The following is a 191,512-nucleotide window of genomic DNA, read 5'->3' on the forward strand; positions in this document are numbered from 1 at the left end:
CTCAAGACTGTATGCATGGGGTCGGCCCTGTCTGTCCGATAATAGGTTTCAGGTGGCAGGCTCCGGCAACAGCGCCGAAAACTCTCCCTCAACTACCATGGAGCATTCACCTGCCGAAGGCGTTCAAACCCAAGCCTTCACCGGTTTGCGAGGTGGTTTTTGCGTTGTTTCGGGGAATGGGGAAAAGACGTTTCGAGCCATGAAAAAAGGCCCGCTTGCGCGAGCCTTCAATCGAACCGGCCAGTCATCGCCTCTCAGGAAGCGACCGCCTTACGCACAGCAACAATGATGCGGTCCTGATCTTCCTCGCTCAGATAAGGATGCATGGGAAGGCACAGAATGCGTTCGGGTAGCGTCTCGGAAACCTCGAGACCCGTGGGGGTGCGGGTGTACATCTCATAGGCCGTCTGCAGGTGCAGCGGCTTCTCGTAGTAGATGACGGAGGGAATGCCTTCCGAGGAAAGATGCTGACGCACCGCATCGCGGCGTTCCGTCTCAATGGCATATTGCGCCCAGGCCGAGCGGTAGCCGTGAGGGATGCGCGGGGTCTTGACGACATCGCCGAAACCTTCGGCATAGCGGGCGGCGATCACCTGCCGCTTCTCCATCTCGTCCGGCAAAATGGCCAGTTTCTCGATCAGGATTGCAGCCTGAAGCGTGTCGAGTCGCGAATTGAGGCCGATACGCACATTGTCGTACTGGCTTGTGCCCTTACCGTGAAATGCGATGGATCGCAGGACCTCGGCCAGTTCATCGTCATCGGTGAATACGGCTCCGCCGTCACCGTAACAGCCAAGCGGCTTAGCCGGGTAGAAGCTGGTGGAACCGACATCGCCGAAGGAACCGCACTGCTTGTTTCCGCGAACGCCGCCGACGGATTGCGCCGCATCTTCGATGATGCGCAGCCCTTCACGCGCCGCAATCGCCTCAATGGCATCGTAATCGGCAGCGAGGCCGAACAGGTCCACCGCAATGATTGCCTTCGGCGTGAAGCGGCCTTCGGCCTTCACATGATCGATCGCAGCCCGCAGGCTCCCCGCATCCATATTGTAGGTGTCCGGATCGATATCGACGAAAACCGCCTCGGCGCCCACCAGCGCCACGACCTCGGCCGTGGCGGCGAAGGTAAAGCTCGGGCAAAACACGGCATCGCCGGGGCCGATGCCGAATGCCATGAGCGGCATTTGCAATGCATCCGTGCCATTAGCGCATGCGATGGTGTGTTTGGCGCCAATATATTTTGACATCAGTTCTTCGAAGGCGCCGACTTCCGGTCCCAGTATGTAACGCCCTTCGGAAACGACCTTGTCGATGGCGGCCGCCAGCCTGTCCTTGATACGCTCACGCTGAGCGCCGAGATCGATAAACTGCATCTAAAGCCCAATCAGTAACGGAGTGATTCCGTAAATCCCCGACCGTTCAATAGGGTTGCGGCCGCCGCCGCGCAACCGAGCGGTTTCTTCAATCTCTACACTGGTATGTTACACGAGGTGATCGGTCGACCGGCAACAATAGGGCGGTTCGCGTGTTTTGCGGACGGCGCTTGTCTTGCCAGAATTGTAACCTTAGTAGCTTATGCAACCCAGGCAGCGGCGCTTATCAACCTAATTTCCACCAATCGCTGCAATCCCAATCATATCCGGAATTGTTCAGTTTATTTCAGATCGAGGAACAAAGAGTATGGGCGCTCCTTTCAAGGCGTATGATGTTCGCGGCCGAATTCCGGCGGAAATCAACGTACCCTTTGCCTACCGCTTTTCTCAGGCCCTGCGGCAGAGCCTCAACCCCGACCTCGTGGTCGTGGGCCACGACATGCGCCAGGACAGTCCCGCGCTCGCCGACGCACTGATCCAGGGCCTGCTCGACAGCGGTGTCGACGTGCGGCCCGTGGGACGCTGCGGAACGGAAGAAGTCTATTTTCATACGGCCGCGACGGGCGCCGATGCAGGCCTCATGGTCACGGCAAGCCATAATCCGCCGGACTATAACGGCATCAAGATGGTCTTGAAGGGTGCTTCGGCTGCAACCCCCGACAACGCCTTCAACCCCATCGAGGCGATCATGCGTTCGGACGCGGTTCTCGACCCCGTCGACGATTACGCCAGACGCGGCAGGCTGCACGATATTCTTGACCGCAACGCCTATATCGAACGGCTTCTTGAAGAGGTCGCCGGGCAGGATCTGAAACCGCTGAAAATCGTCTGCCATGCGGGCAATGGCTGCGCCGGCCCGATCATCGATCTTCTGGAAAAGCATCTGCCCTTCACCTTCATCAAGATCGACCACGATCCCGATCCGCGGCTGCCCAACGGCGTCCCGAACCCGCTTCTGCCTGAAAAACGGGAGAAAGCCAGCAAGGCCGTCATCGACCATGGGGCAGACCTCGCCATTGCCTGGGATGGCGATTTCGACCGGTGTTTCCTCTACGACCACAAGGGCCGCTTCGTCGAAGGATACTATCTCGTCGGCATGATCGCCCAGACGCTGCTCGGCAAAAATCCCGGCGCAACGATCCTTTATGATCCGCGTCTCACCTGGAACACGATCGACGTGGTGGAGAAGGCCGGCGGCGTCGCCAAGCCCTGCCGCACCGGCCACGCCTATTTCAAGAAAATGATGCGCGAGGAAAATGCCGTCTATGGCGGGGAAATGAGCGCGCATCACTATTTCCGCGACTTCTCCTATTGCGATTCCGGCATGCTGGCCTGGCTAGACGTGGTTGCGGACCTTTCGGCGAGCGGCACCACGCTGGCAGAGCGCCTGGAGGAGCGTATCGCGGCCTATCCCTGCTCGGGCGAAATCAATTTCACGGTAAAGGACGCGGCTGAAGTTCAGGCCAGGATTTCAGATCATTTCATGCCGAAGAACCCCGAACTTGAGACGGTGGACGGGCTCGGCATGGTGTTTTCGGACTGGCGCTTCAATTTGCGCTCCTCCAACACGGAGCCGCTCCTGCGTCTAAATGTGGAAACACGCGGCAACACCACGCTCCTCAAAGAGAAGGTGAGTGAAATCACCGGGCTGATTGAGAGCGCAGGGTGAGTCCCTGCAAAATAGTGAAGGCCCGCCGTTGCGGCGGGCCTATGCTAGATTTGCGCCTTGCGCCACCCCGAGCGGCGCGCCTGAGCCTCGCTACAAAACCAGCGCTCGCCCTTGGTCACTGAAATTGCAGTGTCGTTATAATCGCTCTGGCCGGGCACATGGTACACACGCTCGCCTGTATCCTGGCTGATACCGCCCTTGATGTTGCAACCGGAGCCCGGCACCATCGCCATCATCTGGCCAAGCGGAAGTCGGTCGGACACGTAACCGGCCCCAACGGCGCCCACGAGCATACAGCCGTACAAAATGCTCCGCATTGAAATCTGTCGCCGCGGCCTCATTGCCTGCTCGGCAACGAGCCGCGATCTCGATCGCTTCCAGGTCGTCATACAGCCAGGCTAGGCACCAAAACTTGCCGTCAGGCAAAAAGTGCTCAAGCAATTTTAACGATTCTTATCATTTGGTTAGCAGGCTTTGTTAAAAAACAGCGATAACCAGCGGCAATGAAAGCAATTTCAGAAAGCGGCAACTGAAGAATAAAGACTGGCTGGGGCGGCAGGATTCGAACCTGCGAATGGCGGTACCAAAAACCGCTGCCTTACCACTTGGCTACGCCCCAAGACCTGCGCCCAAGATCGGGCGAGGCGGTGGATAGCAGATGGCTTTGCCCACGACAAGACAGGAAGGGGATTTGCCGCCGTGCTTGCATGAGAAATCCCCTCCTCTCTCCGGTCCTCTAGGCCACCCAATGTCCCCAGAACCGGGTTACATGGGCTGGTGCATATCCATCGAGCCCCGGAAAGAACTGCTGAAGCTCCACCCTGTCACCTTCCGCCAGCACAGCCATTGCGTGAAGATGAAGAAGGGCCTCACCACCAACAGCGCCGGCCGCAGACAGATCCGGCATGGCGAGCGGGGCGGACAATCCGGCCGTTTCATTGAGCGCCAGCCGCGCCTTCACACCCGATGGCACATTGGTACCGTTCTGTTTCCAGCCCACCGAAGCGCCGAAAGCATAAAGACCCGAGGCTGGCGCCACGAACCTGTTTTCAGCGGCATCGAAAGCCGCCTGGTCGTTGTAGTCGGTGTTATTGACCGCCACGCGTGTCCAGCTGCCGGCGGCGATATATTGATCGTAGTTCAGATGCGCGGCGAATTTCGGGTTACCGGGCAAAACCGTTCGCCCCGAGCTCCGGTCGGTGCGGATTGCATCTTGAAAGCTTGTGCCATCGGGCGACACCGCCAGACGCCAATCGTCGGAACCGAACAGGCCCATCAGGGCCCGTGTCGAATAACCGCTCTGCAACAAAAGCCCCACATCCTTTGCGGAGGTCTCCTTGTTCATGGTGTAGAAGAGATCGCCCGAACCGCCCTCGCCGATCGGACGCGCGGTCCACAGCACTTTGTTGAGCTTCGCGGCAAACGGATTTTCCACATCGGCGCCCGTGCCCACGCCGACAAGAGCCGCATTCTGGATCACAGCTCCCTCCTCCGGTATACCGTTGATACGCTGCCATTCCGTTCCGTCGTGGATAATGAGAAATCCTTCCGCCTCCACCCATGCACGCCAGCCGGCGCGCGGTGTCAGGCGCTCCCATATACCATCGATGAAGCAAGCGACACTTCCGGTCCAACCGTCCCACTCGCCACCGGCGCCCCCACCCACGATATGACTTGCGCCTTCCTGCGGGTCTTCCGGGGGAAGCGTCCTGTCACGGTCGACCACCGATAGCTGTACCAGCCCATCCAGAAGCCGCAGCGCCTCGTTGTGCGTCACATGCTTCTGCGCCTGCTGGGGCATGATGTAGGGGAGCCGAAGCCTTGCCGTCTGTTCCATTGCCGATCCTCACGTTTTCGACGCAGGATAGGGGCAGGCTGCTTTACGGGGATAATTCCGGTATCCAGCCGCGCTCAGGTCCGATTTTATCCCCGCCGCCATCCCCCCATCTACACCCCATGTCAACATTTGAACTTCATATTTCCTGTGTTGATTTTGGGCCGTTTGGTGATGATCGGGCACGTGTCTGGTATTGGACATGAAATAGTCTTGGGCATGATCCTATGGATCCCTGTTCGATGTGCCGCCTTGTCCGGCCGACAGCGTTGAGAAGGAAATTGCATGTTCTTGCCTGTAATCATGGCCGGCGGATCGGGAACGCGGCTCTGGCCCGTTTCCCGTGAACACTATCCCAAGCAGTTCTGCTCGCTCGTTGGCGACGGCACCATGCTGCAGCAGACAGTTGGCCGCCTTTCGGGTCTCGACCGCCAGGAACCGCTCCTGATCTGCAATGAGGAGCATCGCTTCCTCGCGGCCGAGCAGTTGCGCCTTGCCGGTATCGAGAACAGCCCGCTCATTCTCGAGCCGGTTGGTCGCAACACCGCCCCGGCCATTGCACTCGCCGCTATCGAGGCAACCCGCGACGGGAGCGATCCCCTCCTGCTGGTGATGCCCGCCGACCATCTCATTCAGGATATTGCGGCCTTTCATGCCGGGCTTGCCAAGGCCGAAGCGCTTGCCGGCGAAGGACGCCTCGTCACATTCGGCATCGTTCCCAAGACGCCCGAGACAGGGTTTGGCTACATTAGGCGCGGCGCGCCTCTCGGGAGCGAAGGCTTCTCCGTCGCAGGTTTTGAGGAGAAGCCGGACCTTGCAACGGCAAAAGCCTATCTCGCAACGGGCGACTGCTACTGGAACAGCGGCATGTTCATGTTCAGGGCCAGCGCCTATCTGGACGAAATGCGCAAACATGCCCCCGCGATCCTTCAGGCCTGCGAGCAGGCGATGGCGCACCCACAGACGGATTCGCAGTTCATCCGGCCAGACCGTGCCGCCTTCGAAGCCTGCCCCTCCGATTCCATCGACTATGCGGTGATGGAAAAGACCGAGCGCGCCGCCGTGGTTCCGCTGGATGCGGGCTGGAACGACATCGGTTCCTGGTCTGCGATATGGGATGCGATGGACAAGGATGCGGATGGGAACGCACTGAGCGGCGACGTCCTGCAGGTCGGCTCAAAAAATTCCATCGTTGCGGCTGAAAAGCGTCTCGTCGCGCTGGTCGGCGTAGAGGATCTCGTCGTCATCGAAACGGCCGACGCGGTGCTTGTCGCCCGCCGCGACGCGGTACAGCAGGTCAAGCAGATCGTCGAAAAACTCAAGACGCTCGGCCGCAGCGAATATGTGGATCACCGCAAGGTCTATCGCCCCTGGGGCCACTACGATTCCATCGACGTGGGCGACCGCCATCAGGTCAAGCGCATCACCGTCAAGCCGGGGGCGAAGCTCTCGGTGCAGAAGCACCATCACCGCGCCGAGCACTGGGTTGTTGTGCGCGGCACGGCAAAAGTGCTCAAGGGTGAGGAGACTATCCTCCTGAGCGAAAACCAGTCGACCTATATTCCGCTCGGTGAAGTCCACGCGTTGGAGAACCCGGGCAAGATTCCGCTCGAACTGATCGAGGTCCAGTCCGGGTCCTATCTCGGCGAAGACGACATCGTGCGCTTCGAGGATCGCTACGGGCGCGCCTGATCCGTGTCAGGTTCTTCCTTCTCTTCCGCGGGAAGCTGCGAGCTTCCCGTGGCAAGATACAATCCGGTAATCAGGACCACCATGAACATCGAATCCAGGATGTCATGGCCAAAGATCAGGTTAACGCTGCCGCCACCGGCATAGATGCAGAACAGGATGGCGAGGAGCAGACCGCCGAAACGCTGGATCGGATCGACTGCATTCTGCAAGGCCCTCCACGCCGCCACGGCAATGGCGGCAAAAAGCGCCAGAACCGCAAGGCCGCACAAGACGCCCCCCTCCACAAATGCCGTCAGAAACCCGTTGTGGAAATGCGAGAAGCTGCGGTTCACGCCGTAATCGGCATTCAGATGATGTCCTATCAGGTGAACCGTATTCTGAAGTCCGTGCCCCAGAAACGGTCGCTCCATGACCAGCCGGGAGCCGATTTCATAAAGCGCCACGCGCAGACCTGACGAGGTGTTGTAGTTGCCGCTGACGGCAAGCTCGCGAAACTCCTCGCCCAGAAGTTCCATCCGCGTTGCCACGACCCCCGAGGCAAGCACCGCCACTGTCACAGCAACCGCTAAAATGGCCAGCATGCGCCCGCGCAGGATGTTCATAACCCGCCCCCGGCACAAAAGAACGACCAGTATGGATGCCCCCAGCATCACGCCCCACACTGAGCGCGAGCCCGAAAAAAGCACGGCAAGAAAGGCCAGCGCATAGGCAAACAGAAGAAGGCGCGCCCGCCCTGTCTCAAGGGTCAGAGCACCGGCCAGACACACAAGGCCTGTGAGACAAGCCACATCAGCGAAAACCAATGCATTGCCCGCACCGCCCTCCGGCCTCATGGCGACGATATAATATTGGATCAGAGCCAGGGCGAAGCCGCTTGCAGCCGCAACAGCGCTGCCCAGGATAGCCGCGCGCGCAATCTCTTCCCGATTGGAGATCGTCCAGATCGAATAGGAGAAGGGGAACATCAGGAAGGTGACAAGCGGCAAGAGCTTGCGCGCCATTTCCCACGACGGATCATTGGCAAGAAAGGCCATGAGGTTGGTCGCCACATAGACCAACATGATGCCATACACGAAGCGCATCATCCGATCGGGGCTGAAGCGCCGCCGTCCCGTAGCCACTTCGAACACGCACCAGATGGCGCCGCCATGCCAGAGAAAACTGACCACGGACCCCAGGGCGGGGGCGGTGGAGAAACTTGCGAATGTGAAAAGCTGGTTGACCTTCCGGTAGGTCATCATTGCCTGTTACGCCTTGCGAGTTTCGCCTCCCACCCCAAAGCGTGTCCAACAATCTCCTCAAGGCCCTGATGCTTCGGCTGCCAGCCGAGATCGTACCGGCAACGCTCATTGCTCGCCACGATCGCCACCGTATCCCCAGGACGGCGGCCGCTCATACGGACCTCGAAGTCGGTTCCGGCGACCCTGCGGACCGCCTCGATGACTTCCAGAACGGAGTATCCCTGCCCATAGCCGCAATTGGCGACAAGGCTGCCGCCACCATCGCGCATGCGCTGCAAGGCCAGGTAATGTGCATTCACCAGATCCCACACGTGCACATAGTCACGCACGCAGGTGCCATCCCGTGTCGCGTAGTCGGTACCGAAAACTTCCATATACGGGCGCTTGCCGGTCGCAGTCTCGCACGCGACCTTGATGAGATGCGTCGCGCCTTTGGTCGACTGGCCCGTGCGCAGCTTCGGGTCGGCACCCGAAACATTGAAATAGCGGAGCGCCGTGTACCTGAAATCATGGGCGGCCGCGCAATCGCGCAGCATCATCTCCGTCATCAACTTGGACGTCCCGTAGGGCGATTCGGGCCGCAGAGGCGCTTCTTCCATTACAGGGAAGGTTTCCGGGCTGCCGTATACGGCAGCCGTCGAGGAGAAGATGAAATTCTTCACACCATTGCCTATCGCGACATCGATGAGATCGCGCGACTTGGCGGTGTTGTTGAGATAATAGCCCAGCGGATCCGCCACGGATTCCGGCACGATGACCGAGCCGGCGAAATGGATGATCGCATCCACCTCATGCTTGCGGATCGTTTCCTTGACCAGATTCCGGTCGGCAACATCGCCGACAACCAAGGTAGCAGCCTCCGCGACAGCCCAGTCGAAGCCTGTGCTGAGTCGGTCGAGAACCACCACTTCTTCGCCTTGGTCGAGCAAAGCCCATACCATGTGGCTGCCGATGTAACCGGCCCCCCCAGTTACCAAGACCGCCATTCAAACCTCTCCAAAACGCAAACGGGCCGAATCTCAAATCCGGCCCGCATTTAAGCATTTCGCCCTTAAAATGGCGTTTCAGTGGCAGGTTGCCGTGCCTACTCGCGCGAAACGCCGAGGCTGCGCAGAAGCGCCCAGGCGACAGGCATCAGGCATGCGGCCAGCGCCACCTTCACAAGGTCCGCCAGAATGAAGGGCTGCACGCCGAACATCCAGGCCTTGTCGGCACCGATCAGGCCGGCGAGCCAGGCAAAACCAAGCGCCATCAGGGCTACTTCGGCAACCAGGAGAGCGCCAGCGAACTTGATCGGGTTGCGATCGAGGCCGCGATCGGCGGCCCAGCCAGCAATCGCCGCCATAGCCACAAAGCCCAGAAGGAAGCCGCCCGTCGGGCCCATCATGTAAGCAAGGCCGAGGCCCTTTTCAGGGGTGCCCTGGAACACAGGAAGGCCCATGGCGCCTTCGGCGAGATAGAGAAGAAGCGTGGCCACGCCAAGGCGCATGCCGAAGGTCGCGCCGATCAGAAGAACCGCAAGGGTCTGCAGCGAAAGATCCACCGGACCAAGCACCACCTTCGTCTTGGCGGAAACAGCCAGAAGAAGCGTCGCGCCAAGGGCGAGGAAGAGCTGGGTCGCAAAGCGCCGGGCGCCCTCTTGCGGAAGCGTCAGCGAAACGAGGGGTCTGGAAGCAATCGCCAGGGACATGGTTTCTCCATCCTTGCTCATTCAAAGAAAGTACCTAGGTTCTCCTATAGGCGGTTCCATGATATGCGGCAACCGAATTGACCTTATTGCGCGCCTCCTGCCCCAGCTTTTCCGGATCGAGCCATGGCCCTTGAATTCGACACGCAGTTCGCCCCCGCCTATGGCCGGGCGGTGGAGGCGGGACCGGGCGTCCTGCGCCTGACGGTCAACAATCCGAGCCCTTTCACCTTTCATGGGACGAACAGCTATGTCGTCGGCACCTCGTCTCTGGCCGTGATCGACCCGGGGCCCGATGACGATGCTCATCTCGAAGCCTTGCTCAAGGCCATAGATGGGCGTCCCGTGAGCCATGTTCTGGTGAGCCATACGCATCGGGATCATTCTCCCCTCGCCGCGCGGCTGGCGGAAATCACCGGGGCGCTGGTTTGTGCAGAAGGCCCGCACCGCCCCGCCCGCCCATTGCGCATCGGCGAGACCAATCCGCTCGATGCCAGTGCGGATACCGATTTCAAGCCGGACCTGACGCTGAAAGACAATGCGCTGATTGAAGGTGATGGCTGGGAATTGCGCGCCATCCACACGCCGGGGCATGCGGCCAATCACACCGTCTTCGCGCTTGAAGGCACCGGAATTATGTTTTCCGCCGATCATGTGATGGCTTGGTCAACCACCATCGTGGCGCCTCCGGATGGGGCCATGGCAGATTATATGCGTTCGCTCGACGCACTGCTTGCGCGCGATGATCAACTGCTGCTGCCTGGCCATGGCGGTCCTGTCACCAGGCCGGCCCCCTTCCTGCGCGGATTGAAAGCGCATCGTAAGATGCGTGAGCGCGCCATTCTGGAACGCGTGACCCGCGGGGACCGCAGTATCGGCGATATGGTGCGGGCGATCTATCGGGATACCGACCCTCGCCTGCATGGGGCAGCGGCCCTTTCGGTGCTCGCTCATCTCGAAGACCTGGTCAGCCGCGGCGCTGTGGTTACGGAAGGCGCGCCTGCCATCGACGGGCTTTATTTTCCAGGCTGAAGTCAGACGCCCGCCAGTGCGGCCATACGGTCGTCGAGTTCCTGCAGGAAAGCGCGGATTCTGGCCGCGTTGTCCCCCAAATCGTGGCGGCCATAGCGGGAGGCCGAGCGCATATCGACAAAGGTCGCCGTCTGGTCATCCTCAATGCGGATGGTCACATCGGAAACAAAGCCCAGGAAAAACGTCTTTGCCGTTCCTTCGATCACAATGCGGTTGCCGGTCGGGATCACCGTCTTTTCCTGACGGGGTTTCCAGCCGCGCTCGTTCATCATCGCAATCACGGCTTCTGATACACTTTCGGCGGCGTGTTCATAGCGCCGTCCCGTCACGCCGGGGTACCTCGCCTTCTGAAGCGCGATATCCTGCGGCGAGGGCATGGTGATGCGGTTCATCGCGCCGCTGCGCCGGCGTTCGGCCAGGATGAATTCCGGCGGGTTTTCAAGATCGGTCGAGATATCGACGAGACGCGGGTATTGAACGACGCGCGCCACCGATATGCCGAAGGGGATCATCACGACAAGCGCCACAAAGATGCCGAAACCTGCCTCGAACGCTCCGCCCACTCCATGTTCCCATGATTGAACGAGCGCTATTGCGCCAAGCACAAGCGCCGTGGCCGCCAAAAGGCATACAAGGCCAAGCAGCCACAGAAGCGGGATCGTCTCCACCAGCTCAAAGCGATGTCCGCCCCCGGCGGTGACGAGCAAAACCGCACTGAATAGCGCGGATCGCCGGCACCATGCGGCCGCTGAAGATTGCCTTCGTTCGAGGATGGCTGTCATGATTTCAGGTCTGTCTCCGACAGAATGGAACAAAGACCGTCTTAAAGCATTGAATCAGGATTCGGAATCCCTTGGGGCGGTATCGGCTGCGCTTTCAAGCCTTTGTACCTAAGCCTTACGAAAGTGATTCAAGCGGAGAAACCGGTGCCTTATCCGCCGATAAGTTCGTCACAATGCGGCCATGCTCACGGCGACAATGGACGAAAAAGAATTGCGGAGCGTTAAACATGTGAGGTCCGTCATGCAGACGTCTGTGAGTGAAGCAAGCGGAACACTGTCGATACCGCTTGAACTTGTCGAACTCGAACTTGCCCTGAACAATGAAGACTGTCTCGGGCTCGGCTTCGAAGGTGCCTTGAACCATGCCCTCGGTCAGGTCGATGGCCAGATTCTCTTTCGCATGCGTCTCGACGGTGTTGACGATTGCGACTGGGTCGCAGCCGTTTCGGTCAGCAGCGATGGCGGGCAGGCACTGGCCCTTGTCGTCCAGCGTAGCGATGGCGAAAAGCTTGCAGTCGAAAGTATCGAGGCAAGTGAACTCCCCGTAGCCGGCATTGTCAGCGCTTATGCCGGGCTGATGGCCAGTCTCGACCAACCACAAGAAGAAACAGATATCGAGCTCGAGGACAGCGACCTGACGGACGCGGCGGAAGCCGAACTCGCCATGCCTGCCTGACACCGGACCGCTGACACCCGGCCGGCCCGATATTTACGGAAGAAGCAAAAAAAGCCGGGCACAAGGCCCAGCTTTCATGTTTCTGCCGACTATTTTCAGCCGGTTATGGGGACCGTTCAGCTTGCGGCGATTGCCGCCTGTGCAGCGGCGAGGCGCGCGATGGGGACGCGGAACGGCGAGCATGACACATAGTCCAGACCGACCGTCTCGCAGAAGCGGATGGACGCCGGATCGCCACCATGCTCCCCGCAAATGCCAAGCTTGATATCGGCACGTACCTTGCGTCCCTTTTCGCTGGCAATGCGCACGAGTTCGCCCACACCATCCACGTCCAGCGAGACAAATGGGTCCTGCTCGATGATGCCGCGCGCCCGGTAGGCTTCCAGGAACGATGCGGCGTCGTCGCGCGAGATGCCGAAGGTGGTCTGCGTCAAATCGTTCGTACCGAAGGAGAAGAACTCCGCGCTGCCGGCGATCTCATCGGCGCGAAGGGCCGCGCGTGGCAGCTCGATCATCGTGCCGACAAGATAGTCGATCTCGATGCCGCGCTCGCTCATCACTTCCTTGGCCACGGTGTCGATGCGCGCCTTCACGAAGTTCAGCTCAGTAAGCATGCCGACGAGCGGCACCATGACTTCGGGAACGACCGGCGCACCGCTCTTGGCTGCTGCTTCGGCGGCAGCCTCGAAGATGGCGCGAGCCTGCATTTCGGCAATCTCCGGATAGGAGACGGCCAGCCGGCAGCCGCGATGCCCGAGCATGGGGTTGAACTCATGCAGGGCTTCGGTGCGCTGGCGCAGCTTGTCGGCAGAAACGCCCATGGCGCTGGCCACTTCAGCGATCTCTTCCTCCGTCTTCGGCAGGAACTCATGCAGCGGCGGATCGAGAAGCCGGATGGTGACGGGCAGCCCCGCCATCACCTCGAAGATTTTCACGAAATCGGAGCGCTGCATCGGCAAAAGCTTGGAAAGTGCGGTGCGGCGGTCGGCTTCCGTGTCGGCGAGGATCATCTCGCGCATGGCAAGGATGCGGCCGTCATCGAAGAACATGTGCTCGGTGCGGCACAGGCCGATGCCTTCGGCTCCGAAGGAGCGCGCCGTGCGTGCATCGGAAGGCGTTTCTGCATTGGCCCGCACCTTCATGCGCCGCGTTTTATCGGCCCAGCTCATGATGGTGGAGAAATCGCCCGAAAGCTCCGGCTGCAACATGGGAACGGCGCCCTTGAGCACCTGACCCGATGCACCGTCGATTGTGATGATATCACCAGCCTTGAAGCTCTGCCCCATGGCAATGAGCGTACCGGCCTTGTGATCGACGCGCAGCGAGCCCGCGCCGGACACGCAGGGTTTGCCCATGCCGCGCGCCACGACGGCCGCATGGCTCGTCATGCCGCCACGGGTCGTGAGAATGCCCTCGGCGGCATGCATGCCGTGAATATCCTCCGGACTGGTCTCCACACGCACCAGAATCACCTTGCGCCCCTCCGAACGCGCCTCTTCGGCGGCTTCGGACGAAAAGACGATCTCGCCGGTGGCCGCGCCCGGCGATGCGGGCAGGCCAATGCCGATCACGTCGCGCGGGGCCTTGGGATCGATGGTGGGGTGCAGAAGCTGGTCGAGCGAAGCTGCGTCGATACGGACAACCGCCTCTTCCTGGGTGATCAGCCCTTCATTGGCCATGTCGACCGCGACTTTCAGCGCCGCCTTGGCGGTGCGCTTGCCCGAACGGGTCTGCAGCATCCAGAGCTTGCCGCGCTCGATGGTGAACTCAAGGTCCTGCATGTCGCGGTAATGCTTCTCGAGCTTGCCGGCGATGTCGATGAAAGCCGCGAAGGCCTCCGGCATCAGCTTTTCGAGCGATGGCTTGTCGGAGCCTGCTTCGAGCCGGGCCATCTCGGTGATGTTTTGCGGCGTGCGAATGCCCGCCACAACGTCCTCGCCCTGCGCATTGACGAGGAATTCGCCATAAAGCGCCTTCTCGCCGGTCGAGGGATTGCGGGTGAAGGCGACGCCCGTCGCCGAATCCTCCCCCCTGTTGCCGAACACCATGGCCTGAACATTGACGGCCGTGCCCCAGCTTTCAGGAATGTCGTGCAGTTTGCGATAGGTGATCGCGCGCGGGTTCATCCACGAGGCAAACACCGCTCCGATTGCACCCCAGAGCTGTTCGTTCGGATCCTGCGGGAAAGGCCCGTCCAATTCAGCCTCGATGCCGCGCTTGTAGAGCGCGATGACATTCTGCCAGTCTTCAGCGGAAAATTCGGTATCGACCTCATAGCCGAGACGCTCCTTTTCCTCCTCCAGAATTTCCTCGAACAGGTCGTGATCGAGGCCGAGCACGACGTTGGAGTACATCTGGATGAAGCGACGGTAGCTGTCATAGGCAAAGCGGGCATCGCCGGTTTCAGCCGCCACGGCTTCGACGGTGCTGTCGTTCAGACCGAGATTGAGAACCGTGTCCATCATGCCCGGCATCGAGGCGCGGGCACCGGAGCGCACGGAAACAAGCAGCGGCTGCTCAGGATCGCCGAAGCGGCGGCCGGCAATGCGGCCAACCTCCTGCAATGCAGCCTCGACCTGCGCTTTCAGTTCGTCCGGATAGGAGCGGCCGTTGGCATAATAATGGGCGCACAGCTCGGTCGTGATCGTAAAGCCGGGCGGCACTGGCAGCCCGAGGCTGCACATCTCCGCCAGATTGGCACCCTTGCCGCCGAGTAAATTCTTGTCGCCTGCGCGACCCTCGGCACGTCCATCGCCAAACACATAGACCCATTTGGTCATGCTGCGCTCCCCTTCCGGTCAACAGGCCGGCGCTCAACTGATTTTCCGCCGGCACGCGGGGCAGCGTTAAGGACCCGAAGCGCTCAAAGCAAGACCATAGGAGCCTGCATCCGCGCCTTTATCGATTGAAGAGAAACAATTTATTGCATCCCGTTGCACCGGGCGGAGTCGAGCCTCCGCCCGGAAAGCCTCGTTCAGGCACGGGCTGCGATGACAACCGGGCGCAAACGCACGCCGACAAGGATCATCAATGTCGCGAAGATCATGACCAGCGAGCTCGCCCCGAAAACGCCGGTTGCACCGCTCGCGTCAAAGATGAGGCCACCAACCGCAGCACCGAGCGCAATGGCAAACTGGATCGCCGCCACGAGAAGGCCACCGGCGCTTTCCGCCTGATCCGGCACAGCACGCGTCAGCCAAGTGGACCAAGCGACCGGCACGGCGCCAAAGGCAAGACCCCACACGCCAACCAGAACGGTGCCGGCAAGCGGAAGATGCCCAAATGAAACCAGACCGAGGCCAAGCAGCGCCATCACGAGCGGCATCGCCGTCAATGTGAGCCGCAAACTACGCTCCAGAAGAATGCCGGCGAAAAGCGTGCCCACGAAATTGGCAAGGCCGAAGCCAAGCAGAATACCCGAGACCGCTTCTATGCCCACGCCCGTAACCGTTTCAAGGAAGGGACGGATATAGGTGAAGAAGGCGAAATGGCCGGCAAAGACCAGCATGGCTGCAAACATGCCGAGCCCCACTCCCGGCCGCAGAAGAACATCGACAAGCGTGCGCATCGTCGTGAGCCCAGTCGGCGCAAGCCTTGGCAGTGTCGCGAACTGTACCACGAAAGAGAGAACGCCAAGTGCTGCCGACAGCATGAAGACGCTGCGCCAGCCCACAATCTCTCCCAGATAGCTTCCGATCGGCGCTGCAACAATGGTCGCTGCGGAAACGCCGCTAAAGATGATCGACAATGCGCGCGGTATGAACGCTTCCGGGACGAGCCTCATCGTTACGGCGGTGGACATGGCCCAGAAACCGCCCAAGGCGACACCCAGAAGCACCCGCCCAAGAAGCAGGAAGGCGAGATTGGGCGCCAGCGCCACCGCGATGCCCGATGCCACGAGAAGCATGGAGAAGAAGAGCAGGACCGCACGGCGGTCCAGATTGCGCGTTGCAGCCGAAATCACGAGGCTCGTGGCCAAAGCGACAACCGCAGTCGCCGTGACGGCCTGGCCTGCCATGCCCTCCGTGATGCCGAGTTCCGCGGCCATGGGCGTGAGCAGGCTTGCCGGCAGGAATTCCGCGGTCACGAGGCCGAAAACGCCGAGCGCCATGGAAACAACGGCGCCCCAGGCGGGCTGGGTGCGTTCGGGCTGCGACTGCTTCCAATGCAGCGGCTGATCCATGCGTCTATCCTTTCATGGAGTCTGTTTTGCAGTGCAGCATAGATAGAATGGACAAACCGGACGCACCATGCCATATAATCCTGAATGCTTGATCAAAAGTCCGAAAATCTTTCGACTCTGTCGTCGCCACCCGCCACTACCGACATGGTGAGCGAGCTTCTGATGGGCATGCGCCTGTTCGGTATCGAATATCGCCGCATCCAGATGACGCCTCCGTTCGGACTGCATTTCGGAACCGAAAAAAGCCGCGCACATTTCCATTTTGTCGGACGCGGGCCGGTCTATTTGCGGGCGCCTGACGGCATGGTGCACCGGATGAACACGGGAGATGCCGTGCTCCTGCCTCGTGGCGGCGAGCATGATCTCGTCTCCAGCCCCGAGCTTCCCGCGCGCTGCGTGAACACCTTCACCGCTGTTCCCGTCTGCGGCAACATTGCCAATATCGAGGCCTGCGCCGATTGCGCCGACCAGTCACACGAGGCGCTCATCTTTTGCGGCCGGATGGAATTCGATCTCGGCACCATGCACCCGCTCGTCAACCTGATGCCTGAGACCATGCTCGTCGGGACATTGCTCAACCGCTATCCCGAAATCCTGCCACTGCTTGAAGCGATGCAGCGGGAGACCTGCGAGGACCGCGCAGGCTATGCCGGCATTCTTGCCCGCCTGGCCGATGTGGTTTCGGCCTTCATTGTGCGCGCCTGGGTCGAATGCGGCTGCGGGGATGCGTCGGGATGGGTGGCGGCGTTGCGCGACCCTCGTCTTGGGCGCGTTATCGCCGCCCTGCACCGCGATCCCGGACGCAACTGGACCCTGGCGGAACTCGCCGCCGAGATGGGCAGTTCCCGCTCCGTTTTTGCAGAGCGTTTTCACACGGTGACCGGCATGACGCCGGTGCGCTATCTCACGGAACTGCGCATGCGGCTGGCATCACAATGGATCGGCCGCGACCGCATGCCCATCGAGACCGCAGCTCAAAAGCTCGGGTATGGATCGCAGGCGGCCTTCAGCCGTGCTTTCAAACGCGTGCACGGCCACCCACCAGGCGCGGCTCGCAGCACCTCCCCGCGCGAAGCGAATATCAACGGCTGATCCCTGTTGCCGCTTGCACATCCGATACGTTATGATAAGAACAAATCAGGAACAATGGAGATTGACATGCGCCAGACCGGCAAACTCGACTATCTTGAGATGCCCGCAGGGAACGGCAGTCTTGATGGCGTGAAATCATTTTACGCCCGCGCTTTCTCCTGGTCATTTACCGACTACGGACCGAGTTACAGCGCTTTCAGCGAAGGAATCGACGGCGGTTTCGACGGCAATCCCGGCCCTGCTTCCAAACCTCTTCCCGTGCTCTATTCGGATGACCTTGAGGACACATTGAGAACAGTCGAGGAAGCGGGCGGGACAATCGTGCGTCCGATTTTCGCTTTTCCCGGCGGTCGGCGCTTTCATTTTACCGACCCGGCCGGCAACGAACTGGCGGTGTGGAGCGAGAAATGACTCGCTTTGCGTCTCTCCCGAAAACAACGGCGCTTGAACGCGAGGAGATGTTAGCTTGCCTCGCGCAGGCGCTCGGCGGTTTGCAGATCGACCGAAACGAGCTGGCTGACGCCCTGCTCGGCCATGGTGACGCCGAACAGACGGTTCATCCTGGCCATGGTGATCGGATTGTGAGTGATCACCACGAAACGGGTTTCCGTTGAGGCCGCCATCTCATCCATGAGATTGCAGAAGCGCTCGACATTGTGATCGTCGAGTGGCGCGTCAACTTCGTCCAGCACGCAGATGGGCGCAGGGTTAGTGAGAAAGACGGCGAAGATCAGGGCCATGGCCGTCAACGCCTGCTCACCGCCCGAAAGCAGCGTCATCGTCTGGGGGCGTTTGCCGGGCGGGCGCGCCAGGATTTCAAGCCCGGCTTCGAGCGGATCGTCGGATTCGATGAGCTGCAGTTCTGCGGTACCGCCGCCGAAGAGATGGGTGAACAATCTCTGGAACTGCTCGTTGACGACATCAAAAGCCGCCAGAAGCCGTTCCCGGCCTTCCTTGTTGAGGTTCTGGATCGCGACCCGCAATTTGCGGATCGCCTCGATCACATCCTCACGCTCGGAGACGATTGTCTCATGGCGCTCCATGAGTTCGGACTGTTCTTCCTCGGCGCGCAGATTGACGGCGCCCAAGCGCTCGCGCTCCATCTTGTAGCGCTCGAGCCGCCGCTCCACATCGTCAATTTCCGGCAACGGCGCGTCCGGCTCCAGTTCCGCCAGTGCCAGTACCCGGTGCGGCGGCACATTCAACACTTCCTGTATGCGCGCTTCCGCCTCCTTGCGCCGCTCCTCGGCAGCGGTCACCCGCTCTTCGGCGCGAGCCCGGCTTTCGCGTGCGGAAGAAAGGCTCTGGATCGCTTCGGTGGCCTTGCGGTCAAGCGCTGCCTGGCGTGTTTCAGCCTCCTGAAGCCGGTCCGCTGCAGCCTTGCGCACGGTTTCCGCCTGCGCGATCTGCGACAGGAGCGAGCGGCCACGGGTCTCGATCTCGTCCGGCGCATCAGCCAAATCTTCCAGCTCACGCGTGGTTTCCTCGCGGCGATCCGCAAGGGCCGCTGTATGTCGGTCCGCGTTCTCCACCCGTGATTGCCAGCTCCGGCGTTCCGCGAGGATGCTTTCAAGCCGGCGCCGGCGTGTCTCACTTTCGCGCCGCAACCCCTCATGGGCGGCCCGCGCTTCGGCAGCCGCCGCGCGATAACCGGAAACCTCGTTCGTCGCACGATCGAGATTGTCCTGCAAATCGCTCAAGTCGGGTGCTTCCTCCAATGTGGCTCCTGCGGTCTCGAGAGCGGCCGCCGCTTCCTCATAATCCTCGGCGACCCGGGCGCGGGCCTCCTCAAGTGCGCTGCGACGGCTCGTGAGCTCGCCCGCAGCGCGTTCGGCGCTCGCCAGTTCCTCGCGCGCCCGCCCGAGCGCGGCCTGCGCCGCACGCATCTCCTCTCGGGCCCGGCGCTCAGCCTCGACGGCGTTACGCACGGCAGCCTCGGTGTCGGCGAGAGCGGATTCGGCCGCACGCAGCCGCGCCGTCGCCTCGATCACATCATTATCGAGTTCCGAAAGGCGGTTCTTCTGCGCCAGCCGCTGCGCGGCCGCCGTCGGCGCGTCGGCGCTCGCGCGATAACCATCCCAGCGCCACAGTGCCCCATCGCGCGAAACGAGCCGCTGACCAGGCTTCAACAGTTTCTGAAGACTGGCCCCATTCTCCGCCTCGACAAGCCCGATCTGCGCCAGCCGGCGCTCAAGCTGGCGCGGTGCCTTGACCACGCTCGCAAGGGAACGGATGCCCGATGGCAGCGCAGGATCGTCGCCCGAAACCTCCATCGGCCCCCAATAGGCAGGGGCAGCGCTGTCGAGCGGGATATCCAGATCCTCGCCGAGGGCCGCACCCAGCGCCGTCTCGAAGCCGCGCTCCACGCGCAATTGTTCGACAACCGGCGGATAAGCCTCGCTACCGCCTGCGCTCAGGATCTTGCGCAAGGTCTGCGCTTCCGTCTCGATGCGTCCCAGCTCCTCGCGGGCCGCCTGCAAGGGCGGGCGGGCGGCGATTTCGGCCTCGCGGGCTGCAGCCACACGCTCCTCGCTCGCCGCATGCTCCCCCTCGGTCAGCTCAAGGCGTGCCGCCGCATGCTCCATCAGTTCCTGCTTTTCGGCGGGATCGGGCAGAGCGGAAATACGCTGGGCGATTTCACCGAGCTCACTGTCGACACCTGCAAGCTGGCGCGCAAGACGGTCGCGGCGTTCCGCCTGCTCGCGGATGGCGCGTTCGGCCTGGTTGCGGGCAGCCATGGCTTCGGCCTTCTCCGCCGTCAGGCGTGCAAGCGTTTCTTCCGCTTCAGCCAGAACAAGCGCTGCTTCCTCGAACGCACCGCGCAACTCTGCCTCATGATCGCCGGCGCCCTCCTCGGCCTCTCTCAGCGCCTCTTCCTCTTCTGCGAGCCGCGCCAGTGCCTCGGCATTGTCGCGCACCATCTGCTCTTCGCGCGCAATGTCCGCATTCAGCTGGTCGATACGCTTGCGCAGTTCATCGGTGCGGGCGCGGACACGCTTTGCCTCTTCCTCGATCTGCGTACGGGCGATGGTCAAACGTTGCAATGCGGCGGCGGCAGCGGCTTCAGCCTCTCGCAATTCCGGCAATTTATGCGCGCCGATGGCCTGTTCCTTGGCGGCCTCCATCTGGCCGCTGGCGCTATCGCCAACAGCAGCGGTCGCCTGCGAAAGCATCGACTGAGCTTCCGCCTCCTGAGCCTTGGCGGAAGACCAGCGCAGATGCAGCAGAATGGCCTCCGCCTTGCGGACCTCTGCAGAAAGGTTCTTGAAACGGGAGGCCTGGCGCGCCTGGCGCTTCAGGTTCTCGATCTGGGTGGCAAGCTCTCCTACCACATCGTCAAGCCGCTCAAGGTTCTGTTCCGCCGCGCGAAGGCGCAGCTCCGCCTCATGACGGCGCGTGTGAAGACCGGAAATGCCCGCCGCCTCTTCCAAAAGGGCGCGGCGGGCCTGTGGCTTAGCCTGGATCAGCTCGCCGATGCGCCCCTGCCCCACCATGGAAGGTGAACGGGCGCCGGTGGACTGATCGGCGAAGAGGAGCTGTACATCGCGGGCACGGGCTTCCTTGCCGTTGATGCGGTAAACGGAACCGGCCTCCCGCTCAATGCGGCGCGAGACCTGCAACTCATCGGCATCGTTGAAAGCGGCGGGGGCGCTGCGGTCGCTGTTGTCGAGAAACAGCGCGACCTCCGCCGTGTTGCGGGCGGGCCTGGTCCCCGAGCCGGAGAAGATCACATCGTCCATGCCCGACGCGCGCATATTCTTGTATGAGCTTTCGCCCATCACCCAGCGCAGCGCCTCGACAAGGTTCGACTTGCCGCAGCCATTGGGCCCAACCACACCGGTCAGGCCACCCTCGATGACAAACTCGCTCGGTTCGACGAAGGACTTGAAGCCCAGAAGGCGCAGCTTGGTGAATTTCATGCGCCGTGCCCTTCAGAGCCCGCTGCCCGGAAAAAACGCGCATGCCGAAACTGCCGGCAAACCTGTTGCCAGCTAGCGTATGCCGTCGATGATCGCCGACATTTCCTCAATCGACATGGCTCCCGAGTGCTTCACCCCATTGATGAAGAACGTTGGCGCAGCCGTGATGCCGTACTGCTCCAAACCCCTATCGCGCATCCTCCTGACATCAGCCAGAAGTTTGCGGTCCGTCAAGCAAGCGGTGAAGCTCTCCTGTGAAAAACCCGCAATTCTGGCGATTCCGAGCAGCGCATCGCCCCCATTACGGGCAAACGCCCAGTCGGACTGCTTCCTGTAAAGCAAATCGCTGAGGGCGAAATAGTTATCGCCCGAGCAATAGGCAAGCATCAGCGCGGCCTCCGCGCGCGGGTCGGTCGCAAGGCCGCGAATAATATAACGCACCCGGCCCGTATCCATATATAGCCGCTTCAACTCAGGCAGGGTCTGCGTGTGATAAGCCGCGCAATGATGACAGGTCATCGAGGCATATTCGATGATGGTCACCGGCGCATCGGCCTTTCCAATCACCTTTTCAATGAGCGGGCCCGGTTCCAGGAGGTCGACCCCCTGTGTAAATCCCTCCTGCGCAAATCCCTCGGGCATGAAAGAGCCAATCGCGGCCGACGATATCAAAAGCAACAGGTGGGGCCTGAAGCCCCTCCTCAGTCGCTGCGCAATCTGCAGCATCTCAAAATCCTAAAAAAGCAAACTGAAACAAAAAAGAAAAGCCGACCGGCAAGACCAGTCGGCTTCGGCATATAGATGCGAAAAATGGTCAGATCATGCCATCGATGATGGCCGACATCTGATCGATGGACATCGCGCCCGAGTATTTCTTGCCGTTGATGAAGAATGTCGGCGTGGCATCGACACCGAACTCACTCGCCGCACGCTCACGCACCGAACGGATATCGGTCAGAAGCTTCTGGTCGGTGAGGCAGGCTTCGAAGCTCTGCTGCGAGAAACCGGCGAGCTTGGCAATCTTGAGTAGCGCCGCCTGTGCATCCTGAACCGGCGCCCAGTTGTTCTGCTGCTTGAACAGAACATCGACCATGGCGAAATAATTGTCCTTGGAACAGCGCGCCAGCATGAACCCCGCCTCGGCGCGCGGGTCGAAGGGAAACTCGCGCATGATCAGGCGCACCTTGCCCGTGTCTATGTATTTTTCCTTCAGCGCAGGATAGGTGTTCACGTGGAAATTAGCGCAATGTCCGCAGGTCATCGAAGCGTATTCCACGATGGTAACCGGCGCGTCGGCGCTGCCTTCCACCATATCTTCCAGCGCGCCCGCTTCCATGAGCTTGTTCACATCCACGGAACCGGTCGACGAGGGAACATCCACTGCAGCAGTGGTCACAGGATCGGTTCCGGCATCGCCCGCATTTGCGACGCTGTCATCGTCGCTGCAGGCGGCAAGGCCGAAACCGAGCGCCGGCAAGGCTGCCATGGAAAGGAGGAGACGACGGCGCTGGATCAGTGCGGACATATGGGTTTCACCTGTTTGCGTTCGAAAACTGTTTTATGAATCGCCAGAAAGCCGGCATTTCGGGCGAATTTGGGTCAAGGACCGGCATTTCGGAAGCAGCCGGTTTATCACGTTTTGGTGATCACGCTCTATTTACGGGCGCAAAAAACACTTGCGCCTAGATCGCGAAGCGAATTGCGCAACCCTTCATCCTCGATGCTTTCGATCAGGCGGGAAAGCCGCTCGTTTTCCCCGCCCGTCAATGCGCGCCGTGGCGGAGCCTTCTGCTTCTGTGCCTGGGCCACAGGCTTTTGCACGATGCGGATCCGCCCAACGGCGGCAAAACCCAGAAACGCATTGACGCGACCGATCACCTCACCCGTCTCATGCTGAAGGCGAAGGGCGGAAGCCCCCTCGCAGGCAATCACCAGCGTGGCGGGTTCGAATGGGTCATCCTCATGCATGCGGCGCGGCCAGGCCAGCTTTTCAGGCCGCGTGCTGCCCGCAAGACGGTTGCCTACGATCTCGGACCAGCTCTGCACCAATTCCACCGAGATGCCCGCACGCTTGCGCATCACCGGATCGAGAATACCGGTCACAAGGTCGCTCACCGCGACGGGATTGCTCCTGTGTTCGTTCCCTGCCATGAAGGGCTCAAGACCTGATTTCAACCATGAAAGACTTCGCGCCATTATGGCACGCCAATCCGCGCCGGTCATCGACGCTCATGCGTCTTTTGACGATTTCTCCACGCTGCTGCTCGAATGGTACGACCGGCACCACAGACACCTGCCCTGGCGCACTCCGCCCGCCGATACAAGGGTTGGCGTCCTGCCCGATCCCTATCGCGTCTGGTTGTCCGAAGTCATGTTGCAGCAGACGACGGTCAGTGCCGTAAAGAGCTATTACGAAGCCTTTCTTGCCGCATGGCCGACAGTCGAGGCTCTCGCAGGCGCGGAAACCGAAGCGGTGATGCGCGCCTGGGCGGGCCTCGGTTATTATTCGCGCGCCCGAAACTTGAAGAAGTGCGCAGAAACCGTCGCGGCAGACCATCAGGGACGCTTTCCCGATACGGAAGAAGGGCTGAAGACGCTTCCAGGCATCGGCGACTACACGGCCGCGGCCATATCCGCCATCGCCTTCAATCGCCCGGCGGCCGTGGTCGACGGCAATGTGGAGCGCGTCGTGACGCGGCTTCTGGCCATGGAAACCCCGCTTCCCGATGCCAAACCGCTCATTCGCGCATTCGTGGCCAATATCCTGCCTGCCGACCGCCCGGGCGACTTCGCACAGGCGATGATGGACCTGGGCGCAACGATCTGCACTCCGCGCAATCCCGCCTGCGTCCTCTGTCCCGTTTCCGCGGACTGTCTGGCGCGCCAAAACGGAACGGCGGAACGCTTTCCGCGCAAGGCTCCCAAGGCCGAAAAACCTTTGCGGCACGGCGCGGCCTTTGTGGCCCGGCGCGGCGACGGGGCGGTTTTTCTGCGCAAGCGCCCGCCGGAGGGACTTCTGGGCGGCATGACCGAAATGCCGACCACGGGCTGGACCGCCAGGCAGGATGGGGAAACGGATACTTCCGCCGCCCCCTTTCCCGCGGATTGGCGGGACTGCGGCACAATCCGCCATGTCTTCACCCATTTCGCGCTGGAGCTCAGCGTCTATCGCGCCGACATTCAGGGCTCAGGGGAGACTGCCGCACCCTTGCCGGCAGGTTGGTGGTCGTCGCCGGAAGAACTGCCGGGCGAAGCTCTGCCAACCGTCATCAAAAAGGCAATTGAAGCTGCCATACCGGGGGCCACGAAAAAACGCCAAAGGGACCGCAAGACATCATGAGCGAAATCCGCCACATCGTTTTCGATATCGGCAAGGTGCTGCTGCACTATGATCCAGAAATTCCCTATCGCCGGCTCATTCCCGATGAGGCGGAACGGCGCTGGTTTCTTGAAAATATCTGCACCAATGACTGGAACGTTGAACAGGATCGCGGCCGCAGCTGGCAGGACGCCGAGGCACTGCTGATCGATGAACATCCCACCCTGGAACCCCATATCCGGGCCTTCCGGCAGAACTGGCACGAGATGGTGCCGCATGCGTATGAGGATTCTCTATCCGTCTTCGAAGGGCTGATCGACAGCGGCCACGATGTGACTATGCTGACGAATTTCGCCGCCGACACCTTTGCAGAAGCGCGGGAGCGCTATCCGTTCCTGAAACGTCCGCGCGGCGTCACCGTCTCAGGTGAAGTGGGTTTCATCAAGCCCGACCGCGCCATCTACGACACACATGCAACCGTTTTCGGCCTCACGCCGCAGGCGACCATCTTCATCGACGACAGCGAAAAGAATGTCGCCGGCGCCCAGGCTGCCGGCTGGCAGGCAGTCCATTTCACCGATGCAAAAAAGCTGCGCAGCGATCTGCGCAGCTTTGGCATAGAAGCTTAGGCCTGTTGCCGGGCGTTCTGCCCGGCATTTTTCTCAGGCGGCGGCCACCTGCATGTTCAGGCGGGCGATGCGGCGCAGCTCGTCGATCGGCTTCAGGCTGCCAGCTTCCTCGAAATGCCAGAAGGTCCAGCCATTGCAGGCTTCGAGCCCCTGGACACGTGCGCCGACACGATGGATGGAGCCCGCGTCATCGCCAATGGCGATTGTACCGTCGGCGCGCACATTGGCGGTCCAGCGGCGCTTGGCATCGCACAGAAGCGTGCCAGGTTTCATCAAGCCGGCATCGATCAGGCTGCCGAAGGCCACGCGCGGTTCGGCGCGCTTTCCCTGAACCTGCGCCAGATCGAGATTATCCAACGGCTCGATATCGGCGATGCGCTGCGAGGCAGCCTCGATATAACTGTCCTCACGTTCGATGCCGACGAAATGCCGACCGAGACGCTTGGCGACGGCGCCGGTCGTACCGGAACCGAAGAACGGGTCGAGCACAACATCGCCAGGCTTGGTCGAAGACATGATGATGCGGGCAAGCAGGGCTTCGGGCTTCTGCGTCGGGTGCAGCTTGTCGCCTTCGTCCGTCTTCAGCCTTTCCTTGCCTGTGCAGATAGGGAACAGCCAGTCGGAGCGCATCTGAAGGTCGTCATTGGCCGCCTTCATCGCCTCGTAGTTGAAGGTGTAGCCCTTGGAGGATTTGTCCCGGGAGGCCCAGATCATCGTCTCATGCGCGTTCTGGAAGCGGCGGCCGCGGAAATTCGGCATCGGGTTGGACTTGCGCCACACAATGTCGTTGAGGAACCAGTAGCCCAGATCCTGCATGACCGAACCGACCCGGAAGATGTTATGGTAGGAGCCGATCACCCAGATCGTGCCGTTAGGCTTCAGGACGCGGCGGGCAGCCAGCATCCAGGCGCGCGTGAAGGCGTCATATGCGGCAAAGCTTTCGAACTGGTCCCATTCATCGTCAACCGCATCGACGCGCGACTGGTCTGGCCGGTGCAGCGTGCCTTCGAGTTGAAGATTATAGGGCGGATCGGCGAAGATCACATCGACGGACTGATCCGGCAGCCGGTTGAGGGCTGCAACGCAATCCCCCTTGATGATCGTGTCCAGCCATTCGGCCTTCGCGGACTGCGGTACAAGCTCACTAATACGACGCACGGCGGACATATACTGCTCTCTCACTCGAACTGTTAACTCGCCGTTATGGTTACCGAAGTTGGTAAACATTCCGTAATTCACCAAGCCGAATTGCGGGTGGCGTGAAGCTGTGCAAATCTTCCCCTACGTCAGGCTCGATATTTTTCGGAGAATTCACATGATCGCCTTGCGCATTTTCGCGTTAGTGGCTGCCCTTTTCGTTGTTTCGCCCGCCCTCAGCGCCGGCAAGACCATCATCGTCCTCGACGCATCGGGCTCCATGTGGGGCCAGATCGACGGCAAGACCAAGATCGAAATCGCCCGCGAGACGCTCAAACAGGTGCTCGGCACCATTCCCGGGGATACCGAGCTCGGCCTGGTTGCCTATGGCCACCGCGAAAAAGGCTCCTGCTCCGATATCGAAACAGCGGTTCCCCCCGGCAAGGGCACGGCCGGAGCCATCACCGCCTTTGCCGACAAGATTAACCCCAAGGGCAAAACACCGCTTACCGAAGCCGTGCGCCGTGCCGCGGAAGAGCTGCGGATCGAGGAAAACGAGGCGACCGTCATTCTGGTCACCGATGGGCTTGAGACCTGCGAGGCCGATCCATGCGCTCTCGGCAAGGAGCTTGAAGCCACGGGCGTGAATTTCACAGCCCATGTGGTGGGCTTTGGACTTTCAGACGAGGAAGGCCGCCAGGTGGCCTGTCTGGCCGAAAACACGGGCGGGCTCTATCTGAAAGCAGACGATGCCGGACAACTGGCCGAAGCGCTCGAGGCAACGGTCGCCAAGGCTCCTGACCCCGAGCCGGAGCCGAAACCCGCCGCCGTGGAGTTCAACTTCAAGGGTATCCTGCGCCTTGCCGAAGGCGGCCCCGACATGGAACAGGACGGATCGGCCCGCTGGGACCTGATTGCACTCGATGCGAATGGTGCGAAGGCCGACCGTGGAACGACGGGGGGCTATGGCGGTATCTTTCAGGACACGGTGCCTGCGGGCAAATATGCGGTTACCGTCAAACTCGGCAATATCGAAAAGGAATTTCCCGTCGAGCTTTCCGAAGACCGCCAGACCGAACTGATCGCGGTGATGGACGCGGGCTTTCTGCGCGTCACCCCCAAGCGCACGCCGGATGGGGAAGCCGATGACAGCGCGCGCGTCGACATGGCCTTCAGCGGTGGCAGCGACGGCGGCTACGGCCCGACCGAGGCCTATGTCGCGGCAGGTGCGGTTACCGTGACCGGCAATATCGACAAGGCTACCGCCGAGGAGCAGGTTTCGGTCAAAGCCGGCGAGACCGTCGAAATCGATCTCGTGATCGCATCGGGCTTTGTGGTTCCCACGGCTGTCTATGCCGAAGGAGGGCCTGACGTGGAAGACGACGGCATCCGCTTCGAGGTTCGTGCGGTAAAGGCCGATATCAAGGGCAATCGGGAAACGCTCGCCGGTCAATATGGAAGTGGCGGCGGAATGGATGTTCCGCCCGGCGACTATGTGCTTCATGCCCGTCTCGGTGAGGCGGAGGCAGAGGCGCCCATCACCGTGAAGGCAGGGGAACGCACGGAGGCGACCGTTAACATCGATGCCGGCGTGCTTGCAATATCCGCCCCCGGTGCGCGCAGGATCGATATCTACTCCGCCAAGAAGGACATTCAGGGCAACCAGAAGGGCTTTGGCGGCGCCTATGACGAAACCATGCAGGAAACCCTGCCGCCCGGCGAATATGAGGTCCGCGTCCTCTATGAAGGAGACAAGGCCGACAAGAGCCAGAAGGCCACGGTGACTGCAGGCGAACGGGCGGAAGTGACGGTGGAATAAGGGGAATAGACGCTGGCCACGCCGTTTTCAGGCGGCGGCGGTTGCTTTCACCACGGCTTCGGGGCTATGCCCCGGAGCCGTTTCCATTCTTGAACCATCAGGTCCCGCCCATGTCTGCTCCCGATCTCGTCATTTTCGATTGCGATGGCGTTCTCGTCGATTCCGAAATCATTGCCGCACGCGTCGAGGCGCGCCTTCTCACGCAGGCCGGCTTCGAGATCACGCCGGAGGAAATTGCCAGCCGCTATGCCGGCCTCACCTTCAAGGACATCATGCTGGCCATCGAAAAAGAGGCCGACATGCCGTTTCAGGCGTCCCTGATCGACCTTGCGGAAACGGAGGTCGACAAGCGCCTGCGCAACGAAGTGCGCGCCATAGACGGAGCGCGCGATGCGGCGGCGGGCGTTGAAGGTAAGAAATGCATCTGCTCCAACTCAACCCGCGAGCGTATCGAGGCGATGCTCAAGCGCAACGCCATGCTGCCATTGTTCCAGGGACATATCTATTCATCCCTTGAAACACCGACGAAACAGCCGAAACCCGCCCCGGATGTGTTCCTTTATGCGGCAGAGATCATGCAGGCCGAGCCTGAGCGGACATTCGTGATCGAGGATTCCGTCCATGGCATCGCAGGGGCAAAGGCAGCCGGCATGCGTGTCATCGGCTTTGCAGGCGCTTCGCATATTCAGCCCGGCCATGCCGAACTCTTGATGGACGCCGGCGCCGAAACGGTCATCAACCGCTTTCAGGACCTTGCCGGCATCATGGCGGCGCTGTCCGAGTGGGGCGGCGATATCTAGATCGCTTCCCGTTTTGGGCGCCTCTTCCCCAACCAAACGATATAAAAAACGCGCCGTCGAGGCGCGTTTTTATTATCCGCAAAAGCGATCAGCGGTTACGGGGGGGGCCCTCATCGAAGCCCACAAAGACCTGCAGGCTACGGTCTGCCGCGCCGGGCACCATGATATTCGGATCGTTGAAGATGAACTGTGTCGCGCCAGCGGTATCGGCAATAGCAACATTGTGCTGGAACAGCTTCGAATAGACCACGTCATCGCCACGCAATACGGCTACGCGGATCGGCATGGTGATGTTCCCCGTATTGCCGACAGGCCCCGGCACGACACGGCCAGCAACCGCCACGTTCATGGAGAAGGAGCCGTTGGCATATTGGCAGCTGCGCGTGGTGTCCGTGATGGAGGCCTGGTAAATCACCTTGGAGGGATCGTCCTGCCCGCCCTTCTGGTAGGTGCGGAAGAAAGTCGTCCCATCGCGCAGAGCCACCGGCGGGCAATAGGCGCGCAATTCGCTTTCCTTCACAGCGCCGGCGGGAAGCTCCGCGCTCTGTGCCGTTTCCTGTGCGTTCTTGTTACCCAGCTGAAATGCGCCGAGCTTGTCCTCGGACTGGCATCCCGAAAGTAAAACAGCGGCTGCCACAACGGAACCGGCGAAAACACGATGATTGAACAAACTCAGACCCTCGTAAAAAACTGCGCGTCGCGAGATCGAAGACAAAACCAGATGGCATATTTCGTCGGCGAAGGCCACCGCATCCGCCAGCGAACCGGAATTTCCCACCCTCTCAGGCGGAAAAGCGGTTTCCACCCGTCGGGCTGATGCTCTATACCAAACGCGCGGCCGGAATGCGACGGGGCTCCCCGTAAATGCACCAACCGCACTCCCTCGCAAACATGAGGCAATGCGACGAATGGCGACAGACTACATCAGCACGCGCGGCAATGCGCCGGCTCTCGGCTTTTCCGATGCCATGCTGGCAGGGCTTGCACGCGATGGCGGGCTTTATGTGCCGCGCGAGTGGCCGCACTTCTCGAAGGACGAACTGCGCGCCATGCGCGGCCTCTCCTACACCGAGATCGCGCTCAAAGTGCTTTCGCCTTTCATCGGCGACGAGATTGCGCCTGCAACGCTGAAACGCATTGTTGAAGAAAGCTACGCCACGTTTCGTCACCCGGCCGTATGCCCGCTCGTCCAGACGGATGCCAATGAATTCATTCTCGAGCTCTTTCATGGCCCGACCCTTGCCTTCAAGGATGTCGCCATGCAGCTGCTCGCCCGGTTGATGGACCATGTGCTTTCCGAGCGCGGTGAGCGCGTGACCATTGTCGGCGCCACTTCGGGCGATACGGGCGGGGCCGCGATCGAAGCCTTCGCCAACAAGGACCGCGCCGACGTTTTCATCCTCTTCCCGGAGGGACGCGTCTCGCCCGTCCAGCAGCGGCAGATGACGACTTCAGGCGCGAGTAATGTGCATGCCATCGCGGTCAAGGGCACCTTCGACGACTGCCAAGGCCTTTTGAAGGACATGTTCAACGATCACAGGTTCCGCGATGAGGTAGCCCTTTCCGGCGTCAACTCGATCAACTGGGCGCGCGTGATGGCGCAGATCGTCTATTATTTCACCGCCGCCGCTTCGCTTGGCGGGCCCGACAGAGCCATATCCTTCACCGTGCCCACCGGGAATTTCGGCGATATCTTCGCGGGCTATGCCGCCAAACGCATGGGACTGCCCATCGACCGCCTTGTGGTTGCCACCAATGACAACGACATTCTGGCGCGGGCGCTCGCCACCGGTGAATATTCGACGCGCGAAGTCATCGCCACCACGTCTCCGTCAATGGACATTCAGGTCTCGTCCAATTTCGAGCGTCTTCTCTATTTCGCGTCCGGCGGCAATGCGCAGGAAATCCAGGGCTATATGGACAGCCTGAAGCAGTCGGGTGCCTTTACGATCACGCCTGAAACGCTGAAAGCGATCCGCGCCGACTTCGCAGCCGGCAGTTCCAACATGGAAGCGACCGCCCAGACCATCCGTTCGGTGTGGAAGGACAGCGGCTATCTTCTCGATCCGCACACGGCCACAGGTATGAAGGTTTCGCGCTCGCAGGCGGCATCGGCGGTGCCGATGGTCGTTCTTTCCACTGCTCATCCGGCTAAATTTCCCAAGGCTGTAGAGCAGGCCAGCGGCGTGGTTCCCGCGCTTCCCGAATGGCTCGGCGACCTGATGGATCGCGAGGAGACCTTTACAGTCCTTCCATCCGATCTAAAATTGTTGGAAGATTACGTTCTTGGCCGCGCCCGCGCGGCGCGTTGAGTCAGTCTAGGGAGTCACAGCATATGGGCGTTGAGGTAAGCCGTCTGTCAAACGGCCTGACGGTCGCCACCGAAAGCCTGCCACATCTCGAAACAGTTGCACTGGGGATCTGGGTCAAATCCGGGTCCAGAAACGAAGCCGACAACGAGCATGGCATTGCGCACCTGCTCGAACACATGGCTTTCAAGGGCACCACGAAACGGACCGCCCGCCAGATCGCGACCGACATTGAAGACGTGGGCGGGGAAATCAATGCGGCAACCAGCGTGGAAACGACGGCGTTCTACGCCCGGGTTCTGAATGCGGACGTTCCGCTCGCCATCGACATTCTCTGCGACATTCTCACCGATTCGAAGTTCGATCCGAATGAACTGGAGCGCGAGCAGCATGTGATCCTGCAGGAGATCGGCGCCGCACACGACATTCCAGACGATATCGTCTTCGACCGTTTCACCGAAACGGCATTCCGGCACCAGGCCATCGGCCGCTCCGTTCTCGGCACGCCCGAGACGATCAAGACCTTCACCTCCGATCAGTTACGCGGCTTTCTCGAGCGGCAATATTCGGCCGATCGCATGGTGATTGTCGCGGCAGGCGGCCTGAAGCACGATGATTTCGTGCGCGAGGTCGAATCCCGCCTCGGCAGTTTCCGCGCCAAGGCCGAAGGGCCCATGCCGCAATATGCCCACTATGTCGGCGGCGATTACCGCGAGGATCGCGAGCTGATGGACGCGCAAATCGTTCTCGGCTTCGAAGGTCGCGCCTATCATGTGCGCGATTTCTACGCCTCACAGGTGCTCTCGACCATTCTGGGCGGAGGCATGTCGTCTCGCCTCTTCCAGGAAGTGCGTGAGAAACACGGCCTGTGTTACTCGATCTATGCCTTCCACTGGGGTTTTTCGGACACCGGCATCTTCGGCATTCATGCCGCCACCGGAAAAAGCGATATCAAGGAACTGGTGCCGCTCATACTCGGCGAATTGCAGAAGGCGGGACAGCAGATCGGCCAGGACGAACTGAACCGCGCGCGGGCGCAATACCGCGCAGGCCTGATGATGGCACGCGAGAACCCCGCAAGCCGCGCCTCGCAGATCGCCCGCCAGCTTCTGCTTTACGGTCGTCCCATCGAAGTCGACGAGTTGATGGACCGTCTCTCCAACCTGACGGTCGACCGCTTGACCGACTTGTCGGGCCGGCTGTTCAGCTCAAAGCCGACAGTCACGGCCATCGGTCCGGTCGGCGCACTTGCCCCCTTCGAATCGATCAGGGAGGCGCTTGCCGACCAGGGCTCGATGCCGCGCAAGCTTGCCGTCTAGGCACGTCGGGGGCACATGCTGGACATGCCCTTCTTCCGCCGCCCGCCTCCGGCGCTCAAGGGCCAGAATATCTATCTGCGCATGCCCATGATGCGCGATTTCGACGAATGGGCAGCGCTCAGGGAGAAAAGCCGTTTCTTCCTCGAACCATGGGAGCCTCGATGGGCTCCCGACGAATTGTCGCGCAGCGCATTCCGCTACCGGCTCAAGCGGTATCGGAATGAATTCGAGCAGGGAGCAGGCATGGCCTTCTTCCTGTTTGCGACGGCAGGCGACGCACTGGTCGGTGGCCTCACCCTTTCCAACATCAGGCGCGGCGTCGCCCAAACGGGCAGCATCGGCTACTGGATGGGCGAGCCCTATGCCGGGCGAGGCATGATGCTCGACGCACTTCGCCTCGTCATCCCCTACGCATTTGAGGGGTTGCGGTTGCACCGTCTGGAGGCCGCTTGTATTCCTGACAACAATCGTTCTGTCGGGCTACTTGAAAAAGCCGGATTTCAGCGCGAAGGGCTTCTAAAATCCTATCTCAGGATCAACGGCACCTGGCGCGATCATTATCTTTACGCATTGGTCGCGGAGGAGCATTGCGTGCCAGTATTGAAACCACGAGGCTGAGTTTTGTCGCGATCCCCTATCCTCGCAGTTCTGGCGACGCTCGCCGCAGCGTTCATCGTCCTTGCGACAGCGGCCACATCGGCACTTGCCATTGAGCCCATCAAGATTTCCAGGGACGATGTGGCCCTTGACCTGTCGAAGGCAGTCGAGATCCATCGCGGACAGGGAGATGTTTTCCAGGTTTCGACCGCGCCGGATATCGACGGCATCGTGCGCCGCATCGAAGTCGAAGCACAGGATGCGCGCTCGACGGGCGACTGGGCGGTCTTTGCCCTGGCCAACACCACGGACCAGCAGCTCGACCGGCTGATCGTCGCGCCGCATTTCCGTCTCGTGGGCTCCGGCCTCTTCTGGCCGGACCTGGGTTCACAGCGCATTGCAGCCATCACACCGTCTGCCGGTTTCACGCTCGACCGCCAGGAAAGTCCGGATGCGGACGAATTTCTCGTCACGCTCAATCCCGGCTCGGTGGTGACCTTCGTGGCGGAGCTTTCCTCGCCCAATCTGCCGCAGATCTATCTTTGGGACCCTGGGGCCTACAAGGACACGGTCAACGCCTACACACTGTTTCGCGGCATCGTGATCGGCATTGCCGGCCTTCTGGCGCTGTTCCTCACCATCCTCTTCGTGGTGAAGGGCACTTCCATGTTCCCGGCAACCGCTGCCCTTGCGTGGGCCGTTCTTGCCTATATCTCGATCGATTTCGGGTTTCTCACGAAAGTCATCCAGATCGCGCCAGGCAACGAACAGATCTGGCGGGCGGGAACGGAAGTCGGTCTTGCGGCCACGCTGGTGATCTTCCTCTTCGCGTATCTCAACCTCAACCGCTGGCACGATCATTTCAGCTATGGCGTTCTCGCCTGGATTCTCGGTCTCGGCGTCATCGCCGGTTTCGCCATCATCGACCCGGCAGCCTCGGCCGGCATTGCGCGCCTCTCCTTTGCGGCGACAGCGGTGGTGGGGCTCGGCATCATCGTCTATCTCAGTTTGCAGGGCTATGACCGCGCCATCATGCTGGTGCCAAGCTGGGTGATGATCATCGCCTGGATGATCGGCTCGTGGATGGCCATTACCGGCATGCTCGACAACGATATCGTGCAGCCGGCCATCGGCGGCGGCCTCATCCTCATCATTCTCCTGATCGGCTTCACAGTGATGCAGCACGCCTTTGCCGGCGGCGCCATCTTCCAGGGGCTGTTCAGCGACATGGAACGGCAGGCGCTCGCCATCACAGGCTCGGGCGATGTGGTGTGGGACTGGGATGTGACGCGCGACCGCATCGTCACACGGCCCGACATCAGCAAGCAGATGGGGCTGGCCGCAGGCAGCCTGCACGGGCCTGCCCGCGAATGGCTTGGCCTTCTTCATACGGATGACCGGGATACATTCCGAACCATGCTCGACGTGGTAGTGGAGCAGCGACGCGGACGCGTTTCCCAGAGCTTCCGCCTGCGCGGGGCGGACGGTCATTACCACTGGTTCGCACTGCGCGCGCGCCCCGTGATCGGTTCGGACGGCCAGGTGATCCGCTGCGTCGGCACGATGGTCGATGTGACAGAGCAGAAGAAAGCCGAAGAGCGGCTCCTGCACGACGCAGTGCACGACAACCTCACCGGCCTGCCCAGCCGCGAGCTCTTCATCAACAGCCTCGATGCAATCATCGCCATTGCACGCAGCGAGCAGAAGGTACGGCCGACCGTCTTCGTCATCGACATCGACCGCTTCAAGCAAGTCAATGACGAGCTCGGCATCTCGGTGGGCGATACGATCCTTCTGACCATCGCACGCCGCCTGCACCGGCTGCTGAGGCCGCGCGATTCGCTTTCGCGGCTTTCCGGGGACCAGTTCGCCATGACCCTGTTGTCGGAACAGGACCCCGCCCGCATCGCCGCCGTGGCGGAAGCAATCCGCGAGGCGATCCGCGCGCCCGTGACGTTTGCCCGGCGCGAAATCATCCTGACGCCATCGATCGGTCTCATCTCCTGGACACCGGAACAATCCTCCGCCGAGGAGATGCTGAAGGATGCGGAACTCGCCATGTATCAGGCCAAGCGCTTTGGCGGCGACCGCATCGAACCCTTTCGCCCGGCTTTCCGCTCAATCGGCAACAACCGGCTGCGCGTGGAATCGGACCTGCGACGTGCCATCGAGCGCGACGAGCTGAAGCTCGTCTATCAGCCCATCGTGCGGCTTGAGAATGAATCCATTGCCGGGTTCGAAGCGCTGCTGCGCTGGGAACACCCGCGTCGCGGCACCATCGCGCCGAGCGACTTCATTCCCATCGCCGAAAGCTCGGGCCTCATCGTGCAGCTTGGCCTGTTTGCCATGCAGCAGGCGGCCGAAGATCTCTATCGCTGGCAAAAGCAGATCGGCGACATACCCCTCTTCGTCTCGGTCAACCTGTCGAGCCGCCAGCTCATCCGCCGCGACCTCGTCGGCGACGTGCGCTCAGTAATCGCGCGTTCGGGCATCCGTCCGGAGAGCTTCCGCCTCGAATTGACCGAATCGCTCGTCATGGACAATCCAGAGCAATCGACCCATGTTCTGCATAAACTGAAGCAGATCGGCATCGGCCTGTCCCTCGACGATTTCGGCACCGGCTATTCCTCGCTCTCCTATCTGTCGAGCTTCCCCTTCGACACCATCAAGATCGACAAGAGCTTCCTGGAAGATACGACACCGCGAGGCGCCGTTCTCGTCCGGTCCATGGTCAAGATGGCCCATGAGCTGGGGCTTTCCGTCGTGGCGGAAGGCGTTGCGGACGAGAACGAGGCGGAAGAGCTGCGCAAGATGAAATGCGAATACGCCCAGAGCTTCCTGTTTGGCGTTCCTGAAAATGCCGAATCCATTCAGAAGCTGCTCTTCGAACAGACGACTGCCTCACATTCCTGAGGCAGTTGCGGGAAACCGCGTCATTCTAGCGAATGGATGATCAGTTTCTTGCGGTCGCCGGCAAAATCAGGCGTGGCCGGCGAAATGGCTCAGATGCGTCGCATCGATACCCAGGGCTGCGAGTATGCCCTCGTATTTGCGGTCCACATCGCCTTCGAACAGAAGCTTCGGCGTCGCCGGACAAGTGAGCCATCCGTTCTCGCCGATTTCCGTTTCAAGCTGGCCCGCGCCCCAGCCGGCATAGCCGAGCGCCATCATCGCCTGACGAGGGCCTCGACCAAGCGAGATAGCGCGCAACATATCCACCGTCGCCGTGAGATAGATATGGTTCGACACGGGCATGGAGGATTCGACCGTCACATCCTCCGAATGAAGCACGAAGCCACGGCTGCGGTCCACGGGACCACCGTTGCGCACGGGTAGCTCGCGTGCCTCGCGCGGCAAGCGAATTGCTTCCTTCTGATCGAGTATGCCGAGTTGCACCAGGATATCGGGAAAGGCGAGTTGCTGGGGCTGGTTGATGATGAGCCCCATCGCCCCTTCCTCGCTATGGGCGCAAAGATAGATCACCGAACGTGCAAACCGCTCGTCGCGCATGCCAGGCATGGCGATCAGAAAGTGGTTTTCCAGATAGGGTGCATCCCCCATTTCGCGATCCTCTGCGATCATGGAAGCAAGGTAGCGCGTTTCTGAAATCCTTGAAAGACGGCATCTCCGCACATTGAACTCACCATCACGCAATTATGAGAAGCCTTGAGCGGAATGGACCATTGATCTCGCCACAATGGCCCGGCAATCTCTCGCCCATGTTGAAACGACTTTCCTTCTGCCTCCCGCTTCTGTTTGCCGCTCCGGCTTTTTCCGCGTCCAGCGGCTGGCACGAGAGCGAGGGCGGTGCCGTGCGCCTCGTAACCTCAGGCCTTCCGGATGCTGGGGGCCGGTTGCGCGGGGTGATCGACATAAAGCTCAAGCCCGGCTGGAAGACCTATTGGCGCAATCCGGGCTCTGCCGGCATCCCGCCTGAACTCGACCTTTCGCGCAGCCCGCATGTCACGAAAGCCGAAATCGAATATCCGGCACCGGAGCGCGTTCATGAGGGCGAAGCCAGCTGGGCAGGCTACAAACACTCCGTGAGGCTGCCGGTGACCTTCACGCTTGACCGGCCGGATGCCGTCGCGCTCATCGACGCAGACGTGCTGCTCGGGCTTTGCGAGGCCATCTGCATCCCGTTTCAGGCATCCTTCGCCTTCGATCCGGGTGCTGACGCAGACAATCAGGCCGATGCCTTCACCGTTCAGGCAGCCTATGCCGCCCTGCCCGCGCCGGCCTCCCCTGCCTTCACTGTCGCTTCTGCAAAAATCGACCGTGAACGGCTGACGATCGAGGCAAACCTTCCGCCGGAACTTCCAGGCCAACCCGAGCTTTTCATTGATCATGAGAAACCCCATCTGTTGGGGACGCCGATTCTTGCAGGCCTTGAAGGAGGAAAGGCGAAATTCACTGTTGAAATCCTCGGCGCCGACACTTCCGCACTTGCGGGGAGCTGGCTCACCTATACGCTCGCCGAAGGCGGTCGGGCTGTCTCAGGGAGGGTCAAGCTTCGCTGACAAGTACCGATAATTGTTATTGTTTTGAATTTGGAGAATTTACATGCCCATTTCAGTTGGAGATCGTATTCCCGAGGCGAGCCTGAAGCAGGTCGACACCGATGGCGCAAAGGACGTCTCGACAAACGACTTCTTTGCGGGGCGCAAGGTCGTGCTTTTCGGTGTGCCTGGCGCATTCACCCCAACTTGCAGCAACAATCACCTTCCGGGCTTCGTCGAGAACCGTGATGCCATCGGCGCCAAGGGGATCGACGATGTCGCGGTGATTTCCGTCAACGATCATTTCGTCATGAAGGCGTGGGCCGGCTTTACCGGAGCCGAAGACAAGATCACCTTCCTGTCGGACGGCAATGGCGACGTCACGCGTGCGCTGGGGCTCGATATCGACCTTTCCAAAGGCGGTCTCGGCGCTCGTTCGAAGCGCTATTCCATGATCGTGGACAATGGCGTCGTGACCGCAGTGAATGTCGAGGAAAATCCCGGCGAAGCCGTCACGAGCGGTGCGGCGCGCATTCTCGAACAGCTCTGATCTGCTTCAGACCAACAATCATGGATCGGCGGGGTGTCGCGATCTTTCAGATTCGCTCCCTACGCTTTAAGCTCCTGATCTTACACATGTCTTTATCCCGGAACCGGTTCCCACTTTCGGGAGACAAGCGTTAGTTTTTGGCATTCAAGCGGGCATCAGGCGCGGTCTTCCTGACCCAAAACCCACTACCGTTTCTTGAACGGTTCCATTCCTGCCCGTGCAAGCGCATCGGCGCGCTCATTTTCAGGATGGCCGGCATGCCCCTTTATCCAATGCCATTTTATGCTGTGACGACGGCGTGCCTCGTCCAGGGCTTGCCAGAGTTCGGCATTCTTGACCGGTTTCTTGGCCGCCGTCTTCCAGCCGTTGCGTTTCCACCCTTCGATCCAGCCGGAAATGCCGTCGCGGACATAGACGCTATCGGTATAAAGATCGATCTCGCAGGGCCTCTTTAGCGCATTGAGCGCCTCGATCGCCGCCTTGAGTTCCATACGGTTATTGGTGGTATCAGCTTCACCGCCGGACAATTCCTTTTCCACGCCGTTATGGCGCAGCAACGCACCCCAGCCGCCCGGGCCCGGATTGCCCGAGCACGCGCCATCGGTAAAAATTTCCACTTTCGTCACTGAATGCCGGTCCCATATTCGGAGGGAGAGCTGATCTGCCGGTGAAACCGCAGGCGGCGGACATATTCCATGGGATCGCGTTTTGTGACCAGCGCGCCATCGGGAATGGTCAACCAGTCATAGAGCCGCGTCAGCATGAAGCGCAGCGCGGATCCGCGGGCCAGAAGCGGCAGAGCCGCTATTTCTTCCGCCTGAAGCCGGCGCACGGACTGATACCCCTCGAGCAAGGCGCTGCCCTTGGTCAGATTATAGGAACCATCCTTCTCGAAGCACCAGGCGTTGAGGCAGGTCGCAACGTCATAGGCCAGCAAATCGTTGCAGGCGAAATAGAAGTCGATGATCCCGGAAACCTTGCCGCCCAGGAAAAAGACATTGTCCGGAAAAAGGTCGGCATGAATCACGCCCCGGGGCAAATCGTGCGGCCATTGCCGGACAAGCATTTCGAGATCGGCTTCGACTTCGGCTTCCAGACCGGGCTCGACCTCGTCGGCCCTCGGCCGCGCCTTGTCCCAGAGGTCGCGCCAGCCATTGAGCGTCAATGCGTTGGCACGCGTCAGCGCAAACCCTTCGGCGGCAAGATGCAGCCCGGCCAGCGCCTCTCCCACCTTGCGGCAATGCTGGGGTGTCGGGCGGCGTATCCACATGCCTTCCAGGAAGGTGATCAGGGCCGCAGGCCGTCCGGCGATTTCGCTGACCACGGCACCGTCACGCCGGCGCACGGGCAAGGGGCAACTGACGCCCCGTTCGGCCAGATGCTCCATCAGCCCCAGGAAGAAGGGCAGGTCGACAGGATCCACCCGGCGTTCATACAGCGTCAGGATGTAGGGTGCGCGCGAGGTGTGCAGCAGGTAGTTGGAGTTTTCAGACCCCTCTGCGATGCCCTTGAAGGACAACAGCTTGCCCGCATCATAGAGTTCCAGAAGCGCTTCGAGATCGTCTTCGCCGATTTCGGTATAAACAGCCATGAATCACGCACTACCGTTGACGAAGGCCATGTCGGCATTCGTAAGTTCCACGTCGCGCAGGGCGCGCATCACCGGGAAATTCTCCGTCTCTTCCGCCGTAACGGCGAGCTCGACGCTCACATCGTAGCGTTCGGCGAACGCATCGATGATCTCATTGACGATGATCTCGGGTGCGGATGCCCCCGCCGACAGACCAAGAACACCAATTTCCCCGATCTCGCCCCATGGGATTTCGGAGGCGCGCTGCACGAGCAGCGAGTGTTTTGCCCCTGCCCGCTCGGCCACTTCGACCAGACGACGGGAATTGGATGAATTGGGAGCGCCGACGATAAGGAAAAGATCCGCCCCTGGCGCCGCCATCTTCACGGCTTCCTGCCGATTGGTGGTGGCGTAGCAGATCGATTCGGCGGCAGGCGCATGCATTTGCGGGAAACGGTGCTCCAGCGCCTTCAATATATCGGCAGTGTCTTCGACGGAAAGCGTGGTCTGGCTCACAAAGCCCAGCTCGACGCCTGTGGGCGGGGTCAGCGCCAGAGCGCCTTCAACATTCTCCACCAGCGTCACGGTGCCTTCCGGCAGCTGCCCCATCGTGCCGATCACTTCGGGATGCCCCTCATGGCCGATCAGCAGAACGTGGCGGCCAAGGCGATGATGGCGCATGGCCTGCTTGTGCACCTTGGAAACCAGGGGACAGGTGGCATCGAGATAAAAGAGATTGCGCGCAACGGCATCTGCCGGAACCGACTTCGGCACGCCATGCGCGGAAAAGACCACCGGGCACTCGCGATGCTCAGGCGGAATTTCATCGAGTTCCTCGATGAACACGGCACCGCGCTCCTGTAATCCCTCCACGACGTAGCGGTTGTGCACGATTTCGTGGCGCACATAGACGGGCGCGCCGTATTTCTTCAGCGCCAGGACGACGATCTGAATTGCGCGATCGACCCCCGCGCAAAAGCCGCGAGGGCCGCACAGGCGCACCGTAAGCTTCTTTTTCGGCGTTTGCTGAGCAGCCATGCTAGCCTTCCTTCATGCGTGGCGCGAATAGGGATTGATGAAGCCGCGATGTCAAGAGCGGTGGCGGTTTCTTCGCCACCACACCAACAGGACACCACACAGGGCAACCGCCAGGCCATACCACGTCACCGCATATTGGAGGTGATTGTTGGGAAGGTCGATCAGCGTCACCCCGCCGACGGGCAATCCGCCAGGATTGGCGGTTTTATCCGCATCTACATAAAAGGGCAGGAAAACACTGCCCTTCGGGAGGCCGGACGTTTCGGCCATCGCGCCCATATCCTTCCAGTAGAAGATGTTCTTGGCGATGTCATTGTCCGGCACGATGAAGGAGGGCTTTTCTTCGGGCGCCCTGCGGGCCAGCCCCGTCACGCGCACGCCGCCGACAGTCAGGCTGTCCGGCCGGTCTTCCTTTTCCTTGCGGTCGAAGGGAACAAAACCGCGATTGATGAAGATGTAGCGGCCATCGGCAAGCTGAAGCGGCGTGTGCACGAAATAGCCCGACTGTCCCTGCCAGGTGGCAAAGAAATGGCGTTCGCCCTCATGCACGAAGGAACCGCTAACACGCACGGTGCGGTATTCGACATCACCCGTCTCGGCGTAAATGCGCTCCATCTCCGGCAAGTCAACCGGCGCTGCCGCGATGCGCTCGTTGATCCTTGCGAGCAGCCCCTCTTTCCAATGGAGGCGCTGAACCTGCCAGGTTCCAAGTGCGACAAGGACGGCAAGAACCAGTGCGCTCAGCACAAGCAGAAGCCAGGTGGTGACAGGCCGGGAAGCGGCGTTCTTTGAAGCCTCGGTCATATCAGCGGTCGAGTTTTCCTTCCTCAGCCCTGTTCCTGTATTGCAGAGCGATCAAAAGCCCCTTGATGAGCCGCAGCGAAACGAGGCTGAGCACGAGCGTCAGCGGTATCCACAGGAGGAAATGCAGCCAGAGTGGAGGATTGAAAGAGACCTCCATCCAGAGCGCCAGGCCCACAACGATGAAGCCTATTATGAGGATCACGAACACGGCCGGCCCATCGCCGGCATCAGCGAAACTATAATCCAGTCCGCAGTTGGAACAGCCTCGCCCCACCGTGAGGAAGCCGGAGAACAACCGCCCTTCCCCGCAGCGCGGACAGCGACCGCCAAGACCGGCCGAAACCGGATCGACCGGTGCCCATATGGCCTGGTCGCGATGGGATTCCCGATCGTTGGAACTGCCCGTATCGCCGTTCGTCATGTCAGTGTCCAATCTTTCGGTTCAGGCCCGCAAGCTGTTTCCAAGAGCGGGCTAAGACAGGGATAACGTCCCGTCCGGCTGCTTTAGCATTTTGATAGGCCGAAGGTCGACACCGCTCGTTGCCGCAGCGGGCGCTGGGGCGCCAGGTGTTGCACCCGACCGCAAATCCTTCGACCCAAAAGAAAACGGCCGGGTCTCCCCGGCCGTTTCAGCATTTCCGTCAGTCTCACATATGCGCGATGGGAGCGCCGATGGAGGCCCAGACATAGATGAACGTGAAGAGGAAGAGCCACACCACGTCAACGAAGTGCCAGTACCAGGCGGCTGCCTCGAAACCGAAATGCTGCTTCGGGGTGAAATCGCCAGCCATGGCGCGCAGCAGACAAACGAACAGGAAGATCGTGCCCACGATCACGTGGAAGCCATGGAAACCCGTCGCCATGAAGAAGGTGGCTCCGTAGATGGATTCCTTGAACTGGAACGGAGCGTGCATGTACTCGTAAGCCTGCACGAAGGAGAACAGGACGCCCAGAGCGACCGTGAGCGCAAGCCCCCAGACAAGGCCCTTGCGATCGTTCTCCAGCAGCGCGTGGTGCGCCCAGGTGACAGCCGTGCCCGACAGAAGCAGAATGATGGTGTTGTAAAGCGGCAGGTGGAAAGGATCGAGAACCTCGATGCCCTTCGGCGGCCAGACACCGCCGGTGAACTCGCTGCGCATAACCTGAGAGGCTTCGCCCGGGAACAGGCTGACGTCGAAGAAAGCCCAGAACCAGGCAACGAAGAACATCAGCTCGGAAGCGATGAACATGATCATGCCATAGCGCAGGTGCAGCGACACGACGCGTGTGTGGTGCCCCTCGTGGGCTTCCTTGATGGTGTCTGCCCACCAGGAATACATGGTGAAGAGAACCACGAAGAGACCGACCAGGAAGAGCCAGAAATTGCTGGCTGCGAGATCGACGCCAAACAGGGTGAAATCCGCGCCGTTATGCGCCTTCATCCAGGCGACGCCGCCAAGAGCCATGACGAATGCCCCGAACGAGGCGAGGAACGGCCAAGGGCTCGGATCGATGATGTGGTAGTCGTGCTGTTTCGCGTGCGCGTCGGCCATCTCAGCCCCCAAGATTTTCGTTCTGACTGGTGTTGGTGTTGGGCGCGGCTGCAACCGGCGCCTTCTTCTCAAGCGGGAAGAATGTGTAGGAAAGCGTAATCGTCTTCAGGTTTTTCAACTCCGGCACCTTCACGATCTCCGGATCAACGAAGAACACGACGGGCATGTCATAGGACTGACCGGGTTGCAACTCCTGTTCGGTGAAACAGAAGCACTCGACCTTGTTGAAATACGCGCCGGCCTGCGGCGGGGACACGTTGAAGGTCGCCGTTCCCGCCGTCACGCGGTCGGAAACATTGTGTGCAAGGTAGGAAATCTGCTCGGTCTCGCCGATGCGCATCGTGACTTCGCGCTGCACCGGTTTGAATTCCCAGGGAACACCGTTCACATTTGCATCGAAGCGTACGGTGATCTTCTGATCGAGAATCGTGTCGGAATACTGCTCGACGCGCTGCGTCGTGCCTCCATAGCCCGTCACCTGACAGAACATCTGATAAAGGGGCACCGCCGCATAGGCCATTCCGACCATGCCGCCGACAAGGGCAAAGCACAAAACAGCAGCTTTGCGGTTGCGGTTGCTGCTTGCGATTTCCTGCGGTGTCTTCTCTTCGCTCATGACCTGCCTCACATCGCGCGATCAAAGAGGGACGGACCGAGCTTCACCAGGCTGCCGATATAGACGACAATCACGAAGGCTACGAGGGCGATGGCAATCGCGATGGAGCGTTTGCGGCGTGCCTTCAGCTGGGCCTCGGTCGGCTTGATGAATTCCTGTTCCATGAACTCAGCCTCCGAAGGCAAGGCCAAGGCTTGCGGCCAGACGATCGGCTAGCAAGGCGGTGAACAGGATAAAGAGATACAACAGAGAATAGCCAAACAATGCCTTGGCAGGCTTCATGGCCTGATCGTCCTCAGGCATGGTGAACACGCTCCAGGAATACCAGACAAAGCCCGCGCCAAGCATCACAGCGACGGCGCCGTAGGCGAGGCTTGCAAAACCAGCCCAGACCGGCAGCACACCGCTTGCGGCCAGAAGGATCGCATAGATGAAAATCTGCTTCTTGGTCGCCGCATGACCCGCAACATTGGGCAGCATGGGAATGCCGGCACGCTCGTAGTCCGACGACTTGAACAGTGCGAGCGCCCAGAAATGCGGGGGCGTCCAGAGGAAGATGATCAGGAACAGGATGACGCTTTCAAGGCTCACCGTGCCCGTGACCGCAGCCCAGCCCACCACGGGCGGCAAGGCGCCTGCAGCACCGCCGATCACGATGTTCTGGGGCGTCGAGCGCTTCAGCCACATGGTGTAGACCACCGCGTAGAAGAAGATGGTGAAGGCAAGTAGCGCGCCGGCGACCCAGTTTGCCATCAGGCCGAGCGTCGCCACGGAGAGAGCCGAAAGAATGAGACCGAACGCCAGGGCTTCGCCCGGCGTTACACGACCGGTGGGCACCGGGCGCTTTGCGGTGCGGCCCATGATGGCGTCGATATCGGCATCGTACCACATGTTGAGGGCACCCGAGGCGCCAGCACCCACGGCAATGGCGGCGATGGAGATCATCGCCAGGAACGGGTTCGGCGTGACCGGTGCCATCGCCATACCCACAAAGGCGGTGAAGACCACCAGTGACATGACGCGCGGCTTCAAAAGCGCGATGAAATCGCCGGGCTGCGCCTCGGAAAGGCGATACCCCGCGTCATCCATATGCTTCTGTTCAACCAGCGCCATGTCTTGCCTTTATTGATTGATATGGCCGCGCGCCCGGCGCGCGGCCTTTTTGTTTTCCTATGCCCGGATCAGCGGATCTTGGGCAGCTGTTCCCACTGGTGGAACGGCGGCGGGGAAGAAAGCTGCCACTCGAGCGTGGTCGCACCCTCGCCCCACGGATTGGCGCCGGCCGGACGCTTCTTGGCGAATGCCTCGAACACGCCGTACAGGAAGACCAGCACGCCAACGGCCGCAAGATAGGAACCGTAGGAGGAAACCATGTTCCAGCCTGCAAACGCATCCGGGTAGTCGATGTAACGGCGCGGCATGCCGGCCAGACCCAGGAAGTGCTGCGGGAAGAAGATGACGTTCACGCCGATGAAGGTGATCCAGAAATGGATGCGGGCGATGAACGAATTGTACATGTAGCCGGTCATCTTCGGGAACCAGTAGTACCAGGCAGCGAAGATCGCGAACACGGCACCCATGGACAGCACGTAATGGAAGTGCGCCACCACGTAATAGGTGTCATGCAGCGAACGGTCGAGGCCGGCATTGGCAAGCTGCACACCCGTGACGCCACCGACGGTGAACAGGAAGATGAAGGCGATGGCCCACAGCATCGGCGTGCGGAAGTCGATGGAGCCGCCCCACATGGTGGCGATCCACGAGAAGATCTTCACGCCCGTGGGAACCGCGATGACCATCGTCGCGAAGACGAAGTAACGCTGGGTGTCGAGCGACAGGCCTGTCGTGTACATATGGTGCGCCCACACGATGAAGCCGACCGCGCCGATGGCGACCATGGCGTAGGCCATGCCGAGGTAGCCGAAGATCGGCTTGCGCGAGAAGGTCGACACGATGTGGCTGACGATACCGAAGCCCGGCAGGATCAGAATGTACACTTCCGGGTGACCGAAGAACCAGAAAAGGTGCTGGAACAGGATCGGGTCACCGCCACCTTCCGGCGCGAAGAAGGTCGTGCCGAAATTGCGGTCCGTCAGGAGCATGGTGATGCCACCCGCCAGAACCGGCAGCGACAGGAGCAGCAGGAACGCGGTGATGAGCACCGACCAGGCAAACAGCGGCATCTTGTGCAGCGTCATGCCCGGAGCGCGCATGTTGAAGATGGTCGTGATGAAGTTGATCGCACCGAGGATCGACGATGCACCGGCAATGTGCAGGGCGAGGATCGCAAGATCCATGGCCGGTCCGGGCTGACCGGAGGTCGACAGCGGCGGATAGATCGTCCAGCCGCCGCCCGTGCCGTAGCCACCGGCAGGACCGGGGACGAAGAGCGACAATAGAAGCAGGATGAAGGCGGGCGGAAGCAGCCAGAAGGAGATGTTGTTCATGCGCGGGAACGCCATGTCAGGCGCACCGATCATGATCGGGATCATCCAGTTGGCGAAGCCGCCGATCAGCGCCGGCATGACCATGAAGAAAATCATGATGAGGCCGTGCGCGGTGGTGAACACGTTGAACATGTGCTTGCCGGCATCGAGCGCTGCATCGCCCTCGAAACCGTAGACCATGGCGGCAAGGCCATGGAAAATCTGGATACCCGGCTCAGCCAGCTCCCAGCGCATCATGACGGACAGGAACCCGCCGATAACGCCAGCACAGATGGCGAAAATCAGGTAGAGCGTGCCAATGTCCTTGTGGTTGGTGGAGTAAACCCACCGGACCCAACCGGTTGGCTTGTGTTCGCCATGGGCGTCATGGGTTGTAGCGCCTGCCATTTCCTACCGCTCCATTTTCATTCTACCGCACCGCTCCGAAAACCGAAGTGGGTTTTCGGAAAGCACGGTGCGCAAACTCTATAACTTACAGCGTCATTTGTGCGTCCGGAAGGACGCACAGCGCCGTAAGGCATCCGCAACCTTACTGGCCGGCGGACGCAACTTTCGTGTTCGCCTCGACCGCGGCCATCAGGGCCTTGTTGGCACCCGTCAGGTCATCGCGGGCCGCAGCGACCCAGGTGTCGTACTGGCCCTTCGCCACAACGCGGATGGCGATCGGCATGAAGGCGTGGTCCTTGCCGCAAAGCTCGGAGCACTGGCCATAATAAAGGCCTTCCTTCTCCGCCTTGAACCAAGTCTCGTTGATACGACCGGGAACCGCATCGACCTTCACGCCGAAGGCCGGCATGGCGAAGGCGTGAATGACGTCGCTCGCCGTGACCAGAACGCGAACGGTGGTGTCGACGGGGACGACGATCTCGTTGTCCACAGCCAGGAGACGCGGATAGCGCGCCTTGTCTTCCTTGCCGGCGCCCGAACGCTCGTCTTCCTTCAGCATCAGGGACGTGAAGGAGAGCGGCTCTTCAAGCTGATACTCGTAATCCCAGTACCACTGGACGCCCGTCGCCTTGATGGTGAGTTCCGGCTCATCGGTCGGCGTATACTGCGCCGTCAGAAGCTGGAAGGACGGAACAGCAAGGAACAGAAGGACGATCACCGGACCAACAGTCCAGACAACCTCGATCAGCGTGTTGTGGCTGGTGCGCGAAGGCGTCGGGTTCGTGCTCTTGCGGAAACGCAGGATACACCAGGCAAGCAGAAGCATGACCAGGATGGTGATCGGAATGATGAACCACAAGGTGTAGTGCTCAAACCAGGTGATCTCGTGCATGATGCTCGTGACGGCCGGCTGGAACCGCATCTGCCAAGGCTCGGGCTGCGCAGCAAAGGCGCCCGTTGCGAAAAATGGCAGAGAGGCAAGGCCAACAGCGATATTCTTCATAACCCTCGTCATCTCCCGTGGCGAAACGGCAAAGCCGAAGGACCGGCTCCGCCGCAAGGGCAATTCTGGCATTTTCTAGGCGCGTTCAAACCATACTCTCATTTGAACCGCAAGAAAGGCGTTCGATGCAGCGTGCGGCATTTTTGCGCCCCGGCAGCCTGACCCGGACAGATGTTTCCCGTCGGTTCGGGAAAATCTCTCCAAAAGCCACAGGCCCCAGGACGCGGTTTTCCCGAACGGACGGATGCCATCTGTCCCGACAGCACCACCGAGCCCGGCTCATAACGCCGACGCCCTCCCCGGTGCAATAGCACAAAACACCGCGCCGTCCCATTTCTGTCGGAATTGAACGAATATTGTGCAGCCCGACAATGCTGAACAGGTTTTTCGGCTCTTGCCGACTCTATCCCTTTTCGGCCAAAGCCATCGCAGGGTAAATTCTCCTGATTCGTCCGGGAGCAGGAATCATGACCATGTCTTTCGTTACGCGCGGCGCGCTGGTGCTCGCCCTGACCGTTGTTTCCGCTCTGGCGGCCGTTTCCGGCGCTGGGGCACAGCAGAGCGGCACCGTGCGCTCAACCCATGGCGCATGGTCGATCCTGTGCGATACGCCAGCCGGCGCCTCCACCGAGCAGTGCGCGATGATGCAGAACGTCGTCGCCGAGGACCGCCCTGAAATGGGCCTTTCAGTCGTTGTCCTGCGGACAGCCGATGGGAAGGCCGAGATCTTGCGGGTTCTGGCGCCGCTCGGCGTGCTTCTTCCCAACGGCCTCGGACTCAACGTGGACGGCAAGGACATCGGGCGTGCCTATTTCGTGCGCTGCTTCCAGGATGGCTGCTATGCCGAGGTGATCCTCGAGGACCAGCTCATCAACACGCTGAAGACCGGAAAGTCGGCCACGTTCATCGTCTTCCAGACACCGGAGGAAGGTATCGGCATTCCCGTCGACCTGAACGGATTTGCCGCAGGGTTCGACGCTCTTCCCAAATGATCCGGAAGAATGAACGACGCTCGTTTCGTTCCAGCAAGGCCGCCCGCACAGCGAGGCGGCTTTTTTGTTGTGGATGGCCGCAGAAAAGGACGCGTTCACGCGGCACTGGATCGCCGGCCTAATCTTTCCTAAATGAAGGAAGTCGCTTCCACAGGATTTCCCATGACCGCCAAATCTCTCATCGACGCCTTCGATTGCTCGCCCGAACGGCTGAGGAGCCTCGTACAGGATACGATCAAGGGGGCGGACGACGGCGAACTCTTCCTCGAATACAGCGAAGGAGAGGCGCTGGTCTATGATGACGGCCGCCTCAAGACGGCGAATTTCAATACCGACCAGGGCTTTGGCCTGCGCGCGGTGGCTGGGGAAACGTCGGGTTATGCCCATTCGAGCGAACTGAGCGAAGCGGCGCTGAAACGGGCCGCCGATGCCGTATCCACGGTCAAGGACGGCTATTCCGGCACGCTCGCAGCCGGTCCGAGCGGTACGAATCAACGTCTCTACGGCGAAGAGAATCCCATTTCCGCACCGGGCTTCGAGGAAAAGGCGAAGCTCCTGCAGGAGATCGATGCCTGGGTGCGCGCCCGCGACCCGCGCGTGCGCCAGGTCACCGCATCGCTCGCTGCCTCCTGGCAGCAGGTGGAAATCCTGCGCGCCGACGGCCAGATCGCGCGCGACATCCGTCCGCTGGTGCGGGTCAACGTGTCTGTCATGGTCGGCGAGGGAGACCGGCAGGAAACAGGTTCCTACGGCATGGGCGGACGCAAGAGTTTTGGAGAATTCCTGGCGGAAGACTCCTGGCAGTTCGCAGCCAGCGAGGCCTTGCGCCAGGCGCTGGTCAATCTCGAGGCGGTCCCCTCGCCTGCCGGAACGTTCGACATCGTTCTGGCCAATGGCTGGCCGGGCGTTATGCTGCATGAAGCTGTCGGCCATGGGCTTGAGGGCGATTTCAACCGCAAGAAGACATCGGCCTTCGCGGGGCTGATGGGCCAGCAGGTCGCGGCAAAGGGCGTTACGGTTGTGGACGACGGCACCATCTCCGAGCGGCGCGGCTCGCTGACCATCGACGACGAAGGCACGCCATCGGCCCGCAATGTGCTGATCGAGGACGGCAAGCTCGTCGGCTACATGCAGGATCGGCAGAATGCGCGCCTGATGGGCATGCGCGCCACCGGCAACGGGCGGCGCGAATCCTATGCGCATGAACCCATGCCGCGCATGACCAACACCTATATGACCAATGGTGACAAGACGCCGGAAGAGATCATCGCGTCGGTGAAGAATGGCATTTATGCCGTCTCGTTCGGCGGCGGACAGGTGGATATCACGTCCGGCAAGTTCGTCTTCGGCTGCACCGAAGCCTATATGATCGAAGACGGAAAGGTGACCCAGCCGATCAAGGGCGCGATGCTGATCGGCAACGGGCCGGATGCCATGCACCGCGTCTCCATGGTCGGCAACGACATGACGCTCGACAATGGCATCGGCATGTGCGGCAAGGCCGGCCAGGGTGTGCCGGTCGGCGTCGGCCAGCCGCATCTTCGCATGGACCAGATGACGGTGGGCGGAACCAAGGCGTGATGCGCTTTACATCCATCGTCGTTCTGACCGGTGCGGGGGTCTCTGCCGAATCGGGCATCGACACGTTCCGCACCAAGGACGGATTGTGGTCCAAGATCGACTATCGCGATGTGGCGACACCGGAAGGCTATGCCGCCAACCCCGTGCTGGTGCACGAGTTCTACAATATGCGCCGTCGCAAGATCGCGACGGTCGAACCCAATGATGCGCACCGCGCACTTGCCCGGCTCGAACGGGGGTTTCGGGGCGATTTCCTGCTCGTGACGCAGAATGTCGATGACCTGCATGAACGCGCAGGCTCGAAGAAACTGATCCACATGCATGGCGAGCATCGCAAGGCGCTTTGCGCCCGGTGCGGCAGCCGGTCGCCCTGGGAAGGCGACATGTCCGTCGAAACCGCCTGCCCCTCCTGTGGCGCCGTCGGCCATATGCGCCCGGACATCGTCTGGTTCGGCGAAATGCCCTACCAGATGGACCGCATCTACGATGCGTTGCGGCTGGCCGATCTCTTCATCTCCATCGGCACGTCAGGCAATGTTTATCCGGCTGCCCAGTTTGTCCAGGAAGCGGGCCGCAACGGCGCGCATACGATCGAGCTCAATCTCGAACCATCGGAGACCTTCGACGATTTCGACGAGGCGATCCATGGCCCCGCCGGCAAGGTCGTGCCTGAGTATGTGGACTGGCTTCTCAAGCTCTGACGGTTAGAAAATCAGCGCCCGCGTCGCAGCAGCGCCACCGCTTCCACATGCGGCGACCAGAGGAACTGGTCTATAGGCACGACGCGCTCCACCGCGTATCCACCCTCGATCAGGATCGAGAGATCGCGGGCGAGCGTACCTGGATTGCAGGAAACAGCGGCAACGCGCCCGATCTTCGAGCGCGCGATCTGGCGTGACTGGAGCTCGGCACCGGCGCGCGGCGGATCGAAGACGAGGCCGTCGAAGACGTCGAGTTCGCGTGGCAGCAACGGTCGGTGAAAAAGGTCGCGTTTCTCGGCTGTTACCGGCTTCAACGCGGGCCATCCACGCGCGGCCTGATCCAGCGCGGCAAGCGCTGCCTGATCGCCTTCCACTGCCTGCACGCGGGCATTTACCGCGAGGCGCAAGGCAAAGGTGCCGCTGCCGGCAAAAAGATCGGCGATATGCCTTGCTCCGGCAAGATGGTTCTCCACGAGATCCGCCATGGCCGTTTCGGCGGGAAGTGTCGCCTGAAGGAAACCGCCGGGCGGGATCGCGACGGGCACCTCAGCGAACAGAACCGTCGGCTTCATCGCTTCCACGATGATTTCATCATCGGCCGTCAGGCGCGCAAATCCCCTCGCCAGAACGAAATCGATAACCGAGCGGCGTTGCCGTTCGCCGAGCTTCCCGGCACCGGTAACCGCTATGTCCAGCCCTGTAGCCGTCGCCGTGACGGCCATATGAAAGGCTTTCGGCGTGGCCGCGATCATCTTGGCGAGTTCGCGCAATTCCGGCAAAGCTTCCACGATTTCGGGCCGCGCGACCGGGCATTCCTCCACCACCACGATGCGATGCGACTGGCCTGCATTGAAACCCAGCAGAACCTCGTTTCCAAGCCGCCTTGCCGAAAAGGTTACGCGACGGCGCGCGTTCGGCGCACAGGCTACAAGCGGAGCGACTTCCGTTTCGATACCACGCGCGGCAAGCGCGCGCACGACCTTGTCGCGCTTCCATTCGCGATAGGCCTGTTCCTCCAGATGCTGAACGGAGCAACCGCCGCACTGGCCGAAATGCCGGCATGCGGGCTCCACGCGCAGGGGCGAGGCCGTCTTGATCTCCACCTTGCGGGCGCGCCCTTTCTCGACCTCGGCCTCAATCGTCTCGCCGGGCAAGCCGAAGGGTACATAGACAGGCCCCTGCCGCGCATTGGCCACGCCGTCGCCCTGCGCGCCAAGATGATCGATGGTCAGCGCTTCGCGCCTCATGCCTTTACTCCTGAAAGCAGGAATTCCCGATTGCCGTCACCGCCCTCTATGGGGGAAGGAACGAGCCCCGTCGAGCGCCATCCCGCATTCGTGTCGAGCCATGCCCGCAATTCGTCAGCCACCGCCTGCGCCATTGCCGGATCGCGCAGCAGCCCCCCTTTGCCAATGGCCTTGCGGCCGGCTTCGAATTGCGGCTTGACCAGAAACAGGCCGCGGGCACCCGGCAATGCAAGATCGAGCGCGGGCGGCAATGCCAGTTTCAGCGAGATGAAACTCACGTCCGAAACCAGAAAGTCGGGCCGCCGGCCACCGATTTCATCCAATGTCAGGGAGCGAGCATTGATGCCTTCGAGGTTGGTCACGCGCGGGTCGTCGCGGACCCGCCGGTCCATCTGGCCCGTGCCGACATCGATGGCCGTCACATGCGCCGCACCGCGCTCCAGAAGTACCTGCGTGAAGCCCCCGGTCGAGGCGCCAATGTCGAGCGCCTCACAACCCGCCGGATTGAGACCAAAGGCATCGAGCCCGCGCAGAAGCTTCAGCGCGGCGCGCGAGACATAGAGACTGGCGGGATCATCGACGACGATCCGGGCGTCGACCGCAACCGTCTGACCCGGCTTCTTCGCAACCGCATCATTCACCGTAACGGTGCCGCGCAGAACTGCGTCACGCGCCCGCGCCCGGCTGTCAAACAGGCCGCGCTCGACAAGAAGCTGGTCCAGCCTCATGGGGTTGGCCTCATGGGGGGTGGCCGCATGGGGGTGGCCTTTGCGCCTGGCATCAACACAAACCTGCTCAGGCGCGCGCCGCGTGCTCGGAACGCTGTCCTAACGCGGTGAAGACCGTACGCACGATGGAAGCAGCATCGAGCCCGGCATCTTCCACCATGCGCTCGGGCTTGGCGTGGTCGACAAAGCGGTCCGGCATGGCCAGAGGCCGCACCTTGAGACCGGTTTCAAGAAGCCCTTCATGGGCGAGGAAATTCAGGACATGCGATCCGAAGCCACCAATCGAGCCTTCCTCGACGGTCAGGAGAACCTCGTGGTCGCGGGCAAGCCTGCGGACCAGTTCTTCATCCAGAGGCTTGGCGAAACGAGCATCCGCGACGGTGGTGGAAAGACCAGCCGCCTCCAGTTCCTCCGCGGCCTTGAGACAATCCTGCAAGCGGCTGCCGAAGGATAGGAGCGCCACCTTGCCGCCCTCACGCAGCACGCGCCCCCTGCCGATGGGAAGAACGTCTCCCCGCTCGGGCATATCGACGCCGACACCGTCGCCGCGCGGATAGCGAAAGGCAATAGGACCGGCATCGTGCACACAGGCCGTGCGCACCATGTGCCGCAACTCCGCCTCGTCGGCGGCAGCCATCACCACCATATTGGGAAGGCTTGCCAGATACGTCACGTCGAAGGCGCCGCAATGGGTCGGACCATCGGCCCCCACATAGCCGGCGCGGTCGATGGCGAAGCGCACGGGCAGGTTCTGCAACGCAACATCATGGACCACCTGGTCATAGGCGCGCTGGAGAAAGGTCGAATAAATGGCAACGAACGGTTTCAACCCCTCGGTGGCGAGACCGGCCGCAAAGGTGACCGCATGCTGTTCGGCGATGCCGACATCGAAAGTGCGCTCGGGGAACTCCTTGCCGAAGAGATCAAGCCCAGTACCGGACGGCATGGCGGCGGTCACCGCAACGACGCGCTCGTCCTCGCGCGCCTCGGCGATCAACGACTGGGCAAACACCTTGGTGTAGCTTGGGGCATTGGCCGGTGCCTTTGCCTGAGCGCCAGTGATGACGTCGAACCTGTTGACGCCGTGATATTTGTCCTCGGCGGCCTCGGCGGGGGCATAGCCTTTGCCCTTCTTCGTCACCACATGGATGAGCACCGGTCCATTGCCGTGGTCCCGCACATTCTTCAGCACCGGGACAAGGTGCCTGAGATTGTGTCCGTCTATGGGACCGATATGGAAAAAGCCCATTTCCTCAAACAGGGTTCCACCCGTCACATAGCCGCGGGCATGCTCGACGGCGCGCGTTACGGCGCGGTCGACCCCCTTGCCCAATGCAGCCGTCAGTTTCTTACCCAGTTCGCGAACGCCCTGATAGGCGCGGCCTGAGGCCAGGCGTGCCAGATAGGCGCTCATTGCGCCCTGCGGCGGAGCAATGGACATGTCGTTGTCGTTGAGGATCACGATCAGGCGGGCATCGAGCGAGCCGGCATTGTTCATGGCCTCATAGGCCATGCCGGCGGAAAGCGCGCCATCGCCGATCACCGCGATCACATTGCGCCGCTCGCCCTTCAGATCGCGCGCCACGGCCATGCCAAGGCCCGCGGAAATGGAAGTGGAGGAATGCGCCGTCCCGAAGGGATCGTATTCGCTTTCGGTGCGCTTGGTGAAACCATAAAGCCCACCCTCCTGCCGGAGCGTGCGAATGCGGTCGCGACGGCCAGTCAGAATCTTGTGGGGATATGCCTGATGGCCCACATCCCAGATAAGACGATCTGCGGGAGTGTCGAAGACATAGTGCAAGGCAAGGGTCAATTCGACCACGCCGAGACCGGCGCCCAGGTGACCGCCCGTGCGCGACACCGCGTCGATCAACTCCGAACGCAATTCTGCGGCAAGCGCGGGAAGATCGTCTTCGGAGAAGCGTTTCAGATCGGCCGGATACGCAACCTTGTCGAGGAGGGGCGTGTCGGGTGGCGATTTCATTGAGCGTCACCTCGCCTGTTGGCATTGAAGGGTCATAGGACTTCGGCCGCCGAAAGTAAACGGAATGTCGCAAAACAAAACCATTCACTTCCGACCTTGTACGAAAGAACAAGCGCCGGCGGGAGATCTGTCAGAAAGGTGAGAAAAATCAGAAAAAACAACGCCCGCTGAACCGGCTGAAACTGGCCAGACAGGAAACCGCAGCATATGTTTGCTGGCGTGTCAGCCCTCGTCGAGAGGCTCCGAGCCCGTCGGCTGGCCCTCGCGGGAAAGGCGAATCTTCTCCACCTTGTCCTCTGCGGCCTTCAGCAGACGGTCGCAATGCTTTTTTAACGCCTCGCCGCGCTCATAGATGCGGATCGACTGGTCAAGCGGGACATCGCCGCGCTCAAGGTCTTCCACGATCTTCTCGAGCGCCTCAAGGGCCTGCTCGAAGCTCATCGCCTTGATGTCGTCGTTGGCGTCTTCGGCCATTCTTCATCCCTTCATCAAACGGCCGACATGGGCTGCGACCGACGCGGAAAGTCCTTCGAGGTCGTAGCCACCTTCCAGCAGGCTGACAAGGCGTCCCTGTGACAAACGGTCGGCCTTCTCCATCAGCACACCCGTTGCCCAGTCGAAATCCTCGGTCTGAAAGTTGAGCTCAGCAAGCGGGTCGCGCCAATGGGCATCGAATCCTGCAGATATGATGATCAGGTCGGGGGAGAACCGGTCAAGTGCTGGCAGGACAAGCGCGTTGAGGGCTTCCCGAAAGGCTTCCGACCCGGCTCCCGGCGGCAGCGGCGCGTTCACGATGTTGCCCACGCCCGTCTCGTCGCGGGCGCCTGTGCCGGGGTAGAGCGGCATCTGGTGCGTGGAGCAGTAAAGAACCGTCGGGTCGTCCCAGAATATATCCTGCGTCCCGTTGCCGTGATGCACGTCCCAATCGACTATGGCAACGCGCTCGGCACCGTGCTTGCGCTGCGCATGACGGGCAGCGATGGCGGCGTTGTTGAACAGGCAGAACCCCATTGCCCGGTCTTTTTCGGCATGGTGGCCGGGCGGCCGTCCCGCCACGAAGACATTGCCCGCCTCGCCGGAAAAGACATCGTCCACCGCCGCGTTCGCACCGCCAATGGCAAGCAGCGCGGCCTCGAAGCTCTTCGGGCTTACCGTCGTGTCCTCGTCGATCCGCGCCATTCCCTTCTCGGGAATGCTCATTTTGACCTTGTCCAGGTGATGCTGCGGGTGCGCATAAAGTATGGTCGCCTCGTCCCCCAGCGGCGCCTCGAGCCTTTCCAGATAGGCAAAGGGCTCGTCATCCAGCCGGTCGACGATTGCCCGCAGGCGATCCGGCCTTTCGGGATGGCCAGGCGGCGTCAGATGCTCGCGGCAGACCGGATGAGTATAGAAACGCGTTCTCATGCCGCGAGTGTAATTGCCAAAGCATAGCTTGGCCATGACGACGCCATATGCCGTCTGTCGTTTCAACAGGCTGTTTTCACGCGCGGCAGTCCAATCGCGGAGGAACGCTCATCTATTGTCCATCGGCGTTTGGCATAATCGGGCTGTCCGGGGCACAATTCCACATCCTCAATCCCTCGAGCAGTCTCTTGAAGGCAGCCACCGCCCGCTTGGAGACCGCCGCCGGATCGTCCGCATTGGCGATCCACAATGAGGCATGCAGGCTTGCACCGTTGATCACACGAGCTGTCGCCTCGGCGTCGATAAATTTCAGCAGTCCGGCCTCTTCCAACCGCGTGAGGCTTTGCGACAGGGAACGGATGCAGCCTGTCTGATGGGGCCATTTATATGGATCGCCCAGGACCGCTGGTCCGTCGAGCAGCATGATGCGCTGAATTTCGGGCTCAAGCGCCATCTCGATATACCCCACACATTCGGCAACAAAGCCCTGCCAGGGGTCTTCGTAACTTTCCGCAACGCCATTCAAGCGTTCGCTCATCTCCGCGTCGATCTCTACAATCACCGCCCTCAGCAACCCCTCCTTACCACCGAAATGATGATAAAGAGCGCCCCGCGTCAGGCCAGCCTCAGCGGTGAACTCATCCATTGAAGCAGCAGCATAGCCCACGGTGCCGAACGCCTGGCGGGCCGCCTTTATGAGCTTGGCTCGAGTTTCAGCGATCATTTCACTTCGCGGTTTATGCGCCATCGTTTCTTCTTTCACATACGCAACGTATATTAATTGACATACGGATCGTATGTCACTATGTGCCTGAGCATACGCCGCGTATGTAAACCCGATCAAAGTTCGCATCAAGGACAGTTCCAATGCCCAACCCCTATCGCGAAATATTCAAAGTGCCAGGTACCAAGGGTTTCGCCGCCGCAGGTTTCATAGCCCGGCTCCCCATCGCAATGGCTCCGATCGGCATCGTTGCCATGTTGTCACAAACCCATGGCGAATACTGGCTTGCGGGCGCCGTCTCAGCCACCTTCGCCCTTACCAATGCCTTTGTGGCGCCACAGATCTCGCGGCTGGTCGACAGACACGGTCAAACCGCTCTGTTGGTGCCCACCAGCGTCGTTTCGGTAGCCGCCTTCCTCACGCTCATCCTGGCCGCCAATCAAGACTGGCCTGCCTGGACGATGTTCTTTTCGGCCTTGCTCGCTGCGACAATGCCGAGCATACCCGCCATGGTTCGCGCACGCTGGAGCGAGATTTTCCGCGACCGGCCCGAGCTTAACACCGCCTTTGCTTTCGAATCGGTCGCCGATGAACTCGTCTACATCGCAGGCGCATCGCTTTCCGTCGGCTTGAGCGTCGCTCTTTTTCCCGAGGCAGGCATGTTGGCGAGTACGCTGTTCCTTGCAGTAGGCATCGCCGCCTTCGTGCTGCAGCGTTCGACCGAACCCCGTGTGCGTCCGTTCGAAGGTGGCAGGACGATATCGGCAATTCGCCTGCGGCCTGTACAGATCATCACTGTTGCGCTTGTCTTCGTCGGCTCCATCTTTGCCACCGCAGAAGTGAGCGCTGTAGCGATTACCAAGGAGCTCGGTCAACCGGGTGCGGCAAGCCTGGTGATCGGCGTCTACGCCGTCGGCTCATTTGTGATCGGCATCATCGTTGGAGCACTGAACCTGAAGATGCCGCTGCAGCGTCAGTTCGCCATCGCTGTCGCCGTGATCGCGCTAACCACTGTACCGCTACTTTTTGCAGACACGGTGGCACTTCTTGCAGTCACCGTATTCATCAGCGGCATGGCGGTCTCACCAACCTTCATCACTGCCTTCGGTCTCATTGAGCGACGCGTTCCGGAGGCCATGCTGACGGAAGGCATCACTTGGGTGATGACCGGCATCGGCATCGGCATGGCACTCGGCGCATTCGTCGCCGGCTGGGTCGTCGACGTCTACGGACCCCGCAACGGGTTCTGGGTCTCGGTGATAGCGGGAACCGCCTCCTTCCTGACGGTCCTGCTCGGCCAGAGCAGCCTCTCGGGCGCACGGAGCCCCGATGCTTCCGCGCCCATTGCCCAGCCCGCTGAATGACAGATGGCAAGCCTGCGGGTTCCGGGAAACCGGGCCCCGCCTCTCCGCTTAATGCTTGCTGGCGAAAACCGATCAGACGATATCTGTCGAGGCGATAGCGATGCCGAAGCCTTCAAGGCCCACATAGTGCCGCTCGCGCGATGCCATGAGGCGTATGGACGAAATGCCGAGATCCTTGAGAATCTGCGCACCCAGGCCGATTTCGCGCCATTCGCTTTCCCGGCGCAGGGCTTCCTCGTGCTCTTCCCTGCCCTCGCCGGCGGTGCGGCGGCGATCCTGATGCGCAACGCCAATGGACCCCTCGCGCAGATAAACCAGCACACCCCGGCCCAGCCCCGTCATGCGATCCATGGCCTCGCGCAGGCGCGCTTCCTTGCCGAACACATCGGAAACCACGTCTTCCGTATGGAGCCTAACAGGGATTTCCGACCCGTCACGTATGTCGCCGAAGACGATGGCAAGATGCTGCATCGCCTCCCAGGGCAGCTTGTAGGCATAGGCTTTTGCCGGACCGCAAACCGTTTCCACGTCGAAGCTCGCCACCCGTTCAACAAGCGTTTCCTGACGCTGGCGATAGGCGATCAGATCGGCGACGGACACTTGCTTCAAACCATTCTTCTGCGCGAAATCCGAAACCTGCGGACCGCGCATCACCGTGCCGTCATCATTGACCAGCTCGCAGATCACCCCGATGGGCGGCAAACCGGCAAGCTTGCACAGATCGACGGCAGCCTCGGTATGTCCGGAGCGCATCAGCACCCCGCCTTCCCTTGCGACCAGCGGGAAGATGTGGCCGGGACGCACGAAATCCGAAGGCCCGACATTGGGATTTGCCAGATTGCGCACGGTGAGTGTGCGATCATCGGCGGAAATGCCGGTGGTGGTACCATGCTTGAAATCGACGGTCACGGTGAAGGCCGTGGAATGGGGCGCATCGTTTTCTGCAACCATCGGCGCCAGATTGAGCCGCCGGGCCTCTTCGCGCGGCATAGGCGCACAAACGATGCCCGAAGTATGACGCACGATGAAAGCCATCTTCTCTGCCGTACAGTGAACCGCAGCGACGATCAGGTCGCCTTCGTTCTCGCGACCGTCATCGTCCATGACGACGACGATCTCGCCGCGCTCGAAGGCGCGCAGGGCTTCAACGACTTTCTTTTGATCGTAGGGCATGGGTCAGACCGTTCCGTTCTCGTCACAGGGAGCGCCCAGCCGGCCGCCCCTTTCAAAAAATCACTCAGCCTTGTCCGGTCTGGCCGCGATGGCGCAGATAGTGGTCGGCGATGGCGCAGGCCATCATCGCTTCGCCAATGGGCACGGCACGTATACCCACACAGGGGTCATGCCGACCCTTGGTCATGACATCGACATCCTTGCCATCCTTGTCCACACTCTGGCGCGGCGTGAGGATGGAAGAGGTCGGCTTGACCGCGAAACGGGCAATAACCGGCTCTCCGGTGGAGATCCCCCCCAGGATGCCGCCGGCATTGTTGCTTAGAAAACGCGGGCGGCCGTCATTGCCCATGCGCATCTCGTCGGCATTCTCCTCGCCGGTGATGCGGGCCGCCTCAAAGCCATTGCCGATCTCAACCCCCTTAACGGCATTGATCGACATCAGGTTTGAACAGATGTCCTGATCGAGCTTGGCATAGAGCGGCGCACCGAGGCCTGCGGGAACCCCCTCCGCCACCACCTCGATCACCGCGCCCACGGACGAACCCGCCTTGCGGATACCATCCAGATAATCGGTGAATACCGCCACGGATTTCGGGTCCGGCGTGAAGAAGGGGTTTTCCTCATGACCGATGAAATCCCAATCCCAATTGGCGCGGTCGATATCCTTGACACCCATGGAGACGAGCGCGCCACGAACCTTCAGGCCCGGCACGACCTTGCGCGCAAGAGCACCGGCGGCGACGCGGGTCGCGGTCTCGCGCGCCGAAGAACGACCACCGCCGCGATAGTCTCTGAGACCATATTTGGTCTCATAGGTGAAATCGGCGTGGCCTGGACGAAACCGGCGGGCGATCTCGCTGTAGTCCTTCGACCGTTGATCCACATTCTCGATCATCATGGAGATCGGCGTGCCAGTGGTGATCAGCGTTTCGCCGTCCTCCTCGGGCAAAACGCCGGAGAGCACCTTTACGGCATCGGGTTCGCGGCGCTGGGTGACGAAGCGGGACTGGCCGGGACGGCGCTTGTCGAGCTCGACCTGAATTTCCGCAACGGTGAAGCGAATGCCAGGCGGGCAGCCGTCAATCACGCAGCCGATGGCCGGTCCATGGCTTTCGCCCCAGGTGGTGACGCGGAATAGATGGCCGAAAGTGTTGTGCGACATCGATGGAAACTCTCATGCGGCAGGACTGTGCGGACCGCTGGGCTAGCCCCCGGGCCGGTCGCTCCGCTTCTAGAGCATTTTACCGCCTGTGGGAAACACCCATGTCGCAGAATTGCCGTAGAAGAGTTATAAGCCGGCAAGTGTTGAAATCAGACAGAATTCCGGGCTCCACGCTTGCTTACCGCGCCAGTTTTGACACATTTGAACTGTTTTATTTGAGAGCAAAGTCAACACTTCGGTCGCGCAGGCACCGAAACAGAGGCAGAAAGAGGATTTGGATGCGCATTCCTGCTGCGGCGTTCGCCTTGTTCATGTTTGCCCTCCCCGCGTTAGCGGCTGATGCCGAGGGGAAAGTTACGAAGGTCGATGAGGACAATCTGACCATCACCCTGGAGAACGGCCAGACCTACAAGCTGCCCTCCGAAATGGACATTTCGGTCATCCAACCCGGCATGGAAGTGGTGCTTGCCTATCGCGAAGGCGACAAGGGCGTGAAGCAGATCACCGATATGGTTCTGCCGGAATAAGGTTTTCGTCCCATCTCAAAACAAAAGCCTGCCTCAAAAAGGCAGGCTTTTCCATGCGATCTACCAACACCTGCAGCGTATCAGGCTGGATCGGTTCACCGTTTCGCGGAAACCCTGAACCAATCTATTTCTTTGTTTTTCCGCATTTATGCAGACGCTATGTGATTCCACCTGACTGCAAAATGCTCTAGATCCAGCCCACATTGCCGTTTTCGAACCGCAGGATGCGATCCTGCGGGATCGGAACTGTCGCCGCTTCTTCCGGCTCAACCTGTCCCGTCAGAAACAGAAGAGCGCGGATAACGCCCCCATGGGTGACGCAAACCGTTGGTTCGCGCACGTCCTCAAGCCAGGGCCTGATGCGCATGGCAAGCATGGCATAGCTCTCGGCCGTTTCGCCCGGTGGGACAAAACCCCATTTATCCAGCGCCCGCGCCTTGGTGGCGCCGGGATGTTCCCGCTCCAGCTCCGCATAGGTGAAGCCTTCCCATTCGCCGAAATTCAGCTCCTTCAAGCGCGGATCGAGCTGATAATCCTGCGGCGGAAGGCCAAGCCCCGTGCGAACGCGCTCCATGGTCTCACGGGTGCGGCGCAGCGGGCTTGAGACAAAACGGAATGCCTTTGCCTCGCCGATCAGTTCGGCAAGGCGAATGCCATTTCCATCGGCCTGCTTCTGTCCGACGGCGTTGATATCGGTATCGGCCTGCCCCTGCAGTCGTTCCTCGACATTCCAGTCGGTCTGTCCATGGCGGATGACGTAAAGCAGCGGCGGTCTGAGATCGGGCATTTAGTCGTTGACCACCGAAATATCGGGCGCATCGACCGCCTTCATGCCCACGACGTGGTAGCCTGAATCCACATGGAGAACCTCGCCCGTAACACCGCGCGACAGGTTCGACAGAAGATAAAGAGCCGAATCGCCCACCTCATCGATGGTCACGACGCGCTTGAGCGGCGAGTTGTATTCGTTCCAGCGCAGGATGTAGCGGAAATCGCCGATGCCGGAGGCGGCCAGCGTCTTGATCGGCCCCGCCGAAATGGCGTTGACACGAATGTTGTTGCTGCCAAGATCGACCGCGAGATAGCGCACGCTCGCTTCAAGCGCCGCCTTGGCCACACCCATCACATTGTAATGCGGCATGACCTTTTCTGCGCCGTAATAGGTGAGCGTGACGATGGAACCGCCTTCGGTCATCAGGGGTTCGGCACGCTTGGCCACCGCCGTCAGCGAATAGACGGAAATGTCCATGCTGCGCAGGAAATTTTCGCGGCTCGTCTCGACATAGCGGCCCGTCAGCTCGTCCTTGTCGGAAAAGGCAACGGCGTGAACCAGGAAATCGAGACGGCCCCACTTCTGACGAAGCGTCTCGAAGACGGCGTCGACGCTTTCGAGGTCGGTCACGTCGCAATGGCCGGCGACAATCGCGCCCAATTCCTCGGCCAGAGGCTCGACACGCTTCTTGAGTGCATCGCCCTGATATGTCAGAGCCAGTTCCGCTCCCTGGGCCGCACAGGCCTTCGCGATGCCCCAGGCGATCGAGCGATTGTTGGCGACCCCCAGAATGAGCCCGCGCTTACCGGCCATCAGGCCATTGCCATTTGCCATGGAATGGTTCTCCGAATTCTGTTTGCGGCATGCCGGCCCCATTCCAGGAGACGCAGCAGCCATCAGCCTTATATCCGGTGTCGGCTAAGGCAGGTGATTCCCACCACGGCACACCGCCACGGACGGCAAGCCCTATCGCACAGCCCCGCGGCGGCATCAAGCGGATTGGCGGAACAAAGCCTCCAGAGCAGGATCTCCCCCTTCAGGCAACATGATCTGCACATGGGCATAAAGGTCGCCATGCCCCTCCCCCTTCTTCGGCAGGCCGCGCCCTTTAATGCGCAGCGTTCGACCGGAATTCGTCCAGGCAGGAACGCTCAGCGCGAGCTTGCCCGTCGGGGTCTCGACCGGGACCTTCGCGCCCAATACGGCATCACGCAGACTGACGGGAAGATCCACGTGAAGATCGCGGCCTTCGACGCGGTAGCGGGGATGCTTGCGGAAACGCAGGGTCACCAGCGCATCGCCGCGCTCGCCGAAGGGCGTCTCCTCGCCCTGCCCCTTGAGGCGGATCACCTGCCCGTCTTCCACGAAATGCGGCAGCTTCACAGCAATCCGCCGCCCGCCGGGGAAAACCGCAGTGACCTTGGCGGCCCTGGCCACATCCTCGATGTCGATGTCGAGCGTGGCGTTCAGATCGCCCATGCCAGCGGGCCGGCCTCCGCCGCGCCCCGCCTGACGCGCGCGACCGCCTTGCGAAAACGCATTTCCGAACAATTCGTTGAAGATGTCGGCACCACTGAAACCGGCCCCATCGGGCCCGCCGCTGCGGAATTCGAAATGCTGCGCGTCACCGGGATGACCACCGGGACGGCCTCCAGCCCGGCTCGCCCGGCGAAATCCCGCAAAGGGATCGCCACCGGCCCCTTCGAAGCCCTGGAATCGCGGCTTGCCCTCGGCGTCTATCTCACCGCGGTCGAAAGCCGCCTTCTTGGTTTCGTCGCCAAGAATTTCATAGGCCTGATTGACTTCGGCGAAATGCTCCTTGGCCTTCGGATCGTCTGGCCGATGGTCCGGATGGTATTTCTTGGCCAACTTGCGGTAGGCCGACTTTATGTCCTTGGCGGAGGCGTTTTTCGCCACGCTCAGAATGTCGTAAGGATCACGCATGTGCTGCTCTATCGCTGATCGTTCGCACTATAAGGCAAAACGCCGGTGAATGGGGTTCGTTGTCCACTATATGCGGTCGGTTAGGAAGAAATTCCAGCCCGCGCAGCCCTCATCCATCGAAAGGTTCGAAGGAACGGACCTGCCAGCCTGCGTGATCGTCAAGACATAGCCGTCCGCGGTAGAGAGCGACCCCGTCAAAGCTTTCGCGCGTGGTTATCAAGCCGCGGCAACCGTCTTCTCCCTCACCGGCAAGGAATGTCACGGTGCCGCGCCTTTCTCCATCCACCGATTGCCAGGGGAAAGGTGTCGACAGACTGCCAGCGGCAAGCTGCCCTCCAAGGGCCACGGCCAGCGCCTCCTCATCCCCGCCGGAAGCAGGTCCAGGTCGCGGTAGCGATGTCACATCTTCTGGAATGGAGCCTGTGACGGCGGTGCGGTCGATTTCCTTCTGACCTGGAACGATGGCCGACACGCTACAGGCCGCAAGAAAGGGCAGCGTCGCGAGAACCGAAACAAGCAGAGGGGTACGGCTGGACGAGACCATGCCCCCAACTGGTGCTTGCTTTGCCGCCCGCAATCGGCATTCTCCCCGTGAAACTCGATACGTCAGGCATGCATGATGATTGATGAAACGTTAAAATCCGGTGACTTCACGCAGCGCGATGAACCTTTCAGGCTTTTTGCGGAATGGCTCGAAGACGCCAAGCAATCCGAGCCGAACGACCCCAATGCGGTGGCGGTCGCGACGGTCGACCCGGATGGCATGCCCAATGTGCGCATGGTTCTTCTCAAGGGGTTCGATGAGCGCGGCTTCGTGTTCTACACGAATTTCGAAAGCGCCAAGGGACAGGAGATTCTGAGTGCCGGCAAGGCCGCCATGTGTTTTCACTGGAAGAGCCTGCGCAGGCAGGTGCGCGTGCGTGGCCCCGTGGAACAGGTGAGCGACGCGGAAGCCGATGCCTATTACGACAGCCGCCCGCGCGGCAGCCGCATCGGCGCATGGGCCTCGAAACAGTCCCGCCCGCTTGAAAGCCGGTTTGCGCTTGAAAAGGCGGTGGCCGAGTACACCGCCAAATTCGCGGTCGGCTCCATTCCGCGCCCCTCCCACTGGTCGGGCTTCCGCATTCTGCCGCAAACGATCGAATTCTGGCACGACCGTCCGTTCCGGCTGCATGACCGCCTGGTGTTCAACCGCGGCGAAAACGGCGCGTGGGAAACGACCCGGCTTTATCCCTGAACCGCAGGGCTTTGGGAACCGCAGGGTTTTGGGAAACCGGGGAGCGTCGAGATTTTGTACAGGACGCCACACGGTTTCCCGCATTTACGCAAGTGTCGGGCGATCCCCTGACTGCGGAAGCTCTATTTCCGGCTCATGAAAGCCATGAATGCCGAGCGGGCTTCCTCGGATTTCAGCCGCTCCATGAAGTGAACGGCTTCCTCGCGAATGCGCGCGAGAACATGCTCGCGAGGCCCGCGAATGAGATCGCGCGCGATGCGCAAAGCCTCGGGGGGCTTGGCGGCAAGACGGTCGGCAAGGCCGAAAACCTCGCCCTCCAGCTCGGCCGGCTCCACCACTCCATGAATAAGCCCCATCGCCTTGGCCTCCTGGGCTGGCAGCCCCTCGCCCAATGCGAGAAGCGCGAAGGCCCGCTGATGGCCGATGACCATCGGCGCGAGCAGGCTCGATGCCGCCTCCGGAACCAGCCCTAAGTCCACGAAAGGCGTGGAAAAGACGGTTCGTGGCGTGGCAAGCGTCAGGTCGCAATGCAGATGAATGGTGGTTCCGATGCCCACCGCGATGCCATCGGCGCCGGAGACCAGCGGCTTTCGGCAGGATGCGAGCGTCAGAAGAAAGTCGTAGACTTCCTGTCCACCCTCACCGCCCGTGGCGACGGCCAGAAAGTCGGCAAGATCGTTGCCCGCCGAAAAAGCGCCCGGACTGCCCAGCATGACGTGGCAGCGCACGCTTTCGTCCGCATCGCCCTCCTCGAGCGCGGCCTTCATGTCCAGATACATGGCCCGCGTTATCGCGTTCTTCTTTTCCGGCCGGTTGAGCCGGATCACCTGGAGCGGACCGCTGCGCTCCACCAGAACATGTTCGCTCATGGACGGGTCCTCCCTCCCGTTGAAACAATTTCAGAGCGGTTCAGTGTTTCGAGCAACTGCCGAACCGCTCCATCTTTTGTTCTTCCGCGTTTGTGCGGGCTTTAGGCGATGCCACCCGACTGCAAAAGTCTTTTAGAGCCGGAGAAGCCGTTCGGCCGCAGCCTCGATGCTGCCGGCGCCGTTCAGGACACGATCCTTCAACCCGCCGGTCTCGCAAAGCAGGTTCTCGGCCATGAAGCGAACCAGCACTCCTTGCGCCTCGTCGCCGCTTGCAGCCACCGCCCTCGCGTTGAAGGCCACCCCGATAACCAGCGAGAAGAGACGCAGATAAGGCGTTGCGCCCGACTGCGCTGTCGCCATGTCGCCGGACTTCACCGCTTCGATGAGGAAAGCCGTTGCCGCATCGAGATCGTCGAGCGCGGCGGCGAGTTTCCTGGCCGTGGCGCCAAGGCCCGATGCCGCTTCGACAGTCTTGTGATCTTCGCGCAAGCCGGCAAGAAAACGGGCAATCGCCTCGCCACCGCCCAGCGTGAGCTTTCGGGCGACGAGGTCAATGGCCTGAATGCCGTTCGTGCCTTCATAAATGGGGGCGATGCGGGCATCGCGATAGAAAACGGCAGCGCCCGTTTCCTCGACAAACCCCATGCCTCCATGCACCTGCACGCCGAGCGAAGCCACATCCACGCCCACATCGGTGGAGAACGCCTTCGCCATCGGGGTCAAGATGTCGGCGCGAGCCTGCCAGGCCTTGGCTTCCTCACCTTCGTCGATCCGCGCGCGATCCAGCGCATGGGCACAGCAATAGGTGATGGCGCGCGCCATCTGGGTCTCAGCCTTCATCGTCAGAAGCATTCGCTGGACATCGGGGTGCCCGATGATCGGGCTCATGCCTTCGCCGGACCAACCGGGCGCACGGCCCTGGCGGCGCTCGGCAGCATAGGCGATCGCCTTTTGCATTGCGGCCTCTGCGATGCCGACACCCTGCATTCCGACCGCGAGGCGGGCATTGTTCATCATCGTGAACATGCAGGCGAGGCCACGGTTTTCCTCGCCGATCAGCCAGCCCACCGCGCCGGGCGTATCGCCGAATTTCCCGTCGCCATAGATCATGGTGCATGTGGGAGAGGCGTGGATGCCAAGCTTATGCTCGATGGAGGCGCAGAACACGTCATTGCGATCTCCCAATGAACCGTCTTCATTGACGAAGAACTTCGGCACCAAAAAGAGAGAGATGCCTTTCGTTCCCGCCGGAGCATCCGGCAGCCGCGCCAGAACCAGATGCACGATGTTGTCGGTGAAATCGTGCTCGCCATAGGTAATGAATATCTTCTGGCCGAAGATGCGATAGGTTCCATCGCCTGCGGGCTCGGCGCGCGCCTTCAATGCATTCAGGTCCGAACCGGCCTGTGGCTCGGTCAGGTTCATCGTTCCCATCCATTCGCCGGAAACGAGCTTTTCGAGATATTTCTGCTGCAGCTGTGGGGTCGCGTGACGCTCAAGCGCCTCGATGGCGCCAACGGTCAGCGTGGGGCCGATGGCGAAACCCATGGAGCCCGAATTCCACATTTCAAAGGCTGCAACCGAAAGCAGGGTCGGCAGACCCTGACCGCCAAAGGCCTCGGGACCCGTCAGCCCGTTCCAGCCGCCTTCGCACCAGCGGCGGTAAAGATCAGCCCAGCCTGGCGGCGTGGTGACCGCACCATCCTTGAGCACGGCGCCCTTCTGGTCGCCGATGCGGGCCAAAGGCACGATTTCCTCAGCCGTGAAACGGCCAGCTTCCGTTACAATCGCATCCACCAGGTCTTCCGAGAGATCGCCAAAAAGCCCTGCCTCAAGATCTGCGGCAAAGCCCGTCACATGCTTTAAGGTGAAGGCGATTTCATCGATGGGAGCCTGATACATGGTGCATTCCTCCTGAGAACGGCGGCAAATTAGCGGCAAAGCACCCCGCTCGCCACCATGCTAAGGTCTGATCCGCTATTTTCTTTTTACGTAAACGTCAATTCAAATTTTGCGGGTTTGGTGAGGGCGGGAAAGACCGCCGGGCTGTGACCCATCGTGCAGCATCCTCATTGCGCGCGCTCCGAGAGAAGAACTCCAGAGGCGGCGCAAGCGGCTCGGGGACAAGGCTGGGGATTAGATAGAGAAACCGCGGGAACAGCTGAGTTGAGCTCACCGCCCATATGGCAACGCCGCAAACCGGCGGTAACGCCTCTCGTTTTTCTGCGCGTGCATGGATGCCATGCCATCATCCCCAAGGCTGGCTTCCTGAGCCTCGAGCCCGAAGATAGCTGGAGCATTTTGCAACCAAGTGTCGCCGGCTGACGCCCCGCATAAATGCGGAAAACGGCGCAATGGAGCGCCTACTCCTCGCGCTCGATTGCACGCCAGCCGATATCGCGGCGGCAAAAGCCCTGCGGCCAGTCGATGCGGTCGACGGCAGCATAGGCGCGCTTCTGCGCCTCGCTTACCGTCTTGCCCAGCGCCGTGACATTGAGAACGCGCCCGCCATTTGCCACGAGCGCGCCATCCTTAAGGGCCGTTCCGGCATGGAAGATCACCACGTCGTCTTCCTCGGCTGCCGCGTCGACCCCGCGAATGACCGTGCCTTTTGTCGGGCTAGCCGGATAGCCTTCTGCCGCCAGCACCACGGTCAATGCGGTTTCGTCGCGCCAGCGGGCCGACATATGGCCAAGCTGGCCATCGACAGCGGCATTCATCAACAGAAGCAAATCCTCCTTCAGCCGGGGCATGAGCACCTGGCATTCGGGATCGCCGAACCGGACATTGTATTCGATAAGCTTGGGGCCGTCGGCCGTCAGCATCAGGCCCGCGTAAAGTACACCCACGAAAGGCGCACCCATTTCAGCCATGCCCTTCATGGTGGGTTCGACAATCTCGCGCATCACGCGCTCGACAAGCGCGTCCGTCAGGACCGGCGCCGGCGAATAAGCTCCCATTCCGCCGGTGTTGGGGCCGGTATCGCCCTCACCGACACGCTTATGGTCCTGCGCCGTGCCGAAGGGAAGCGCGGTCTTGCCGTCGCACAGACAGAAGAAGCTCGCCTCCTCGCCTTCCAGAAATTCTTCGATGACCACGGAAGCACCGGCCTCGCCGAAGCTGCCGTCGAAACAGGCATCCACGGCGTTGAGCGCTTCATCCTCGGTCATTGCAACAGTGACGCCCTTGCCCGCGGCAAGCCCGTCCGCCTTGATGACGATGGGAGCGCCATGGTCGCGGATATATTCCCTGGCGGCCAGCGCATTTTCAAAGCGGCCATAGGCTGCGGTGGGGATCGCGTAACGGTCGCACAGGTCTTTCGTAAAGCTTTTGGAGCCTTCGAGCCGGGCAGCAGCAGCACTCGGCCCGAAAACCCGAATGCCGGCCTTGGCCAGCGCATCGGCAAGGCCATCCACCAGCGGAGCCTCAGGCCCCACGACAACCAGCTCTATCGCCTTTTCGCTGCAGAACCCAATGACAGCCGCATGATCTGCGACGTCGAGCGCAACACATTCAGCCTCGGCCGCGATGCCCGGATTGCCCGGCGCGGCATAGAGCTTGGTCAACACCGGAGAAGCGGCCAGTTTCCAGGCCAGCGCGTGCTCGCGGCCACCCGATCCGATGAGAAGAACCTTCATGCTCTGAAATCCCTGCTGGTTCGATGTCGCTTCCGGCTATGGCCGAACGGGCGCTAGGTCAAGATGCGCGGCGCAACTTCCCCCGTTCTGCCTCCCTATCGCGGTCCGAAACGGGCAATTGCGGAGAAAAGCTTGACGCGAGGCGCGCGCCTTGCCACTCCCTGCACGGTAAGTGCACGGACAGGAAAGGCGTCTTATGGAACAGATCCAGTCCCGCCAAGGCCGCGGCCGCGTTCACGATGCGCCTTCCGGCCATTGGGTCTATCGCATCCTGCCGCGCGCCGTGTGGCCCTATGCGCAGCTTGCACGGTGGGATCGCCCCATAGGCTGGCAGTTGCTCCTGTGGCCGTGCTGGTGGTCGACGGCGCTTGCCGCCTCGGCACATGCCAGGCCTGGCGCCGACATTCTGTCGGTCATGCCCTCCGTCTGGCACCTCTTCCTGTTCTTCATCGGCGCGGTGGCCATGCGCGGCGCCGGCTGCACCTATAACGACATCGTCGACGAGAAGATCGACGCAGCGGTGGAACGCACGCGTTCGCGCCCCCTGCCCTCGGGACAGGTATCGCGCGGGCAGGCGTGGGGCTTTCTTGTCGCGCAGGCGCTGGCCGGCCTGCTGGTGCTCATCCAGTTCAATGCATTCGCGATAGCGCTCGGCCTCGGATCGCTGGCGATCGTCGCCTTCTACCCCTTTGCCAAGCGCCTTACCGACTGGCCGCAATTCGTTCTCGGCCTCGCCTTCTCGTGGGGTGCGCTGATGGGTTGGGCCACCCATTTCGGCGAGCTCACATTGTCGCCGCTGCTTCTTTATTGCGGGTCCATCCTGTGGGTGATCGGCTATGACACGATCTACGCCCATCAGGACAAGGAGGACGATGCGCTGGTGGGCGTGCGTTCGACGGCCCGGCTGTTCGGCAGCCGCACCAAGCAATGGCTGATTGCCCTTTACGGCGGGGCATTGCTTTTCTTCGCCGTCGCCTTCGCACTCGCCGAAGTGCCTATGCCGGCACTTGCCGGCCTCGTTGCCGCCGGTGCGCATATGGCCCGCCAGATCCGGGTTCTCGACATCGACAACCCCGATCAGTGCCTTGTGCTTTTCAGATCCAACAACGTCGTCGGATGGCTGATCTTTCTCGGGCTGATCGGTGGCGGTGTCTGGGCGGTCATAAGCCCGCAATTCTGAGCCTCCAAGCGAGGGCGCACGCACCGCATTTATGCAACGCCGGGCTGCCGCCCGGCTGCAAAACTGGGTCTTCTCATCGCATTTATGCGACGCCGGGCTATCGCCCGGCTGCAAAATGCTTAGCCCCGCGCAATGATTTCCTCGCCCTCGATCATCACCCTCACACCAAGGCTGCCGCATTTGCGACGCGCCAGAAAGCGCGGACGACGGGTCCGGCCGGGGCGGCCCTGACGGCGATCGTGCGGCGCAGCGGCCTTCACTTCGCCAATCGTGTCCTCCAACGGATAGGCAATGCCATCCGCCTCGATCATCAACATCGGCAGATGATAGGCCTCGGACCAGGCGCGCCAGTCAGCGGCAACATCGTCGAGGTCATCCGCCACCAGCAGAGGCACGCACAGCATCGGATCGACGTGATGCAGTTCCAGCGTCACCGTCACCTCACCGAACTCATCCTCGATGGCCCGCGCCGCAATGCCGCGAAAAGCCCGCGGCGGAAGCGCAAATGTCACCGGCAGGCCGCTGCGATTCAAAACGCGGCGCATGCGCACGCCACGCGCATCGATCGTGAAGTTCACCTCACCAAAATCGTCCAGCGAAGCATAGTTGACCGCCTGCGGGAGACGAAGCGGGTCGAGGCGCATCGCGCGTCCCGCCCAGACTGGTTTGAGCCCAATCGTCATTGTTAAGCCTTCCTGTCACTCCTGAGAGCCGGTGTTCCGGTCTCCCTCGGGCCGTTTTCGGCCTCGTTATGGGAGCTACCCTAGCGCGGGCTTGTTACCGCCGGGCTTAGAAAGTCGGTTAAATTTTGCTGATCATCCAAGTGGTTAGCGATTTGCAACCAGGTGTAACGAGTTGGCAAGAAGCGTCGTCAAAGCGTAAATGTCGGCTAATAAAAAGGCCGGCACGTCAACCGCACCGGCCGCTGGCTGCATATGCGTTTATCCGCGGGTCAGATGACCTTGCCCGGGTTCAGAATGCCGGCAGGATCGAATGCCTTCTTGATCCGGCGCATCAGATCGGTGGCGATCCCGGACTGGGTTGCAAGCAGTTCGTCGCGCTTTAGCGTGCCGATCCCGTGCTCGGCGGAGAACGAGCCGCCCAGTTCGCGCACGATGGCGTGGACTGCCTCATTCATCGGGCGGTAGAGCTTCAGATACTCTTCCTTGTCGGCCCCTTCGGGCTGAGAAACATTGTAGTGCAGATTGCCGTCGCCCATATGACCGAAACAAGCAACACGGGCGCCCGGAGATACGCCCTGGACTGCCTTGCCAGCAAGTTCGAGAAACTCCGGAATCCGGGCGACGGGAACCGAGATATCGTGCTTGATCGAGCCGCCTTCAGGTCGTTGTGCCTCCGAAAGGGATTCACGCAGATGGCGGAAGGTCGCGCTCTGGGCCTCGTTCTGCGCGATTGCCGCATCTGTGACCAAGCCTTCCTCGAAGGCCACGGTCAGGATTTCTTCCATCAGCATCTTGGCGTCATCGTCGGAGCGGCTGGAGGAAATCTCGACCATCACATACCAGGGGTGCTCTTCCGACAGCGGATCGACCGCACCGGGAATATGCTTGAGCGCAAAGGCGAGCGGTGTCCGTTCGATTAGTTCGAAAGCGGTCAGCGCCGAACCCGCCTTTTCATTGGCCATTTCGAAGAAGCGCAGTGCATCTTCCGGAGAAGGCAGCGCCGCCCACGCCAGTTCCCGCCCCTTGGGCATGGGAAAGAGCTTCACGACAGCCGCCGTGATGATGCCCAGCGTACCCTCGCCACCGACGAAAAGGTCCTTCAGCTCGTAGCCTGTATTGTCCTTCTTGAGCTTGCGCAGGTCATCGAGCACCTCGCCAGTCGGCAAGACGACCTCAACGCCAAGGCAAAGATCGCGCGCCGTGCCATAGGCCAGAGCGCCCACCCCGCCGGCGTTGGAAGAGAGATTTCCGCCGATCTGGCAAGACCCCTGGGAGCCCAGCGACAAGGGAAACAGCCGGTCCTTCCCGGCCACCGCCTCCTGCAGAACCTGCAGCACGACGCCCGCCTCGACCGTCGCGGTGTTGGAAGCGACATCGATCTCCCGAATGCGGTTCAGGCGCGACAGGGACAGGACGATCTGGTTTCCGCCGCGATCGGGCATCTGGCCGCCCACGAGGCCTGTATTGCCTCCCTGCGGGACGATTTCCGTTCGCGTCTCGTTGGCCAGTTGCATGATGCGGCTGATCTCCTCGACGGAGCCCGGGCGCAGGACGAGTTTCGTGGCGCCGCCATAAAGGCCGCGTGGCTCCATGACATAGGGCTCGATCTCATTTGCATCGCGCAGGGCATGACGCTCCCCGACGATCGCGACAAAACGGTCAAGCACTGTGGGGTCTATGGTCATGGCAGGTTCGGCCTCGGTTCAGCTATCACGGGGCGCGGCGGCACGCGCCAGGCGGTCGTTGATTGCTTCACCCAATCCACTCTCTGGAACGGGTTCGGCGGCGATGGTTCCAGCCCCGGAGCGATCGAGCTCCAAGAGATGGGAGAAAAGATTGGCAGCGGCTTCACGCAGGTCCCCCGTTTCGGAAAGATTGCGCATAGCGACTGCCTTTTCAGCGCCTGAAATGCGCCTGGGACCAAAGGCGAGCAACGCCTCCCCCGCCGCCACCTCACCCGCATTCAGGCGCAGATTGGCGTTCGGCGCATAATGGGAGGCCAGCATGCCCGGCGCTTCGATGGATTTTGCGCCGCGCGTCAGCCGGACACCTGCTGCGGCCTCTATATCCTCGGCCGCCACGCCACCCGGGCGCAAAAGGGTCAACCCATTCCCGTCAACCTTCACGATTGTGGATTCCACGCCCACCGGCGTTGCACCCGCATCGACGATCAGCTCGATGCGTGAACCAAGATCGGCATCGACGGCCTCAGCGGTCGTCGTGCTCACCCGACCGGAGGAATTGGCGCTGGGCGCTGCCACCGGACGGCCAAGCTCAGCGATGGCCCTTGCGCAGAAACCGCGCGGCCAGCGAAGCGCAATGGTGTCGAGGCCCGCCGTTACAAGGGGGCTGACACCCGATTGCGGTTTTTGCGGCAGCACCATGGTCAGGGGTCCCGGCCAGAAGGCCTCGGCAAGACGGCGTGCGAGGGCGTTGAACTCGGCAAAACGCTCGGCCATTGCCATGTCGCAGACATGGGCGATCAGCGGGTTGAAGCGAGGCCGGCCCTTGGTTTCGTAAATCCGGGCGACGGCTTCGCCATTCGTCGCATCGGCGGCGAGCCCATAGACAGTCTCCGTCGGCATGGCCACCACAGCGCCCGCATCGAGAAGTGCGACGGCGCGCGGCAGGGCATCGCTCTCCGGCAGGATTTCAGCCAAGGGAATATCCTCACAATTCGCGCATGTTGCCTATCGCGCACCGCGCGTGAGAGCAAGCTTCAAGAAGCCGCGAAAGAGCGCAAAAATCCCCCGCTGCCCGAATTCGGCGGCAAAACACACCCAATGGGCACCTTAACAGGCAAATTCCCTGCAATCCGATTAGCCGCGTCACCCATTTGTTAAGGCCTTGGGTGTTAAGCTAGAGGTCATAACGACCGTGCCATGCCCCTGAAAAATGGTCGATCACCCGGATCAGGGAACACCGGAATGACGCGATTTTACCATGCCATTCCCTTGCTGCTGCTTGTCACGGTCAAGGCTTCCGCTCATGAAACTTCCATCCAGCAACTGGAATGGAATCAGGCCGAAGAAGGCCTTCCCTACGCGATACTTGCGCCCTCGATCGTTGCGGCCCACGAAACGCAGCCTAGCGACATGACACCTTCGATCCTTGCCCGGGGACGGCCAGGAGAGATTACAGAAGCAATTTCGTTGCGCCACCGGCACCTGCCCGCCTTTCTCCCGGCCCTCATTCGCGGGGGCGTCGTGACGAAAAGCAGCACGCCGGCCCTTGCGCAAATGCCGGCTGCCAAGCCCAAGGCCGCGAGCAAGACCGGTTCGAAATCGGGCAAGGAAAAGGATGACAAGGAAGTCGCCGAAGATGCGAACACCGCCGGCAAAAAGCCGATGCGGCCAGCCGGCGTCCAGCGATAATGGCCGGTCCATCCGGCGTTCAGTGATATTCGCCGGTCCATCCGGCCTGCCGCCAATGCGGCAAAACCGGACCTATTTCGAAATCAGCCGCTGATACGCGAGAAATCCGCCACCTGCGCGGTGGCATGACGGATGCGGGCAAGCAATGCAAGACGGTTTGCGCGAACCGTCAGGTCGTCGGCATTGACCATCACGCCATCCAGGAAGGCATCGATGGGCTGGCGCAGTTGCGACAGGTAGGACAGGGCCTTGACGAAATCCTTGGCGGCAATCGCCTGACCGGCAAAGTTCTCGGCTTCTTCCAGACTGTCGAACAGAGCGCGTTCCTCATCGCTTTCGAACAGCTTTGCATCGACTGCGGCTGCGATCTTCGTGCCCTTCTTCTCCGCATCGGCAACGATGTTTGCGGCCCGCTTCGTGCCGGCCAGAAGATTTTCGCCATCGGTCGTGGCAAGAAACTCCGACAAGGCATCGACACGGCTCACGATCAACAGAAGATCGTCGGAATCCGAGGAAATCACCGCATCGATCAGATCGTAGCGCGCGCCCTGATCGCGCAGATAGACTTTCAACCGGTCATGGAAGAAGGACAGCAGGTCCTCATCGGCCCACCGTGACAGGCTGAGCGCGACCTTGTTCTCGATCACGATGCGGATCACGCCAAGAGCCGCACGGCGCAGCGCATAGGGATCCTTCGAGCCCGTGGGCTTTTCATCGATGCGCCAGAACCCCGCCAGCATGTCGAGCTTGTCTGCGAGCGCCACGGCGATTGCCACCGGCTCGGTCGGCACCGCATCGTTGGGACCCTGCGGCTTGTAATGCTCCTCGATGGCAGCTGCCACAGCATGATGCTCGCCCTGCAGGCTTGCATATTTACGGCCCATGAAGCCCTGAAGCTCGGGGAATTCACCCACCACTTCGGTCTGGAGGTCGGCCTTGGCGAGGTGCGCCGCCCGCTCGGCAAGCCGGGGATCGGCTCCGACCATCGGCGCCAGCGCCTTGGCGAGACCTGAAATGCGGGCCACGCGCTCGCCTTGCGAGCCGAGCTTGGCGTGGAAGGTCACGCCCAGATGGTCGAGCCTCGCCATGCGCTGGTCGAGCGGTTTTGCGAGGTCGAGACCGAATTTTTGCGCCGAGGCCGAGAGCTTGCCAAGGTCCGGCAGGTCTGCCTGATCGGTCTTCCAGAAATACAGGGCATCCGAAAGGCGCGCGCGCACCACCTTGCCATTGCCATAGGCAATTTCCCTGCCGCCGTCGGTGGCCTCGATATTGGCCGTGATGACGAAACGGTTAGAGAGCTTTTCCGCCTCGCCCTGCGGGCGGCAGACAAAGCATTTCTGGTTGGCGCGGATCGTCAGCCGGATCACCTCCGGGGGGATCGACAGATAGTCTTCCTCGAATTCCCCGAGCAGCACGACGGGCCATTCGACGAGGCCTGAAACCTCTTCCAGAAGCCCCTCATCTTCCACGAGCTCGAGGCCGTTTGCAAAGGCCAGATTGCGCGCGTCATCCAGGATGATGCGCTTGCGGCGGTCGGGATCGAGGACCACGCGGGCGGCTTCAAGTTTCTCGGAATAGTCCTCGAAACGGCGCACGGCGATGGCCTCGGGCGCATGGAAGCGGTGGCCATAGGTGATATTGCCCGACCGGATGCCGTCGATCTCGAAATCGACCACAACCGGTTCTTCCGTCTCAGGGCCGAAGGTGCACAGGATGGATTGCAGCGGACGCACCCAGCGCAGACTGCCGGGCTTTGCCGAAGCCGCACCCCAGCGCATGGATTTGGGCCAGGGAAAGCCGCGAATGATGCCCGGCATGATTTCGGCGACGATTTCCTCGGCCGCACGGCCCTTCTTCGCGATCACGGCGACGTAGAAGTCGCCCTTCTTCGGATCGGTCTGGACCTCGGCTTCCTCGATCGAGGAAAGCCCGGCGCCGCGGAGAAAGCCTTCGATTGCCTTTTCAGGAGCATCAGTGCGCGGACCCTTGCGCTCTTCGCGCACGTCGCGCGAGCGGGCCGTGACACCACGAATGTCAAGCGCCAGGCGGCGCGGCGTCCAGTATTCCGTGGCGGCCTCATAGGTGAGACCGGCTTCCACCAGACCATCGGTCACAAGCTTCTTCAGATCGCCGGCAGCCTTGCGCTGCATGCGGGCCGGGATTTCCTCAGAGCGGAGTTCGAGAAGCAGGTCGGGCATTGGGGGTCTCTGGATTCAGACTGGATGCGGCTCGGCAATAGCAACTCCTCAACGCAATGTCACCCTTCCCCCACCTTCCGTCCGACGGCGCAACGAAGTTTTTGGCCACAAGTCCTCCGTGAACGGCCAACTGAGCGCAAAACACGGCGATGAACCAAATCGCGCGTCAGGGCGACCAATGTTTCAGAGAAACCGATTTCGCCGGAATGACGACCATGACCACCGCGACGACATTGCTGCACATGATAGCGCTCAGCGCCTGCCTGACGATCCAGGCGGTACCGGGAGCCGGCGAGCGCCCCTCCGGCATAAGGCGCGCGTTGCAAACAATAGACAAGCAGAGCCCTTTGCAGGCACCGCCGTTCAAGGGCGGTGCAACTCTTGCCCATTCGTAACGATGCTCAGGCCGCCTCGGCCTGTCCTGCGCCACCTGCCTCGGTCAGAAGGAAAGCCTCTCCGCACGCCTTCGCCAGATCGCGCACCTTCAGGATATAGCCTTGCCGCTCGGTGACGGAGATCACGCCGCGCGCATCGAGCAGGTTGAAGACATGGCTGGCCTTGATGCACTGGTCATAGGCGGGGAAGACGCATTTGTGCAGGCGCTGGTTGTCGGAATCACCGGGAGCACCGGCTTCCAGCAGCGCGCGGCATTCGGCTTCGGCATCCTTGAAATGCTGGAACAGAAGATCAGTGTTCGCATATTCGAAGTTGAAGCGGGAATATTCCTGCTCGGCCTGCAGGAACACATCGCCATAGGTCACCTTGGCATCGCCCTCCAGGCCGTTGAAATTCAGGTCATAGACATTGTCGACACCCTGCACATACATGGCCAAGCGTTCCAGACCATAGGTCAGCTCGCCCGAAACCGGCGCGCATTCGATGCCACAGACCTGCTGGAAATAGGTGAACTGCGAAACCTCCATGCCGTCGCACCAGCACTCCCAGCCAAGCCCCCATGCACCAAGCGTCGGGCTTTCCCAGTCATCTTCCACAAACCGCACGTCATGGACGGACATGTCGAGACCGATGGCCTGGAGCGAGCCGAGATAAAGCTCCTGCAGGTTGGACGGGTTCGGCTTCAGGATGACCTGATATTGATAGTAGTGCTGGAGACGGTTCGGGTTCTCGCCATAGCGGCCGTCCTTCGGCCGGCGGGAAGGCTGCACATAGGCGGCGTTCCAGGGCTTGGGCCCCAGCGAGCGCAAGGTGGTGGCCGGATGGAAAGTTCCCGCTCCGACTTCCATGTCGTAGGGCTGCAGAATGACACAGCCCTGCGAGGCCCAATAATTGTGCAGGGTCAGGATAAGGCCCTGAAACGAGCGGGTCGGATGGGTGATCGGCAGATCGGTGCTGGGCGCAGTCACAATGCTTCTCCGGGTCGATGCCGGCCCGTCCTATTGCGCCAACGGAAAGGCGTCAAGAAATAAGGCTCCGGAACGCGCGCTCCGGAGCCTCGATGTCCTTGTGTCCTTGCCTTATATGGCGACCCCTTTATCGCGGCAGTCGGATTTCCATGCCCGAGCGCAAAAGGTCCGGATTGCGTTTGAGAGCGGGGTTCAGAGAAAGGATTTCACGGAAGCGCTCTCCATCGCCAAGCTGCTCCGCTGCAATCGACCAGAGCGTATCGCCGCGTTTGACCACATAGGCGTCCTGCATGTCGCCCGGAGCCGAAGCCTCACTCTTGTCTTCCAGCTGAGCAGGAGCTGGAGCAGGCTCTTCCTTCGGCGCTGCTTCAGGTTCAGGTTCCGCCTGCGTTTCGGGTTTGGCTGGAACCGCCGCCGGATCGGGAGCTTCGGGCTGAGCCTGAGGTGCGCCATTGGAGGCATCGTTCTTCACTTCAGGCGTTACGCCGGCTTCGGCGATCTTGCGCGGCTCCTCGTCTGGCAAGCCTTCCTTCAGCTTCGTCTCCACCTCGGCCAGAAGATCAGGCTCCGGATCGAGATCGCGCGCGTGCGACCATTGGAAGGTCGCTTCCAGCTTGCGCCCGGTGCGCCAATAGGCATCGCCCAGATGGTCGTTCAGGACCGGGTCCTCGGGGCGCAGCGAAACAGCACGCTCGAGTTCGCGCGAGGCCTCCTCATAATTGCCGAGCCGGTAATACGCCCAACCGAGGGAATCGACGATGTATCCGTCGTTCGGGCGCAGCTCCACCGCCCTGCGGATCAGCTCCATCCCCTCCTTCAGGTTCATATCCATGTCGACCCAGGAATAGCCGAGATAATTCAGCACCTGGGGCTGGTCGGGATAAAGCTCCAACGCCTTATGGAAATTAGGTTCAGCCTTATCCCACTCCTTCAGCCGCTCGTAGGCGATGCCGCGCTGGTAGAAGACCTGATAGTCCTCGCGTTGCGGATCATCCAGCTTCTCGGCAGCCCGGTCGTAGACCTTGGCGGCGGAAGCGAAATCCTTCTGCACCGCATAGACCCGGCCAAGCGCGAGATAGGCCCGCATGTCGTCGGGCTCCTTCTTGATCGCTTCATCGAGGAAGGACGCCGCCTCCGTGTGGCGGTCGAGATCGGCAAGGTTGAGACCGGTCTGGAGCTCCGCGAGGCGGCGCCACGGAGACCCCGGCTTGATGCGCTTGTAGAGCTCAATCGCCTTCTCCGGCTCACCCTGCTGTTCGGCAACGGAGGCAAGCTGGATAACCGTGTCGTCGCTGTCGGGATTCAGTGCCAGCGCATAGTTCAGATAGAGCTTTACGAAAGGCTCGCCACCGCCTCTGTTCAGAGCAGTCGCGATGTTGAGCAGGATTTCGGCAGCGCCTTCGCGAACGCCGGAAACCGGCATCTCGACCTTCTCACCGGCATTGATCTTTTCGCGAAGCATGAGCGTTGCCGCGCGACCGGTGATGAATTTTTCGGCATCGTCCAGGGTTTCGAGGGCTTCGTCCTTCTCGCCCTGCCCAGCGAGCCAGGCGGCATAGACCTCCGCGGCCCGCATATAGGTGTCAGGTGCCGCAGAGGCCGCACCAGGCACAGTGATGATAGCATCGAACGCATCGCGCACCCGCGCATCGTCATCCTTCTGGATCGCAATGAGGCCGCGATGATAATTCAGAAACAGCGAATACCAGTCGGGGCCTTCAAGCGTATCGAGATCGTCGAGTGCCTCATCGGGCTCACCCTGCCCCACCTTGGCCCAGCTCGTCATGACCACGGTTATCAGCTTGTCGAGATCCGATTCCAGAACGAGCTGCAACCAACCCTCGGCATCGACATATTTCTCCTTGCGCAATGCATCCACGGCAAGGCCCAGGCGCGAGAAGCGCTCCACCTCGGGCACCGCCTTCAGGGATTCCGCATAGGGAAGGGATTCATCAAACCGGCCTTCCGCAATCAGCGTCAGCAGAAGGCTCTGGCGAATGGTCTGGTTGTCGGGCTGATAACCGAGCGCGCGCTTGTAAAAATCGATGGCGCTGGCAAGATCGTTGTCGGCTTCCGCAGCACGCGCCGCCAGAAACGCGCCGGAAAACGACGTGATCGTAACCGTTTCGGTTCCGCCACCAGCCTCTGCGCCACTCTCCTTGGCGAAGCCCGCGCTTGCCGAAAGAGCCAGAAGCCCCGCCAGGCCGGCGGTCGCCAGCAGTTTCGAGGTGATGCGCCTTCTCATATATCTTCCCGCTGCATGCTGGTCCTCGTCATTTATCCATCCGCAGAGATTGTACGGAAAGAATCTTTTGAATTGTTTTCAGACAAGCATGGCCTTTTTGCGATGCCGCATCAATGGCGCCCCATCCGACAGGTGGGTCCGGCCCGCCGCAAAACCGATGTTTTTCAGATCGCCAAGCTCGCGCGCAAGACCAAGCTGCCGCTTGGCTACGAGAAGTTCCCGGGTCACGCATTTATGCGACGCCGGGCTGCCGCCCGGCTGCAAAATGAAGCTCCCGGTTAACGCATTTATGCGACGCCGAGCTACCGCCCGGCTGCAAAATGCTATGTAACCCGCGAAATACAGAAGTCGATCACGTCGAGAAGCGCGTCCTTCTGCGGCGACGGCTTGAGGGGCGCCAACGCATCGCGGGCAATTTCACCGAAATGACGCGCACGGCCGATCGTGTCACCGATGGCGCCGTTCTTGTTCATGATGCCGATGGCCTTTTCGAGCGCGGCATCGTCGCACTCGTTTTCCTCAATGGCACTCTTCCAGAAAGCACGTTCTTCGGCACTGCCGCGCCGGTAGCTCAGAATGACAGGAAGCGTCACCTTGCCCTCACGGAAGTCGTCGCCGACATTCTTGCCAAGATCGCTGCTCTTACCACCATAATCCAACGCATCGTCGACGAGCTGGAAGGCGAGCCCCAGATTGGTACCGTAGGAACGGAGCGCGGCACGGTCGCTGCGCGAGGCATCGGCAACCACCGGGCCAACCTCCGCCGCAGCGGAGAAAAGGGCTGCCGTCTTCGCCTTGATGACAGCCAGATAGTCATCTTCCGTGGTGTCCAGATTCTTGGCCACGCCAAGCTGCATGACCTCGCCTTCGGCAATGATACAGGCCGCACCGGACAGAATATCCAGAGCTTCGAGCAAACCCACGTCAACCATCATGCGAAAAGCCTGGCCAAGCAGGAAATCGCCGACGAGAACGCTCGCCTGGTTGCCCCAGATCATGCGCGCCGTCTTGCGGCCACGGCGCAGATCGCTTTCATCCACCACATCGTCGTGCAGAAGCGTGGCCGTGTGCATGAACTCGACACTAGTGGCGAGCTTCACATGCGCCTCGCCCGAATAGCCGAACATCTGGGCTGCAGCGAGCGTCACCATCGGGCGAAGGCGTTTGCCACCGGAATCGATAAGGTGCTTTGCAAGCTCGGGGATCAGTTCGACATCCGAGCCGGCCTTCGACAGAATCAGCTCATTGACCCGCGCCATTTCAGGCGCGGTCAGTTCCACAAGACGCGCAACCGACGCCTGCGCCCGCTTTCCATCAAGATTCAACACGACACCCACAGATGGACCTCCATTCGCGGCCAGAGTAAGCCGGCTTTCTTCACGAGCCTCTTTCAAGCCCGGCGACTTTAGTGCTGCCCGCCCCGCAGGGGCAAGCGGCGAATGCGCGCGCCCCACTCTTCCACACGAAGTCGTTTACAGCGCTCCGGCAAACTGTCAACGTCGCGCTTATGCTTGAGCTTATCCGCACCAACGACCCTGTGTTGATTTCCTTCGTCGAAAGCCTGCTGCGCGATGCAGAGATAGGCTTCTTCGTCGCCGACCAGAACATGAGCATTCTTGAGGGGTCGCTCGGCATTCTGCCGCGCCGGGTCATGGTGGATCGGGAGGAAGCTGAACGAGCGCGGCAGTTGCTGCGCGATGCTGGCATCGAGCATGAAACGCGGCCGGACAATGACAATGGCTAGGACATTGGAGGGGCCTGCGAGCGATGGGGCCGAGCCGCCGGGTCATCGTTTCAGCGTCGATTCCTTTCATCGCGATGCCTTCCGTCTTGTGCAGCCGTTGGGCCATGGACACCGATCGGGCATAGACGCGATGCTGCTTGCCGCAGCCCTTCCCGAAGGTTTTTCGGGATCATTGGCCGATCTCGGTGCGGGGGCGGGCGCGGCCGGCTTCGCAGCCGCCGCACGCCTGCCCGGCGTGCACGCCACCCTCGTGGAGATGCATCCGCTGATGGCCGATTGCGCCCGCCGCAGCATCGCCCTTCCCCACAATTCTTTTCTTGCGGATCGCCTTTCGGTGATCGAAGCCGATGTCGCCCTTCAGGGAAGTGCCCGCGAGGCGGCCGGACTGACCCGCGAGACCTTCGATGCGGTGATCATGAACCCGCCCTTCAACCATGCCGGCGACCGCGCCACACCCGATGCGTTGAAACGGACCGCCCATGTGATGAGCGAAGGGCTCTTCGAACAATGGATCCGCACTGCTGCCGCCATTGCCAGGCCGGGCGGGCTTCTGGCACTGATCGCCAGACCCGCCTCGCTTGGCCCCATCCTTGCTGCCATGGAGAGGCGTTTTGCGGGAGCGGAGATCGTTCCCGTGCATCCCGATGCGGACAAGCCGGCGATCCGCATCGTGATCAGGGCGCGCAAGGGCAGCAGGGCAGGCCTTGGGCTCTTGCCCCCCATGATACTGCACACCGCCAGCGGCGGCGTTTCGGAAAGGGCCGATGCGCTGGCAAACGGGCGTGCGAGCCTTTTTTCCGGCTGAAACAGCAGCGCCATTGCGCGGCCAACATCAATGCCTACATGATTAAAACCTGAAACCGTCCATTCCAGGAGCGCCGAGAGCTTGCGACGCCTTTTCAACCGACTGATCCCCAAGAGCCTGCGCGGCAACGCCGTGACCATTCCGGTGGTGCGCCTTTCGGGCGCCATCATGGCTTCCGGAAGTCCGATGCGCCCGGCATTGTCGCTGGCGACGACGGCGGGCGTGATAGAGAAGGCCTTCGCCTTTCCCGACGCACCGGCTGTTGCCTTTGCGATCAACTCTCCCGGCGGTTCGCCCGTGCAGTCGCGGCTGATCTTCAAGCGCATCCGCGACCTTGCTGCCGAGAAGAACAGGCGCGTCTTCATGTTTGTCGAGGATGTTGCGGCCTCGGGCGGCTACATGATCGCGCTTGCCGGCGATGAGATCATTGCCGACCCGTCCTCCATCGTGGGGTCCATCGGCGTGGTTTCTGCCGGCTTCGGCTTCCAGGAGATGATCAAGAAAATCGGCGTCGAGCGGCGTGTGCACACCGCAGGCAAGAACAAGGCGATTCTCGATCCGTTCCAGCCCGAGCGCAAGGAGGATGTGGAGCGGCTGAAAGCGTTGCAGCTCGACATTCACGACACCTTCATCGGCATGGTGAAGGAGCGGCGCGGCGCCAAACTCGCCGACGATCCCGAACTCTTCACCGGTGCCTTCTGGACCGGTGAGCGCGGGCTGTCGCTCGGCCTTGTCGATGGGCTCGGCGACATGCGCTCCGTTCTGAAGGACCGCTATGGACCCAAGACAAAACTCGCCCTCATCACACCGCAGCGCGGGCTCTTCGGCCGCAAACTCGGCATACTGGGCAGCATCGGCCACGGTGCCGGCGCCGGCGATCTGGGTGCGGCCCTTGCCGGCAATGCAGCTTCGGGCCTGATCGAGGCTGCCGAAGAACAGGCACTTTGGAGCCGTTACGGGCTTTGAACCGCGCAAGAGCACAGATAGAATGTACGGCATGATGGAGGCTTGGAAATGCCGCAACTGATCTTCTTCACGGTGGTGGGCGCCGTTGCCTATTGGGGCTACCGGAAATTTCTGCGCGAAGCCGAACGGGTGACAGCCAAGGTTCAGCGGACACGCAAGGAAGCCGCCAATGGCAGCATGGGAACGCTGGTTCTCGACCCCGAGACCGGCGAATACCGGCTTGCCAAGGACTGACACGAAAAGCCTGTCCCGATGAGCGCACCAGTCCGCATGACCGCGCCTGCCAAGGTGAATCTGGCGCTGCACGTGACCGGGCGGCGTCAGGACGGCTATCACCTGCTTGAAAGCTTGGTCGCCTTCACCGGCCATGGAGACCTGATCGAGATCGAGGATGCGCTGGAGGACGAAATCGTCGTTTCCGGCCATTATGCAGCGCAGGTTCCGCTTGGCGGCGACAATCTTGTCGCGCGTGCGCGCGATCTGCTTCGGGACAAGGCCGGCGGCGATGCCCGCGCCCCCGTGCGCCTTCACCTTGAAAAGAACCTTCCCATCGCCTCGGGCATCGGCGGCGGGTCGAGCGACGCGGCGGCGGCCCTGAGGCTGCTGGTTGACCATTGGGCGCTCGACATGCGCGAAGAGGAATTGCTGGCGCTTGGTCTCAGGCTTGGCGCGGACGTGCCCATGTGCCTTGCCGCGCGGCCTCTCGTGGCGCGCGGGATTGGCGAAGCGATCGAGGCGCTGCCGCATTTCCCGACCCTTCCCATGGTGCTCGTCAACCCGAACCTGCCCCTCATCACCGCCGACGTCTTTTCCGTTCTCGAGTGCCGCGACAACGCGCCCCTTCCCGAACTCGAACCGCTTCACGACGTGGAGACCGCCACCAGCTGGCTCTCCCTCGCCCGCAACGACCTTGAAGGTCCCGCACGCCAGCTCGTGCCGCAGATTTCCGACATTCTCGACGAACTTGCCGGAAACGGCGCGACGACCGCGCGCATGTCCGGGTCCGGTGCCACCTGTTTCGGCATCTTCTCTTCCCAGTCCGAGGCCGAGCGTGCGGGCGCGCATCTTCAGGAAGCGCGGCCCGAATGGTTCGTGATGACGACCCACACCCATGCCGCGGAGGCCAGCCATGGCGGATAAGGCCGAACGCCTCTTCATTCCCGTACGCTTCGCGGTCCTGACCGTTTCAGATACGCGTACTCTGGAGGATGACCGCTCCGGAAACACCCTTGCCGAACGCATAGAGGCCGCTGGGCATGTTCTCAGCGATCGCAAGATCGTGCCCGACGACGTGGAAGCCATCCGCATGGCGGTGACCTTGTGGTGTGCCGATGCCGCCATCGACGCGATCGTAACCACTGGCGGCACTGGCTTCACCGGACGAGACGTGACCCCGGAAGCCCTGGAACCGCTGTTCGACAAGCGCATGGACGGCTTCTCGCAGGTCTTTCACCGCATGTCCTACGACAAGATCGGCACCTCCACCATCCAGTCGCGGGCGACTGCGGGTCTGATCGATCAGACCTTCGTCTTCGCCCTGCCCGGCTCGCCGGGCGCCTGCCGCGACGCATGGGACGGCATACTGAAGGATCAGTTCGACTACCGGCACATGCCCTGCAACTTCGTCGAGATCATGCCGAGGCTGGCCGAGCATCTGAAGCGCGGCGCTTCGGAGCGCTGACGCTGCCGTCTGCCTCCAGTCTTCCGTCCCCACTCCATTCCCCTCTTCCCGTGGACCTTCCGTTGCGGTCGGGCTCCTCCCATCGCAGGTGCTCCGGCATGGGTAAGACCGTGGGCGGATTTCAGGCGACAGCCGCTCAACCATGATCGAGGATGGGAATGCGTCCAGCGAATTTTATGCGTTCACGCGAAAAGTTCTTGATTTGTTCTCATTCCTGAAATAGGAATAGATTCATCGAACGGCCCATCGCCACGGTGCTTCACGTTCATCCCGTATCGCCCGGCAGCCCTTCGAAAGCGCCTATTTTGGAGGCTTTCATGGAACAGATCGCTCGCGCAGACATTACAGCCTTTGAGGGCGGCGGTGCCGCCATGGCAAATACGATGATCGAACAGTCGGGCATCAGGGTCGACGCGGAGCGGCGTCGCGGACGGGCAGCGGGCATCAACCCTTCGGGGCGGTACGAGCCGGTCTCGCGACATGTCTTTGACGATGGCTGGGGGTCTATCGAAGAACTTCCGCCCTTCAAGACCGAAGTGCAGGTGGAGCGGCCGCGCACCATCATCACCCGGAACAGCTCGCCCGACATTTCCTTCGACCGGTCGATCAATCCCTATCGCGGCTGCGAGCATGGGTGCGTCTACTGCTTCGCTCGCCCCACCCATGCCTATATGGGGCTTTCGGCCGGCCTCGATTTCGAATCCAAGCTTTTTGCCAAGCCGGATGCCGCCCGCCTTCTGGAGCGGGAGCTCGCCAAGCCCGGTTATCAGCCGCGCACCATCGCAATCGGCACCAATACCGATCCTTATCAGCCCATCGAAAAGAAATTCCGCATCATGCGGGAGATTCTGGAAGTGCTGGAAAGGCACAAGCACCCTGTCGGCATCGTCACCAAGTCGGCTCTGGTCCTGCGCGACATGGACATTCTTTCGCGTATGGCAGAACAGGGGCTGGCCAAGGTGGCCCTGTCGATAACGACCCTCGACCGCAAGCTGGCGCGCACGATGGAGCCGCGCGCCGCAACACCTTCGCGGCGGCTTGAAACCGTGCGGGCGCTTTCCGAGGCGGGCATCCCCACTTCCGTCATGATGGGACCGGTCATTCCCGGCCTTACCGATTGCGAGATCGAACGCATTCTGGAATCGGCAGTCACAGCCGGCGCGCGCGAGGCGGGCTATATCATCCTGCGCCTTCCACTGGAGGTGAGCCCTATCTTCAAGGACTGGCTGCTGCGCTCCGCACCCGACCGTTACCGGCACGTCCTGTCGCTTATCCGCTCCATGCGCGGTGGCAAGGATTACGATGCCGAATGGGGAAAACGCATGAAGGGCACGGGGCCCTATGCCTGGCAGATCGGCCGCCGTTTCGAGATCGCTGCCAAGCGGCTTGGTCTCAATAAGGAACGGCTGAAATTGCGCTACGACCTCTTCCAGCCACCGCGTCCCGAGGGAGAGCAGCTGACGCTTCTTTGACGTAAGCCTTTACTCGTGTTTCCGGGCTGCTCCCTGCCGCGGCCCGGAGCGGCGTCCACGGTCTTGTTGCTCCTGCGTTTGCAGCATGGCGGAACCGTTGGACGTCCGCATCAATACTGAAAGACGGGACATTCCGAGCGTGGGCGAGATCGCGCAGGATACCCGGACATGGACACCTTTCCCGTCGGCCATATCCCCAGGCAGACGCGGACGCTTCCCGGCCCATCCGCCCCTTTGCCGGGAAGCTCTTGCGGAGAATCGGAAGCGATGCGAGCATCGCCGCACCATGGCTCGCTCGCGTTCCGATTCTCCCACTCTTTTCGACCTGCCGGTCCGCCCCGACTTCCAGATGGAGGCCGGCCTCATGCGAGACGGCCTTGCTCCTGTCGCAGGCCTCGACGAAGCCGGTCGCGGGCCCCTCGCCGGCCCGGTGGTTGCGGCTGCCGTCATCCTGAACCAGGACCGGCTGCCAGAGGGGCTCGACGATTCCAAGCGGCTCAACGCACAGGCGCGCGACAGGCTTTTCGATGTCATTCTGGAAACAGCCATATCCGTTTCCGTGGCTTCACTTTCAGCAACAAGCATCGATGCATCGGATATTCTGCGTGCGAGCCTTGAAGCCATGCGCCGTGCGACGCTCGGCCTGTGCACCGCGCCGCTCTTCGCACTGGCTGATGGGCGCGATGTGCCCCCCGGCCTGCCCTGTCAGGCCCGAGCCGTCATAAAGGGCGACCAGCGCAGCCAGTCCATCGCAGCCGCCTCGATCATCGCCAAGGTTACCCGCGACCGCATGATGGGCAGAGCTGCGGAGCTCGCGCCATATCATGGGTTCGAAGCGCATATGGGCTATGGCACCAAGCGGCATCGCACCGCCCTCACCGAGCATGGTGCGATAGTGCGTCTGCATCGGATGAGCTTTGCGCCTTTGCGTGTCGATGCGCCTGCCGACGCCGAAACGCAGGACGTTTAGCGCTTTTGGTTCCCGTCAAAGCATTTTGCAATCAGATATAATTATCTGGCGCCCGCACAAATGCGGGAAATTTGGAGATGGAGCGGAACAGCGTTTCCATGAAACCATGAACCGCTCCAGGCCGGCTCCTCCATCATCTGCAAAAACAAAAACGCCGCCGGAAACCGGCGGCGTTCTTAAACTTCAATCCCGAGAGCCGATCAGTTCAGCTTCGATTTCACTTCCTGCAAAGAAGTCTTGAAGAGATCGGCGCCGGCCTTGGCGTCGACCTTTTCCGACAGAACGCTGCGAGCCGCCTCGACCGCCAGATCGACTGCGCTTGCACGCACTTCGTTCACGGCTTCCTGCTCGGCCTGAGCGATCTTCTGCTCGGCCAGCGCGGTGCGACGGGTCACATATTCTTCGGTCTTCTGCTTGGCTTCCTGCAAGAGCAGATCAGCCTCGTGCTTGGCGGCGCTGACGATGTCCTGCGCCTCCTTCTCGGCTTCCTGACGCTTGCGCTGATATTCAGCCAGAAGCTGCTGAGCTTCCTCGCGCAGGCGGCGAGCCTCTTCAAGTTCGTTGCGGATGCGATCAGCACGGCCATCGAGGGCCTTGTTGATCATTCCCGGAACCTTGAAATAGAACAGTACCGCCAGGAAGAGGATGAGGGCGATGAAGGCCCAGAATGTTGCGTCCATCATGGCCCTCTCCTACTGCTTCACGGCCTTGACGGCAGCTGCCGCCGAAGCCTTGTCGAGACGACCACCCACCAGCTCCTGCACGATGGAGGCTGCGGTGTCTTCGGCGATCGTGCCGACATCGCGCATCGCGGCGTCCTTGATGGAAGCGATGCGCTTCTCGGCTTCGCCGAGCTTCGCCTCGAGTTCCTTCTCGACGCTCCGCCGTTCGGCATCCGCTTCCACCTTGGCGGCGTCGCGCGCTTCCTGGCCGATGACGTTGGCTTTCTTGCGGGCCTCGGCCAGCTCCTGCTCGTAAGCAGCAACCGCCTGATCCGCTTCCTCCTTCATGCGCGCCGCCTGGTCGAGATCCTGAGCGATGCGGTCACGCCGCACTTCCAGAATACCACCGATACGCGGCAGGACCACACGCTTCAGGAACAGGTAGAACAGCCCGAAGGTGATCGCCAGCCACAGAAGCTGCGAGGGGAAGGTGGACGAATCGAACGGAGGAAAGCCGGCCTTGTGGGCGCCTTCCGACGCCACCCCGGTTTCCGTATGGGTCGCTTCCGCGGCGTCCTGCGCCGAGGCTGCGAATGCCGATGCCACAAACATTGTCTACCTCTTGAAATACCAGCCGGCCGCTACGCAGGCGACCGGCCCCGCACGTCGTTAAACGCGCGATTATGTGAAGAGGAGAAGCAGAGCGATGAGCAGCGAGAAGATGCCGAGAGCTTCCGTCACGGCGAAGCCGAAGATCAGGCGGCCGAACTGGCCGTCTGCTGCCGACGGGTTGCGCAGAGCGCCCGACAGGTAGCTGCCGAAGATGTTGCCGAGGCCGAGAGCGGCACCAGCCATGCCGAGACAGGCGATACCGGCGCCAATTGCCTTTGCTGCTTCAACTTCCATTTTAAAACTCCTTGTGATCGCGGATTTGCGTGTTTTCTTCAGACTTGGCGGTAACCGCCGGTGAAACCTGTTTCCTGTGACCGGTCCTTCCAGCGTTCAGCGAGAAAGGACCCTACTCCCCTGTTCCAACCATCAATGGCCCGGATGGACAGCGTCGTTGAGATACATGCAGGTCAGAACGGCAAAGACGTATGCCTGCATGAAAGCCACGAGGAATTCGAGGCCAGTGATTGCCACCGTCATGATGAGCGGCAGTACCGCACCGGCAACGCCGACAGCGCCAAGAGCGCTCATCGATGTGACGAAACCGGCGAAGACTTTGAGCGTGATGTGACCAGCGAGCATGTTGGCGAAAAGACGAACCGACAGGCTGACCGGACGCGACAGGAAGGAAACGATCTCGATCAGCACGACGAGCGGAACGACGATGCCCGGCACGCCCTGCGGAACGAAAAGCTTCAGGAAGCCGAAGCCATGTTTCCAGAAGCCGTAAACGACCACGGTGCCGATCACCAGAAGCGCAAGCGCGAAGGTGACGATGATGTGGCTGGTCACGGTGAAGAAGTAGGGAAAGAGGCCAAGCAGGTTGGCCATCAGAACGAACATGAAGATGGAGAAGACGAACGGGAAGAACCGCATGCCATGCGACCCCGCCGAATCTCTCAACATCGACGCCACGAACTCGTAGCTCATCTCCGAAATGGACTGGAGACGGCCAGGCACGAGGCCGCGGCTGGAGGTGGTCAGAAAGAGAAACGCGCCGGCGGCGACCACGGTCGCAACCATGAAGGCGGACGCATTGGTAAAGGAGAAATCCAATCCGCCGATCTCGATCGGAATCCATTTGGAGATCTGGAATTGATGGATCGGATCGTTGGCCACCTGGACCCCCTCGCTTCTACCTCGGCGCCCGCGCGCCTGTCACTTTTCTCGCAGGTCCTTATCGCCTTTCGGCGATTGGGTCCCGAATTCAGCTATAAGCCCTGCAGATCGCAGGACATTTAGAACACCTGCCCCAAAACCAAGGAGCAGGAACACAATCAATCCCCAGGGGGACGTACCAGCGTAGCGATCTATAAACCAGCCCAGCGCAGCGCCGACCGCAACGCCGGCTACAAACTCGCTGGACAGCCTGAGCGCGTTTCCCACGCCCGCTACGCTGCCCTGTTCCTTCCCCTCGCCGCCATCTCGCTTCGCCGGTCGTCTGGCCGCGAGTGCCTTTTCGAGATCGCTGCGCCGGCGCTCCAAATCGTCCGGCCGATCTTCGTTAGCCACCGCAACCTCCATACCGGGTTTGCTGGTCAGCGGGTATCCGCTTGAAAGTCGCGCGCAACATAGTGAGCACCCTCGCGGCAGTCAAGCCGCTGATGTGCGCATGCACAATGGCTACAAAGCCAATAAATTCAGCATCTTAGCTAGATGCGACAATGCGCGCGTCAGGAGAATTCGCCACGACAGGGGGAATCGGCGGTGCGCAGTGATGATTTCGGGCAACAAAAGACGTCGTTTTTGCGGCTTTCGCTTCGAAATTCTCTTCACCGGGCCGGGCGATTCCGCCCGAGGCCGCCAGAGCGGTTCATCGTTTCAGGGAAACGCGTCTCCGCTCCACCTCATTGTTTTTCCGCATTTGTGCGGACGTCAGATGACTATATCTGGCTGCAAAATACTCCAAAGATGCGCCGCTTTCAGTTCCAGCCGCCGCCATAGGTGCGATAGAAAATGTGCTGGCCGATCTTCTTCACCCGTTCCATGGCGTTCGCCCAGCGCGGATGAACATAGGTCGCATGATAATGGGTGGCCGATCCCACTTCCGGAAGCCAGATCTTGCCTGCGGTGGTCGCCATGGCCACTTCCTGCGCCATCTTGAAATGCGCGGGACTTTGAACGCGGTCGCGAATGCCGTCGCACGCGAAGGAGAACTGGCAGCGGTTGCGCCATTTCTCGTTCTGATAGACCACACCGCAGATGGAGTTAGGATAAGTGGGGTTGCGCACCCGGTTCAAGATGACCTGAGCGACGGCAGCCTGTCCCTTCACCGGTTCGCCGCGCGCTTCGAAATAGACGCCTGCGGCAAGGCATTGCTGCTCCTTGGCAGAGAAGACACTGGCGGGAAGCGGCGTACTCGCCCAGGGATGATCGCCGCGCGATACCGGCGGAATGAAGCGGCCGTCATCGACCTTTTCCTCAAGCAGAATGCTGGCAAAGGGCGAAGCCTTGGCATAATCGGGCTCGGCTGGCGCGTAAGCCGTGGCCAGGATATCGGGACGGTCGTTGTTGACGAGTTCGGCGATCGCGGTCGGCAGGCGCGAATCGCGCTTCTTGTCCTTCTTCATGTAGAAGGAGGAGGCGATCTTCACCTCCTCTCCCTTGATCTGCGGTTTCACGAAGGCCATCAGAGGCTCATCCGCCGGTGGCACCTTCATCAGGAAACTGCTTTGCTCGAATATGGATCCCGCGTTGAAACGTTTGGGCGGCTGCATCGGGGCAACCTGAACGAGGCGGCCCTTCTTTTCCTTGCGGTTGATGCGGTCCTCATCCGGGGTCGTGCCGGTAAAGCCCTTCTTGCCGCGAAAAGCGACTTCGCCGATGCCGGGTGCCGACATGCCCGAGCCGGAGATACTGGCGGTCTTCAGGGATTGGTCGATAAAGGGCATCTCTGCCTTGTGAACGGAGCCGGCGACAGAGCGTTCGACAAACGCGGCCCAGCGCGCGCCTCCGCCTTCCTCGCCGGAGATCAGCCCCGCCATGTCCTGATGCGCGATGGCGCTCGGGAACCCGACCCACATGCCAAGCGCCACGATTGCCGGCGCGAGAAACGAACGATGTTCACCATCCGCCACGCGCGGCGTTTTTCCTGTCCGACGAAGCACCCACACTCTCCGCTACGCAACTCAACCCTTATTGGACGAACCATAATTGGTTAACCTTGATCGCTGGTTAACGCGGTTCACGAAAGTGAAGGCGGCCGGAAACGCAAAAGGCTGGCCCGGTATTCATGCCGGGCCAGCCTTTCATTCGATGCATATAATAAAGTGCCAGCAATAAAGCGCTGACAGCGGTGCCTCAGCTCTTTTTCCGCGCACGCCCCGCATAGGGGTTGTCGGACGTGCGCAGCGCAACGCGGATCGGCACGCCGAACAGATTGAAGGTCTCGCGCAGGCCGTTCACCAGATATCGCACATAGGATTGCGGCATCGCGTCGGGCCGCGAGCACGAAACGACGAAGCCCGGAGGCCGCGTCTTGATCTGGGTGATGTATTTCACCTTCAGACGGCGGCCAGCAACGGCGGGCGGCGGGTGCTGCGCCGTTGCGCCTTCCAGCCAGCGATTGAGACGTCCGGTGGAAACGCGGCTGTTCCAGGTGCGGTGCGTCTTTTCAACGGCCTCCAGCAACTTGTCGAGGCCGCGCCCCGTTTCGGCGGAAATGGGAACGGCCTGGAGGCCACGCACCTGCGGCAACAGCCGTTCGGTCTTTTCGCGCAGCTCGGCAAGCATTTCCTGCCGATCCTCGATCAGGTCCCATTTGTTGAAGGCGATCACGGGCGCCCTGCCCTCGCGGATCACCAGATCGGCAATCTGCAGGTCCTGTTTCTCGAAAGGTATGGTGGCGTCAAAAACGATGATGACCACTTCCGCAAAGCGGGCCGCACGGATGCCATCTGCGACCGACAGTTTTTCCAGCTTCGCCTGCACGCGCGCCTTTCGGCGCAGGCCCGCCGTGTCGAACAGCTTGATCTTGCGGCCGCGCCATTCCCAGTCGACGGAAATCGAATCGCGCGTAATGCCGGCCTCCGGCCCCGTCAGCATGCGATCCTGGCCGATCAGCGCATTGATCAGTGTGGATTTTCCGACATTTGGCCGGCCCATTACCGCAATTCGCAGCGGCTTGGTCGCGTCGTAGGGGGCTTCCTCCGCTTCCGGGTCCACATCCTCGCCGACGGCGATCTCCTCTCCGGGCATGGCGACCGGTTCGGTTTCCTCAGCCAGCGCCACGTCCTCACCAAGGGCTTCGACAATGGCGTCACGCAGATCGGACATTCCCAGGCCGTGTTCGGCAGAGATGGCGACCGGATCACCGAGCCCCAGGCCCCAGGCGTCGATCACGCCGGCAGCGGCCGCGTTGACATCCGTCTTGTTGGCGACGAGCACCACAGGTTTTCCCTTGCGGCGCAGAAGATCGGCAAAGGTCGAATCGTCCGGCATGACGCCGGCACGCGCATCGATGACGAAAAGCGCAATGTCGGCTTCATCGATGGCGATCTCGGTCTGGGCGCGCATGCGCCCCTCGAGTGTGGGAGCGGCTGCACTTTCAAGGCCAGCCGTATCGATGACTTCGAAACGGAGGTCCTGAAGTTTGGCGGGGTGGGAACGGCGGTCGCGCGTCACCCCAGGCGTATCGTCGACGATCGCCAGACGACGGCCGGCAAGCCGGTTGAAGAGCGTGGACTTGCCGACGTTCGGCCGGCCGATGATTGCGAGCTTGAAGGCCATGGGGCTTTGCTCGCTAACTGGCCGGGCCCGAACCCGCGATCAGCTCCGACATGATCTCGGCGCGCTGGCGCGTGTTGCGCGGGGCGGCGGCATCGCCGGCGATTTGCTCGAAAAGCTTCAGCGCGTCCTCACGCTTGCCTTCCTTCCAGGCCGAGAGCGCAAGAGCTTCACGTGCGGTGTGCCGCAGGGCGTTTCCGTCGGAGGTCAGGGTCTCGACGCGGGCGGAGACATCCGCATAGGAACCGTGATCCACGAGAAGGAGACCGGCGCGAAGACGTGCTACGTCCGCGACCACATCGGACGTGGAACGGTCGGCCGCGATGGCGTCGAACGCCTTTACGGCTTCATCGACCTCGCCCTTGGCAGCCAGAACCGTTGCCGCGCGCATGCGAGCCAAAAGCGGATAGGCGCCGTGGCCCGTCTTTTCCAGCTCATCGAAAGCGGCAAGCGCCTGATCATTCTCGCCTTGGCGGGCAAGCTGGAGGGCCTGCGAGAACGCGTCGCCGGAAGCGTTGGCGCGTGAGGTCGTCCAGCGCTCATAGCCGACATAGCCGGCTGTCGCCACAACGAGCAGCACCGCAGCGCCGATTGCGAGCGGGCCAAAACGGCGCCAGATCGACTTGAGCTGATCCTGGCGCAGCTCCTCATTGACCTCGCGAATGAAACTGTCGTCGGACATGTGCGAACCGTGTCTGGCGGGAAAATCCCGCGTGGGTTTGTGTTCCGCGCTTTTTAGACGAAATTCGCCTTCATGGAAGGGGGCGGGAACATTTCGAGGGCATTCTGTTCATTTCAGGCCTTTTCAAGGCATGGGAATTGCCCAAGAAGGCAATTCCCAAAGGCGGCCACATTTCATCGCTAGCCTTCCCGGCATTGAAATGCACCCTCCTGGATCAGGTTATGACGAGATTTCTTCGCGTCGGCATTCTGGCGCTCGCTCCCCTTGTGTTTTCATTCGCAAGCACAGCAACCTCATTTGCGAATAACATCGCGCAGGAAAACAAAAGCGCCGCCACACCGCAATATGTCATTATTTCCTTCGATGGTGCACAGCATATCGCGCAATGGCAGCGCAGCCGCGCACTGGGACGGGAGATCAACGCGCATTTCAGCTATTTCCTCTCCTGCGTCTATCTGCTGACGCCGGAAACGCGCTTCACCTACAAGGCTCCCGGCTTCGGCAAGCCGCGCTCGAATGTCGGATATGCGCAATCGCGCGACGAGGTGGCCGGCCGGCTCGATCAGATTTGGCAGGCCCATCTGGAAGGACACGACATCAGCAGCCATGGCTGCGGTCACTTCGACGGCAAGGGCTGGAGCCTGAGCGACTGGAACAGCGAGTTCGAACAATTCACCGATATCGTTGGCGGAGCCTGGAAGAGAAACGGCATCGAGGGGGAGCCGGCCGGCTGGCAGGATTTCGTCCACGATGAAATCCGTGGCTTTCGCGCCCCCTACCTCTCGACCAACAATGCACTTTACAAGGCGCTCGCGGGGCAAGGCTTCCTTTATGATGCCAGCGGTGTTTCGAAAGGCCCGGTCCTGCCGAAGGCACGCGGCGGCGTGGAGCGCTTTTCGCTGCCGCTCATCCCCGAGGGTCCCAACGAGCGCAATGTGATCGCCATGGACTACAATCTTTATGTGCGCCATTCGGGCGGCAAGGAACGCCCCGAAAAGGCTTCGGTCTATGAGGAGCGCGCTTATGAGGCCTTTCTGGCCAGTTTCGACAAGCAATATCGCGGGCAGCGCATACCCGTGCAGCTGGGGTTCCACTTCACCCTGATGAATGGCGGCGCCTATTGGAACGCGCTGGAGCGTTTCGCCCGAGAGGTGTGTTCGAAGAACGACGTGCGTTGCGTCAGCTATCGGGATTATCTTGCCGCACAGGCCGGCGATGAACGCGCCCGGCCGAAGGCTGAGGGCGGTGGAACCTGAAGCCCAATCAGAAAAGCCCCGATGCGAAGCACCGGGGCTTTTCTTATGTGCGATCAGAAGGCGATGCTATCCCTCAGTCGGAGGAGCCATCGATCGCCTTGTACTCGAAACGCAACGCCTTGAACGTGGCGTAGAGCATCAGCACCATCAGGATCGCGAACGGGAACCCAGTTGCGATCGCGCCGGCCTGCAGGGCAGCGAGGCCGCCGCCCAAAAGCAGCACGATGGCGACCAGACCTTCGAACAGGGCCCAGAAGACACGCTGAGCGACCGGAGCGTCGATCTTGCCTCCGGCGGTGATGGTGTCGATCACCAGGGATCCCGAATCCGACGAGGTGACGAAGAACACGATCACCAGAATGATGCCGATCAAAGAGCTGACGCCGGCCAGCGGCAGGTCGGCGAGCATCGCGAAAAGCGAAAGCTCGGGAACATAGTCCACCACCGTCTGCTGCACGCCGTTGTAACCCTCATTGAGGAACTGGCTCAGTGCGGTGCCGCCGAATGTCGTCATCCACAGAATGGAAACGATTGTTGGAATGATGAGCACGCAGATGATGAACTCGCGCACCGTGCGCCCCTTGGAAACGCGGGCAATGAACATGCCCACGAAAGGCGACCAGGAAATCCACCATGCCCAATAGAAGGTGGTCCAGCCGTGCATGAAGTCGGTGTCCTCGCGACCCACCCAGTTCGACAGTTCAGGAAGCTCCTTCACATAGAACCAGGCGTTGGAGAAAAAGCCCGAGATAATCTCCATGGTCGGCCCGAATGCGATCACGAACAGGAGCAACGCCAGGGCCAGCACCATGTTGATCTCCGACAGGCGCTTGACGCCGGCATCGAGGCCAGCCACCACGGAAGTCAACGCGACGCCGGTTATGCAGACGATCAGGATGACCTTCATCATGTCCGTGTTTGGAACGCCATAAAGCTCATTCAGACCGGCAAGGGCCTGCGAGGCGCCGAAACCCAGCGACGTGGCGAGGCCGAACAATGTTGCAAGGACGGCCATGATATCGACCACATGACCGATCCAGCCGCGAATCCTTTCACCGAAGATCGGATAGAACACCGAGCGAATGGAGAGCGGCAGGCCCTTGTTGTAGGCGGCAAGCGAAAGCGAAAGCGCAAGCACCGCATAGATCGCCCAGGGGTGAAGTCCCCAATGGAAGATGGTGGCGGCCATGCCCATTTCACGCGCGGCAACAGCTGCGCCTTCCACCAGCTGACCGTCGGCCAGAGGCGCCTCCAGACCGAGTGGCGGATTGTTGAAATGGTACATCGGCTCAAGAACGCCGAAGAACATCAGGCCAATTCCCATACCGGCCGCAAACAGCATGGCGAACCATCCGGAATAGGAATACTCGGCAACGGCATCCTTGCCGCCAAGCCTGACCTTGCCCAGCGGAGACAGGGCCACCGCAAGACAGAACAATACAAAGAGATTGGCCGACAGCATGAAGACCCAATCGAAGGTCGAGGTCAGCCAGGTCCGCAGCCCGCCAAGGCCTGCGGCAGCCGTCTCGCTGAAAATCAGCGCGAAGACGACGAATGCGATGATGAGCACCGCGGAGACGAAGAATACAGGGTTGTGAACATCAAGGCCCAGCACGCGGACATTGTCCTGACCTGCTTCTAGCCCGTGATCCTCCTCAAAGGTTGTTTCAGACATTTGTCACTCCATTCTGTCCGATGGCTGGAGGCAAACGACTTTCAAAGCCGCCCGCCGCCGGAACATTCCTCCACGCGGAAAATCATGCCCAAACGCCCAAGGGCGCATGGTCCAAAAGACGATTCCGAAGATGTGGATTGGCTTCAAACTTCAACAAATGAGCGCAGATTGGAACCCCAAAGGGGCAAAAAACTGCCCAAAACCTGCCGCATTTGAGCTTAGACGCCTTATTTTCCATGGCTTTCAGCAATGCTGGGAGAAACGCCAAAACTTGCTTGCAATGTCGAAACTTCGAGACAAACTGCTTTTGAAAAATTCCGAATTTGGCCTGATTTATTGCCTAGGTTGGTTCACGGATAGGGACAAAACATGCGAGCCGCAGATGGAACCAAATCATCGTCTGCGGCTTTATGAGTGGAAGGTTATGTGGAGAGGACCCATGAATAAGAGTATTTTTCTCGTACCGGCACTGCTTCTTTCGGTTGCCGCATGCACCCCGACCGAACAGGGTGCAGCCTTTGGCGGTGCCAGCGGTGCAGCCATCGGTGCACTCGCCTCCGGCAACAAGGTCGAAGGCGCAATCATCGGTGGCGCGATCGGTACGGTTGCCGGCGCACTGGTGGGCCGCGCCTCGGAGAACAGCAACCGCTGTATCTACCGCGACCAGTACGGCCGCCGTTACGAGGCATCGTGCCCGCGCGGCTACTGATCAAAGGCGCATAACCCGCCTTTCTTGGCGAGTGACAGAAAGGCCGGAAGGTGCAAACCTTCCGGCCTTTTCCATGCGTTTTTTTAGAGCATTTATGCAGACGTCAGGTGGAATCACCTGACGTCTGCATAAATGCGGAAAAACAAAGAGATAGATCGGTTCAAGGTTTCCGTCGAACGGTGAATCGATCTAAGGGCCGATGACGGGGATATCCAAAGGGTAAGCCATGTATAATTGACTTTTGTCAATCGACATGAATAATGTCGAAAGGAGGGGCGGCATGGCTTATCGTCCGACGGACCAGATCATACACAAGGCCGCGTGGCTTTATTATACCCATGGCCTGCGCCAGGACGAGGTGGCGCAGCGTCTGAATATTTCACGCGCCTCCGTCGCGCTCTATCTGCGCAAGGCCCGCGAGGCCGGGATCGTCAACATTTCCACGTCGACGCATCTGTTCAGCGACGACCGCCTCGCACGGCAGGTCGAGGATGCTTTCGGGCTTGAAACCGTATGGCTTACCGGCGACGAAGGCCTTTCCTCCAATCCGGCTGCCGAGATCCCCATGCTCGCGGCCAATGTCTTTCTCGAAATGGTGCAGAATGGCGACCGGGTCTGCGTTGCCTGGGGCCGTACGGTCTATCAGATCGCCGATGCGATGAACCACGCCGACCGGGAAGACGTGACCGTGGTTGAAATGTGCGGCAATCTGGGCTCGCCCTATTCCTACCGGCCCGACCAGTGCACGATGGAAATCGCACGCCGGCTGAACGCCAAGGGTCTGAACTTTTATGCGCCGCTCGTACTGAGCAGCCGTGCGCTTGCAGAAGCCTTGCGTGCGGAACCGGTCATCCGTGAACAGCTCGACGGGATCAGCGCCTGCGACCTCGCCCTCTTCACCGTCGGCACGCTCGACAGCGACAGCCATGTCATCAAATGCGGGGCGCTCGGCCTCGATGAACTGGCGCAACTGAAGGCGATGGGCGCGACGGGCGTGATCGCCGGACAGATCATTACAGCCGATGGCACGCTGCTCGACTGCGATTACAACAAGCGCATGATCTCTGCGGATTTCGATGCCATCCGCGCCATCCCGAAGCGGCTTATGGTGGTGCAGGAAGATGAAAAGCTCGAACCGTTGCGTGCGGCCATCTCAGGCCGGTTCTTCACGCATCTGGTGACGACCTCCACCATGGCGGCCGGGCTCCTTGCAAGCCATGCCGCCGCCAAACCCACGCCGGCCTGAGCGCCGCCGAAACCCCGAACACCAAAGTCCGAGACAAACAGGAAGACAATGCAGAACCTCTGGAACGACAGCGAAGCCGAAAAGCTGGTTGCCGATTACGCGAAAAAGGGCGTTGCCCGCGACCTGGCCCTGCGGGTCTATACGACGCGCCTGTTGGGCGGCGAGCCCCGCCTCGTGCTGCATGGCGGCGGCAACACCTCGCTCAAATCCACGGCCACCGATATTCTGGGCCGCGAATATGACGTGCTTTGCGTGAAGGGCAGCGGCTGGGACATGGGCGTCATCGAGCCTGCCGGCCTGCCGGCGGTGAAAATGGACGCGCTTCTGGCCGCCCGCAAGCTGGACACGCTGGGCGACGAGGACATGGTTGCCATGCAGCGCGCCAATCTGATCGACCCCGGTTCGCCCAATCCGTCCATCGAAACGCTGCTCCACGCCTTCCTGCCGCACAAATTCGTCGACCACACCCATTCCACCGCGATCCTGGCTCTGGTCGACCAGGAAAACTCCGAGGAACTCTGCCAGAAGGCATTCGGCAAGCGCCTGGGTTTCGTGCCCTATATCAAGCCGGGCTTCGACCTCGCCAAGGCCGCCGCCGATGTCTATGACGCCGACCCGTCCGTCGAAGGCCTGATCCTCGACAAGCACGGCATCTTCACTTTCGCCGAGGATGCAAAAACCGCCTACAGCCTGATGATCGAATTCGTCACCATGGCGGAGGATTATGTGGCGAAGAACGGCAAGACACCGTTCAAACCGGTCACGCTACCCAAGGAACTGGCGACGCCCGCCGAGATCATGCCCTATCTGCGCGGCGCCATCGCCATCGATGAAGGTGACGGTAAGTTCGGGCGCATGGTCTGCGATTTCCGCACCTCGCCGAAGATTCTCGACTACGTCAATGCCGACAGCGCCGAGGAACTGGCAAAGCGCGGCGTTTCCACGCCCGACCTTTCCATCCGCATCAAGACAGGCCCCATGGTCCTGCCCGCGCCGGAAGCCGGCAAGCTCGATGAATACGGCAAGGTCATCCGCGAGAAGGTCGCGGAGTTCTCAGACCGCTACAAGGCGTATTTCGACACCAACAATGCGGCGGACGATGTGGAGCGCACCATGCTCGACACCATGCCGCGCCTGACGCTGGTCCGCGGCCTCGGACTGATCGGCCATGGCCGCAGCCTGAAGGAAGCCAGGATCGCCGCGGATGTCGGCGAGATGCTGGTGGAGGCAGTAACCGGTGCGGAAGCCATCGGTTCGTTCCATCCTCTTGCTCTGTCCGATCTGTTCGAGCTCGAATACTGGTCGCTGGAACAGGCCAAGCTTGCCTCCAACAAGCCGAAGCCCCTGTCGGGCCAGGTCACGGTCGTGACGGGGGGCGCCGGTGCCATCGGTGCTGCAACGGCAAAGTTGTTCGCTTCGCAGGGAGCCCATGTGGTCGTGCTCGACCTCGACGAAGAAAAGGCCAAGGCCGTGGCGAAGGCCGCAGGCAACGCCTCCATCGGCGTGGGCACCGACGTGACGGATCCGGCATCCGTACTCGCCGCCTTCGACAAGGCGCGCGACGTGTTCGGCGGCGTCGACATCGTGGTTTCCAATGCGGGTGCCGCCTGGGAAGGCAGGATCGGCGAACTGGACGACGCCATGCTGCGCAAGAGCTTCGAACTCAACTTCTTTGCCCACCAGAGCGTTGCGCAAAATGCGGTCCGGCTCTTCAAGCAGCAGGGAACCGGCGGCGTTCTGCTCTTCAATGCGTCCAAGCAGGCAGTCAATCCGGGAGCGAATTTCGGGGCCTATGGCCTGCCCAAGGCGGCAACGCTGTTCCTGTCGCGGCAATATGCGCTCGATTACGGCGCCATGGGCATACGCTCCAATGCGGTGAATGCCGACCGCATCCGTTCGGGCCTCCTGACGGACGACATGATCGCCAGCCGCTCGAAGGCGCGCGGTCTTTCGGAGAAGGATTATATGGGCGGTAATCTGCTGGGCCTCGAAGTGCGAGCCGAAGATGTCGCTCAAGCCTTCCTGCATCATGCGCTCGCCGAGCGCACCACGGCCGATGTGACGACCGTCGACGGCGGCAATATCGCCGCTGCGCTGCGCTAGGCGCTGGAAGCCTTCCTCCGTGGTTTGCGTTCGACAAGCTCATCACGGGGCAGGCTCACCATAAGGGGTGCTGCGCGATGCAGTGGCGAAGCGCACCCTGCACCTTAGTCCCATCCACAAAAAAGGGCGGCCCGGAGCCGCCCTTTTCATGTCGATCGCGCCACGCCTCAGTCGCGCGGGGGAAGCGGCATCCAGGCAGGAACCGCCACATCCGCATGGGCGAACTGCGGCAGCTTCTGCGCCAGTTCTTCCATGTTCTTGATGTCTCCATCGTTCAGCGCCTTCTGGGTAATCAGCGTCGGCGGAACGATGACGCTCTTGCCCGGCTCCTCGCCGGCCAGAAGCATTGCCAGCGCACGCACAGAAACCTCGCCGACGACAGCCGGATTGGTCGCCGCCGTCGCGACCCAGGCGCTGCCCGGCTCGCGCATGGCCGAAATATCGGCGGTCGAAACGTCGGCCGAGTAAATCTTGATGCTGTCGGAAAGACCCGCCTCGTCGACAGCGATCTTCACACCCTTGGCGAATTCGTCATAGGGGGCGAACATCACCTGGATGTCGGGATTGGCAGTCACCACGGAACGGGCCTGGTTGGCGACGGAATTGGCAATCGGGTTGTCGAGCGTGCCGAACTGCGCCGCTTCCTCGATGCCCGGATACTTCTCCTTGAACTGGCGCCAGGTCTCGTCGCGACGGTCGAGGGGCGCGATACCGGCCACATACACGTATCCGGCTTTCCAGCTTTCGCCATTGTCCTCAATCGCCTGCTCGAGCGCGAGGCGAGCGAGGTCGCGATCAGACTGCTCGATCTGCGGAACGGCATCGTTTTCCACATTGACGTCGAAGGCGACGACCTTGATGCCCGCATCCACCGCGCGCTGGGCCGCTTCCTTCATGGATTCGGTCAGGCCGTGCTGGATGATGATGCCGTCGACGCCGAGCGCGATGGCCTGATCGACCATGTCGGCCTGCAGGGCTGCGTCCTGACGGCTGTCGAGCACGCGCAGATTGACGCCAAGCGCCTTTGCCTGCGCCTCGACACCCGACAGATAGGCCTGGAAGAAATCGCCGGTGGACAGATAACGTACCAGGGCGATCTCGACCTCACCCGGATTGTCGAAAGGCGCGGGCTTGTCCTGCGCGCCGGCGGCGGCAGGCAAAAGCATGGTCGCGCCGGCGAGTGCGGCGGCCATCTTGCCCAGGAGTCTGCGTGAAATTTCCATACTCTCCTCCACTGTGTTTGCCGGATGCTGCAAGAGTGCGGGCCGCCCTTCCCGGACGCAGCGGCCTGCCCTGAAAGTTTCGGCGCGGATGCGCCTGTTCCCGTCCCTACCTGGCTTTCCTCCCAAGCAAGGCGAAGGTGAAAATCAGCGCGACGACAAGCACCGCGCCCTTGACGAAATCCTGTGTGTAATAAGGAACATTCATCATGGTGAGCCCCTGCAGGAGCACGCCGACGAACAGAGCACCGATGGCCGTTCCAAAAGCATTCGGCTTGGCTGCGCCCAGAACGGCGAAACCGATGAGGGCTGCCGCCACCGCATCCAGAAGCAGATTGTTGCCGGAAGCGATGTCGCCGCGCCCCAGACGCGCCGCCAGAAGAATGCCGCCGATGGACGCAAAAACGCCCGAAATCACATAAGCCCAGATGCGGTAGGCCTTGACCGGCGCACCGGCGAACTCGGCCGCGCGCTCGTTGGAGCCCACGGCATACATCATGCGGCCGAAACGCGTGTATTCGAGAAAGAACCAGATGACGATGGCGAGTACGATCAGCACCACCACGGAGGCAGGCACGAGATTGTCTATGAAGAGATCGAAGCGGTGCCGGCCCAGCGCCAGGAAGGCCTGGCTGAACTTGCCCTCGGCGGTGGAGCCGTCGGGCAGCGTCATGCCGGTGGCGATGGAACGGCCTTCCGTCGGAATACGCTGGAGGCCGATCAGCAGGAACATCATGCCAAGCGTGGCCAGAAGATCGGGCACGCGCATATAGCAGATGATCAGGCCGTTGATGAGACCGACCAGAGCGCCGATGGCGAGGCACACAAGGACCGCGACGAGCGCGTTCTGTTCCAGAACCACCATCACATAGGCAGCAGCCATCATCGAGCTGGTGGCGATAGACCCGATGGAGAGATCAAACCCGCCGACAACGAGCGTCGCCGTGACGCCGAGCGCCAGGATGCCGGTGATGGAGACGGACTGCAGGATGAACACCGCGGCCTGAGGCGAGGTGAAACCGCGTGTGGCCAGAGAGAAGAAGATGATGAGCCCAACGAGAAGTGTCAAGAATCCGTAACGGATGGCGATCTCGCGCACCGACAGGCCGGAATTGCCTGCCATCGAAGTCTTTTCCGCCATGCGGCTTTCCATTCCCTATAAGCTCCCTGCGGCTTCGCTGCGCTGGCCGGCAACCTCGGCCAGCAGGCGATCCATGTCCACGTCGGCGTTGCGATGCTCGCCGACAATCGTGTTTTCCGACATGACGAGAATACGGTCGGCCGTCTCCAGCGCCTCGTCCAGCTCGGTGAGAAAAACAAGCGTCGCCCGCGCGCCGGCACCTTCGCGCAGCTTGGCCGCGATGTCATGCCGGGCGGCAATGTCGACGCCCTGAAACGGTTCATCGAGAATGAGCAGGCGCGAGGACTGAGTGAGCCAGCGCGCCACTGTCACCTTCTGCTGATTGCCGCCCGAAAGCGTCGCGAGATCATCGCGTTCGGTACGGCAAACGACCTTGAGATCCGCAATCTGGTCGCGCGCCACCTGTCTCTCGCGGCCCCTCCGCGTCACACCCATGCGCGAGAAACGCGGCAGGAACGGGAGGCTCATATTCTCATAGATGTTGAATTCCGGGACGATGCCGGTGGAACCGCGGTCCTTTGCAACGAGAAAGACACCGTTGCGAATGGCATCGGCAGGTGTTGTCGGGCGGTAAGGCACGCCATCCAGCATCATGGAACCGGCCAGCGGCCGGTGAATGCCGAACAGGGTTTCGGCAAGTTGCGTCTTGCCGACGCCGACAAGCCCCGTGACCGCAACCACCTCGCCCGCACCAAGCTGCATCGAGAAGGGTCGCGCGGACGGTGCCATGCGCAGCCCCTCGGCGGAAAACACCGGCTCATGCGCGTCGCGCACATCGATGCTGTGGCGGCCGAGATTCTGGCCGAGCATCGCGTTGACGGCGCCTTCGTAATCGAGTGGCTTTTCGTCGAACTGGCCGACAATGGCTCCATCGCGCAGGCTGACGATGCGGTCCGCCAGCCGGCGGATATCCGACATGCGATGCGATATATAGAGAATGGCGACGCCGCGTGCGCGCAGACGCTCGATCAATGCGAAAAGCCGCTCCGCCTCGTTGCTCGACAGCGAGGAGGTGGGCTCGTCCAGGATCATCACTTGCGGCTCGTGCGCCATCGCACGCGCGATGGCCACCATCTGCCGGTCGGCCAGGGAAAGATCGGTGACTTCCGCGCCGAGGTCGATGCCAAGCCCCATCCGCTCGGCCACCTCACGCGCCTCGCGGCGGATGCGGCGCGGATTGAAGAACAGCCCCCTGCCCGCTCCATTCAGCCGGTCGAGCACGAGGTTTGTTGCCACGTCCAGCGTGCCGACGACACCGTCATTGATGTTCTGGTGAACCGTGACGACACCGGCATGCATGGCCTCAGCGGGTGTTGTGGGGGAGAATGGCTTGTCGCCCAGCATCATCATGCCGCGATCCGCCTTGTGGACCCCGCTCATGATCTTCACGAGTGTGGACTTGCCCGCGCCATTGGCACCCATCAGGACGGTAACCTCACCGGCGCGCAAATCCAACCCGACACCGCGCAGAACGGCGTTCGGCCCAAAGGCCTTGGTCAAGCCAGCTATGCGAAAAACGGCTGTATCGCCCATGCTCTCCTCCCAGGGTGACGCTAGCAGGTAACAAGCATTTGTCAACATGATTGACAAATGACAGAGCCTTGGTAGCGTGGCGACGGAATTGATGGCATCAAGGTTTCGCGACCTGCAATGCCTGCGTGCGCCCTTCCCCTTGCCTTTTCTGCTTGTGAGGACAGGGCCAGCACGCGGATCAGAGCAGGCGCCATATGTCACGCGTCCAGGCGCGAAAGGGAGGAAACAGAAACAATGAAAGAAAACGCCTTCGAGGCCCTGACCGTGGAGACGCTGCCGGGACGACTGGGACCGGTCGCGGCCATCGCGGAGCGCATCGGCGCCGACAGCAATCTGTGGAAGGTGCGCGAGGTGGGCGACGGCAACCTCAATCTCGTCTTCATCGTGGAGGGGGAGAAGGGAACCGTCATCGTGAAGCAGGCGCTGCCTTATGTGCGGCTTGTCGGCGACAGCTGGCCCCTGCCCCTGAAACGCTCCTTCTTCGAATATCACGCCCTCAGCCGCCAGGCGGAACGCGCGCCTGGCACGGTGCCGGCAATCCATCATTTCGACGAGGCCCAGGCGCTGATCGTCATGGAGTTCCTGTCGCCGCACATCATCCTGCGCCGCGCCCTGATCGAGGGCCGCAGGCTGCCGAAGATCGCGCGCGATCTCGGCCTGTTCATGGCGCACACGCTGTTCCGCGGCTCCGATCTCTCCATGAAGGCCTCCGAGCGCAAGGCCGATCTGGCGCTGTTCGCTGACAATGTGGAGCTTTGCGACATCACGGAAAGCCTTGTCTTCACCGATCCCTATTTCGAAGCGCCGATGAACCGTCACACGCCGGGCCTCGAAGCGCTCGTGAAGGAATTGCGCGCCGACCGCGACCTCAAGGTGGAAGCGCAGCGCATGAAGCACCAATTCGCAACGCGCGCCGAAACGCTGGTGCATGGCGATCTCCATTCCGGCTCCGTGATGGTGACGGACACCGAGACCCGCGTTATCGACCCCGAGTTCGCCTTCTACGGCCCCATGGCCTTCGATGTCGGCATGCTGCTTGCGAACTACTGGATGTCCTTCTTCTCGCAGCGCGGGCACGAAAGCGCGGGAAGCCGCGAGGAGATGCGCGCCTATCTGCTTGGGGTCATAGACGAGACGTGGAACACCTTCCGCAACGAATTCGCCAGGTTGTGGCACACCGAGCGCAAGGGCATGCTCTATGACGCAGCACTTTATGAAGCGCGGAACGACGGCCTAGCCTCGGAGCAGGCGCTCAACCATGTGATCCACGACATCTGGACGGACATGCTGGGCTTTGCCGGCGTGGAGATGCACAGACGCATACTGGGCCTCGCCCACAATGCCGATTTCGAAGACATCGCGGACGAGGCGCAGCGCGCCTCCTGCGAGGCGGCTGCGCTGAAATTCGGCCGCCATATCATCGTCAACCGCAACAAGATCCAGTCGCTCGCCGAACTCGACATGCTGGCGCAGGCGCTGGACCAGGGGAAACTGTCATGAAGGTCGCAGACAAACACTACCGCACCATCTGGTTGAACGAGGATGGGTGGTCGGTGGACCTGATCGACCAGCGCTGGCTGCCGCACGAACTGCGCGTGGAGACAGTGCGCAGCGTCGATGCCATCGCCACCGCCATTCGCGACATGTGGGTGCGCGGGGCGCCGCTGATCGGTGTGACGGCAGCCTATGGTGTCGCCATGCGCATGCGCGAGGACGCATCCGATGCAGCTCTCGATGCGGTCTGGGACGTGCTGCACGAGACGCGCCCCACCGCCATCAACCTGCGCTGGGCGCTCGATGCGATGCGCCGCCATCTGCGCAAGCTGCCCGAAGCCGAGCGCGCCGAGGCCGCCTACAAGCGGGCCGCGGAAATCGCCGACGAGGATGTCGAGCTCAACCGCAATATCGGCCGGCACGGGCTGGAGATCATTCGCAAGATCGCGGCCGGCAAGAAACCGGGTGAGCCGGTCAACATCCTGACCCACTGCAATGCCGGCTGGCTTGCCACAGTCGACTACGGCACGGCCACCTCGCCTATCTATCTTGCCATGGAGGAAGGCATTTCCGTTCACGTCTATGTGGACGAAACGCGGCCGCGCAACCAGGGTGCCCAGCTTACCGCCTGGGAGATGGCCGGCCATGGGGTGCCGCACACGCTGGTGGTGGACAACGCCGGCGGGCACCTGATGCAGCACGGCATGGTGGACATGGTGATCGTCGGCACCGACCGCACCACCGCCGAGGGCGACGTCTGCAACAAGATCGGCACCTATCTCAAGGCGCTTGCGGCGCGGGACAATGGCGTGCCGTTCTACGTCGCGCTTCCCTCCCCGACCATCGACTGGACGGTGCGCGACGGCGTGAAGGAAATCCCCATCGAGGAGCGCTCGGGCGATGAGGTCTCGCTCGTCTGGGGCAAGGACGAGACGGGCGCGGTACGCCAGGTGCGCATCTCGCCGGAGGCGACACCCGCCGGCAACCCCGCCTTCGACGTGACGCCGGCGCGGCTCGTAACGGGCCTCATCACCGAGCGCGGCGTGGCGGATGCTTCCGCCGAGGGCTTGCGGGCGCTCTTTCCCGAGCACGCCGGGGCGGATGCCGCCTGACAGTTTGAAGGCGCTTCAGGAAGGGGCTGGAAGGCGCTGTTTCTGAATCGCTTTCGAGGGCTGGGAGTGGCCTCTGGAAACGCCCCACCCTCGCCCTTCGACAAGCTCAGGATGAGGGTGGAGGCTTACGTCGGCGGATGCGAATGCAGGTGTGAGTTTGGGTGCGGGTGACAGTACCAGCGATGGCAACCGTGATCGACGATCTGCATTGCATGCTACGGCAACCGCTCTCAGCATGCCGCCACCCACGACCTCCCTCATGGTGAGTTTGTCGAACCACGCACCACAACACTGCGCATCACACTCAATACGGCGTATCGCCACCGTCGATGGTGATCGCCTGACCACGGATGATCTTTGCCGTATCGGACAGAAGAAACGCCACCACACGGCCAACCTCGACCGGCTGAATATGGCGGCCAAGCTGGCTCGGCACCATGTTCTTCATCATCTCCTCCGATTTCTCGGCATCACCGCCGACGATGAAATCGGCCACCGTCTTCAACATGTCGGTGGCGACACCTCCGGGGCAGACGGCGTTGACATTGATGTTGCGCGCGGCCCATTCGAGCGACAGAGAGCGCGTCAGATTGATGACGGCAGCCTTCGAGGCGTTATAGCCTGCCATGTTGGGATATCCCACCTTGCCGGCATTGGAAGCAATGTTGACGATGGCGCCGCCCTCCGGGCCGAAACGCCGGGCCGCAGCCTGCGCCGCGAGCAGAACACCCTTCACGTTTACCGCCATTTCAAGATCGATGTCCGAGCCCTTCAGCCCGTCGGCCGGCCCCAGACGCACGACGCCGGCATTGTTGACGAGACCATCGAGACGCCCCATGGCAGCGACCACCTTGGCGAAGGCGGCATCCAGGCTCTGCGCGTCCGTGACATCGGCTTCAGCCATCGTCACCGCATCTCCAGCATTGAGCCCGGCAGCCGCGTCGGCCAGCGACGATCCCGGAAGATCGAGGAGTGCGACCCGTCCGCCGGCTTCCAGAATGGCCCGGGCAATGCCACGGCCGATGCCGCCTGCAGCTCCCGTAACGGCGATGACGCGGCCTTCAAGCGGCGCGGAGTTTGCTGTTGTCATGATGATTCAAGTGCCTCGCAGATTGATTCAGCTATTTTGAATAACTGTTTGTTTTAAGAATCGAACTCACCAAGTCGAACGGGCGCTGACACCGCCGTCGACCGTGAGATCGGCGCCGCTGACCCAGCGCGCCGCATCCGAGATCAGGAACAGGACGGCATCACCGATATCCTGCGGCATGCCCAGCCGACCAAGCGGCGCGGCCTCCTTCCAGCGTCCCACGCCTTCGGGCCATCCTTCCTCGATCCCGTCGCGATGGATCAGCCCCGGCGACACCGAGTTAACACGGATGCCGAGCGCGCCGAGCTCAAGCGCAGCAGCCTTGGTGAACATCAAAACCGCAGCCTTGGACGCGGCATAGTGGGCGTGGCCGGGCGCAGGCTGATGCCCTTCGATGGAGGCGATGTTGACCACCGCGCCGCCCCTGCCCTTTTCCTTCGCGTGGGCGGCGAAGGCGCGGGTCAGAAGAAAAGGCGCCGCTGTGTTGATCGCCATCATCTGCGACCAGCCATCGGGCGTGATGTCCAGGAGGCCGGCGACCGGTTGATGGCCGGCATTGTTCACGATTGCATCGAGCGTACCGAAGGCCTCGGTCGCCCCCTTCACGAGGGCTGTGACCGCCGCCTCATCCGAGAGATCGCCGCCCAGAGCCACGGCCTTGCCGCCGATATCGGCCTCGATCTCCTGGACAAGCGCTTCGGCGGTGTCACGATTGCCGTGATAATGGCAGACGACATTCGCTCCCGCCTCGGCGAGGCGGCGCGCGATGCCTCCACCGATGCCTCCGCTCGATCCGGTGACGATGACGGTGCGGCCCGTAAGATCGAGCAGGCTGGCGACAGACGGGATGGTTGCGGGAATAGTGGCAGGCATGTCAGGCGTCCTTCAGGGCAGGCAGGAGATGGGTCAGGATCGCTTCGATCTTGCGACCGGCGACCACGGCATTGGCGAAGACCTCATCGATGGTGTCCGGCTGTTGGTCGGGACCGCCCGTGGCCTTGTTCGTGATGGCGGACAAGCCGACCACCGGCAAACCTGCATGGGATGCGGCAATCACCTCTGTGACCGTGGACATGCCGACAGCGTCCGCACCCGAAGCCCTGAAATAGCGGCGTTCGGCAGAAGTCTCGAGCGACGGCCCGAGCACGCCGGCATAGATTCCGCGGCGCAGTGCAACACCGGCATTCTGTGCAGCCTCGTTCGCCGTCACCAGAAGTTCGGGTGTGTAAGCGCGCGACATGTCGGGAAAACGGATGCCGATGGCATCGTCGTTGGGACCGACCAGCGGATTGAGACCGGTGAAATTGATGTGATCCTCGATCAGCATCACGTCGCCCGGCTCGTAATCGGGATTGAGCGAACCGGCGGCGTTGGTGACGACCAGCTTTTCCGCGCCCAGCTTCTGAAGGAGGTAAACCGCCAGCGCGATATCGCGCGGCGCCCAGCCCTCATAGAGGTGCAGGCGCCCCTGCATCATCACCACGCGGACGCCATGCAGCGAGCCGATGACGAAGGCGCCCTTGTGACCCGGCGCGGTGGAGACGGGGAAACCCTCGACCTCCGCATAGGGGATGGTGATGGCATCCTCCACTTCATCGGCGAGCTGGCCAAGGCCGGAGCCGAGCATCACCGCCACGGGTGCAGGAGCGCCCGCCCGTGACTTGATGGATGCATGGGCGCGCTCAAGACGCGCTAACTGGCTTTCGGTCATGACCGTTTCTCCTTCAGGACTTGAGATTTCAGGCGATCGCAGCGGCGATGCGCGGCACGAGGCGGTTCACCTCGTCCATGGTTTCCTCGATGGCGTGCAGCGTCAGCACACCGTCGCGCACCACCTGCCTTCCGCCGACGAAGACATGGCGCACGTCGGATTTCGCCGTCGAATAGACAAGGTGGGTGACGGGGTCGAACATCGGCACGGCATGGGGCCTGCGAATGTCGACAAGGATCATGTCGGCGAACTTTCCGGTCTCGAGCGAGCCGATGCGATCTTCCGCGCCGAGAGCCCGTGCGCCGGCCATGGTGGCCATGGCGAGAGCCTGCGGCGTGGACACGGCATCCGCGCTCTGGCGCGCGCCCTTGTGCAGGGTGGCAGCAAGCCGGAGTGCCATCCACATGTCGAGATCGTTGCCGCTGATCGCGCCGTCGGTGCCGAGAGCGACGTTCACGCCAGCCTCCAGCATGTCGGGAACGCGCGCGATGCCGGAGGCGAGCTTCAGGTTCGAGACCGGATTGTGCGAGACGGTCGCGCCCGTGCGGGCGAGGATTTCGATCTCCTCGTCATCGAGATGAACGCAATGGGCAAGTGTGGTTTTCTCGTCGAGCAGGTCGAGATAATCGAGATGGCGGATTACCGAACTGCCGTAGCGGCCGCGTATATCGTCCTGTTCGGCCTTGGTTTCGGCGGCGTGGGTGCTGAAAAGCCCGCCATGTCGGTCGGCAATCTCGCGCGCCGTCTTCAGGTTTTCCGGCCCGACCGTATAGGCGCCATGCGGGAGCGTTGCTGGAAAGACATCCTCCGCCTTGCCGAATTCCTCGAAGAAGGCTTCCGCATCCGCTATGCGGGTCTGAAGGTCGCCGCCGGTCACGCCCGGACCGTCGAAGAAGAACCCGCCCGTGGAAACGCGCATGCCGACCTTGCGCGCCGCGCGCACCGTTTCAACCGGATACCAGAACATGTCCATGACGCTGGTGACGCCCGATAGCAGAAGCTCGGCGCATCCGAGCACACTCCCCAGATGAGAGGTCCGCGGATTGAGGATCGCTCCTTCAGCCTGCCACACCTTTTGCAACCAGGGTTCCAGCGGCAGGTCCTCCACGAGACCGCGAAACAGGCTGTCGGCGGCATGGCAATGGGCGTTCACGAGACCCGGCATCAAGATATGTCCGGCGGCATCCACCACCGTTTTCGCAGAGGCCGCGTCCTGCTCCAGCTCCGAAGACTGGCCAAGGCGCGCTATGCGTCCGCCGCGCACGACGAGGCCTCCGTCGCGAAGCACCGTGCCTGCCTCATCGCAGGTCACCACGATCGCATTGCGGATCACGAGGTCGGCTGTCATCTGGTCTCTCCCCTGGCGCGCCTTGCCCGCCACCAGGACAGCGCGACAAGCACGATAAGCGTGGCAAGATACGGCATCATGTCGGTGAATTGCTGCGCAAGGCCGAGCCCCTGCACGCGGAAAGACAGGCTGTCGACGGCGCCGAACAGAAGCGCGATGAAGAACAAAGGCCACGGCCTGCCCCTCGTGAGAAGAACCGCGACGACCGCGATCCAGCCGCGCCCGGCGCTCATATTCTCCACGAACAGGTTCACATTGGCGATGGAAAGCTGGGCGCCGCCCAGACCGCAAAGCGCGCCGCAGGCGAGAAGCGCCACAAGCTGGACGCGGCGCGGCTCCACGCCGCCCGCCCGCAATGCTTCGGCATTTTCGCCCGCCGCGCGAATACGCAGGCCAAGCCGATGGCGGGCGAGGAAGACATGCATGAGCGGCACGCACAAGAGCGCCACGTAGAAGAGCGCCGACTGCCCGCTCAGGATCTGGCCGACAAACGGAATATCCTCGATCAGAGGAAGGCGCACCGGGCCGAACCCGACAATGCCCGCATCGCTGAAAGCGCCCGTCACATCGAAGATCGCCCGCAAGAGGAAGGTGGTCAGCCCCGCCGCCAGCAGGTTGATCGCGATGGAGACGACAATTGAATCGCCGCCGCGCCGCAGGTTGAACTCGGCGAAGACCAGGCCCAACGCCATGCCCGCCAGCATCGCCGCCAGCGCGCCCACATAGGGTGAGCCGGAAAAATAGGATCCCAGAACCGCAGCGAAGGCGCCCATCAGAAGGAAGCCCTCGAGCGCGATATTGAAGACGCCAGCGCGCTCGCACAGGGCTCCTCCGAGCGCCGCAAGGAGGATCGGCGTCACGAAACGGGGTATGGAGGCGGCAAAGGACGGATCCAGCAGAAGATCAAGCATCGCCATCCCCCCTGCCTGCCCGCGAAGACAATGCGCCTGAAACGCGGCTTGCCACGAACAGGATGATCACGGCCTGGATGACCAGGGCGATTTCCTTGGGCACGCCGGCGGCGCGCTCCATGCCGGCAGCCCCCGTCTGCACCGCTGCGAAGAAGAAGCCGGAAATCGGCACGGCCCAGGGCACCATGCCGACCAGCAGGACGGCGATGATGCCCGTCCACGCATAGAGCGGCTGCACCAGCATGCCGTCGATATAGCGATGATGTATGCCGAAGACGGCAATGGCCCCGACAAGACCAGCGATTGCGCCGCTGATGGCGAGCGTCTGCAATGTGAGACGGCGCACCGGCAGGCCGACCGTACGGGCGAAATCGGCAGAAAGCCCGTTCAGCCGTGTGTGATAGCCATGCAGCGTGCCATAGCTGTAGACCAGCGCGAAGGCGGTGGCCGTGAGTGTGAAGAGGATGCCGATATCGAGCCGCGTGCCCGGGAAATAGGCGAACCAGGTTGCCTGCGGCACCAGATAGGACTGCACCATGCCGGACGGTACGTCACGGAAGGGATGAGCCACCAGATAGGAGCCGATATAGCGGATCGGGTAATTCAGAAGAAGCGAGCCGACCAGAAGCGGCACGCCCATATAAAGCTGGAGCACACCCGCCAGAAGCGCCCACGCCGCCCCTGCCAGCATGGCCCCGGCAATCGCGGCGGCGAGCACGACAAGCGGCGGTCCCGGCAGCAGAATGGCGATCAATCCCGCGGCGAGGCCGCCGGCCACCAGTTGCCCTTCACCACCGATGTTGAAAAGGCCGGCCCTGAAGCTCAGCATCACGGAGATCGCCATGCCGACGATAAGGGCGGAGCGGCTCAGCGTCGCCATCAGATAGGCATGGCGGCGGCCACCGAAAGCCCCCTGCCAGAAACCGGACAGGGCTTCGCCAACCGGCGCTCCTACGAACAGGAGCAGTGCCAGAACGATTGACGCGATCCAAAGAACGGTCCAGAGCCAGGGCAAGACGTTCCGCAGGTTCAATGCACCGGTTTCCATCATGCGGCCTTTCCACGCGACATCATCAGTGCGCCGACGTCTTCGCGGTTTGCCTCGCCGCCGCTGACCTCGCCCGAAATCGCGCCGTCATACATCACGAGAATGCGGTCTGAGAGCGCGATCACCTCATCGAGCTCGGTGGAAATCAGCAATATGGCGTGACCGCTGTCACGCATGCGCATCAGCTCGCCATGGATGAAATCGATAGCGCCGATATCGACGCCCCAGGTCGGGTTTTCGGCAACCACCACAGCTGTGTTGCGGGTGAGCTCACGCCCGACCACAAGCTTCTGCTTGTTGCCGCCGGACATGGTGGAAGCAGCCGCCGAAGGCCCCGCAACGCGGATGCGGTAATCTTCGATGATTGCGCGGGCAAAACGCATCATCGCGCCGTGTCTGAGAAAAGGGCCGGTCGTGAATGCGCTGCGGTCGTCGCGGCCGGCATTGGCGTTTTCGGATACCGATGCGCCGAGCGCCAGCCCCATGCGCTGGCGATCCTCGGGAATATAGCTCATACCGTGGGCGCGGCGCGCGGCGACATCCAGCGTCTCCACCGACTGGCCGCAAAGCGAAATGCCACCTGAAAGAAGCGGATCGAGCCCTGTCAGCCCGCGCACCAGCTCGGACTGGCCGTTGCCGCTGACGCCCGCAATACCGACGATCTCGCCAGCCCTCAGATCGAAGGAAACCGGGCCGACGGGCCGGCCGCGCCGGGCAATGGTGGCATCGCGCACGGACAGAACCACATCGCCAGCGGCCTGCGCCTTTCGGGTGCGGGCTTCCGGCAATTCACCGCCAACGATGCCGCGCGCAATTTCCTGTCGCGACGTCTCGTCAAGAAGCGAGGAACGCACCAGGCGGCCAGCACGCATGACGCTGACACGATCGGCGATCTCCATGACTTCATCGAGCTTGTGGGTGATGATGACGATCGATTTTCCCGCAGCACGAAAATTGCGCAGCGTGTCGAACAGCCGGTCCTTTTCCTGCGGGGTCAGGACCGCCGTGGGTTCGTCAAGGATCACCAGTTCGGCCTCGCGGTAAAGCACCTTGAGGATTTCAACCGTCTGGCGCTGGCTGACCGAAAGCCGCCCGACCTCGCGGGTGAGATCGACGGCAATGCCGTGTTCGGCGGCAATCGCATCCAGCCGGCGGCGGGCTGCCGCAAAATCCACGAAGCCGAAACGGCCAACCGGCTCCGCGCACAGGACGATGTTTTCCAGCACCGTCATCGTATCCTGCAGCATGAAGTGCTGGTGCACCATGCCAAGCCCGCTGGCGATTGCATCCTGAGGGGAAGACCAGCGCCGCTCCACACCGTCGAGAACGACAGTCCCCGCTGCCGGGCGGACAAGGCCGAACAGGAGGTTCATCAGCGTCGATTTGCCGGCTCCGTTTTCGCCGACGAGGGCATGTATCTCGCCCGGTTCGATACCGAGCGAGACATCGTCCACCGCAGTCACCGGGCCGAAGCGGACGGTGATGCCATTCAACTCGACGCGCATTGATCCAGCCGCCTATTTGGCGAACATCGGGTCTTCCAGCTTAAGGGAACCATCCTCGATGCTGGCCGCCACCTCGCGCATCTTCGCTGCGACCTCGGGGTGATCGGCGATCAGGCAGCCCGAACCGGCAATATTGTCCTCTTCGAGCGCCATGGCCGACATGCCGCCTTCCTTCAGGCCGAGCGAAACGGTGAGCTGCTTTCCGCCCTCCAGAATTTCACCGATGGCCTGGACCATTGCCGTGTCCACATGCTTGAGCGTCATGTCGACGATGTGGCCGGGTGCATTGGGGCATTGGTTCACATCGACGGAGAAGGCCTTGAAATCCTTCTCCTTGGCGGCCTCGAAGACGCCGAAATCGCCACCGGCCGTGGCCGTGAAAATAAGGTCAGCGCCGGCGGCGTTCATCGCGACGGCCTGTTCCTTGGCGCGGACCGGATCAGCAAAGGGGCTTTCGCCACCGACCCAGCGAATGTCGACGCTGGCATCGGGCTTCACCGATTTCACACCCTGTGCATAGCCATCCGTGTAGCGGTGCAGGAACGGAATATCGAGTGCGCCCACCACGCCGACCTTGCCGGTCTCGGTCATCATGGCGGCAGCGACCCCCATCAGGTAGCTCGCCTCATACTCGCGAAACACCGCGCAATGGACGTTCTCCGGGCGGTCGTCGATGCACTGGTCGATCATGAGAAACTGGATGTCGGGCGCCGTCGGCGCGACTTCGCGGATGATATCGTTGAACTCGAACCCCAGGAGAACGACAATGTCGGCGCCCTCATTGACCGCCGCATTGACATTTTCCAGGCGCTCAGCCGCCGTGCGGCTTTCATAGGTCTCGACGTCCGCACCGTATTTCTCGCCGGCGGCCTCAATGCCCGTCTGGCCCATCTTGAGGAAGGCATTCACGCCGAGCGCGTCGGGAGAGACATAAACGAACAGCTTGTCTGCCGCCGATGCCGCACCCGTCATGGCTGCTGCACCGACAAGGCCTGCCGCCAACCATTTCGCCAAAACCTTCATGAACGCCACTCCCTCACAAAACCAGTTATCCGGCTTGACATTCTGGAGCAGGCGCAAGCCTTTTACAATTGTCAGCGGCGCTGATGATTGTGGAAGATATCGATATAAGGATGCCCGATGCTGCCGAATTGGTTCGTCGCCCGTGAGGAAAAGCCCGAGTTCTGGACCGAAGAACGCTGCTTCATCACAGAACTCATGAATACAGACGCTTCACCTGAAACCTCGCTTGCCGTGGCACGGGTGGAGGCAGGGGTGACGACGCAGCTCCACAGGCTCGAAGGGATCTGCGAACGCTACGTGGTGCGCAAAGGTGAAGGCATCGTGGAAATCGATGGTGTGCGGCAGTTTCTGTCGGTCGGCGATCAGGCGATCATTCCTCCGGGGGCCGCGCAGCGCATCGCCAACACGGGTTCGACCGACCTTGAGTTCTATTGCGTTTGCACGCCGCGCTTTGTGCCGGAAAGCTATGTCGATCTGGAGACAGGCGGTGTGGACGCCTGAACCCAGGAATCATGACTGGATAAGGACATTTATGCGCGCTACATTATTTCCAGCCCAAGGCATGTAACGCCTGAGCCAGACTGGGGAGGAATGCCATGCCGATCAAATTCCGCATGCGCAGCGAACAACGCGATCATCGCAACGATTCCCTGCGGCTCGCCCGCCTTTTGAGCGCCCTCGACGAGATGGAGGTGGGGCTTAACAAGGAGCACAAGGGACTGAAGAGGCGCTATGAGAGCGCCGCCATGGCCGCCGCATTCGCCCAGCAATATATCGAGGACGAGGAAACGACAGAGAAGCTGTCAGCCGAAATCGAGGATATGACGGAAACCTTGCGCAAGTACAGGCGCCGCATGGATACCCTCGAACAGCAGATCGCCCTTGTTGAACAGCTGCGCGCGACCACGGAAGACTTTGCCGACGATCTGGGATTTGGCCGCGAAGCCGGTCGCGCCGCTTCCCACGCCCGACACTAGAATCCCTTTTTTCGAAACGACACGAGGCCCGGTCAGGCAGGCGTTACCGCGACATTGTCGATCAACCGCGTTTCGCCGAGCCAGGCGGCAGCCAGAAGCCTTGCCGAGGCCGCCATGTGTTCCACCGGCTGAAGCGTCTCCGCGTCGCGCAGTTCAAGATACTCGACCGGATCGAAGCCGGCATCGGCGATGGCAACCCGGCTTTTCGCGAGGGTCTCGGCCACGTCTTTACCCTGCGAAAGAGCAGAAGCCGCCAGGAACAATTCCCGCGCAAGCGCCGGCGCCACAGCGCGCTGCCCAGAGGAAAGGCGCACATTGCGCGAAGACAGCGCAAGCCCGTCTTCTTCCCGCACCGTCGGGCAGCCGACAATCTCGACCGGGATATTGAGGTCTGCGACCAGACGCCTGACCACCTGCAATTGCTGATAATCCTTCTCGCCGAAAAAGGCGAAGTCGGCGCCACTCTGAAGGAGCAGTTTCGAAACCACCGTCGCGACACCGTCGAAGTGGCCCGGCCGGTTGGCGCCGCAAAGCCCCTCGCTGACACCCCCTACAGAAACGGTGGTGGCAAAGCCCTCTGCGTACATTTCGGCCACATCCGGCGCAAAGAGAACATCGACACCGAGCGGATCGAGCTTGGCGGCGTCATCCTTTTCGGTACGCGGATAGGCGGCGAGATCCGATGCGTTGTTGAACTGCCTGGGATTGACGAAAAGTGTGACGATCACCCGGCGGGTACGCGCCTGTGCCGCCTCGACAAGGCTCAGGTGCCCGGCATGAAGCGCTCCCATGGTGGGCACCACGCCCACGGTCTCGCCGGCGCGACGCCATGCGCCAACCCGTTCTCTCAGTTCCCGCACGGTGCGGACGGTCGACAGGCTCATCGGGTCGGTACCTTCCTGCTGGCTGCGGGAGTATCGGCAAAGACATGCTCCTGCGCCGGAAAGCGGCGCGCACGCACATCCTGCGCATAGGCTGCGATGGCCTCCTCAGCTGTCTGGCCGAGTTCCGCATAGCGCTTGACGAATTTGGGGCGGAAGTCGGCGAACATGCCCAGCATGTCATCGACGACAAGGATCTGGCCGTCGCAGGCAGGCGAAGCGCCGATGCCGATCGTCGGAACGGATATGGTTTCGGTGATGCGCCGGGCCAGGCCCTCCGTCACCTTTTCAAGGACCACGGCAAATGCACCCGCCTCGGCCACGGCAACAGCATCGCGCTCGATGGCAGTGGCAGCTTCGCCCCTGCCCTGCACCTTGTAGCCCCCGAAAGCATTGACGGCCTGCGGCGTCAGGCCGATATGCGCCATCACCGGAATGCCACGGCGGGTGAGGAAGCGGATCGTTTCGGCCATCGGCTCGCCGCCCTCCAGCTTCACAGCGGCACAACCGGTTTCCGCCATGAGGCGTGAAGCGTTTGCGAAAGCCTGCTCGGGCGAGGCCTCATAGGCGCCAAAGGGCAGATCGATCACCAGAAGCGCCTTCTCGATGCCGCGACGCACCGCCTTTCCGTGCATCGCCATCATGTCCATGGTCACGCCAAGTGTGCTCGACAGACCATGCAAAACCATGCCGACACTGTCGCCCACGAGCACGATATCGCAATGGGCATCGACAAGCCGTGCGACGGGCGTTGTGTAGGCGGTGAGACAGACCAGAGGCTCGCCACCCTTGCGGGCCATGATGGCGGGTGGGGTAAGGGCGGAGATTGTTCCCGTTACGCTCAAGATGCTCCTCCTCGCTCGGCGCGGGGCCACCGGCGGGCAGGCTCCTCCTGAACCCGCCAAAGGCAGCGGGTTGGGGATATGACATAAATTTGTGCAGTTGCGAAGGCCGGTTCGGGGCGGAAGCGTTCGCCCCGCCCAAAATCAGCGTACCAGACGCAAATCCGCCTCGGCATATTGCTGGCCGGCCGCGTGCTGGCCGACAAGCCCCGCCGCAACCACGGAAACGCGGAAAAGACCTTCAAGGCTGTTGTCGAAGATGGCGCCGACGATGATCTCGGCGTCGTCTCCCACTTCCTCGCGGATGCGGGTCGCGGCCTCATCCACCTCGAACAGCGTCATGTCGCGGCCGCCCGATATGGAGACCAGAACGCCGCGCGCGCCCTTCATGTCGGATTCGTCGAGCAGAGGGTTGGCGATTGCCGCCTCGGCGGCCTTCATCGCACGTCCGTCACCGCTTGCCTCGCCGGTTCCCATCATGGCGCGGCCCATGTCGCGCATCACGGAGCGAACGTCTGCGAAATCCAGGTTGATCAGGCCTTCCTTGACGATGAGGTCGGTGATGCAGCTGACGCCCGAATAGAGCACCTTGTCGGCAAGGCTGAAGGCATCGGCGAAGGTGGTTTTCGCATCAGCGATGCGGAACAGATTCTGGTTGGGGATCACAATCACCGTGTCGGCGCTTTCGCGCAGAAGCTCAATGCCGCGATCGGCGACACTCATGCGGCGATTGCCCTCGAAGGTGAAAGGCTTGGTGACCACGGCTACCGTCAGGATACCGGCATTGCGCGCTGCGGCGGCAATGACCGGCGCAGCCCCCGTGCCCGTGCCGCCACCCATGCCGGCGGTGACGAAGCACATATGCGTGCCGGAGAGATGATCCATGATCTCCGCAATGGTCTCTTCGGCGGCAGCCTGACCGATCTCGGGGAGCGAGCCGGCGCCTAAGCCTTCCGTCGAGTTCGCACCGAGCTGGATCAGCCGCTCGGCCTTGGACATGGTGAGCGCCTGCGCGTCGGTGTTGGCAACGACGAAATCGACGCCTTGCAGGTTCTGGGCGATCATGTTGTTGACGGCATTGCCGCCACCGCCACCCACACCGATGATGGTAATCTTCGGGCGCATTTCCGAGATCTCGGGCTTCTTGTTGTCTATCACCGCGTCAGACCCTTTACACGCGCCGGCAACATCCGGTTGCGGATGATGCGGCGCACACCATTCGACCGAATACGGCGCTCTCATACGTCAGGGGAGAAGAACAAAACCGCCGCAGCCAAGCCGGCGAACGAATCATCACGCGGGCTCAACGACCCGAAAGAATCAGAGAGCGCCATCATGTTCAAGTGGGAGTGCAAGAGAGAGGCCCCGAGCCGGCGCTTACGGTAACAACTCTTGTAATTGGGCGTAACAATTACCGTAAGCGACGGGACTTCCCCGCGGTCAACCCTGAGGCACCGTGGCGATCATGGAGGGCCGCCGGGAAAACCCCGCGAACCAGCCCGACAGCTTCGGGTGCGTGCTCCGCCAGTCCTTGCCGGGCTGGCGGAAATCCAGATAGCCAAGCGCGCAGCCGACCGCGACCGAACCTGCGTGGATCGGTTCGCCCAGAAGCGGCAGCCATCGCTGCGCCAGCGCATCGAGCGCGCTGTCGATCTTTTCCATCTGGCCATCATGCCAACCGGCGGAAAACAGTTCCGGCGGTCGGACGAGGCGCTCGTAGCGAATCAGAAGCGCAGCATCCAGAATTGAATCAGCAAGCGCTTCCAATGTCATGACATCAAAACGTTTTTCGCCTTCCGGCATCAGGCTGGGGCCCTCACCATGCGCATCGAGATAAGCGCAGATTACGCGGCTGTCGAACAGCACGCGCCCATCGTCCAGAATGAGGGTGGGTACCTTGCCGGACGGATTCTGCGCCACGATGGAGCGATCGCGATTGATCGGATTGGCGGCCGCCTTCAAACGCTCGATGCGGGGCTCCACCCCCTTCTCGATGGCCGTGACCATGACTTTGCGGACATAAGGGGATGTGGGCGAATGGAAGAGCTTCATGAGGCCTCCGCGGGTCGCCTCGGGCCCGACAGGGATGTTCGCGGGAATGCGGTGAGGCCTTGCAGCATAACCACAATAACGGGCGGCAGGTAAATGCCCTCCGGGCGCAAGCCGATAAATCCATCGCGACGAGACGCAGCTACGCATTATCGGCGATGACGCTCTCGCGCAGGAAACGCATGATGTCGGGATCTGCGGACTGGACGCGGCTCCAGTTCGGGATGAAGGGGGTTTCCATCGGGTGCTGAAGGAAAGTGTGGCCCGCTTCCACGATATTGGCAGCGAACAGCTCAACCGCCTTTTCCTCGCTATGACGGTCGACATGCAGAGCGTTCATGGTTGCGTCATTGTAATAAATCTCGATCAGGTCGAGCGCGAGGCGATAATAGGTCGCTTTCAACGTGCGGAAATGCTCCTGGCTGAACACCACACCATCGGTCGCGAGCTTGCGGAAGATCGCCTTGGAAATGTCGATGGACATACGCGAGAGACCGCGCGCGGCATCGTCTGGCGACAGGGGCTGGTGCTTGTGCTCATATGTATCGCACAAATCCACCTGGCAGACGGCCCGGCGCGACAGGTTGCGCCAGACCTCGGACAGGACGCCGATCTCCAGCCCCCAGTCGGACGGGATGCGAATGTCGGGCAGGATGGAGGTACGCATGGCGAATTCGCCGGCAAGCGGATAGCGGAAGGCCTGCAGATATTCGACATAATCGCTGTGGCCGAAGGTCTTCTGCAGGGCCAGCAGCAGCGGAGCTATCAACAGGCGGCTGACGCGCCCGTTCAGCTTTCCCCCCGCCACGCGCGGATAATATCCCTTGCAGAACTGATAAGGGAAGGATGGGTTCGCCAACGGATAGACGAGACGCGTCAGCATCTCACGCGAATAGGTGACGATGTCGCAATCGTGCAGGGCCACCACATCGCTGTCCTGACAGGCTAGTGTGTAGCCGATGCAGTACCAGACATTGCGACCCTTGCCGGGCTCCTCCGGCGCCAGCCCGACATCGATGAGCCGTTGCTCGACACCCTTCATGCGGGGACCGTCGTTCCACAGGATGCTGTGCTTTTGCGGCAATCGCGCAAAATAGTCCTGGGCAAAGCGAAATTGTTCCGCATCGGCCGCATCGAGGCCGATGACGATGTGGTTCACATAATCGACCTTCGACAATTCATCGACGATGCCGCCGAGGGCAGGTGCTTCCAGTTCGGAAAAAAGAGAAGGCAGGATCAGCGTGATCTTGCGACGGGCGGCAAACAGGTTGAGCTGGCGCTCCATGTCGGCGGGCGAGACGGTACCAAGATTGTGAAGCGTTGCGACCTGGCCGCCTTGCTGAAAATCAGACATGTGAGCGATCCTCCCTCTTTTCGATTTTGTCGAGCAGCCGCAGAACTTCTTCGTTCCAACCGGCCGCTCCCGTTTTTTGCGCCCATCGCAGCTGCTTGCCCTCAGGCCGTGTAAACCCGGCAAGACCCGCATGGGCGGGATTTGGAATGACGATGGCGATATCGGCGCGGGCGAGCATGTCGCGGTCGTTGGGGGCATCGCCGAGCGCGACGGTTAGAGAGGATGCGCCATCGACACGCCGATAGTGCTCAGCCAGATCGGCGAGACGCGCTCCCTTGGTTCCACCGAAAGACAGGGTCGAGAAACGCCCGCCCTGCTGGACGAAAATGGAATTTTTTCCGAGTATTGCGCGGAAGTCCTCAAAATCCGATTCAGAACCTCTCCAAATGCCGGGTTCTGAGAACATGCGTTTCTTTGCAAGCGCCGCGGCATCTTGTGAAAGACCGGTGCGCCGCGCCACCTCCTCCACGCTCCAGTCGGAAAAGCCGGTAAAGCATGCACGCAATCCGGCAGGCAATGCAGCGAGCGCACGACACAGGCGGTCATGTTCGGTCCCGCCGGAAGATGCGAAAAGTTCCATCTTTAAAGGCGGCAGGATGCCGGCACCATTTTCGATGATCGCCTCGCAGTGTTCAAAGCCCGCGGCCTCGCGGATCGGCGCCATCTCGGCGGCCGTCTTGCTGGAGGCAAGCACCAGCCGATGGCCGCGTTCCTTCAGGAGACGCAAGGCCGGACGGGCATTCTCGAAACCGTAGGTATCGTGATCGAGCAGCGTACCGTCCAGGTCGCTGAAGACGAGAAGGCGGGTGGGCCCGGTCATTGCGTCTTTTGCCGGTTGGAGATCCAGCGGGTCTGATAAGGCGCAAAGACAATCTCACCGCTTAAGGGCTTAACCGGTTCGCCGGTCAGGAGATCGCTCCATTCATCCCCGTCGATCAGGTTGAGCGACATGGCGGGTATGGAGCGGGCATGCGGGGTGAGGTTCGAAATGGCGAAGATGCTTTGCGCCCGGTCAAGGCTCTGGCGCCAGAAGCCGAAGAAAGGCTCGCCAAGCTGTAGGGTGAACTGGGTGGCGTTGGGATGAAAAGCAGGCTGGGCGGAGCGCAGGCGAACCATCTCCCGGAGCCTCGACAAGACCTTCGAGCGCATGCTCTCGGGATCATCGAGGGCGGCCCGCAGTTCCCCATAGTCCAGCCGGCGGCGGTTGATCGCCCGGTTGTAACCGAGTTTTTCCACACCGTCATGATCGTTGGCGGAAGCAACAAGCGAATGGATATAGAAGGCGGGGATGCCCTCCAGTCCCATGACGATGGCCTGGCAGCACAGGAAGCGTTCCATCTGATGCCCGTCACGCCCCGCATGAGTGCCGGCAAAGGCATCGAACAGCGAGACATTCAGTTCGTAGGGCCTGCTGCCACCGGGCCGCGCATAGAGCGAAACGAGACCGCCGAAACCTTGAACCGTCTCGATCACCTCCTGCATCTCCTCCTCAGGCACCAGCCCTTCGGCAGGTCTGAGGCCGATCCCGTCATGAGAGGCTGAAAAATTGAAGTAGGCGCAGCCGAGCTGCGCCGGCGGCATGGCCATCTGCCACGCGTTCAGATATTTCGACGTGCCGCCCAGCAGCGCATGCAGCAGCAGCGGCGGCAGCGCGAAATTATAGATCATGTGCGCTTCGTTACGATTGCCGAAATAGCTCAGGTTCTCGACGTTCGGAACATTTGTCTCGGTGATGAGGACGACGGGCGCTTCGCAATAATCGCACAGGAGCCGGATGAGACGGATGACCTCATGGGTCTGGCGCAAATGGATGCAGGGCGTGCCCAGCTCCTTCCAGAGATAAGCGACCGCATCCAGCCGCATGGTGCGCACCCCGCGCTCGACATGCCCGCGGATGATGTCGAGGAATTCGAGCAGCACGCGCGGATTGGAGAAGTCGAAATCAACCTGGTCGTGGCTGAAGGTGCACCAGACATGGCGAATGCCATTGGCCGTTTCCACCGCGCGCAGCAGCGGCGAGGTGCGCGGGCGCACAACGCCGCTCAGGTCGTCGTCGGGGCTGGCGGTGAAGAAGAAACGATCCCAAGGCTCGTGTCCCTGCAGGAACTCGCTGAACATGGCGCTTTGGCTCGAGCAATGGTTCAGGACCAGATCCGACATCAGCCGGAAATGCCCAGCAATCCGAGAAATATCCTCCCAATCGCCGAGCTGGCTGTTTACCTGCCGATAGTCGGTGATGGCAAAACCGTCATCGGAGGTGAAGGGAAAATAGGGAAGGATATGCACGCCCGAGAACGCGCCCTCCAGATAGCGGGTCGTGAAATCGTAAAGAAGATCGAGTGGTTTGTGTTCGCCATCGACCAGCGTGTTGCCATAGGTGATGACGTAATTGTCCTTCTCGCTCCACAGCGAGTTTGCTGGCACCCGCCCTCGCCTTCGTACCTGCCCTTTAGGGCCGAAAAAGGCCGAGACGACTTCCTCGATAAGCGCCGTTGTATCATGCGCGGGATAGATCGACCCGAGAAGCTGGCGCAAGCCGTTGGCAAGCCGCGTCGGGATGGAGTGTGGAACCTTTTGTGCCGTTCCTTGTGCCGTTCGGGGCTCTGTCATGAGCCGACCAGGAAATGCTGCATTGCAACATCATGACCCGGCGCGACGACAATTTCAAGGGACCGGGACCGAAGCCGTGCATAGGGCTTTTGTCCTGAGGAGCCGGAAACCGGTTCAAGGGGACTATCCACAATTTGCTCGGTGCACTCCCCGGAAAGGAAAACTCAATGCCCGCTTGGCCCGACCGTTGATCGACGCATCATGGAACGATTATGAGGCAACCCGATCAGCCATGCGGCCGCTGTCGAGCTATTGACATGAAAGCCCCCGGGCATACTAAATATGCCCACTACGGTCTCTCGAATCGCAAGATCGAGAGCGAGAAAGGGAATCCGGTGCGGCGAATGCCAATGCCGGAACTGCCCCCGCAACTGTAAGCGGTGAGTCCCATCCAATGGTGCCACTGGAGCGTGCTCCGGGAAGGCTGGATATGGACTGCGACCCGCAAGTCAGGAGACCTGCCGTAGCAACGATCTTACGTCCTCGGGCGGGGTGTCCCGGTGGTCGCATGTCCTGTTGCCCGGCTTCATGCCGGTCTCTGCACGCGTCCGCTCGGCCTTTGCCCTTCAATTTCGCACCAGAGATACGCATAAGGGACCTGAAGCCGATGTCTCCAAATTCCGCGACCGCTTTGCGGGTCGAGCCAGAACAGCCCCCACTGGCAGAAGCGCCCTCGGCGCGACCGGCTGCAGAACCAGCCTATCAGGTGATCCGCCGCAATGGCGCCGTTACGCCCTTCGACCCGTCCAAGATCACGGTAGCACTGACCAAGGCTTTTCTGGCGGTCGAGGGTACCAACGCCGCCGCTTCAAGGCGGGTTCACGATATCGTCGAGGGACTGAGCGAGCAGATCGTCGCCGGCCTCACCCGGCGCGCCGATTCCGGCCGCACCTTCCATGTGGAAGATGTTCAGGACCAGGTGGAACTGGCCCTGATGCGCGGCGAGCACCACAAGGTGGCGCGCGCCTATGTTCTCTATCGTGAAGACCGGGCGCGCGAACGCGCTGCCAAGAATGCCGGCAAGAAGTCCGGCAAGGCAAAGGCTGCCAAAGCGCCCAGCCTGCACATGAAAACCGCAGACGGCGCCATGGTGCCGCTCGATGCGGATCGCCTGCGTGCCGTCGTCGAAGAAGCTTGCTCGGGGCTCGAGGGCGTTTCGGCAGAACCGATCCTGGCGGAAACCACCCGCAATCTCTATGACGGCATCAGCCAGGACGAACTGGCTCTGGCGCCAATCCTTGCTTCGCGCACGCTGATCGAGACGGAGCCGGGCTATGCCAAGGTCAGTGCCCGACTGCTCCTCGACAAGCTGCGCAGCGAAGCGCTGACATTCGTCAAAGGCAGCGCTCAGCAGGCCACACAGGCCGAGATGGCCGCGCTCTATGCCGACTATTTCCGCGCCTATCTGAAAGCCGGCATAGAAGCGGAACTCATCGATCCCGAGCTTGGCCGTTTCGACATTGAGCGCATCGTGGCGGCGCTGATGCCCGAGCGCGACCTGCAATTCGACTATCTCGGCCTGCAGACCCTCTACGACCGCTATTTCCTGCATCGGCACAATGTGCGCTTCGAGCTGCCGCAGGCCTTCTTTATGCGTGTTGCAATGGGGCTTGCCATTCGCGAGATCGATCGCGAGGGACGCGCCATCGAGTTCTACCGCCTGCTTTCGTCCTTCGACTTCATGACGTCGACGCCGACGCTGTTCAATTCGGGCACGCTGCGCCCGCAGCTCTCTTCCTGCTTCCTGACGACTGTCTCCGATGATCTCGACGGCATCTTCAAGGCCGTCAAGGACAACGCCCTTCTCGCCAAATATTCGGGAGGGCTGGGCAATGACTGGAGCCGGGTGCGCGGCCTTGGTGCCCATATCAAGGGCACCAACGGCCAGAGCCAGGGCGTCGTGCCCTTTCTCAAGGTGGCCAACGACACGGCTATCGCTGTGAACCAGGGCGGCAAGCGCAAGGGCGCGGTCTGCGCCTATCTGGAAACCTGGCACATCGACATCGAGGAATTCCTCGACCTGCGCAAGAACACGGGCGACGACCGCCGCCGCACGCACGACATGAACACGGCCAACTGGGTGCCCGATCTGTTCATGGAGCGTGTGGAAGCCGACGGTACATGGACGCTGTTTTCCCCCGACGAGGCGCCGGACCTGCACGACCTCTACGGCATCCCCTTCCGTGAAGCCTATGAAGCCTATGAGGCAAAGGCCGAACGCGGCGAGATGAAGGTCTACAAGCAGTTGCGCGCGGTGGATTTGTGGCGGCGCATGCTGACCATGCTGTTCGAGACCGGGCATCCGTGGATCACTTTCAAGGACCCCTGCAACATCCGCTCGCCGCAAGGCCATGTGGGCGTGGTGCATTCGTCCAATCTTTGCACCGAGATCACACTCAACACCTCAGCGGACGAAGTGGCGGTGTGCAATCTCGGATCGGTGAACCTCGCCGCCCATGTGAGCGCGGACGGGCTCGACCACGAACGCCTCGCCCGCACCGTGAAGACGGCGATGCGCATGCTCGACAATGTGGTCGACATCAATTTCTACACCATCCCGGAAGCGCGCCGCTCGAACCTGCGGCACCGCCCCGTGGGCCTCGGCCTGATGGGCTTTCAGGACGCGCTGCAGACGAGACGCATTCCCTATGCCTCGCAGGAAGCCGTTGCCTTTGCGGACGAGAGCATGGAAGCGCTGAGCTACCACGCCATCTCGGCCTCGGTCGAACTCGCGGCCGAACGCGGCCGCTACCAGACCTTCGAGGGGTCGCTCTGGTCGCAAGGCGTTCTGCCGGTCGATTCCATCGCACGGCTCAGCGAGGCTCGCCCGAGCGTCACCATGGACAACGCCGAAACGCTCGATTGGGAGAGCCTGCGTGAGCGTGTGCGCAGCACCGGCATGCGCAACTCCAACTGCATGGCGATCGCGCCGACGGCGACCATCTCCAACATTTGCGGCGTCTCCCAGTCCATCGAGCCCAGCTATCAGAACCTGTTCGTCAAATCGAACATGTCGGGCGATTTTACCGTGGTCAACGCGGCCCTGGTCCGCGACCTCAAGGCGCGCGGGCTTTGGGACGAGGTGATGGTCGCCGACCTCAAATATTATGACGGCAGCGTCGGCCAGATCGACCGCATCCCTGACGATCTGAAAGCACTCTATGCCACTGCCTTCGAGATCGAACCGATCTGGCTCATCGAGGCAGCCTCGCGGCGGCAGAAATGGATCGACCAGGCTCAGTCGCTCAATCTCTACGTTTCCAACCCTTCGGGCCGGAAGCTGGACGAGACCTACCGCCTTGCCTGGAAATTCGGCCTCAAGACCACCTATTACCTGCGTTCGCGTTCGGCGACCCATGTGGAGAAATCCACACTGAAAGGCGTCGACGGAAAACTGAATGCCGTCTCAGCGTCTTCAGTGGCAGTGCCCGTCAGCGCCCCGGCTTCCGAAGGCTGGGGCAAGGCCTGCGCCATCGACGATCCTGATTGCGAGGCCTGCCAATAAACCGCTCCTCCCTTCCCTCCCTTCCCTGCCGCCCGGCTGCGGGGAAGACCGGTCCGGAGCGCTCGCGCTCCGGACATCCCCAACCCGACGGTGCGTGCCCGCTTCGAGCCGCGCCATGTTCGACCGGAAGATCCGACAATGCTCAACTGGAACGAAGACACCCCCACCCCCAAGCCCGCTCCATCGGGAATGCCAGAAGCCGACGCCACCGGCCTCGGCGCCATCGAACGGGGAGCAGCTCGCGTCACCGTCGATGAGAAGCGCATGATCAATGCGCGGGCCGACGTAAACCAGCTCCTGCCGCTGAAATACAAATGGGCGTGGGAGAAATATCTTGCCGGTTGCAACAATCACTGGATGCCGACCGAAGTATCGATGCAGGCCGATATCGCGCTGTGGAAATCCAAGGATGGACTGACGGAAGACGAGAGGCGCATGCTGAAGCGCAATCTCGGTTTCTTCGCAGCGTCAGAAAGCCTCGTGGCCAACAATATCGTGCTGGCCATCTACCGCCACCTCACCAACCCGGAATGCCGGCAATATCTTTTGCGGCAGGCCTTCGAGGAAGCGGTTCACACGCACACCTTCCAGTATATCGTGGAGAGCCTCGGCCTCGATGAGGGCGAGCTGTTCAACATGTACCGCGAAGTGCCGTCCATCACCGACAAGGCTGCCTGGGCGCTGAACCACACGCAGAGCCTTGACGATCCAGCCTTCGCGACGGGAACGCCGGAAGCCGACCAGGCATTCCTGCGCGATCTTGTGGCGTTCTACGTGGTCTTCGAAGGCATGTGGTTCTACACGGGCTTCGCCCAGATCCTGTCGCTCGGGCGGCGCAACAAGATGGTCGGCATCGCCGAACAGTACCAGTACATCCTGCGCGACGAGAGCATCCATCTCAATTTCGGCATCGACGTGATCAACCAGATCAAGATCGAGAATCCGCATCTGTGGTCACCCGCCTTCCAGGACGAGGTGCGCGGCATGCTGCGGGACGCGGCGGAACTGGAAGCCGCCTATGGGCGCGATACGATGCCGCGCGGTTTCCTCGGGCTGAACGCCGCGCTGTGCGAACAATATATGCACTTCATCGCCAATCGCCGCTGTGCGCAGCTCGGCCTCGCACCGGTCTTTGCAGAGACAGAAAACCCCTTCCCGTGGATGAGCGAGGCGATGGACCTGAAGAAGGAAAAGAACTTCTTCGAGACCCGCGTCATCGAATACCAGAACGGCGGCGCGCTGGCCTGGGACTGACGACGACCGGAAATACCGGGCGCCGGCACAGTCTCGCGCGGCGCCACCGATCCGGACAAAGCCGTTCCGGTCCCTGTCCCCAACATCCCGGAACCTTGTCCGAGCAGGGCAGAGCAGCTTTCCCCAAGAGCGGCTCTGCCCACCCCCGAAGTGTCGGGGAAACCAGCGCCGGCTATCACATCAGCCCGCGCGCCAGCCATGTGGTCGTGGCCGGCACCAGCGCGATCAGCGCCAGAACCGCCAGCATGATCAGCACATAGGGGAAAGCACCGAGGAAGATCGTCTCGACCTTGATCTTGTCGTCGTCCAAAGACGATTTCACCGTGAAGGCGGAAATGCCGAAGGGCGGCGTCAAAAGCCCGATCTCCACCGCAATCACCGTGATGATGCCGAAATGAATAAGGTCGAGCCCCAATGTCTTGGCGATGGGGGCTGCGATAGGCACCACGATCAGAAGAATAGACGTGCTGTCGAGGATCATGCCGAGCAAGAGCACCAGCAGCACATAGACCGCCAGAAAGCCGTATGCACCGAGGCCCAACTCGCCGATCAGCCGGCCCACCTCCATCGGGATGCCAGCCATTGTGAGCATGCGCGAATACATGCCTGCCGCAATCAGCAGGAAGAGAATTCCCACCGAGATATAACCGGTTTCGCGAATGATCTGGCGCGCATTGCTGCCATTGAGCTTGCCGCGCAGGAGCGTGACGACCAGAGCCCCGGCAGCCCCAACGGCACCGGCTTCCGTCGGGGTGAAATATCCGCTGTAAAGGCCACCCAGCACCAGCACGACGAGGGCTGCAAGCGGCACCAGCTTGCGCGCCGCCGACACGATGGTCTCGGTATGCTCGATGCGGCTTTGATGACCGGGCACGACCACCGCATTCGGCATGAGGCGCGCGACCACCAGGATCATGGCCATGAAGGCAAGCGCCATGATGAGGCCGGGAATGACGCCGGCCAGGAACATGCGCCCGATGGATTCCTCAGCCAGCACGCCATAGATGATGAGAAGCAGGCTCGGCGGTATGAGCATGCCGAGAATGGAACTGCCCGCAACCGCGCCGACCGCGAATTTCGGCTGATAGCCATGGCGGACCATTTCCGGGACGGCAACCCGGGTGAACACCGCCGCCGAAGCGATGGAAATGCCGGTTACGGCAGCGAACACGGTGTTCGACAGGACGGTCGCCACACCGAGACCGCCCTTCACCTTGCGCAGGGCCCATTCGGCCACATCGAAGGTGTCCTTGCCGACATTGGAGACGCTGATCAGAAGCCCCATCAGAACGAACATCGGAATGGTCGCGAAGATGTAGTCGGATATGCCTCCATAAAAGGTCAGCGAAACAAGGCGTGTCGCCAGATCGAAATTGCCGCGCATCAACCAGACGCCGATGAAGGACAGAAGCATCAGCGCCACACCGATATGCAGGCCAAGCAGGATAAGCGGGAGAAGGAAGCCAATCAGGACCAGGCCAATTTCGAGCGCACTCACTGGATGTCTCCTTCGACGTGACCTGCCGTCGTGTCTTCAGGCGCCCTGCTCGCGCCGGCGGCGCTGGCAAGACGGAAGATAATCTGCACGAGGAATGCGATGGCCGAGGCCGTTATGCCGATCACCAGCATCAGCCGCACAGGCCAGGTTGGAAAGGTGAAGACACCCTGCACGCCGTAGAATTCATCGCTGGAGATGCTCTTCATCAGGAATTCCACGCTGCCGACGAGGGTCACCGCGAAGACAGCGAGACCTGCGAGCGCGAACAGCGCCTCGATCAGGTTGCCACCCATGGGAAAACTGCGACGCAGGGGCGCAATGATCAGATCGGTACGGGTGAGCCTGTTGTGCAGGATGGTTTCGGGGAGCTGCAAGCTGACGATGCCGATCACCGAAAAGGCCGCGATCTCCGCAACGCCGGTGATCGGCGCGTTGAAGAAGGAGCGCCCGATGACATCGCAGCAGATAAGCGTCATGAGTGCGACGAGCCATATGCCGCCAAGCCATGACAGTCCGCTGAGCGCGACGCGCAGCGCCCTGAGCAGAAGGCCTTCGGCACCTGCCTGACTGTTGCCGGTGTAAGTGAACTCTCTTGCCATATCCTCCCCCGAATCCGCCTTTCGCACCGCGCGTCTCAGGCAGGCCGGCACGGCTTTAACAGCCTGCCCGAGACGCACGGCGCAAAAGCCTTTGGCGATCAGTCCTTGAGGCCCGCCGACCAATCGCGCGCCGGCTCCTTGCCGGCTGCCTTGAGCCTTGCCATGTACTCCTTCATCACCAGCTTGGCCGGAAGGCCAGCCGCCTCGTTGGTTTCCACCCACTTGGCTGCGATGTCGGGCAGACCGTCTACCCATTTCTTGCGCTCGGCTTCGGGAAGGGTGCTGATCTTGGCACCCTCCTTCTCCATCTGCGCCATGGCCGCTTCGGAGTTTTCCGTGATCTCCTTGGCCAGCGCATCGCGGTAGAGCTTGCCCGCTTCGACGATCGCCTTCTGCACGTCCTCGGGCATGCTGTCGAAACGGTCCTTGTTCATGCCGACGGCCCCCAGATACATGGCGCCGATATTGACCTTGGTGATGTAGGGCGCGACCTCATGCACCTTGGTCGGCAGGATGCCGGTGGCAAAGGAGAGCGTCCCTTCCGAAACGCCGGTCTGGATGTCCGTGTAGTAGGTCGTCAGACCGCCGTCGACGGGAATTGCGCCCGTTCCCTCAAGCCAGGTGGCGGAGACGCCGGGAGCGGAAATCTTGCGCCCTTTCAAATCCTCGACCGTGTTGATCGGGAAGTTTGTAAGCAGGTGATAGCTGTCGGTGCCAGCACCGCCCAGGAAGACGACATTGTTCTTCTCCCAGGTGGCGGTGATCTCGGGATATTCTTCCTGGATGCTGTCCACCACCGAAAGGACGGTACCCAGATCATCGGTCGCAAAAGGTGCGAAATAGGTGACGTTTTGCAGCGGCAGGGCGGAGCTTTCCCAGAGTGTGCCGATCCAGCCGATATCTGTAAGGTTTTCGGCGACCGCGCTCAGCGTTTCACGATATTTGTAGAGCGAGCCGCCATAGGCTTCCGTCCAGGCGATGCGGTAGTCCGAGCCCTTTTCCTCAAGGATGCGGTTAACCGCCGGCTTGAAGACACGATCCATCACGCCCACCCAGTGAATGGTCTGCGGGTGGCTCGACGCGATAGTCAGGTTGATGGTCTCGACAGCCCATGCCGCCGTCGCCCAGGACGACGCCAATGCGGTTGCCGCAAGCAGTGCCTTGTATGATTTCATTTCGTTTCCTCCATCCTCAATCTTCTTCGTTTCTCCCCTTCTTGCGGGGGAGGAGTTCAGACCTTGCCGAGCGCCCGCAAAACGCGCTCCGGCGTGAACGGCATGCGCGAGACGCTTGCGCCGAAGGGCGACAAGGCATCGTTGATCGCGTTCATGACGGCTGCAGGCGCGGCTGCCGTGCCGGCCTCCCCGACACCTTTCGCACCAAGCGGCGAGGTTTCGGTGGGCGTTTCCACATGCCCGACATGAATGTCGGGCATTTCGGCGGCCATCGGCGTCAGATAATCGGCCATGGTGCCGCACAGAAGCTGCCCTTCGGGGCTGTAGAGACATTCCTCGAAAAGGGCGCCGCCCAATCCCTGCACCACGCCGCCGCGTATCTGCTCGTCGACCAGAAGCGGATTGATGATGCGCCCGCAATCCTCCACCACCCAGTGATCGAGAAGCCGCACCTGCCCCGTCTCGATATCCACCTCCAGGTGGGAGGCCTGCACGCCGTTGGTGAAGGCGAAGGGATAGCCCTGCGGCACATAGTGGCGGGCCGCCGTCAGTTCCGCGTGGAAGCCCGCCGGCAGGGTGTCCGGCCGGAAATAGGCGATCCTGCCCAATTCCGACAGGGGCATGCGTTCCTCACCGCTGGCGCGGGAGACGACGGCGCCAGCGCTTATGTCGAGTTCGCCGGGTTGCGCCTGCAGGATCGTGGCGGCCACCGTCAAGAGATTTTCCTTCAGGGCCTCGGCCGTCTTCATCACCGCGACGCCGCCGATGCCTGCGCCGCGCGAGGCCCAGGTGGCACCGCCATAGGGCGATGTCTGTGTGTCGCCGGTGTAGACGCGCACCCGCTCCAATGGCACGCCGAGATGTGTTGCCGCGATCTGGGCCATGATCGTCTCGGTACCCTGCCCTTGCTCGGTCACGCTGACCATCACCCGGATATCGCCCGAGGGCTCCATCTTCATGACGCAGCCATCCTGAGCGGAAATCCGCGCCCCGCCGACGCCGTAGAAGGCAGGGCCTGGATTGGTGATCTCGATGAAGGTGGCAAAGCCGATGCCGCGATAAACACCGCGCTCGCGCGCTTCAGCCTGTTCGCGGCGCAGGCGTTCATAGTTCATCATTTCGGCGAGCCTTGCGTGGCACTCCTCATGTGAAAGGCGCTCGAAGACATAGCCGGTCGGCGAAGTGTGCGGGTACATGTCCTGCGTCACCACGTTGCGGCGCCGCATTTCAAGAGGATCGATCCCCAGGGCGTGGGCGGCCTGATCGACCAGCCCCTCGGTCACCGCACAGGCCACCGGGTGACCGACCGCGCGGTATTGGCACATGGGCGTCTTGTTCTGGAAAACGACCTGCAGTCGGCCGCGATAGGACGGCATTCTGTAGGGGCCGCCCATGAGGCGGATCGCTTGATTTCCCTCCACGGCGCTCGTGCGCGGATAGACGGAGAATGGCCCGATCCCTGTCAGATCGTCGACCTCCATGGCAAGTATCTCACCCTCGGCGGAAACGGCCATTCGCGCCTTCACCCGATGGTCACGGGCGTGAATATCCGTCTGGAAGGCCTCAAGCCGGTCGGCGATGAACTTGACTGGCCGGCCGTGGCGGATCGACAGCGCGCAAGCGGCCATCTCCTCGCCATAGACATGGAGCTTCAGACCGAAGGAACCGCCGACATCCGGCGCGATGACGCGCACGCTGCCCTCCTCCAGCCCGAAATGCCGGGCAAAAACGTCCTGCATCTGGAACGGTGTCTGGGTGGAATGGTGCACGGTCAGCTGGCGCAGAGCGGGATCGAAATCGGCAACGATGGAGCGTGGCTCCAGCGTCAGGCCGGTGTGGCGACCGAAATGGAACGTGCCTTCCGCGATATGGGCGGCGCTGGCGAAAGCCGCATCGACCTCGCCCTTCTCCAGATCGAGGCGGAAGGCAAGGTTGTCGCCCAGTTCCGGATGGATCACATGCGCATCGCTTTCGAGCGCCGTTTCCGGATCGACGACGGAAGGCAGAGCCTCCCACTCCACCTCGATCAAATCCGCTCCATCCTCGGCAAGGGCGCGGCTTTCGGCAAGGACTACGGCAACGGGTTCGCCGTGCCAGCGCGCGACGTCGACGGCAAGCGGATATTGCTCGGCGGATTTCAGTCCCGGAAAATGCCCCAGGACGCCGACCCAGGGCTGGCACATGGACCTGATGTCCTGGCCGGTGATGACATCAATGACACCCGGAACGGCGCGTGCTGCCTGCGTATCGATGGACAGGATGCGCGCATGGGCATGCGGGCTGCGCACGAAGGCGACATGGGCGAGATTGCGGAAAGCGATATCGTCGACATAGCGCCCGCGCCCCTGGGACAAGCGGCGCGCATTCTCGCGTGGAACGGTCTTGCCAACGAAATTACTCTTGTCGGCACGGGCGTCGTTACGCTTCAGCACGGCCGGCCTCCTCGTCCTTGCAACCGGCTTTGGCGGCCAGTTCGTCCGATGCGGCGAGCGTCGCCTCAACGATTGCCTGATAGCCAGTGCAGCGGCAGTAATTGCCCGAAAGATACTCTCGCGCTTCCTCGCGGCTCGGCTCTTCCTGCGAGCCAAGATACTGATGGGCCGTCAGAAGCATGCCGCTGGTGCAAAAGCCGCATTGCAGGGCGTTGCGCGCGTGAAAATGCTTCTGAAGCGCCTGCATTCTTTCGTCGTCGGCAAGCCCTTCCAGAGTGCGTATGTCGCAGCCCTCGGCCTGAATGGCGAACATCAGGCAGCCGCGCGCAATGCGCCCATCCACATAGACCGTGCAGGCACCGCAGACACCGTGCTCACAGCCGATATGCGTCGCCGTCAACCCAACCGTCTGGCGCAGGAAATCGGCCAAGGTCATACGTTGCGGCGCATCATGGGTGACGGTCCGGCCGTTCAGCGTAAGGGTGATGGGAAAAACACTATCCATGGGCCTTGCCGCTCCGGGAAACCATGTCGGCCAGAAGACGCTTCGTCAGCACACCGATCAGATGACGCTTGGTGGCAGGTCCATTATGCAGGTCCGCCGTGGGCTCGATCTCGGAGGCAAGCGCCTTGACCGCAGGTTCCGGGTCGAGTGCGGCCAGTTCCTGGCCGACAAGGGTTGCGGCGGCCTGCTCAGCCAGTACCGCGCGGTCGCAAACCCCGAAACAGGCAAGCCTTGCAGCAGCGATCCGACCGTTCTCCACGTCGAGGACGAAAGCGCCTCCGGCAGATGCATAGTCGCCGGAACGGCGCACGAATTCCTGGATACCGGAAAGCCGGCCCGCGGGCGCCTTCGGCACCGTCACGGAGACGATGATCTCACCGGGAGCCAAATCCACCGCATAGGTGCCAAGGAAGAATTCGGCCGCCGGAACACTGCGCTGTCCTTCCGGGCCACGAATGTCGATCCTTGCGTCCAGTGCCTGCACCACCGCCGGCATTTCGGAAGCCGGATCGGCATGGGCGAGATTGCCGCCGATCGTGCCCCGCGAACGGATCGCCTCATGGGCGATGAGCGCGACCGCATCGCGAATGAGCGGGACGTGGGTCGCCAGAAGCGCGGATTCGCGCAAATCCACATAGCGCGCCATCGCGCCAATGCGGATCGCGTCGCCCGTGTCCTCGATCCCGGAGAGCCCCGGCAGACCCGCGATATCGAGCAGCACGCTCGGGCGCGCCATACGCATGGCCATTGCGGGAATGAGGCTCTGGCCGCCGGCGATCACCTGCGCATCGTCGCCATGGGCGGCGAAGATCTCCTGCATCTCCTCGAAGCAGGACACGCGCACATAATCGAACGGCGCCGCCTTCATGCTTTCCTCCCCAATCACCAATGGGGTGGCCCATTGGTGCATATTTGTTTATCGTTTGATAAATAAGATCAATAGACCGGGCCAAAGTCAATACGCATTTTCTCGTGCTTGATGCCGGTTCTGGCAGCGGCTAGTTAGACAGGCCGAGCAAGGCAAACGGGCCGGGCGGACAGGATTGCGATGGGTGTGAACGAGAAGAAGCGACTATCGCCGGAGCTGCGCGAGAAGCAGATCGTCTCGGAAGCGATCGCCTTTTTTGCGGATCAGGGATTCGGCGGTCAGACACGCGAACTCGCCAAGCGGATCGGTATCACGCAACCGCTTCTGTATCGCTATTTCGCCAGCAAGGATGCGCTCATCGAGCGGGTCTACCAGGATGTGTTCGTCGGTCGGTGGAAGGAAGACTGGCAAGCAATCCTTACGGAGCGCGCCATCCCGCTGCGTGAAAGGTTGACCCGGGTCTATCGCGAATATGCGCGCGTCATCGACAACCGCGAATGGGTGCGCATTCTCATTCTCGCCGGCATGAAGGGCGAAAGCCTGAACCGCCGCTATCTCGATCAGGTTCGCGACAAGCTCATCGAGCCGCTGTGCCGCGAGATGCGGCATGAGGCGGAATTGCCCTCTCCCGAAGATGTGCCCTTGAGCTCGCAGGAACTGGATATCGCCTGGTCCTTCCACGGAACGTTCATTTATCGCGGCATCCGCAAATGGATCTACAACGTGCCGGTGGAGGGCGATGCCGACGCGGCCGTCGACAACGCCATCAGTGTTTTTCTCGACGGGTTCCCCAAGACATTGCCGCGCATACTGAGCGGGTCGGCCGCAGGTTAGAAGGTAACCAGACCTGCCCCGTCTCCTTATTGTTGGAATCTGATCGTCCAGATGCCCTTGAGCGCCTCCAGATCGGTTCGCCGTTTCACGGAAACCCTGAACCGATCTATCTCTTTGTTTTTCCGCATTTATGCAGACGTCAGGTGATTCCACCCGACTGCAAAATGCTCTAGCCAAGCCAAAGCCCGAAAAGCGCAATAACGGCGAGCGCCAGAAGCACGCCGTTCAAACGTGCCTGGAACAGGAGCGCGGAAAGTGTCCTGTCGCTATTGCCGGCGTGTGCAGGGTTTGCGGAGAAGCCAGCGCGTGTTGCGGAATGCGCCGCGCCGGCGCCGGCATCAGTGCCTTCGCCTGCAAGTTCGCGCTCGAGGCCTTCCATCATCAGCTTGATATTGCGCATGGAAACCGCTTCCACGAGGCGCCCGCCCAATGCGGCGAGCTTGCCGTTCATGACGGTCTCGGCGGTATAGGCGATGCGAGTCGAACCGTCCTCGCCTTCCTCCAGCCGGATGCAGGCGCTTCCCCGCGCATGACCCGACGCACCGCCATCGCCGGAGCCCGTCAGGCGAAAGCCGTTGCAAGGGTCGAGGTCTTCAAGCTGCACCTTGCCCTTGAAGCGCGCCCGGATCGGCCCGACCTTGACGCTGACGGTGGCCGCATAGCAGTTTTCACCGACCTCCTCCAGATGGTCGCAACCGGGAAGGATGCGCGCCAGACTTTCTGCCTGCGTCAAGGCTTCCCATACCCGCGTTTTCGATGCGGCAACCTCATAGACACCAGACAGGTTCATCGCTTCTCCCCCAAATTCCGCGCCGCGCCACTTAAACGGCCTCAATGGATTTTCTTGCTATTTATCAATTGATAAATAAAAGAGCAAGAAGCGTTCCGAAAACCCCGAAGGGCAGCGACAACCGAACGTTCCGTGCGAAATCGGCTGCGGCAAGCATTTACATTTTCCCGACTTGATGCCCTCATAGGCAGCGGAGGAAGAGGAGGATGGCTGCTAAGCGGCCATGCGGCGCGATGTTTCCACGATCCGATCACATCCGTGAAATCGAGAATGTCGGCATGGGAATGGCGACCGGGCGCGATGAGATCGTCGTCCAGTCCTGGTTGCGCTGCCTTGAGCAGCACCAGCTCGATCCCGCGCAGAATTGCGAAGCCTTCATCGTGCCCGATCACAAGCTCCGCGAACACCGGCAACAGTCGGAAGAACTCATCAACATCGCCCGCTCAGGGCTGGAGCACCTGTTCCAACAGGTTGCGGGACAGAACTATGTGCTGCTTCTGTCGGACCGCCAGGGCGTGACCGTCGAATTTCTGGGCGATCCGCTATTCGACAACAATCTGCGCAAGGCGGGCCTTTATATGGGCTCGGAATGGTCGGAGGGGCGCGCGGGCACCTGCGCCGTCGGGGCCTGTATGGAGACGGGCGAAGCGCTGACCATTCATCAGACGGATCATTTCGACAACACGCATACCCCCCTCTCCTGCACGGCAGCCCCCATCTACGACATGCGCGGATCGCTGAACGCAGTGCTCGACATCTCGCTCCTGAGTTCGCCCATTCTCAAGGCCAGCCAAAACCTCGCCCTTCATCTCGTGAATGCGACCGCGCGGCGTATCGAGCTTGCCAACCTGATGGCCAATACGCGCCATGAATGGGTGCTGCGATTCGCGCGCTCGCCCGAATTCCTGGACGTCGATCCGGAAGCCGCCATTTCCATCGATCCCAATGGCAGGGTGATTGGCATGACCCATGGCGGCGCGAAGCTTCTCGCACGGGCCTCGGGACTCGACTGGAGAAGGCCCGAGACACTGCTTGGCCAGCCGCTTTCGCTTTTCTTCGACACGGACATAGACAGTCTTCCCGATCTGACACGCAGCCGACCGACCGAGGAACGGGTTCTTTTCGCGCGCGACGGCAATGCGCTGTTTGCCCATGCCATCGAGCCCAACACGCGGGCGCGGCGGCGGATGCCCGCAAGGGATCAAATCCCCTCTCCGCTGCGCCGGCTGGGCGGCGATGAACCCTCAATCCTTGCGCTTCAGGCAAAGGCGGCAAAGCTCGCGCGAACGCGCTTGCCGATCCTCATCCAGGGAGAGACGGGAACGGGCAAGGAATATCTCGCCCGTGCGCTGCATGACGGCAGCGGCCTTTCGGGCCGCTTCGTTGCCGTCAACTGCGCGGCAATCCCCGAGCAACTCATCGAAAGCGAGTTGTTTGGCCATGTCCCGGGGGCCTTTACCGGCGCTTCCGCCAAAGGGCGCAAGGGACTGATCGAACAGGCGGATGGCGGCACGCTGTTCCTCGATGAGATCGGCGACATGCCTTACACTCTGCAAAGCCGGCTTCTGCGAGTCCTTGCGGAACAGGAGGTGCTGCCTGTGGGGGCATCCGAACCCCGGCCGGTGCGCGTTCGCATCGTCTCGGCATCGCATCATTCCCTGCCCGAAGCCGTGCGCGAAGGACGCTTCCGCGAAGACCTCTATTACAGGCTCAACACCGCAACGATCACGCTTCCGCCATTGCGCGAGCGGCCCGATTTCGACTGGCTGGTAGAACGTGTTCTGAAGCGCCACGCAAGTGAAGGCAACAATCCCGCCCTGTCGAAAGCGGCCATTCTGGCGCTTAAAGCCCACGCCTGGCCCGGCAATATCCGCGAACTCGATAATGTCATCGCCGTGGCTACGGCTCTTTGCGAAAAGGGCCATATAGACCTCGCGGATCTGCCCGAGCACCTGTCTTGCGAAGGGGAAACCGATGCGGATGCGCAGGCACTCAGGCAATTGCTCGTGGCCTGCGACTGGAACGTTTCGGAAGCCGCCCGCAGGCTCGGCCTCGACCGCTCGACCGTGCACCGGCGCATGAAGCGTCACGGCATTTCCCAGCCGCATTAGAGTTGTTCATCTCTCTGCTTTTCCGCATGTGTGCGGAGGTCAAGTGATCCCACCTGACTGCAAACCCCTCTAACGCGCGACAGCCGTTGCGCCACACCTGTTGCATCATAAGCGCATGTTGCAACAGCCAGTCGCCGTCAAACCCTTGATTTTCCGCTGCCGACCTGTTGGCACGCGCCTTGCTCCCTGTCGTTCAACAACAATGACAGGAGGAAAACGTGTCCAAGGAACTTGAAGGGCGATGCATCATCGTCACCGGCGCGGGCCGGGGCATCGGCGAGGCCATGGCGCGCGGGCTCGCTGCCCAGGGCGGCGCGCTAGTGATCGCAGACATCAACGGCGTGGCTGCCGAAACCGTTGCCGCAAGCATTCGCGATGGTGGCGGCAAAGCCATTGGCGTGAGCGCCGACGTCTCGAACCGTGAGAGCGTGAAGGAAATGATCGCCAAGGCCGTTGAAGCCAACGGCAAGCTCGACGTCATCTTCAACAATGCCGGCATCGCCCAGACAAAGCCGTTTCTTTCGATCAGCGACGAGGACTGGCATCGGGTGATGGACGTCAACGGGCTTGGCGTTCTCATCTGCATGCAGGAGGCCATTCGCCAGATGCTCGCCCAGGGCCATGGCGGCAAGATCATCAACACGGCCTCGATAGCCGGAAAGCAGGGCTATGAGCCGCTGGCTCACTATTCCGCGAGCAAGTTCGCGGTGGTCGCCCTGACCCAGGCCGCCGCCCGCGCCTTCGGCAAGGACCGGATCAACGTCAATGCCATCTGCCCAGGCGTCGTGGCGACCGATATGTGGAAGGTGATCGACAAGGGTTTCGTCGATGAAGGGCTGACCCAGCGCGACAACCAGGCCTTCGAGACCTTTTCCGCCGACATTCTTCTCGGCCGTCCGTCGAAATCCGACGATCTCACCGGCGTTGCCTGCTTCCTCGCCTCTTCCGCTTCCGACTACATGACCGGCCAGAGCCTGGTGGTCGACGGCGGCATGGTTCTCATCTGACGGTATTGAGGGACACACGATGAAAGCACTGCGTTTTCACGCGGCAAAGGATTTGCGCGTTGAGGATATCGAAAAACCCTCTGCCCGGCCTCCCGCCGGTCAGGTTCTGATCCGCAACCGCTTCGTGGGCATCTGCGGAACCGACCTGCATGAATATGCCTATGGGCCGATCTTCATTCCCAAAGAACCACATCCCTTTACCGGAGCACACGGCCCCCAGATACTCGGACACGAGTTCGGCGGGGTCGTCGAGGCCGTAGGCGAAGGCGTCGACGATCTGACGGTAGGCGACAGGGTGTCGGTGCAACCGCTCATCATGCCGCGTTCCGGCGACTACTACGCCGATCGCGGCCTTTTCCACCTAAGCACGGACCTCGCCCTTGCGGGCCTAAGCTGGCAGTGGGGCGGCATGGCCGAATACGCCACGCTTAACGCCTATAATGTCCAGAAAATTCCCGACGCAATGACCGACGAGGAAGCCGCGCTCGTCGAACCCACGGCGGTGGCCGTCTATGCCTGCGACCGTGGAGGCGTGACGGCCGGCAGCAGCGTGCTCGTCACGGGCGCGGGCCCGATCGGCGTTCTCACGCTTCTGGCGGCACGGGCGGCCGGTGCCGCACAGCTCTTCGTTTCCGACATAAACGATGCGCGCCTTGAATTCGCCCGCTCCATCCTGCCTGACGTCATCACCATCAATCCGTCCCGCGACAATCCCGGAGCGGTGGTGCGGTCCCTGACCGAGGGACGGGTCGGGTGCGACGTGGCCATCGAATGCGTGGGCAACGAACACGCGCTGAAGGCCTGCGCGGATGCGGTCCGCAAGCAGGGCGTAGTCGTGCAGACGGGATTGCATCCGCATGAAAACCCGCTCGACTGGTTCCAGGTAACCTTCAAGGACATCGATATTCGCGGTTCCTGGGCCTATCCGACGCACTACTGGCCGCGCGTCATTCGCCTCATCGCGTCCGGTCTGCTGCCGGCCAAACATGTGGTGACCAAGCGCATCAGGCTCGATGACGCTGTCACGGAAGGGTTCGACGCGCTGCTCGATCCCTCGGGCAAGCACCTGAAAATTCTGATCGACCTTACGGAGTAACCCGGTTCGCGTGCCGGCGGCGGAGGAGGCCAGCCGGCACGGCCATCAACCATCAGGCATATGGAGGAGACAACATGCTTGAAGACAGCCCGCATACCAAAATCGATACCGTGCTCGGCAAGCTTAGCCGCGCGCTTGAGGCCGGCGACATCGATGCCGCCGTCAATCTGTTCCAGGCCGATTGTTACTGGCGCGATCTCGTCGCGTTCACCTGGAACCTTCGCACGATGGAAGGGCAGGACCAGATACGCGATATGCTTTCGAGCCAGCTGGCGGCCATCAAACCCTCCCGGTTCCGGCAAGACGAAAAGGAACCGGCCGGCGGTTCGGACGGCGTGACGGAAGGCTGGTTCGAATTCGAGACTGAGCTTGCGCGCGGGTATGGCCATATCCGGCTCAAGAACGGCCTGATCTGGACGCTCCTGACAACCATGAGCGAACTCAAGGGGTTTGAAGAGCCGAAGGGCCTGCGCCGACCGCTCGGTGCCGAGCACGGGCACAATCGCGACCGCAAGACCTGGAAGGAGAAGCGCGAGGCGGAAGCGGTCGAGCTTGGCTATACCACGCAGCCCTATGTGCTCATCATCGGTGGCGGACAGGGCGGCATCGCACTGGGCGCAAGGTTGCGCCAGCTCGGCGTTCCCACCATCATCGTGGAACGCAACGAGAGACCGGGCGACAGCTGGCGCAAGCGCTACAAGTCGCTGTGCCTGCACGATCCCGTCTGGTACGACCACCTGCCCTATATTCCATTCCCCGAGAATTGGCCGATTTTCGCACCGAAGGACAAGGTCGGCGACTGGCTGGAGATGTACACGAAGGTGATGGAGCTCAATTACTGGAGTTCCACGACCTGCAAATCCGCCTCCTATGACGAGGACACGAAGGAATGGACCGTCGTGGTCGATCGCGACGGCGAGGAAGTGGTGCTGCGCCCCAAGCAACTCGTTCTGGCGACGGGCATGTCTGGCAAACCCAACATTCCAACCTTCAAGGGACAGGATGTCTTCAAGGGCGAGCAGCAGCATTCCTCGCAGCATCCCGGCCCCGATGCCTACAAGGGCAAGAAGGTGGTCGTGATCGGGTCAAACAACTCCGCGCACGATATCTGCGCGGCGCTGTGGGAAGGCGGAGCGGACGTGACGATGCTGCAGCGTTCGTCCACCCACATCGTGCGCTCGGACACGCTGATGGATATCGGCCTCGGCGACCTCTACTCCGAACGTGCGGTCGCCAGCGGCATGACCACACGCAAGGCCGACCTGATCTTTGCCTCCCTGCCCTACCGGATCATGCATGAGTTCCAGATTCCGCTCTATGACAAGATGCGCGAGCGGGACGCCGACTTCTATGCCGATCTGGAAAAGGCAGGCTTCCTGCTCGACTGGGGCGCCGATGGCTCCGGGCTGTTCATGAAATATCTGCGGAGAGGCTCCGGCTACTACATCGATGTCGGGGCGTGCGATCTCGTCATCGACGGCAGCATCAAGCTGAAATCCGGTAGCGGCGTGAGCCATCTCACAGAAGATGCAGTGGTTCTTGAGGACGGCACTGAGCTTCCCGCCGACCTCGTGATCTATGCGACAGGATATGGCTCCATGAACGGTTGGGCGGCCGACCTCATTTCAAGGGACGTTGCCGACAAGGTGGGCAAATGCTGGGGCCTCGGCTCCGACACGCCCAAGGATCCCGGCCCCTGGGAAGGCGAACAGCGCAACATGTGGAAGCCCACGCAGCAGGAGGCGCTGTGGTTCCATGGCGGAAACCTGCACCAGTCGCGCCACTATTCGCAATATCTCTCGCTTCAGCTCAAAGCGCGCATGGAGGCGCTGACCACTCCGGTCTACGGTCTCCAGGAACGGCATCACCTGTCCTGAACCCCTATAGCGCCGTGCGTCCATTCGACTGCACGGCGCTTGCCGATTCTTGAATTTGCGTATCGCGCTTTCCGAAAATCGCCTCAGATTTTCAGGCCGATGCGTGAGCAGTGACCGGGCGCAGCTTGCCCCGCGCCCGGTCGCTGCAAAGGCCTTGTGCCTACAACTCCAGAACCACCGAACGCTTGATTTCGCGCAGAACGACATTGGTCTGCGCCCCACGCACAGCCGGCAAGCGGAAGAGAAAGTCCTCCAGAAAATGATTGTAGGCATCGATGTCGGTGCAGACGACGCGCAGATGATAATCGGCCTGTCCGGTCGTCGCATAGCAATCCTGCACCTCGCGCCGCGCCGCCACAGAGCGGATGAAAACCGCTATCGCATCGGGATCGTGCCGGGCAAGCTGGACATGCACAATGGCCTGAAAGGACAAGCCCAGCCGCGAGGGGCGCAGGATCGCGCCATAACGTTCTATGACACCAGCCTCCTCGAGCGCCTTCACCCGGCGCCAGCAGGCCGAGGACGACATGCCGACCCTTTCGGCCAGATCCGCATTCGAAATGCGGCAATCGGCTTGAAGCAATTCGAGAAGACGGCGATCCCGCTCATCGAGCTCTATCTGGTCCATTTTTTCGAAGAACCTTCTGTTGCCGGTGAATTCTACCGAATAATAGTCCCAGTCCAGGCATTCTGGAACCATTTTTCAGACAATAGCCGGTATCATCTTTCCTGAGATTGGGGAGGATCGAGCCATGCTGCAAAGGCACAGCCACATCGCCGAATACACGCTCTCCGACCGCTATGACGCGACGAAGGGCCGGGTGTTCCTTACGGGAACGCAGGCGCTCGTTCGTATCCTGCTCGACCAGGCACGGCGCGACCGGCTGGCAGGCCTGAACACGGCAGGGTTCGTTTCAGGCTATCGCGGCTCACCGCTCGGCGCGCTCGACCTGGAACTGTGGCGCAACAAGGCCCTGATCGAGCGCGAGCGCATCTCCTTCATGCCCGCGGTCAATGAGGACCTTGGCGCCACCGCCGTTCTCGGTGCGCAACAGGCCGCGCTCGATCCCGATTGCACGGTCGAGGGCGTGTTTTCCATGTGGTACGGCAAGGGACCCGGCGTCGACCGGTCGGGCGACGCACTGCACCATGGCAACGCCTATGGCTCCTCCCCCAAGGGCGGCGTTCTGGTGGTCGCCGGCGACGACCATGGATGCGTCTCGTCCTCCATGCCGCATCAGTCGGACGTCGCCTTCATGAGCTGGTTCATGCCCACGCTCAATCCTTCCTCCGTCGAGGAATATCTGGCCTTCGGCGAATATGGCATCGCGCTGTCGCGTTTCAGCGGTTGCTGGGTCGGCTTCAAGGCGATTTCCGAAACGGTGGAATCGGGCCGCTCCGTCGAGCTTCAGCCGGACCGCCGGTTCACGCTTCCCCATTTCGAGGCGCCGGCAGGCGGGCTGCATGTGCGCCGGGCGGACCTGCCCAGCATCGAGATCGAAACGCGCATCGGCCACAAACTGAGAGCCGTGGAAGCCTTCGCCGAAGCCAATCCCATAGACCATGCCCTTTACGGGATAGAAGATGCGATCTTCGGGATCGTCACCACCGGCAAGGGCCATCTCGACCTGATGGAAGCGCTCCGGCTTCTCGGCCTCGATGAGGCAAGATGCCGTGCGCTCGGCATCGACATCTACAAGGTCGGCATGGTCTGGCCGCTCGCCCGGCGCGATGCGCTGGCCTTCGTGCGCGGCAAGAAGGAAGTGCTGGTGGTGGAGGAGAAGCGCGGCATCATCGAAAGCCAGTTCAAGGAATATTTCTACGACTGGCCGGGCGCCAAGCCGGACAAGATGGTCGGCAAGCACGATGCCCAGGCGACACGCGATCTCGTGCCGTGGACCGGCGAGCTTACCCCGCTCGGCCTCGTGCCCATCGTGGCCGAGAGGCTCGACCGGTACTTTCCGGACGAGAACCTCCGCGAAAGGGCGCGTGCCCTGACGGAGGCTCCCGCAATCAGCCTCAGCGTGGCGGGCGCAACGCGTACGCCCTATTTCTGTTCCGGCTGCCCGCATAACAGCTCCACCAAGGTGCCGGAAGGCAGCAAGGCCGCATCCGGGATCGGCTGCCACGTCATGGCAAGCTGGATGGACCGGGACACCGAAGGCTATGCGCAGATGGGCGGGGAAGGCGTGCCCTGGGTGGCGCGTTCCCTTTTCAATGGTGGCCGCCACATGTTCCAGAATCTCGGAGAGGGAACCTGGTATCATTCCGGCTCGCTGGCCATCCGCCAGGCAGTGGCTGCCGGCACCAACATAACATACAAGATCCTCTACAACGACGCGGTTGCCATGACCGGCGGTCAGCCGGTCGATGGCCCGGTCAGCGTAGCGGGCATCGCGCAGACCTGTCGCGCGGAGGGCGTCGAGCGCATCGCGCTCGTCTCCGACGCAATCGGCAAGTTTTCCGCGGCTGACTTTCCCGCCCGCACGAGTTTCCACGACCGCGGCGAACTCGACGCCGTGCAGCGGGAATTGCGCGAGGTGAAGGGCGTGAGCGTGCTCATCTATGAGCAGACCTGCGCCACCGAGAAGCGGCGCCGGCGCAAGCGCGGCAAGATGGAAGACCCCAGGCGCTTCGCATACATCAATCCGCTCGTCTGCGAGGGATGCGGCGATTGCTCCGTGGAAAGCAACTGCCTCAGTGTCGAGCCGCTCGAAACCGCCTTCGGGCGGAAGCGCCGGATCAACCTTTCATCCTGCAACAAGGATTTCTCCTGCCTCAACGGCTTCTGCCCGAGCTTCGTAACGGTGGAAGGCGCGGAGCGTGCAAACCGCGCATCGCGCGACATCGACGCCCTGGCGCTTGCCGCGGAACTGCCCGAGCCCGAACTCGACCTTCTCGACAAGCCGTTCGATCTTCTGGTCGGTGGCGTCGGCGGCACGGGTGTCGTGACCATCGGCGCGCTTGTGACCATGGCCGCGCATCTGGAGGGGCTGGGCGCCAGCGTTCTCGATTTCACCGGCTTCGCGCAGAAATTCGGAACCGTACTGAGCTATATCCGGCTGGCCGCCGAACCGCGTGATATCCATCAGGTGCGCATCGAAAGAGGTTCTGCCGATGCCGTGATCGGATGCGATATCGTTGTGGGCTCCTCGCCCAAGGCTTCGATGCATTACCGGAAGGGCACACGCGTGGTGCTCAACACGGCCGAGATGCCTACGGGTGATCTCGTCTTGAGCCGCGACGCGGATTTGCGCACGGATGCGCGTGAGGCGGCGATCCGGGAGGCGGTGGGTTCGGAGAATGTCGAAGCGTTCGACGCCAACCGGTTGGCGGAAGAACTCCTCGGCGATCAGGTCTATGCGAACATGATCCTGCTTGGCTTTGCATGGCAATCGGGCCTCGTGCCGGTGAGCCGAGCCGCCCTCGACCGGGCCGTGGAGCTCAACGGGGTCAAGATCGAGGACAATCGCCGCGCTATTGCCATCGGCCGAGTGATGGCCGCAACACCGGAGGCGCTGCTGGGCGCGGGCGAACCGGACGAGATTTTCGCAACGAGCCTGCCGGGCATCGTCGAGGATCGGGCGACATTCCTCACGGGCTATCAGAACGCGGCCTATGCGGAACGCTATAATGAGCGGATTGCCGCCTTTCATGGGCAATTATCCGACCGCCTTGCCGATCCGCTCGCCGAGATCGCCGCGCGGGCGCTGTTCAAGCTGATGGCCTACAAAGACGAATACGAAGTCGCGCGCCTGCACACACAGATGGGATTCGACAAGGAACTGAACCGTGTCTTCAAAGGGGATTTCAGGGTTCGCTATCACCTTGCTCCACCGCTCCTGCCGCTTGGCAAGGATGCGCGGGGGCGACCCCGCAAGCACGCTTTCGGAGCGTGGATCAGGCCGGGGCTGCGCCTGCTCTCTCATCTGCGCGGTCTACGCGGAAGCTGGGCCGACCCCTTCGGATACACCAAGGAGCGGCGCATGAACCGCGCCCTGATCGGCTGGTATGAGAACATTCTCGACCAGGTGATCGCGCACCAGCAGGATGCTCAGCAGGAAACGCTCGAAGCGCTCCTTCGAACGCCGCTCGAAATGCGCGGCTACGGTCCCGTTTGGGAGGCCGCGATGAAGCGCGAGAAGGCCAGGGCCGAGACGCTTCTGGCCGAGATCGGCGGTATCACACCGCGCTGAAGGGCGCCTTGTGCGGCCAGGCCATCGGTGCAGGCCGATCCCATTTCTCAAGCGAGACGAGGCAGAGCTGTCCCGCACAGCCCTGGCTCAACACGGAGGCCCCCGCATCGGAGGTGACGGCGTTTGGGTTGCCGTTGACGCAGGTCAGGCCTGCTCCCGGCAGGTCTTCCGGTGCATACCAGGCGCCGGTGGAGAGCTGCACCACGCCTTGCATGATCGCATCTGAGGGGCGTGCCGACGCCAGAACCGAACCGCGCTCATTGTGAAGCCGGATCACATCTCCATCACCGATCCCGAGGCGCGCGGCATCTTCCCGGTTGAGCCTTGCAACCTCACGTCCCTTTTCCTTTGCGGCCATGCTGGTCGCCCCGAAATCGAGCTGGCTGTGGAGGCGGGTTGCCGGCTGGTTGGAAACGAGCTGGAAGGGGTGACGCTCGGCCATTGGCGCGCACAGCCATTCGGCGGGTGCAAGCCATGCCGCGTGCCCCGGCAGGCCGGCGCCAGCCACAATTTCGGAAAACAATTCGATCCTGCCGCTCGGCGTCTCGAGAGGAGCGCCCGAAGGGTCTTCATGAAAGCGCGCCATCATGCCGGGTGTGTCGCGCACCGGCAGGTCAATCCGCGCGCCCTGCATGAAATCCTCAAAGGACGGGGCATTGCAGCCGCGTTTTTCAAGAGCCGCGCGTGTCGGCTCATACATCTCTTCCAGCCAGCCTTGCGCATCGCGCCCCTCGGTGAAGATTTCCCGGCATCCGAGCCGGTCCGCGAGATTGGCGAAGATCGCATAATCGTCGCGTGCCTCGCCAAAAGGCTCCGCGAGCTTTTCCATCGCGAAAAGATAAGGGTCGTTGCCACCGGCGCCGATGTCGTTTCTTTCTGCGGTGATGGTTGCGGGAAGAATGATATCGGCATGGCGCGCCGATGCGGTGAAGACGCTGTCATGCAAGATGATGGTCTCCGGCCGGGAGAAGGCCTCTTTCAGACGCGTCAGGTCCTGGTGATGATGGAAGGGATTGCCGCCGGCCCAATAGACGAGGCGGATATCGGCATAGCGGCGCGTTTCGCCCTTATAGGTGTAGGCAGCGCCCGGCTTCATAAGAAGCTCCGAGATGCGCGCGACGGGAATGAAATCGCCGACGCGATTATGCCCCTGCGGCATGGTGGGCAGTGGCACGGCCAGAGCCTCCTTGCCGATATTGCCGATGGAACCCAGACCGTAGCAGAAGCCCGCGCCGGGCAAACCGCCCTGCCCCAGCAGGCAGGCAAGCGTCAGCGCCATCCAGACGGGCTGTTCGCCGTTTTCCGCGCGCTGCAGTGAATAGGTTACGTTGATGAGCGTCCTGCTCTTCGCGGCGCGGTCGGCCAGCGCGGCGATTTCGGAGGCCGTAACACCGCAGATTGCCTCGGCCCATTCGGGCGTTTTCGCGACACCATCGGAACTGCCCGTCAGATAAGCCTCGAAGGCTGGATAGCCCGTCGTGTAGCGCTCCAGATAGGCGCGGTCGACCCTGCCTGTCTGATGCAGTCTGTAGGCCATGCCAAGCATCAACGCTGTGTCGGTTGCGGGGCGCGGGGCAATACGCGTTACGCCCGGCAGATCGCTGAAATCATCGGCGATGGGACTGACTGAGACGAAACCGCAACCGCGAGCAGCCGCCCGTTGCAGCACGCTCTTGCCCAGGTGCCGGGAATTGCCGCCGGCGCTCACCGCCAGATTGCGCAGCGGCAAGCCGCCGAAGGAGATCAGAAGCTCGGTCTCCTCAGCAAGTTCGCGCAGATAAGGATGATCGCGATTGAGCCTGATCGCGTTGCCAAGCACCAGAGACAGGATCACGCTGCCCGCACCGGACGAATAGGTGTCCACGGAAGCGACATAGCCGCCGAAGACACTGTTCAGAAAGCGATGCACCTGGCTTTGCGCGTGGTGGAAGCGGCCAGCCGAGGACCAGCCATAGGAGCCCCCGAACACGCTCGCACCGGGCAAAGGCCTGTCTTCCGGCAAGGCGGGCGCAGCGCCCAGCCGGCGCAATTCCTGCGCCGTCCGTTGCAGAGCCTCCTCCCACTCGACCTCGACAAACCCATCGGAACCGCGACGCTGATCCGGACCCGGGCCATCCTCCAGCCAGCCGCGGCGGATCAACGGCTTACGGATACGGGCCGGATGATCGAGAGACGCCGGAATATTGGCAAGCAGCGGCGACGGGTCGGGATCGGCCTCGAAGGGGCGGATGTCCAGCCTGCCGCCGTCCATCCGCGCGCTGAAGGCGCCCCAATGGCTGCTGTGCTGCCTGTACGCGGTGTCGTTCATGGTTCTACTCCATGTCCACCCGGTGAACCTGGCGGGAGCGCAGCTTCTGGCGGATGGGGCCAAGCGGCAGCGAGCGCAGGATGAGCACGAGGCACAATGCCAGGAATATCGCACTGATCGGATGGTGCAGGAAGGTCATCGGATCCCCGCGCCCAAGAAGCAGCGCACGGCGCAGATGCTGTTCCATCAGCGGTCCGAGCACGAAGCCCAGAAGGAGGGGCGGAGCCGGATAGCGGAACAGCGCCAACACATACCCCACCACGCCGAACAGCAGCATCATATAGACATCAAAGATGCTGTTGCGGATGCTGTAGACACCGATACACACGAAAACCAGCATGATCGGATAGAGGATGCGCGGTGGAATGGCCAGCATCCGCACCCAGATGCCGATCAGGGGAATGTTGAGCACGAGCAATAGGACGTTGCCAATCCAGAAGCTGGCTGCGAGACCCCAGAAGATATCGCCGTGGGAGCTGATGAAATCCGGGCCCGGCGTGATGCCGTGGATCATCAGGGCACCGATGAGGACAGCCATCACCACATCGCCCGGCACACCGAGTGTAAGCGTTGGAATGAAGGCCGTCTGCACGGATGCGTTGTTGGCGGCCTCCGGTGCTGCAATCCCCTCGATGGCGCCGGTGCCGAACTTCTCCGGGTTCTTCGAAACCTGCGTCTCGGCGACATAGGCAAGATAGGAGGCAAGGGCAGGCCCCGCGCCCGGCATCGCGCCGATGACGGAGCCGATGCCCATGCCCCGGAAGGTGGGCAGGATCGACTGCTTGAGCTGTTGCTTCGTCGGCAGCATGTCGCGCAGGCGCACGGAACTGGCGTTCAGAAGCACAGGACCCTTGCCTGCGAAGCTCGACAGGATTTCCGCCACGCCGAACAGGCCGATTGAAAGCGCCACCAGACTGACGCCTTCCGCCAGATCGAGCACGCCGCCCGTGAAGCGGAATTCGCCCGTGTATTTATCCGTTCCGATCATGGAGAGGGCAAGCCCCGCAACCACCATCGTCATACCCTTGATGGGGGAGCCGATGGACAGGGTGGAAGCGGCCACCAGACCAAGCAGCATGACCGAAAAATACTCGGCCGACGAGAAATTCATCGCGAAGGCGGAAATGACGGGCGCAAGCCCCATGACGAGCACGATGGCCATGGTGCCGCCGGCAAAGGAGGTGAGCGTCGTGATCATCAGCGCCACGCCGGCCTGTCCCTTCTGGGTCAGCGGATAGCCGTCGAGGCAGGTTACAGCGGCACTCGCCGTGCCTGGAATATTCAGCAGGATCGAGGCGGTGGAACTACCGTATTGCGCGCCGTAGAAGATGCCCGCCAGCATGATCATCGCGGTGGTGGGATCGAGATAGAAGGTGATCGGCAGACATAGCGCGATCGCCGCCAGCGGTCCGAGGCCCGGCAGAACGCCAACGAAAGTGCCCACCGTGACGCCGATGAAACAGAACAGGATGTTGTGAGGCGTACTGGCAGTGGCGAAGCCGCCGAGGATCTGGTTCAGGAGGTCCATGGTCTCAGCCTCCGAAGATCGTGAAAGGAAGGCGGAAGCCATAGATGAAGAGTGCCACGCATCCCACGCACATGGCCGCTATCACGATACTGGTGGAAACCCAGCGGATCGGGCCATAGGCGAATGTGCCGATCAACATCAGGACGACGGTCGCCGGAACAAGCCCGAACGGCTCGACCATCAACGCCCACGCCACGACGGCGATGAGCACCAGGGCAACCGGGAGCGGCGGCGAAACATCCACCTCGATACGGCTGCGCAAGGCGCCGAAAAGACAGATGAGGCTGCAAAGGCAAAGCGCGCAGCCGATCAGAAACGGCATCGCACCGGCGCCGATGCGCCGCATCGAGCCCAGACCGTGACCATAGGCGATGATCGTGAAGCCAAGACCGATCGCCAAAAGAACGAGGGCGATTGCAATATCGGCATATTGCGCGCCCCTGATTTGCTTTCCATTTCCCATTTTGATCCCCATTGATCCCCAGGGCATTTTATTGTTTCGAAACCGGAGGCCGTCGCTCGGCCCCGATGCAAGCCTATCCCTCTAGCCGGCAAGGCCCCAGCCGCCGCGGGCGCGGCCCGACGGATCGGCCCCGGCGAGGTCCAGGCCGAACAGGCGACCGGCGCCGATATCGCGCGGCGTGAGCCCCGCCCCGCGCATGGCACGCCAGAGCGTCGCCGAGTTGGACGAAATCACCGGCCGTGCAAGATCAGCTTCCAGTGCGGCGATACGGTCCATGGAGCGCAGGTTCGTGCAGCTCAGGAAAACGGCATCGCAGTCTCTGATCGCGCTGCGATGGCTGAGCGCAAGCGCCTCCACGTCGCGCGAATTGATATCCCGGATCAACTCGGAACTCGCGCAGCCGAATGTGGCATTGCCGGGAACGGGATGCCCCGCCTTTTCCAGAAACGCGATCTCGGCAGCGTGAATATCATCGGGATAGGGACTGATCAAAAACACCGTCCTTGCCTGAAGCGCGGCCAGAGCGTCGAGCACCGCACGCGTCGTGGTCACTGCGGCTACACCCGAAGCCGTGGCGATCTTTTCCGCAATCGTATCGAGCGCATCGTCGGCCCCGAGGAAACTGCCCGACGTGCAGGCATAGAGTATGATGCGGGCATCGATGCCACCCAGGAGGCGCGATTGATGCTCGACACTGTCCATCATGCGAATGAGCGATTCCTGCGTCAGCGCGGCGCCCTCGCGTGGAAGGCGTGAGAAGTGAGCTGTCACACCATCGGGCAGGAACTGCGGAAACTCGGTCTCGCAGGCAACGTTTCTTTCGGGAATGACGAAGCCGAGCCGAACCGGCGTTGCAGGCAGGGGCTTGAAGGGTTCCATATCGCTTTTTCCTTTTCGGAAGGGCCCGTCGCTTTTCGCAGGGCCTTGCCGGTCCTGCCGCAACCGATCCCTTCGGACCGAATTACGGGAACCATCCGCCGCGTCCTTGCGGGTGGGGCGGGTGGGGCGGGCGGGACGGGCGGAGCATGCGGGGGCCGGTCGATCTCCGGCCCCGGCAAATCACCCAAGCGTCACTGAGACATCACTTGGGCGCGCTGGCACCGGCAAGCTTGACCATGTAGGCCCAGTTCTCGATCTCGGAAGCGACGAAGGCCTTGAACTCCTCCGGCGTCGAGCCGACGGGTACGGAGCCGAGTTCCTTGTTGCGCTGGACGACATTCTCATCCTTGAGAGCTGCCGCCGTCGCCTCATAGAGTTTCTGGACGATGGCATCGGGCGTGCCGGCCGGGGCAAAGATGCCCTGCCAGGAGATGGCAACGATCTTCTCGCCACCCGATTCCACGAAAGTCGGAACATCGGGCAGGAGCGGGTTGCGCTCGGCAGCCGTCACAGCGAGCGGCTTGGCGATCCCGGCCTGAATTGCCTTGATGGCTTCTGGCAGATTGTTGATGGCAATCTGGACATCGCCCGCATTCAACGCGTTGTTCACTTCCGCGCCACTGTCATAGGGCACGTTTTCCATCTCGACGCCGTAATTGTCCTTGATCAGCTCGAAGGTGAGGTAGGGCGAGTTGCCCACGCCCGGCGTCGCGTAGAGCTCACCCGGATTTTCCTTGGCGAAGGCCATCAGGTCCTTCACGTTGTCAAACTTGGAATCCTTGGAAACCAGAAGGACGCTCGGCTGCTGGATAAGCTGGGTGACCGGCGCGAAATCCTCGAGAACCTTGTATGGAATGGTGTCGGCATAAAAGGCCGGTGCAATGGCTTCGCTCGCCACATTACCCATCAGAATGGTGTAGCCATCCGGGTCTGCCTTCGCGACCACGGCCGAGCCGACCGTACCGCCGGCGCCGGGCCTGTTTTCGATGACGACGGGCTGGCCAAGCAGCTTGCCCATCGGTTCCGCCACAAGCCGCGCGATGATGTCGGCAGCGCCACCCGGCGCCCATGGCACGATCATGGTGACCGGACGATCCGGATAATTCTGGGCGTGGGCCGCTGTGCCAAGCACGGCCATGGAAAGCGCGCCGAAGGCGGCTGCCAAGGTTTTGATCTTTTTCATCGTCTTTCCCCTGAGGTTCGGTTTGTCATGTCGCCGTTTTCCGGTTCTTGTGATTGCCGCATTGCGGTCAGACGGAAACTTCCGTCCATTCGAGCGCCACGAAGGCGATGCGGTCGCCGGTGTGAACCACCGGGTCTTTGCGGATACCTATGATCAGAACGTCCTGCGGCATGGCCGGTTCGGCCATGGAGCGTCCTGTGATGCTGCAGATCGCGCCCAGCGGCTTGCCAGCCTCAATTTTCATGGCCGGGCGATTGGCAGTCCGGAACAATCCGCCCTCGCGCGTCATCACATGGGTGCGCCGGGTGACGCGGCACAGCTTGTCGGCGGGCTTGCGGCGCGGCGCGGCGATCATGCCCATTTCGGCGGCGACGCCACACAGCCCCGCCACACCGAGTTCGACGCAGCCCTCATCCGTCTCACTGCCCGACCCCAGCTCGACCATGAAGGCCGGCTTGCCGCGGGCCAGCATCTGGTAATCGATCGCTCCGGGAATATTGCCGGGAAGCTCGCCCGCGCCGGGCGCGACATTCATGCGGCAGGCAACGACGGGATGGAAATGGCGGATCATCGAAAACAGTTTAGCTTCATCGACACCGCTATCGGGATGCAGCTTGTAGACCGCATAGGGGTCCGAATAGAACAGGTTGTTCATGGTGTGCATGGAGATCAGCACATCCGCACAATCAGCAGCGGCTGCAAAAAGCGCGGCCGACATCTGGTCGCTGACAAGCCCGTTTGCATTGCCCGGGAAGGTCTGGTCGAGGTCCTGGTCGTCCTGCGGCGCGGTCTTGCGACGCGCATCGAGGGCCAGCGGATTGGCCGTGGAACTAAGCACGACCGAACCCGAAAGCTCCGACGGATCGAGACCTTCGATGAAATCGAGAGCGGCCCAGATGCCATTGATCTCGTTGCCGTGAACCTGCCCGGAAATCCATAGGCAGGGGCCGGGCTTCTCACCCTTGAGAATGAGGAAAGGAAGGGCGATCTCGGCGCCGGAGGCGAAGCTGCCAACACGAATACGCCCCTCTGTCAGGCTTCCCGGTGCGGCGGCGGCAAAGGCTTCTGCAAAACCTGCCCCGGTCGAAATCCGCTCTTTGCTCATCGTTCTTTCCCCTTTTTTGTTTGAACCCAGCGGTAGAGCCGCTTCTATTTGAATTGAGCGGTCAGGCCTGCCGCCAGATCAGCGATGAGATCATCGGGATCTTCCAGCCCCACATGCAGGCGCACCAGAACCCGGTCATCGACGGAGGCTTCGTGATTGCGCGTTGGATGCGGAAGCGTGATCAGGCTTTCAAAGCCTCCCCAGCTCGATCCGATGCCGAAATAGTCGAGCCCGTCGGCGAAGCGGCGCGCGGCCTCGTGATCATTCGATTTCAGCGTGAAGGCGAAAAGACCCGAAGCGCCGTTGAAGTCGCGCTTCCAAAGCGCGTGATCGGGATGGCTTTCCAATGCGGGATAATGAACCGCCGCCACCTCCGGGCGCGCCTCAAGCCACCGGGCGACCTTCAGCGCATTCTGCTGATGCCGCTCAAGCCGCAGCCCCATGGTGCGCAAGCCGCGCAGGGCAAGATAGCAATCGTCGGGTGCGGTGGAATAACCGAGAAGACCGACCATGTTCCGCACCGTGCTCCAGGTCGCCTCGGAACACACGATGAGGCCAAGCATCGCATCGGAGTGGCCAACGATATATTTGGTGGCCGCGTGGATGGAAATGTCGACGCCCTTCTCGAAGGAAGGAAAGAGCAAGGGCGTGGCCCAGGTGTTGTCGTTCATGACAGGAATGCCGCGCGGTGCTGCCACCGATGCGATGGCCAGGATATCCTGCAATTCGAACGTGCCGGAACCCGGGCTCTCGCAATAGATCGCCACCGTTTCCGGGCGGATCAGATCGGCGATCTCCGCACCGGTGCGCGGTGCGAAATATTCGACATCGACCCCCAGGGGACGCAGATAGGATTCACACAGGTTGCGGGTCGGGCCGTAGACGTTGTCCGTCACCAGAAGATGCGTGCCCGGCTTGGCATAGGCGAGAAGCGAAGCCGAGACAGCGGCAAGCCCCGAGGGCATGACAATCGCGCGATAACCGCCTTCCAGCTCGGCCACCGCATCCGCAAGGGCAAATGCCGTTTGCGTGCCGTGGCGGCCATAGCGCAGCGTGGTGTATTTCTCCTTGCCCGCCGCATCGTAGCTGTCCATGTCCGGGAACAGGATGGTCGATGCGCGAACGATTTCCGGGTTCACCGCAACCGGGCGATCCTTTGCGTGAGGCCGTCCCAACCGTGCGATCTTCGTGTCTTTCTTCATGGGGCTACCTCGCCTTCTGTAGGGTTCTTGCAGGGGCAATGGCTGCAGCGCCGCTTTCGACCACTGGCGCGGGACCACGCGTGAACACGCCCTTTTCCTGCGCATCCATCTGATCGATCAAGCCCGTTTCCCACGCCAGATAACGGCGCGCGGCCTCCAGACTGCCGTCATGCCTGTCGTGAACGAAGAACAGGAAGTCGATCATGTCGGCATCGGCAGGCACATCCGGCGTCGCTTCGATGGCGAGCCCCGCCTCGCGCCATTGTGCCGGACTGCCGGGGAGAACGCGCAGATCCGCATATCCCATGTCCATCAGGTCGCCCGCCGCGAGGCAAAGTATCGTCGGCTCCTGACCCGCGAGGATCAGCGGACGGGCCGGATCAAGATCGAGCGCGGCAAGCCGGGGGCGAATGGCCCAGATAGCGCCCTCGATATGCCCTTCGCGATAGGCCTTGCCGGGAGACACGTCGATCAATTGAGCGCCTTCGGAAAGCGCCGTGGCGGCCTCGCCTGCAGAAATTGTGGCAAGCCCCGCCGTCCAGTCGCGTTCGGCCGGAGCGGGCACGGCATGTTCACGCGTATCGACATCGAGGATGACGGCATCGTGCCCCATACGGCGCAGCCAGAACGCGGTGGTTGCCGCGCGAATATCGCGATTGTCGGCAAGCACGATGCGCGCGCCGCGCACCCCGATCCACTGATCGGTCGCTTGAACGAGCTGCCCTCCCGGCGCATGTGCGGCACCGGCAATCGTGCCATTCGCAAACTCTTCCGCGCTTCGGACATCGAGGAGAAACGTGGTGCGCGTATCGTCCGCAAGCCAGGCCTGAAGAGTGTCATGGCTTACAAGCGGCAGGCCGTTGAGTTCGACAAAGGCAGCGCGGCGGGCCGCGACATCGGCGAGCGTGTCGTCCGTCGGCTCGGGAAGCGGCAAGGGCTGCGAACCATATTGCAGGGTCAGCCCTGCAAGCTGCCAGCCCTGCGAACCATTGCGCAAGGCGTGGATCGGATTTGTGAAGCCGAGGTTGCGCAGTGTCTGCGCGCCGATGATGGAACGCGTGCGGCCGGCGCAGTTGATAACGATACGCGTCTGCGGCTTCATCACCAGTTCGCCGATGCGCAGACCCAGTTCAGCATTCGGACAGGAGCGCGCGGTGGGTATGTTCATCTTGGCGAATTCGGCCGGGCTGCGGCCATCGAGAATGACCATGTCCTCGCCCGCGCCGATCATAGCGTCCAGTTCCTCGGCGGAGACCGAGGGCGTGCCCATGTCGTGTTCCACCATCTCGCCATAGGCCTTCGAGGGGACATTCACTCCTTTGAAGAGGCCGAAGCCGGCTGCCTCCCATGCGGGAGCGCCGCCCCTGAGAATGAAAACGGAGCTGTAGCCAAGGGTTTCGAGCTCATGCGCCGCGCGCTCGGCAACGCCATCGCCATTGTCGAGAAGAACCACCCGCACGGCCCGGTTGGGAACCAGGCGCGGCGCTTCGGCCTCCAGAACGCTGAAAGGGCAGTTGACCACGAAGAAGGGATGGCCTTCGCCATATTGACCGTGCTCGCGCACGTCGAGAAAGGCGATCTCGGCAGCCTCCGACAGGGCGGCCTTCACCTCTTGAGGCGACATTGCTGACGTCATCGATTTTATGCTGCCTCTGCTTCAGCGCCGCGTCTTCACGCCGACGGACATGATCTTGGTCGTGCCGGCTTCCGGGTCGAAAACAAGGCGTTCGGTCAGGGTTTCAAGGGGACGTCCGTACATATGAAGGTGGCGGATGGGCTGTTCGCCCTGAATTTCCACGTGATGGACATCGTCGGGCATCATCGCAACACCAGCACCCGGCTCCACGGACACGACACGGTCGACGCGGATTTCGGCGCGACCGGGAACGCTGCCATCGTCGAGCCGCTCATAAAGCGTGTTGTGTTCAACACCTTCCACCGCCGCTATGCAGGCCCAGGTGGTGTGGTTATGCGGCGGGATCTTCTTTCCCGGCAACATGACGTTGAGATAGAGGGTGAGCCCTTGAGGGTCGTCCTGCGCGATAAGATAGCGGGCCTGACGTTCGCCTTCATCCGGCCCCGGGTAATCGGCCTCGCCCCACAGCTCGCGCTTTGCCGCAAGCCCGATCAATGCATTCTTGGCATCCTCCAGCGCCTCACGGCTCGGCCCGTCGGCCATGGTCACACGCACCTTGGCCAGAACAGCTTCAACTTCTTGTTCGCGGGTCATCGTCTTCCTGCCTCGTTTTTCATTCTTGCCCTTCTCCATGGGCTTACGAAGCAGGCTAGCAGCGTGCTCGAAGGCAGCACCAATTCAAACTCACGCAAGAATCATTAGCAGCGCTAATGCTTGTGCAGAAAATACAATCGGAAATAGAGAAGTTGCTTATCTATCAGCCAGCGCAAATCTGCTCGAAAAGCGCATTCGCGGCTTGAGAAAGCGCCACATTGCTGCGGTAGATATAGAAATTGACGTCCGGCAACGGCGGAAGTCCCTCCCTTTCGCCAAGCACCTTGAGATCGGGCTTCAGCATCTCGGGAGTGCGCGCCGTCACACCGAGGCCGGCATTGAGGGCAACATGAATGCCCGAAAGGCTGGGGCAGGTGTAGCGCTCGATATGCGGCACGCCGCGCTGATCGAGCGCGTTGAGCGCCATGCGGCGGAAGATCGACGGCTCGTCCGCCAGGACCAGAGGCACCGGTTGCCGCCGGTCGAGCTCGAAGGCCGCTGCTGCGATCCACACGGTTGGCGACGTGCGCAGAAGGCGACCCTGAAAACGTTCGGAGTGTCGGGTCGTCAACGTCATGTCGAGCCGACCGTCTTCCAGAAGCGGCATCAGGTTCGGGCTGCGGTCGACCGTCAGCATCACATGAACGCGCGGGTTGGACCGGGCGAAGGTGGAAAGGAAACGCGGCAGGATGGAATCGGCGATGTCATGCGGCGCGCCGATGCGCACCTCGCCGCTCTGCTGGGAAGAATTGACGGTGACGACCGCCTGATCGTTCAGTGCAACGATCTGGCGTGCATAGGTCAAAAGGTTCTGTCCCGCCTCGTTGAGCTTGCGCTGACGCCCGACCTTCTCGAAGAGCTGCTGGCCGAGTGCTTCCTCCAGCCGTCGCATCTGCTGGCTGACGGCCGACTGGGTACGAAAAACCCGGCGGGCGGCAGCAGAAAATCCCCCCTCCTCCGCGATGGCGACGAAGGTGCGCAACAGGTCGGTTTCCAGATTGACCAGCATGGATACATCACAGAAGCGAATGTTTTTGGACAGTTTCCGTCCAAAAACATAAGCCAACGGGATATGAATGCAATCCTGCTTCAGCCAAACGGGGATGCAGCTTCCCTCAGGCGGCGGCCTCGGGCACGACAGTGCGGACGATCGACGCATCGAGCGCTTCATAATCGGCCAGCCCAATCGTGTCGTAGAGTTCGGCGCGGGTCTGCATCTCCTCCAGCATCGCCCTTGTGGCGTCATCGCGGCGCAGAGTGTCATAGAGGCGCGCCTGCGCCTTGTTGGCAACCCGCAAGGAAGAAACCGGCCAGATCACCATGCGATAGCCCATCTCCTCGAATTCCGAGGCCGTGAAAAAGGGCGTGCGGCCAAATTCGGTCATGTTGGCCAGAAGCGGCACACCCGGCAATTTCACGGCAAAGGCGCGGAACATCTCCGCTGATGTCAGCGCTTCAGGGAAGATCGCGTCGGCGCCAGCCTCCATATACAGGCGGGCACGCGCCACGGCGCCGTCGATTCCCTCGCTCGCTGCCGCATCCGTGCGGGCAACGATGTAGAGATGGCGGCGCGCGCTGGCCGCGGCCGCAACCTTGGCCGCCATATCCCGTGCGTCGGCGAGCTTCTTGTCGTTCAGATGGCCGCATTTCTTTGGCAGAAGCTGGTCCTCGATATGAACCGCGCCAGCACCTGCATCCTCGAAGCTGCGCACCATGTGCATCACATTGAGCGCTTCGCCATAACCGGTATCGCCATCCACCAGAAGCGGCAGGCCGCTGGAACGGGCGATCTGCCGGATGAAGAAAGACACCTCATCCACGGTGATGATACCGAGATCGGGAAGCCCCATGGAAGCGGTCATGGCGGCGCCCGAAAGATACAACGCCTCGAAGCCAGCCTGCTTCGCCTGCAATGCGGCCATGCCGTTATGCGCGCCTGGAAGTCTCAATATGCCGCCGCGCTCAACCAGCGTGCGGAAACGCTCGCCGGCGGGCTGTGCCGGAAGATCGGAGGAAACAAGATAAGGCATCGGTTCGACCTCTCTCAAGCGGCTCTGGAACTGGCGACGGCAACGCCGCGCTGTTCGAGCGGAACGAAGACCCGGTTTTCCGGTCCGGTATAATTGGCCGAGGGCCTGATGATCTTGTTGTCGCGGCGCTGCTCCATGACGTGCGCGGCCCAGCCGGTGGTTCGCGCAATCACGAAGAGCGGTGTGAACATGGCCGTGGGAACGCCCATCATGTGGTAGGAAACGGCGCTGAACCAATCGAGATTGGCAAACATCTTCCGCGCGCCAGCCATCGTTGTCTCGATGCGCTCGGCAATGTCGAACATCTTCATCGAACCAGCCTCCGCAGAAAGCTCGCGCGCCACCTTCTTGATCACCTCATTGCGCGGGTCGGCAATCGTGTAGACGGGATGGCCGAAACCGATGACAACCTCCCTTGCCTCCAGGCGGCTGCGAATGTCGGCTTCCGCCTCGTCAGCATCAAGGTAGCGCTTCTGGATATCGAAGGCCGCCTCATTGGCTCCGCCATGCTTTGGCCCGCGCAATGCGCCGATGGCTCCGGTTATCGCCGAATAGAGGTCGGACCCCGTGCCGGCGATGGAACGCGCGGTGAAGGTGGAGGCATTGAACTCGTGCTCCGCATAAAGGATCAGCGAGACATGCATCGCCTTCACATGAGAGGGCCTCGGCGTCTCGCCATGAAGCAAATGCAGGAAATGCGCACCGATCGTATCGTCCTGCGTCTCCACCTCGATGCGCCGTCCATTATGGGCGAAATGATGCCAGTAGAGCAGCATCGAGCCGAGCGAAGCGATCAGGCGATCGGCAATATCGGCAGCACCGGCAGGACTGTGGTCGACAGCTTCGGGGAGAACGCACCCCAGCGCCGAAACGCCCGAGCGCAGCACATCCATCGGATGCGTGGCTGCCGGCAGCAATTCCAGCGAGCGCTTGACCGCCACAGGCAGCCCCCGCAGCGCCCGGAGTTTCGCCATATAGGCCGAAAGCTCGGCCGGCGTCGGCAAGGCTCCGTGAATGAGCAGATGGGCAATCTCCTCGAAGGTGCAGCGATCGGCAATCTCGAGAATGTCATAGCCGCGGTAATGAAGGTCGTTGCCGGACCGGCCAACCGTACACAAGGCAGTGTTGCCGGCGACGACCCCCGAAAGGGCCACGGACTTCTTGGGCTTCGGCGCGCTCATGAGGCTCCTCCCTGTTTCCTGTTCCAATCAAAAATGCCGTGTGCGGCGGATGAGCCGAGCTTTCCGGGCAGAGCCTCGAAGGTGAGGCCCTGCAATTCCTGCGGGGAGAGCTCAGTCAGGCGCTCGACGGCGGCAATGAAGCGATCCTGCTCCGCCGGAGAGACGACGCCATCGGCCAGGGTGCGGAACTTGCGCACATAATCGGGACGCGAGAACGGGCGCGCGCCAAGCGGATGGGCGTCGGCAATCGCCAGTTCATCCTCGATGGTGCTGCCGTCTTCGAGCGTCACCACCACACGACCACCGAACGCCTTTTCCTCGGGGTCGCGGCTGTGATAGCGGCGCGTCCATTCCGGATCCTCGACGGTGCTGATCTTGTGCCAGAGGGCAACCGTCTGTGGCCGGGCGGCACGCTCGGGCGCGTAGGAGCGCTCGTGGTGCCAGCCCCCATCCTCCAGGGCCACGGCGAAGATATACATGATCGAATGATCCAGCGTTTCGCGGCTTGCCGCGGGGTCCATCTTCTGCGGATCGTTAGCACCCGTGCCGATCACATAATGGGTGTGGTGGCTGGTGTGGATGACGATAGTCCGCACCTTGGCGAGATCACCGATCTTCGGCCTCATGCGGCGCGCGAGGTCTATCAGGGCCTGGCTCTGATATTCGGCGGAATGTTCCTTGGTGTAAGTGTCGAGAATGGCCCGCTTCGGCTCGCCCTTTTCGGGAAGGGAGACGTGATATTCGGCTCCCGGACCGCCCAGCAGCCAGGCAATGAAGCCGTCCTCGCCTTCCCACGCCGGAGAAGGTGCGCCCTCCCCGCGCATCACGCGATCCACCGCCTCAATCGCCATCTTGCCGGCAAATGCGGGCGCATAGGCTTTCCAGCTTGAAATCTCGCCCTTGCGCGACTGGCGCGTGGTTGTGGTCACATGCAGCGCCTGCTGCACCGCCTGATAGATCGTTTCCACCGGCAGATCGAGGGCGGCGCCGATGCCTGCTGCGGCCGAAGGCCCAAGATGAGCGATATGATCGATCTTGTGTTCATGCAGGCAGATGCCCTTCACAAGGTCCACCTGGATTTCGTAGCCGGCCGCAATGCCGCGCGCGAGCGCGGCGCCCGATAAGCCGCAATGCTGCGCAACGGCGAGGATCGGCGGAATATTGTCTCCCGGGTGCGAATAGTCGGCAGCCAGGAAGGTGTCGTGGAAATCGAGTTCGCGCACCGCAACGCCGTTTGCCCAGGCAGCCCATTCCGGCGAAACGCGATCGGCAGCCGCAAGCCCGAAGACGGTAGCGCCGGGCCTAAAGGCATGCGCGACCGCCTGTGCCCGGGCGCTTTCCACCGGACGGCGCGCCACCGACGCCGCCGCCACAGCGGCATTGTCGATAATGCGGTTGCCGATCATCTCAACTACATCGGCTTCGAGCGATACGTCATCGGCGGCAACAGAGGCGATCTTCCAGGCGAGCTGATCCTCGCGCGCCAATTTTTCGGCGGACTTGTGGGTGCGGACCTTATGCGTTTTCACGTAGTGACTTCCTCTGGCTTTGCTTGATTTGGAATGGGCGTGGGCACGCCGTCGGCATTGACGGCCACCATCATGAAGCGACCGCTGAGCGCCATGTCCGACACCCCTGCATCTGGGTCCTCGGCTTCCACCTCAACGAGGACGGTCATCGAGGAGCGCCCGCGAAAGACGACACGGGCGCGGATATCGGCGATCTCACCAAGCCGGAACGGCTTGTGGAACTCGATACTGTCTGCCTTCGCCATGACGACCGGGCACCGGGCATAACGGGCAGCACAGACAAAAGCGGCCTTGCCCATCAGATGCAGCGCATTGGCGCCGTAAAGTGTGCCGTAATGATTGGTAAGGCTCGGAATGACCAGTTCGAAAAAGCGGACCTCGCCCTCCGGGGATGCATGTAGCTCCACTTGCCTGCCTCCAGAATTGTGCGGAACCCTCTTTTCTCATTCGCAATATCCGCATAGTTTGAACGACGTAAATCACTGAAAAAGCAGAGGTTTGCGAAGATTAATCTGCAAATTTGCAAAGTTTGCAAATCCGCAGAGGAGGAGAAGTACCTTGAAGAAGCTGTTCATGGGGGTGCGGCTGAAACGGCTGCGCGAGGAACGCCGGCTTACCCAGCAGGCGCTTGCTGACGCCATCGGAATATCGCTCAGCTATCTCAATCAGATCGAGAACAACCAGCGCCCGCTGACAGTGCCCGTGCTTCTCAAGCTCAATGCGGCCTTCGGCGTGGACGTGCAGCTCTTTTCCGACGAGGACGAGGCCAGGCTCGTGGGGGAGCTGCGCGAGGCGCTGTTTGATCCTGCCCTCGGCGAGGAAATCTCCACCGCTGAACTGAAGGAGATCGCGACCAATATGCCGGCCATCGGGCGCGCGCTGGTCGGGCTGCACAAGCGCCTCGGGCGCGCGCTCGATCAGGCCAATGCGCTTGGCGCGCATCTTGGCGACAACCGGCAGGATGCCACACTGCCCCTTGCCAATGCCCCGTTCGAGGAAGTGCGTGACTATTTCTACGCCCGACACAACCATATCGATATTCTGGACCGGACTGCGGAGGAGACGGCGCAGGCACTCCAAATGCCGACCGGACGAATGGCAGCCGCCCTCGAAAAGCACCTTGGCGAACGGCATGGCGTGCGCGTCGTCCTGCGCGAGCAGGAGGGTACGCAACGCCATTTCGATACCAAAACCCGCGTGCTTGCGCTATCGCGCCGGCTGAGAAGCGGGCAGCAGGCATTTCAGATGGCGACACAGCTCGCATTTCTGGAATTCAGCCAGTTGCTCGACGAGCTCATCGCCGATGCGTCCTTCTCCAATGCCGAAGCCCGAACGCTGGGCCGGATCGGCCTCGCCAATTATTTCGCCGGTGCGCTCGTCCTGCCCTACCGCGCCTTTCTCGAAGCCTCGGAAGAGCTGCGTTACGACATCGAGCTTCTGGGACAGCGCTTCGGCGTCGGCTTCGAGACGGTGTGCCACCGGCTCAGCACCCTGCAACGGCCCGGCGCGCGCGGCGTTCCCTTCTTCTTCATCCGGGTAGACAGGGCAGGCAATATCTCGAAGCGGCAGTCGGCCACCGATTTTCATTTTTCGCGTGCCGGCGGGACCTGCCCGCTGTGGAATGTCTATGAGGCGTTCTCACATCCGGGCCGCATGCTGACCCAGCTTGCCGAAATGCCGGACGGGCGAACCTATCTGTGGATCGCACGCATGGTCAGACATGCGAGCGGCGGCTATGGCGCGCCAGACAAAAGCTTTGCCATCGGGCTTGGCTGCGACCTGCAGCACGCGCCGAAACTCGTCTATTCCAAGGGGCTCAGGCTGGACGACGCACTTGCACGCACACCCATTGGCGCGGGCTGCAAGATTTGCGAGCGCCCGTCCTGCCCGCAGCGAGCGTTTCCTCCCGTCGTCAAGCCTTTCGCCATCAACGAAACACGTAGTTCCTTCTCGCCCTATTCCTGACGGTCGGAGCCGATCATCCTGCAAAGGCTTCCGCGTAGATATCAGGCTTGAAACCCACGAGACGACGGTTCCCCATATCGAGAACGGGCCGCTTTATGAGGCTTGGCTGCTCCTGCATCAGGCGCAGGGCCTTCTCCTCGGTCATATCCGCCTTTTCAGTGTCGGGGAGCTTGCGAAATGTGGTGCCGGCGCGATTCAGGAGTTTTTCCCAACCGACCTCGCCTGCCCAGGCCTTGAGCCTGTCGCCGTCGATACCTGCCGTCTTGTAATCATGAAACTCATAGGGAACGCCATGTTCCTCAAGCCAGCTGCGCGCCTTCTTCATCGTGTCGCAGTTCTTGATCCCGTATATCACCACACCATTTTGCCGGGGCATGAGCTTCTCCTGTCTGCTTGCTGCCGAAACTGTCAGCGTACGCTGTCCGCAGCCGGTATCTGATGAGCATAATAATCGTGCGGCCTGTTATTTCTCGCATACCGCCATGCGGCAAGCTACAATACAGCCGCCTTCCGCGAACAGGTTGGGATGCAAGCAGGGGATGGATTTCATGAATATTATCCGCAAGCTGCAGAACACTCTTGCTGCTTTCCTGCTTCTGGCCTCTTGCCCAACCGTCATTGCCCAGGAACTGGAAAAGCCCCAAGGCGATGTCATTTTGAAAATTACCGGGCATATATCCCGGACCAATGAAAATGGCGTCGCTCTCTTCGATATGGCGATGCTTGAGGCACTTCCACAGACGAGTTTTCAAACCACAACCATATGGACTGAAGGCAAGATCACCTTCAGCGGCGTCTCGCTGCATGATCTTCTGATCGCAGTGGGAAGCAGCGGCGCACGCCTGCGCACCCTGGCTCTAAACGACTATGCAGTGGAAATTCCCGTTTCGGAGGCCATCGAAGGCGGCCCCATCGTGGCAACGCGCGCCGACGGCGCATACATGTCCGTCCGCGAGAAGGGCCCGCTCTGGATTGTCTACCCTTTCGACCTCCAGGCGCGCTATCGTTCTGAACTCACCTACTCGCGAAGCATCTGGCAGTTGCGCGAAATCGCTGTTGTCGACTAGCCCACTTTATCTTTTCATTGAAGTACTGCCTTGTCCCCATCTCTTTGTTTTTCCTCATTTATGCGGATATCGGGCAATTCCAGGCGGCTGCAAAATGCTATAGCGGAGCAACCGCCACGCACCTTGGAATTTCAAACGGCTATGGCGGGAGCGCTGCGGAAAACGCATACTCCGGGAAAATGGGGCATATCATATGATTCACGACTACTGCGTCATCGGCGGCGGCATCGTCGGCCTTGCCACCGCCATGCGCCTTCTGGAAGACAATCCCGGATGCAGCCTGATACTTCTGGAAAAAGAAGATGCGCTCGGCAAACACCAGACCGGGCACAATAGCGGCGTCATCCATGCAGGCATCTATTACCCGCCAGGCAGCCTGAAAGCGGAACTCTGCCGCAAGGGAGCCGAAGCAACCAAGCAGTTCTGCGCGGAAAACGACATTCCCTTCGAGGTGTGCGGAAAACTGCTGGTTGCGACATCCGACATCGAAATGCAGCGCATGGATGCTCTTTTCGAACGTTCCAAGCAGAACACAATCGAGGTTCACAGGGTGAGCCAGGGCGAATTGCGGGAACGCGAGCCCAATATCAGCGGTCTCGGCGCCCTTTTCGTGCCGGCAACCGGCATCGTCAGCTATGCGCAGGTCTGCCAGGCGATGGGGCGGCGGATCGAGGCGCTCGGGGGCGACATCCGCCTCTCGACACGCGTGACGGGCATACGCGAAGCCGTCGATGCAGTCGACATTGCCTCCGAGGGCGAGAACTGGCGTGCGAAGAAGCTCGTTGCCTGTGCCGGACTCCAGTCGGACCGCCTCGCCGTTCTGGCAGGGCTTGAGATCGAACATCGTATCGTGCCGTTCAGGGGAGAATATTACCGCCTTCCCCCAGCGAAGAACGACATCGTCAAGCACCTGATCTACCCCATTCCAGATCCTGCCCTTCCCTTTCTGGGCGTCCATCTCACCCGCATGATCGACGGCAGCGTGACGCTCGGGCCGAACGCGGTGATCGGCTTTGCCCGCGAGGGGTATCCGCGTTTCTCGCTCAATCTGGGCGATGTTGCCGATTATGCGTTCTTCAAGGGGTTCTGGAAGACGGTTCTCGCACACAGGAAATCCGCCGTCACGGAAATGCGCAATTCACTTTGGAAGCGCGGCTATCTCGATGCCTGCCGGACCTATTGTCCCAGTCTGGAAATCGAGGATCTGCTGCCGCATGAAGCGGGCATCCGCGCCCAGGCGGTGCAACCGGATGGCACGCTCATTCACGATTTCCTCTTCGTGAAGACGGACCGGATGCTGCATGTCTGCAACGCCCCGTCTCCGGCCGCGACTTCGGCCATTCCCATTGCCGAAATGATTGTTGGGCGACTGGCCGAGACGGCCTGACCCGATGTGCCGCACGGCGCGCTCAAGCCTGAATTTGGGCCTGTTCCCAATTCAGGCTTCAAAGGTCAGTTCTACTCGCCCCACAATTCTCAGGGTATGACTGTTCAGTTTGAGAACTTCGCTTTGGGTTCAGATTGGCAGCTCGTTTGACCGGCAACTCGTAGGCGCCCGGCTCAAGCAAACCGTCAATGTCTGCCTCATTGGGCATAGGATCGATCATTTCCCTCGCGAAGACGACGTTGCGATAAGCCAGCCACCGCGAAACCAGCGGCCTCGACGGCAGCGCGGATCGAGCGGCCAATGTCCACAGCCCTGGGCGTGTCGCTATGAACCAGGATTGAATGCGCCCGTGTGTGAATGGTTTTACCGCTGATCGTATCGATCGTGCCTTCAACGATTGCCTGGGTCACGCGCCGCGTGATTTCCTCGGGGTCTGCGATGACGGATCCATCCACGCTGCGGGCCACGAGTTTTCCCGCATCGTCATAGGCGCGGTCGGCGAGGAAGAGGCAGGCAACGCGCATTCCCGCCACGCGCGCAGCACGCTCAGCCTCCGTATTGGGCAAGGTCACCACGATCATCTCGGGATCAAATGCCTTGTAGGCGCGGATCAGCGAAGCGGCCAGATCGGCATCTGCAAGGGACATGTTTCCGAGCGCCCCATGGGCGCTCACATGGCCGACCTTGCCCCCTTGGGCCGCCGCAATCGCCTCCAGGGCGCCGAGTTGGTAAAGAACCGAGGTCTCCAGTTCGCGGCTTCCCATAGGGATCGCACGGCGACCGAACCCCATGCGGTCGGCAAAGCCCACATGGGCCCCGATATCCACGCCGTTGCGCATGGCAATCCGCACGGTCTCGTCCATGATAACCGGATCGCCGGCATGAAAACCGCAGGCGATGTTCGCCGACGAGACGATGGACAGAAGCGTTTCGTCATCTGCGATGCGGTAGGGGCCAAACCCCTCCCCCAGATCCGAATTGATGTCGATCATCTTCTGCATTCTAGATCTCCTCATATTCGAAAAGAGCCTGTCCGAACTCCACCGCTTCGCCCTCGTGGACCAGCGGCGAGCCAAGGCGTCCCACCCGGCTCGCCACCACCGGAAGTGCCAGCGGGCCGGCATCGATGAAAGCGACGATATCTCCGCTCGAAGCCGCCCCATCGCAAGCTCCTCCGCCGGCGCGGAACAGGCCAGGGGCCGTAGCCCGAACGGTATCGGCAGGCATCTTCCCGGCGAATGCCGGGATCGCCTTTTCGGGGAAGGCCCTGTCCAGCCGCAGGCGGAGCGAGAAGCCGCCCTGCTCCACCTCAAGCCCATATGCCCCCGCAGCGCGCATGCGCTCCGCGAGTTCGGCGATTTCGGACGGCTTCACGGTTTCGGCCTCATGGCGGCAAGCGATACGAAATGAGCGACCTTACGCAGAAAGGCGTCTTCCTCATGCGCGATGGCCAGCGCCTCGCGCTGCGATACCTCCACGAAACGAACCGTTTCGCCGGGCCTCGACTGGGCAAGACGCCTCAAATCTGCTGCGATGATCATGCCAAGTCTAGGGTAGCCACCACAGGTATTGCCATCGACCATCTGCACAACCGGCTGTCCGGAAGGAGGAAGCTGCACCACGCCCGGCAGAATGCCATGGGAGAAAAGCTCCATCGGCGTGTCGAGTTGCAGCTCCGGCCCGCCGAGACGATAGCCGACGCGGCTGCTGTCGCGCTCCAGCCGCCACATGCTCTCCCAGAAGGCATCCCGGCTTGCCGGCGTCAATGCGCCGTATTCGGCAGCGGTGATGATGCGCAGGTTCACCGGCTCGTGCGGCGTCTTATCCAAAAGCCTCGGTGAAAGACCGAAACCGGCCTCGGGACCGGCCATTGCAGGCGCTGGATTGGCGATGGTGTTCACCTTCAAAAGATCATTCGGCTTGAGCGCGCGCCCTTCCACCCCACCGAAACGACCTTTCAGATCAGTACTTGCGGAACCAAAGACAGGCTCAACGGAGAAACCACCGGCAATAGCGAGGTAAGCAAAAGAAGCATCGCGCGGTGGATACAAGCCAAGTACTTGTCCCTTCCGCCCGCGCATCGTCCACCAGGGCGGGAGGGGACGGCCATCGAGGCATGCGGCGCAATCGCCGCCGGTAATGGCAAAGGCCATATCCCGCTCGAAGCGGATGGATAGGCCGGAGGCGGCGATCTCGATACCCGCAGCCCCCTGCTCGTTCCCAAGAAGGAGGTTCGCCAGCCTCAGGGCAAATGGATCCATGGCTCCGGCAAGGCCGACGCCTGAAGCGCGGTATCCGGGGCGTCCGAGATCCTGAAGGGTGATCATCGGTCCGGAGGCGAGCACCGTTATCATGCGCGCACCTCGTCGATGCGGAAACGGATGCGGTCGCCAGGGGCAAGCAGGATCGGTATTTCGCGATCCGGGTCGAAGAGCTTCGTTTCCGTGCGTCCGATAATATGCCAGCCGGATGGGGAATCGCAGGAGATGACGCCGGTCTGTGCGCCGCCGATCACCAGGCTGCCCGCCTTAACGCGGGTACGTGGCACCTTGCGGCGCGGCGTGGCAAGACGCTCGTCCATGCCGGCGAGATAGGCGAAACCCGGCTGCGAACCCAGGCAATAGACCGTGCATTCGCTGGCGGCATGGAGTTCGGCCACAGCGCCGACCGACAGGCCGGCATGGTGCGCAACCTCTTCGATGTCCATCCCCGCCTCCCCGCCATAGCGGACCGGAATTTCCACGATACGGCCCTCGCGCCGCTCCACATCCAGAGTTGACCAGGCCTGCTCCACGGCAGCGCACATGGCTTCGAAATCTGCGGCGGCGGGATCATAGACAAGAAGGAGATTGTTCATGCCCGGAACTACCTCGCGCAGATGCGGCCAGCCGGAGACAAGCTCGGCAAGTCCCCAGATACGCTCCTGGACCGCGTGATCGAGCCTTGCGCCGGCTGCGTCGCAGTGGAGCCCTGCCTCGCCGAAGGGGCTGAACCGCATGGGTAAGATTTCAGGCATCCCGCGACTCTTTCAAAAGGCGCTCCAGATGGTGGATGTTGCATCCTCCGGCCATAAAGCCTTGATCTTCGAGAAGACGGTGGTGCAGCGTCACATTGGTTTCTATGCCCTCCACGACCATTTCACGCAACGCCCCGCGCAAACGCGCCAGAGCTTCATCACGCGTGCGACCGTGGGCGATCACCTTGCCAATCATAGAATCGTAGTTGGGTGGAACTCGATAGCCCGCAACGACATGGGAATCGACACGAACGCCCACACCACCCGGCGCATGCCAGCGCCGCACCTCTCCCGGCGAGGGCGCAAAGCTACGCGGGTTCTCTGCGTTGATGCGGCACTCAATGGCGTGACCGGAAAGGACGACATCCTCCTGGCCGAACGAAAGGGGCTCGTCCCGCGCAATGCGGATCTGCTGTTCCACCAGATCGATGCCGGTCACCATTTCGGTCACCGTGTGCTCGACCTGGAGCCGGGTGTTCATCTCGATGAAATAGAGTTCACCATCCTCGTAGAGAAACTCGAACGTGCCCGCGCCACGATAGCCAATCCGCCGGCAGGCTTCGGCGCAGCGGGCACCCACCCGCTCCAGCAGCGCGCGCGGAACGGCCGGTGCGGGCGCTTCCTCGATTACCTTCTGGTGACGGCGCTGCATGGAACAATCGCGCTCGCCGAGCCACACGGCATTGCCGTGCCCATCCGCGAGGACCTGGATTTCGATGTGGCGCGGGCGCTCGAGGAATTTTTCCATATAGAGCGAGGGATTGCCGAAGGCGCGCTGCGCCTCCTCGCGGGTAATCGCGATGGCCTCCAGCAGCTCCTCCGCCTGATGCACGATGCGCATGCCCCGGCCGCCGCCGCCGCCCGTCGCCTTGACAATAACGGGAAAACCGATCCCTCGCGCCATCTCGAGGCAGGCCGCACCGTCCTCGGGCAAGGCGCCCTCGGAGCCGGGCACGCAGGGAACCGCAGCTTCGATCATGGCCTGCTTGGCCGATATCTTGTCGCCCATGCAGCGGATCGCCGATGACGGAGGGCCGATGAATATGCGCCTCGCCTCCTCGATCTTGTGGGCGAACAGCGCATTCTCGGACAGAAAGCCATAGCCTGGATGAATGGCATCGGCGTCTGTCATTTCGGCCGCGAACAGGATGGCGGACATATCGAGATAGCTTTTCGCCGGGGCGGCGGGACCGATGCAGACGGCCCGATCGGCCAACCCCACATAGGGCGCCTCGCGGTCGGCTTCGGAATAGACCTGTATGACCTCGATGCCCAGCAGGCGGCAGGCGCGCTGGATGCGCAATGCGATCTCGCCCCGGTTGGCGATCAACACGCTGCGCAGGGTTCTTGAAGCGCTCATGGTTTCCTGCGTTGGTCTCATTTCAGGACAACCGGAACAGCGGCGATCCATATTCAACGCTCCCGCCATCCTCGGCCAGTATCGCCGCGACAACCCCATCGTAGGGCGCGGTCACGTGATTGAGCGTCTTCATCGCCTCGATAATGCCAAGCACCTGGCCACTCACCACGGATGCGCCGGGCTCGACAAAGGGCGCTTCCTCGGGACCGGGCCTACGGAAAAAGATGCCGAGCATGGGAGCAGGCACGATTTCCCCCTCGACCTCGTTCGTCGCGATCTGCAGGGATGCGGCCGGAGGCGGTTCGCTCGGCTTCGGAGCGCATAAGGCCGTTCCTGCTTCCGCCAGAACGCGAATTTTCTTATCGCCTTCGGTGATTTCCAATTCGGCTATTCCGCCACCTCTCACGAGGTCGACATAAGCCTTGATCCTGTCGAGTTCCACGGTTTTCCGGCTCCCCGTTCTTTAAGGAAAGTCATGACGAAAAGCCGATGCGCAAAAAAGCGATAAATTCGCATTTTGAATCATTCAAAAAAAAGATAAATGGACAATGCGGGGTTCGGCGACGGCTCTGCCGGCTCAAGACATCCCGGAAATTCCGACGCGAGGAGAATGCCCATCCCTTGCAACATGCCCGCCCCATGCCCGCGCGCGCAGCGGCCTGCGCACAGAGAACCCCGCGAACTCATAAAATAAAGAGATCAAATACGATCTATTATTATCGCTATTCAGTATGGAATAATTATGAAACTGTAAATAGCTGATAACAAAGGGCCTTTCCGCGAAACCTTGCCGTCTGCACGGGCTCTCACAGAAAAGGGGAAATCCATGTTCAAATCACTTCTCTCTCTCGCATTCACCGCGTCGATGGCACTCGGCGCGACATCGGCTGTGGCGCAGACCAATTGGGATCTACCGCTTGCCTGGCCTGCCGACAACTACATTACCAAGAACGAACAGCGCTTCGCAGACGAGGTGAAGGCCGCGACCAATGGCGAAGTGGCGATCACGCTGCATCCCGGCGGCTCGCTGGGCTTCAAGGGCCCCGAGATGTTCTCCGCCGTTCGCGATGGCCTGGTGCCGATCGGCGACATGCTGCTCAACCAGCAGGTGGGCGAGAACAAGCTGATGGGTCTTGAATCCCTGCCCTATCTGATCGGCAGCTTCGACGAGCTGCGCGCCTTCCAGAAGCACTACCGGCTGCTTCTGGACGAGGTGTTCGGCGCCGCGAACCAGAAAGTGCTCTTTACCATTCCCTGGCCGCAGCAGCAGATCTTCACCAAGACCGAGATCAGCACCATCGGTGACATGAGCGGCATCAAGATCCGCTCCTACGACAAATCCTCGACGGAGATCTTCCAGGCCGCCGGTATGACGCCGGTGCAGCTTCCCTGGGGCGAGGTCATACCGTCGCTCGCCGCCGGCGCGATCGATGCCGTCGCCACCTCGTCTCCCTCGGCCATCGACGGCGCGTTCTGGGAATTCCTGAAATACGCCTATCCGACCCGCCAGACATGGAACACCAATGTGGTGAGCGTCAATCTGGATGCCTGGAACGCCCTGAGCGAGGAGCAGCAGGGCCAGATTACGGCTATCGCCGAGAAACTGGAACCGGAATTCTGGACCGCCGCGCAGGAGGTCGACACCAGTGCGATGAAGACGCTCGCCGATAACGGCATGGTGATCGGCGAGCTCTCCGAGGAGACCCGCACGGAACTGCGCGAGCGCGCCGCGCCACTGCGCGAGGCCGCCCTTAACGAGATGGGCGACAAGGCCAAGGCCGTTGTCGAAGCATTCCAGAAGCAGTAATCAATAAGCGCGCCGGCTAACAAAGCCGGCGCTGTTCTCTTGCCCGCTGGGCGGGCACCCGCATGCGAGACTGCGGCAGCTCGCGCTCGCATCCTTCTTTCCAGGAGAGAAACCGATGTGGCAGGCCGTCAATTCGCTGGTCGATCGCTTTTCCCGCATGCTCGCCTATCTTTCCGGCGGCGCGATCCTGCTTATCGCCATAATGCAGATGGCCGAGATCGTCCTGCGCAACGGAGCCGGCATAAGCCTGCCCTTCGTGTGGGAATACGCCTCCTATCTCCATGTCAGCGCCATTTTCCTGGGCGCGGCCTTCACGCTTCGGACCGACGGCCATATCCGCGTCACGCTGATCCGCGGTCTCAATCCACGCCTCTTCGAAATCTTGGCAACTGTAGTTGGACTGGCAATCTCCGCCTATCTGACAAAGGCGCTTTTCGGATTGGCATGGGGATATGGCATCACGGGGCGCACTTCCGGCACGATCAATAATGTCCCGCTCGTCATTCCGGCCATCTTCGTCTCGGCAGGTGCCGTGATGCTGACGCTGCAACTCGCGCTGCGTCTCGTCCAGGCGCTCATCGGCAGCCCGCTCGTGGTGCCGTGGAACGAAACCTCACGAGCCGACTGAGCGGAAGGAAACCGAGACGATGCCAATTCTCACGACGATTCTCCTCTTCCTCCTGCTCCTGACCAGCGGCGCCTGGGTCGGCCTTGCCCTGATGGGCGTGGGCATCGGCGGGCTCAGCCTGTTCCGCTCCCTGCCGGTGGACAAGGTCCTCGCGCAGACCGTCTGGAACGGGCTCACCTCGCCGGAACTGGTGGCCCTTCCGCTGTTCATCCTCATGGCGGAACTCCTGTTCCGCTCGCGCTTCATCGACGGGCTTTTCAGCGCGCTCGAACCGTGGGTGCGCCGCCTGCCCGGCGGGCTCCTGCATACGAACGTGCTCGGCTGCACCTTCTTCGCCCTTATCTCGGGCTCTTCGGCGGCCACGACCAGCGCCGTCGGCCGCATCACGGTGCGCGAACTGGAAAAGCGAGGCTATGAACGCTCGGTCGTCATGGGCTCGCTGGCCGGAGCCGGCACGCTGGGTTTCCTCATCCCGCCAAGCGTGATCCTGATCATCTACGGCGTTCTCGCGCAGACCTCGGTTCTCAAGCTCTTTGCCGCGGGCATTCTGCCAGGCCTCTTGCTGGCGGGCATGTTCGTGCTCTATCTCGGCATCCGCGCTATCGTCCTGAAGCGGCAATATGAACCCGAGCAGAGTTCTTCCGAAAACATCTGGAAGGAACGCCTGCGCGCCTTTCCCACGCTCCTGCCCTTCTTCATCCTGATGGGCGTACTGCTCGGCTCCATGTATGGCGGCTTCGCAAGCCCGTCGGAAGCCGCCTCCGTCGCCGTTTTCACGACACTCGTCATCATGGCGGTGGAAGGCACGCTCAGCGTCAAGGCCGTGACGGACGCCTGCATCGGCACGGCGCGCACGGCGAGCATGCTCGGGCTCATCATTGCGGCGGCCTCGTTCCTCTCGACCGCGGCGGTCTATCTCGGCCTGCCGCAGGCGATTTCCGCACAAATCAATGCACTCGATCTCAGCCCCATGATGCTCATCGCGCTTCTGGTCATGATCTACATCGTGCTCGGTTGTTTCCTCGAAGGCATGTCGCTCATCGTCATGACGCTGCCCATTGTGCTGCCGCTGGTCACCAATGTGGGATACGACAAGATTTGGTTCGGCGTCTTCCTCGTAATCGTTGTGGAAATGGCGCAGATCACACCGCCGGTCGGTCTCAATCTCTTCGTCATCCAGGGTCTTACGGGCGAGAAGCTCGGACAGATCGCCAAGGCGGTCTTTCCCTTCTTTCTCATCATGATCGCCTTTGTGTTCCTGCTGGCCGCATTTCCGGAGATCGCGACCTTCCTGCCCGGCAAGCTCTGATCGTTCACGGAGCGCACGCGTGACAAGGCCCCGCGAGCTCAGGAAACCCGGTTTCCCAATGCCGGAAGATGGTGGAAGCACACCCCCCCCAATAAAGTCTCAATTTTCATGATAAACCATCAATAATTATCGCTATTGCTCATGCTTTAGCTTGATTATGGTCCTTAAAGGCCGCATGGCGCGTACGATGAGGTGTGGAAAATGATGCTGAAACTGGCTGAGAGAGTCATCATGCTGAAGCCGTCGGCGAGTATCGCCGCAAAGAAGATGGTGACGGAGCTGGAGGCGGCGGGCCGCACTATCCTGGATTTCACCATCGGCGAGCCGGACCTTCCAACGCCACCGCATATCGTCGAAGCGGCAATTTCGGCCATGAGGAACGGCGACACGCACTACACCGCATCCGCCGGCACGCCGGCCCTGCGCGAAGCCGTAGCCCGCAAGGTCGCCCGCGAGAAGGGCCTTGCCTGCAAGGCAGAGAATGTGGTCATCGGCTGCGGCGCCAAACAGCTCATCTACGAGGCGTTCGCCACCACTGTCGAGGCCAGCGTCGAGGTCATCGTTCCGGCTCCCTACTGGGTTTCCTATCCCGATATCGTCGGGTTGCAGGGCGGACGCCCGGTGATCGTCACGGCGGACGCCGAAGATGACTTCAAGCTCACTCCGGCAGCGCTCGAAGCGGCCATCACACCGGCCACGCGGTGGCTGGTGCTCAATGCCCCCAACAACCCCACAGGGGTTTTCTATTCCCGCGAGGAACTCACCGCGTTGGCCGGCGTCTTGCGCCGCTATCCGCATGTGTGGATCATGACCGACGAGATTTACGAAAATCTCTTCTATGAAGGCGAACGCTCACCGAGCATTGTCGAGGTAGCGCCCGATCTCGCCGAGCGCTCGCTTCTTATCAGTGGAGTTTCCAAAGCCTATGCAATGACAGGCTGGCGCGTCGGCTATGCGGTCGGCCCCAAGCCGCTGATCGATGCCATGACCAAGCTGCTCAGCCAAAGCACCACCTGTCCCAGTTCCATCAGCCAGGCGGCAGCCGTCGCTGCACTCGACGGTGATCAAAGCTGCATCGATGAGGCGACCGCGCTTTATCGCAAGCGGCGCGACAGGATGGTCGAACTTCTCAAGCAGGCGCCTGGTCTCGAGGTACGTGCACCCTCCGGCGCGTTTTATCTCTACCCTTGCGTGGCCGGCCTCATCGGCAAGACGACACCTGCCGGCAAGGTTCTCAAGTCAGATACGGACGTGGCTCTCTATCTGCTGGAAGCCGCCAATGTCGCGGTGGTGGATGGCAGCGCCTACGGGCTCTCGCCCTATATCCGCTTTTCCTTCGCTACCGGCATGGAAACCATTGAGCAGGGATGCGTCAATGTCGTCACCGCCTGCGGAGCGCTTTTTGCCAACGAAACCCGCCAGTCGGCCACCGCGTGAAAGGCCCGGATCATGATCGGAAACCGTATTTTCCCGAATGCCGCTCAGGCGGACCCCGCCACCATCGAAGCCTTTCGCTCCAGCGCTACGGCGATCATCAGCGACAATCTTGAGCGTGTGCCGGGGGCCATCGGGCTGCGCCCCTTCCACAAGACGGGCGAAGTGATGATAGGCACGGCCCTGACCGTGCGCGTGCCAGCAGGCGACAACCTTTTCATTCACAAGGCGCTGGACCAGATACGTCCGGGAGACGTCCTCGTGGTCGATGGTGAAGGGCATGAAAACCGTGCACTGGTCGGCGAGATCATGACCTCCATCGGTGCGTCGCGCGGAGCCGTGGGCTTCGTCATCAATGGATCGATCCGCGACGCTGGCGCACTCGCACAAAGCTCCTTTCCCTGCTTCGCCCGCTCGGCCATCCACCGCGGCCCCTACAAGAATGGTCCAGGTGAGATCAATGTTCCCGTTTCCATCGGAGGCTTCGTGATCGAACCGGGAGACATCGTGGTCGGCGATGAGGACGGGATCGTAGCCTTTCCGCAATCGATTGCCGGAGAACTGCTGAACCGTGTGCGCACGCAGGAAGCAAAGGAAGCCGAGATCATGAAGAGCATTGCCGAAGGTACCTACAAGGGTGCCTATGGCAAGCCCTCCGGTCCTGCTGCCTGATCGAACCATGTCAAGGCTCGCCCTTCTGCGAGCATATCCTTGGCGGGCTCTTGCCCGTGACGGGATAATTCGCAGAGTGTATGCCGGACCTGTAAGGCCGGCAGAGGGAGTGCGACCGCTTGATTACCTTCAAACAGCTTGAAGCGATCTACTGGATCACCGAGCTCGGGAGCTTTGCAGCCGCTGCCGACCGCCTCAATACGACGCAGTCGGCGATCTCGAAGCGGGTGCAGGAGCTGGAGCAGCAGTTCAGCGTCGAGATTTTCGACCGCTCCAAGCGCACGGCGCGGCTGACTGAGAAGGGGCAGGAAATCCTGCATTACGCCAAGTCCCTTCTTGAAGAGCGCGATAATTTCATCGAGCGCATCAGCTCAAGCCAAGTCCTGATCCGGCATTTCCGACTTGGGGTCACGGAGCTGACCGCCATGACCTGGCTTCCCCAGCTCGTTAAGGAGATCAAGACAGAGTATCCCCGCGTCAGCATCGAGCCGGAAGTCGAGCTCAGCGCAACGCTCTTTGATCGTCTTATGGACGACACGATCGACCTGATCGTCATTCCGGACGTATTCAACGATTCGCGTTGCGTATCGGTGCCGCTGAAGGCCGTGGAAAATGCCTGGATGGGCGTACCGGAATTGCATACGGGTGAAGAACCCCTATCGTTAAAAGAACTTTCGAACTTCACAATGCTGGTTCAAGGCACACGATCCGGAACCGGCCTTGTCTATGGCCGCTGGCTCTCCGAGCATAACATCACGCCCTCCAAGACAATCCATTGCGAAAGCATGCTGGCGCAGATCGGCTTCACGGTTTCAGGCCTCGGTGTGAGTTACCTGCCGGTGCCGGTAGCCTCGCAACTCGTGCAGGACGGCAGGTTGAAGCACATTCCCACGCAAACCAGACTGCCGCATGTGCGCTATGCGGTTCTCTATCGCCATGATCGCAGTTCGAATTTCAAGAAGCGCATTGCCGAAATGGCGCAACAATGCTGCGACTTCCGCACCTTCTTCGCAGAATCCCGGTGAGGTCTGTTTCGTTTCAGAACTCCGTCCGCGATCTGCGGGAGATTCAAGCTTCGGATGGAATAATTGCTGCCGCCCCCCAATCGCCTAGATGGCTTCGTGTTGTCTCGGTAAGCTGACGAAGCTGAAACGGGGCGGTTCAGTCTCGACCTGGTACAAGCTCAACGGAAACCGATAAGGTTTGTAGCAGGCAGAAGCGGCTTCAGTCATGCCGGTAGACTATCGTCCCGGTCTACTCAAGACAGTTAAGGCGACGCTACCATCTGACGGGCTTTCTGGAGGTCGCCGGTCGGATTGCATCCTTGAAGTGACCCGCCTGGCCACTCGATAAAACTGCATTTTCGTGTTCTCACACGTGCAAATCGAGAACCGAACTGGCCATTTGTCAGATATGCGGTGCATTGAAGCTGACTTAAGTGCAAACTTGCATAACGAAGAAACCCTCGCACACGACGGACGCGATCGGCAATCTATGACCCACCTTTCGCAGATCGAACTCCTCCTTCCCGAACTGCGTGCTTATGCACGCTCGATCTGCGGGTATGCTGAAAGCCCGGAAGATCTGGTGCAGGACGCTGTCGAACGGACCCTGCGCCACGAAACTCGCCCCGAGCGCACTGAAGAGCTGCGCCCGTGGTTGTTCCGTGTGATCCGCAACCTGCATTATGATGAACTCAGAAAAAAACGAGTGCGCCGTGAATATATCGCAGAGCAAAAACGTCTTATGGATGAAAGCGACGGAACAAGCAGCGAAGGCCGCGACATACTGATCCGCCTCGCCTTCGAGAGGCTGCCCCCCGAGACGCGGGAAGTGCTGTTTCTCATCGATATCATGGGTTTCAAATATGCCGAGGCGGCGGAGGTCATGAGTGTACCCATCGGCACCGTGATGAGTCGTGTCAGCAGAGCCCGGAGAGAGCTTTTGCGCCGCGTCAACGGCAACGATCAAGATGAAGAACAGGCAAAGCAGACCAGATGAGCAAACTGACCGACGAAGACTTCATCAGGGTCAATGCATTTCACGACAATGAAATGGCGGAAGATCACAAAGCGTTCTCACGCCGACTCGAGGCAGAGCCGGCATTGAAGGCCGCACTTGCCGAAATCCGTGAGGTGTCCACCAGCCTTAAGGCCTTAAAGCCGCAGCCGGCACGGCATCCCTCGCTTAGCAACGACAACCGGCCTGCCTGGCACGGATGGATCGGTTCGACCCTGGTGGGCTCTCTGGCGGGTGCTGTGGCAATCGCCCTTCTTGTAGGCATTCCTGCGAACCGCCAAAACATACTGGCCTCCGAAAGCGCCGTGGCCATTCACGAGAGTTTCTCCTCCCAGACCTTTGTTTCACATGACGAGGTTTTCAACACCGTTGCCTGGGAGCAGATCGAGCAATTCCCCGACCTTTCCGCCGCCAATTTGACGCTTGTGGCGCTCCGTGAACTGCCGCATGGCGTGGCCGCGCATTTCGCCGGTCGCGAAGGCTGTCGCCTGACCGTCTTTTCGAGCAAGCGGCGCGTGGCAAACGATTACTTTGCACCTGCTCTACAGAGTGCTGAATGGGAAGTACCCGGTCGTTTCTACCGGACGTTCGCCACGGACATGGATGAAGGAAAATTTGCGGCGATCACCGCCTATCTGGAGCAGGCAACGCGCAAGACGGCTCAGCCAACCACGGTGATCGCCCTCAAGAACGCAACCGCGCGGGCCACGTCTTGCGGCTAAGGTCAAATGGCAGCTTGCTTTTTACAAACCGGGAAATGAAGTGTGAACCGCCGGATCGGCTCATAGAGCGGTTCATCGTTTCACAGAGATATTGTCCTGTCCCATCTCCCTGTTTTCTGCATTTATGCGAACGTCAGATAGTTTCACCTGACTACAAAATGCTCCAGGCTCAGCCTCATTGATCCATATTCAGAAGAAGACAGTAGCGACGATCGCCATAGCTAAGAAGAAGGTGTGAGCGCAGCAATCGTAGCGCGTATGGATGTGCCACCAGCCCTTTAGCCTTCCGACCATGTTTTCAATCTTGTGTCGACGCTTGTAGAGCCCCTGTCGTAGGGGACCAGGGCCTGTGCGCCCGTCGAGCAGGCATCGTTCAACACGATGGAGACGTCGATGTTGAATTGCTTCCAATTCGCGCCCGCCGGACTTGGACTGCCATCGTGGACCAGCCCACGATGCATTCGGCTTGGGCGTATCTGTACACATAGCCTTTTCTTCCCTACATCGACATTTCCTATTTTGTAGCCTGGTCGGCGGGAAGCCGGCAAATTCCGGTGCTCGAACAGATCGTCGAGCGAATGCCCAAGCTTCTCGAAACCGAAAGCACCTTGAAGGTTGTGCTGTGCTGCGGAAGCGGCGGACTTGCAGAGTTTTTGGAAAAGTCGGAGGCTTGGCAAGCGGTCGCACAGGGCACCGCACGATGCGGGAGACCGGTCCGCTTGAAGCATACATTGAACCTTTTGCATTATGCGGCTTTCCGGGCCGTCATCCTGACAGGGACAGTAAGCGGTGCCGCCGAACTCCTGGGGCGTAGCCAACCGGCGGTGAGCCGGCTTCTCGACAAGCTGGAGTATGAGTTGGGCGTTTCGCTATTCGACCGGCGCAGGGGGCAGGTCACACCCACACCTGCGGCCAACCTTCTACTCGACGAGATCGAGCGCGCCTATCTTTCCCTCGAGTCCCTCAGCAATTTTGCCTCCCGCCTGGCAAGCTGGGAAGGAGGCGAGATCAGCATCGCCGTCATGCCTGCGCTGGGCATCAGCTATGTGCCGCAACTTCTGGCCGAGTTCCGCAAGGACTGGCCGAAAACGAAGGTCACGCTGAACGTTCGCATGTCGATGAAGATCGAGGAATGGGCGGCCGCCCAGGCAATCGATTTCGGCCTCGCGGAAACGCCTTTCAGGCGCTCGGGCTTTCGCACGGAAGTGTTCAGCAATACGCCTTACATAGCCGCTGTTCCGAAGGATCATCCCCTGGCAGATCGAACCCGGCTTGGGCCCGCTGACCTGCGGCAGGGACCGTTCATTTCCTGGACGTCCTTCGTCTCAGCACGGCATCTTCTCGATCAGGCTCTACTGTCGAGCAGCGTCAAGGTGGACGCGGCCTATGAAACCACATTCTCGATCTCGGCTTATGAGATGGTTCGGCAAGGGATCGGCATCGCGATCATCGATCCTTACACAGCCGCAGAGCAGCAGGACCCAAGCGTGAAGTTGATCCCATTCGAGCCGAAGATCCCGTTCAACGTCGCCCTGATACGACCGGAGACTAGGATCGCCAATCCCGCTGCCGACGCTTTGCTGGAATTGATGGCGGCCAAGAGAGACAAGCTTCTCGCGCGTCTACCATTCTGATTCAGTATGCAGTTTATGCATATTGATCCTCGATAATTCTATTTTGAACATTGCCAATTTCCCGCTTTACTGGCGCCGTCACTCCTCCAGGAACGGGTCTCCAATGCCGCCAGAGCCGACCGAGACGCAGGGCCGCGATTACGATGTTCTCGTGATCGGTGCTGGCATCAACGGGACGAGCGCAGCGCGTGAACTGGTGAGTTCGGGATTTCGGACGCTGCTGGCCGAGAAGGGTGATTTCGCGTCAGGCGCCTCCAGCCGCTCCTCCCGCATTCTTCATTGCGGACTACGCTACTTTGAGACGCCCAATCCGGTGCGCACTTTCACCGTCCATCCGTTTCGCTTTGCTGGTGCACTGAGCATGGCGCGTGCGGCCATGCAGGCGCGCGCCGAATTGGCAGACAGTGTTCCCGAGCGCTGCAATCCCATAACCATGTGCTTTCCTGTCTATCGCGACAGCAGCGTCAGGGCCTGGCATATCGACCTGGGATTTATCCTTCTGCGTGCCATCGGACCTTCCAAGCCGCCTTTGTCCTATCGTCGGCTGACCAGGGATTTCGAACGGCATCTGCCGTTTGCCGCGCATCTGCGCGACCGGCACCAGCTTGTCTCGGTGGCGACCTATCGGGAATACGTCATGGATTGGCCGGATCGGCTATGCGTTGATACAGGGCTTGAAGCCGAGCAAATTGGAGCCGATCTCAAATTGTTTTGCGAAGTCGTTTCACTTCGCAGGCAAGCCGGAAAATGGTGTGCCCGGCTTATCGATTTGCACGGCGGACACGAGCAGGAGATTTCCGCCAGGGTGGTTCTCAATATGGCTGGCACCTGGATCGACAGCGTCAAGGATCGCTCGGAGGGGCCGGCAACCCCTCGCCTGATCACAGGAACGAAAGGAGCCCATATCGCAGTAAGGTTGCCCAAGGCTTATGAAGGCTTCGGCATCACTACCTTGCACCGCGGCGGAATGCCCTTCTACTGCCTACCCTCCCATGACGACATTTTCTATTTCGGCCCGACTGAAACCCTCTTCGACGGGGATGCGGGCGACGTCTCGGCAACCGACGCAGACATCGATTTTCTCATCGGCGAGGCTAATCATCTCCTGCCGGGCTTACAGCTTTCGCGGCGCGACGTGGTGTTCACCTGGGCTGGTGTCAGGCCGCTAACACACGATGCCGGCCAGCCCATGGGGCGCCGCACGCGTGAAATTCACGACCTTGCGAGCGCAGGTATGCCGGGTATGTTCGCCATGACCGCGGGCCCCGTTATGTCCCATCTCAGCGCGGGACGGGAGATATGCACGGTGGTGGAGAAATATCTCGGCGCGAGCAGGCATTCCTCCGCTTGGCGGGGAAGGCCGTGCGAGATGCAGCACGTTGGGCATGGTATTGCAAGGCCCATTTCGACAGACCGGCCCGCCAGTTTCCGCAACGCGGTTGCCACTGAACATGCCAGGGATTTGAAGGGAATACTCTACACGAGGACGGGGCTTGCGTGGCGCGGCCATCTGGAACGCGAGGACGTGGAAGAAGCCGCAGGCGCCGTCTCAGAACTCGCCGGCTGGTCGCCGGAGAGAACCGTCCGGGAGGTCAACGATTTCCTCCGATACCAGAAGACGGTGTTTCGCACCGCATCGGACCCGGAACAGAACAACGCAACGACATCAAAAATGGGAGATGTTCAAGCATGAAGCGCAAATCCGCATTGAAAAGTACCGCCGTACTCGCCCTGGCGATTGCTGCAGGCTCCATTGTCTCAGCAAGCGGCTCCTACGCAGCCGATGCACACATGCAGCAGATCCTCGAACGCGGCGTAGTGCGTGTCGGCGTCCTCGGCGCCTTCAAGCCGTGGTCTTTCCCTGCACCGGACGGCACCATGCAAGGCATCGAGATCGATCTCGCACAAAGCGTGGCGGACGCACTCGGCGTCAAGCTCGAGCCGGTTATTATCACCTCCGCCAATCGCATGCAGTTTCTGGAGCAGGGCAAGATCGACGTGATTATCGGCGGCATGTACGACACCGCCGAGCGCCGCAAGGTTGTGGGCATGATTGAGCCCGCCTATTGGAGCTCTGGTCCCACGCTTCTTACGAAAGAAGGTGCGATCAAGGACTGGAAGGACGTTGCCGGCAAACCGGTCTGCGGCAAGCAGGGTGTCTATTACAACAAGATGGTGGAGATTGAATACAAGGCGAAGGTTGTCGCCTTCACCGGAAACACCGAAGGTAAGGAAGCGCTACGCTCCGGCAAATGCGTCGGCTGGCTTTATGACGATGCGAGCATCATGGCCGATCTCGCCTCCGGCGAATGGGAAGGCTACGAGATGCCGGTTTCCGTCCTTTTCAGCAATCCCTGGGCAGCAGCCGTTCCGCTCGAGGAAAAGGACAAGGCGCTTGGCGCTTTCATGACCGGCATGGCCTATCGCTGGCAGGCATCGGGCAAGTTGATCGAGCTTGAAAAGAAATGGAAGGTCAAGCCGTCGGACTGGATCGCCGCCCAGAACGAAAAGGCGAAGTGGGATACGAGCTATCTGGAAGCGAACTGATCCATGATCCGCGGAAAGTTGAACGAAAACCGCTTGCGGAGCTGAGATGTTCCAGTTGATCGCGCCCTTCTTCCAGGATCTCTACGAGCGCACGGGCCTGAACTTCATCGTGTTCTACGCCCCTTACGAGTACGATCGGTTCCTGTCCGGCATCGCCATATCGTTGCAGTTGATATTCTGGTCGATTGTCGCCTCGCTGTTGATTGGTGTGTTCGGGGCCTGGGCGCAAAGCGCCCGGTCTCCCGTCCTTCGCGGACTGGTTGGCGCCTACATCCAGGCGTTCCGCAACACACCACCCATGATCCAGCTCCTGTTCTTCTACTTCGCCCTGGGCGCGTTCACGCCGCAGGTCGACATGGGCGGCTATTACCAGCCGCTCATTTCTTCCTTCGCGTGGGCGATCATTTCGCTTGGGATATTCGGTGGGGCCTTCAATGTGGAGATATTCAGGTCCGGCCTCGAGGCCGTGCCGGATTCCACAAGGGAGGCCGCTGAAAGCCTCTGTATGAGCAAGTGGCAGATATACACGTATGTTACCCTGCCGCTGGCCTTTCGCATCAGCTTGCCCGCGCTGACCAACAACCTGATCAGCCTAGCCAAGACCACTTCGCTGGCTTACGTCATTTCCGTTCCGGAAGTGACCTATTCGCTCAATCAGGTCTGGTCCGACAACATCAATGTCCCGGAAATGATGCTGCTACTATTTCTGTTCTATATCCTGGTTGTCTCGCTGCTCGCAGCCGGGCTCCATTTCCTCGAGCGCAGGCTCGCCCTGCCGGGGTATGGCCAATGAATGACGGAGCCTTTCGCATCGACCGCCACCGCTTCGCCGTCGAGCATTTCTCGTCGCGGCTGCACTGGCGTCACGGCCTCTGGCTGGCATTGGCTTTTTTCGGCTCGTTCGTCCTCGCTCATGCCCAGTCGGATACGCAGCGGATTCCGTCCGCCATCGGGACGCTTTTCATCTGGTTGCCATTCATCCTGAAGGGTTTCGGGCTGAATCTGTTGATGAGCTTCATCGCAATGGCCTGCGCCACTGTTCTAGGCGTCGGCCTCGGGCTCCTGCAGATCAGCCACTCGCGATGGGTGAGCCTGCCTGCGTGGTTCATCACTCACCTGTTCCGCAACTCGCCCTGGCTGGTCATACTGTTCATGGTCATGTTCCTGGTGCCATTCGAGATGCAGGTGCCAGGGCTCGGTATCGTAAGGCTTCCCGACTGGGTGAAGGCCACGTTCGCCTTCTCGCTACCGGTAATGGCGAACATCAGCGAGATTTTGCGCGGCGCCGTAAATTCCATCCCTAAGGGGCAGTGGGAATCGGCCGAAAGCCTGGCCTTCACGCGTGCGCAAACGCTTCGCTGGATCATCCTGCCCCAATGCATCCGCCGCGCCATCCCGCCATGGATGAACTGGTACGCCCTATTGGCGCTCGCAACGCCGATGGCCTCGGTCCTCGGCGTGCGCGAAGCGGTGGGCAATGCGCAGGCGGCGATGGAGGCAGCCGGCGCGCGCCCGGAATTCCTGCTCCCGTTCTACCTTTTTCTGCTCTGCCTCTTCTTCGCCTACATCTATCCGATCGCACTCTGGACCCGGAAGCTTGAGCGTAAATATGTCGTTGCAAACTAAATCGAAATCTCCTGCGGGCGCCGACTGGACCGCCGATCAGCCCATCGTCTCCCTGTGCGATGTGCACAAGTCTTACGGCTCGGTGGAAGTCCTGAAAGGCATCAGCCTGGATGTCCGCAAGGGTGAGGTGATCTGCATCATCGGCCCCTCGGGTTCGGGCAAGTCCACACTGATCCGTTGCATCAATGGTCTGAACGATATCCAGAAGGGCTCCATCAAGGTGGAGGGCCAGGAGGTGAACGATCCGAAGCTCGATCTTCTGACGCTGCGCAAGAAGGTTGGTATCGTCTTCCAGCAATACAACCTGTTCCCACACAAGACCGCTCTCGATAACGTCATGATGGCGCCGGTTCTCGTGCTGAAGGAGCCGAAGAAAGAGGTGGAGGAGAGAGCACGTGCCCTGATCGCCAAGGTGCGCCTTCAGGGCAAGGAGAACGCCTATCCCGGCGAGCTCTCCGGCGGCCAGCAGCAGCGCGTCGCCATTGCCCGAAGTCTCGCCATGCGCCCGGACGTCATGCTGTTCGACGAGGTCACGGCAGCTCTCGATCCCGAGACGGTGAAGGAAGTGCTCTTAACCATCCGTGAACTCGCCTCCGAAGGCATGACCTGCATTCTGGTGACACATGAGATGGGCTTCGCCCGCGAGGTCGCCGACCACGTCTATTTCACGGATCAGGGAGTGATCGTTGAGCACGGCCCTCCCCGGCAGTTTTTCACGAAGGCGAGCGATCCCAGAACGAGGCAGTTCCTGAGCCAGATTCTTTAGAGCGATTTGTAGTCGGTCGAAAACGCCCGGCATCCGCGCAAATGCGGAATCACAAGGAGGTCGGGCAGGCAGCGTTTCCCTAAAACGATGAGCCGCCCAGAAAGTGAATACGAGCGGCCCCGAAAGTGGGGTTGTCGAGTGGAACCCAGGCAGGCCGATGCCGGCTGCGCGCGGACGGATACGCTCGCGCGAAGGCTGGTGCTTGGCCGAAATTCGGCAGGAGACCGAGATGAACACACCTCAACCCACAACCATTATCAGCAAGGATCCGTTGTTGCAGCCGTTGCGCATCAAAGGTCTGACATTGCGCAACCGCATCATGAGCACCAGCCACGCCTGCGGTCTGGAAGTGGGCGGCATGCCGGACGAGGCCTATCAGCGCTATCATGAGGAGAAGGCGCGCGGGGGCCTGGCTTTGTCGATGTTCGGCGGTTCGTCCAATGTGGACATCGATTCCCCCAACATCTTCCGTCAGCTCAATGTGGGCACCGATGCCATCATTCCGCATTTTCAGCGCTTCAGCGAGCGTATGCACGCCGAAGGCGCTGCCCTGATGTGCCAGATTTCTCATCTGGGCCGGCGCGGCGATCCCTATGCGGGCGATCGTTTGACGACGATCGGGCCCTCGCCGGTGCGCGAAACGCTCCATCGCAGCATTCCCAAGGAAATGGATGAGCACGACATCGACCGGGTGGTGAACGCCTACGCTCTTGCTGCCCGACGCTGCAAGGAAGGAGGCCTTGACGGTATTGAAACCCTCGCCGGCGGGCATCTCATCGGCCAGTTTCTGTCACCGGCGACCAACCGCAGGACAGACCGCTTCGGTGGTTCGCTCGAAAACCGGCTGCGCTTCGCACTTATGGTGCATGAGGCCATCCGCAGGGCAGTGGGTGATGATTTCCTGGTCGGGATGCGCTTCGTCGTGGACGAAGGGCCGGATGGGGCCATGTCCTTCGAGGAGTGCATCAAGGCTGCGCTGATCCTGAAGGATGCGGGAGCGGTCGATTTCTTCAACGCAATCTACGGGACGATGGACACCACCCGCGCCCTGGCGGAGGAAAACATGCCCGGCATGGGGTCACCGCTTGCCCCATGGGTGAGGCCGGTCGGGGCGTTTCGCCAGGAGGTGGGGTTGCCCGTCTTCCACGCCGCGCGCATCGCCGACGCCGCTTCGGCGCGCTATGCCGTCTCCGAAGGCATGCTCGACATGGCCGGCATGACGCGTGCCCAGATTGCCGACCCACATCTGGTCAACAAGCTGGCGAGCGGCCGCGAGGCGGAGATAAGACCCTGCGTTGGAGCGACGCATTGCCAGTCGCCCTATCGCCCCTCCTGCCTTCACAATGTCGCGACTGGTCGAGAGATGACGCTGCGTCACACGATCCGGCGCACGGACGGTCCCGCGCGCAAGGTCGTCATCGTCGGCGGCGGTCCCGCTGGGCTGGAGGCCGCGCGCGTCAGTGCCGAGCGCGGACATCAGGTATTGCTTTATGAAGCGGGTAGCGAACTCGGCGGACAGATTCGTGTCGGAGCAACGGGCTCCTGGCGCCGCGATCTGATCGGCATTGTCGAGTGGCGCGAGGCCGAGCTCGCGCGGCTTGGCGTTGCGGTCCACACCAACAGCTACATGGAAGGCGAGGACATTGTCGCGCTCGAGCCAGACGTGGTCGTCATGGCGACTGGGGGGCTGCCCCTCATGGACTTGAGCGAGGGGGGTGATCTCTGCCTTAACAGCTGGGACGTCCTGACAGGCCAGGTGCGTCTACAGGGCGATGTGCTGGTCTATGACGGAACCGGCAGGCATCCCGGTCCGCTTGCGGCCGAACTGGCCCGTGAAGCCGGTCTGGATGTCGCCTTTGTCTCCATCGACGCACAGCTTTCGGAAGAACTCACCTATGCAGAAAGGCTACGCTGGAAGAAGCGGTTCCTGCAGCTTGGCGTGCGGCCGGTCTTCGAAAGCAGGCTGCTGTCCGTGCAAAGACACGACAACCGGCTTCTGGCACGCTTCGTCAACGAAATTTCACGCGAACTGACGGAGATATCGGTCGATCATGTGATTGTCGAACAGGGCAGCATTCCCATGGACGATGTCTATTTCAGCCTGCGCGGGCGGGCCTCCAATGACGGTGTTAGCGACCTGCAGGCCATGGTGCACGCGACGCGCCAGCCGGGCCTGCGCGCCGAGGGATTTGAGCTGCACCGGATTGGCGATGCGGTTTCAAGCCGCAACATTCACGCCGCCATGCTGGATGCCATGCGCATATGTGTAGCGCTCTGAATATCTCAGCGGCCGATCCTGTCGAG

General features: G+C 61.3%; 173 protein-coding genes, 1 tRNA gene and 1 riboswitch. Of the genes, 68 read left to right on the forward strand and 106 right to left on the reverse strand.

The genetic code is table 11. The annotated features are described in order from the left end of the window. Positions 1-254: 254 nt before the first annotated feature. Positions 255-1,373: a DegT/DnrJ/EryC1/StrS family aminotransferase gene (locus NA8A_RS15675; protein WP_009451316.1), complete on the reverse strand. Its 1,119-nt coding sequence runs from the start codon at positions 1,371-1,373 to the stop codon at positions 255-257. Between the two features lie 307 nt (positions 1,374-1,680). On the opposite strand from NA8A_RS15675, the gene NA8A_RS15680 reads away from it, so the two are divergent. Continuing rightward, entirely contained in the window at positions 1,681-3,042 is a 1,362-nt protein-coding gene (locus NA8A_RS15680; RefSeq protein WP_009451317.1) for a phosphohexomutase domain-containing protein, read from the forward strand. A 44-nt stretch (positions 3,043-3,086) separates the two neighbouring features. Here NA8A_RS15680 and NA8A_RS25695 read toward each other — a convergent pair whose 3' ends face one another. The 3 genes from NA8A_RS25695 to NA8A_RS15695 all read right to left on the reverse strand — a co-directional run bounded on the left by NA8A_RS25695 (position 3,087) and on the right by NA8A_RS15695 (position 4,879). Then, a complete protein-coding gene (locus tag NA8A_RS25695; protein WP_310988643.1) occupies positions 3,087-3,305 on the reverse strand; it encodes a sunset domain-containing protein in 219 nt (72 codons plus the stop codon). Positions 3,306-3,586: 281 nt separating this feature from the next. After that, positions 3,587-3,661, reverse strand: a tRNA-Gln gene (locus NA8A_RS15690). Positions 3,662-3,778: 117 nt separating this feature from the next. Continuing rightward, positions 3,779-4,879, reverse strand: coding sequence for a DUF2793 domain-containing protein (locus NA8A_RS15695; protein WP_009451319.1), 1,101 nt, complete (start codon positions 4,877-4,879; stop codon positions 3,779-3,781). 282 nt (positions 4,880-5,161) lie between these two features. Here NA8A_RS15695 and NA8A_RS15700 point away from each other — a divergent pair, with 282 nt between their 5' ends. Further along, positions 5,162-6,568, forward strand: coding sequence for a mannose-1-phosphate guanylyltransferase/mannose-6-phosphate isomerase (locus NA8A_RS15700; protein WP_009451320.1), 1,407 nt, complete (start codon positions 5,162-5,164; stop codon positions 6,566-6,568). Here the strand turns inward: NA8A_RS15700 and NA8A_RS15705 are convergent. The 3 genes from NA8A_RS15705 to NA8A_RS15715 form a co-directional block, all read right to left on the reverse strand. Continuing rightward, the gene (locus NA8A_RS15705) at positions 6,553-7,809 is read right to left on the reverse strand and encodes an O-antigen ligase family protein (RefSeq protein WP_009451321.1); all 1,257 of its coding nucleotides are present in this window, start codon (positions 7,807-7,809) and stop codon (positions 6,553-6,555) included. The two genes, NA8A_RS15700 and NA8A_RS15705, sit on opposite strands and share 16 nt — an antisense overlap. Continuing rightward, positions 7,806-8,795, reverse strand: a complete 990-nt coding sequence (galE, locus tag NA8A_RS15710; RefSeq protein WP_009451322.1) for a UDP-glucose 4-epimerase GalE — start codon at positions 8,793-8,795, stop codon at positions 7,806-7,808. The genes NA8A_RS15705 and galE overlap by 4 nt, the downstream gene beginning before the upstream one ends. Positions 8,796-8,893: 98 nt before the next feature. After that, a complete protein-coding gene (locus NA8A_RS15715) occupies positions 8,894-9,499 on the reverse strand; it encodes a biotin transporter BioY (protein ID WP_040672838.1) in 606 nt (201 codons plus the stop codon). A gap of 123 nt (positions 9,500-9,622) precedes the next feature. Here NA8A_RS15715 and NA8A_RS15720 point away from each other — a divergent pair, with 123 nt between their 5' ends. Continuing rightward, positions 9,623-10,528 (forward strand): MBL fold metallo-hydrolase, encoded by a 906-nt coding sequence (locus NA8A_RS15720; RefSeq protein ID WP_009451324.1) that lies wholly within the window; start codon positions 9,623-9,625, stop codon positions 10,526-10,528. Positions 10,529-10,530: 2 nt separating this feature from the next. Here NA8A_RS15720 and NA8A_RS15725 read toward each other — a convergent pair whose 3' ends face one another. Next, positions 10,531-11,310, reverse strand: a complete 780-nt coding sequence (locus tag NA8A_RS15725) for a DUF1499 domain-containing protein (RefSeq protein ID WP_009451325.1) — start codon at positions 11,308-11,310, stop codon at positions 10,531-10,533. Positions 11,311-11,563: 253 nt separating this feature from the next. Here NA8A_RS15725 and NA8A_RS15730 point away from each other — a divergent pair, with 253 nt between their 5' ends. Beyond that, entirely contained in the window at positions 11,564-11,986 is a 423-nt protein-coding gene (locus tag NA8A_RS15730; RefSeq protein WP_177203398.1) for a hypothetical protein, read from the forward strand. A 116-nt stretch (positions 11,987-12,102) separates the two neighbouring features. Here NA8A_RS15730 and ppdK read toward each other — a convergent pair whose 3' ends face one another. After that, positions 12,103-14,766 carry a pyruvate, phosphate dikinase gene (gene ppdK / locus NA8A_RS15735; protein WP_009451327.1) on the reverse strand — a complete coding sequence of 888 codons (2,664 nt, stop codon included), beginning with the start codon at positions 14,764-14,766 and terminating at the stop codon, positions 12,103-12,105. Between the two features lie 194 nt (positions 14,767-14,960). Beyond that, positions 14,961-16,169: an MFS transporter gene (locus NA8A_RS15740; RefSeq protein WP_009451328.1), complete on the reverse strand. Its 1,209-nt coding sequence runs from the start codon at positions 16,167-16,169 to the stop codon at positions 14,961-14,963. Between the two features lie 84 nt (positions 16,170-16,253). Between NA8A_RS15740 and NA8A_RS15745 the strand changes: the two genes are divergently transcribed. Together NA8A_RS15745 and NA8A_RS15750 are read left to right on the forward strand one after the other, a co-directional pair. Further along, positions 16,254-17,261 carry an AraC family transcriptional regulator gene (locus NA8A_RS15745; RefSeq protein WP_009451329.1) on the forward strand — a complete coding sequence of 336 codons (1,008 nt, stop codon included), beginning with the start codon at positions 16,254-16,256 and terminating at the stop codon, positions 17,259-17,261. A 66-nt stretch (positions 17,262-17,327) separates the two neighbouring features. Then, entirely contained in the window at positions 17,328-17,672 is a 345-nt protein-coding gene (locus NA8A_RS15750; protein WP_009451330.1) for a VOC family protein, read from the forward strand. A 50-nt stretch (positions 17,673-17,722) separates the two neighbouring features. Here NA8A_RS15750 and smc read toward each other — a convergent pair whose 3' ends face one another. The 4 genes from smc to NA8A_RS15770 form a co-directional block, all read right to left on the reverse strand. Then, entirely contained in the window at positions 17,723-21,181 is a 3,459-nt protein-coding gene (gene smc / locus NA8A_RS15755) for a chromosome segregation protein SMC (RefSeq protein WP_009451331.1), read from the reverse strand. Between the two features lie 72 nt (positions 21,182-21,253). After that, on the reverse strand, positions 21,254-21,907 hold the full coding sequence (locus NA8A_RS15760; protein ID WP_009451332.1) for a DsbA family protein: 654 nt from the start codon (positions 21,905-21,907) through the stop codon (positions 21,254-21,256). Between the two features lie 88 nt (positions 21,908-21,995). Then, positions 21,996-22,706 carry a DsbA family protein gene (locus tag NA8A_RS15765; protein WP_009451333.1) on the reverse strand — a complete coding sequence of 237 codons (711 nt, stop codon included), beginning with the start codon at positions 22,704-22,706 and terminating at the stop codon, positions 21,996-21,998. 128 nt (positions 22,707-22,834) lie between these two features. Next, positions 22,835-23,332 (reverse strand): DUF721 domain-containing protein, encoded by a 498-nt coding sequence (locus NA8A_RS15770; protein WP_009451334.1) that lies wholly within the window; start codon positions 23,330-23,332, stop codon positions 22,835-22,837. Between the two features lie 46 nt (positions 23,333-23,378). Here NA8A_RS15770 and mutY point away from each other — a divergent pair, with 46 nt between their 5' ends. Together mutY and NA8A_RS15780 are read left to right on the forward strand one after the other, a co-directional pair. Next, the gene (gene mutY / locus NA8A_RS15775) at positions 23,379-24,521 is read left to right on the forward strand and encodes an A/G-specific adenine glycosylase (RefSeq protein WP_009451335.1); all 1,143 of its coding nucleotides are present in this window, start codon (positions 23,379-23,381) and stop codon (positions 24,519-24,521) included. Beyond that, a complete protein-coding gene (locus NA8A_RS15780) occupies positions 24,518-25,129 on the forward strand; it encodes an HAD-IA family hydrolase (RefSeq protein WP_009451336.1) in 612 nt (203 codons plus the stop codon). Before mutY ends, NA8A_RS15780 begins: the two co-directional genes overlap by 4 nt. A 33-nt stretch (positions 25,130-25,162) precedes the next feature. Here NA8A_RS15780 and NA8A_RS15785 read toward each other — a convergent pair whose 3' ends face one another. Then, a complete protein-coding gene (locus NA8A_RS15785) occupies positions 25,163-26,296 on the reverse strand; it encodes a site-specific DNA-methyltransferase (protein ID WP_009451337.1) in 1,134 nt (377 codons plus the stop codon). Positions 26,297-26,444: 148 nt separating this feature from the next. Here NA8A_RS15785 and NA8A_RS15790 point away from each other — a divergent pair, with 148 nt between their 5' ends. Together NA8A_RS15790 and NA8A_RS15795 are read left to right on the forward strand one after the other, a co-directional pair. Then, on the forward strand, positions 26,445-28,085 hold the full coding sequence (locus NA8A_RS15790; protein WP_009451338.1) for a vWA domain-containing protein: 1,641 nt from the start codon (positions 26,445-26,447) through the stop codon (positions 28,083-28,085). A gap of 110 nt (positions 28,086-28,195) precedes the next feature. After that, complete coding sequence (locus NA8A_RS15795; protein WP_009451339.1) at positions 28,196-28,885, forward strand: HAD family hydrolase; 690 nt, start codon at positions 28,196-28,198, stop codon at positions 28,883-28,885. A gap of 88 nt (positions 28,886-28,973) precedes the next feature. Here the strand turns inward: NA8A_RS15795 and NA8A_RS15800 are convergent, their stop codons facing one another. Then, on the reverse strand, positions 28,974-29,555 hold the full coding sequence (locus NA8A_RS15800) for a hypothetical protein (protein ID WP_143088087.1): 582 nt from the start codon (positions 29,553-29,555) through the stop codon (positions 28,974-28,976). 238 nt (positions 29,556-29,793) lie between these two features. Here NA8A_RS15800 and thrC point away from each other — a divergent pair, with 238 nt between their 5' ends. From thrC to NA8A_RS15820, 4 genes are read left to right on the forward strand one after another with little or no spacing between them, the layout of a single operon-like run. Beyond that, on the forward strand, positions 29,794-31,197 hold the full coding sequence (thrC, locus tag NA8A_RS15805) for a threonine synthase (RefSeq protein ID WP_009451341.1): 1,404 nt from the start codon (positions 29,794-29,796) through the stop codon (positions 31,195-31,197). Between the two features lie 23 nt (positions 31,198-31,220). After that, entirely contained in the window at positions 31,221-32,513 is a 1,293-nt protein-coding gene (locus tag NA8A_RS15810; protein WP_009451342.1) for a M16 family metallopeptidase, read from the forward strand. A 15-nt stretch (positions 32,514-32,528) separates the two neighbouring features. Continuing rightward, the gene (locus NA8A_RS15815) at positions 32,529-33,131 is read left to right on the forward strand and encodes a GNAT family N-acetyltransferase (RefSeq protein WP_009451344.1); all 603 of its coding nucleotides are present in this window, start codon (positions 32,529-32,531) and stop codon (positions 33,129-33,131) included. A 3-nt stretch (positions 33,132-33,134) separates the two neighbouring features. Further along, positions 33,135-36,023 carry a sensor domain-containing phosphodiesterase gene (locus NA8A_RS15820; protein WP_009451345.1) on the forward strand — a complete coding sequence of 963 codons (2,889 nt, stop codon included), beginning with the start codon at positions 33,135-33,137 and terminating at the stop codon, positions 36,021-36,023. Between the two features lie 66 nt (positions 36,024-36,089). Here the strand turns inward: NA8A_RS15820 and NA8A_RS15825 are convergent, their stop codons facing one another. Continuing rightward, positions 36,090-36,671: a YqgE/AlgH family protein gene (locus tag NA8A_RS15825; protein ID WP_040672848.1), complete on the reverse strand. Its 582-nt coding sequence runs from the start codon at positions 36,669-36,671 to the stop codon at positions 36,090-36,092. A gap of 122 nt (positions 36,672-36,793) precedes the next feature. Between NA8A_RS15825 and NA8A_RS15830 the strand changes: the two genes are divergently transcribed. Both NA8A_RS15830 and NA8A_RS15835 read left to right on the forward strand, forming a co-directional pair. After that, positions 36,794-37,630, forward strand: a complete 837-nt coding sequence (locus NA8A_RS15830; protein WP_009451347.1) for a protein-disulfide reductase DsbD domain-containing protein — start codon at positions 36,794-36,796, stop codon at positions 37,628-37,630. A 43-nt stretch (positions 37,631-37,673) separates the two neighbouring features. Then, complete coding sequence (locus NA8A_RS15835; RefSeq protein WP_009451348.1) at positions 37,674-38,159, forward strand: peroxiredoxin; 486 nt, start codon at positions 37,674-37,676, stop codon at positions 38,157-38,159. A gap of 185 nt (positions 38,160-38,344) precedes the next feature. On the opposite strand, the gene rnhA is transcribed toward NA8A_RS15835, so the two are convergent. The 11 genes from rnhA to coxB form a co-directional block, all read right to left on the reverse strand. Further along, on the reverse strand, positions 38,345-38,785 hold the full coding sequence (rnhA, locus tag NA8A_RS15840) for a ribonuclease HI (protein WP_009451349.1): 441 nt from the start codon (positions 38,783-38,785) through the stop codon (positions 38,345-38,347). Then, on the reverse strand, positions 38,782-39,750 hold the full coding sequence (locus tag NA8A_RS15845) for a homoserine kinase (protein ID WP_009451350.1): 969 nt from the start codon (positions 39,748-39,750) through the stop codon (positions 38,782-38,784). Before NA8A_RS15845 ends, rnhA begins: the two co-directional genes overlap by 4 nt. A 3-nt stretch (positions 39,751-39,753) precedes the next feature. Further along, positions 39,754-40,767 carry a 4-hydroxy-3-methylbut-2-enyl diphosphate reductase gene (gene ispH, locus NA8A_RS15850; RefSeq protein ID WP_009451351.1) on the reverse strand — a complete coding sequence of 338 codons (1,014 nt, stop codon included), beginning with the start codon at positions 40,765-40,767 and terminating at the stop codon, positions 39,754-39,756. Between the two features lie 51 nt (positions 40,768-40,818). Beyond that, the gene (locus tag NA8A_RS15855; RefSeq protein WP_009451352.1) at positions 40,819-41,571 is read right to left on the reverse strand and encodes an SURF1 family protein; all 753 of its coding nucleotides are present in this window, start codon (positions 41,569-41,571) and stop codon (positions 40,819-40,821) included. Position 41,572: 1 nt separating this feature from the next. Further along, a complete protein-coding gene (locus NA8A_RS15860) occupies positions 41,573-41,992 on the reverse strand; it encodes a DUF983 domain-containing protein (protein WP_009451353.1) in 420 nt (139 codons plus the stop codon). 226 nt (positions 41,993-42,218) lie between these two features. Beyond that, on the reverse strand, positions 42,219-43,103 hold the full coding sequence (locus NA8A_RS15865; RefSeq protein WP_009451354.1) for a cytochrome c oxidase subunit 3: 885 nt from the start codon (positions 43,101-43,103) through the stop codon (positions 42,219-42,221). A gap of 1 nt (position 43,104) precedes the next feature. Beyond that, on the reverse strand, positions 43,105-43,719 hold the full coding sequence (locus NA8A_RS15870; RefSeq protein WP_009451355.1) for a cytochrome c oxidase assembly protein: 615 nt from the start codon (positions 43,717-43,719) through the stop codon (positions 43,105-43,107). A gap of 8 nt (positions 43,720-43,727) precedes the next feature. Then, positions 43,728-43,883: a hypothetical protein gene (locus NA8A_RS25285; protein WP_009451356.1), complete on the reverse strand. Its 156-nt coding sequence runs from the start codon at positions 43,881-43,883 to the stop codon at positions 43,728-43,730. 4 nt (positions 43,884-43,887) lie between these two features. Further along, positions 43,888-44,832 (reverse strand): heme o synthase, encoded by a 945-nt coding sequence (locus NA8A_RS15875; protein ID WP_009451357.1) that lies wholly within the window; start codon positions 44,830-44,832, stop codon positions 43,888-43,890. 68 nt (positions 44,833-44,900) lie between these two features. Then, a complete protein-coding gene (ctaD, locus tag NA8A_RS15880; RefSeq protein WP_009451358.1) occupies positions 44,901-46,553 on the reverse strand; it encodes a cytochrome c oxidase subunit I in 1,653 nt (550 codons plus the stop codon). A gap of 142 nt (positions 46,554-46,695) precedes the next feature. Beyond that, a complete protein-coding gene (gene coxB, locus NA8A_RS15885) occupies positions 46,696-47,556 on the reverse strand; it encodes a cytochrome c oxidase subunit II (RefSeq protein ID WP_009451359.1) in 861 nt (286 codons plus the stop codon). Positions 47,557-48,023: 467 nt separating this feature from the next. Here coxB and NA8A_RS15890 point away from each other — a divergent pair, with 467 nt between their 5' ends. From NA8A_RS15890 to NA8A_RS15900, 3 genes are all read left to right on the forward strand, one after another. Beyond that, complete coding sequence (locus tag NA8A_RS15890; protein WP_009451360.1) at positions 48,024-48,548, forward strand: invasion associated locus B family protein; 525 nt, start codon at positions 48,024-48,026, stop codon at positions 48,546-48,548. 162 nt (positions 48,549-48,710) lie between these two features. Continuing rightward, positions 48,711-50,129 carry a metalloprotease TldD gene (gene tldD / locus NA8A_RS15895; protein WP_009451361.1) on the forward strand — a complete coding sequence of 473 codons (1,419 nt, stop codon included), beginning with the start codon at positions 48,711-48,713 and terminating at the stop codon, positions 50,127-50,129. Further along, on the forward strand, positions 50,129-50,830 hold the full coding sequence (locus tag NA8A_RS15900; protein WP_009451362.1) for an NAD-dependent deacylase: 702 nt from the start codon (positions 50,129-50,131) through the stop codon (positions 50,828-50,830). Before tldD ends, NA8A_RS15900 begins: the two co-directional genes overlap by 1 nt. Positions 50,831-50,841: 11 nt before the next feature. On the opposite strand, the gene NA8A_RS15905 is transcribed toward NA8A_RS15900, so the two are convergent. The 6 genes from NA8A_RS15905 to NA8A_RS15930 form a co-directional block, all read right to left on the reverse strand. Then, entirely contained in the window at positions 50,842-52,077 is a 1,236-nt protein-coding gene (locus tag NA8A_RS15905; protein WP_009451363.1) for a class I SAM-dependent RNA methyltransferase, read from the reverse strand. Then, positions 52,074-52,805, reverse strand: coding sequence for a TlyA family RNA methyltransferase (locus tag NA8A_RS15910; protein ID WP_009451364.1), 732 nt, complete (start codon positions 52,803-52,805; stop codon positions 52,074-52,076). Before NA8A_RS15910 ends, NA8A_RS15905 begins: the two co-directional genes overlap by 4 nt. A gap of 67 nt (positions 52,806-52,872) precedes the next feature. Beyond that, complete coding sequence (dxs, locus tag NA8A_RS15915) at positions 52,873-54,789, reverse strand: 1-deoxy-D-xylulose-5-phosphate synthase (RefSeq protein WP_009451365.1); 1,917 nt, start codon at positions 54,787-54,789, stop codon at positions 52,873-52,875. A 222-nt stretch (positions 54,790-55,011) separates the two neighbouring features. Next, positions 55,012-55,263, reverse strand: a complete 252-nt coding sequence (locus NA8A_RS15920; RefSeq protein WP_009451366.1) for an exodeoxyribonuclease VII small subunit — start codon at positions 55,261-55,263, stop codon at positions 55,012-55,014. A gap of 3 nt (positions 55,264-55,266) precedes the next feature. Then, a complete protein-coding gene (locus tag NA8A_RS15925; protein ID WP_009451367.1) occupies positions 55,267-56,193 on the reverse strand; it encodes a histone deacetylase family protein in 927 nt (308 codons plus the stop codon). A 112-nt stretch (positions 56,194-56,305) separates the two neighbouring features. Beyond that, positions 56,306-56,941, reverse strand: a complete 636-nt coding sequence (locus NA8A_RS15930) for a TetR/AcrR family transcriptional regulator (RefSeq protein WP_009451368.1) — start codon at positions 56,939-56,941, stop codon at positions 56,306-56,308. A 119-nt stretch (positions 56,942-57,060) separates the two neighbouring features. Here NA8A_RS15930 and NA8A_RS15935 point away from each other — a divergent pair, with 119 nt between their 5' ends. Then, complete coding sequence (locus NA8A_RS15935; RefSeq protein ID WP_009451369.1) at positions 57,061-58,281, forward strand: MFS transporter; 1,221 nt, start codon at positions 57,061-57,063, stop codon at positions 58,279-58,281. Positions 58,282-58,353: 72 nt separating this feature from the next. Here NA8A_RS15935 and ribB read toward each other — a convergent pair whose 3' ends face one another. Together ribB and aroC are read right to left on the reverse strand one after the other, a co-directional pair. Further along, positions 58,354-59,454, reverse strand: coding sequence for a 3,4-dihydroxy-2-butanone-4-phosphate synthase (gene ribB / locus NA8A_RS15940; protein WP_009451371.1), 1,101 nt, complete (start codon positions 59,452-59,454; stop codon positions 58,354-58,356). 64 nt (positions 59,455-59,518) lie between these two features. Beyond that, complete coding sequence (aroC, locus tag NA8A_RS15945; protein WP_009451372.1) at positions 59,519-60,619, reverse strand: chorismate synthase; 1,101 nt, start codon at positions 60,617-60,619, stop codon at positions 59,519-59,521. A 278-nt stretch (positions 60,620-60,897) separates the two neighbouring features. On the opposite strand from aroC, the gene NA8A_RS15950 reads away from it, so the two are divergent. Next, entirely contained in the window at positions 60,898-61,146 is a 249-nt protein-coding gene (locus tag NA8A_RS15950) for a DUF1344 domain-containing protein (RefSeq protein ID WP_009451373.1), read from the forward strand. A 187-nt stretch (positions 61,147-61,333) separates the two neighbouring features. Here NA8A_RS15950 and NA8A_RS15955 read toward each other — a convergent pair whose 3' ends face one another. The 4 genes from NA8A_RS15955 to NA8A_RS24400 all read right to left on the reverse strand — a co-directional run bounded on the left by NA8A_RS15955 (position 61,334) and on the right by NA8A_RS24400 (position 64,406). Further along, on the reverse strand, positions 61,334-61,933 hold the full coding sequence (locus tag NA8A_RS15955; RefSeq protein ID WP_009451374.1) for a histidine phosphatase family protein: 600 nt from the start codon (positions 61,931-61,933) through the stop codon (positions 61,334-61,336). After that, complete coding sequence (gene fabI / locus NA8A_RS15960) at positions 61,934-62,752, reverse strand: enoyl-ACP reductase FabI (RefSeq protein WP_009451375.1); 819 nt, start codon at positions 62,750-62,752, stop codon at positions 61,934-61,936. 156 nt (positions 62,753-62,908) lie between these two features. Then, complete coding sequence (locus tag NA8A_RS15965) at positions 62,909-63,862, reverse strand: DnaJ C-terminal domain-containing protein (protein WP_009451376.1); 954 nt, start codon at positions 63,860-63,862, stop codon at positions 62,909-62,911. 109 nt (positions 63,863-63,971) lie between these two features. Continuing rightward, positions 63,972-64,406, reverse strand: coding sequence for an RT0821/Lpp0805 family surface protein (locus NA8A_RS24400; protein ID WP_009451377.1), 435 nt, complete (start codon positions 64,404-64,406; stop codon positions 63,972-63,974). 75 nt (positions 64,407-64,481) lie between these two features. Between NA8A_RS24400 and pdxH the strand changes: the two genes are divergently transcribed. Then, positions 64,482-65,099, forward strand: a complete 618-nt coding sequence (gene pdxH / locus NA8A_RS15975) for a pyridoxamine 5'-phosphate oxidase (protein ID WP_009451378.1) — start codon at positions 64,482-64,484, stop codon at positions 65,097-65,099. A gap of 122 nt (positions 65,100-65,221) precedes the next feature. On the opposite strand, the gene NA8A_RS15980 is transcribed toward pdxH, so the two are convergent. From NA8A_RS15980 to purD, 3 genes are all read right to left on the reverse strand, one after another. Then, complete coding sequence (locus NA8A_RS15980) at positions 65,222-65,968, reverse strand: crotonase/enoyl-CoA hydratase family protein (protein ID WP_009451379.1); 747 nt, start codon at positions 65,966-65,968, stop codon at positions 65,222-65,224. Positions 65,969-66,100: 132 nt separating this feature from the next. Further along, entirely contained in the window at positions 66,101-67,870 is a 1,770-nt protein-coding gene (locus NA8A_RS15985) for an acyl-CoA dehydrogenase family protein (RefSeq protein ID WP_009451380.1), read from the reverse strand. A 461-nt stretch (positions 67,871-68,331) separates the two neighbouring features. Next, on the reverse strand, positions 68,332-69,606 hold the full coding sequence (gene purD / locus NA8A_RS15990) for a phosphoribosylamine--glycine ligase (RefSeq protein ID WP_009451381.1): 1,275 nt from the start codon (positions 69,604-69,606) through the stop codon (positions 68,332-68,334). 196 nt (positions 69,607-69,802) lie between these two features. On the opposite strand from purD, the gene ubiA reads away from it, so the two are divergent. Continuing rightward, positions 69,803-70,786 (forward strand): 4-hydroxybenzoate octaprenyltransferase, encoded by a 984-nt coding sequence (gene ubiA, locus NA8A_RS15995; protein WP_009451382.1) that lies wholly within the window; start codon positions 69,803-69,805, stop codon positions 70,784-70,786. A 119-nt stretch (positions 70,787-70,905) separates the two neighbouring features. Here the strand turns inward: ubiA and NA8A_RS16000 are convergent, their stop codons facing one another. The 3 genes from NA8A_RS16000 to NA8A_RS16010 form a co-directional block, all read right to left on the reverse strand. Beyond that, a complete protein-coding gene (locus NA8A_RS16000; RefSeq protein WP_009451383.1) occupies positions 70,906-71,469 on the reverse strand; it encodes a DUF6101 family protein in 564 nt (187 codons plus the stop codon). Between the two features lie 269 nt (positions 71,470-71,738). Beyond that, a complete protein-coding gene (locus NA8A_RS16005) occupies positions 71,739-73,154 on the reverse strand; it encodes an FAD-binding oxidoreductase (protein WP_009451384.1) in 1,416 nt (471 codons plus the stop codon). 18 nt (positions 73,155-73,172) lie between these two features. Then, entirely contained in the window at positions 73,173-74,129 is a 957-nt protein-coding gene (locus NA8A_RS16010; RefSeq protein WP_009451385.1) for an L-threonylcarbamoyladenylate synthase, read from the reverse strand. Positions 74,130-74,396: 267 nt separating this feature from the next. On the opposite strand from NA8A_RS16010, the gene NA8A_RS16015 reads away from it, so the two are divergent. Then, complete coding sequence (locus NA8A_RS16015; RefSeq protein ID WP_009451386.1) at positions 74,397-74,843, forward strand: hypothetical protein; 447 nt, start codon at positions 74,397-74,399, stop codon at positions 74,841-74,843. 83 nt (positions 74,844-74,926) lie between these two features. Here NA8A_RS16015 and glyS read toward each other — a convergent pair whose 3' ends face one another. Next, a complete protein-coding gene (gene glyS / locus NA8A_RS16020) occupies positions 74,927-77,041 on the reverse strand; it encodes a glycine--tRNA ligase subunit beta (protein WP_009451387.1) in 2,115 nt (704 codons plus the stop codon). Between the two features lie 215 nt (positions 77,042-77,256). Here glyS and NA8A_RS16025 point away from each other — a divergent pair, with 215 nt between their 5' ends. After that, complete coding sequence (locus NA8A_RS16025; RefSeq protein WP_143088086.1) at positions 77,257-77,436, forward strand: hypothetical protein; 180 nt, start codon at positions 77,257-77,259, stop codon at positions 77,434-77,436. A 6-nt stretch (positions 77,437-77,442) separates the two neighbouring features. Here the strand turns inward: NA8A_RS16025 and NA8A_RS16030 are convergent, their stop codons facing one another. Together NA8A_RS16030 and NA8A_RS16035 are read right to left on the reverse strand one after the other, a co-directional pair. Beyond that, a complete protein-coding gene (locus NA8A_RS16030) occupies positions 77,443-78,405 on the reverse strand; it encodes a glycine--tRNA ligase subunit alpha (protein WP_009451389.1) in 963 nt (320 codons plus the stop codon). A gap of 127 nt (positions 78,406-78,532) precedes the next feature. Beyond that, on the reverse strand, positions 78,533-80,650 hold the full coding sequence (locus tag NA8A_RS16035; RefSeq protein ID WP_009451390.1) for a tetratricopeptide repeat protein: 2,118 nt from the start codon (positions 80,648-80,650) through the stop codon (positions 78,533-78,535). Positions 80,651-80,665: 15 nt separating this feature from the next. On the opposite strand from NA8A_RS16035, the gene NA8A_RS16040 reads away from it, so the two are divergent. Further along, positions 80,666-80,932, forward strand: coding sequence for a hypothetical protein (locus NA8A_RS16040; RefSeq protein WP_040672824.1), 267 nt, complete (start codon positions 80,666-80,668; stop codon positions 80,930-80,932). Between the two features lie 41 nt (positions 80,933-80,973). On the opposite strand, the gene NA8A_RS16045 is transcribed toward NA8A_RS16040, so the two are convergent. Next, entirely contained in the window at positions 80,974-81,987 is a 1,014-nt protein-coding gene (locus NA8A_RS16045; RefSeq protein ID WP_009451392.1) for a polyprenyl synthetase family protein, read from the reverse strand. A gap of 170 nt (positions 81,988-82,157) precedes the next feature. On the opposite strand from NA8A_RS16045, the gene NA8A_RS16050 reads away from it, so the two are divergent. The 8 genes from NA8A_RS16050 to NA8A_RS16085 all read left to right on the forward strand — a co-directional run bounded on the left by NA8A_RS16050 (position 82,158) and on the right by NA8A_RS16085 (position 88,288). Continuing rightward, the gene (locus NA8A_RS16050; protein WP_009451393.1) at positions 82,158-82,394 is read left to right on the forward strand and encodes a putative signal transducing protein; all 237 of its coding nucleotides are present in this window, start codon (positions 82,158-82,160) and stop codon (positions 82,392-82,394) included. 4 nt (positions 82,395-82,398) lie between these two features. Next, positions 82,399-83,199, forward strand: a complete 801-nt coding sequence (locus NA8A_RS16055; RefSeq protein WP_040672826.1) for a tRNA1(Val) (adenine(37)-N6)-methyltransferase — start codon at positions 82,399-82,401, stop codon at positions 83,197-83,199. 81 nt (positions 83,200-83,280) lie between these two features. Next, on the forward strand, positions 83,281-84,165 hold the full coding sequence (locus NA8A_RS16060) for a S49 family peptidase (protein WP_009451395.1): 885 nt from the start codon (positions 83,281-83,283) through the stop codon (positions 84,163-84,165). A 48-nt stretch (positions 84,166-84,213) separates the two neighbouring features. Continuing rightward, on the forward strand, positions 84,214-84,399 hold the full coding sequence (locus NA8A_RS16065; RefSeq protein WP_009451396.1) for an NfeD family protein: 186 nt from the start codon (positions 84,214-84,216) through the stop codon (positions 84,397-84,399). An 18-nt stretch (positions 84,400-84,417) separates the two neighbouring features. After that, positions 84,418-85,305 carry a 4-(cytidine 5'-diphospho)-2-C-methyl-D-erythritol kinase gene (locus NA8A_RS16070; RefSeq protein WP_009451397.1) on the forward strand — a complete coding sequence of 296 codons (888 nt, stop codon included), beginning with the start codon at positions 84,418-84,420 and terminating at the stop codon, positions 85,303-85,305. Continuing rightward, a complete protein-coding gene (gene moaB, locus NA8A_RS16075; RefSeq protein ID WP_009451398.1) occupies positions 85,295-85,846 on the forward strand; it encodes a molybdenum cofactor biosynthesis protein B in 552 nt (183 codons plus the stop codon). Before NA8A_RS16070 ends, moaB begins: the two co-directional genes overlap by 11 nt. A gap of 317 nt (positions 85,847-86,163) precedes the next feature. Then, positions 86,164-87,318 carry a PA0069 family radical SAM protein gene (locus NA8A_RS16080; RefSeq protein ID WP_009451399.1) on the forward strand — a complete coding sequence of 385 codons (1,155 nt, stop codon included), beginning with the start codon at positions 86,164-86,166 and terminating at the stop codon, positions 87,316-87,318. 286 nt (positions 87,319-87,604) lie between these two features. Beyond that, complete coding sequence (locus NA8A_RS16085) at positions 87,605-88,288, forward strand: ribonuclease HII (RefSeq protein ID WP_009451400.1); 684 nt, start codon at positions 87,605-87,607, stop codon at positions 88,286-88,288. Between the two features lie 200 nt (positions 88,289-88,488). On the opposite strand, the gene NA8A_RS16090 is transcribed toward NA8A_RS16085, so the two are convergent. The 8 genes from NA8A_RS16090 to NA8A_RS16125 all read right to left on the reverse strand — a co-directional run bounded on the left by NA8A_RS16090 (position 88,489) and on the right by NA8A_RS16125 (position 95,026). Continuing rightward, complete coding sequence (locus tag NA8A_RS16090; protein ID WP_009451402.1) at positions 88,489-88,968, reverse strand: F0F1 ATP synthase subunit B; 480 nt, start codon at positions 88,966-88,968, stop codon at positions 88,489-88,491. 12 nt (positions 88,969-88,980) lie between these two features. Beyond that, on the reverse strand, positions 88,981-89,562 hold the full coding sequence (locus NA8A_RS16095; protein WP_009451404.1) for a F0F1 ATP synthase subunit B: 582 nt from the start codon (positions 89,560-89,562) through the stop codon (positions 88,981-88,983). Between the two features lie 69 nt (positions 89,563-89,631). After that, the gene (locus NA8A_RS16100) at positions 89,632-89,856 is read right to left on the reverse strand and encodes a F0F1 ATP synthase subunit C (RefSeq protein ID WP_009451405.1); all 225 of its coding nucleotides are present in this window, start codon (positions 89,854-89,856) and stop codon (positions 89,632-89,634) included. A 132-nt stretch (positions 89,857-89,988) separates the two neighbouring features. Further along, complete coding sequence (locus tag NA8A_RS16105; RefSeq protein ID WP_009451407.1) at positions 89,989-90,738, reverse strand: F0F1 ATP synthase subunit A; 750 nt, start codon at positions 90,736-90,738, stop codon at positions 89,989-89,991. Positions 90,739-90,777: 39 nt separating this feature from the next. Continuing rightward, positions 90,778-91,143, reverse strand: coding sequence for an AtpZ/AtpI family protein (locus tag NA8A_RS16110; RefSeq protein ID WP_009451408.1), 366 nt, complete (start codon positions 91,141-91,143; stop codon positions 90,778-90,780). Between the two features lie 398 nt (positions 91,144-91,541). Next, positions 91,542-92,726, reverse strand: a complete 1,185-nt coding sequence (locus NA8A_RS16115; protein ID WP_040672828.1) for a cell wall hydrolase — start codon at positions 92,724-92,726, stop codon at positions 91,542-91,544. A gap of 193 nt (positions 92,727-92,919) precedes the next feature. Further along, complete coding sequence (gene der, locus NA8A_RS16120; RefSeq protein ID WP_009451410.1) at positions 92,920-94,347, reverse strand: ribosome biogenesis GTPase Der; 1,428 nt, start codon at positions 94,345-94,347, stop codon at positions 92,920-92,922. Between the two features lie 13 nt (positions 94,348-94,360). Beyond that, on the reverse strand, positions 94,361-95,026 hold the full coding sequence (locus NA8A_RS16125; RefSeq protein WP_009451411.1) for a tetratricopeptide repeat protein: 666 nt from the start codon (positions 95,024-95,026) through the stop codon (positions 94,361-94,363). Between the two features lie 221 nt (positions 95,027-95,247). Here NA8A_RS16125 and NA8A_RS16130 point away from each other — a divergent pair, with 221 nt between their 5' ends. Next, positions 95,248-96,282 (forward strand): polysaccharide deacetylase family protein, encoded by a 1,035-nt coding sequence (locus NA8A_RS16130; protein ID WP_009451412.1) that lies wholly within the window; start codon positions 95,248-95,250, stop codon positions 96,280-96,282. 73 nt (positions 96,283-96,355) lie between these two features. Here NA8A_RS16130 and NA8A_RS16135 read toward each other — a convergent pair whose 3' ends face one another. Further along, the gene (locus NA8A_RS16135) at positions 96,356-97,957 is read right to left on the reverse strand and encodes a BCCT family transporter (protein ID WP_009451414.1); all 1,602 of its coding nucleotides are present in this window, start codon (positions 97,955-97,957) and stop codon (positions 96,356-96,358) included. Positions 97,958-98,396: 439 nt separating this feature from the next. Between NA8A_RS16135 and NA8A_RS16140 the strand changes: the two genes are divergently transcribed. The 3 genes from NA8A_RS16140 to NA8A_RS16150 all read left to right on the forward strand — a co-directional run bounded on the left by NA8A_RS16140 (position 98,397) and on the right by NA8A_RS16150 (position 102,015). Continuing rightward, positions 98,397-98,666, forward strand: a complete 270-nt coding sequence (locus tag NA8A_RS16140; protein WP_009451415.1) for a YMGG-like glycine zipper-containing protein — start codon at positions 98,397-98,399, stop codon at positions 98,664-98,666. A gap of 280 nt (positions 98,667-98,946) precedes the next feature. Next, the gene (locus NA8A_RS16145) at positions 98,947-99,912 is read left to right on the forward strand and encodes a sugar-binding transcriptional regulator (RefSeq protein WP_009451416.1); all 966 of its coding nucleotides are present in this window, start codon (positions 98,947-98,949) and stop codon (positions 99,910-99,912) included. A 48-nt stretch (positions 99,913-99,960) separates the two neighbouring features. Continuing rightward, positions 99,961-102,015 carry a bifunctional aldolase/short-chain dehydrogenase gene (locus NA8A_RS16150; protein ID WP_009451417.1) on the forward strand — a complete coding sequence of 685 codons (2,055 nt, stop codon included), beginning with the start codon at positions 99,961-99,963 and terminating at the stop codon, positions 102,013-102,015. Positions 102,016-102,182: 167 nt separating this feature from the next. Here the strand turns inward: NA8A_RS16150 and NA8A_RS16155 are convergent, their stop codons facing one another. The 3 genes from NA8A_RS16155 to NA8A_RS16165 form a co-directional block, all read right to left on the reverse strand. Then, a complete protein-coding gene (locus NA8A_RS16155; RefSeq protein ID WP_009451418.1) occupies positions 102,183-103,238 on the reverse strand; it encodes a substrate-binding domain-containing protein in 1,056 nt (351 codons plus the stop codon). A 106-nt stretch (positions 103,239-103,344) separates the two neighbouring features. Next, positions 103,345-104,376, reverse strand: a complete 1,032-nt coding sequence (locus NA8A_RS16160; RefSeq protein WP_375295365.1) for an ABC transporter permease — start codon at positions 104,374-104,376, stop codon at positions 103,345-103,347. A 15-nt stretch (positions 104,377-104,391) separates the two neighbouring features. After that, a complete protein-coding gene (locus tag NA8A_RS16165; RefSeq protein ID WP_009451420.1) occupies positions 104,392-105,909 on the reverse strand; it encodes a sugar ABC transporter ATP-binding protein in 1,518 nt (505 codons plus the stop codon). Positions 105,910-106,143: 234 nt separating this feature from the next. Between NA8A_RS16165 and mtnK the strand changes: the two genes are divergently transcribed. Further along, positions 106,144-107,409: an S-methyl-5-thioribose kinase gene (gene mtnK / locus NA8A_RS16170; protein ID WP_009451421.1), complete on the forward strand. Its 1,266-nt coding sequence runs from the start codon at positions 106,144-106,146 to the stop codon at positions 107,407-107,409. Beyond that, the gene (mtnA, locus tag NA8A_RS16175; protein ID WP_009451422.1) at positions 107,406-108,515 is read left to right on the forward strand and encodes an S-methyl-5-thioribose-1-phosphate isomerase; all 1,110 of its coding nucleotides are present in this window, start codon (positions 107,406-107,408) and stop codon (positions 108,513-108,515) included. Before mtnK ends, mtnA begins: the two co-directional genes overlap by 4 nt. A gap of 304 nt (positions 108,516-108,819) precedes the next feature. Here mtnA and NA8A_RS16180 read toward each other — a convergent pair whose 3' ends face one another. The 8 genes from NA8A_RS16180 to NA8A_RS16215 all read right to left on the reverse strand — a co-directional run bounded on the left by NA8A_RS16180 (position 108,820) and on the right by NA8A_RS16215 (position 117,151). Beyond that, positions 108,820-109,605: an SDR family NAD(P)-dependent oxidoreductase gene (locus NA8A_RS16180; protein ID WP_009451423.1), complete on the reverse strand. Its 786-nt coding sequence runs from the start codon at positions 109,603-109,605 to the stop codon at positions 108,820-108,822. A gap of 66 nt (positions 109,606-109,671) precedes the next feature. Beyond that, complete coding sequence (locus NA8A_RS16185; RefSeq protein ID WP_009451424.1) at positions 109,672-110,478, reverse strand: SDR family NAD(P)-dependent oxidoreductase; 807 nt, start codon at positions 110,476-110,478, stop codon at positions 109,672-109,674. A 1-nt stretch (position 110,479) separates the two neighbouring features. After that, positions 110,480-111,316, reverse strand: a complete 837-nt coding sequence (locus tag NA8A_RS16190) for a purine-nucleoside phosphorylase (protein ID WP_009451425.1) — start codon at positions 111,314-111,316, stop codon at positions 110,480-110,482. Positions 111,317-111,344: 28 nt separating this feature from the next. Further along, positions 111,345-112,664, reverse strand: a complete 1,320-nt coding sequence (locus tag NA8A_RS16195) for an amidohydrolase family protein (protein ID WP_009451426.1) — start codon at positions 112,662-112,664, stop codon at positions 111,345-111,347. After that, the gene (locus NA8A_RS16200; RefSeq protein WP_086006173.1) at positions 112,661-113,575 is read right to left on the reverse strand and encodes an ABC transporter permease; all 915 of its coding nucleotides are present in this window, start codon (positions 113,573-113,575) and stop codon (positions 112,661-112,663) included. The genes NA8A_RS16195 and NA8A_RS16200 overlap by 4 nt, the downstream gene beginning before the upstream one ends. Beyond that, entirely contained in the window at positions 113,568-114,626 is a 1,059-nt protein-coding gene (locus NA8A_RS16205) for an ABC transporter permease (RefSeq protein ID WP_009451428.1), read from the reverse strand. The genes NA8A_RS16200 and NA8A_RS16205 overlap by 8 nt, the downstream gene beginning before the upstream one ends. Next, positions 114,623-116,128, reverse strand: a complete 1,506-nt coding sequence (locus tag NA8A_RS16210) for an ABC transporter ATP-binding protein (protein WP_009451429.1) — start codon at positions 116,126-116,128, stop codon at positions 114,623-114,625. Before NA8A_RS16210 ends, NA8A_RS16205 begins: the two co-directional genes overlap by 4 nt. Before the next feature lie 12 nt (positions 116,129-116,140). Further along, entirely contained in the window at positions 116,141-117,151 is a 1,011-nt protein-coding gene (locus NA8A_RS16215; RefSeq protein WP_009451430.1) for a BMP family ABC transporter substrate-binding protein, read from the reverse strand. Between the two features lie 117 nt (positions 117,152-117,268). Here NA8A_RS16215 and NA8A_RS16220 point away from each other — a divergent pair, with 117 nt between their 5' ends. Both NA8A_RS16220 and NA8A_RS16225 read left to right on the forward strand, forming a co-directional pair. Further along, complete coding sequence (locus NA8A_RS16220) at positions 117,269-117,652, forward strand: cupin domain-containing protein (RefSeq protein ID WP_009451431.1); 384 nt, start codon at positions 117,269-117,271, stop codon at positions 117,650-117,652. Between the two features lie 95 nt (positions 117,653-117,747). After that, a complete protein-coding gene (locus NA8A_RS16225; protein ID WP_009451432.1) occupies positions 117,748-118,128 on the forward strand; it encodes a hypothetical protein in 381 nt (126 codons plus the stop codon). Between the two features lie 32 nt (positions 118,129-118,160). Here NA8A_RS16225 and panC read toward each other — a convergent pair whose 3' ends face one another. From panC to NA8A_RS16260, 7 genes are all read right to left on the reverse strand, one after another. After that, positions 118,161-119,012, reverse strand: a complete 852-nt coding sequence (gene panC / locus NA8A_RS16230) for a pantoate--beta-alanine ligase (RefSeq protein WP_009451433.1) — start codon at positions 119,010-119,012, stop codon at positions 118,161-118,163. Then, positions 119,009-119,809: a 3-methyl-2-oxobutanoate hydroxymethyltransferase gene (gene panB / locus NA8A_RS16235; RefSeq protein ID WP_051018018.1), complete on the reverse strand. Its 801-nt coding sequence runs from the start codon at positions 119,807-119,809 to the stop codon at positions 119,009-119,011. The genes panC and panB overlap by 4 nt, the downstream gene beginning before the upstream one ends. Positions 119,810-119,995: 186 nt before the next feature. Beyond that, positions 119,996-121,009 (reverse strand): cell division protein FtsZ, encoded by a 1,014-nt coding sequence (ftsZ, locus tag NA8A_RS16240; RefSeq protein ID WP_009451435.1) that lies wholly within the window; start codon positions 121,007-121,009, stop codon positions 119,996-119,998. A gap of 282 nt (positions 121,010-121,291) precedes the next feature. Further along, positions 121,292-121,903, reverse strand: coding sequence for a glutathione S-transferase (locus tag NA8A_RS16245; protein WP_009451436.1), 612 nt, complete (start codon positions 121,901-121,903; stop codon positions 121,292-121,294). 139 nt (positions 121,904-122,042) lie between these two features. Further along, entirely contained in the window at positions 122,043-123,254 is a 1,212-nt protein-coding gene (locus NA8A_RS16250) for a glycosyltransferase family protein (RefSeq protein WP_009451437.1), read from the reverse strand. Further along, entirely contained in the window at positions 123,247-124,074 is an 828-nt protein-coding gene (locus tag NA8A_RS16255) for an HAD-IIB family hydrolase (protein WP_009451438.1), read from the reverse strand. The genes NA8A_RS16250 and NA8A_RS16255 overlap by 8 nt, the downstream gene beginning before the upstream one ends. Next, positions 124,071-125,864, reverse strand: coding sequence for a sugar phosphorylase (locus NA8A_RS16260; RefSeq protein ID WP_009451439.1), 1,794 nt, complete (start codon positions 125,862-125,864; stop codon positions 124,071-124,073). The genes NA8A_RS16255 and NA8A_RS16260 overlap by 4 nt, the downstream gene beginning before the upstream one ends. Before the next feature lie 275 nt (positions 125,865-126,139). Then, a riboswitch (cobalamin riboswitch) is annotated at positions 126,140-126,344 on the forward strand. Positions 126,345-126,471: 127 nt separating this feature from the next. Here NA8A_RS16260 and NA8A_RS16265 point away from each other — a divergent pair. Next, the gene (locus NA8A_RS16265) at positions 126,472-129,369 is read left to right on the forward strand and encodes a ribonucleoside-diphosphate reductase subunit alpha (RefSeq protein WP_009451440.1); all 2,898 of its coding nucleotides are present in this window, start codon (positions 126,472-126,474) and stop codon (positions 129,367-129,369) included. 138 nt (positions 129,370-129,507) lie between these two features. Beyond that, complete coding sequence (locus tag NA8A_RS16270) at positions 129,508-130,623, forward strand: ribonucleotide-diphosphate reductase subunit beta (protein ID WP_009451442.1); 1,116 nt, start codon at positions 129,508-129,510, stop codon at positions 130,621-130,623. 175 nt (positions 130,624-130,798) lie between these two features. Here the strand turns inward: NA8A_RS16270 and NA8A_RS16275 are convergent, their stop codons facing one another. The 6 genes from NA8A_RS16275 to NA8A_RS16300 all read right to left on the reverse strand — a co-directional run bounded on the left by NA8A_RS16275 (position 130,799) and on the right by NA8A_RS16300 (position 137,700). After that, positions 130,799-132,121 (reverse strand): TRAP transporter large permease, encoded by a 1,323-nt coding sequence (locus tag NA8A_RS16275; RefSeq protein ID WP_009451443.1) that lies wholly within the window; start codon positions 132,119-132,121, stop codon positions 130,799-130,801. Further along, positions 132,118-132,720, reverse strand: coding sequence for a TRAP transporter small permease subunit (locus NA8A_RS24405; RefSeq protein ID WP_143088085.1), 603 nt, complete (start codon positions 132,718-132,720; stop codon positions 132,118-132,120). Before NA8A_RS24405 ends, NA8A_RS16275 begins: the two co-directional genes overlap by 4 nt. Positions 132,721-132,818: 98 nt before the next feature. Further along, a complete protein-coding gene (locus NA8A_RS16285; RefSeq protein ID WP_009451447.1) occupies positions 132,819-133,895 on the reverse strand; it encodes a C4-dicarboxylate TRAP transporter substrate-binding protein in 1,077 nt (358 codons plus the stop codon). Between the two features lie 56 nt (positions 133,896-133,951). Further along, positions 133,952-136,327: a xanthine dehydrogenase family protein molybdopterin-binding subunit gene (locus NA8A_RS16290; RefSeq protein ID WP_009451448.1), complete on the reverse strand. Its 2,376-nt coding sequence runs from the start codon at positions 136,325-136,327 to the stop codon at positions 133,952-133,954. Then, a complete protein-coding gene (locus tag NA8A_RS16295; RefSeq protein ID WP_009451449.1) occupies positions 136,314-136,832 on the reverse strand; it encodes a (2Fe-2S)-binding protein in 519 nt (172 codons plus the stop codon). The genes NA8A_RS16290 and NA8A_RS16295 overlap by 14 nt, the downstream gene beginning before the upstream one ends. Beyond that, entirely contained in the window at positions 136,825-137,700 is an 876-nt protein-coding gene (locus tag NA8A_RS16300) for an FAD binding domain-containing protein (RefSeq protein ID WP_009451450.1), read from the reverse strand. Before NA8A_RS16300 ends, NA8A_RS16295 begins: the two co-directional genes overlap by 8 nt. Positions 137,701-137,880: 180 nt before the next feature. Here NA8A_RS16300 and NA8A_RS16305 point away from each other — a divergent pair, with 180 nt between their 5' ends. Further along, positions 137,881-138,534 carry a TetR/AcrR family transcriptional regulator gene (locus tag NA8A_RS16305; RefSeq protein ID WP_009451451.1) on the forward strand — a complete coding sequence of 218 codons (654 nt, stop codon included), beginning with the start codon at positions 137,881-137,883 and terminating at the stop codon, positions 138,532-138,534. A gap of 169 nt (positions 138,535-138,703) precedes the next feature. Here the strand turns inward: NA8A_RS16305 and NA8A_RS24410 are convergent, their stop codons facing one another. Further along, positions 138,704-139,324, reverse strand: coding sequence for an SRPBCC family protein (locus NA8A_RS24410; RefSeq protein ID WP_009451453.1), 621 nt, complete (start codon positions 139,322-139,324; stop codon positions 138,704-138,706). Between the two features lie 233 nt (positions 139,325-139,557). Between NA8A_RS24410 and NA8A_RS16315 the strand changes: the two genes are divergently transcribed. The 4 genes from NA8A_RS16315 to NA8A_RS16330 all read left to right on the forward strand — a co-directional run bounded on the left by NA8A_RS16315 (position 139,558) and on the right by NA8A_RS16330 (position 145,415). Then, positions 139,558-141,435 (forward strand): sigma-54-dependent Fis family transcriptional regulator, encoded by a 1,878-nt coding sequence (locus tag NA8A_RS16315; protein WP_040672830.1) that lies wholly within the window; start codon positions 139,558-139,560, stop codon positions 141,433-141,435. A 218-nt stretch (positions 141,436-141,653) separates the two neighbouring features. Then, positions 141,654-142,442, forward strand: a complete 789-nt coding sequence (locus NA8A_RS16320; RefSeq protein WP_009451455.1) for an SDR family NAD(P)-dependent oxidoreductase — start codon at positions 141,654-141,656, stop codon at positions 142,440-142,442. A 19-nt stretch (positions 142,443-142,461) separates the two neighbouring features. Beyond that, positions 142,462-143,538, forward strand: a complete 1,077-nt coding sequence (locus NA8A_RS16325; RefSeq protein WP_009451456.1) for a 2,3-butanediol dehydrogenase — start codon at positions 142,462-142,464, stop codon at positions 143,536-143,538. 74 nt (positions 143,539-143,612) lie between these two features. Further along, positions 143,613-145,415 carry an NAD(P)/FAD-dependent oxidoreductase gene (locus tag NA8A_RS16330; protein ID WP_009451457.1) on the forward strand — a complete coding sequence of 601 codons (1,803 nt, stop codon included), beginning with the start codon at positions 143,613-143,615 and terminating at the stop codon, positions 145,413-145,415. A gap of 160 nt (positions 145,416-145,575) precedes the next feature. On the opposite strand, the gene NA8A_RS16335 is transcribed toward NA8A_RS16330, so the two are convergent. Next, positions 145,576-146,043: an Lrp/AsnC family transcriptional regulator gene (locus tag NA8A_RS16335; protein WP_040672881.1), complete on the reverse strand. Its 468-nt coding sequence runs from the start codon at positions 146,041-146,043 to the stop codon at positions 145,576-145,578. Positions 146,044-146,167: 124 nt separating this feature from the next. Between NA8A_RS16335 and NA8A_RS16340 the strand changes: the two genes are divergently transcribed. Continuing rightward, positions 146,168-149,611, forward strand: a complete 3,444-nt coding sequence (locus NA8A_RS16340) for an indolepyruvate ferredoxin oxidoreductase family protein (protein ID WP_009451461.1) — start codon at positions 146,168-146,170, stop codon at positions 149,609-149,611. Here NA8A_RS16340 and NA8A_RS16345 read toward each other — a convergent pair. The 14 genes from NA8A_RS16345 to NA8A_RS16410 form a co-directional block, all read right to left on the reverse strand. Then, positions 149,598-151,919 carry a molybdopterin-dependent oxidoreductase gene (locus tag NA8A_RS16345; protein ID WP_009451462.1) on the reverse strand — a complete coding sequence of 774 codons (2,322 nt, stop codon included), beginning with the start codon at positions 151,917-151,919 and terminating at the stop codon, positions 149,598-149,600. The genes NA8A_RS16340 and NA8A_RS16345 overlap by 14 nt on opposite strands. A 4-nt stretch (positions 151,920-151,923) precedes the next feature. Continuing rightward, complete coding sequence (locus NA8A_RS16350; RefSeq protein ID WP_009451464.1) at positions 151,924-153,447, reverse strand: tripartite tricarboxylate transporter permease; 1,524 nt, start codon at positions 153,445-153,447, stop codon at positions 151,924-151,926. A 4-nt stretch (positions 153,448-153,451) separates the two neighbouring features. After that, a complete protein-coding gene (locus NA8A_RS16355) occupies positions 153,452-153,910 on the reverse strand; it encodes a tripartite tricarboxylate transporter TctB family protein (RefSeq protein WP_143088084.1) in 459 nt (152 codons plus the stop codon). Positions 153,911-153,991: 81 nt separating this feature from the next. Continuing rightward, positions 153,992-154,789 (reverse strand): maleate cis-trans isomerase family protein, encoded by a 798-nt coding sequence (locus NA8A_RS16360; protein ID WP_009451467.1) that lies wholly within the window; start codon positions 154,787-154,789, stop codon positions 153,992-153,994. 202 nt (positions 154,790-154,991) lie between these two features. Continuing rightward, entirely contained in the window at positions 154,992-155,972 is a 981-nt protein-coding gene (locus NA8A_RS16365; RefSeq protein WP_009451468.1) for a Bug family tripartite tricarboxylate transporter substrate binding protein, read from the reverse strand. Between the two features lie 67 nt (positions 155,973-156,039). Beyond that, on the reverse strand, positions 156,040-157,077 hold the full coding sequence (locus NA8A_RS16370; RefSeq protein ID WP_009451469.1) for a M14 family metallopeptidase: 1,038 nt from the start codon (positions 157,075-157,077) through the stop codon (positions 156,040-156,042). 44 nt (positions 157,078-157,121) lie between these two features. Further along, positions 157,122-158,279: a cystathionine beta-lyase gene (gene metC, locus NA8A_RS16375; RefSeq protein ID WP_009451470.1), complete on the reverse strand. Its 1,158-nt coding sequence runs from the start codon at positions 158,277-158,279 to the stop codon at positions 157,122-157,124. A 4-nt stretch (positions 158,280-158,283) separates the two neighbouring features. After that, on the reverse strand, positions 158,284-159,915 hold the full coding sequence (locus tag NA8A_RS16380; RefSeq protein ID WP_240532808.1) for a rhodanese-like domain-containing protein: 1,632 nt from the start codon (positions 159,913-159,915) through the stop codon (positions 158,284-158,286). A 21-nt stretch (positions 159,916-159,936) separates the two neighbouring features. Further along, positions 159,937-160,509, reverse strand: a complete 573-nt coding sequence (locus tag NA8A_RS16385) for a cysteine dioxygenase family protein (RefSeq protein WP_009451472.1) — start codon at positions 160,507-160,509, stop codon at positions 159,937-159,939. A 163-nt stretch (positions 160,510-160,672) separates the two neighbouring features. Beyond that, positions 160,673-161,518: a LysR substrate-binding domain-containing protein gene (locus tag NA8A_RS16390; protein WP_009451473.1), complete on the reverse strand. Its 846-nt coding sequence runs from the start codon at positions 161,516-161,518 to the stop codon at positions 160,673-160,675. Positions 161,519-161,624: 106 nt separating this feature from the next. Next, complete coding sequence (prpB, locus tag NA8A_RS16395; RefSeq protein ID WP_009451474.1) at positions 161,625-162,539, reverse strand: methylisocitrate lyase; 915 nt, start codon at positions 162,537-162,539, stop codon at positions 161,625-161,627. A gap of 14 nt (positions 162,540-162,553) precedes the next feature. Then, a complete protein-coding gene (prpC, locus tag NA8A_RS16400; protein WP_009451475.1) occupies positions 162,554-163,720 on the reverse strand; it encodes a bifunctional 2-methylcitrate synthase/citrate synthase in 1,167 nt (388 codons plus the stop codon). After that, a complete protein-coding gene (locus NA8A_RS16405; RefSeq protein ID WP_009451476.1) occupies positions 163,717-165,249 on the reverse strand; it encodes an MmgE/PrpD family protein in 1,533 nt (510 codons plus the stop codon). Before NA8A_RS16405 ends, prpC begins: the two co-directional genes overlap by 4 nt. Then, positions 165,246-165,656 carry an acyl-CoA thioesterase gene (locus tag NA8A_RS16410; protein WP_009451477.1) on the reverse strand — a complete coding sequence of 137 codons (411 nt, stop codon included), beginning with the start codon at positions 165,654-165,656 and terminating at the stop codon, positions 165,246-165,248. The genes NA8A_RS16405 and NA8A_RS16410 overlap by 4 nt, the downstream gene beginning before the upstream one ends. A gap of 151 nt (positions 165,657-165,807) precedes the next feature. On the opposite strand from NA8A_RS16410, the gene NA8A_RS16415 reads away from it, so the two are divergent. Continuing rightward, positions 165,808-167,214 carry a short-chain fatty acyl-CoA regulator family protein gene (locus NA8A_RS16415; protein ID WP_009451478.1) on the forward strand — a complete coding sequence of 469 codons (1,407 nt, stop codon included), beginning with the start codon at positions 165,808-165,810 and terminating at the stop codon, positions 167,212-167,214. A gap of 13 nt (positions 167,215-167,227) precedes the next feature. On the opposite strand, the gene NA8A_RS16420 is transcribed toward NA8A_RS16415, so the two are convergent. Beyond that, complete coding sequence (locus NA8A_RS16420; RefSeq protein ID WP_009451479.1) at positions 167,228-167,590, reverse strand: ArsC family reductase; 363 nt, start codon at positions 167,588-167,590, stop codon at positions 167,228-167,230. Between NA8A_RS16420 and NA8A_RS16425 the strand changes: the two genes are divergently transcribed. Both NA8A_RS16425 and lhgO read left to right on the forward strand, forming a co-directional pair. Next, a complete protein-coding gene (locus NA8A_RS16425) occupies positions 167,589-168,281 on the forward strand; it encodes a putative pterin-binding protein (protein ID WP_240532809.1) in 693 nt (230 codons plus the stop codon). The two genes, NA8A_RS16420 and NA8A_RS16425, sit on opposite strands and share 2 nt — an antisense overlap. Positions 168,282-168,474: 193 nt before the next feature. Further along, complete coding sequence (gene lhgO, locus NA8A_RS16430; RefSeq protein ID WP_009451481.1) at positions 168,475-169,668, forward strand: L-2-hydroxyglutarate oxidase; 1,194 nt, start codon at positions 168,475-168,477, stop codon at positions 169,666-169,668. A 197-nt stretch (positions 169,669-169,865) separates the two neighbouring features. On the opposite strand, the gene NA8A_RS16435 is transcribed toward lhgO, so the two are convergent. The 6 genes from NA8A_RS16435 to NA8A_RS16460 are packed head-to-tail and all read right to left on the reverse strand — an operon-like array spanning position 169,866 to position 174,486. Further along, complete coding sequence (locus tag NA8A_RS16435) at positions 169,866-170,669, reverse strand: LamB/YcsF family protein (RefSeq protein WP_009451482.1); 804 nt, start codon at positions 170,667-170,669, stop codon at positions 169,866-169,868. 1 nt (position 170,670) lies between these two features. Further along, a complete protein-coding gene (locus NA8A_RS16440) occupies positions 170,671-171,042 on the reverse strand; it encodes a biotin/lipoyl attachment domain-containing protein (RefSeq protein WP_009451483.1) in 372 nt (123 codons plus the stop codon). Further along, on the reverse strand, positions 171,039-172,022 hold the full coding sequence (locus NA8A_RS16445) for a 5-oxoprolinase subunit C family protein (RefSeq protein WP_009451484.1): 984 nt from the start codon (positions 172,020-172,022) through the stop codon (positions 171,039-171,041). The genes NA8A_RS16440 and NA8A_RS16445 overlap by 4 nt, the downstream gene beginning before the upstream one ends. Further along, a complete protein-coding gene (gene pxpB / locus NA8A_RS16450; RefSeq protein WP_009451485.1) occupies positions 172,019-172,684 on the reverse strand; it encodes a 5-oxoprolinase subunit PxpB in 666 nt (221 codons plus the stop codon). The genes NA8A_RS16445 and pxpB overlap by 4 nt, the downstream gene beginning before the upstream one ends. Beyond that, complete coding sequence (gene accC, locus NA8A_RS16455; protein ID WP_009451486.1) at positions 172,677-174,044, reverse strand: acetyl-CoA carboxylase biotin carboxylase subunit; 1,368 nt, start codon at positions 174,042-174,044, stop codon at positions 172,677-172,679. Before accC ends, pxpB begins: the two co-directional genes overlap by 8 nt. A 22-nt stretch (positions 174,045-174,066) precedes the next feature. After that, positions 174,067-174,486, reverse strand: coding sequence for an acetyl-CoA carboxylase biotin carboxyl carrier protein (locus NA8A_RS16460; RefSeq protein WP_009451487.1), 420 nt, complete (start codon positions 174,484-174,486; stop codon positions 174,067-174,069). 384 nt (positions 174,487-174,870) lie between these two features. On the opposite strand from NA8A_RS16460, the gene NA8A_RS16465 reads away from it, so the two are divergent. The 15 genes from NA8A_RS16465 to NA8A_RS16540 all read left to right on the forward strand — a co-directional run bounded on the left by NA8A_RS16465 (position 174,871) and on the right by NA8A_RS16540 (position 191,486). Beyond that, positions 174,871-175,851, forward strand: coding sequence for a TRAP transporter substrate-binding protein (locus tag NA8A_RS16465; protein ID WP_009451488.1), 981 nt, complete (start codon positions 174,871-174,873; stop codon positions 175,849-175,851). A gap of 115 nt (positions 175,852-175,966) precedes the next feature. Next, positions 175,967-176,479 (forward strand): TRAP transporter small permease, encoded by a 513-nt coding sequence (locus tag NA8A_RS16470; protein ID WP_009451489.1) that lies wholly within the window; start codon positions 175,967-175,969, stop codon positions 176,477-176,479. 19 nt (positions 176,480-176,498) lie between these two features. After that, the gene (locus tag NA8A_RS16475) at positions 176,499-177,788 is read left to right on the forward strand and encodes a TRAP transporter large permease (protein WP_009451490.1); all 1,290 of its coding nucleotides are present in this window, start codon (positions 176,499-176,501) and stop codon (positions 177,786-177,788) included. Positions 177,789-177,992: 204 nt separating this feature from the next. Then, positions 177,993-179,225 carry an aminotransferase class I/II-fold pyridoxal phosphate-dependent enzyme gene (locus NA8A_RS16480; RefSeq protein WP_009451491.1) on the forward strand — a complete coding sequence of 411 codons (1,233 nt, stop codon included), beginning with the start codon at positions 177,993-177,995 and terminating at the stop codon, positions 179,223-179,225. Positions 179,226-179,237: 12 nt separating this feature from the next. Continuing rightward, the gene (locus tag NA8A_RS16485; RefSeq protein ID WP_009451492.1) at positions 179,238-179,894 is read left to right on the forward strand and encodes an RraA family protein; all 657 of its coding nucleotides are present in this window, start codon (positions 179,238-179,240) and stop codon (positions 179,892-179,894) included. 119 nt (positions 179,895-180,013) lie between these two features. Beyond that, a complete protein-coding gene (locus tag NA8A_RS16490; RefSeq protein ID WP_009451493.1) occupies positions 180,014-180,919 on the forward strand; it encodes a LysR family transcriptional regulator in 906 nt (301 codons plus the stop codon). Between the two features lie 469 nt (positions 180,920-181,388). Then, positions 181,389-181,895: an RNA polymerase sigma factor gene (locus tag NA8A_RS16495; RefSeq protein WP_009451494.1), complete on the forward strand. Its 507-nt coding sequence runs from the start codon at positions 181,389-181,391 to the stop codon at positions 181,893-181,895. Beyond that, positions 181,892-182,635 (forward strand): hypothetical protein, encoded by a 744-nt coding sequence (locus tag NA8A_RS16500; RefSeq protein WP_009451495.1) that lies wholly within the window; start codon positions 181,892-181,894, stop codon positions 182,633-182,635. Before NA8A_RS16495 ends, NA8A_RS16500 begins: the two co-directional genes overlap by 4 nt. A gap of 719 nt (positions 182,636-183,354) precedes the next feature. Further along, entirely contained in the window at positions 183,355-184,269 is a 915-nt protein-coding gene (locus NA8A_RS16510; RefSeq protein WP_240532810.1) for a LysR substrate-binding domain-containing protein, read from the forward strand. A 103-nt stretch (positions 184,270-184,372) separates the two neighbouring features. Further along, a complete protein-coding gene (locus NA8A_RS16515) occupies positions 184,373-185,962 on the forward strand; it encodes an FAD-dependent oxidoreductase (protein WP_009451497.1) in 1,590 nt (529 codons plus the stop codon). Beyond that, positions 185,959-186,816 (forward strand): transporter substrate-binding domain-containing protein, encoded by an 858-nt coding sequence (locus NA8A_RS16520; RefSeq protein WP_009451498.1) that lies wholly within the window; start codon positions 185,959-185,961, stop codon positions 186,814-186,816. The genes NA8A_RS16515 and NA8A_RS16520 overlap by 4 nt, the downstream gene beginning before the upstream one ends. 46 nt (positions 186,817-186,862) lie before the next feature. After that, positions 186,863-187,609: an amino acid ABC transporter permease gene (locus NA8A_RS16525; protein WP_009451499.1), complete on the forward strand. Its 747-nt coding sequence runs from the start codon at positions 186,863-186,865 to the stop codon at positions 187,607-187,609. Continuing rightward, positions 187,606-188,442, forward strand: coding sequence for an amino acid ABC transporter permease (locus NA8A_RS16530; RefSeq protein ID WP_009451500.1), 837 nt, complete (start codon positions 187,606-187,608; stop codon positions 188,440-188,442). The genes NA8A_RS16525 and NA8A_RS16530 overlap by 4 nt, the downstream gene beginning before the upstream one ends. Then, positions 188,426-189,208 carry an amino acid ABC transporter ATP-binding protein gene (locus NA8A_RS16535; protein ID WP_009451501.1) on the forward strand — a complete coding sequence of 261 codons (783 nt, stop codon included), beginning with the start codon at positions 188,426-188,428 and terminating at the stop codon, positions 189,206-189,208. The genes NA8A_RS16530 and NA8A_RS16535 overlap by 17 nt, the downstream gene beginning before the upstream one ends. Before the next feature lie 229 nt (positions 189,209-189,437). Further along, a complete protein-coding gene (locus NA8A_RS16540; protein ID WP_040672888.1) occupies positions 189,438-191,486 on the forward strand; it encodes an NADH:flavin oxidoreductase in 2,049 nt (682 codons plus the stop codon). The last annotated feature ends 26 nt before the right edge of the window (positions 191,487-191,512 follow it).

Source organism: Nitratireductor indicus C115, assembly GCF_000300515.1.
GTDB lineage: Bacteria > Pseudomonadota > Alphaproteobacteria > Rhizobiales > Rhizobiaceae > Nitratireductor > Nitratireductor indicus.

What these genes read in the sequence shown, in the direction of transcription:
- NA8A_RS15675 (WP_009451316.1), bottom strand. Translation starts at nt 1,373, where the DNA reads ATGCAGTTTATCGATCTCGGCGCTCAGCGTGAGCGTATCAAGGACAGG.
- NA8A_RS15680 (WP_009451317.1), top strand. Translation starts at nt 1,681, where the DNA reads ATGGGCGCTCCTTTCAAGGCGTATGATGTTCGCGGCCGAATTCCGGCG.
- NA8A_RS15695 (WP_009451319.1), bottom strand. Translation starts at nt 4,879, where the DNA reads ATGGAACAGACGGCAAGGCTTCGGCTCCCCTACATCATGCCCCAGCAG.
- NA8A_RS15700 (WP_009451320.1), top strand. Translation starts at nt 5,162, where the DNA reads ATGTTCTTGCCTGTAATCATGGCCGGCGGATCGGGAACGCGGCTCTGG.
- NA8A_RS15705 (WP_009451321.1), bottom strand. Translation starts at nt 7,809, where the DNA reads ATGATGACCTACCGGAAGGTCAACCAGCTTTTCACATTCGCAAGTTTC.
- galE (WP_009451322.1), bottom strand. Translation starts at nt 8,795, where the DNA reads ATGGCGGTCTTGGTAACTGGGGGGGCCGGTTACATCGGCAGCCACATG.
- NA8A_RS15715 (WP_040672838.1), bottom strand. Translation starts at nt 9,499, where the DNA reads ATGTCCCTGGCGATTGCTTCCAGACCCCTCGTTTCGCTGACGCTTCCG.
- NA8A_RS15720 (WP_009451324.1), top strand. Translation starts at nt 9,623, where the DNA reads ATGGCCCTTGAATTCGACACGCAGTTCGCCCCCGCCTATGGCCGGGCG.
- NA8A_RS15725 (WP_009451325.1), bottom strand. Translation starts at nt 11,310, where the DNA reads ATGACAGCCATCCTCGAACGAAGGCAATCTTCAGCGGCCGCATGGTGC.
- ppdK (WP_009451327.1), bottom strand. Translation starts at nt 14,766, where the DNA reads ATGACCAAATGGGTCTATGTGTTTGGCGATGGACGTGCCGAGGGTCGC.
- NA8A_RS15740 (WP_009451328.1), bottom strand. Translation starts at nt 16,169, where the DNA reads ATGGATCAGCCGCTGCATTGGAAGCAGTCGCAGCCCGAACGCACCCAG.
- NA8A_RS15745 (WP_009451329.1), top strand. Translation starts at nt 16,254, where the DNA reads ATGCTTGATCAAAAGTCCGAAAATCTTTCGACTCTGTCGTCGCCACCC.
- NA8A_RS15750 (WP_009451330.1), top strand. Translation starts at nt 17,328, where the DNA reads ATGCGCCAGACCGGCAAACTCGACTATCTTGAGATGCCCGCAGGGAAC.
- smc (WP_009451331.1), bottom strand. Translation starts at nt 21,181, where the DNA reads ATGAAATTCACCAAGCTGCGCCTTCTGGGCTTCAAGTCCTTCGTCGAA.
- NA8A_RS15760 (WP_009451332.1), bottom strand. Translation starts at nt 21,907, where the DNA reads ATGCTGCAGATTGCGCAGCGACTGAGGAGGGGCTTCAGGCCCCACCTG.
- NA8A_RS15765 (WP_009451333.1), bottom strand. Translation starts at nt 22,706, where the DNA reads ATGTCCGCACTGATCCAGCGCCGTCGTCTCCTCCTTTCCATGGCAGCC.
- NA8A_RS15770 (WP_009451334.1), bottom strand. Translation starts at nt 23,332, where the DNA reads ATGGCAGGGAACGAACACAGGAGCAATCCCGTCGCGGTGAGCGACCTT.
- mutY (WP_009451335.1), top strand. Translation starts at nt 23,379, where the DNA reads ATGGCACGCCAATCCGCGCCGGTCATCGACGCTCATGCGTCTTTTGAC.
- NA8A_RS15780 (WP_009451336.1), top strand. Translation starts at nt 24,518, where the DNA reads ATGAGCGAAATCCGCCACATCGTTTTCGATATCGGCAAGGTGCTGCTG.
- NA8A_RS15785 (WP_009451337.1), bottom strand. Translation starts at nt 26,296, where the DNA reads ATGTCCGCCGTGCGTCGTATTAGTGAGCTTGTACCGCAGTCCGCGAAG.
- NA8A_RS15790 (WP_009451338.1), top strand. Translation starts at nt 26,445, where the DNA reads ATGATCGCCTTGCGCATTTTCGCGTTAGTGGCTGCCCTTTTCGTTGTT.
- NA8A_RS15795 (WP_009451339.1), top strand. Translation starts at nt 28,196, where the DNA reads ATGTCTGCTCCCGATCTCGTCATTTTCGATTGCGATGGCGTTCTCGTC.
- thrC (WP_009451341.1), top strand. Translation starts at nt 29,794, where the DNA reads ATGGCGACAGACTACATCAGCACGCGCGGCAATGCGCCGGCTCTCGGC.
- NA8A_RS15810 (WP_009451342.1), top strand. Translation starts at nt 31,221, where the DNA reads ATGGGCGTTGAGGTAAGCCGTCTGTCAAACGGCCTGACGGTCGCCACC.
- NA8A_RS15815 (WP_009451344.1), top strand. Translation starts at nt 32,529, where the DNA reads ATGCTGGACATGCCCTTCTTCCGCCGCCCGCCTCCGGCGCTCAAGGGC.
- NA8A_RS15825 (WP_040672848.1), bottom strand. Translation starts at nt 36,671, where the DNA reads ATGGGGGATGCACCCTATCTGGAAAACCACTTTCTGATCGCCATGCCT.
- NA8A_RS15835 (WP_009451348.1), top strand. Translation starts at nt 37,674, where the DNA reads ATGCCCATTTCAGTTGGAGATCGTATTCCCGAGGCGAGCCTGAAGCAG.
- NA8A_RS15845 (WP_009451350.1), bottom strand. Translation starts at nt 39,750, where the DNA reads ATGGCTGTTTATACCGAAATCGGCGAAGACGATCTCGAAGCGCTTCTG.
- ispH (WP_009451351.1), bottom strand. Translation starts at nt 40,767, where the DNA reads ATGGCTGCTCAGCAAACGCCGAAAAAGAAGCTTACGGTGCGCCTGTGC.
- NA8A_RS15855 (WP_009451352.1), bottom strand. Translation starts at nt 41,571, where the DNA reads ATGACCGAGGCTTCAAAGAACGCCGCTTCCCGGCCTGTCACCACCTGG.
- NA8A_RS15860 (WP_009451353.1), bottom strand. Translation starts at nt 41,992, where the DNA reads ATGACGAACGGCGATACGGGCAGTTCCAACGATCGGGAATCCCATCGC.
- NA8A_RS15865 (WP_009451354.1), bottom strand. Translation starts at nt 43,103, where the DNA reads ATGGCCGACGCGCACGCGAAACAGCACGACTACCACATCATCGATCCG.
- NA8A_RS15870 (WP_009451355.1), bottom strand. Translation starts at nt 43,719, where the DNA reads ATGAGCGAAGAGAAGACACCGCAGGAAATCGCAAGCAGCAACCGCAAC.
- NA8A_RS25285 (WP_009451356.1), bottom strand. Translation starts at nt 43,883, where the DNA reads ATGGAACAGGAATTCATCAAGCCGACCGAGGCCCAGCTGAAGGCACGC.
- NA8A_RS15875 (WP_009451357.1), bottom strand. Translation starts at nt 44,832, where the DNA reads ATGGCGCTGGTTGAACAGAAGCATATGGATGACGCGGGGTATCGCCTT.
- ctaD (WP_009451358.1), bottom strand. Translation starts at nt 46,553, where the DNA reads ATGGCAGGCGCTACAACCCATGACGCCCATGGCGAACACAAGCCAACC.
- coxB (WP_009451359.1), bottom strand. Translation starts at nt 47,556, where the DNA reads ATGAAGAATATCGCTGTTGGCCTTGCCTCTCTGCCATTTTTCGCAACG.
- NA8A_RS15890 (WP_009451360.1), top strand. Translation starts at nt 48,024, where the DNA reads ATGACCATGTCTTTCGTTACGCGCGGCGCGCTGGTGCTCGCCCTGACC.
- tldD (WP_009451361.1), top strand. Translation starts at nt 48,711, where the DNA reads ATGACCGCCAAATCTCTCATCGACGCCTTCGATTGCTCGCCCGAACGG.
- NA8A_RS15900 (WP_009451362.1), top strand. Translation starts at nt 50,129, where the DNA reads ATGCGCTTTACATCCATCGTCGTTCTGACCGGTGCGGGGGTCTCTGCC.
- NA8A_RS15905 (WP_009451363.1), bottom strand. Translation starts at nt 52,077, where the DNA reads ATGAGGCGCGAAGCGCTGACCATCGATCATCTTGGCGCGCAGGGCGAC.
- NA8A_RS15910 (WP_009451364.1), bottom strand. Translation starts at nt 52,805, where the DNA reads ATGAGGCTGGACCAGCTTCTTGTCGAGCGCGGCCTGTTTGACAGCCGG.
- dxs (WP_009451365.1), bottom strand. Translation starts at nt 54,789, where the DNA reads ATGAAATCGCCACCCGACACGCCCCTCCTCGACAAGGTTGCGTATCCG.
- NA8A_RS15920 (WP_009451366.1), bottom strand. Translation starts at nt 55,263, where the DNA reads ATGGCCGAAGACGCCAACGACGACATCAAGGCGATGAGCTTCGAGCAG.
- NA8A_RS15925 (WP_009451367.1), bottom strand. Translation starts at nt 56,193, where the DNA reads ATGAGAACGCGTTTCTATACTCATCCGGTCTGCCGCGAGCATCTGACG.
- NA8A_RS15930 (WP_009451368.1), bottom strand. Translation starts at nt 56,941, where the DNA reads ATGGCGCATAAACCGCGAAGTGAAATGATCGCTGAAACTCGAGCCAAG.
- NA8A_RS15935 (WP_009451369.1), top strand. Translation starts at nt 57,061, where the DNA reads ATGCCCAACCCCTATCGCGAAATATTCAAAGTGCCAGGTACCAAGGGT.
- ribB (WP_009451371.1), bottom strand. Translation starts at nt 59,454, where the DNA reads ATGCCCTACGATCAAAAGAAAGTCGTTGAAGCCCTGCGCGCCTTCGAG.
- aroC (WP_009451372.1), bottom strand. Translation starts at nt 60,619, where the DNA reads ATGTCGCACAACACTTTCGGCCATCTATTCCGCGTCACCACCTGGGGC.
- NA8A_RS15950 (WP_009451373.1), top strand. Translation starts at nt 60,898, where the DNA reads ATGCGCATTCCTGCTGCGGCGTTCGCCTTGTTCATGTTTGCCCTCCCC.
- NA8A_RS15955 (WP_009451374.1), bottom strand. Translation starts at nt 61,933, where the DNA reads ATGCCCGATCTCAGACCGCCGCTGCTTTACGTCATCCGCCATGGACAG.
- fabI (WP_009451375.1), bottom strand. Translation starts at nt 62,752, where the DNA reads ATGGCAAATGGCAATGGCCTGATGGCCGGTAAGCGCGGGCTCATTCTG.
- NA8A_RS15965 (WP_009451376.1), bottom strand. Translation starts at nt 63,862, where the DNA reads ATGCGTGATCCTTACGACATTCTGAGCGTGGCGAAAAACGCCTCCGCC.
- NA8A_RS24400 (WP_009451377.1), bottom strand. Translation starts at nt 64,406, where the DNA reads ATGGTCTCGTCCAGCCGTACCCCTCTGCTTGTTTCGGTTCTCGCGACG.
- pdxH (WP_009451378.1), top strand. Translation starts at nt 64,482, where the DNA reads ATGATTGATGAAACGTTAAAATCCGGTGACTTCACGCAGCGCGATGAA.
- NA8A_RS15980 (WP_009451379.1), bottom strand. Translation starts at nt 65,968, where the DNA reads ATGAGCGAACATGTTCTGGTGGAGCGCAGCGGTCCGCTCCAGGTGATC.
- NA8A_RS15985 (WP_009451380.1), bottom strand. Translation starts at nt 67,870, where the DNA reads ATGTATCAGGCTCCCATCGATGAAATCGCCTTCACCTTAAAGCATGTG.
- purD (WP_009451381.1), bottom strand. Translation starts at nt 69,606, where the DNA reads ATGAAGGTTCTTCTCATCGGATCGGGTGGCCGCGAGCACGCGCTGGCC.
- ubiA (WP_009451382.1), top strand. Translation starts at nt 69,803, where the DNA reads ATGGAACAGATCCAGTCCCGCCAAGGCCGCGGCCGCGTTCACGATGCG.
- NA8A_RS16000 (WP_009451383.1), bottom strand. Translation starts at nt 71,469, where the DNA reads ATGACGATTGGGCTCAAACCAGTCTGGGCGGGACGCGCGATGCGCCTC.
- NA8A_RS16005 (WP_009451384.1), bottom strand. Translation starts at nt 73,154, where the DNA reads ATGACCATAGACCCCACAGTGCTTGACCGTTTTGTCGCGATCGTCGGG.
- NA8A_RS16015 (WP_009451386.1), top strand. Translation starts at nt 74,397, where the DNA reads ATGACGCGATTTTACCATGCCATTCCCTTGCTGCTGCTTGTCACGGTC.
- glyS (WP_009451387.1), bottom strand. Translation starts at nt 77,041, where the DNA reads ATGCCCGACCTGCTTCTCGAACTCCGCTCTGAGGAAATCCCGGCCCGC.
- NA8A_RS16025 (WP_143088086.1), top strand. Translation starts at nt 77,257, where the DNA reads ATGACCACCGCGACGACATTGCTGCACATGATAGCGCTCAGCGCCTGC.
- NA8A_RS16035 (WP_009451390.1), bottom strand. Translation starts at nt 80,650, where the DNA reads ATGAGAAGGCGCATCACCTCGAAACTGCTGGCGACCGCCGGCCTGGCG.
- NA8A_RS16040 (WP_040672824.1), top strand. Translation starts at nt 80,666, where the DNA reads ATGCTGGTCCTCGTCATTTATCCATCCGCAGAGATTGTACGGAAAGAA.
- NA8A_RS16050 (WP_009451393.1), top strand. Translation starts at nt 82,158, where the DNA reads ATGCTTGAGCTTATCCGCACCAACGACCCTGTGTTGATTTCCTTCGTC.
- NA8A_RS16065 (WP_009451396.1), top strand. Translation starts at nt 84,214, where the DNA reads ATGCCGCAACTGATCTTCTTCACGGTGGTGGGCGCCGTTGCCTATTGG.
- NA8A_RS16070 (WP_009451397.1), top strand. Translation starts at nt 84,418, where the DNA reads ATGAGCGCACCAGTCCGCATGACCGCGCCTGCCAAGGTGAATCTGGCG.
- moaB (WP_009451398.1), top strand. Translation starts at nt 85,295, where the DNA reads ATGGCGGATAAGGCCGAACGCCTCTTCATTCCCGTACGCTTCGCGGTC.
- NA8A_RS16080 (WP_009451399.1), top strand. Translation starts at nt 86,164, where the DNA reads ATGGAACAGATCGCTCGCGCAGACATTACAGCCTTTGAGGGCGGCGGT.
- NA8A_RS16085 (WP_009451400.1), top strand. Translation starts at nt 87,605, where the DNA reads ATGGCTCGCTCGCGTTCCGATTCTCCCACTCTTTTCGACCTGCCGGTC.
- NA8A_RS16090 (WP_009451402.1), bottom strand. Translation starts at nt 88,968, where the DNA reads ATGGACGCAACATTCTGGGCCTTCATCGCCCTCATCCTCTTCCTGGCG.
- NA8A_RS16095 (WP_009451404.1), bottom strand. Translation starts at nt 89,562, where the DNA reads ATGTTTGTGGCATCGGCATTCGCAGCCTCGGCGCAGGACGCCGCGGAA.
- NA8A_RS16100 (WP_009451405.1), bottom strand. Translation starts at nt 89,856, where the DNA reads ATGGAAGTTGAAGCAGCAAAGGCAATTGGCGCCGGTATCGCCTGTCTC.
- NA8A_RS16110 (WP_009451408.1), bottom strand. Translation starts at nt 91,143, where the DNA reads ATGGAGGTTGCGGTGGCTAACGAAGATCGGCCGGACGATTTGGAGCGC.
- der (WP_009451410.1), bottom strand. Translation starts at nt 94,347, where the DNA reads ATGGCCTTCAAGCTCGCAATCATCGGCCGGCCGAACGTCGGCAAGTCC.
- NA8A_RS16125 (WP_009451411.1), bottom strand. Translation starts at nt 95,026, where the DNA reads ATGTCCGACGACAGTTTCATTCGCGAGGTCAATGAGGAGCTGCGCCAG.
- NA8A_RS16130 (WP_009451412.1), top strand. Translation starts at nt 95,248, where the DNA reads ATGACGAGATTTCTTCGCGTCGGCATTCTGGCGCTCGCTCCCCTTGTG.
- NA8A_RS16135 (WP_009451414.1), bottom strand. Translation starts at nt 97,957, where the DNA reads ATGTCTGAAACAACCTTTGAGGAGGATCACGGGCTAGAAGCAGGTCAG.
- NA8A_RS16140 (WP_009451415.1), top strand. Translation starts at nt 98,397, where the DNA reads ATGAATAAGAGTATTTTTCTCGTACCGGCACTGCTTCTTTCGGTTGCC.
- NA8A_RS16145 (WP_009451416.1), top strand. Translation starts at nt 98,947, where the DNA reads ATGGCTTATCGTCCGACGGACCAGATCATACACAAGGCCGCGTGGCTT.
- NA8A_RS16150 (WP_009451417.1), top strand. Translation starts at nt 99,961, where the DNA reads ATGCAGAACCTCTGGAACGACAGCGAAGCCGAAAAGCTGGTTGCCGAT.
- NA8A_RS16155 (WP_009451418.1), bottom strand. Translation starts at nt 103,238, where the DNA reads ATGGAAATTTCACGCAGACTCCTGGGCAAGATGGCCGCCGCACTCGCC.
- NA8A_RS16160 (WP_375295365.1), bottom strand. Translation starts at nt 104,376, where the DNA reads ATGGCGGAAAAGACTTCGATGGCAGGCAATTCCGGCCTGTCGGTGCGC.
- NA8A_RS16165 (WP_009451420.1), bottom strand. Translation starts at nt 105,909, where the DNA reads ATGGGCGATACAGCCGTTTTTCGCATAGCTGGCTTGACCAAGGCCTTT.
- mtnK (WP_009451421.1), top strand. Translation starts at nt 106,144, where the DNA reads ATGAAAGAAAACGCCTTCGAGGCCCTGACCGTGGAGACGCTGCCGGGA.
- mtnA (WP_009451422.1), top strand. Translation starts at nt 107,406, where the DNA reads ATGAAGGTCGCAGACAAACACTACCGCACCATCTGGTTGAACGAGGAT.
- NA8A_RS16180 (WP_009451423.1), bottom strand. Translation starts at nt 109,605, where the DNA reads ATGACAACAGCAAACTCCGCGCCGCTTGAAGGCCGCGTCATCGCCGTT.
- NA8A_RS16185 (WP_009451424.1), bottom strand. Translation starts at nt 110,478, where the DNA reads ATGCCTGCCACTATTCCCGCAACCATCCCGTCTGTCGCCAGCCTGCTC.
- NA8A_RS16190 (WP_009451425.1), bottom strand. Translation starts at nt 111,316, where the DNA reads ATGACCGAAAGCCAGTTAGCGCGTCTTGAGCGCGCCCATGCATCCATC.
- NA8A_RS16195 (WP_009451426.1), bottom strand. Translation starts at nt 112,664, where the DNA reads ATGACAGCCGACCTCGTGATCCGCAATGCGATCGTGGTGACCTGCGAT.
- NA8A_RS16200 (WP_086006173.1), bottom strand. Translation starts at nt 113,575, where the DNA reads ATGCTTGATCTTCTGCTGGATCCGTCCTTTGCCGCCTCCATACCCCGT.
- NA8A_RS16205 (WP_009451428.1), bottom strand. Translation starts at nt 114,626, where the DNA reads ATGATGGAAACCGGTGCATTGAACCTGCGGAACGTCTTGCCCTGGCTC.
- NA8A_RS16210 (WP_009451429.1), bottom strand. Translation starts at nt 116,128, where the DNA reads ATGCGCGTCGAGTTGAATGGCATCACCGTCCGCTTCGGCCCGGTGACT.
- NA8A_RS16215 (WP_009451430.1), bottom strand. Translation starts at nt 117,151, where the DNA reads ATGAAGGTTTTGGCGAAATGGTTGGCGGCAGGCCTTGTCGGTGCAGCA.
- NA8A_RS16220 (WP_009451431.1), top strand. Translation starts at nt 117,269, where the DNA reads ATGCTGCCGAATTGGTTCGTCGCCCGTGAGGAAAAGCCCGAGTTCTGG.
- NA8A_RS16225 (WP_009451432.1), top strand. Translation starts at nt 117,748, where the DNA reads ATGCCGATCAAATTCCGCATGCGCAGCGAACAACGCGATCATCGCAAC.
- panC (WP_009451433.1), bottom strand. Translation starts at nt 119,012, where the DNA reads ATGAGCCTGTCGACCGTCCGCACCGTGCGGGAACTGAGAGAACGGGTT.
- panB (WP_051018018.1), bottom strand. Translation starts at nt 119,809, where the DNA reads ATGGCCCGCAAGGGTGGCGAGCCTCTGGTCTGTCTCACCGCCTACACA.
- NA8A_RS16245 (WP_009451436.1), bottom strand. Translation starts at nt 121,903, where the DNA reads ATGAAGCTCTTCCATTCGCCCACATCCCCTTATGTCCGCAAAGTCATG.
- NA8A_RS16250 (WP_009451437.1), bottom strand. Translation starts at nt 123,254, where the DNA reads ATGTCTGATTTTCAGCAAGGCGGCCAGGTCGCAACGCTTCACAATCTT.
- NA8A_RS16255 (WP_009451438.1), bottom strand. Translation starts at nt 124,074, where the DNA reads ATGACCGGGCCCACCCGCCTTCTCGTCTTCAGCGACCTGGACGGTACG.
- NA8A_RS16260 (WP_009451439.1), bottom strand. Translation starts at nt 125,864, where the DNA reads ATGACAGAGCCCCGAACGGCACAAGGAACGGCACAAAAGGTTCCACAC.
- NA8A_RS16265 (WP_009451440.1), top strand. Translation starts at nt 126,472, where the DNA reads ATGTCTCCAAATTCCGCGACCGCTTTGCGGGTCGAGCCAGAACAGCCC.
- NA8A_RS16270 (WP_009451442.1), top strand. Translation starts at nt 129,508, where the DNA reads ATGCTCAACTGGAACGAAGACACCCCCACCCCCAAGCCCGCTCCATCG.
- NA8A_RS24405 (WP_143088085.1), bottom strand. Translation starts at nt 132,720, where the DNA reads ATGGCAAGAGAGTTCACTTACACCGGCAACAGTCAGGCAGGTGCCGAA.
- NA8A_RS16285 (WP_009451447.1), bottom strand. Translation starts at nt 133,895, where the DNA reads ATGAAATCATACAAGGCACTGCTTGCGGCAACCGCATTGGCGTCGTCC.
- NA8A_RS16295 (WP_009451449.1), bottom strand. Translation starts at nt 136,832, where the DNA reads ATGGATAGTGTTTTTCCCATCACCCTTACGCTGAACGGCCGGACCGTC.
- NA8A_RS16300 (WP_009451450.1), bottom strand. Translation starts at nt 137,700, where the DNA reads ATGAAGGCGGCGCCGTTCGATTATGTGCGCGTGTCCTGCTTCGAGGAG.
- NA8A_RS16305 (WP_009451451.1), top strand. Translation starts at nt 137,881, where the DNA reads ATGGGTGTGAACGAGAAGAAGCGACTATCGCCGGAGCTGCGCGAGAAG.
- NA8A_RS24410 (WP_009451453.1), bottom strand. Translation starts at nt 139,324, where the DNA reads ATGAACCTGTCTGGTGTCTATGAGGTTGCCGCATCGAAAACGCGGGTA.
- NA8A_RS16315 (WP_040672830.1), top strand. Translation starts at nt 139,558, where the DNA reads ATGTTTCCACGATCCGATCACATCCGTGAAATCGAGAATGTCGGCATG.
- NA8A_RS16325 (WP_009451456.1), top strand. Translation starts at nt 142,462, where the DNA reads ATGAAAGCACTGCGTTTTCACGCGGCAAAGGATTTGCGCGTTGAGGAT.
- NA8A_RS16330 (WP_009451457.1), top strand. Translation starts at nt 143,613, where the DNA reads ATGCTTGAAGACAGCCCGCATACCAAAATCGATACCGTGCTCGGCAAG.
- NA8A_RS16335 (WP_040672881.1), bottom strand. Translation starts at nt 146,043, where the DNA reads ATGGACCAGATAGAGCTCGATGAGCGGGATCGCCGTCTTCTCGAATTG.
- NA8A_RS16340 (WP_009451461.1), top strand. Translation starts at nt 146,168, where the DNA reads ATGCTGCAAAGGCACAGCCACATCGCCGAATACACGCTCTCCGACCGC.
- NA8A_RS16345 (WP_009451462.1), bottom strand. Translation starts at nt 151,919, where the DNA reads ATGAACGACACCGCGTACAGGCAGCACAGCAGCCATTGGGGCGCCTTC.
- NA8A_RS16350 (WP_009451464.1), bottom strand. Translation starts at nt 153,447, where the DNA reads ATGGACCTCCTGAACCAGATCCTCGGCGGCTTCGCCACTGCCAGTACG.
- NA8A_RS16355 (WP_143088084.1), bottom strand. Translation starts at nt 153,910, where the DNA reads ATGGGAAATGGAAAGCAAATCAGGGGCGCGCAATATGCCGATATTGCA.
- NA8A_RS16360 (WP_009451467.1), bottom strand. Translation starts at nt 154,789, where the DNA reads ATGGAACCCTTCAAGCCCCTGCCTGCAACGCCGGTTCGGCTCGGCTTC.
- NA8A_RS16365 (WP_009451468.1), bottom strand. Translation starts at nt 155,972, where the DNA reads ATGAAAAAGATCAAAACCTTGGCAGCCGCCTTCGGCGCGCTTTCCATG.
- NA8A_RS16370 (WP_009451469.1), bottom strand. Translation starts at nt 157,077, where the DNA reads ATGAGCAAAGAGCGGATTTCGACCGGGGCAGGTTTTGCAGAAGCCTTT.
- metC (WP_009451470.1), bottom strand. Translation starts at nt 158,279, where the DNA reads ATGAAGAAAGACACGAAGATCGCACGGTTGGGACGGCCTCACGCAAAG.
- NA8A_RS16380 (WP_240532808.1), bottom strand. Translation starts at nt 159,915, where the DNA reads ATGACGTCAGCAATGTCGCCTCAAGAGGTGAAGGCCGCCCTGTCGGAG.
- NA8A_RS16385 (WP_009451472.1), bottom strand. Translation starts at nt 160,509, where the DNA reads ATGACCCGCGAACAAGAAGTTGAAGCTGTTCTGGCCAAGGTGCGTGTG.
- NA8A_RS16390 (WP_009451473.1), bottom strand. Translation starts at nt 161,518, where the DNA reads ATGCTGGTCAATCTGGAAACCGACCTGTTGCGCACCTTCGTCGCCATC.
- prpB (WP_009451474.1), bottom strand. Translation starts at nt 162,539, where the DNA reads ATGCCTTATCTTGTTTCCTCCGATCTTCCGGCACAGCCCGCCGGCGAG.
- prpC (WP_009451475.1), bottom strand. Translation starts at nt 163,720, where the DNA reads ATGAGCGCGCCGAAGCCCAAGAAGTCCGTGGCCCTTTCGGGGGTCGTC.
- NA8A_RS16425 (WP_240532809.1), top strand. Translation starts at nt 167,589, where the DNA reads ATGAGCTTCTCCTGTCTGCTTGCTGCCGAAACTGTCAGCGTACGCTGT.
- NA8A_RS16420 (WP_009451479.1), bottom strand. Translation starts at nt 167,590, where the DNA reads ATGCCCCGGCAAAATGGTGTGGTGATATACGGGATCAAGAACTGCGAC.
- lhgO (WP_009451481.1), top strand. Translation starts at nt 168,475, where the DNA reads ATGATTCACGACTACTGCGTCATCGGCGGCGGCATCGTCGGCCTTGCC.
- NA8A_RS16435 (WP_009451482.1), bottom strand. Translation starts at nt 170,669, where the DNA reads ATGCAGAAGATGATCGACATCAATTCGGATCTGGGGGAGGGGTTTGGC.
- NA8A_RS16445 (WP_009451484.1), bottom strand. Translation starts at nt 172,022, where the DNA reads ATGATAACGGTGCTCGCCTCCGGACCGATGATCACCCTTCAGGATCTC.
- pxpB (WP_009451485.1), bottom strand. Translation starts at nt 172,684, where the DNA reads ATGCCTGAAATCTTACCCATGCGGTTCAGCCCCTTCGGCGAGGCAGGG.
- accC (WP_009451486.1), bottom strand. Translation starts at nt 174,044, where the DNA reads ATGAGCGCTTCAAGAACCCTGCGCAGCGTGTTGATCGCCAACCGGGGC.
- NA8A_RS16465 (WP_009451488.1), top strand. Translation starts at nt 174,871, where the DNA reads ATGTTCAAATCACTTCTCTCTCTCGCATTCACCGCGTCGATGGCACTC.
- NA8A_RS16470 (WP_009451489.1), top strand. Translation starts at nt 175,967, where the DNA reads ATGTGGCAGGCCGTCAATTCGCTGGTCGATCGCTTTTCCCGCATGCTC.
- NA8A_RS16475 (WP_009451490.1), top strand. Translation starts at nt 176,499, where the DNA reads ATGCCAATTCTCACGACGATTCTCCTCTTCCTCCTGCTCCTGACCAGC.
- NA8A_RS16480 (WP_009451491.1), top strand. Translation starts at nt 177,993, where the DNA reads ATGCTGAAACTGGCTGAGAGAGTCATCATGCTGAAGCCGTCGGCGAGT.
- NA8A_RS16485 (WP_009451492.1), top strand. Translation starts at nt 179,238, where the DNA reads ATGATCGGAAACCGTATTTTCCCGAATGCCGCTCAGGCGGACCCCGCC.
- NA8A_RS16495 (WP_009451494.1), top strand. Translation starts at nt 181,389, where the DNA reads ATGACCCACCTTTCGCAGATCGAACTCCTCCTTCCCGAACTGCGTGCT.
- NA8A_RS16500 (WP_009451495.1), top strand. Translation starts at nt 181,892, where the DNA reads ATGAGCAAACTGACCGACGAAGACTTCATCAGGGTCAATGCATTTCAC.
- NA8A_RS16515 (WP_009451497.1), top strand. Translation starts at nt 184,373, where the DNA reads ATGCCGCCAGAGCCGACCGAGACGCAGGGCCGCGATTACGATGTTCTC.
- NA8A_RS16520 (WP_009451498.1), top strand. Translation starts at nt 185,959, where the DNA reads ATGAAGCGCAAATCCGCATTGAAAAGTACCGCCGTACTCGCCCTGGCG.
- NA8A_RS16525 (WP_009451499.1), top strand. Translation starts at nt 186,863, where the DNA reads ATGTTCCAGTTGATCGCGCCCTTCTTCCAGGATCTCTACGAGCGCACG.
- NA8A_RS16530 (WP_009451500.1), top strand. Translation starts at nt 187,606, where the DNA reads ATGAATGACGGAGCCTTTCGCATCGACCGCCACCGCTTCGCCGTCGAG.
- NA8A_RS16535 (WP_009451501.1), top strand. Translation starts at nt 188,426, where the DNA reads ATGTCGTTGCAAACTAAATCGAAATCTCCTGCGGGCGCCGACTGGACC.
- NA8A_RS16540 (WP_040672888.1), top strand. Translation starts at nt 189,438, where the DNA reads ATGAACACACCTCAACCCACAACCATTATCAGCAAGGATCCGTTGTTG.